The 230,686-nt window shown below is 56.1% G+C and carries 198 protein-coding genes and 4 tRNA genes (2 of these 202 only partly in view); 78 read left to right on the top strand and 124 right to left on the bottom strand.

From position 1 onward, the window contains the following. The 4 genes from QPL94_RS10030 to QPL94_RS10015 all read left to right on the top strand — a co-directional run. A protein-coding gene (locus QPL94_RS10030; protein WP_285357119.1) for an acyl-CoA dehydrogenase family protein crosses the window boundary here: on the top strand, positions 1-975 show its 3' portion. It extends 330 nt beyond the left edge of the window; only the last 975 of its 1,305 coding nucleotides appear in the window; its start codon lies beyond the left edge, outside the window; it ends in the stop codon at positions 973-975. Between the two features lie 62 nt (positions 976-1,037). After that, positions 1,038-2,246, top strand: coding sequence for an acyl-CoA dehydrogenase family protein (locus tag QPL94_RS10025; protein WP_285357117.1), 1,209 nt, complete (start codon positions 1,038-1,040; stop codon positions 2,244-2,246). 247 nt (positions 2,247-2,493) lie between these two features. Beyond that, entirely contained in the window at positions 2,494-3,501 is a 1,008-nt protein-coding gene (locus QPL94_RS10020; protein ID WP_285357116.1) for a hypothetical protein, read from the top strand. 30 nt (positions 3,502-3,531) lie between these two features. Further along, complete coding sequence (locus tag QPL94_RS10015) at positions 3,532-5,013, top strand: amidase (RefSeq protein WP_285357115.1); 1,482 nt, start codon at positions 3,532-3,534, stop codon at positions 5,011-5,013. Here the strand turns inward: QPL94_RS10015 and nhaD are convergent. From nhaD to QPL94_RS10000, 3 genes are all read right to left on the bottom strand, one after another. Then, positions 5,003-6,418: a sodium:proton antiporter NhaD gene (gene nhaD / locus QPL94_RS10010; RefSeq protein ID WP_285357114.1), complete on the bottom strand. Its 1,416-nt coding sequence runs from the start codon at positions 6,416-6,418 to the stop codon at positions 5,003-5,005. The two genes, QPL94_RS10015 and nhaD, sit on opposite strands and share 11 nt — an antisense overlap. 161 nt (positions 6,419-6,579) lie before the next feature. Next, positions 6,580-6,656 (bottom strand) — tRNA-Met (locus tag QPL94_RS10005). 69 nt (positions 6,657-6,725) lie between these two features. Further along, a complete protein-coding gene (locus tag QPL94_RS10000; protein WP_285357113.1) occupies positions 6,726-8,063 on the bottom strand; it encodes an acetyl-CoA C-acetyltransferase in 1,338 nt (445 codons plus the stop codon). A 166-nt stretch (positions 8,064-8,229) separates the two neighbouring features. Here QPL94_RS10000 and QPL94_RS09995 point away from each other — a divergent pair, with 166 nt between their 5' ends. Beyond that, positions 8,230-9,636 (top strand): 3-oxoacyl-ACP reductase, encoded by a 1,407-nt coding sequence (locus QPL94_RS09995; RefSeq protein ID WP_285357112.1) that lies wholly within the window; start codon positions 8,230-8,232, stop codon positions 9,634-9,636. A gap of 151 nt (positions 9,637-9,787) precedes the next feature. Here the strand turns inward: QPL94_RS09995 and QPL94_RS09990 are convergent. The 6 genes from QPL94_RS09990 to QPL94_RS09965 all read right to left on the bottom strand — a co-directional run bounded on the left by QPL94_RS09990 (position 9,788) and on the right by QPL94_RS09965 (position 12,464). After that, positions 9,788-9,863 (bottom strand) — tRNA-Val (locus tag QPL94_RS09990). 11 nt (positions 9,864-9,874) lie between these two features. Next, positions 9,875-9,951, bottom strand: a tRNA-Asp gene (locus QPL94_RS09985). 69 nt (positions 9,952-10,020) lie between these two features. Further along, a tRNA-Val gene (locus tag QPL94_RS09980) sits at positions 10,021-10,096 on the bottom strand. 79 nt (positions 10,097-10,175) lie between these two features. Further along, the gene (locus tag QPL94_RS09975; protein WP_285357110.1) at positions 10,176-10,418 is read right to left on the bottom strand and encodes a hypothetical protein; all 243 of its coding nucleotides are present in this window, start codon (positions 10,416-10,418) and stop codon (positions 10,176-10,178) included. Between the two features lie 87 nt (positions 10,419-10,505). Next, positions 10,506-11,384, bottom strand: coding sequence for a DUF2846 domain-containing protein (locus tag QPL94_RS09970; RefSeq protein WP_285357109.1), 879 nt, complete (start codon positions 11,382-11,384; stop codon positions 10,506-10,508). A gap of 117 nt (positions 11,385-11,501) precedes the next feature. Beyond that, positions 11,502-12,464, bottom strand: coding sequence for a hypothetical protein (locus tag QPL94_RS09965; protein ID WP_285357107.1), 963 nt, complete (start codon positions 12,462-12,464; stop codon positions 11,502-11,504). Between the two features lie 181 nt (positions 12,465-12,645). Between QPL94_RS09965 and purE the strand changes: the two genes are divergently transcribed. The 6 genes from purE to QPL94_RS09935 all read left to right on the top strand — a co-directional run bounded on the left by purE (position 12,646) and on the right by QPL94_RS09935 (position 20,016). Continuing rightward, the gene (gene purE / locus QPL94_RS09960; protein ID WP_285357106.1) at positions 12,646-13,137 is read left to right on the top strand and encodes a 5-(carboxyamino)imidazole ribonucleotide mutase; all 492 of its coding nucleotides are present in this window, start codon (positions 12,646-12,648) and stop codon (positions 13,135-13,137) included. Positions 13,138-13,312: 175 nt separating this feature from the next. After that, positions 13,313-14,431: a 5-(carboxyamino)imidazole ribonucleotide synthase gene (locus tag QPL94_RS09955; protein ID WP_285357105.1), complete on the top strand. Its 1,119-nt coding sequence runs from the start codon at positions 13,313-13,315 to the stop codon at positions 14,429-14,431. Between the two features lie 71 nt (positions 14,432-14,502). After that, positions 14,503-15,081, top strand: a complete 579-nt coding sequence (gene sodB / locus QPL94_RS09950) for a superoxide dismutase [Fe] (protein WP_137435011.1) — start codon at positions 14,503-14,505, stop codon at positions 15,079-15,081. 272 nt (positions 15,082-15,353) lie between these two features. Then, the gene (locus QPL94_RS09945; RefSeq protein WP_285357104.1) at positions 15,354-17,420 is read left to right on the top strand and encodes a putative bifunctional diguanylate cyclase/phosphodiesterase; all 2,067 of its coding nucleotides are present in this window, start codon (positions 15,354-15,356) and stop codon (positions 17,418-17,420) included. Positions 17,421-17,464: 44 nt separating this feature from the next. Further along, entirely contained in the window at positions 17,465-18,052 is a 588-nt protein-coding gene (locus QPL94_RS09940) for a LemA family protein (RefSeq protein WP_285357102.1), read from the top strand. An 11-nt stretch (positions 18,053-18,063) separates the two neighbouring features. Continuing rightward, entirely contained in the window at positions 18,064-20,016 is a 1,953-nt protein-coding gene (locus QPL94_RS09935; RefSeq protein WP_285357101.1) for a M48 family metallopeptidase, read from the top strand. 51 nt (positions 20,017-20,067) lie between these two features. On the opposite strand, the gene gspD is transcribed toward QPL94_RS09935, so the two are convergent. The 6 genes from gspD to QPL94_RS09905 form a co-directional block, all read right to left on the bottom strand. After that, positions 20,068-22,017: a type II secretion system secretin GspD gene (gspD, locus tag QPL94_RS09930; RefSeq protein ID WP_285357100.1), complete on the bottom strand. Its 1,950-nt coding sequence runs from the start codon at positions 22,015-22,017 to the stop codon at positions 20,068-20,070. Positions 22,018-22,047: 30 nt separating this feature from the next. Next, the gene (locus QPL94_RS09925; protein WP_285357894.1) at positions 22,048-22,860 is read right to left on the bottom strand and encodes a type II secretion system protein N; all 813 of its coding nucleotides are present in this window, start codon (positions 22,858-22,860) and stop codon (positions 22,048-22,050) included. A gap of 41 nt (positions 22,861-22,901) precedes the next feature. Beyond that, on the bottom strand, positions 22,902-23,696 hold the full coding sequence (locus QPL94_RS09920) for a type II secretion system protein N (RefSeq protein ID WP_285357099.1): 795 nt from the start codon (positions 23,694-23,696) through the stop codon (positions 22,902-22,904). Positions 23,697-23,864: 168 nt separating this feature from the next. Further along, positions 23,865-25,517 carry a chaperonin GroEL gene (gene groL, locus QPL94_RS09915; protein ID WP_285357098.1) on the bottom strand — a complete coding sequence of 551 codons (1,653 nt, stop codon included), beginning with the start codon at positions 25,515-25,517 and terminating at the stop codon, positions 23,865-23,867. Positions 25,518-25,582: 65 nt separating this feature from the next. Further along, on the bottom strand, positions 25,583-25,870 hold the full coding sequence (gene groES, locus QPL94_RS09910) for a co-chaperone GroES (RefSeq protein ID WP_007155569.1): 288 nt from the start codon (positions 25,868-25,870) through the stop codon (positions 25,583-25,585). 161 nt (positions 25,871-26,031) lie between these two features. Next, a complete protein-coding gene (locus QPL94_RS09905) occupies positions 26,032-26,592 on the bottom strand; it encodes an FxsA family protein (RefSeq protein WP_285357097.1) in 561 nt (186 codons plus the stop codon). 96 nt (positions 26,593-26,688) lie between these two features. On the opposite strand from QPL94_RS09905, the gene QPL94_RS09900 reads away from it, so the two are divergent. Both QPL94_RS09900 and QPL94_RS09895 read left to right on the top strand, forming a co-directional pair. Next, positions 26,689-27,450 (top strand): SDR family oxidoreductase, encoded by a 762-nt coding sequence (locus tag QPL94_RS09900; protein WP_285357096.1) that lies wholly within the window; start codon positions 26,689-26,691, stop codon positions 27,448-27,450. Between the two features lie 244 nt (positions 27,451-27,694). Further along, positions 27,695-28,216 carry an REP-associated tyrosine transposase gene (locus QPL94_RS09895; RefSeq protein WP_285357095.1) on the top strand — a complete coding sequence of 174 codons (522 nt, stop codon included), beginning with the start codon at positions 27,695-27,697 and terminating at the stop codon, positions 28,214-28,216. A gap of 117 nt (positions 28,217-28,333) precedes the next feature. On the opposite strand, the gene QPL94_RS09890 is transcribed toward QPL94_RS09895, so the two are convergent. The 3 genes from QPL94_RS09890 to QPL94_RS09880 form a co-directional block, all read right to left on the bottom strand. After that, the gene (locus tag QPL94_RS09890) at positions 28,334-28,645 is read right to left on the bottom strand and encodes an MGMT family protein (protein WP_285357094.1); all 312 of its coding nucleotides are present in this window, start codon (positions 28,643-28,645) and stop codon (positions 28,334-28,336) included. 291 nt (positions 28,646-28,936) lie between these two features. Beyond that, positions 28,937-30,313 (bottom strand): AmpG family muropeptide MFS transporter, encoded by a 1,377-nt coding sequence (locus QPL94_RS09885; protein ID WP_502881542.1) that lies wholly within the window; start codon positions 30,311-30,313, stop codon positions 28,937-28,939. A 39-nt stretch (positions 30,314-30,352) separates the two neighbouring features. Beyond that, positions 30,353-30,835 carry a YajQ family cyclic di-GMP-binding protein gene (locus QPL94_RS09880; RefSeq protein WP_285357093.1) on the bottom strand — a complete coding sequence of 161 codons (483 nt, stop codon included), beginning with the start codon at positions 30,833-30,835 and terminating at the stop codon, positions 30,353-30,355. A 157-nt stretch (positions 30,836-30,992) separates the two neighbouring features. Here QPL94_RS09880 and QPL94_RS09875 point away from each other — a divergent pair, with 157 nt between their 5' ends. Both QPL94_RS09875 and QPL94_RS09870 read left to right on the top strand, forming a co-directional pair. Next, the gene (locus QPL94_RS09875) at positions 30,993-31,964 is read left to right on the top strand and encodes a response regulator (protein WP_285357092.1); all 972 of its coding nucleotides are present in this window, start codon (positions 30,993-30,995) and stop codon (positions 31,962-31,964) included. A gap of 392 nt (positions 31,965-32,356) precedes the next feature. Next, entirely contained in the window at positions 32,357-33,379 is a 1,023-nt protein-coding gene (locus tag QPL94_RS09870) for an AraC family transcriptional regulator (protein WP_285357091.1), read from the top strand. A 223-nt stretch (positions 33,380-33,602) separates the two neighbouring features. On the opposite strand, the gene QPL94_RS09865 is transcribed toward QPL94_RS09870, so the two are convergent. The 6 genes from QPL94_RS09865 to QPL94_RS09840 form a co-directional block, all read right to left on the bottom strand. Further along, positions 33,603-34,814: an argininosuccinate synthase gene (locus QPL94_RS09865; protein WP_285357090.1), complete on the bottom strand. Its 1,212-nt coding sequence runs from the start codon at positions 34,812-34,814 to the stop codon at positions 33,603-33,605. Positions 34,815-34,889: 75 nt separating this feature from the next. Next, entirely contained in the window at positions 34,890-35,036 is a 147-nt protein-coding gene (locus tag QPL94_RS09860) for a hypothetical protein (RefSeq protein ID WP_285357089.1), read from the bottom strand. Between the two features lie 133 nt (positions 35,037-35,169). Further along, complete coding sequence (gene fliS, locus QPL94_RS09855) at positions 35,170-35,571, bottom strand: flagellar export chaperone FliS (protein ID WP_285357088.1); 402 nt, start codon at positions 35,569-35,571, stop codon at positions 35,170-35,172. 36 nt (positions 35,572-35,607) lie between these two features. Then, positions 35,608-37,599 carry a flagellar filament capping protein FliD gene (gene fliD, locus QPL94_RS09850; protein WP_285357087.1) on the bottom strand — a complete coding sequence of 664 codons (1,992 nt, stop codon included), beginning with the start codon at positions 37,597-37,599 and terminating at the stop codon, positions 35,608-35,610. 212 nt (positions 37,600-37,811) lie between these two features. Continuing rightward, entirely contained in the window at positions 37,812-38,264 is a 453-nt protein-coding gene (locus QPL94_RS09845; protein ID WP_285357086.1) for a flagellar protein FlaG, read from the bottom strand. A gap of 84 nt (positions 38,265-38,348) precedes the next feature. Continuing rightward, on the bottom strand, positions 38,349-39,836 hold the full coding sequence (locus QPL94_RS09840) for a flagellin (RefSeq protein ID WP_285357085.1): 1,488 nt from the start codon (positions 39,834-39,836) through the stop codon (positions 38,349-38,351). 385 nt (positions 39,837-40,221) lie between these two features. On the opposite strand from QPL94_RS09840, the gene QPL94_RS09835 reads away from it, so the two are divergent. Both QPL94_RS09835 and QPL94_RS09830 read left to right on the top strand, forming a co-directional pair. Then, positions 40,222-41,745: a flagellin gene (locus tag QPL94_RS09835; protein WP_285357084.1), complete on the top strand. Its 1,524-nt coding sequence runs from the start codon at positions 40,222-40,224 to the stop codon at positions 41,743-41,745. A 464-nt stretch (positions 41,746-42,209) separates the two neighbouring features. Then, positions 42,210-44,207, top strand: coding sequence for a tetratricopeptide repeat protein (locus QPL94_RS09830; protein ID WP_285357083.1), 1,998 nt, complete (start codon positions 42,210-42,212; stop codon positions 44,205-44,207). A 113-nt stretch (positions 44,208-44,320) separates the two neighbouring features. Here the strand turns inward: QPL94_RS09830 and sbcB are convergent, their stop codons facing one another. After that, positions 44,321-45,766 (bottom strand): exodeoxyribonuclease I, encoded by a 1,446-nt coding sequence (gene sbcB, locus QPL94_RS09825; RefSeq protein WP_285357082.1) that lies wholly within the window; start codon positions 45,764-45,766, stop codon positions 44,321-44,323. A gap of 186 nt (positions 45,767-45,952) precedes the next feature. Beyond that, positions 45,953-46,819, bottom strand: a complete 867-nt coding sequence (locus tag QPL94_RS09820) for a hypothetical protein (RefSeq protein WP_285357081.1) — start codon at positions 46,817-46,819, stop codon at positions 45,953-45,955. A 200-nt stretch (positions 46,820-47,019) separates the two neighbouring features. Between QPL94_RS09820 and QPL94_RS09815 the strand changes: the two genes are divergently transcribed. Further along, positions 47,020-48,045 (top strand): response regulator, encoded by a 1,026-nt coding sequence (locus QPL94_RS09815; RefSeq protein ID WP_285357080.1) that lies wholly within the window; start codon positions 47,020-47,022, stop codon positions 48,043-48,045. 2 nt (positions 48,046-48,047) lie between these two features. Further along, positions 48,048-49,013: a sensor domain-containing diguanylate cyclase gene (locus QPL94_RS09810; RefSeq protein WP_285357079.1), complete on the top strand. Its 966-nt coding sequence runs from the start codon at positions 48,048-48,050 to the stop codon at positions 49,011-49,013. Positions 49,014-49,134: 121 nt separating this feature from the next. Here the strand turns inward: QPL94_RS09810 and QPL94_RS09805 are convergent, their stop codons facing one another. The 36 genes from QPL94_RS09805 to QPL94_RS09630 form a co-directional block, all read right to left on the bottom strand. Continuing rightward, positions 49,135-49,503 carry a histone-like nucleoid-structuring protein, MvaT/MvaU family gene (locus QPL94_RS09805; protein ID WP_285357078.1) on the bottom strand — a complete coding sequence of 123 codons (369 nt, stop codon included), beginning with the start codon at positions 49,501-49,503 and terminating at the stop codon, positions 49,135-49,137. A gap of 158 nt (positions 49,504-49,661) precedes the next feature. After that, on the bottom strand, positions 49,662-50,924 hold the full coding sequence (gene tviB, locus QPL94_RS09800; RefSeq protein WP_285357077.1) for a Vi polysaccharide biosynthesis UDP-N-acetylglucosamine C-6 dehydrogenase TviB: 1,263 nt from the start codon (positions 50,922-50,924) through the stop codon (positions 49,662-49,664). Between the two features lie 34 nt (positions 50,925-50,958). Further along, on the bottom strand, positions 50,959-52,437 hold the full coding sequence (locus tag QPL94_RS09795; RefSeq protein WP_285357076.1) for an MBL fold metallo-hydrolase: 1,479 nt from the start codon (positions 52,435-52,437) through the stop codon (positions 50,959-50,961). A 333-nt stretch (positions 52,438-52,770) separates the two neighbouring features. After that, positions 52,771-54,540 carry an SLC13 family permease gene (locus QPL94_RS09790; RefSeq protein ID WP_285357075.1) on the bottom strand — a complete coding sequence of 590 codons (1,770 nt, stop codon included), beginning with the start codon at positions 54,538-54,540 and terminating at the stop codon, positions 52,771-52,773. Positions 54,541-54,546: 6 nt separating this feature from the next. Beyond that, positions 54,547-55,167 (bottom strand): adenylyl-sulfate kinase, encoded by a 621-nt coding sequence (cysC, locus tag QPL94_RS09785; RefSeq protein WP_285357074.1) that lies wholly within the window; start codon positions 55,165-55,167, stop codon positions 54,547-54,549. A gap of 35 nt (positions 55,168-55,202) precedes the next feature. Continuing rightward, positions 55,203-56,996 (bottom strand): polysaccharide biosynthesis protein, encoded by a 1,794-nt coding sequence (locus QPL94_RS09780; RefSeq protein ID WP_285357073.1) that lies wholly within the window; start codon positions 56,994-56,996, stop codon positions 55,203-55,205. 517 nt (positions 56,997-57,513) lie between these two features. Next, positions 57,514-58,071 (bottom strand): sugar transferase, encoded by a 558-nt coding sequence (locus QPL94_RS09775; RefSeq protein ID WP_285357072.1) that lies wholly within the window; start codon positions 58,069-58,071, stop codon positions 57,514-57,516. Then, on the bottom strand, positions 58,068-59,015 hold the full coding sequence (locus tag QPL94_RS09770; protein ID WP_285357069.1) for a UDP-glucose 4-epimerase family protein: 948 nt from the start codon (positions 59,013-59,015) through the stop codon (positions 58,068-58,070). The genes QPL94_RS09775 and QPL94_RS09770 overlap by 4 nt, the downstream gene beginning before the upstream one ends. Next, positions 59,012-60,256, bottom strand: a complete 1,245-nt coding sequence (locus QPL94_RS09765; RefSeq protein WP_285357068.1) for a glycosyltransferase family 4 protein — start codon at positions 60,254-60,256, stop codon at positions 59,012-59,014. Before QPL94_RS09765 ends, QPL94_RS09770 begins: the two co-directional genes overlap by 4 nt. Next, on the bottom strand, positions 60,253-61,902 hold the full coding sequence (locus QPL94_RS09760; RefSeq protein ID WP_285357066.1) for a heparinase II/III family protein: 1,650 nt from the start codon (positions 61,900-61,902) through the stop codon (positions 60,253-60,255). The genes QPL94_RS09765 and QPL94_RS09760 overlap by 4 nt, the downstream gene beginning before the upstream one ends. Beyond that, positions 61,899-63,032, bottom strand: coding sequence for a non-hydrolyzing UDP-N-acetylglucosamine 2-epimerase (gene wecB / locus QPL94_RS09755; RefSeq protein WP_285357064.1), 1,134 nt, complete (start codon positions 63,030-63,032; stop codon positions 61,899-61,901). The genes QPL94_RS09760 and wecB (QPL94_RS09755) overlap by 4 nt, the downstream gene beginning before the upstream one ends. Beyond that, positions 63,029-64,231: a UDP-N-acetyl-D-mannosamine dehydrogenase gene (wecC, locus tag QPL94_RS09750; RefSeq protein WP_285357063.1), complete on the bottom strand. Its 1,203-nt coding sequence runs from the start codon at positions 64,229-64,231 to the stop codon at positions 63,029-63,031. The genes wecB (QPL94_RS09755) and wecC overlap by 4 nt, the downstream gene beginning before the upstream one ends. A gap of 17 nt (positions 64,232-64,248) precedes the next feature. Next, positions 64,249-66,384: a bi-domain-containing oxidoreductase gene (locus QPL94_RS09745; protein ID WP_285357062.1), complete on the bottom strand. Its 2,136-nt coding sequence runs from the start codon at positions 66,382-66,384 to the stop codon at positions 64,249-64,251. A 399-nt stretch (positions 66,385-66,783) separates the two neighbouring features. Continuing rightward, positions 66,784-67,842 carry a glycosyltransferase family protein gene (locus QPL94_RS09740; RefSeq protein WP_285357061.1) on the bottom strand — a complete coding sequence of 353 codons (1,059 nt, stop codon included), beginning with the start codon at positions 67,840-67,842 and terminating at the stop codon, positions 66,784-66,786. A gap of 49 nt (positions 67,843-67,891) precedes the next feature. Then, the gene (gene wecB, locus QPL94_RS09735) at positions 67,892-68,971 is read right to left on the bottom strand and encodes a non-hydrolyzing UDP-N-acetylglucosamine 2-epimerase (protein ID WP_285357059.1); all 1,080 of its coding nucleotides are present in this window, start codon (positions 68,969-68,971) and stop codon (positions 67,892-67,894) included. Between the two features lie 116 nt (positions 68,972-69,087). Next, on the bottom strand, positions 69,088-70,329 hold the full coding sequence (locus tag QPL94_RS09730) for a hypothetical protein (protein ID WP_285357058.1): 1,242 nt from the start codon (positions 70,327-70,329) through the stop codon (positions 69,088-69,090). Positions 70,330-70,626: 297 nt separating this feature from the next. Continuing rightward, on the bottom strand, positions 70,627-71,487 hold the full coding sequence (locus QPL94_RS09725; RefSeq protein ID WP_285357057.1) for a dTDP-4-dehydrorhamnose reductase family protein: 861 nt from the start codon (positions 71,485-71,487) through the stop codon (positions 70,627-70,629). 62 nt (positions 71,488-71,549) lie between these two features. Beyond that, positions 71,550-72,965 carry a lipopolysaccharide biosynthesis protein gene (locus QPL94_RS09720; RefSeq protein WP_285357055.1) on the bottom strand — a complete coding sequence of 472 codons (1,416 nt, stop codon included), beginning with the start codon at positions 72,963-72,965 and terminating at the stop codon, positions 71,550-71,552. 32 nt (positions 72,966-72,997) lie between these two features. After that, positions 72,998-73,942, bottom strand: a complete 945-nt coding sequence (locus QPL94_RS09715; protein ID WP_285357054.1) for a glycosyltransferase — start codon at positions 73,940-73,942, stop codon at positions 72,998-73,000. 18 nt (positions 73,943-73,960) lie between these two features. Then, complete coding sequence (gene wecB / locus QPL94_RS09710) at positions 73,961-75,088, bottom strand: non-hydrolyzing UDP-N-acetylglucosamine 2-epimerase (protein ID WP_285357053.1); 1,128 nt, start codon at positions 75,086-75,088, stop codon at positions 73,961-73,963. Next, complete coding sequence (locus tag QPL94_RS09705) at positions 75,081-76,091, bottom strand: polysaccharide biosynthesis protein (protein ID WP_285357051.1); 1,011 nt, start codon at positions 76,089-76,091, stop codon at positions 75,081-75,083. Before QPL94_RS09705 ends, wecB (QPL94_RS09710) begins: the two co-directional genes overlap by 8 nt. Positions 76,092-76,181: 90 nt before the next feature. Further along, complete coding sequence (locus QPL94_RS09700; protein ID WP_285357050.1) at positions 76,182-77,264, bottom strand: IS630 family transposase; 1,083 nt, start codon at positions 77,262-77,264, stop codon at positions 76,182-76,184. A 135-nt stretch (positions 77,265-77,399) separates the two neighbouring features. Beyond that, complete coding sequence (locus QPL94_RS09695) at positions 77,400-78,587, bottom strand: glycosyltransferase (RefSeq protein ID WP_285357048.1); 1,188 nt, start codon at positions 78,585-78,587, stop codon at positions 77,400-77,402. Positions 78,588-78,600: 13 nt separating this feature from the next. Then, entirely contained in the window at positions 78,601-79,677 is a 1,077-nt protein-coding gene (locus QPL94_RS09690; RefSeq protein WP_285357047.1) for a DegT/DnrJ/EryC1/StrS family aminotransferase, read from the bottom strand. A gap of 50 nt (positions 79,678-79,727) precedes the next feature. Further along, positions 79,728-80,303, bottom strand: coding sequence for an acyltransferase (locus QPL94_RS09685; RefSeq protein WP_285357046.1), 576 nt, complete (start codon positions 80,301-80,303; stop codon positions 79,728-79,730). A 32-nt stretch (positions 80,304-80,335) separates the two neighbouring features. Further along, on the bottom strand, positions 80,336-81,286 hold the full coding sequence (locus QPL94_RS09680; RefSeq protein ID WP_285357045.1) for a Gfo/Idh/MocA family protein: 951 nt from the start codon (positions 81,284-81,286) through the stop codon (positions 80,336-80,338). A gap of 18 nt (positions 81,287-81,304) precedes the next feature. Then, positions 81,305-82,249 carry a Wzz/FepE/Etk N-terminal domain-containing protein gene (locus QPL94_RS09675; RefSeq protein ID WP_285357043.1) on the bottom strand — a complete coding sequence of 315 codons (945 nt, stop codon included), beginning with the start codon at positions 82,247-82,249 and terminating at the stop codon, positions 81,305-81,307. Then, a complete protein-coding gene (locus tag QPL94_RS09670) occupies positions 82,246-84,825 on the bottom strand; it encodes an SLBB domain-containing protein (protein WP_285357041.1) in 2,580 nt (859 codons plus the stop codon). Before QPL94_RS09670 ends, QPL94_RS09675 begins: the two co-directional genes overlap by 4 nt. A 16-nt stretch (positions 84,826-84,841) precedes the next feature. Then, the gene (locus QPL94_RS09665) at positions 84,842-86,335 is read right to left on the bottom strand and encodes a capsule assembly Wzi family protein (protein WP_285357039.1); all 1,494 of its coding nucleotides are present in this window, start codon (positions 86,333-86,335) and stop codon (positions 84,842-84,844) included. 293 nt (positions 86,336-86,628) lie between these two features. Then, on the bottom strand, positions 86,629-87,387 hold the full coding sequence (locus tag QPL94_RS09660) for a Wzz/FepE/Etk N-terminal domain-containing protein (protein WP_285357038.1): 759 nt from the start codon (positions 87,385-87,387) through the stop codon (positions 86,629-86,631). Between the two features lie 125 nt (positions 87,388-87,512). After that, on the bottom strand, positions 87,513-88,004 hold the full coding sequence (gene rfaH / locus QPL94_RS09655) for a transcription/translation regulatory transformer protein RfaH (protein WP_285357037.1): 492 nt from the start codon (positions 88,002-88,004) through the stop codon (positions 87,513-87,515). A gap of 79 nt (positions 88,005-88,083) precedes the next feature. After that, complete coding sequence (locus QPL94_RS09650; protein WP_285357036.1) at positions 88,084-90,090, bottom strand: acyltransferase family protein; 2,007 nt, start codon at positions 90,088-90,090, stop codon at positions 88,084-88,086. A gap of 500 nt (positions 90,091-90,590) precedes the next feature. Next, a complete protein-coding gene (locus QPL94_RS09645) occupies positions 90,591-91,598 on the bottom strand; it encodes a hypothetical protein (RefSeq protein WP_285357035.1) in 1,008 nt (335 codons plus the stop codon). Further along, on the bottom strand, positions 91,591-95,376 hold the full coding sequence (locus QPL94_RS09640) for a hypothetical protein (RefSeq protein ID WP_285357034.1): 3,786 nt from the start codon (positions 95,374-95,376) through the stop codon (positions 91,591-91,593). Before QPL94_RS09640 ends, QPL94_RS09645 begins: the two co-directional genes overlap by 8 nt. Positions 95,377-95,404: 28 nt before the next feature. After that, on the bottom strand, positions 95,405-95,947 hold the full coding sequence (locus QPL94_RS09635; RefSeq protein ID WP_285357033.1) for a DUF4123 domain-containing protein: 543 nt from the start codon (positions 95,945-95,947) through the stop codon (positions 95,405-95,407). An 11-nt stretch (positions 95,948-95,958) separates the two neighbouring features. Then, the gene (locus QPL94_RS09630) at positions 95,959-98,085 is read right to left on the bottom strand and encodes a type VI secretion system Vgr family protein (protein ID WP_285357032.1); all 2,127 of its coding nucleotides are present in this window, start codon (positions 98,083-98,085) and stop codon (positions 95,959-95,961) included. Between the two features lie 211 nt (positions 98,086-98,296). Between QPL94_RS09630 and QPL94_RS09625 the strand changes: the two genes are divergently transcribed. After that, positions 98,297-98,944 (top strand): REP-associated tyrosine transposase, encoded by a 648-nt coding sequence (locus QPL94_RS09625; protein ID WP_285357031.1) that lies wholly within the window; start codon positions 98,297-98,299, stop codon positions 98,942-98,944. A gap of 51 nt (positions 98,945-98,995) precedes the next feature. Here QPL94_RS09625 and cysQ read toward each other — a convergent pair whose 3' ends face one another. From cysQ to QPL94_RS21390, 3 genes are all read right to left on the bottom strand, one after another. Beyond that, the gene (gene cysQ, locus QPL94_RS09620; RefSeq protein ID WP_285357030.1) at positions 98,996-99,760 is read right to left on the bottom strand and encodes a 3'(2'),5'-bisphosphate nucleotidase CysQ; all 765 of its coding nucleotides are present in this window, start codon (positions 99,758-99,760) and stop codon (positions 98,996-98,998) included. A gap of 155 nt (positions 99,761-99,915) precedes the next feature. Next, a complete protein-coding gene (locus QPL94_RS09615; protein ID WP_285357029.1) occupies positions 99,916-100,221 on the bottom strand; it encodes a BrnA antitoxin family protein in 306 nt (101 codons plus the stop codon). Then, positions 100,205-100,474: a BrnT family toxin gene (locus QPL94_RS21390; RefSeq protein WP_350310614.1), complete on the bottom strand. Its 270-nt coding sequence runs from the start codon at positions 100,472-100,474 to the stop codon at positions 100,205-100,207. Before QPL94_RS21390 ends, QPL94_RS09615 begins: the two co-directional genes overlap by 17 nt. A 240-nt stretch (positions 100,475-100,714) precedes the next feature. Here QPL94_RS21390 and QPL94_RS09610 point away from each other — a divergent pair, with 240 nt between their 5' ends. After that, positions 100,715-102,076, top strand: coding sequence for an MBL fold metallo-hydrolase (locus QPL94_RS09610; protein WP_285357028.1), 1,362 nt, complete (start codon positions 100,715-100,717; stop codon positions 102,074-102,076). Between the two features lie 131 nt (positions 102,077-102,207). Beyond that, complete coding sequence (locus tag QPL94_RS09605) at positions 102,208-103,311, top strand: glycosyltransferase family protein (RefSeq protein WP_285357027.1); 1,104 nt, start codon at positions 102,208-102,210, stop codon at positions 103,309-103,311. Positions 103,312-103,355: 44 nt separating this feature from the next. Here QPL94_RS09605 and QPL94_RS09600 read toward each other — a convergent pair whose 3' ends face one another. The 6 genes from QPL94_RS09600 to QPL94_RS09575 are packed head-to-tail and all read right to left on the bottom strand — an operon-like array spanning position 103,356 to position 109,292. Then, the gene (locus QPL94_RS09600) at positions 103,356-104,417 is read right to left on the bottom strand and encodes a glycosyltransferase (protein WP_285357026.1); all 1,062 of its coding nucleotides are present in this window, start codon (positions 104,415-104,417) and stop codon (positions 103,356-103,358) included. A 4-nt stretch (positions 104,418-104,421) separates the two neighbouring features. Continuing rightward, a complete protein-coding gene (locus QPL94_RS09595) occupies positions 104,422-105,462 on the bottom strand; it encodes a hypothetical protein (protein WP_285357025.1) in 1,041 nt (346 codons plus the stop codon). Between the two features lie 35 nt (positions 105,463-105,497). Continuing rightward, entirely contained in the window at positions 105,498-106,352 is an 855-nt protein-coding gene (locus QPL94_RS09590) for a glycosyltransferase family 2 protein (RefSeq protein WP_285357024.1), read from the bottom strand. Positions 106,353-106,383: 31 nt separating this feature from the next. Further along, positions 106,384-107,097, bottom strand: a complete 714-nt coding sequence (locus QPL94_RS09585; protein WP_285357023.1) for a hypothetical protein — start codon at positions 107,095-107,097, stop codon at positions 106,384-106,386. Next, positions 107,094-108,845: a hypothetical protein gene (locus QPL94_RS09580; protein WP_285357022.1), complete on the bottom strand. Its 1,752-nt coding sequence runs from the start codon at positions 108,843-108,845 to the stop codon at positions 107,094-107,096. The genes QPL94_RS09585 and QPL94_RS09580 overlap by 4 nt, the downstream gene beginning before the upstream one ends. A gap of 6 nt (positions 108,846-108,851) precedes the next feature. After that, positions 108,852-109,292 carry a pilin gene (locus QPL94_RS09575; RefSeq protein ID WP_285357021.1) on the bottom strand — a complete coding sequence of 147 codons (441 nt, stop codon included), beginning with the start codon at positions 109,290-109,292 and terminating at the stop codon, positions 108,852-108,854. A gap of 307 nt (positions 109,293-109,599) precedes the next feature. On the opposite strand from QPL94_RS09575, the gene pilB reads away from it, so the two are divergent. The 12 genes from pilB (at position 109,600) to yihG (ending at position 123,601) form a co-directional block, all read left to right on the top strand. Next, on the top strand, positions 109,600-111,315 hold the full coding sequence (gene pilB, locus QPL94_RS09570; RefSeq protein ID WP_285357020.1) for a type IV-A pilus assembly ATPase PilB: 1,716 nt from the start codon (positions 109,600-109,602) through the stop codon (positions 111,313-111,315). Between the two features lie 2 nt (positions 111,316-111,317). Further along, entirely contained in the window at positions 111,318-112,535 is a 1,218-nt protein-coding gene (locus QPL94_RS09565; RefSeq protein WP_285357019.1) for a type II secretion system F family protein, read from the top strand. 158 nt (positions 112,536-112,693) lie between these two features. Further along, the gene (locus QPL94_RS09560; protein WP_285357018.1) at positions 112,694-113,569 is read left to right on the top strand and encodes a prepilin peptidase; all 876 of its coding nucleotides are present in this window, start codon (positions 112,694-112,696) and stop codon (positions 113,567-113,569) included. After that, complete coding sequence (gene coaE / locus QPL94_RS09555; protein ID WP_285357016.1) at positions 113,569-114,171, top strand: dephospho-CoA kinase; 603 nt, start codon at positions 113,569-113,571, stop codon at positions 114,169-114,171. Before QPL94_RS09560 ends, coaE begins: the two co-directional genes overlap by 1 nt. Positions 114,172-114,286: 115 nt before the next feature. Then, positions 114,287-115,255 carry a hypothetical protein gene (locus QPL94_RS09550; RefSeq protein ID WP_285357014.1) on the top strand — a complete coding sequence of 323 codons (969 nt, stop codon included), beginning with the start codon at positions 114,287-114,289 and terminating at the stop codon, positions 115,253-115,255. A 2-nt stretch (positions 115,256-115,257) separates the two neighbouring features. Continuing rightward, positions 115,258-116,004, top strand: coding sequence for a tRNA (N6-threonylcarbamoyladenosine(37)-N6)-methyltransferase TrmO (gene tsaA, locus QPL94_RS09545; protein ID WP_285357013.1), 747 nt, complete (start codon positions 115,258-115,260; stop codon positions 116,002-116,004). Between the two features lie 41 nt (positions 116,005-116,045). Then, positions 116,046-118,397 carry a hybrid sensor histidine kinase/response regulator gene (locus tag QPL94_RS09540; protein WP_285357012.1) on the top strand — a complete coding sequence of 784 codons (2,352 nt, stop codon included), beginning with the start codon at positions 116,046-116,048 and terminating at the stop codon, positions 118,395-118,397. A gap of 49 nt (positions 118,398-118,446) precedes the next feature. Beyond that, positions 118,447-118,635 (top strand): DNA gyrase inhibitor YacG, encoded by a 189-nt coding sequence (gene yacG / locus QPL94_RS09535; RefSeq protein WP_285357010.1) that lies wholly within the window; start codon positions 118,447-118,449, stop codon positions 118,633-118,635. A gap of 117 nt (positions 118,636-118,752) precedes the next feature. After that, positions 118,753-119,307 (top strand): YfaZ family outer membrane protein, encoded by a 555-nt coding sequence (locus QPL94_RS09530; RefSeq protein ID WP_137435091.1) that lies wholly within the window; start codon positions 118,753-118,755, stop codon positions 119,305-119,307. 189 nt (positions 119,308-119,496) lie between these two features. Then, positions 119,497-121,653, top strand: a complete 2,157-nt coding sequence (locus QPL94_RS09525) for a hypothetical protein (protein ID WP_285357009.1) — start codon at positions 119,497-119,499, stop codon at positions 121,651-121,653. Between the two features lie 78 nt (positions 121,654-121,731). Further along, a complete protein-coding gene (locus tag QPL94_RS09520; protein ID WP_285357008.1) occupies positions 121,732-122,655 on the top strand; it encodes a glucosaminidase domain-containing protein in 924 nt (307 codons plus the stop codon). 49 nt (positions 122,656-122,704) lie between these two features. Further along, entirely contained in the window at positions 122,705-123,601 is an 897-nt protein-coding gene (yihG, locus tag QPL94_RS09515; protein ID WP_285357007.1) for a 1-acylglycerol-3-phosphate O-acyltransferase, YihG family, read from the top strand. A gap of 3 nt (positions 123,602-123,604) precedes the next feature. Here the strand turns inward: yihG and QPL94_RS09510 are convergent, their stop codons facing one another. From QPL94_RS09510 to zapE, 5 genes are all read right to left on the bottom strand, one after another. Beyond that, the gene (locus tag QPL94_RS09510) at positions 123,605-126,331 is read right to left on the bottom strand and encodes a LuxR C-terminal-related transcriptional regulator (protein ID WP_285357006.1); all 2,727 of its coding nucleotides are present in this window, start codon (positions 126,329-126,331) and stop codon (positions 123,605-123,607) included. A 238-nt stretch (positions 126,332-126,569) separates the two neighbouring features. After that, positions 126,570-127,931, bottom strand: a complete 1,362-nt coding sequence (locus QPL94_RS09505; RefSeq protein ID WP_285357005.1) for a DUF1329 domain-containing protein — start codon at positions 127,929-127,931, stop codon at positions 126,570-126,572. A 33-nt stretch (positions 127,932-127,964) separates the two neighbouring features. Then, positions 127,965-129,866 carry a DUF1302 domain-containing protein gene (locus tag QPL94_RS09500; protein ID WP_285357004.1) on the bottom strand — a complete coding sequence of 634 codons (1,902 nt, stop codon included), beginning with the start codon at positions 129,864-129,866 and terminating at the stop codon, positions 127,965-127,967. 371 nt (positions 129,867-130,237) lie between these two features. Next, the gene (locus QPL94_RS09495; protein WP_285357003.1) at positions 130,238-131,422 is read right to left on the bottom strand and encodes a thiolase family protein; all 1,185 of its coding nucleotides are present in this window, start codon (positions 131,420-131,422) and stop codon (positions 130,238-130,240) included. 144 nt (positions 131,423-131,566) lie between these two features. Further along, positions 131,567-132,664, bottom strand: a complete 1,098-nt coding sequence (zapE, locus tag QPL94_RS09490; RefSeq protein WP_285357889.1) for a cell division protein ZapE — start codon at positions 132,662-132,664, stop codon at positions 131,567-131,569. Positions 132,665-132,917: 253 nt separating this feature from the next. Between zapE and QPL94_RS09485 the strand changes: the two genes are divergently transcribed. Then, positions 132,918-133,355 carry a Z-ring associated ZapG family protein gene (locus tag QPL94_RS09485; protein ID WP_285357002.1) on the top strand — a complete coding sequence of 146 codons (438 nt, stop codon included), beginning with the start codon at positions 132,918-132,920 and terminating at the stop codon, positions 133,353-133,355. A 13-nt stretch (positions 133,356-133,368) separates the two neighbouring features. Here QPL94_RS09485 and QPL94_RS09480 read toward each other — a convergent pair whose 3' ends face one another. The 11 genes from QPL94_RS09480 to QPL94_RS09430 all read right to left on the bottom strand — a co-directional run bounded on the left by QPL94_RS09480 (position 133,369) and on the right by QPL94_RS09430 (position 142,361). Beyond that, positions 133,369-134,112 carry a Nif3-like dinuclear metal center hexameric protein gene (locus tag QPL94_RS09480; protein ID WP_285357001.1) on the bottom strand — a complete coding sequence of 248 codons (744 nt, stop codon included), beginning with the start codon at positions 134,110-134,112 and terminating at the stop codon, positions 133,369-133,371. 36 nt (positions 134,113-134,148) lie between these two features. After that, the gene (gene hisC, locus QPL94_RS09475; protein ID WP_285356999.1) at positions 134,149-135,204 is read right to left on the bottom strand and encodes a histidinol-phosphate transaminase; all 1,056 of its coding nucleotides are present in this window, start codon (positions 135,202-135,204) and stop codon (positions 134,149-134,151) included. A 290-nt stretch (positions 135,205-135,494) separates the two neighbouring features. Further along, on the bottom strand, positions 135,495-136,799 hold the full coding sequence (hisD, locus tag QPL94_RS09470) for a histidinol dehydrogenase (protein ID WP_285356998.1): 1,305 nt from the start codon (positions 136,797-136,799) through the stop codon (positions 135,495-135,497). A gap of 192 nt (positions 136,800-136,991) precedes the next feature. Continuing rightward, positions 136,992-137,642, bottom strand: a complete 651-nt coding sequence (gene hisG, locus QPL94_RS09465) for an ATP phosphoribosyltransferase (protein WP_285356997.1) — start codon at positions 137,640-137,642, stop codon at positions 136,992-136,994. 22 nt (positions 137,643-137,664) lie between these two features. After that, positions 137,665-138,927, bottom strand: coding sequence for a UDP-N-acetylglucosamine 1-carboxyvinyltransferase (gene murA / locus QPL94_RS09460; RefSeq protein WP_285356996.1), 1,263 nt, complete (start codon positions 138,925-138,927; stop codon positions 137,665-137,667). A gap of 27 nt (positions 138,928-138,954) precedes the next feature. After that, the gene (locus tag QPL94_RS09455) at positions 138,955-139,197 is read right to left on the bottom strand and encodes a BolA family protein (protein ID WP_285356995.1); all 243 of its coding nucleotides are present in this window, start codon (positions 139,195-139,197) and stop codon (positions 138,955-138,957) included. Positions 139,198-139,257: 60 nt separating this feature from the next. Then, the gene (locus QPL94_RS09450) at positions 139,258-139,599 is read right to left on the bottom strand and encodes an STAS domain-containing protein (protein ID WP_285356994.1); all 342 of its coding nucleotides are present in this window, start codon (positions 139,597-139,599) and stop codon (positions 139,258-139,260) included. Continuing rightward, positions 139,596-140,249 (bottom strand): MlaC/ttg2D family ABC transporter substrate-binding protein, encoded by a 654-nt coding sequence (locus QPL94_RS09445; RefSeq protein WP_285356993.1) that lies wholly within the window; start codon positions 140,247-140,249, stop codon positions 139,596-139,598. The genes QPL94_RS09450 and QPL94_RS09445 overlap by 4 nt, the downstream gene beginning before the upstream one ends. Before the next feature lie 26 nt (positions 140,250-140,275). Then, positions 140,276-140,731, bottom strand: coding sequence for an outer membrane lipid asymmetry maintenance protein MlaD (mlaD, locus tag QPL94_RS09440; protein ID WP_285356992.1), 456 nt, complete (start codon positions 140,729-140,731; stop codon positions 140,276-140,278). Positions 140,732-140,769: 38 nt separating this feature from the next. After that, entirely contained in the window at positions 140,770-141,549 is a 780-nt protein-coding gene (gene mlaE / locus QPL94_RS09435) for a lipid asymmetry maintenance ABC transporter permease subunit MlaE (protein WP_285356990.1), read from the bottom strand. Continuing rightward, positions 141,549-142,361 carry an ABC transporter ATP-binding protein gene (locus tag QPL94_RS09430; RefSeq protein ID WP_285356989.1) on the bottom strand — a complete coding sequence of 271 codons (813 nt, stop codon included), beginning with the start codon at positions 142,359-142,361 and terminating at the stop codon, positions 141,549-141,551. The genes mlaE and QPL94_RS09430 overlap by 1 nt, the downstream gene beginning before the upstream one ends. A 235-nt stretch (positions 142,362-142,596) precedes the next feature. On the opposite strand from QPL94_RS09430, the gene QPL94_RS09425 reads away from it, so the two are divergent. The 12 genes from QPL94_RS09425 (at position 142,597) to yjgA (ending at position 151,889) form a co-directional block, all read left to right on the top strand. Next, the gene (locus tag QPL94_RS09425; protein ID WP_137435111.1) at positions 142,597-143,577 is read left to right on the top strand and encodes a KpsF/GutQ family sugar-phosphate isomerase; all 981 of its coding nucleotides are present in this window, start codon (positions 142,597-142,599) and stop codon (positions 143,575-143,577) included. Next, positions 143,577-144,158 (top strand): KdsC family phosphatase, encoded by a 582-nt coding sequence (locus tag QPL94_RS09420; RefSeq protein WP_502881518.1) that lies wholly within the window; start codon positions 143,577-143,579, stop codon positions 144,156-144,158. The genes QPL94_RS09425 and QPL94_RS09420 overlap by 1 nt, the downstream gene beginning before the upstream one ends. Next, the gene (gene lptC, locus QPL94_RS09415; RefSeq protein WP_285356988.1) at positions 144,158-144,748 is read left to right on the top strand and encodes an LPS export ABC transporter periplasmic protein LptC; all 591 of its coding nucleotides are present in this window, start codon (positions 144,158-144,160) and stop codon (positions 144,746-144,748) included. The genes QPL94_RS09420 and lptC overlap by 1 nt, the downstream gene beginning before the upstream one ends. Continuing rightward, a complete protein-coding gene (gene lptA, locus QPL94_RS09410) occupies positions 144,732-145,343 on the top strand; it encodes a lipopolysaccharide transport periplasmic protein LptA (RefSeq protein WP_502881517.1) in 612 nt (203 codons plus the stop codon). The genes lptC and lptA overlap by 17 nt, the downstream gene beginning before the upstream one ends. Beyond that, positions 145,321-146,046 (top strand): LPS export ABC transporter ATP-binding protein, encoded by a 726-nt coding sequence (lptB, locus tag QPL94_RS09405; protein ID WP_137435114.1) that lies wholly within the window; start codon positions 145,321-145,323, stop codon positions 146,044-146,046. The genes lptA and lptB overlap by 23 nt, the downstream gene beginning before the upstream one ends. Before the next feature lie 119 nt (positions 146,047-146,165). Next, positions 146,166-147,695: an RNA polymerase factor sigma-54 gene (locus QPL94_RS09400; RefSeq protein WP_285356987.1), complete on the top strand. Its 1,530-nt coding sequence runs from the start codon at positions 146,166-146,168 to the stop codon at positions 147,693-147,695. 28 nt (positions 147,696-147,723) lie between these two features. Further along, entirely contained in the window at positions 147,724-148,032 is a 309-nt protein-coding gene (gene hpf, locus QPL94_RS09395) for a ribosome hibernation promoting factor (RefSeq protein ID WP_137435116.1), read from the top strand. A gap of 96 nt (positions 148,033-148,128) precedes the next feature. Further along, positions 148,129-148,599 (top strand): PTS IIA-like nitrogen regulatory protein PtsN, encoded by a 471-nt coding sequence (ptsN, locus tag QPL94_RS09390; protein WP_285356986.1) that lies wholly within the window; start codon positions 148,129-148,131, stop codon positions 148,597-148,599. A 28-nt stretch (positions 148,600-148,627) separates the two neighbouring features. Beyond that, entirely contained in the window at positions 148,628-149,509 is an 882-nt protein-coding gene (gene rapZ, locus QPL94_RS09385; RefSeq protein WP_285356985.1) for an RNase adapter RapZ, read from the top strand. A 7-nt stretch (positions 149,510-149,516) separates the two neighbouring features. Continuing rightward, positions 149,517-149,786, top strand: coding sequence for an HPr family phosphocarrier protein (locus QPL94_RS09380; protein WP_285356984.1), 270 nt, complete (start codon positions 149,517-149,519; stop codon positions 149,784-149,786). A gap of 106 nt (positions 149,787-149,892) precedes the next feature. After that, complete coding sequence (gene mgtE / locus QPL94_RS09375) at positions 149,893-151,254, top strand: magnesium transporter (protein ID WP_137435120.1); 1,362 nt, start codon at positions 149,893-149,895, stop codon at positions 151,252-151,254. A gap of 104 nt (positions 151,255-151,358) precedes the next feature. Continuing rightward, positions 151,359-151,889 carry a ribosome biogenesis factor YjgA gene (yjgA, locus tag QPL94_RS09370; RefSeq protein ID WP_137435121.1) on the top strand — a complete coding sequence of 177 codons (531 nt, stop codon included), beginning with the start codon at positions 151,359-151,361 and terminating at the stop codon, positions 151,887-151,889. A gap of 12 nt (positions 151,890-151,901) precedes the next feature. Here yjgA and QPL94_RS09365 read toward each other — a convergent pair whose 3' ends face one another. From QPL94_RS09365 to QPL94_RS09335, 7 genes are all read right to left on the bottom strand, one after another. Then, positions 151,902-152,762 (bottom strand): carbon-nitrogen hydrolase family protein, encoded by an 861-nt coding sequence (locus tag QPL94_RS09365; RefSeq protein WP_285356983.1) that lies wholly within the window; start codon positions 152,760-152,762, stop codon positions 151,902-151,904. A 23-nt stretch (positions 152,763-152,785) separates the two neighbouring features. Beyond that, positions 152,786-156,526: a YhdP family phospholipid transporter gene (locus tag QPL94_RS09360; protein WP_285356981.1), complete on the bottom strand. Its 3,741-nt coding sequence runs from the start codon at positions 156,524-156,526 to the stop codon at positions 152,786-152,788. 43 nt (positions 156,527-156,569) lie between these two features. Continuing rightward, entirely contained in the window at positions 156,570-158,051 is a 1,482-nt protein-coding gene (rng, locus tag QPL94_RS09355) for a ribonuclease G (RefSeq protein ID WP_137435124.1), read from the bottom strand. After that, positions 158,044-158,649: a Maf family protein gene (locus tag QPL94_RS09350; protein ID WP_285356979.1), complete on the bottom strand. Its 606-nt coding sequence runs from the start codon at positions 158,647-158,649 to the stop codon at positions 158,044-158,046. The genes rng and QPL94_RS09350 overlap by 8 nt, the downstream gene beginning before the upstream one ends. 12 nt (positions 158,650-158,661) lie before the next feature. Beyond that, on the bottom strand, positions 158,662-159,138 hold the full coding sequence (gene mreD / locus QPL94_RS09345) for a rod shape-determining protein MreD (protein ID WP_137435126.1): 477 nt from the start codon (positions 159,136-159,138) through the stop codon (positions 158,662-158,664). Next, entirely contained in the window at positions 159,138-160,052 is a 915-nt protein-coding gene (gene mreC, locus QPL94_RS09340) for a rod shape-determining protein MreC (RefSeq protein WP_502881541.1), read from the bottom strand. The genes mreD and mreC overlap by 1 nt, the downstream gene beginning before the upstream one ends. Before the next feature lie 93 nt (positions 160,053-160,145). Then, positions 160,146-161,186: a rod shape-determining protein gene (locus tag QPL94_RS09335; protein WP_150991542.1), complete on the bottom strand. Its 1,041-nt coding sequence runs from the start codon at positions 161,184-161,186 to the stop codon at positions 160,146-160,148. Positions 161,187-161,563: 377 nt separating this feature from the next. Here QPL94_RS09335 and gatC point away from each other — a divergent pair, with 377 nt between their 5' ends. Genes gatC through gatB form a run of 3 tightly spaced genes read left to right on the top strand, consistent with a single transcriptional unit; the run spans position 161,564 to position 164,840 of the window. Next, positions 161,564-161,851, top strand: a complete 288-nt coding sequence (gene gatC / locus QPL94_RS09330; RefSeq protein ID WP_285356977.1) for an Asp-tRNA(Asn)/Glu-tRNA(Gln) amidotransferase subunit GatC — start codon at positions 161,564-161,566, stop codon at positions 161,849-161,851. Positions 161,852-161,898: 47 nt separating this feature from the next. After that, positions 161,899-163,356: an Asp-tRNA(Asn)/Glu-tRNA(Gln) amidotransferase subunit GatA gene (gene gatA, locus QPL94_RS09325; protein ID WP_285356976.1), complete on the top strand. Its 1,458-nt coding sequence runs from the start codon at positions 161,899-161,901 to the stop codon at positions 163,354-163,356. 32 nt (positions 163,357-163,388) lie between these two features. After that, complete coding sequence (gene gatB / locus QPL94_RS09320; RefSeq protein WP_285356975.1) at positions 163,389-164,840, top strand: Asp-tRNA(Asn)/Glu-tRNA(Gln) amidotransferase subunit GatB; 1,452 nt, start codon at positions 163,389-163,391, stop codon at positions 164,838-164,840. Positions 164,841-165,413: 573 nt separating this feature from the next. On the opposite strand, the gene rimO is transcribed toward gatB, so the two are convergent. Then, positions 165,414-166,754, bottom strand: coding sequence for a 30S ribosomal protein S12 methylthiotransferase RimO (gene rimO, locus QPL94_RS09315; protein ID WP_285356974.1), 1,341 nt, complete (start codon positions 166,752-166,754; stop codon positions 165,414-165,416). A 401-nt stretch (positions 166,755-167,155) separates the two neighbouring features. Between rimO and QPL94_RS09310 the strand changes: the two genes are divergently transcribed. The 4 genes from QPL94_RS09310 to QPL94_RS09295 all read left to right on the top strand — a co-directional run bounded on the left by QPL94_RS09310 (position 167,156) and on the right by QPL94_RS09295 (position 171,658). After that, complete coding sequence (locus tag QPL94_RS09310; RefSeq protein WP_285356973.1) at positions 167,156-167,560, top strand: PilZ domain-containing protein; 405 nt, start codon at positions 167,156-167,158, stop codon at positions 167,558-167,560. A 173-nt stretch (positions 167,561-167,733) separates the two neighbouring features. Next, a complete protein-coding gene (gene cysD / locus QPL94_RS09305; protein ID WP_285356972.1) occupies positions 167,734-168,642 on the top strand; it encodes a sulfate adenylyltransferase subunit CysD in 909 nt (302 codons plus the stop codon). 1 nt (position 168,643) lies between these two features. After that, positions 168,644-170,302, top strand: coding sequence for a sulfate adenylyltransferase subunit CysN (gene cysN, locus QPL94_RS09300; RefSeq protein ID WP_285356971.1), 1,659 nt, complete (start codon positions 168,644-168,646; stop codon positions 170,300-170,302). 339 nt (positions 170,303-170,641) lie between these two features. After that, positions 170,642-171,658, top strand: coding sequence for a nucleoid-associated protein (locus QPL94_RS09295; protein WP_285356969.1), 1,017 nt, complete (start codon positions 170,642-170,644; stop codon positions 171,656-171,658). Positions 171,659-171,815: 157 nt separating this feature from the next. Here the strand turns inward: QPL94_RS09295 and trmH are convergent, their stop codons facing one another. Continuing rightward, positions 171,816-172,553: a tRNA (guanosine(18)-2'-O)-methyltransferase TrmH gene (trmH, locus tag QPL94_RS09290; RefSeq protein WP_285356968.1), complete on the bottom strand. Its 738-nt coding sequence runs from the start codon at positions 172,551-172,553 to the stop codon at positions 171,816-171,818. 379 nt (positions 172,554-172,932) lie between these two features. On the opposite strand from trmH, the gene miaB reads away from it, so the two are divergent. The 5 genes from miaB to lnt all read left to right on the top strand — a co-directional run bounded on the left by miaB (position 172,933) and on the right by lnt (position 178,615). After that, positions 172,933-174,279, top strand: a complete 1,347-nt coding sequence (gene miaB, locus QPL94_RS09285; protein WP_285356967.1) for a tRNA (N6-isopentenyl adenosine(37)-C2)-methylthiotransferase MiaB — start codon at positions 172,933-172,935, stop codon at positions 174,277-174,279. Between the two features lie 494 nt (positions 174,280-174,773). Continuing rightward, positions 174,774-175,757, top strand: a complete 984-nt coding sequence (locus tag QPL94_RS09280; protein WP_285356966.1) for a PhoH family protein — start codon at positions 174,774-174,776, stop codon at positions 175,755-175,757. Continuing rightward, entirely contained in the window at positions 175,754-176,227 is a 474-nt protein-coding gene (gene ybeY, locus QPL94_RS09275) for an rRNA maturation RNase YbeY (protein ID WP_285356965.1), read from the top strand. Before QPL94_RS09280 ends, ybeY begins: the two co-directional genes overlap by 4 nt. After that, positions 176,224-177,075 carry a CorC family transporter gene (locus QPL94_RS09270; RefSeq protein WP_285356964.1) on the top strand — a complete coding sequence of 284 codons (852 nt, stop codon included), beginning with the start codon at positions 176,224-176,226 and terminating at the stop codon, positions 177,073-177,075. The genes ybeY and QPL94_RS09270 overlap by 4 nt, the downstream gene beginning before the upstream one ends. Continuing rightward, on the top strand, positions 177,065-178,615 hold the full coding sequence (gene lnt, locus QPL94_RS09265) for an apolipoprotein N-acyltransferase (protein ID WP_285356963.1): 1,551 nt from the start codon (positions 177,065-177,067) through the stop codon (positions 178,613-178,615). The genes QPL94_RS09270 and lnt overlap by 11 nt, the downstream gene beginning before the upstream one ends. Before the next feature lie 274 nt (positions 178,616-178,889). On the opposite strand, the gene QPL94_RS09260 is transcribed toward lnt, so the two are convergent. After that, on the bottom strand, positions 178,890-179,438 hold the full coding sequence (locus QPL94_RS09260) for a zinc ribbon-containing protein (RefSeq protein ID WP_285356962.1): 549 nt from the start codon (positions 179,436-179,438) through the stop codon (positions 178,890-178,892). A gap of 423 nt (positions 179,439-179,861) precedes the next feature. Between QPL94_RS09260 and leuS the strand changes: the two genes are divergently transcribed. From leuS to QPL94_RS09235, 5 genes are all read left to right on the top strand, one after another. Further along, the gene (gene leuS, locus QPL94_RS09255; protein ID WP_285357880.1) at positions 179,862-182,447 is read left to right on the top strand and encodes a leucine--tRNA ligase; all 2,586 of its coding nucleotides are present in this window, start codon (positions 179,862-179,864) and stop codon (positions 182,445-182,447) included. Position 182,448: 1 nt separating this feature from the next. Further along, positions 182,449-183,024: an LPS-assembly lipoprotein LptE gene (locus tag QPL94_RS09250; RefSeq protein WP_285356961.1), complete on the top strand. Its 576-nt coding sequence runs from the start codon at positions 182,449-182,451 to the stop codon at positions 183,022-183,024. Further along, the gene (holA, locus tag QPL94_RS09245; protein WP_285356959.1) at positions 183,021-184,028 is read left to right on the top strand and encodes a DNA polymerase III subunit delta; all 1,008 of its coding nucleotides are present in this window, start codon (positions 183,021-183,023) and stop codon (positions 184,026-184,028) included. Before QPL94_RS09250 ends, holA begins: the two co-directional genes overlap by 4 nt. 99 nt (positions 184,029-184,127) lie before the next feature. Then, complete coding sequence (locus tag QPL94_RS09240; RefSeq protein ID WP_137435144.1) at positions 184,128-184,391, top strand: hypothetical protein; 264 nt, start codon at positions 184,128-184,130, stop codon at positions 184,389-184,391. A gap of 187 nt (positions 184,392-184,578) precedes the next feature. Further along, positions 184,579-185,214 (top strand): endonuclease, encoded by a 636-nt coding sequence (locus QPL94_RS09235; RefSeq protein WP_285356957.1) that lies wholly within the window; start codon positions 184,579-184,581, stop codon positions 185,212-185,214. Positions 185,215-185,298: 84 nt separating this feature from the next. Here the strand turns inward: QPL94_RS09235 and QPL94_RS09230 are convergent, their stop codons facing one another. From QPL94_RS09230 to bioB, 8 genes are all read right to left on the bottom strand, one after another. Further along, complete coding sequence (locus tag QPL94_RS09230) at positions 185,299-187,089, bottom strand: acyl-CoA dehydrogenase C-terminal domain-containing protein (RefSeq protein ID WP_285356956.1); 1,791 nt, start codon at positions 187,087-187,089, stop codon at positions 185,299-185,301. A 220-nt stretch (positions 187,090-187,309) separates the two neighbouring features. Continuing rightward, entirely contained in the window at positions 187,310-189,109 is a 1,800-nt protein-coding gene (locus tag QPL94_RS09225) for an acyl-CoA dehydrogenase C-terminal domain-containing protein (RefSeq protein ID WP_285356955.1), read from the bottom strand. A gap of 391 nt (positions 189,110-189,500) precedes the next feature. Next, positions 189,501-189,746, bottom strand: coding sequence for a flagellar biosynthesis protein FlgE (locus QPL94_RS09220; RefSeq protein ID WP_137435149.1), 246 nt, complete (start codon positions 189,744-189,746; stop codon positions 189,501-189,503). Between the two features lie 51 nt (positions 189,747-189,797). After that, positions 189,798-190,490 (bottom strand): dethiobiotin synthase, encoded by a 693-nt coding sequence (bioD, locus tag QPL94_RS09215; RefSeq protein ID WP_285356954.1) that lies wholly within the window; start codon positions 190,488-190,490, stop codon positions 189,798-189,800. Positions 190,491-190,509: 19 nt separating this feature from the next. Continuing rightward, complete coding sequence (locus tag QPL94_RS09210; RefSeq protein WP_285356952.1) at positions 190,510-191,340, bottom strand: methyltransferase domain-containing protein; 831 nt, start codon at positions 191,338-191,340, stop codon at positions 190,510-190,512. Then, on the bottom strand, positions 191,328-192,080 hold the full coding sequence (locus QPL94_RS09205; RefSeq protein WP_285356951.1) for an alpha/beta fold hydrolase: 753 nt from the start codon (positions 192,078-192,080) through the stop codon (positions 191,328-191,330). Before QPL94_RS09205 ends, QPL94_RS09210 begins: the two co-directional genes overlap by 13 nt. Further along, complete coding sequence (bioF, locus tag QPL94_RS09200; RefSeq protein WP_285356949.1) at positions 192,077-193,255, bottom strand: 8-amino-7-oxononanoate synthase; 1,179 nt, start codon at positions 193,253-193,255, stop codon at positions 192,077-192,079. The genes QPL94_RS09205 and bioF overlap by 4 nt, the downstream gene beginning before the upstream one ends. Before the next feature lie 27 nt (positions 193,256-193,282). After that, the gene (gene bioB / locus QPL94_RS09195; RefSeq protein ID WP_285356948.1) at positions 193,283-194,353 is read right to left on the bottom strand and encodes a biotin synthase BioB; all 1,071 of its coding nucleotides are present in this window, start codon (positions 194,351-194,353) and stop codon (positions 193,283-193,285) included. A 40-nt stretch (positions 194,354-194,393) separates the two neighbouring features. Here bioB and QPL94_RS09190 point away from each other — a divergent pair, with 40 nt between their 5' ends. Then, positions 194,394-195,182 (top strand): ComFC family protein, encoded by a 789-nt coding sequence (locus tag QPL94_RS09190; RefSeq protein ID WP_285356947.1) that lies wholly within the window; start codon positions 194,394-194,396, stop codon positions 195,180-195,182. Positions 195,183-195,191: 9 nt separating this feature from the next. Here the strand turns inward: QPL94_RS09190 and QPL94_RS09185 are convergent, their stop codons facing one another. Next, entirely contained in the window at positions 195,192-196,307 is a 1,116-nt protein-coding gene (locus QPL94_RS09185; protein WP_285356946.1) for an NAD(P)/FAD-dependent oxidoreductase, read from the bottom strand. 112 nt (positions 196,308-196,419) lie between these two features. On the opposite strand from QPL94_RS09185, the gene QPL94_RS09180 reads away from it, so the two are divergent. From QPL94_RS09180 to cmoB, 5 genes are read left to right on the top strand one after another with little or no spacing between them, the layout of a single operon-like run. Further along, the gene (locus QPL94_RS09180; RefSeq protein ID WP_137435156.1) at positions 196,420-196,842 is read left to right on the top strand and encodes a hypothetical protein; all 423 of its coding nucleotides are present in this window, start codon (positions 196,420-196,422) and stop codon (positions 196,840-196,842) included. A 9-nt stretch (positions 196,843-196,851) separates the two neighbouring features. Next, entirely contained in the window at positions 196,852-197,853 is a 1,002-nt protein-coding gene (locus QPL94_RS09175; RefSeq protein ID WP_285356945.1) for a serine/threonine protein kinase, read from the top strand. Positions 197,854-197,886: 33 nt separating this feature from the next. Beyond that, positions 197,887-198,258: a PA3694 family proteiin gene (locus QPL94_RS09170; RefSeq protein WP_285356944.1), complete on the top strand. Its 372-nt coding sequence runs from the start codon at positions 197,887-197,889 to the stop codon at positions 198,256-198,258. Further along, complete coding sequence (cmoA, locus tag QPL94_RS09165) at positions 198,251-199,006, top strand: carboxy-S-adenosyl-L-methionine synthase CmoA (RefSeq protein WP_285356943.1); 756 nt, start codon at positions 198,251-198,253, stop codon at positions 199,004-199,006. The genes QPL94_RS09170 and cmoA overlap by 8 nt, the downstream gene beginning before the upstream one ends. An 11-nt stretch (positions 199,007-199,017) precedes the next feature. Then, on the top strand, positions 199,018-200,013 hold the full coding sequence (gene cmoB / locus QPL94_RS09160; RefSeq protein WP_285356942.1) for a tRNA 5-methoxyuridine(34)/uridine 5-oxyacetic acid(34) synthase CmoB: 996 nt from the start codon (positions 199,018-199,020) through the stop codon (positions 200,011-200,013). A 25-nt stretch (positions 200,014-200,038) separates the two neighbouring features. On the opposite strand, the gene QPL94_RS09155 is transcribed toward cmoB, so the two are convergent. The 11 genes from QPL94_RS09155 to QPL94_RS09105 form a co-directional block, all read right to left on the bottom strand. Beyond that, positions 200,039-201,334, bottom strand: a complete 1,296-nt coding sequence (locus tag QPL94_RS09155) for an adenylosuccinate synthase (protein WP_285356940.1) — start codon at positions 201,332-201,334, stop codon at positions 200,039-200,041. Positions 201,335-201,446: 112 nt separating this feature from the next. Further along, entirely contained in the window at positions 201,447-202,628 is a 1,182-nt protein-coding gene (locus tag QPL94_RS09150) for an ATP phosphoribosyltransferase regulatory subunit (protein ID WP_285356937.1), read from the bottom strand. Between the two features lie 183 nt (positions 202,629-202,811). Next, entirely contained in the window at positions 202,812-203,687 is an 876-nt protein-coding gene (gene hflC, locus QPL94_RS09145; protein ID WP_285357878.1) for a protease modulator HflC, read from the bottom strand. Positions 203,688-203,689: 2 nt separating this feature from the next. Then, a complete protein-coding gene (gene hflK / locus QPL94_RS09140; protein ID WP_285356935.1) occupies positions 203,690-204,889 on the bottom strand; it encodes an FtsH protease activity modulator HflK in 1,200 nt (399 codons plus the stop codon). A 78-nt stretch (positions 204,890-204,967) separates the two neighbouring features. Continuing rightward, positions 204,968-206,266 carry a ribosome rescue GTPase HflX gene (hflX, locus tag QPL94_RS09135; protein ID WP_285356934.1) on the bottom strand — a complete coding sequence of 433 codons (1,299 nt, stop codon included), beginning with the start codon at positions 206,264-206,266 and terminating at the stop codon, positions 204,968-204,970. Between the two features lie 143 nt (positions 206,267-206,409). Then, complete coding sequence (gene hfq / locus QPL94_RS09130; RefSeq protein WP_007154829.1) at positions 206,410-206,658, bottom strand: RNA chaperone Hfq; 249 nt, start codon at positions 206,656-206,658, stop codon at positions 206,410-206,412. Positions 206,659-206,698: 40 nt separating this feature from the next. Then, a complete protein-coding gene (gene miaA / locus QPL94_RS09125; protein ID WP_285356927.1) occupies positions 206,699-207,742 on the bottom strand; it encodes a tRNA (adenosine(37)-N6)-dimethylallyltransferase MiaA in 1,044 nt (347 codons plus the stop codon). Between the two features lie 7 nt (positions 207,743-207,749). Beyond that, positions 207,750-209,657, bottom strand: a complete 1,908-nt coding sequence (gene mutL / locus QPL94_RS09120) for a DNA mismatch repair endonuclease MutL (RefSeq protein WP_285356924.1) — start codon at positions 209,655-209,657, stop codon at positions 207,750-207,752. Between the two features lie 19 nt (positions 209,658-209,676). Beyond that, a complete protein-coding gene (locus QPL94_RS09115; RefSeq protein ID WP_285357876.1) occupies positions 209,677-210,993 on the bottom strand; it encodes an N-acetylmuramoyl-L-alanine amidase in 1,317 nt (438 codons plus the stop codon). A gap of 73 nt (positions 210,994-211,066) precedes the next feature. Next, positions 211,067-211,573 carry a tRNA (adenosine(37)-N6)-threonylcarbamoyltransferase complex ATPase subunit type 1 TsaE gene (tsaE, locus tag QPL94_RS09110; protein WP_285356922.1) on the bottom strand — a complete coding sequence of 169 codons (507 nt, stop codon included), beginning with the start codon at positions 211,571-211,573 and terminating at the stop codon, positions 211,067-211,069. Next, complete coding sequence (locus QPL94_RS09105; protein ID WP_285356921.1) at positions 211,573-213,159, bottom strand: NAD(P)H-hydrate dehydratase; 1,587 nt, start codon at positions 213,157-213,159, stop codon at positions 211,573-211,575. The genes tsaE and QPL94_RS09105 overlap by 1 nt, the downstream gene beginning before the upstream one ends. A 119-nt stretch (positions 213,160-213,278) precedes the next feature. Between QPL94_RS09105 and queG the strand changes: the two genes are divergently transcribed. Then, positions 213,279-214,343, top strand: a complete 1,065-nt coding sequence (gene queG, locus QPL94_RS09100; protein WP_285356918.1) for a tRNA epoxyqueuosine(34) reductase QueG — start codon at positions 213,279-213,281, stop codon at positions 214,341-214,343. Here queG and orn read toward each other — a convergent pair. Continuing rightward, on the bottom strand, positions 214,338-214,880 hold the full coding sequence (gene orn / locus QPL94_RS09095) for an oligoribonuclease (protein ID WP_285356916.1): 543 nt from the start codon (positions 214,878-214,880) through the stop codon (positions 214,338-214,340). The genes queG and orn overlap by 6 nt on opposite strands. 137 nt (positions 214,881-215,017) lie before the next feature. Here orn and rsgA point away from each other — a divergent pair, with 137 nt between their 5' ends. Next, positions 215,018-216,073, top strand: a complete 1,056-nt coding sequence (rsgA, locus tag QPL94_RS09090) for a small ribosomal subunit biogenesis GTPase RsgA (RefSeq protein WP_285356915.1) — start codon at positions 215,018-215,020, stop codon at positions 216,071-216,073. Between the two features lie 6 nt (positions 216,074-216,079). Here the strand turns inward: rsgA and motB are convergent, their stop codons facing one another. Beyond that, positions 216,080-217,039, bottom strand: a complete 960-nt coding sequence (motB, locus tag QPL94_RS09085) for a flagellar motor protein MotB (protein WP_285356914.1) — start codon at positions 217,037-217,039, stop codon at positions 216,080-216,082. Positions 217,040-217,068: 29 nt separating this feature from the next. Next, the gene (gene motA, locus QPL94_RS09080; RefSeq protein ID WP_285356913.1) at positions 217,069-217,920 is read right to left on the bottom strand and encodes a flagellar motor stator protein MotA; all 852 of its coding nucleotides are present in this window, start codon (positions 217,918-217,920) and stop codon (positions 217,069-217,071) included. Positions 217,921-218,100: 180 nt separating this feature from the next. Between motA and asd the strand changes: the two genes are divergently transcribed. Continuing rightward, entirely contained in the window at positions 218,101-218,979 is an 879-nt protein-coding gene (gene asd, locus QPL94_RS09075; RefSeq protein WP_285356912.1) for an archaetidylserine decarboxylase, read from the top strand. Here the strand turns inward: asd and epmA are convergent. After that, the gene (epmA, locus tag QPL94_RS09070; protein ID WP_285356911.1) at positions 218,951-219,925 is read right to left on the bottom strand and encodes an EF-P lysine aminoacylase EpmA; all 975 of its coding nucleotides are present in this window, start codon (positions 219,923-219,925) and stop codon (positions 218,951-218,953) included. The genes asd and epmA overlap by 29 nt on opposite strands. Positions 219,926-219,937: 12 nt before the next feature. Next, positions 219,938-220,513: an elongation factor P gene (gene efp / locus QPL94_RS09065; protein WP_137435176.1), complete on the bottom strand. Its 576-nt coding sequence runs from the start codon at positions 220,511-220,513 to the stop codon at positions 219,938-219,940. A gap of 45 nt (positions 220,514-220,558) precedes the next feature. Here efp and epmB point away from each other — a divergent pair, with 45 nt between their 5' ends. The 3 genes from epmB (at position 220,559) to QPL94_RS09050 (ending at position 225,899) form a co-directional block, all read left to right on the top strand. Next, positions 220,559-221,599 carry an EF-P beta-lysylation protein EpmB gene (gene epmB, locus QPL94_RS09060; RefSeq protein WP_285356909.1) on the top strand — a complete coding sequence of 347 codons (1,041 nt, stop codon included), beginning with the start codon at positions 220,559-220,561 and terminating at the stop codon, positions 221,597-221,599. Positions 221,600-221,825: 226 nt separating this feature from the next. Then, complete coding sequence (locus tag QPL94_RS09055) at positions 221,826-223,646, top strand: cyclic-di-GMP receptor FimW-related protein (protein WP_285356908.1); 1,821 nt, start codon at positions 221,826-221,828, stop codon at positions 223,644-223,646. Between the two features lie 165 nt (positions 223,647-223,811). Next, entirely contained in the window at positions 223,812-225,899 is a 2,088-nt protein-coding gene (locus QPL94_RS09050; protein WP_285356907.1) for an EAL domain-containing response regulator, read from the top strand. 48 nt (positions 225,900-225,947) lie between these two features. On the opposite strand, the gene serB is transcribed toward QPL94_RS09050, so the two are convergent. Both serB and parC read right to left on the bottom strand, forming a co-directional pair. Continuing rightward, positions 225,948-227,168, bottom strand: coding sequence for a phosphoserine phosphatase SerB (serB, locus tag QPL94_RS09045; RefSeq protein ID WP_285356906.1), 1,221 nt, complete (start codon positions 227,166-227,168; stop codon positions 225,948-225,950). Next, positions 227,161-229,476 (bottom strand): DNA topoisomerase IV subunit A, encoded by a 2,316-nt coding sequence (parC, locus tag QPL94_RS09040; RefSeq protein WP_285356905.1) that lies wholly within the window; start codon positions 229,474-229,476, stop codon positions 227,161-227,163. The genes serB and parC overlap by 8 nt, the downstream gene beginning before the upstream one ends. Before the next feature lie 225 nt (positions 229,477-229,701). On the opposite strand from parC, the gene QPL94_RS09035 reads away from it, so the two are divergent. After that, entirely contained in the window at positions 229,702-229,941 is a 240-nt protein-coding gene (locus tag QPL94_RS09035) for a hypothetical protein (RefSeq protein WP_285356904.1), read from the top strand. Positions 229,942-230,054: 113 nt separating this feature from the next. Further along, positions 230,055-230,686: the 5' end (the start) of a methyl-accepting chemotaxis protein gene (locus QPL94_RS09030; RefSeq protein ID WP_285356903.1), read on the top strand. The gene runs 1,006 nt beyond the window's last position; the window shows 632 of its 1,638 coding nt (coding positions 1-632); the start codon lies at positions 230,055-230,057; its stop codon lies beyond the right edge, outside the window.

Raw genomic sequence — 230,686 nt, 5'->3', positions numbered from 1 at the left:
CCAGATAACACCATCAGCGCTGCTGCCGAACTGGGTTTGCCCTTGTATGCAATACCGGAAGAATTCGGCGGAGTTGCAGAGCATCAGTCCCCGGTAACCAGCGTATTGATCGCCGAGCAACTCGCCTGGGGAGACATGGGGCTGGCCACAGCACTGTTGGCACCTTTCAGTGTCGCCCAGGCCATCACCCGCTGGGGCACCGGCGAACAGCAAAGCCGCTACCTGCCGGCGTTCTGTGGCGAAAAGCCTCCGGTAGCCACCATTGCCGTCGACGAACCGACGCCGTTGTTTGATCCACTCGTTCTGCAAACCTCTGCCCGAAGAACCGATACCGGCTATGCCCTCACCGGCCTGAAGAATGCGGTTGTGCAGGGGGAAAGCGCTGAACTGTTGCTGACTGCGGCACAGCTGGATGGGCAACCAAGACTGTTTATCGTGGAGGCGGGAACTCCGGGCATCCGTGTTAAAGCCGACCCTGCGATGGGCCTCAGGGCTTCGGGGGCCTGTCAACTGCTGCTGGAGAACGCCGAGTTACCATCGGATGCGCTGTTGGGGGACGACGATTTCGACTACCAGAACTTCCTCGATCGCGGGGCCCTGCTTCGATGCGGTCTTGCCATTGGTACCGCTCAGGCGGTTCAGGATTACGTCATCCCCTACTGCAATGATCGCAAAGCTTTCGGCGAACCCGTCAGCCACCGCCAGTCCGTTGCCTTCATGATCAGCAATCTGGCCATCGAAACCGACAGCATGCGCATGCTCACCTGGCGTGCTGCCAGTCGTCTGGAACAGGGCCTGCCGGCCCACCGGGAGACCACTCTGGCACGATTGCTATGTAACGAAAAAGCCATGGAAGCCGGCACCAATGGGGTTCAACTGCTGGGTGGCCATGGCTTCGTCAAGGAACACCCCGTTGAGCGCTGGTACCGGGATCTGCGATCCGTTGCCACCCTGGTCGGCGGCCTGCTCGCCTGATTGCTTTTCATCAGTCCAGTCATCAGCCCAGTCATCACCCCAGTCACAGTGAGCAGAACGACATGAACCTTGAGATACCGAGAAAATTTGCCCCTCTCATCAACCAGGCCCAGCAAGTCGCCCGTGAAGTATTCCGGCCCATCTCCCGCAAATACGACCTTGCGGAGCACGAATACCCAAGTGAACTGGACATGTTCGCATCCATCATGGACGGTATGAACGACGGCGCGGCGGATGGTGGCACTGGCGCCGGAAAGCTCGCCCGCTCCGACAACAACGGCGGAACCGGCAACCGTAACGGCACCAACATGAAAACCGTCCTCGGCCTGACCGAACTTTGCTGGGGCGATGTTGGCCTGGCCCTGTCCATCCCCCGCCAGGGCCTGGGCAACTCCGCCATCGCCGCCGTGGCCAACGACGAGCAACTCGCCCGCCTGGGCAACACCTGGGCGGCCATGGCCATCACCGAACCCGGCGCTGGCTCCGACACCGCCGCCATCCGCACCACCGCCACCGAAGACGGCGACGAATACGTCATCAATGGCGAGAAAATCTATGTCACCGCCGGCGAGCGCGCCGACGCCGTGGTGGTCTGGGCAACACTGGATCGCAACAAAGGCCGCGCCGCCATCAAATCCTTCGTGGTAGAAAAAGGCACCCCGGGAATGACCGTCGAACGCCTGGAGAAAAAGCTCGGCATCCGCGCCTCCGACACTGCCGCCATCCGCTTCGACAACTGCCGCGTGCCCCGGGAAAACCTCCTGGGCGACACGGACATCAGCGTCGAAAAAGGCTTTGCCGGCGCCATGCAAACCTTCGACAACACCCGCCCTGTCGTCGCCGGCATGGCCATCGGTGTTGCCAGCGCGGCCCTGCAGAAAACCCGCGAACTCATCGCCCTCACCGGCACCGACCTGGAATACCGCCACCAGACCTGGACCCAACCCGCCGTTACCCGCGAACTCCAGCTCATGGAAGCCGAACTCGAAGCCGCTCGCCTGCTCACCCTCCGCGCCGCCTGGATGGCCGACAACGGCCTGCCCAACTCCAAAGAAGCCTCCATCGCCAAAGCCAAAGCCGGCCGTGTCGGCAACACCATCACCCTGCGCTGCGTCGAACTCTGCGGTAGCCTCGGCTACGGTGAAACGGAACTGCTGGAAAAATGGGCCAGGGACTCCAAAATTCTCGACATCTTCGAAGGCACCCAGCAGATCCAGCTGTTGATCATCGCGAGAAGATTACTGGGCAAGTCGTCGGCGGAGCTGAAATAAGCTAACCTGTGTGAAAGCGTCGAAAAATCAGGCAGGTGCAACACGTATTCGCAAAACCAATGGCGAATAGCACTAAGCCTGACGCAAGGCCCGGGCGAGGCCTTCACAGACCGTGCATTGCCAGGGATGGCAATGCCGAGCCCCCATGGATGGGTTAACGGCGTGTCTGTGAAGGCCTTGCCCGGGACTTGCCTGCACCCAAGCGCGCAGACTCCCAACATACAGTCTTAAAGGCACACATAGCTGAATGCTGAAGATAAACAGAGCAAACCTGAAAACCAGCCACCAACTCATCTGGTTCGTCATAGACTTCCTGATGCTCGGCCTGCTCATCATCAACCTGGCCTTCATCATTTTCGACTCCATCTACAACTTCGTCGCCATCCAGAACCTGCTGGCTGAAAACGCACCCGCGATCAAAGACCTCTACCACCCCATCCACGAAAACTTCATCTTCTACGACCTCATCTTCGTCAGCATCTTCCTGACCGAATTCGTCGTGCGTTGGGGCTATTCCATTAAGGCAAAGGTCTACGACCGCTGGTACTTCTACCCGTTCATCCACTGGTACGACATTGTCGGCTGTATCCCTGTTGGCAGCTTCCGCTTCCTGCGGATATTGCGGGTTATCTCTATCGTCTACAGACTGCACCAGTACAAGGTCATCGACGTCACCCAGACCCGAGTTTTCCAGTTCTTCAACTTCTACTACGAAGCCTTTCTGGAAGAACTCTCCGACCGTATCGTCGTAAAGGTCCTCTCCGGCGCCCAAGAGGAAATCCGCCGTGGTTCGCCTCTCTTTGAACGCATCCAGAACGACATCCTCTACCCCAGGCGGGAAATGCTCTCGGACTGGATTTCAAAGCGTGTGGCAGAGGCGGCGCAGGAAGGCTACGTACCCAACCGCGGTGCCTTGCGCAGTTACCTGGAAGCCCGCGTGGATAATGCCCTCAAGCAGAATCTGGAACTGTCGCGGCTGAAATACCTGCCGGTGGTCGGACCCACCATTCAGGAAACCCTGGAAGACGCCGTGGGGGACATCGTTGCGGACGTGATTCATCAGATTCTTGAGGACCTGGCGTCCGCTTCCAACCATGCCTTTATCGAAGACATCGTGAACGTTTTCCTGCCCTCCCCGGATGACAACGGCCAGGAAGAGGCTCCCAACGAAGCCCTGATCAACCTGATTATTGAAATACTGGACGCCGTCAAAGCGCAGGTGAAGGTCAAGCACTGGCGCTCCGAATTGCCCTGATTCGCGCCACAAAACAATAACGAGGACACCATGAATCCACTGCATTACCGCTCTGCCACCGAACTGGTTAGCGACCTTAAAGAAGGCAAGCTAACCAGCACGGAAGTGACCCGGGCTTTCCTGGACAGAATCCGCCAGTACAATGGCACCATTAACGCTGTTGTGACCCTGGACGAAGAGAAATCTCTGGAAGCGGCCCGCAGCGCGGATGAAGCCCTGGCGCGGGGCGAATCCCCCGGCCCGCTCCACGGCCTGCCCCTGACCCTGAAGGATACCTGGGAAGTCGCGGGTATGAGGTGCACAGCCGGTGCACCCGCATTGCAAAACTATATCCCGAAAAGCCACGCGGATGTGGTGAAGCGCCTGGAAAACGCCGGCGCCATCATACTCGGAAAAACCAACGTTCCGATCTACGCCACCGACCTTCAGAGTTACAACAAGCTCTTCGGCATCACCAACAACCCCCACAACCTGGCGCATACGCCCGGAGGCTCCTCGGGCGGCGCTGCAGCAGCCCTGGCTGCAGGCATGACACCCCTGGAAGTGGGCAGCGACCTGGCTGGCTCTATCCGCACGCCAGCTCACTTCTGCGGTATTTTCGGCCACAAGCCGTCACGGGCACTGGTCCCGTTCCGTGGCCATATTCCCGGGCCACCAGGCACCCAGTCCCGGCCAGACCTCGCGGAGGGCGGCCCACTGGCGCGTTCGGCGAAAGACCTGGAGCTGCTACTGAACGTGATCGCCGGCCCGACCGAGCGGGAAGGCAATAGCTGGCAACTGGCAATGGCGCCGGCGTCCATCCACTCACTGGAACAGGCCCGTGTCGGGCTCTGGCTGAAAGACCCCCTGTGCCCGGTCGATGACGAACTGGTGACCGGGTACGAACAGCTGGGCCGCGACCTGGAAAACCGGGGCGCATTAGTGGCCGAAGCGCAGCACAACCTCTTGAACCTGGAACACATTCTGCCAGCCTATTTCAACCTGCTGGGCAGCCTGCTGAGCACCTCCCTGAAACCGGCCCAACGCCGGCAGATGAAGTGGATCGCCCGGCTGGAAAAATGGCTGCACCTGTTCGGACCGGTCACGGCCCATATTGGCGAATATGGCCGCGGCGTGAATCAACCGGTGTACCAGTGGATGGCATGGAGTGAAATGCGGGAGAAGATGCGGGCGGAGATAACCTCCCTGTTTGATGAGTTCGATGTCCTGCTGACACCGGTTACGCCCACGACGGCAATCCGCCACGATCACAGCCACCCGGTCTTCAAGCGACAAATCACCGTTGCCGGCCAGCCCAGGGCCTATATGGACCAGTTCTGCTGGATTGCCCTGGCCACACTACTTGGCCTGCCCGCAACCTCGGTACCAATTGGCAGGACAAAGGAAGGCTTACCATTCAACATACAGGTGATTGGAGCGCCGGGAATGGATCTGACCACGCTCCGGTTTGCGGAGTTGCTGGAAGCAGAGGGACTTGCCGGCTTCCAGTGTCCGCCAGAGCTCAGCCATTGACCAGGAAGTGCACCCAGATACTGGCTGCATAACCCAGGGCAATCGCTGGCGTCCATTTCAGGTGGCTGAGAAACGTATACTGCCCTCTCGCCTGCCCCATTAATGCAACACCTGCAGCGGAGCCGATTGAGAGAAGGCTTCCGCCAACCCCTGCCGTCAGGGTGACCAGCAACCACTGGTAGTCAGGCATGGCCGGGTTCATGGTCAGTACCGCAAACATCACCGGAATATTGTCCACCAGCGCCGAAATCAATCCGATCATGATATTGGCAAAGGTAGGGCCCAGATCGCCGTACAGGGTGGCTGACATCATTCCCAAATAACCAATGAACCCCAGGCCACCGACCGCCATAATGACCCCATAGAAGAAAAACAGGGTATCCCATTCCGAGCGGGCAATATGGGAGAACACGTCAAAAGCACGCCGTCCCTGCGTGCGATCCCCCGAACTGTCTCCGGGTGGGGTTTCGAAGCTCTCGTTCCAGTGGTACTCCTCGTGACGTTTGAGATAGAAACCGAAAATCTTCAGGTAACCAAGTCCCGTCATCATGCCGAACACCGGCGGGATATGCAGGAACTGGTGAAAACTGATAGCGGTGGCAATCGTCAGCAGGAACAGAACGCAGATCACCAGTCCGCCCGGAAGAATGACGTTTGCGTGCGACTCGGGCGGTGCCGGCTGGCCTTTGGGCAAGGCGAAATGCATCAGCGCCGCCGGCACCAGGAAATTCACCATGGAAGGCAGCAGCAACTGGAAAAAGTCCTGAAACGGCAGAATGCCCTTCTGCCAGACCATCAAGGTGGTGATATCGCCAAACGGACTGAACGCGCCACCCGCATTGGCCCCCACTACTATGTTAATGCAGGACATGGACACAAAGGCAGCGCTGTCACGGCCCACGGCCATCACCACCGCGCACATGATCAGTGCCGTGGTCAGGTTATCGGCCACCGGCGAGATACAGAAGGCAAGGATACCGGTAATCCAGAACAGACGCCGGTAACCATAACCCTTGCCCAGCAGCCAGATCCGTAACTGGTCAAAAACGCCCCGCTCCAGCATGGCGTTTATATAGGTCATGGCCACCAGCAGGAAGAAGAACAGTTCTGCGTATTCCAGGAAATTGTGCCGAATAGCCTCCTCGACTTCGCCATTGGCGCCCGCCGCCCGATACGTAATGGCGACCAGCACCCAGATAAGCCCTGCGGCGATCAACATGGGCTTGGATTTGCGCAGGTGGATCCGCTCCTCCAGCATCACCAGCACGTACGCCAGTACAAAGATCGCCAGCGCGAGATAGCCCACCGGGTGTGCAGCAAGATTCAGGGCTTGCTCCGGGTTTGCCCATACCTGCCCGGGGGCCAGCGACAACGCGGCCAATAACGTTAGCAAGATCGCCTTCATTCGAGAGGGTACTCCAAGCTGTGCTCAGGGTGGTGAGGTTGGCATTGAGAATCGGATGTATGCTGTGGCTCCGGGGATGCAACCACAGTTTGGAGCCGGACCGTTAGCCCGTCAACGAAAAAAGGCAGACCAGTAAAAACTGATCTGCCCTTCTTTTAATATGGTAGCGGGGGCAGGATTCGAACCTACGACCTCCGGGTTATGAGCCCGACGAGCTACCAGACTGCTCTACCCCGCATCAACGAGGGGCGCATGGTACGGGTAGAAACCCTGTCTGTCAAAGGGATAAACGACATTTTCCGTTGACTTACCGCTCCAGTATCGCGGTCACGCCCTGACCACCGGCGGCACAGATGGAGATCAGGCCACGGCCGCTGCCCTTCTCTTCCAGCAGCTTTGCCAGGGTGGCAACAATCCGGCCACCAGTGGCGGCGAAAGGGTGGCCGGTAGCGAGACTGCTGCCCTTGATGTTCAGCTTGCTGCGGTCAATGCTGCCCAGCGGTTTATCCAGCCCCAGGCGGTCCTTACAGAAGTCAGGATCTTCCCACGCCTTGAGAGTGGAAAGCACCTGGGCCGCGAAGGCTTCGTGGATTTCGTAGAAGTCGAAGTCCTGCAGGGTCAGCCCGGCTTTCTCCAGCATACGCGGTACGGCGTAGGCCGGCGCCATCAGCAGACCTTCTTTCTTGTCGACAAAGTCTACGGCGGCCACTTCGGAGAAGGTCAGGTAAGCCTTGATCTCCATGTTATTGGCTTTCGCCCACTCTTCGCTGGCCAGCAGTACACATGACGCACCATCGGTCAGCGCAGTGCTGTTGGCGGCAGTCATGGTGCCGTTCTCCCGATCAAATACGGGCTTCAGGGTGGCCAGCTTTTCCAGGGTGGTATCCGGGCGCAGGATGTTATCTTTCTCCAGGCCGGCCAGCGGGGTCATCAGGTCCCTGAAAAAGCCCTGTTCGTAGGCAGCCGCCAGTTTCTGATGGCTCTCATAGGCCAGCTTGTCCTGTTCGTCACGGGGAATGGCCCATTCATGGGCCGTAATCTGGCAATGACCACCCATGGACAGGCCGGTTCTGGGCTCACCGTTCTGAGGGATCTCCGGTTTCAGGTGCCCCGGACGGAAGCGGCTGAGAATCTTCAGGCGCTCGCCCGTGGTCCTGGCCCGGTTCAGATCCAGCAGGATTTCCCGCAGTCCCTCACCGACACCAATGGGCGCATCGGACGTGGTGTCCGTGCCGCCGGCGATACCACACTCAATCTGTCCCAGGGCAATCTTGTTGGCGACCAATATGGCCGCTTCCAGGCCGGTACCACAGGCCTGCTGAATGTCGTAAGCGGGTGTTTCCGGTGCCAGGCCGCTGCTGAGGGCAGACTCCCGGGTGAGGTTAAAATCTTTGGAATGCTTGATGACTGCACCGGCCACAACTTCCCCCATACGTTGGCCCTGCAGGCCAAAGCGGTCAACCAGCCCCCGCAGCGCAGCGGTTAACAACTCCTGGTTGCTTACCTTGCTATAGGCCGTATTGGAGCGGGCAAAGGGTACCCGGTTACCGCCGAGAACCGCGACCCGGCGAACGCCACTCCTGGCCGCCGCCGTCTTTTTTGGTGCCGTTGTTTTCTTTTGGGTGCTTTTCGGTGCCTGTGCCATGATGATGTCCTGTTTGAACGAGTGTATTCATTGCGTTGCAGTTTAGCGCCGAGGGGGCCTGGCTCATTGGCATCCCTGACAACAGTGCAGGAGCATTGAGTCAATCCAAAAACGGCCCATTTCTTTAATCTGTACGCTGATATTCGTTTCGCAAAAGGAAAATGCCATGTCTGACCGTTATCTCAAATTCGTCAACACCCCGGTAGGCAGAACCGCTGCCCAGTCCCTCGGACTGCCCTCACCTGTAAACCTGAAACGCTGGAAGCGCGCAGACCAGCCGTTTATCGAAGGCGATGTGCTTATCGGCGCGGCCAACGGCAGCAAAGCTGTTACCGCAATTGGCAGCCTGCTGAGCGCCAGCCCTGCGAAACTCTTCCATGCCAGTGCTGTAGATACTCTGAACGATTCTTCCAAAAGCGGCAACAAGGCCGAGGCGCTGCCGCTCAATACCGACATTGACCGCAAATTCTCAGCCCTGGTGTTTGATGCCACAGGTATGAAAGACACCACCGACCTGCGGGCCGCTTACGACTTCTTCCACCCTACCATCCGAAAGCTGGCAGGCAATGGCCGTGTGCTGGTGATCGGCCAGGACCCTGCTACCTGTCGCCAGCCGGCCAAAGCAGCCGCTCATCAGGCACTGGAAGGCTTTGTGCGCAGCGTTGGCAAGGAAGTGGGCAAGAAAGGTTCCACCGCCAATCTGCTGTGGATGGCACCCGGAGCAGAAAAACAGCTGGAGTCCAGTGTGCGCTTTTTCCTCTCGCCCCGGTCGGCCTATGTGTCCGGGCAGGTGACTCGTATCGGCAAGAGCACAGATGCGCCCGCCACCAACCCCGTCGCTCCGCTGACCGGGAAAGTGGCACTGGTGACCGGCGCGTCGCGGGGCATAGGCGCCTCCATTGCCCAAACCCTGACCCGTGACGGCGCAACCGTGATCGGCCTGGACATTCCGCCGGCGATGGAAGAGCTGCAGAAAGTCATGAATGCCCTCAAAGGCAAGGCTCTGGCCTGTGACATCACCGATGATAACGCGCCGAAGCAGATCGCGGATTTTGTGAAAGAGCACTTCGGCGGCATTGACCTGGTCATCCACAACGCTGGCATCACCCGGGACAAGACCCTGGGCAATATGCCGGAGCACTTCTGGGACATGACCATCGCGGTGAACCTGACGGCGGAGGAACTGATTGATGAAGAACTGAGGCACCAGGAACTGCTGCGGGAAAACGGCCGCATCGTGTGCATATCCTCCATCAGCGGCATCGCCGGCAATTTTGGCCAGACCAACTACTCCACCGCCAAGTCTGGCGTGATCGGCTATGTGGAAGCCCTGGCGAAACAGGTGAAGAACGGCGTGACCATCAACGCCATAGCCCCGGGTTTCATTGAAACCCAGATGACCGCCGCCATGCCCATAACTATCCGCGAAGCCGGCCGGCGCATGAACAGCCTGTCCCAGGGTGGTTTGCCGGTCGATGTGGCGGAGGCCATCGCGTGGTATTGCAACCCGGCGTCCAACGGCGTGAACGGGAACGTTGTTCGGGTTTGTGGGCAGTCGTTGATTGGTAAATAGGGAGGATGCCGGAAGCATGGTGTCGGATTACGCCTGCGGCTAATCCGACCTACGGGTGCCAGGCCGATAATACGTGTAGGTCGGATTAGCCGCAGGCGTAATCCGACAACCCAAAGCATCGGGCTTGAACCAGAACATCGAGGGGAAAAAATGGTGGGTGGTACTGGGATCGAACCAGTGACCCTCGCCTTGTAAGGGCGATGCTCTCCCAGCTGAGCTAACCACCCGGGAATAAAAATGGCGGAGCGGACGGGACTCGAACCCGCGACCCCCGGCGTGACAGGCCGGTATTCTAACCAGCTGAACTACCGCTCCGCATCAATCCCTGCCTGGACGGCTTTCGGGACCTGAAACCGGACGGGGCAGTCCGGTGATGCTGAAAAGTGGTGGGCGGTACTGGGATCGAACCAGTGACCCTCGCCTTGTAAGGGCGATGCTCTCCCAGCTGAGCTAACCGCCCACTTTCACAGCACACTGGTGAGTCAGCGTTGCTGTCTCGACCAAGTGAGACGCGCATTTTAAGCATTTGTCTGACGGTGTCAAATTTTTTCTCGGAGTTTTACGACTTTCTGTCCTGCCCGTTCAGCTTTGCGACTCAGCGAAAGCTCCCGGACCCGTGGTTTGCGGTCTTCGGGCAATGCACGTTCCGCCAGCGAACAGTTCAGATGGTCCAGCCGCTTCCTGAAATGCTCAATTTTTTCGCCAACATCGCCAAGAGCTCCCGGAAGAGCCTCTTCAGAAAACCGGCGGAATCTTTCCTGCAACGAATCTTTCAGCGACATGTTTCAGCGACCTTGTTTTGCCTGACTGCTAACAGTCTAGTAACCGGGTACAGAAACAACAATTCACTGCCGGCCTAAATTTCATTGTCAGAATATCCACCAGCCATCACCGGCTTCCGCCTCTTCCCTGCGCTCGCGCTCCTGCTCGAGTGCCGCGTAATCCTGTTCCAGCTCACGCAACTTGCGATCACTTTCCAACGGCACAGTAGGTCCGCCGCCGAACGGCCAGTACCAGGGTGATTCTTCATATTTACCTTCGGCTTTCAGGCGTTCTATCTCCGCTTCACGCTCCTCTTCCAACACCACCAGGTTACGTTCGTAGTCGCCGTCCTCATTCACTTCAACGATCGAAACCGCTGCATGGTTTGGCGCCAGCAGATCACTGTTCAGAAAACGGGTGGAAACAATTTCGTCCGCCTGCATGGCGTAGTCCCGCGTGACCAGTTGCAAGTCACCAGCGGTCAGAGGGTGGTCTTCAGCCAGCTCCGGGTGAGTGCTTTCCGGGCCCTCCAGCTCGTTATAGCGCAGGTAGTAGATGTTTCCCGGCTCTACCTTCAGGGTGGCGTCCGCAATCAGGCTGAGACTGAAGGAGTTCAAGCCTTCCAATCCCAACAGCGGCCGGCGGATGGCAATGTGGCGCTCCCCTGGGGCAACTTCGAGCCAGGTAAAGCTGTCGTTGCGTATATTGAAGTAGTGGTTGTCGTCGATGTAGACGCTCGGGGCTTCTATTTCGTCGGCAGCCCACTGGGAATCGGTGCGATAGAAGTAAAGAACCGCATTACTGCGATCCCACTGATCATTGGCGATATGGACAAAATCATGCCCGGATACCGGGTGCAGAAACGAGCCCACGCTCTTGCCAATGGACTGATACACCGTGCAACCGGAGCCAACAACCAGCAGCGACGCCGCTATTACTGCGGCCAGGAAACGGGAAAGACCGGGGAAAAGAAATCGGGTTTTCATTGTTGTTCACTCTTCATCCTTTCGCGAGTTGACCCGATCATAACAACTGCGCTCTTGCGGAACTGAGAGCTACCGCAAGGGATGAATACAAACCGTTACAAAGCACAATCAGGGGTATTACCGCCCCGAGATCTGCGAACGCAGGTCATTTACCTCGTCGGACAACCGCACCAGCCTGGACGTTAACTGGGACCGAGAAGAGTCAATAGAGGCCACAGTACGCTTCAGCTCTGCCAGCTCGTTGCGGACCGCATTCAACTGGCCACTGCTGGACAGGTTGTCCGTTGCTCTCTCCAGTGCGGCAATCCGGCTTTCCAGGCCATCAATGGTGAGTTTCTGCTCCCGCTCAAACCTTACCAACTGGCGTTCAACCAGTTTGTCCACACCTGCAAGGGATTCGTCCAGCTCAGTCAGCCTGGAGGCGTTCTCCTGACCGGTTTCGCGCACGGCAATGATCTGTTTTTCAAGATCAGACTCGACCTCGTCCAATCGGGACACAAGACTGGTTTCCAGCTCTTCAACAGATGCAGCCAGTGTGTCGCGGGCGCTCTTGCCATCGTTGACCTCAGCTCGAAGCGACTCAAGCTGCGACTCATGATCATCCAGTCGTTTCCGGTTGCGGTCATTGGCCACACCCCAGAGCTTGCGGATTTCGCTGTCGGCGGTATCCAGGCGCTCTCCCTGAGTGTCGAGCCGATCTTCAATGGACTGACCTTTTTCCTGCAGGTTTTCACCGGTTTCAGACAGGTCGCCTTCAAACCGCGCCAGTGCCAGTTTGCTTTGACGCGCCCAGTAGTCGGCCTCTTCAAGCTGGCCTTCCAGCATCTGGATTCGCTGTTCCTGTTGATACCATCCGGCACCGGCAGCACCGGCCACAATCAGCAGGCCAATGGCCAGCATCATACCCCGGCCCGAGCCACCGCCGCCGGAGGTCTTGCCGGGCCTGCCCGCCGGCTTTTGGGTACCACCGCCTCCGGCAGCGTCTCGTCTGGGCGCTTCAGGCGCTTTCTCCCTGGCTACCTTTTTGGTATCTGGGTTGCCACTACGTACTTCATCATCATCCGGACGGATCGGTTCCATAACAGCTCCAGGATATGGACGGTAAGGGTAACAAGGCATGATAATACCCGTACCTTGCAACGACGCAAAATGAGAGCCCCGAACGGCGCCCTTTTAAGAAGGTGCAAAACATCATCCGTTTGCATGGTCACAGGGCCTTACATACAATGGCCGGCTTTCTAACACATCAGGACTGTTGCATATGCAGCCGCTTGTAGGACTCATCATGGGCTCGAAGTCAGACTGGCCCACCATGGAACATGCCGCCGGGATGCTGGACAAACTGGGCGTACCTTACGAGACAAAGGTTGTCTCTGCCCACCGTACACCGGACCTGCTGTTTGATTACGCCAAATCCGCTTCCGACCGCGGCCTGAAGGTCATCATCGCCGGCGCCGGCGGTGCGGCCCATCTTCCGGGCATGGTTGCTTCTCAGACGTCACTACCGGTCCTCGGTGTTCCAGTTCAGTCCAAGGCGCTCAACGGTCTTGATTCCTTGCTGTCTATTGTACAGATGCCCGGCGGCATTGCGGTTGGCACGCTAGCGATCGGCAAAGCCGGTGCTACCAATGCTGGCCTGCTGGCTGCGCAGATTATCGGTACTTTCAGGGACGATGTCCGCAAGGCGGTCGATGAATTCAGAGCGACCCAGACACAAACAATCCTGGACAACCCTGATCCCAGCGATCAGTGAATACAACTCCATAGTCGGCTGAGCGGGTCGGGGCAGGCTTTCCAAAACTGTGCGGAGCCATGGATGGCGGAGCTCAAGCGCCACAGGGATGTGCTTGAGCGTGTTTTGGAAAGCCTGCCCCGACCCGTTCACAACACCGAACTTTTCAGATGCCTAAAATGGCGGGAGATTACGAATGAGAATTGGTGTTCTAGGGGCTGGACAGCTTGGGCGTATGTTGGCGCTGGCTGGTTACCCGCTGGCCAAGACGTTTGTTTTCTACGATATGTCGGGTAGCCCCAGTGCCGGGCTGGGCGAGGTAATTATCGACCGGGACGGCCAATACCTGGACGATTTCATCTCCCGGGTAGACCGGGTTACCTACGAATTTGAACACCTTCCCGTAGATGTGGCAGAGCAGATTGCCAAACAGAAACCGGTTCACCCATGCCCCCGGGCTCTGAAGGTTTGTCAAAACCGGGAAGCAGAAAAGACGCTGTTCGGCGAGCTCGGCATCCCGACACCGCAATGGAAAATTGCTGACAGCGCAGAGTCTCTGCAGGCTGCCGCTGAAGAACTGGGCTGCCCGGTTGTCGCAAAATCCAACACCGAGGGTTATGACGGCAAGGGACAGGCGGTTCTCCGGTCACCGGAAGAAGCCGCCGCCGCATGGAAGTCCATTGGCCACCCGCGTCTGATCGTTGAAAAGTTCGTCGACTTCCGTCGCGAGGTTTCCATCATCGCAGTGCGCGCTGAAGACGGCGAACTGGCTTTTTACCCCATGGCAGAAAACGCCCACCACGAAGGTATCCTGCGCTACTCTATCGCGCCGGCGCCGAAGCTGGAGAAGCACGTTCAGGAAGACGCCGAGCGCTATATCAAGGCATTGCTGAACGAACTGAACTATGTGGGCGTGCTGACCCTGGAGCTGTTCGAGACGGCCGATGGACTGGTGGCCAATGAAATGGCGCCACGGGTCCATAACTCCGGCCACTGGTCCATTGAAGGCGCTATGACCAGCCAGTTCGAGAATCACATCCGCGCCGTCAGCGGTCACCCGCTGGGCAGCACCGCCCCGCGCGGTGTCAGTTGCATGATCAATATCATTGCAGAGCACGGCGATATTGAACGAATCCTGGAACTGCCTTACGCTCATGTACACCTCTATAATAAAGGCGAGCGCCCGGGGCGGAAACTTGGACACGTGACCGTTCTGGCGGACAGCTACGAAGAATTGGTATGGCGGGTAAAAAATTGCGCGCAGTTTTTACCCGGATGTCCTGAGTTCAACAGCACGCTCACGGCAAGGGGTTGATATAACTCAAAGCGCCCCTATATTTACAGTCTACATGCACATAAACCGAGAGAATCAGGGAGAACGACCTCATGGCATTTGAACTTCCCGCACTGCCTTATGAAAAGAACGCACTGGAACCGCACATCTCTCAGGAGACCCTTGAGTACCATTACGGTAAGCACCACAATACCTACGTTACCAAGCTCAACGGCCTGATCGAAGGTACAGACAACGCCAACAAATCGCTCGAAGACATTATCAAGAGCGCCAGTGGCCCGCTGTTCAACAACGCAGCACAGGTCTGGAACCACACCTTCTACTGGCACTGCCTGAGCCCGAACGGCGGTGGTGAGCCTACCGGCGCAGCCAAAGACGCTATCGAGAAAGCCTTTGGCTCCTTCGATGACTTCAAGAAAGAGTTCAACGACAAGGCCGCCAACAACTTCGGTTCAGGCTGGACCTGGCTGGTCAAGAAAGCAGACGGCAGCGTCGCCATTGTGAACACCAGCAATGCCGAAACGCCGCTGACCACTGCAGACAAGCCGGTACTGACGGTTGACGTCTGGGAACACGCGTATTACATCGATTATCGTAATTCGCGCCCGAACTATCTGGAAGCGTTCTGGAAGCTTGTTAACTGGGATTTTGTCAACAAGAACCTGGCGTAATAACGCTTCAGATCCTCTACAGAGAACCCTGTAGATAACAGAAGCCTGTAGAAGAAATGCCCGCAAGCTTGCGGGCATTTTTGTATCTGAACGGAAACCGGCATTACAAAATGATACAGCTGATCCCTGAAATATCTGGAAAAATTGCCGATACTGAGGGCAGTAAATTAAAAACGTTTCATATTTGAACAAAACAATAAACCGGGAGCCCTCTCGCCTACCGGAAGACGGTGTCGGGTCTCAATCTGTTGCAACGAATCATACAGGCGTCCATGCAAAATTCCTTTGAGGTAGAACATCGCCTGGGGTACCGGGTACTGCGATGGGTACTGGCTGTTGCGCTGATAAGCGGGATTGTTGTCAGCACTATCCAGGTTATTCTGGATGCAAGGCGTGTCTCTGCCTCACTTGATGCACAGGCACAGCAGACCATCGCATTGGTCAGGGACGCCTCAACCCAGGCCGTTTTCAGTATCGATGCCGACCTGGCGCAACAGGTGGTCGATGGCCTGTTTGCCCAGGAATCCATTCATCTGGCACGTATTACCCATCCGGACGGCGAGGCTCTCGGTCGTCGTGACCGTCCGCTTCAGGAAAGCCCCTTTCGCCCAATAACCGACCCGATTTTTGCTGCAGAGCGAACCTATCGCCAGGAGCTTTCCCGCAGCGGTAACTCCGGAAACAGCAATGTCTATGGCTACCTCGAACTTCACTATGACACCGGGCCGGCTGCGGGCACCTGGCTTGAGCGGGCCTCGGTAACTTTCGGCTCCGGTATCGCTATTGCCGTTATTCTGGGAATGGTGCTGTTCGTGGTCTTCCATTTGCTGCTGACACGCCCACTGTTACGCATTGTCCAGTCCGTCAAGCAGGTGGATCCGGACCACCCGGACGACAACCTCATCCACCTTCCCCAGGGCCACCAGAACGACGAACTCGGGCTCTGGGTGAATGCCACCAACAACTTGCTGGTAGCCATTGGTGATAGCCAGACCCGCCACCGGGAAGCCGAGGACCGTGTTAACCGGCTCGCCAGATATGACCAGCTCACCGGCCTGCCAAGCCGGGACACATTTATGGAGCTTCTACAGACGGATATCGAAGAGGCTCAGGAAGACAGGTCCGTCCTTTCCCTGATCTGCTGTGGCATCGACGATTTCAAGTCCATCAATGAACAATGCGGCTTTCGTACCGGTGACCTGATCCTTCAGGCCGTCGCAGATCGCCTCACCCATATACTGGGAGGCAACCGGTTCACCATCGCCCGGCTGGGCAGCGACCAGTTTGTTATTGTGGAGAAAGGCCTGCGTGACGGGTTCCAGGCGGCAAACACCGCAGACCGGATACTGGCGGCTCTGAGCAGCCCGATGGTTTTCGACGACCAGACCGTCACCATGACGGCAACTTTAGGCATTGCCCTCTTCCCGGGCGACGCTGAAAAGGGCGACAGACTGCTGCAAAGCGCCGAACAGACCATGGCACTGGCGAAGGAAAGCGGACACAACTACTTCCAGTTCTACGTTGCCAGCGTTGACCGGGAGATTCGTGAGCGGAAGCAACTTGAGAAAGACCTCTCCGTCGCCCTGGCCAATCATCAGTTCCATCTCGTCTACCAGCCACAGATCAACCTGGAAACCCACCGCATTATCGGCGCTGAAGCACTGATCCGCTGGGAGCACCCGGAAAAAGGCCTCGTGCCACCAGACCACTTTATTCCCGTTGCCGAAATGAACGGCAGCATTGTCGAAATCGGCCAATGGGTGCTTGACCAGGCCTGCTGGCAGGCAGCCCGCTGGGCCAGCGATGGCATGCCCCTGAGGATTGCCGTCAACCTCTCGGCGGTACAGCTCCGCCAGGACTCCATTGTGGACGACATACTGGACACCCTGAAGCGGCACAATATTCCCGCCGGCCGGTTGGAGCTGGAAGTAACCGAAACCAGCTTCATGACCAACCTGGAAGAGGCAGTGGAGAAACTCAAGCGCCTGCACCTTGCCGGCATCAGCATTGCCGTGGACGATTTCGGAACCGGCTACTCGTCACTGACCTATCTCAAGCGCATGCCGGTCCAGCACCTGAAGATCGACAAACAGTTCATCCGCGACCTGCTGGTGAACGAAGAAGACACCCGAATTGCCAATACCATCATCGACCTTGGCAAGAGCCTCAACCTCACCGTTGTGGCAGAAGGCGTCGAAACGGCGGAACAGGAATACTATCTCGCCCAGAGAGGCTGCCAGCTGGCGCAGGGGTATTTCTTCAGTAAACCACTCAAGCCCCACGATTTTGAGAGGTTTGTCGCCAGCTTTCACCGTAAAATCGTGGAGAATAATGCCTGAGCACTGAACACCCAACCTGATCCCCAAGCACGGAAGGAGTTGCCATGGGAACCACGCTGATCGGCCTGATCGTTATTACCGTTGTCGTTGTCTTTATCGTCTTTATCTACAACCGTCTGGTTTCCCTGCGCAACCAGGTCAAAAACGGGTTTGCCCAGATTGATGTCCAGCTACAGCGCCGTCATGACCTGATTCCCAATCTGGTGGAATCCGCCAAGGCCTACCTCTCCCACGAGCGCAACACCCTCACTGAGGTGATGGACGCCCGCAACAATGCTGTCAGCGCCCAGAAAGACGCTGCCGGTGACCCCGCGGATGGTGGCAAGATCCAGCGCCTCGGCAGTGCCGAGAACATGCTGTCCAAGGCCCTTGCCAATTTTTACGCAGTGGCGGAAAACTACCCGGAACTGAAAGCCAACGAAACCATCCAGCAACTGATGGAAGAGCTCTCCAGTACCGAAAACCGGGTTTCATTCGCACGCCAGGCTTACAACGATGGCGTGATGGGCTACAACATCTTCCGCGAGCAGTTCCCCAACAACATCGTGGCCGGATTCCTCGGCTTCAAGCCGTCGTCCCAGCTGGAACTGGAATCCCCTGAAGCCCGCCAGGCACCGAAAGTCGCCTTCTGAGGCTGGCTGCCATGGCACATCAGGGGTTTTTCCAGCGCCAGGCCAACGCCCGCCGGAATACAGGTGTACTCGTTATCCTGTTTCTGGCGGCAGTGGTCATTATCACGCTCAGTGTTTGCCTTGTGGGCTATATGGTTACCCGCAGCGAGACCACAGGGCTTGCGTTTGCTGACTGGCTGCTCAGCCGTCACGGTCTGTTAACGGCGCTTGCGGTGGTCGTGCTTATCGGGATTGGCTCACTGATCCGCTGGGCCGACCTGGCCAGCGGCGGTGAACGGGTGGCCAAGATGGTTGGCGCCAGGGCCATCGACCCGGACACCAGGGATTCAGACGAGCGCAAATTGCGCAATATCGTTGAAGAGATGGCCATCGCCAGCGGCGTGAGTGTTCCGGAACTCTATGTGATGGACCAGGAAACCGGCATTAACGCGTTTGTGGCAGGTTACACGCCCGGTGAAGCCGTTATGGTGGTGACTCATGGTGCCCTGACCCAACTAAGCCGTGACGAGCTCCAGGGCGTGGTTGGCCACGAGTTCAGCCATGTTCTGAATGGCGATATGCGGCTGAATGTTCGTCTTATCGCCCTGCTCGCCGGCATACTGATGGTCGGGCAGATTGGAAGCTTCCTGCTGCGCGTCTCTTTCTACGGCTCTCACCGGTCAGCCCGAACATCCAGCAACAGCCGGGGCACAGCAGTCTTCGGGCTTGTGGGGCTGGCACTGGTGGTGATCGGCTATATCGGCGTGTTTTTCGGCCGGCTGATACAGTCCGCGGTGTCGCGGCAGCGGGAAATGCTGGCAGACGCCTCCTCCGTGCAGTTTACCCGCAACCCCGAAGGCATTGGCGGTGCCCTGTTCAAGATCGGCCTCAAGGGTGGATACCTTGATACCACCAGCCACGCCAGTGACATGAACCATATGTGTTTTGGCGAGAGCACCCGGATGAAATTTACCGCCCTGCTGGCGTCGCATCCTCCGGTGCAGGAACGCATCGAAGCCATCCAGCCCGGCCTGTTTGCACGGCTTCGCAGCCGCCTGCGAGACACTGAGCCGGGGGAGAGATTGCGATCAGCAGGTTCAGCCTCTTCGAGCGCTCCCCTTCCGGAGGCTGCAGCCGGATTTGGCACTGGCAACACGTCACCGCTGAACACCCGGCCGCCGCGAAACATTTCGGACAATGTGGGTACGGTTAATCAGCGCAGTGAAGACTACGCAGTAACGCTTCTGAACAGCCTGCCTTCCACCTTCCGAAACCTGCTTTACACTCGCGCTGGTGCTATCCAGTTGTGCTACGCACTACTGATATACCAGCTACCCCCAAAGACAAGGGATCAGCAGCTGGCGTTGATTGAAGCCGATTCGATCTTCGCCCCCAACCTGGCGTTACTGGACAAACTGTTACCCGCCCTGGAATCGTTGGGTAAGGGGGTGCGATTCCCCGCTCTGGAACTGGCCATGCCGGCCCTGCGCAAACTGGACCCGGACGAGCGTGCCCTGCTGATGGCCGGCACCGAAAAACTGATCAGGGCGGACAACCGTCTGAGCCTCTTCGAGCTGGCCATGCACACCTTTCTTCGCCGCCACCTGGCTGACGATTCCGCACGGGTGGTACCGGTGCGTTACCGCAGCTACCGACCAGTGACGGCTCAGCTACAGGTGGTGTTCAGCCTGATGGCACGAGCCGGCGCGGAGGATGGCCGTAACAGACAATCTCTTTTTGAAGAGGCTATGGCTGGCTTCATATCGAATGGGGAGAAATCGGAGCTGCTTGCGGAGGTGTCGGTAACCCGTTTACGGCAGGCACTGATGACACTCAATAGTCTGTCTCCCCTGCTCAAACCCGGCATTATTGACGCCTGTGGCCATTGCATAATGGCAGATGGAGAGATCAGCACCAGCGAGTATGAGCTGATCCGCCTGGTAGCAGACCAACTCGACTGCCCGCTGCCGCCGCTCAGAGGCTAGACCAGGCTCCGTTCAGGACCTGGCCGGCTCAAGCGCACAGCAGGGAGACGCTCAGTCATTGCTCGGGTTGAACAGCGAATCTTTCGTAGGCGGGCTCTCAGGATCCGGAAGCCCCAGCTTGCGGCGCACCCCGAGATTGATCTCCCAAAGACTCTGGAACTTCTCATCCGTGGCAGCGATCGACTCGGCCTTGCCCAGCATGATGGTGGGCCGCAGGAACACCAGCAGGTTACGCTTCACCCGGCGCTCAGATTCCGACGAGAACAGGCGGCCAAGCACGGGAATATCTCCCAGCAGGGGTACCTTGCTTTTGTTGATCTGAAGGTCGTCCGTTGTCAGGCCGCCAAGAACAATGGTTTCCCCATCATCCGCCAGAACAGTGGTCTTGATTTCACGCTTGTTGGTAATGATGTCCGAGGCGGACTCAATACTGTCCGCGATATTTTCAGTGCTCTGCTCTACCACCAGGCGCACCAGCCCGTCGGCACTGATGGTTGGCGTCACTTTGAGGGTCAGGCCAATATCCCGGCGTTCGATGGTGGTGAATGGATTGGTGGTACCGTCACCGGTTACCGTGGATTGCCCGGTCCGGAAAGGCACGTTCTGGCCAACGATTATTTCAGATTCCTGGTTATCCAGCGTTATGATGCTGGGTGTGGACAAAAGGTTCGCCGCAGCCGAAGTGGAGAGCGCCTGCAGCAGGACACCCCAGGAAATGCCGTCTTCATTACGCTGACCCGCACCAACAGTAATACCGCCCACGGCGGGCGTCAGAAACGACTCAGACAGAATTGCGCCCAGTACGTCGCCCAGACTGCGGCCAACGTTATCAAAATTGCTACCCGCCACGGGTGTGGAACCGCCGGACTCATCGCCAACGGCAAATTGAACGCCCAGGTCCTGCCCCAGCGAATCGCTGATCTCAACAATGGCAGCCTCTATCATTACCTGGGCACGGCGCACGTCCAGCGCCTGCACAATCTGCTCGGCCTCCTGCATCATGGACGGCTCACCACGCACTACCAGCGCGTTCAGACCTTCATCGGCGAAGACGGCGAAACCGGAGGTACGGGTGCTGCCGGAGGCTCCACCCGCCGCGCCGCCGGAGCCTGAAGATTCCTTGGCCAACTCACCCATCACGCCCTTCAGAATTTCCGTCAGGTTTTCCGCATCGGCATGGCTCAGACGAATGACCTTGGTGGTGCCGCCAGTGGCAGAAGGCTGGTCAAGCTTGGTGATCAGCCCACGCATTTTGTCACGGAAGGTTTCATCGCCGCGGAGAATCAACCGGTTACTGCGCTCGTCCGCTGTCACACTGTATTTGCGGGCGGCGTTTTCTCCGCCTCCCCGCCCAAGCTCATCCGGCGCCAGTTCCTGTAATAGCTCAACCATATCGCCAACCCAGGCTTCCTCAAGCTGGATTACTTCCACTTCGTACTTGGAGGGGCTGTCCAGCTCCCTGACAATCTGTTCAATACGGCGGATATTCGACGAATGATCGCTGACAATCAGGGCATTCGCTGCGGCTACGCCTGCCAGATGGCCGTATTTCGCCACCAGCGGCCGCAGGATGGGCACCAGTTCCAGGGCATTGGCGTTATCAATCTGGATGACCCGGGTAATCAGTTGTTCCGAGGGTATCTCCGTGAACCGGCCCAGCGATTCGGCGGACTGCTTGGCATCCACCTGCTGGACCACCTTGATCACTTCCTCACCGGGGATGGCGGTAAAACCATGCACCTGCAGCACTGCGAGGAAGAGATCGTAAATCTCATCCTTGTTCATGGGGGCACTGGACAGCACGGTGACTTTGCCCTTTACGCGCGGATCCACCACGAAGCTGTAACCGGTAATGTCAGCCACCTGAGTTACAAAAGCACGGATGTCGGCATCTTTGAGGTTCAGCCGCCAGGTTTCATCCTGGCCGTAAGCAACAGACATCAGCGGCAGCAACAGGGCCACAACGAAAGCCCGGAATAGATTGGATCTGTGGTTCAGCATCTGGCGTTCTTGTCCTATTGTTAAATCCGTTCAGCGCCACTGTTCAGGTATGGCATAGCTTACGGTCAGAATGGATCCGTCCCGTTCGATTTCGATTTCCAGTTGCGGTTCAGACCGCCAATTTTCCAGTAGCGCCATGTCCTGCTCAAGATCACCCAGGCGCTGGCCATTGACGGCAGTAATCACGTCACCGGCCCTGAGGCTGACGGCATTGAGCATGGCATTGGAGCCATCGTATACGTAACCGGAGCTGCCGTCATTGCCCGCCAGGCTCAGGCCATAGGGCGCAAGGGCGGCAACACCCTGGGAATCGAGCTGCTCCCTGGCATCACTGAGGAACTGTTCCGGGGAAGAAGCTAACGGTTCTTCCTCCACATCCTCAACCAGGCCTGCTGGCACTTCATCATCAAAGGTCAGGCTTTCATACTGGCCATTCCGACGAATCAGAACGCGGCCAGGTTCCACCTCCGAAAGCTCTGCGTTGCCGGGCAAGACATCACCCACGCGATAATGCTCTGTTACGCCATTGCTTCCCGCCACTATAGCACCGGAGTCTTCCGGGCGCTCTGCTACCAGTACACCCTCAAGCCTGAGGTTAAGCCGAGTCTCCGGTGCCGAGCGGCGAACCACTTCAGCTACCCGGGCCCGCTCCGCAGGTCTGCCGAACAACTGGTGGGCAGCCAGGGGTTGCAATCGCCTTGTTGCAGCAGCGATGCCGGAGGCACCTGCAGCGGACGACGCCACCGTAACCGGGCGCTCGTCCCAGGCGATCAGCCATGTAGTCTGTGCCAACACCAAGGCAAGATAAACCACCAAACCAACCAGTAACAGATTGGCCAGCATACGCGGAATTCGCTGGCCGCCAAACGCAGACGCTACTGCTATCACAGGGCGCCTCCGGGAATCAGTGGTTGCCTTACCCGAAACACCACGTCGTCGGGGCTGGCGGAGTCCGGCCATGGTTGACCGGCCAGATCCACCATGCGCTTGTATACCCTTAAATCCATCATGCCATTCCAGCGTATTTCGGCATCCGCCGCGGGGCCGTCACCGCCCTGCTGCGCCACCACCAGCGCAACGCCGTCAGCGGTACTGTCCAGGGTCGCCCGCATGGGCGGAAAATCCGCCTGCCCAACGCTGTTCCCCATGGGCCAGGTCACCTTACCACCTGCCCAGCGGCCGAGCCCGTCAGCACCGGTGATACGGCCGTCCTGCCAGGACAGCACAAGCTGGTCAATGGTGACGTCCCCCTCGATCACCGCGCCGCCACTGCGACGGATCATATCCTCAAATTCGGCGACTGCCAGCCGGCCCCTTGCATCGAGAGTACCGGCCCCTTGCCAGCCAAGACTGACACGACCATCAACCGAGGATTGTGAAGTCACCAGCGAAAAACCCACCGGTAATGACAATCCTGATAGAGATGGCATGCCAAGCTGCCACTCCAGCCGGACAGGATAGCCGGCCACCACGGCACCAGCGGCACCAGACCAGGCCTTACCGGATACCTGCCTGACCTGAACTTCCGGCGGAAGTTGAATGTGAGCCGACGCCTGGTGCCATAACCAGCCGGCAGGAACAAGAACCACCAACGCAACCAGATAAATCAGCACACCGGCAAGGGTCAACAGGAAGACTTTGCCGGGTCTGAAAAAGGCTTTTGCGGGGGTTTCGCTCATACAGTGTCACAAAGATAAATGGCCGGTTGCCGAGTCTAACAAAGCCCTTTCGCAAGTTCATGACAAAAAAACAAAAAACCCCGCGTCAGTGTGAACCGACGCGGGGTTTTTTATGGCTTTATGGGGCCATTCCTCAAAAAATGAGAAACAGTCCGGGTCAGGCCGGCATTACATCATGCCGCCCATGCCTCCCATTCCGCCCATACCACCCATGTCCGGCATACCGCCGCCGGCGCCTTCTTCTTCTGGCTCATCCGCAATCATCGCCTCGGTGGTGATGATCAGGGAAGCAACGGAAGCAGCGGCCTGCAGTGCGGAGCGGGTGACTTTGGCCGGGTCAAGGATACCCATTTCCAGCATGTCACCGAACTCTTCGGTAGAGGCGTTGTAACCGTAAGCGCCCTCGCCTTCCAGAATCTTGTTCACCACGACGGAGGCTTCGCCACCGGCGTTGGTTACGATCTGGCGCAGCGGAGCTTCCATGGCACGGCGCAGGATGTTCACACCAGCCTTCTGCTCTTCGTTGATCGCGTCTACCTTGTCCAGGGCCGCAATGGCGCGGATCAGGGTCACACCGCCGCCCGGTACAACACCCTCTTCAACCGCGGCGCGGGTGGAGTGCAGGGCGTCTTCAACGCGGGCTTTCTTCTCTTTCATTTCCACTTCGGAACCGGCGCCAACCTTGATGACGGCGACACCGCCAGCGAGCTTGGCCACACGCTCCTGGAGCTTTTCCTTGTCGTAATCGGAAGAGCTGTCTTCGATCTGCTTGCGAATCTGCTCAACACGGGCTTCGATATCACCCTGGGCACCGGCACCATCGATGATGGTGGTGTTTTCCTTGGTGATGTTGATGCGCTTGGCTGTACCCAGATCGTCCAGAGTGGTGTTCTCCAGAGTCAGGCCAACCTCTTCGGAAATCACAGTACCACCGCTCAGGATGGCGATGTCCTGCAGCATTTCCTTGCGACGGTCACCGAAGCCAGGTGCCTTGACGGCAGCCACTTTCACGATACCGCGCATGTTGTTCACAACCAGAGTCGCCAGGGCTTCGCCTTCGATGTCTTCAGCGATGATCATCAGCGGCTTGCCAGCCTTGGCTACGGATTCCAGCACCGGCAGCAATTCGCGGATGTTGGAGATCTTCTTGTCGACCAGCAGGATGTACGGATCATCCAGCTCGGTGGACATGTTTTCCTGGTTGTTGATGAAGTACGGAGACAGGAAGCCACGGTCGAACTGCATGCCTTCAACGACGTCCAGCTCGTCTTCCAGGCCACGGCCTTCTTCAACAGTGATGACGCCTTCTTTACCGACTTTCTCCATCGCGTCTGCGATCAGCTTGCCGATAGTCTCATCGCCGTTGGCGGAAATGGTGCCAACCTGCGCGATGTTGCGGTTGTCGTCACAGGGCTTGGACAGGTCACGGATGGCCTGTACAGCGGCGATGGTCGCCTTGTCGATGCCCCGCTTGAGGTCCATCGGGTTCATGCCGGCTGTGACAGCCTTGATGCCTTCGCGAACAATCGCCTGAGCCAGAACGGTCGCTGTGGTGGTGCCGTCACCTGCGGTGTCGTTGGTCTGGGAAGCAACTTCCTTGACCATCTGGGCACCCATGTTTTCGAACTTGTCTTTCAGTTCGATTTCCTTGGCGACGGATACGCCGTCCTTGGTGACGGTCGGTGCGCCGAAGGACTTGTCCAGAACCACGTTGCGGCCCTTCGGGCCCAGGGTTACTTTTACTGCGTCTGCCAGAACGTTAACGCCCTGAACCATACGTTTACGGGCGTTGTCACCGAATCTAACGTCTTTTGCTGCCATGTCTTCTATTCCTGTTCGTTAAACCCAATTTGTTCGTTCAATCGGATTGCTGCGTAACCGAGTGCTTACTCGAGAACGCCGAAAATGTCGTTTTCGCTCATGATGAGCAGGTCTTCGCCGTCAACCTTCACGGTATTACCGGCATACTGACCAAAGACTACGGTGTCACCAACCTTGACCGCCAGTGCACGGGTTTCGCCATTGTCGAGAATACGGCCGTTGCCTACGGCGATAACTTCACCCTGGGACGGCTTCTCTTTGGCATTACCCGGCAGCACGATGCCACCAGCTGTTTTCTCTTCTTCTTCCTTACGGCGCACGACAACACGATCGTGTAGCGGACGTATTTTCATTGCTCGATATCTCCAATGTCAGGTTAGGTTTGGCAATGATGGTTGCGTTAAAAGCCGGGGCTTTTAACCAACTGTTTTACAGCGGTTATTGGCCCGCAGCGAACTTGTGAGACCTATGTGGGGGTGGCGCATTCGTTTTCAATACTTGGCGCAAAAAATTTTCACTTTTTTTCCGGCGAATCGTCATCGTTGCGGTCCAGGCGCTGATGGTCATGCTCTGTTTCGTCCCGATACTCCCCCTCTATGATGTCACCGTTCCGGTCGAAGGGGCTCTGACGGCCAAACGGCCTCTCACGACCACCAAAAGGCCCTTGGCCCCCGAACGGTCCGCGCTGGCCGGCGGTAAAGGTGAAACTGCTGCCCTGGCCGGCCACCACCATGCGCTTGAGTGCCTGGGCGGCTAGCCAGTGGCGGGAGCCCGGAATCAGGCAAAGGAAGCCAATGGTGTCGGTTACAAAGCCGGGAGTCAGCAGCAAGGCGCCACCCACCGCCAGAATCAGTCCTTCAGCGACCTCCCTCGCTGGCAATTCGCCGCTATTGAGTCGCTGGTTGGCTTTCAGCAACGTTGCGAGCCCCTGCTGCCGCAACAACGCGGCACCAATAACGGCCGTCAGCAATACCAGGCCTACGGTATTCAGGGCGCCGATGAGGGTTCCCACCTTGATCAGAATCGTCATTTCCACAATGGGCATGACGATGAATAAAAACAGAAAAACGCCCAAAAGAGCCTCCCGGGGTGCGCTGTGTCTGATTGCGGCGGCAGTAACCAGCTCTGGTATACTCGCCTCGCTTGTTTATTCATTACCTTAGGGCAAAACATGAAACTTCAAGATTCCGTGATTGCAATTACCGGTGGCGGCCAGGGCCTCGGCCGTGCGATGGCTGAATACCTGGCCGACAAAGGCGCCCGCCTGGCGCTGATCGACCTGATGCCGGAAAAGCTGGAAGAAGCTGCGGCTGCATGCGACAAAGCCGGTGGCGACGTCAGAACCTACGTCTGTAACGTGGCGAAGGAAGAGGACGTAGAAAGGACTTTTGAAACCATCGTGAGGGATTTCGGCCAACTGAACGGGCTGATCAACAACGCGGGCATCCTGCGTGACGGGTTGATGGTCAAGGGCAAGGACGGCGAGGTAGAGAAGCGCATGGAGCTGTCCCAGTGGCAGGCGGTGATTGATGTGAACCTGACGGGCGTTTTCCTGTGCGGCCGCGAGGCATCCACGCAGATGATCAAGAACGGTGACCAGGGCGTGATCATCAACATCGCTTCTATTTCTCGCGCCGGCAACATGGGCCAGAGCAACTATTCCGCCGCCAAGGCCGGTGTTTCAGCCCTGGTTCCGGTCTGGGCCAAGGAACTCGCCCGCAACGGCATCCGCTGCATGGGCATCGCACCGGGCTTTATCGAAACCGAGATGACCGCCTCCATGAAGCCGGAAGCCCTGGAGAAAATGACCGCCGGCATTCCCCTGAAGCGCATGGGCAAGCCAGAGGAAATTGCCTCCGCTGCTGCGTTTATCTTCGAGAATGATTACATGTCCGGGCGGATGATCGAAGTCGACGGGGCGCTTAGGCTCTAACTTCTGACCTGTACTGGCCTTCCTTGCCTGCGGGTTTGGGGGCTGGACAGGGGGTGGAGGTATTTTTTCTGCCGGAAAAAGAACTCGCTGCGCTCAGACACCTTTTTCCGGCAGAAAAAATACCTCCACCCCCTGCCCGACTGCACTCCGTGATTAACGTAGGTCGGATTAGCAAAGCGTAATCCGACAAATGCCAAACACAACTGCCAAAACCCAAAAACACCACCAAACCATACAAGGACGTATGATGAACTACCGCCGCAACCGCCTCCCTGGCGGCACCTACTTTTTCACCGTCGTAACCGCCAACCGCACCCCACTCTTCAACAACCCCGCCGCCGTCCAACGCCTGCGAACTACCCTCCGCAACGTCATCAACCGCCGCCCCTTCACCATCGACGCGATGGTTGTCCTCCCCGACCACATCCACTGCCTCTGGACGTTACCAGCCGATGACACCAACTACTCCACCCGGTGGCGCCTGGTTAAAGGCGGATTCACCAAGAGTTTCCAGCAGCACTCAACGGGCAAACCCGGCAAGCCCAAATCACTCTGGCAAAAGCGCTACTGGGAACACACCATCAGGGACGAAAACGACTTCAACCGGCATGTTGATTATATCCACTACAACCCTGTCAAACACGGCTATGTGGCACGCGCGATTGATTGGCCGTACTCGAGTTTTCACCGGTTTGTCAGGGAGGGGGTTTTGCCGGTGGATTGGGGAATTAATGAAGCAGAGCTTGAGGGGGTTGGGAGCGAGTAAGCCTGTGAGTTGTCGGATTACGCTTCGCTAATCCGACCTACCGCAATGGGTCTACGTAGGTCGGATTAGGCCCTCCGGGCCGTAATCCGACACAAGCCCAAAAATCACCCCCAAAACCTACGGCCGCCACCCAAACTCCCGCATCGACACCCTGCCATCAACCACCATAACCCCCTCCTCCCGCAAACTCTGAGCCTGAATTTCAAACGCCTCACTGCCGATGGGAAATGCGATCTGCCCATTGCTTCGGATCACCCGATACCAGGGAATAGAGTGCCCCTCAGGAAGTTTGCCCAGAGCCTTGCCTATGTATCGAGCCTGGCGCCCGAGGCCAGCCATGTCAGCGATCTGGCCGTAGCTGGCGACCTTGCCGGCGGGGATGGCGGCGACGACTTGCCAGATTTTTTGGTCTTTGGTGGGTTCGGTCATAGTGTTTTGGAGTTTGGCTTAGGTTTGGGTTGTCGGATTACGCCTTCGGCTAATCCGACCTACGCGGGATCCATCCGCCTGGGAAATCGTAGGTCGGATTAGCGAAGCGTAATCCGACAATTGCCGACATTACCCGCAAAGCCGGAATCGGCCTGGCGGCGGGGGTACCTTTTCTGCCAGAAAAAGATGTCTGAGCAAAGCGAGTTCTTTTTCCAAAGAAAAGGTACCCCCGCCGCCTGGCCAGCCACCAGACCCATCAGGCTATCAGGTGTCGGATTACGGCCTGAAGGCCTAATCCGACCTACGGGGTTCGTCTTCGACTTCTTCGTTGCGGGGTGCGAGGGCATCCAGGCGTTCGCCTTTGCGGATCATAAACCAGGCTAACAGTATAGCGGGTATGCCCATCAGCCCCGCCACCAGGAAGAACTCCCCGTATCCGAAGCCGGCCACCACCATGCCCGAGAAACCACCAATAAATTTACCCGGCAACGTCATCAACGAACTGAACAGCGCGTACTGGGTTGCGGTGAAGGCCGCGCTGGTCATGCTGGAGAGCCAGGCGATGAGTGCCACGTTGGCGATACCGCCACTGAGGTTGTCGGCGCTGACCACCAGCGCCAGTGTGGCGATATTCGGGGGGTATTGCGCCAGAACCACAAACAACAGGTTGGTGGCCGCCGTCATGATAGCCCCGGTGAGCAGTATCTTGCGCACGCCATAGCGCACTACCAGCACACCACCTACCAGAGAGCCGGCGATGGTCATAAAGAAACCGAAGATCTTGGTCACATCCGCCACCTGGGTTTTGGAGAAGCCCATAAAGTCCAGGTAGAAGGGGTTGGCCATCACGCCCATGGCGATGTCCGATATGCGGTACACCGCCACCATCACCAGAATCAGGATCGCCAGTTCCTTGTAACGGCGGAAGAAATCCAGGAACGGCCCGGCCACCGCAGCATAGAACCAGCCGATAAACCGCGCCAGACGAGGGTTCAGGTGGGTGCGTTTGCTGGCTTCGTGTTCGATCTTGTCGGCGATGTCCTGGGCGGCGGCGAAGTGATTGACTGCGGGCTCCCGCACGATGAGTACAGTCGCCGTACCCACGCCGACCAGCAGCGCCATCACCTCGTAGGACACCTGCCAGGACCAGAATTCCGCCAGGTACAGGGCCCCGGCCCCGGCTACCAGCAGCGCCAGTCGGTAACCGAAGATATAGGTAGCCGCCAACGCCGCCTGCAGCCGCTCTTCGGCAATCTCGATGCGGTAGGCATCAATAGCCACATCCTGGGTGGCAGAGGAGAAAGCCACCAGCAGGCCACAGAACGCCATCATTTCCGGCGCGACGGTGGCGTCAACGTGCGCCATCAGGTAAAGACCGGTAGCAATGCCTGCCTGCGCCAGCAATATCCAGCTACGGCGCTTGCCCAGCAGTTTGTCGAGGATGGGCAGCTTCACCCGATCCACCACCGGAGCCCAGAACACCTTGATCGAGTAGGTAATGCCCAGCCAACTGAAGAACCCGATGGTAGCGGTTTCCACTCCAACATCCGCCAGCCGTGCATTCAGCGTCGAGAATACCAGCAGGAATGGCAGGCCCGCGGAAAAGCCCAGAAACAGGAGCGCGATGACCTGCCAGCGGGTATAGGTGTAAACGGATTCCCTGAGCAGTGCCAGGTTGCTGCCGGATAAGATGGTTCAGCCCCCGAATCAGTCGCGGAAATTGTTGAATTGCAACGGCACGTCCAGCTCGGCTTCTTTCAGCAGGGCAATCGCCGTTTGCAGGTCGTCACGCTTCTTGCCTTTGACCCGCACCTTGTCGCCCTCGATGCTGGCCTGGACCTTCAGTTTGCCGTCCTTGATCATCTTGACGATCTTCTTGGCCATGTCGGTCTCGATGCCCTGCTTCAGTAATAGATGCTGTTTGACGAGCTTGCCGGACTTGCTCTCGCCATCTTCCGCCAGCGCCCGGGCATCGATGTTGCGTTTGGCAAAGGCCATTCGCAGCATGTCCATCAGCTGTTCCAGCTGGAATTCCTGCTCGGCACTGATGGTAATGCCCTTGTCGTCCAGCTGGATGTCCGCTTCCACGTTCTTGAAGTCCCAGCGATTGCCCAGCTCGCGTTTGGCCTGGTCCACGGCGTTGGTGACTTCGTGCATGTCGATTTCAGAAACTATGTCAAAAGAAGGCATGGTGGGTTCTCACTTTTTACAATTATCCGCGTCAGGGCACGCACAAAACGCTATACTGGAGCCCTTCTGGTTGCACTCTGGTTTTATAAGGTGCCAAAGCATACCAAGACCGGGGCGGCACCGCATCTGACAATGGACTGGTGAGTAGTAGATAACAATGCCAAATCTTGACCTTCCCATTCTCGTGGTAGACGACGCAAAATTCAGCAGCATGGTGGTAGGCCGCACCCTCCGCAATGCAGGATACCGCGACGTGCGAATCGCTAACAATGCACCCGCCGCGCTCGAGTTTATCGACCAGCGCCCGGTGAGCGTGCTGATTGCTGACTGGCTGATGCCGGAGATGGACGGGCTGGAGCTCACCGACCAGGTACGCCAGCAGGACGAGCAGAACAACCACTATACCTATGTAATCCTGCTCACCGCCCGCGAGAGTGTGGAAGCCCTGTCTGAAGCCTTCGACCGCGGCGTTGATGATTTCATCTACAAGTCGGACATGACCAAACAGCTGATCCCCCGGATCTTCGCTGCCGACCGCATGGCAGACCGCCAGAATACGCTCCTGAAAGCCAATTCCCTGCTGATCGAGAACAACCGGGAGCTGGAGAACAGCAGCATCATTGATCTGGAAACCGGCCTGTGCAACAACCGCTACTCCCGCGACAAGCTTGGCAAGTGTCTGCGCCAGGCTGAATCCCGCGGCGGGGCCTCAGCCTACGTGCTTTGTGGCATCCGTAACTGGCAGGAGCTCAAGCGCAAGCATGCGCCTTCAGTGATGAGCGAACTGGCCGTGGGCATCGCCCGCCGCCTCAGCCACTTGATCCGCCCCATGGACTCCCTTTGCCGTGCTGGCGACAACCAGTACGCCATCATTGCCCACTTTCCCAACAGTGACCATTGCTCCACAACGGCGTTTCGCCGGGTGTTTGATGGGATTAACCACAAGGCCCTGAAGACCACCGCAGGTTATATATCCGTTGAAGCCGGCATGGTGCTTTGCCGGGCGGATGCCCAGAATGGTACGCCATCCGTGCAGGAGATGGAGCGGGCGGCGGTTCAGGGGTTGGTGGATGCGTATGAGACGCGACGGTTTACGGAGACCAGGCCGGAGATTGGGGAGAAGGTTTAACTTGGATTGTCGGATTACGCTTCGCTAATCCGACCTACATCCCCTGTCTGACCTCGGCACCCGTAGGTCGGATTAGGCGAAGCCGTAATCCGACAAAACACCCCACCAGCTCCCCCATTCCGCCTACACACTCCGTAACACCAAGACACACATCACAAACAGACTTCCCCACCCGAAAGCCCTATTCTGAAATTGTGGATTCAAGCAGTATCCCCCATGGCGGAGGAGCCGAGTTGTACCTCCGCCGCTAAATGGGAGAGTCCACAGAATTAACGAATTTTTCAGGCACTTTCGTTCTTTCCTTGTTTTTAAGCCAGCTTTCTAGCTGGCTTTTTTCGTTTCAAACTCCGGTATACTTCTGCCAACAATAACCCCAAGAAGTTGCCGTAACCATGAAAACCCTCGGAACCGCCTCCGTTGCCGCCCTTAGACAGTACGTACGCGCCGCCGATGCCCGTGGCATTGATACCGTTTTGCTATTCCAAAAAGCCGGGCTTGATTCGTCGATTCTCAAAACCGACGACGGGCGTTTAAACGGGGAGCAATTCCAGGCGTTCATCCGACTTTTGGTAGAGGAAACCAACAACTCCATTCTCGGTCTGGAAACCGGGGACTATGTGCAGCCGGGGTCCTACAGCGTTCTGGGATATATCACCATGAGCTGTGCAACCCTTGGCGAAGCCGTAACGAGAATTGCGCCCTTTGAAAAACTGGTGGGTGACATGGGCACGACACATCTCACCGCCAGCGACAACCACATCAAACTGATCTGGGCCTGCAACTACACCGACCCGATCGTCCGGCCCCACATGGTGGACAACGTTTTTGCCTCCTGGATCAACTACGCCCGCTGGCTGGCCGACAACACCACCGCCTCCCCGGTGGAAGTGCTCCTGGAACACCCCTCTCCCGGCCCCGAACTGGAAAGCGCCTACACCGAACGCTGGGGCTGCCCGGTCCGATTCCGCGCCGGTGAAGATGCGATCGTTTTGCACAAGGACTTGCTGAACACCCCCTTACGCCAGCCCGACCCGCTCCTCCGAAAGACACTGGAAGCCCACGCCCTGAGCCAACTCGCCACCCTGGACACCGACACCGCCCTCACCCACCGGGTAAAACACAGCATCCGCAAACAACTCATGCATGGCATCACCCGGCAGGACATGGTTGCCGACCACCTGGGCATGACCAGCAGAACACTACAGCGCAAACTCAGCCAGGAAGGGGTTTCCTATCAGCAGTTACTGGACGAGGTCAGGCAGGCCATGGCGGAAGACTTCCTGGCCAATAGCGATCTGGGAATACCGGAGATAGCGTTGAGGTTGGGTTACAGCGAAACCACATCGTTCCACAGGAAGTTCAAAGCAGAAACGGGAAAGACCCCGGGTGAGTTCCGCCAGTTAAAAGCGGTATAAACCAAGGCCAGAACGATCAAGGCCAATGCCGGCTTTCAAGAACGTGAAGGAATTCGGGGCAGGCAATACCAAGCTCTGGAAAGCCAGGCAGGGACCGCTTTTCAGGACTGTCGTTGGCCAAGGATGGCCAACGTCAAGCGCACATGGATGTGCTCGTAGCGTGTCCTGAAAAGCGGTCCCTGCCTGGCGACTACTCCAAGCCCATCAGGCCCGGATCCAGACTTTAAAGCTTGCGCCCCTTACCAGCAGCAATACGCAGGCGCAAGGCATTCAGCTTGATAAAGCCCTCAGCATCCTTCTGGTCATACGCCCCCTGATCTTCCTCAAAGGTCGCAATCTTCTCATCAAACAGCGAATCGTCAGACTTCCGCCCGACCACATCCACATTGCCCTTATAAAGCTTCAACCGCACCGTGCCATTCACATAGGTCTGGGTCTGATCGATCAGCGCCTGCAGCGCCTCACGCTCCGGCGACCACCAGTAACCGTTGTAGATCACCTCCGCATAGCGCGGCATGATGCTGTCCTTCAAGTGCGCCACTTCCCGGTCCAGAGTAATGGACTCAATGGCACGATGGGCACGCAGCATAACGGTACCGCCCGGGGTCTCGTAGCAGCCGCGGGACTTCATGCCCACATAGCGGTTCTCAACAATATCCAGGCGACCAATACCATTGTCACCGGCCAGCTTGTTCAGGGTCTCCAGCACGACATGGGGCTTCATCTCCTGGCCATCAATGGCCACGATATCGCCCTTTTCATAGGTCACTTCAACGTAAGTCGGCGTGTCCGGCGCAGCTTCCGGAGACACACTCCAGCGCCACATATCTTCCTCGGCTTCCGCCCAGGGGTCTTCCAGATTCATGCCTTCGTAGGAAATGTGCAGCAGGTTGGCATCCATGGAGTACGGGCTCTTGCCCTTCTTCTTCTCCACCGGAATGTTGCGCTCGTCGCAGTAGGCCAGCAGCTTCTCGCGGGAGTTCAGGTCCCACTCACGCCAGGGCGCAATCACCTTCACTCCCGGCTTCAGCGCGTAAGCACCCAGCTCAAATCGAACCTGATCATTGCCCTTGCCAGTCGCGCCATGAGAAATCGCATCCGCGCCGGTTTCATTGGCAATCTCAATCAGACGACGGGAGATCAGCGGGCGGGCAATTGAAGTACCGAGCAGGTACTCCCCTTCATAGATGGTATTGGCGCGGAACATCGGGAACACGTAATCGCGCACGAACTCCTCGCGCAGGTCCTCGATGTAGATTTCCTTGACGCCCAGCGCCTTGGCCTTTGTGCGCGCCGGCTCCACTTCCTCACCCTGGCCGATGTCGGCGGTAAAGGTCACCACCTCACACTCATAGGTATCCTGCAACCAGCGAACGATTACCGAGGTATCCAGGCCACCGGAATAGGCCAGCACCACCTTTTTAATATCAGACATGCCCTTGCTCCAGACTGAACAGAATGGATGTATCGAAAATAAGCCGCATATTGTACGGGACCGCGGGGGGAATGGCTATTGGGCGGAAAGGAGGGTGTCGTGTTTGTAGGCGCTGGCCGCGTTGCTATAGAAAATACGGTGAAGCTCGCCGTCAGCTTCCATCTCATCAATGGCTGCACTGAACTTGCGGGCGACCTCTGGCCGGCTTGAGGCCCGGGACATGTAAAGCGCGCCCTTCTGGCCAGAATCGCCGAAATCCGCCCCAGTGAAATTAACTCCACTGCCTGGCTGATGGCGCTCACCGGCACCTTCACAACGTCTGTATCAAAACCGGAAACCGGCTGACCAACTGCAATCACACCGCCTGCTGTTGCAGCGAAGTCGCCTCTTCGCGGATACCGTCCCAGCCGTCTTTGATAGACCGCAACAGGTCAGCCACTTCGTCAAGCTTGGCGACGTCGTTCTTGGCGTTGGCCTCAAACAGGGTGCGCTCCATGTAGTCGTAGAGTGACTCCAGGCGAACGGCCAGGTCACCGCCTTTTTCGAAATCCAGGAAGCCCCGCAGGCCGCCGATGATCTCGATGGCCTTGGAAATCAGCTTGCCCTTGCCTTCGAAATCCTTCGCCTGCACACGGGCCTTGGCCATGTTGATGCGCTCCAGGGCGCCGTTGTACAGAAGATGGATCAGCTTGTGTGGGTCCGCATCAGTGATGCTGGTCTGGGTGTTGACCCGTTGGTATGCCTGCAAACCGTTCATAGGTAACCTCTTTATTCGCTTTTCAAGCAATAATCATCAATTATTATTGCGATTGTTCTGTGGCGCCAATGCAGCAAGCTGCTGGGTGACGTAGTCCCGGGTACTATTGAGCTGGGAAATCAGGGCATCTGCAGCGCTGAACTGACTCACCAGGCGCTCCCGGTAGGCTGCGACCCGCTCTTCCAGCCTGGTGCGGCTTTCCTGAATCTGATCCAGTTCCCGGTTAAGACTGTCGGTACGGGATTCGAAGGCGCCACCAGCACCTACCATGCTGGTGACCAGGTCCACGGTGCGCTCTCCAACCCCTTCAATGAAGTTGATGGAACCACGATCACCAGTCTGGTCACCCAGAATCCGGACCTGCAGACCGGATGCCCCACCGTTATCACTGGACAAAAACAGGACTTGGCCATCGCCCTCTGCTGTCCTGCCATCGATAGTGCCGGCCACATCCAGTCCATCGGTACTGGCATTGGTGTCCAGCCCGAAAGTAGCCGCATTTTCCGCAGAAGACAGCGAAACACTGGACTCACTGCCATAGCTGGAAGAGGTGAAGCTCAGGTTGCCTGCGCCGTCCACCCCGGCCTGCACCGAAACACCGGCCGCGTTCAGTGCATTATTGGAATCCAGCTGGGCCTGAATCTCGTCCAGCATGCTTTGCTGATCGGCATAGGTACCCTGCGTCAACGCCAGATTCACAGTAATATCGCCGTTTACAGTCAGGGCCAGCTCATCATTGGTGTCGGTAATGTCAAAACTGTTACCCAACGCAGTGCCGCCCACAAGCTGGCCACGGGTAGCCGCCTGAGTCACGTTGATGTCGTATTTTCCCGGTTCCGTGTCAAGGCCACTGCGCACAAACTCAACCTGGCCGTCAGAGGCTCTGCCTTGCTCGGCGAACAGCGCCGTAACATCGTCCGGATTGGCCTTGAGCTGCTCTTCAAACTTGTCCCGGTCAAACTCGAGCCCGCCAGTTTCCCAGTCAGTGGTAATACCCACATCCGCCAGGCTACGTATACTGGCATTCTCCATACCCGGCACGACACGGGTAAGAATGCTCCGCAGCTGGTTCTGAATGTTGCGAACGGTGGAATCACCGGTCAGCAAGCTGCCAGTGCCCGACTCTGCGTTGAAGCCCGCAAGGCTGTCGATGGTGGACTGCAAAGCATTGAACTTGTCGACAAAGCCCTGAACCCGATCCGCCACCGCGCCCAGATCCTGCTCCACCTTGACAGTCGACGTGCCGAGGGCCGTGGCATCAAAGGTGAGGCCATCGATCACATTTTCGAAGGTGTTGGAGGAGCGAGTGACTTCAACGCCGTTGACCTTCATCACCGCATCGTTGGCAGCAATGGTTTCCTGCAGGCCCGCGCCCGGGTCCATAGTGTCGTTGAAGGCGAAGCGGGAAAGTCCCTCGTTATCGGTATTGGTGCCACCGCTATCACCACTGACAGAAATACTGACAGAGTTGGCGGTGCCGGTCTCGTCAGCAGAAAGCACCAGCTGGTAACCGTTGCCGGTATCAATCACACCGGCGGAAACCCCGGCATCGGATTCATTGATGGCATTCGCCAGCCCCTGCAACGAATCATTGCTGCTATCAATAGTAACGTTGGTGATCTTGTCGCCCACAGAAAGCTTCAGGGTTCCCTGGCCAACGCTGGTCGAGTCCCGGTCTGCAAATACCGCCTGGGAGGCCAGAGCCTGCGCAGATGCCAGACTGGTCACCTCAACGCTGTAGGTGCCCCGACTGGCCTTGGTGCTGTCCACTGACACCCCGATATCGCTATTGGAGGAGGACGCAGAAAAGGCCTTCAGGTTATCCGGTGAGCTGAGTTGGCGCATGGGCAGGCGCAGCTCGGTTACAGCACTGCGGAGCTTGCCATAGGCAGACAAAAGCGCCTCATTCTGCTGAGTCTGCCGGGTCAGACGGGTGTCAGTGGGTTTGCGTTCAGCAGCAACCAACTGATCCACCAGGTCCGAGTTAAGAACCCCTGAGCCAATACCTAACGATGAGATGCTTGCCATAACCATGCCTCCTCAAGGGGGCGAAATTCGATACTGTTCAGTTTATCGGCAAAAGGCGGCAAAACTTTGCCCATTACTTCCGCTTTTTTGTAACACCACGTAACCAGCACTCCTGCCGCCCATCTCCCCAAAACGCAGAACACCGCCGGCCCCTCTCGGGTGCGGCGGTGCTGAAAGTCCGTCATTTACATCAGGGGAAAAGCGGCAAGCCTCTACACCTTGATGTTAAACAACGTCAGCGGTTCATCCTGCTGCAAGTTTTCTGCCAACCTCAATGCAACTTCATCCGGAATCTGCCGAATAACTTCCTGGGTAGACTGGTCAACTACTTTCACAACCGTCTGCCCCAGTTCGTTATCCACCTCAAACTGCAAATCCCGCTGGACGGTCTGAACAAAATCGTTCAGTTGCGACACCGCGTCATCCAGTTGCTCCCGCCGGGCTTCGTTGCGCGTCTCGAGCCGCTCGGCTTTCGAAGGCTGCTCAGCCTGATTGGGGGCCTGACTGGGAGACTGCACACGGTCCGAACGGCCAGCCGATGAAGGTGCTACCTGGGCTGAGGCACTCCTGCCTTCGGCCTGAGATGACGACATTGCCCTTACCGGAGCCTGTTCACTGGAACGAACCAGCTTCAAATCCGGGCTGTTCAGGTTAACGTCATTCATAGCTTTACCTCGCTATCCTCAAACGGCGTTAAACCGGGGCTTCTCTTTATCAGAAAAGCCCCGGCTTGTGCCGCTATGCCCCGATTACTGCAGGAGGGACAGAACCTGCTGAGGCCGCGCGTTGGCCTGTGCCAGTACCGAGATACCGGCCTGCTGCAGTACCTGGGACTTGGACAGCTTCGCTGTTTCTGCTGCGAAGTCGGCGTCCAGGATACGGCTGTTGGCGGCACTCAGGTTTTCTGAAGTTGTTGCAAGGTTTGCAATAGTGGATTCAAATCGATTCTGGATCGCACCAAGATCACCACGCAACCCATTGACAGAGGTCAGCGCCGAGTCAATACGCTTGATCGCGTCATTGGCCCCCGAGACATCGCTAACATCAACATTGCTGAGAGTAGACGTATCCTTTGAAATCACATAACCAGCCGATGAGAAGCCCAGAGCTGCCCCATCTCCAGTAATTTCAATCGCTTCAGAAGCGCTCAACGTAACCGTGCCAACATTGGTATTAGCGCCAGACGCTACTGCGCCAGCCGTAGCTCCCAACACAGAATCGTTTGTGCCAACAGTAAGCCCACCTGCAACCGCAACGGGCGTGGTTCCAGCACCTTCAGTAAGCTCCTGATTCACTGTGACGTCACGCCCATCGACAGATGTAAGGGTCAGAGCTCCTCCGTCCAACGAAGCAGTCACGCCGGTCTTGCTTGATGCATCATTGATGGCATTCTTCACCTGCTCAGCAGAAATGCCCGCGGTTAGATCGGTGGTGGAGAATATCGTTTCACCGTTGATATCCAAAGCGTAAGAGTCGGCGTCATCACCAACAACAGCTGCGATGTCGTACGTCGCCGTATTCTCTGCCTCAGCAGTCAACCCCGAAATCCCTGCGCTCTTTATCGCTTCAGCTTTAGCATAGGCACTGCTCACAGACTGGCCAGCCTCGGTACCCGCAACAGAGCCGCCAATGTTGTAAGTTTCGCCTGAGCCAACTTGAATCGTGCCCGTTCCGGTCAAGGCAGTGCCAAAGGTGCCCCTGCCACTAGTTTCCTCTGCAATCTGGCCGATCTGGTTTGCCCGAGCGCCTTGGCTGAGGTTTACAGAGATTGTCTCGCCAGCATTAGCTCCAACCTGAAAATCTGCTACGCCAAAGTTGCCATCCAGAACTTTTAACCCGTTAAAAGACGTCTGAGAGGCAATGCGGTCGATTTCTTCAACTCGTTGACTTACCTCTTGGTTCAGCGCTGCTCGATCCGAGGCACTATTGGTAGCGTTTGCGGACTGAACAGCCAGCTCGCGGATGCGCTGCAGGTTGTTGGTGATTTCGTCCAGCGCCCCCTCTGCAGTTTGCGCAAGAGAAATGCCATCATTGGCATTACGCTGCGCCACATTTAGGCCTGAAATCTGGGACTGAAAACGAGTAGAGATCGCGAGACCAGCGGCATCGTCTTTGGCTGAGTTAATACGCAGACCAGATGAGAGACGCTCGAGTGCCTGATCATTCATTTTTTGCGAATCGCTCAACTGATTCTGAGCAGACAGTGAAGCCACGTTAGTGTTGATACCGAGAGCCATATTGCTTCTCCTTCGACATGTTGTCGTTATTTCATGGAAAAGGTGTGGCGCCCGTTTTTTTGGTTTAGGAGCGCCTCCCTGTTGCAATGCTTAACGGCGCCCCTTTCGCATCCTTTAGAGAAATGTGTCTGGAATTTGTAAGGGAATGTAAAAGCGGCAACTCACTTCCGATTTCCACTGCCAGAAAACGGCCACCCTAAGGCACCTCCTATCCCGATGACTTATTTATTTTCTTTAGAAACAGATCGTTAGTTAATAATCGATAAAACTGGCACGTACTTCGCTTCGCCCTCTGCAAAACGGCAATTAAACGAACTTCGGCCGGCAAGGCGTCCATATTGATCGGGCACCGGGTTACCGGCATCTCTGAGCAGGGAGAAAAGAAATGCCCCAGGTCATTAACACCAATATTGCGTCGCTGAACGCGCAAAGAAATCTGAACACCTCACAGGGCCAGGCCAACCAGGCTCTCGAAAGACTCTCCTCCGGTCTGAGGATCAACTCTGCAAAAGACGATGCAGCAGGCCTGGCCATATCTACCAGATTTGAGGCACAGATCAGCGGCCTGAATATGGCACAGCGAAATGCCAACGATGGTATCTCGCTGGCTCAGACCGCCGAAGGTGCACTGGCTGAAGTGACCAATAACCTGCAGCGCATCCGCGAGCTGGCGGTGCAATCAGCCAACGCCACCAACAGCACATCGGACCGCCAGGCGCTGAATCAGGAAGTGCAACAGCGGATCGAAGAAATAAACCGCATTGCCAGCCAGACAAGCTTTAATGGACTGAAAGTTCTGGATGGCACTTTTGGTGAGCAAACCTTCCAGGTAGGCGCCAATGCCGGTGAGACCATCGGCATAAGCGGGCTGGATTCCAGGGGTTCACAGATTGGCTCTGTGATCGAGAACACAGCCGGCCTTTCGGACATTACTGCCGGGTACGAAGCTGTCGAAACCAGCTCGACCAACCTCCAGGCTACGTTGACTTTTCCGATTACAACGTCTGGCGGGAACGACACCGTCACGGTCAATGGCACGACGCTGACCCTTGCCGACAGCACCTATAACACACCTGAGGACCTGGCGGCCGCCATCCAGGGTGAAATTGATACAGCCGTTGCCGGAGGCGACACGGCACTGACTGGAATTTCGGTAAGCGCTAATAGTGGCGGGGAATTGGTCTTTTCCAACACCAGGAGCGAAGCATTCGATGCGGTATTCGCTGTTGTGGATGACGATGATGCTGCCAGCTATACCGAGACGGTCAATGTTGCCATAGCGGACACTCCGATATCTCTGGAAGAGTATTTTGAATCCGGGGAAACTGCCACATTTGATGTGGACATCAACGGTCTGGCATTTTCAATCGTTGATGCGACATCCTTGAACGACATCGTGTCTCAAGTGAACGCCAGAACGGTAGATACGGGTGTACGTGCCAACCTCAATTCCGAAAATGACGAGATAATCTTCTCGTCTCAGTTTGGCGAAGCCTTTGAAGTATCACTGACCAGCTCTGACCTGCTGGCGGATGATGGCGTCACACCACGAATTGACGAAACATACACTGCCACCATTGCTGACAACACCGTAGCCGTCAACGACCTGGCAATTGATACCCGGGATGGAGCGGAGCAGGCCTTGGTAGCAGTCGACTACGCCTTCGACAAGATCAACGGCTTCCGTGCCGAGCTCGGCGCCGTGCAGAACCGCTTCGAGTCCACCATCGCCAACCTGGCAACCACCTCGGAAAACTTGTCGGCCTCCAACAGCCGAATCCGAGATGCAGACTTTGCGGCGGAGAGTGCAGAGCTGGCGCGTACCCAGGTGTTGCAGCAGGCTGGCCTCTCGGTATTGGCCCAGGCCAATGCGAGGCCGCAGCAGGTGTTGCAGTTGTTGCAGGGCTAAGTATCGGTCTGAAGTAAACGAACGAAACAGCCGGGCTTTGAGTCCGGCTGTTTCGTTTTGGAGTTTTCTTTTGGTTTGTTTTGTCGGATTACGCTTCGCTAATCCGACCTACAACTCCCTGGCACGATGGTTCCCAGGTAGGTCGGATTAGTAAAGCGTAATCCGACAAATGCCGACGTTACCACCAAAGCCTGAATCGGCCCGGGGGCGGGGATTCCTTTTCTGCCAGAAAAAGGTGTCTGAGCGCAGCGAGTTCTTTTTCCAAAGAAAAGGGATCCCCGGCGCCGGGCCAGCCACCGTAGTTATCAGGCCTGGGTTGTCGGATTACGCTTCGCTAATCCGACCTACGGGTTGCCTCAAACTGGCATGGGTTTCGCAACCTTTCCTTCAAAGCACTGCAAAACGTCAAAAAACTGCAGACCATTGCCGCTCGGTTGCCGCGGCGGGGTTTTACGAGGTGTCCCATGCAAGCACAGCACAATATCCACGCCACAGATGCACAAAAGGCTCATATCTCGCGGCTCCTGCTGCAGGCTAACCTCGCCTATGGGGAGTCCAACAGCCCGGTATCGCTGGTTCAGCGCGTCAAGGCACGGCATGAATGCCGGGGCTATCTGGGAGAGATCCTGGCGCAGGAACCGGGCAATACCGCAGCGCTGGGCTTGCTTGGGCGCGTGGAGCTGGATGAGGGCCACCTCGAGAAAGCGCATACCCTGTTCACAGACAGCCTGAGCCAGGATCCGTCGCAACCGCAGCAGTTTACCAATCTGGGGTACTGGGCCATCCGTTCCGAACGCCCCGCCCTGGCGGAGCAGTATTTCATCCAGGGCCTGGAGATGGACCGGCAATCCGCCGCCGCTTTCTGCGGGGTTGCCCATGCCAAGCGCTTGCAGGGCCAGTTTGATGTGGCCTACCTGCATTACCGAAAACTGCTGGAAATGGGCCTGGAATGGCCGTCCATCTATAGCGGCATGCTCACCTGCGCCGAACAGCTGGACGTGCAGAAAGCGGACTCAAAGCTGGCTCGGGATGCCATTCTCCTGCTGCGCCACACCGGCCTGCCCCACCAGGAAATCGGTCGTTTCGTGGGCGCCATCATCCGCCAACAATATGACCTGGAAAATCCGAACGCCCAGGTCGCCCTGGACGCCGCCAGCGAAGACGAACTGCTGATCCTGGCCCTGGAAAAAACCCTGATGCCGGATCCCGCCGTGGAAGAACTGGTCACCCTGCTTCGCCGCGCTATCATTGCCGAAGTCGCTCAAACCGTTGAATTGCGGGACGAACTCCAGCCACTGGCACTCGCCCTGGCCCTGTATGCAGACCGCACCGGCTACGCCCTGACCGCAGAAGACGACGAGGAGCGCCTGGTTTCGGCCATTAATGAGAGCATCTGTGCGCAACTGGCCATGGGCGAGGAACAGGACGGCATGATTGGCTCGCTGATCATCAGCGCCATGTACGGCGCCATGTTCCACCAGAAGTTCGCGGTTCAGCTTGGCCGCTGGAACCTGGTGGATTGGCCCGTCGCCCTGCAGCCAGTAATGGCCGCAAGCTACTACAACCGCGCCTCGGAAGAAGCCATCAAACAGAATTTTGATGAAAAAGCCGAAGAACTGTGCCTGGAGAAAACCGATGTACCCCAGGCCTGGCCCAGTTGGTCAAAGCTCGCATACCGTACCGAATCCAGCCTGAAAACCATGATGGCTTCGGAACTGGGCATGAACACCGACCAGCTGCCAGACACCCTGCGCATCATGGTCTGCGGTGCCCAGTCCGGCCAGCGCGCCATGGAGCTGGCCCACTACCTGAAAGACGTGGAAGTCATCGCTGTGGACGAGTCCCTGGCCAATATCGCCAAGGCTACGAGGCTGGCCGGGGAAATGGGCATCGACAACATCGTCTTCTGGCCCTGGTCCATCGCCCAGCGATTCGTGGCCGATGACCACAAAGTACACTGGATCGAAATTGGCCGCCTGCCCTCGGCAAAAATGACCGACGTATCCCTGGCCGCCCTGGTCAGCTCCGCCACCGGCAACGGTGCCGTGGTGCACATGCACACCGCCGTTGATGAACAGACCGACGGCGACAAACAGATCCGTCACCTGGTTGCCCAGCACAACCTGAAACCCACCCGCACGGCCCTGCGCCAGCTCCGCAAAATGGTGCTCACCAACCGTCAGGACCCGATGTGGCAGTCGCTGGTATCTGAAACCGACTTCTACGGCCTGGGCGGCTGCCGGGACCGCTGGTTCTGCGAGCAGGACACCGGGCAGTTAAAGGAACTGATGGCCCTGGTGAGCAATGAGGTGGAGTGGAAGCTGGTCAAGGCGCGGGACACCGACGGCCACAGCCTGGCCACAAAGCCCGTACAGCAGCAGATTCAGGCAGAGGCACTGGGGAGCGAGGTGCAGAGTTTAATGGGGCAAGGGTTGAGCGTTTATTTTCAGCGGCGGCGGTGATTGTCGTTCAGGATGGTTTGTCGGATTACGCTTCGCTAATCCGACCTACCGCCATGGATCATGTAGGTCGGATTAGGCCCAACGGGCCGTAATCCGACAACCACACTTCCACGCTAAACGTACGGAATCAAAGACTCCCCATACAACTGCAACTCCTCCAGAACATGCCGCTTTTCCGGTGTAAGCTCGGGGTCCGCAGCCAGGGTCTGCAGAATTCTGAAAAACTCCTCCAAAGACCGCCAGCCCTTCTTGGGCTGCATTAACCTTTGCTGTCGAAATTCCTCCCACTTCTCCTGCTCTTCCGAAATCAGAGTATCGGGATAATTCCTCGCCCGGTACCGAAACAGCATCTCCTCCAGACGACCATCCTCAAACCGCACTTCCTGTTCCCCCAGCGTTTCCACCGGTTGCTGCAGCAGCCAGTTGAGCTTCTCCCGGTCAGTCTTGCTGATAAAGCCACCCGCGTAGAGTTGTTCATCCGGGTCGGTCAGGTCGCCTTCATGGGGCTGGTCGAAGGCCTGGGCAATCCGGCCAGGCAGGTCCGGAGCCTTGCGGAGGATGGCCAGGTGTTCCCTCAGTTTACCGCCATCCAGTTCCAGCTCTGCCAGCCGTTCTTCAGAGAGCGACTTAAGCATGGTCGCCGGGGCCAGCACCGGGCATTTGTTCAGTTGCACGCCTTTGAGGGGAAATCGGCGGTTGCCCTCCCCCAGATCTGCCTGGGAAGTGAATACCCGCTCACGAATCTGTTCAGGGGTGGCGTTGATCAGTTCGCTGGGGTCTTCCCGCAGGTCATAGACAATCACCAGGTTCTTGTTGGTGGGGTGGTCAGCCACCGGCGCCACCATGGCGCAACAACCCCGGGTAGCCGGGTACTTGGCGGAGATGTGGAATACCGGTTTCATGCTGGCGGTATCCAGCATGACGCGGGCGGAGTGTTTGTCTTTGTTCTGCAGCACAAAATCGAACAGCTTGGGCTGCTTTTCCTTGATCAGCTTTGCCACGGCAATGGTAGCTTCCACATCCGACATGGCATCGTGGGCCGCTTCGTGGGCGATGCCGTTGGCGGCGGTGAGCTCTTCCAGCTTGAAACTGGGGCTGCCGTCTTCCTTCTTCGGCCAGTTGATGCCTTCCGGCCGCAGGGCGTAGGTCAGCCGCACCATGTCGATGATGTCCCAGCGGGAGTTGCCGTTCTGCCATTCCCTTGCATAGGGATCGCGCAGGTTGCGGTATAGCGTGTGACGGGTCACTTCGTCATCGAAACGCAGGCTGTTGTAGCCCACGGCACAGGTGCCCGGCTGGCTGAAAGCCTCGTTGATCTGGGCGATGAACTCCGCCTCGGGGAAGCCGCTCCCCAGAGCCGCTTGTGGTGTGATGCCGGTAATCAGGCAGGCCTCCGGCGCGGGCACATAGTCGTCCGCCGGGGCACAGTAGATAATCAGCGGGTCTTCAATGATGTTCAGGTCAGCATCCGTGCGCACACCGGCAAACTGGGAGGGGCGATCGTGTACGGGGTCGACACCGAAGGTTTCGTAATCGTGCCAGTAGAAAGAGCGGATCACCGAAAGGACTCCTGCATTACGTTGATGGGTCGGGTGCAGGGTAGTGTAATGGAAATTAGAGGAAAAATCGGTCTGGGTGTCGGATTACGCTTTGCTAATCCGACCTACCGCCATGGGTCATTTAGCTAACGTAGGTCGGATTAGGCCCGTAGGGCCGTAATCCGACAAATGCTAACCCAACAACCATCAAAACATCCCAGTCCCCCGATCCACATAATGCGTCCGCTCCCGCTGCACCCCATTCTGCAACGTCTGCATATCCAGCGTCATACTGGTCGGCAAATTGAGGAATACCCCTTCCGGCCCCTGAATCATGTTGGTGCCGTCCAGGTCCTGCCAATCCACCGACTCACTCTGGAATGCCAGGAACAGGTCTTTGGTGAAGCCAACAGTGCCATCGCCATTATCCACGCCAACATCCATGGAAAGCAGGTTGGTCAGCGGCACGCACTCGCTGCAAGTTCCATCTTCCCCCGCCAGGCCTATCTGGGTAGCACGGTGGTTGGTGGCTACGCCTGCGCTGTCAAACAGGGTGGCATCTACCGGGTTGCCCTCGGCATCATTGATCTTCAGGCCCAGGTTGCCACTGAAACTGGCGATTTCACCCGAAAGCGTGCCCCGCGCCTGGTTCAGGCCAAAGCGAAAACCGGAAAGCTTGCCGTCCCGTTCAGCCAGTTCCAGGTAGGGCTCGATGCCCTCAAACGGAACCACCTCGTTCACATTGTAGGTGTTGCCATCCAGCTGAACGCGGTCTTCGTCGCCCTCGCGCACGTAGTGGCCAAGGGCGAAATTCTTGATATCAAGGTCGGCGCCAGAGTCGTCCCCGCCCATGATCACACGGTCGGCATTCAGCCGCTTCTCGGAATCAATCCCCAGTGTTACGCGGGTAAACTGGTGGTTGGCTCCAACCACATTGTCTACCGACATCATTGCCTGCCCTTGCACCTGGCTCATTTCCTTGTCGGAAATAGGCTCCAGTTCTGCCAGGGCAACAGGCGAAATACCCAGGCAGATGGTGAGAGGGACAGCATACCAATAAGCATCCTGTCTCATAGTGTCGTGTCTCTGATTTGTTAGTAGGCCTTGCCATCCGACGCCCGGCCTTGCGGCCCGCAGTTATTATTTTTGTTACTGCATGTTACCGCAGAGACACTATATCCCAGGCGCCAGGGCCAATAGAGTGAGTTAGTTCACAGGGCATAGAATTCAGGGTTGCCACTGCTATACTGACGAAAATAATAAACGGAGCATTCATGACCACCCGCGTTCTTATCTGCGACGACTCCTCGCTCGCTCGCAAACAAATGGCCCGCGCCCTGCCCGCCAACTGGAACGCCGACGTCACCTTCGCCATCGATGGCCGCGACGCTCTGGAAAAGCTCCGGGCAGGCGCCGGTGAGCTGATGTTCCTGGATCTCAACATGCCGGAAATGGACGGCTACCAGGTGCTGGAAACAATCCGGAAAGAAGATCTGCCGGTTCTGACGATTGTGGTCTCCGGCGACATCCAGCCCGAGGCACGGGAACGGGTACGCAAACTGGGCGCCATCGACTTCATCAAGAAGCCCACAGACACCGACCTGGTGATAAAGCTGCTGCAGGACTACGGCTTTCTTCGGCCGGAGGATCTCGCACCTGTCACCGAACCAACCGACGAGCAGAAAGCTGAACCCGCGGCGGATGAAGCCACCATCAGCCTGAACGATTACCTGCAGGAAATCTCTAACGTCGCCATGGGTCGCTCATCGGATCTGCTGGCACGGCTGTTACGGGTTTTCGTCAAACAGCCGATTCCCCGGGTGGAAATGATCGCTCGCTCAGAACTAAGCATGGCCATCTCAGCCGCCGAGGAGGACAGCTGTTATTCCGCCGTCTGCCAGGGCTTCACCGGGGCGGGAATCGCCGGCGAGGCCTTGCTGCTGTTCTCTGATGCCAGCTTCAACGACAGGGCCGAACTGCTCCACTACGAAGAAATGGACCCCGAAACCATCCAGGTAGAGGTGCTGATGGACATGTCCAGCATACTGTTCGGTGCTTTCCTGAAAGGCATCGGCGACCAACTGGACCTGAAACTCGGCCTGGGCCACCCCACGGTACTGGGCCAGCACCGGCAGATCGGAGACCTGCTGGAGCATCACAGCACGCGACAGGAAAAACTGCTGTGCATTGAAATCAGCTACGAGCTGGAAGACAGGGACATCAGTTGCGACATGCTGGTACTGCTTACCGAAGACTCAGTACCCTTCCTTGAACAACGGCTGCAGTACCTGGCGGACTAATCATGGCAATGAAAGAGATAGAGGCAAGCACCTTTCACTGGCTGGTCGACATGCTGGAATCAGTGGAAGTGGGCCTGGTAGTGCTGGACCTGGACTTCCGCGTGCAGGCCTGGAACGGCTTCATGGAACACCACAGTGGCATCACCGCCAGCAGGATCCGTGAGCAGGTATTGTTTGACGTGTTTCCCGACATCCCCAAAGCCTGGCTGACCCGCAAGGTAGACTCTGTAGTCATGCTCAACACCCGGGCGTTCACATCCTGGGAACAGCGCCCCTACCTGTTCCGTTTTCGCAACACGCGCCCGATCACCGGCACCGAAGATTTCATGTTCCAGAACCTGACCATCAGCCCCCTCTCCGCACCCGACGGAAAAGTGGATAAGATCTGCCTGATGGTTTACGACGTCACCGACATTGCCACCAGCAAGCGGGCCCTGGAAAAAGCCAACGAACAGCTGGCCAAACTGAGCATGACCGACCGCCTCACCGGCCTGCTCAACCGCGGCACCTGGGAAAACTTGATAGATGCCGAGTTCGAACGGTATCGCCGCTACGGCCACCCCACCTGCCTGGTGATGTTCGACATTGACCACTTCAAACCGGTCAACGACACCTACGGCCACCTGGCCGGCGACGAAGTCATCAAATACACCGCCAAAGTCATGAAAGACAGCCTCCGCCAGTCCGACAGTCCAGGCCGTTACGGCGGTGAGGAATTCGGCATCATCCTCCCGGAAACCGACGCCGAAGGCGCCCGCATCATCTGCGAACGCATCCGCGAAACCATCCAGAACAGCACCGTACAAACCACCGTCGCGCCCATCCAGTACACCGTCAGCATCGGCATCGCCCCGTTGACCGACGGGCCGGAGAATCATATGCAGTGGTTACAGCAGGCGGATGAGGCGTTGTATGCGGCGAAGGAAGGGGGAAGGAACCGGGTGGTGGTATTTGGGGGTGGCGGATAATATTCGTATTTTACCGAAATTGATTGTCGGATTACGCACCGCATGGCGGCGCTAATCCGACCTACGCAGGTCGGGTTAGGCGAAGCCGTAACCCGACACCGCGGCTGCAACTAAAACCCAATCAATCCTGCTGCCAACCCTGCACAGTCTCCTTCCCGTGCTTCTTCCGCCACTCATTCAAAACCTTGTGATTACCACCACGGGTCTGAACCACTTCACCGGTATGCGGGTTCTTATAGGTCTTCATCGGCCGCTTGGCACGGCTACCATTACCGGAATCAGCCTTGGCACCAGCAATAGAAGGATCAATAGCCCCCAGAATCTGAAGAACGTCTTTCGGCGACTTGTCATACTTCTTCATTAACTCGCGAACCTTGTTTTCAAATTCAAGTTCGCCTTTCAGCGCCTGGTCCTGCTCCAGCTTCGCCAGTTCTTCAGAGAGCTTTTCCATAAGCTGCTTTTTCTGGTAGTAATCGTTAATCTTTGCCATGGATATAAACCCTTATTAATGTCACTACAATTGAAATGACCGAAAAGTCAAAACTGATCATAATCGATAAGTTTAAATATGGCAAAATATTACTTCAGAAAACAGTCACCCATAAAAAAACCAGCCCGAAGGCTGGCTTAATTTAAATAACCAAAAGACTACAACCGCAAATCGGCCTCACCCAATGGGAACACACCTTTGAGATCAAATAATACACCATTGTCTTTCAGGTATTCCCGCAATTCTCCGGAAGAACGTTCCGCATATTCCCGGTGTGGCACCGCCAGCAATACCGCATCGTAGTATGCTTTCTCCGGATTCTGGTGTAATGAAATACCATACTCATGCTCGGCTTCTTCATTGTTTGCCCAGCAATCCGTTACATCCACTTTACAACCAAATTCAGACAGCTCTTTAACCACATCAATAACGCGGGTATTACGCAAATCGGGACAATTTTCTTTAAAGGTAAAGCCCATGATCAACACGCGGGCACGGGCAATGGTATGTCCTGCCTTGATCATAGCCTTCACCAGCTCAGACGCGGCATAAGGGCCCATATTGTCATTGACCCGGCGGCCCGCCAGGATAATGTCCGGGTGATAGCCAACCGCCTGGGCCTTGTGGGTCAGGTAGTAAGGGTCCACGCCAATACAATGTCCGCCAACCAGGCCCGGCTTGAAGGGCAAAAAGTTCCACTTGGTCGCAGCCGCAGCAATCACTTCATGGGTATCGATTTTAAGCTTCGAGAAAATCATCGATAACTCATTCATCAACGCAATATTCAAATCGCGCTGGGTATTCTCAATCACCTTCGCCGCTTCAGCCACTTTGATGGAACTGGCTTTGTGGGTACCGGCGGTAATAATGTCGGCATAAAGCTCGTCCACTTCCGTAGCGATTTCCGGAGTCGAGCCAGAGGTTACCTTTTTAATCGTGGTTACACGGTGCTCTTTATCACCGGGATTAATCCGCTCCGGGCTGTAACCTGCATGGAAGTCCTGATTGAAAACCAGGCCCGACACCTTCTCAAGAATAGGCACACAAACCTCTTCTGTGGCGCCCGGATAAACCGTGGACTCATAAATAACAATATCACCACGCTTGAGCACTTTCCCCACACTCTCACTGGCTTTAACCAGTGGTGTTAAATCCGGGGTTTTGAATGCGTCAATCGGCGTGGGAACCGTCACAATATAAATCTGGCAATCGCGAATACCTTCCAGGGAATCGGAAAACGACAGCCCCTTTGAAGCGGCCAACTCTTCCCGGGAAACTTCACGAGTGAAATCCACACCGTCTTTTAATTCCGCGATGCGCTTTGCATTGATATCAAAGCCGACAATGTCGCGCTTTTCCCCGAACGCTGCTGCCAAAGGCAGGCCGACATATCCAAGGCCGACTACGGCGATTTTTTTCATAATCCCAATAATCCTTTATTAACTGATAACTGGTTCAGGCCAAACCGGGGATCATTATCCCCTTTAGCCCGACGGAATGAAATTGACTTTTCAGGGATTCTTTGGCGCCCGCATCCCCGTGCACAATGCGGATTTCCGAGGGTGGCCGCTCGATACCGCTCACGAACCGTACCAAATCCGATTGCCCTGCATGGGCCGAGTAACCACCCACCTGATGTATCTGGGCGCGGATATCGAAACGCTCGCCTTCCAGCTCAACCCAGCCACCGCGTGGCCCATAAGTGAGAATATCCCGACCCGGGGTGCCTTTGGCCTGGTAGCCCACAAACAAAACGTCATTGCGTTTATCTGCCAGCATGGCTTTCAGGTAGTTCACCACCCGACCACCCGCACACATGCCGGAGCCGGCCAATACCACGCAGGGGCGGTGTGATTTGACCAGGTACTCGACGGCGTTGAGGTGGTCGTCGTGGCTGTTGATGACCGTGAGCTGGTCAAAGGACAACGGATGCCGGCCCTGGTTGACCAGTTCGGTGGCTTCGGCATCCCAGAAAGGTTTGAGGTCACGGTAGATTCGGGTGAAGGTGGCGGCCAGGGGTGAGTCGACGACGATTTCAAGGTTATTCCAGGTAAGCCGGGATGTCGGATTACGGCTACGCCTAATCCGACCTACGTAGGTCGGATTAGCGCCGCCCTGCGGCGCGTAATCCGACACCGCGGAACCCCCAAACTCATGAATCAAACTCTCAATCTCGTAAAGCAACTCCTGCGTCCGCCCAATACTGAACGCCGGCACCAACACCGTCCCACCATCCTCCAGCGCGTGCTCCAACACCGCCTTCAGCCGGTACCGCCTGCTCTCCCGGCTCTCATGGTCCTTGTCACCGTAGGTGCTCTCAATCACCACCCGGTCCGCCCGTTCCGGCGGTTGGGGCTCCGGCAACAACGGCGCATGGGGCGCGCCAAGGTCGCCACTGAACACAATCCGCTCAAATTCGCCGTCACTCTCCGCTTCACATTCCACATACGCCGAACCCAGAATGTGCCCGGCCCTCTGCAACCGAATCGAAAGCGATTCATCGTCGCCATCACCGTCCCCACCAAAGACAGAATGCCACTGCCCATAAGGCACCGGCACAAGCCGGGACCGAATCAGCCCCAGCACCCGTTCTATCAGTTCCCTGTCTCGAGTAAAGCCAATCTTCAAGGCATCCTCAAGAATCTCCGGCAGCATGATGGCCGAAGGCTCCGAACAGATAATCGGCCCTTCAAACCCGGCCGCAAGAAGATAGGGAATACGACCGACATGGTCGATGTGTACATGGGTGACCACCAGCGCGCGGATGTGGCTGATGGGGAACTCAATGGAAAGATCCGAGGCAGTGGCGCCATTGCCCTCTTCCTCGCCCTGGAACAGGCCGCAATCAATCAGAATTCCGGAGTTGCCAACAACCAGTTCATGGCAGGAACCGGTTACGCCTGTCACCGCTCCGTGGTGTTTTATGTCGATCATCAAAACCTTCCTTGTTATTTAAAGACTGTTCTCCCGATTTTTGTCGGATTACGCGCCGCGTTGCGACGCTAATCCGACCTACAACTCCCCAAGGCGAACCATTCCCCCGTAGGTCGGATTAGCCAAAGGCGTAATCCGACAAATACAAAAGCCACCCAAAAAGCCGAAATCGGCCCGGGGGTAGGGCTACCTTTTCTGCCAGAAAAAGGTGTCTGAGCGAAGCGAGTTCTTTTTCCAAAGAAAAGGTACCCCTGCCGCCGGGCCAGGCACCATACCTATCAGGCTACCGGGTGTCGGATTACGCCTTCGGCTAATCCGACCTACGTTCTACGGTCAGAATGTCCATACGAAGGGGATCAGGCCTATGGCGGTTGTGCCTACCAGCAGGCTGAGCGGGAAACCCAGGCGCACGTAATCCATGAACTGGTAGCGGCCGGGGCCGTATACCATCAGGTTGGTCTGGTAGCCCAACGGGGTGATGAACGACGCCGAGGCCGCGAACATCACCGCTACCGCAAAGGGCAGCACATTGACCCCCAATTGCTCAGACACCGCCAGTGCAATCGGAAACATTAACACAGCCGCCGCATTGTTAGTGATGACTTCGGTAAAGGCCGCCGTAAGAATGTAAACCAGAGCCAAGGCCAGCCAGGGTGTCAGGGGGCCGAATAGCCCCAGCAGGCTGGTTGCCACCCACTCTGCCCCGCCGGTGACCGTCATGGCGTTGCCCAGGGCGAAAGAGGCAGCAATCACCACCAGCACCGGTAGATCCACACTGCGGCGCGCACGGCTTGCAGTGATGCAACCGGTCAAAATCATGGCACCCGCAGCCAGGAATGCAGCCTCAATAATCTGCAGCAGACCAGTGGCACTCACCAGTACCATCAACAACAGGATACCCAATGCCCGGGGCGCCCTGTGAAAATCCGGCGGCGTGGAATCGTTCAGTCCACTGACCAGCAGAAAGTCCCGGCGGAATCGGTATTGCTCCACGAACTCGTGGCTGGCCTCCAGCAGCAGGGTGTCCCCCATCTTGAAGGTAATATCCCCCAGCTTACCCGGCACGCGGTTGCCCTCGCGGGAAACCGAAAGAATCGCTGCATTGAAACGGGTACGGAAACGGCTTTCCCGCACCGTCTTACCCAGTGCCGGGAATTCTTGGCCCAGTACTACCTCCACCAGGCAGCGCTGATGGTTGGCAAGGTCCAGCTTCTCAATACTGGTCTGGGCAGGTTTCAGGCCCTGAATCCGGCGCAGCTCACTGGCACACTCCGGCGCCCCCACAAAATACAGCTTGTCGCCCGCCTGCAGCATCCGGTCCGGCTCTACCGCGGTAATCAACCGGCCGCCGCGGTCGATTTCCGTCAGGTAGCCGTAATTCAGTGCCCGCAAACCGGCCTGGGCCACGGTTTTACCCGTCAGAGGGCCGGCGGCTTCCACTTCCACCTCCACCCCGTATTGCCGAACCTGCTCCAGCTCCTCCTTCATACCACCACGGTCCGGCAGTACCCGGGAGGCCACCAACACTAAATAACACCCTCCCACCAGCAACAGCGGCACACCCACCCAGGCCAGCTCGAACAGCCCCAGGTTAATCCCCAGCCGCGCCTGCAGCATGCCATCCACCACCAGGTTGGTACTGGTGCCAATCAGCGTACAGGTGCCGCCCAGAATGGCGGCGTAACTCAGGGGTAACAGAAGGCGGGAGGAAGGAATGCCCAGGCGCTGGGCCCAGTCCTGAATGGCGGGGATAAACATGGCCACAACGGCCGTGTTATTCATAAAGCTGCTGAGAATACCGGTGGGCACCAGCATCCGCAGTTGTGCGCCATTCTCGGTTTTCGGGTGGCCCAGCAGCAAACGGGCAATCCACTGTACAGCCCCGGTTTCTTTCAGGCCGGCAGCCACCACGTAAAGCGTTGCAATGGTAATCACACCCGGGTTGCCGAACCCCGCCAATGCTTCAACCGGCCCCAGAATGCCGGTTATCAGCAGGAATGTCAGGGCCGCCATCAACACCAGATCGGCCGACACCCGGGTAATCACCAGCGCTGAAAGAACCGTAAACAGGGTTAGCAGGGTAACGATGGCTTCCCATGCCATGGTTACTTACACTCCGGCAGCGTGAGGCGGGGTAAAGATCAGTTGTCGCTCAAGCAGGTAGGCAATCAAACGGTTGACACACTCGTCAACAGACATCTGAGAGGTATCCAGGCGGACTTCCGGCCGCTCCGGCGCCTCATAGGGCGAATCAACACCGGTAAAGTGCTTGATCTTGCCGGCCCTGGCCTTCTCATAAAGCCCCTTCGGGTCCCGCTCTTCACAGGTCTCAAGCGGCGTGTCCATGAACACCTCAATATACTCCCCCGCCGGGAACAGATTGCGCACCAGGCGCCGATCGCTGGTGAAGGGGGAAATAAACGCGCTGAGCACAATCACGCCGGAATCGGTAAACAGCTTGCTCACCTCCCCAATACGGCGAATATTCTCAACCCGGTCCTCATCGGAAAACCCAAGATCCTTGTTCAGGCCATGGCGAACGTTGTCGCCGTCCAACAGAAAGGTATGGTATCCACGCTCAAACAAGGCCACATCCAGGGCATTGGCGATGGTGGACTTGCCAGAACCGCTAAGGCCGGTAAACCACAACAGGCAGGGGCTCTGGTTCTTGATGGAGGCCCGGTCCGCCCGGGTGACTTTCTGGTGATGCCAGACAACATTTTCAGTCATTACTCAGCAACCTTGCTCTTGAAACGTTGTTTTCCCTACACCGACAACCGGTGCACTTTGTCATCCTGGCGATCTGTCGCCACTACATCGGAATGCCCATTGCACCAAACCAGATCTTCCAGATCGCCATTGGGCGCGTAGCCCGTCTTGGCGTCTTTAAGAACCTCGATAATCGCCGCGCAATCGAAGGATTGGCTGGCGCGCTGTAGCTGGCTGAGCAACTCCTCAATACGCTCCCAGGGCAGAGACACCTCCCGCGCCATCATAATGCGGGGGTGCGAAGTACCCTGTGGGTCGTCACCAATCAGCAGCTCTTCGTACAGCTTCTCCCCCGGGCGCAGGCCCGTGAAGACCACTTCGATATCACCGGCGGGATCGTCCTCGGTTTTCTCTTCCAGCCCCATCAGATGAATCATCTTCCGGGCCAAGTCGGCAATCTTTACCGGCTCTCCCATATCCAGCACAAACACCTCACCACCCACGCCAATACTGCCCGCCTGCAGCACCAGTTGGCTGGCTTCGGGAATGGTCATGAAGTAACGGATAATATCAGGGTGGGTAACAGTAACCGGGCCGCCATCGCGAATCTGGTCCCGGAACAGGGGCACTACCGAGCCGGAAGAACCCAGCACGTTACCAAAGCGCACCATGGAAAAAATGGTCTTCTGCTGCCGCTGCGCCAACGCCTGCAGAACCAGTTCCGCCAATCGCTTGCTGGCCCCCATCACGTTGGTGGGGCGAACGGCCTTGTCCGTTGAAATCAGCACAAAACGCTCGACACCGGCAGCAATGGCTGCCTCTGCCGTGTGCCATGTGCCAAACACGTTATTCTGCACACCCTCAATCACATTGTGCTCCACCAACGGAACATGCTTGTAAGCAGCAGCGTGGTAAACCGTCTCAACACCAAAAGCCCGCATAGCGGTCTCGCAACGGCGACGATGGTTCACATTGCCAAGCAGAGGATGCAGCGCTACTTCGAGCCCTTCAATCTGGTTAATGGAGTTCAGCTCCCGCTCAATGGCGTACAGGGAAAACTCGGACTGCTCAAACAGCACCAGCGTACGTGGGCGATGGCGAATGATCTGGCGACACAATTCAGAGCCAATCGAACCGCCGGCGCCGGTCACCATCACGGACTTCTGGTAGAGACTCCTGGCAACAACCGCAGAATCCGGCCGAACCGGGTCCCGCCCCAGCAGGTCTTCAATTTCAAGATCCCGGATGTCGTTAATCCGTGCCTGGCCGGCTACCAGCTCCGACATGGAGGGGACGGTCTGAACCGGAATCGACAGAGGCTCGAGTTGTTTCAGCAGCTTCTTGCGATCAACTTGCGAATGTTCATCCAGCGCCAGCAATATTCGCTGCGCACGGTACTTCGGTAGGTGCTTGGCAATGTGGTTGATGCTGACTACCGGCAGGCCATTAATCATGGATTTGTGGTTGCCCCGGTCAAACGTCACAAAAACCACCGGCCGGTACTCTGTGCCCTGCTCCAGGGCCGAGGCCAGTTGCATGCCGGTTTCACCAGCGCCCACAATGGCCACGGCCTCCTTTGCACGCTGTTTGGGGTGGTTAACTATCATCCGCACACCCAGACGGGTACCGCTCACGAACAGGAAGGCCAAGGCACCATAAATGATGGGCACGGAACGCGGCACAAACACCTGAAGCAGATAACCCAGTACAATCAGTGTTGTGGCAGACGCCACAACACCATAGATAATCGTCAGAAAAGCCTTGTCTCCAAGATAGCGAATCACCGCCCGATACAGTCCAAGGCGGATAAATAGCCCAATCGTAAACACGACTGTTATCGCTGCAACCATCACCTGATCCCGAGTAGGCAGCCACAGATGTTGTTCCAATCGCAAAGCAAAGGCTGCCCAGATAGCAAAGAACAGGACAAATGCATCTGAAAGTACAGAGACGACCCGCTTCTGAAACCTGGGAAGGTTTAGAAAGGCCTTAATAACGAAGTTACTGCCCGATTGTTTATTTCGTTTATCTTTGCTCACATGACTACTCCGCTCACACAATCACTCCCTAACCTCGCCGAGTATAGAACCGACCTACCAAGCATATGGAATTAAACATTTGAAACCCATCAGCCATTTCCAAATAAATCACGTGTATACTTTGTCCTCAACATCTGCCAGATTTTCACTGCGGCGATTAGCAACAATGACGTCAGCTTCACGCTTGAACTGATTCAGGTCATCAATCACGCGGGACTGGTAAAATTCCTCATCCAGCTCCGGATTCAGACGATATGGACTAAAACGGACATAACCGACCAATTTTTTAATATTTTCGTCCGTGTAAGTCCATATCGTCCGTAGCTATTTAATCTTTACCAGGCACCCTGTCCCCAGCCCCTTTACCAGCAACCGTCATAAAAATGTATCTAAAGTAAGCGCCCGCTGTCAGGTTCTTCAACATCTTCTGGTCCGCCTCTGCCAACAACACGGGCGTAGACATATCAATATTATTCACCTGCGCCAACCCAGTAATGCCAGGCCGAGCCGCCAATACACCCCGTTGTTCACGCTCGGCAATCAACTCTTCCTGGTTAAACAAGCATGGCCGTGGCCCCACCAGGCTCATTTCGCCTTTCAGCACATTCCACAATTGGGGCAGCTCATCCAGCTTAGTGCGTCGAAGGAAGTGCCCGAAAGGTGTAATCGCACTGGCACTGGCCAGGTGGCTGGCTACAGAGGCGGTATCTGTTTTCATGGTACGAAACTTCACCAGGGTGAATGGCTTTTTATTGCGCCCTACCCGCTCCTGACGAAATACAGGGGAGCCGGTGTCAAAAAAACCAATCACCGAGAGAATTAACAACACCGGAAAACCGAACAACAACCCGAACAGGGAAAAGAAAAAATCAAAAAAACGAATCAAAGCGTATTCTCCGAATCAAAACAGCGGCGAAGCCCTTCCTCAACGGAAATCGGTGGCTCCCACCCCAATAAATTACGTGCCTTGGAAATATCAACCTGCAATGAGCCCAACACACGCTGAGCAACGCCTTTTTTGCCCAACAGTGCCGCCCCGAACATCAACATGCCCGCAGGCACGGGAATTAAACGGGCAGGCTTACCCATGGCTTTACCTATACCCCGCAACAACTGCGTGGTTGAGAGGTCTTGACCGTCGCCAGCCAGGAATATCTGGTTAGCGGCGGCCGGGTGGTCAATACAACTGACAATCAAATCAACGAGATTGTCCAGCGCCACTAGAGAGCGCTTGTTATGAATAGCGCCTAAAGGCAACAGCAATCCTTTCTCCACCAGCTTGATCATTCTGGCGAAGTTGCCTTTTACACCCGGCCCATACACTAACGGAGGGCGAATAATTACCACTTCCATGCCGGTGTCACGGGCGATGTCCCACAAACCCTGCTCGGCTTCCATTTTGGAAAAACCATAGGCGTCTTCCGGCGCGGGTTTATCGCCAGGGGTGAAAGGACTGTTTAACGGAGTGTCTTCGCCATTAACCTTAATAGAGCTAATGAAAACAAACCGACGAACGCCAGCTGCAACTGCCTGGCGAGCGAGGTTCAAGGTGCCGTCAACATTTACCTTACGGTATTCAGCCACCGGCTCGGACACTTCATCTTTCATGATATGGACGCGGGCAGCCGCCTGTACAACAACGTCCTGCCCGTTGAGCGCCGTCGCCCAATCAGTACCGGCATGTAAACCATCAATCAAGACATCACGACTATTTTTTAATGACTCTTTTCGCCTAACGGCCCTGGTCAATACGAAGCGGGAGTCGCGATCCAGACACTCCGAAAGGGGCTCGCCAAGAAAACCACTTGCCCCAGTCAGTAAAATGTTCACAGGTGACCCTCCACACTCATAGTAGACTGCTCCTTGCTATCTCCACTCACGAGTGCAACTAGGTCCCTTGCCATCTCATCCATAATGGCCTTACGTGCAAACTGAGCCACAAATTCATTCCTTGGCTCATCCGCAATGTGAAGGTTCTCAAACGCTTCAATGGCTCCAGCCACATCACAAGGCGTGAAAACCGCCGCATTATCAAGATTCTCATTCACAAACTCGGCAGCATAACCAGCCACGCCAGCCCAAATTGGTTTGCCCAGTGCGCCATACTCAAACAGTTTTGAGGGAAGCACCTTACGGAATGCGTCGTAGTCGTTAAGGTGCAAGAAAAGCACGTCAGCCTGTTGGTATATTTGAATCAATTCTGCGCGTGCAACAGGGGGCTCGATTACAACATTGGTACAATCTGCCTGGGAGATAGCGTCTTCCAGCTGCCGTAAACGCCCGCCGCCACCGATCAACCGAAACTTGGCACGGCCTTCCAGATTTTTGGCCAATTCGGGAACAATATTATGAAGCCCCTGCCCCTCACCCATATTGCCGGCATACACAACTTCAACCGGTTTTGTTCGAAACGCTTTTCCACCTGAAGAACGATGTTTATCAACGCAGACTTCCGGCGCAACACGCAAGAACTCATCATCGATGCCGTTAGTAAAAACCACCTTTGAAACTTCCGGGTAGCGGGACTCAAAATATGGCAAAAAACCTGCTGAGACGACATTCAGCCGATCCGCTTTCGACACCGCCCATCGCTCCATCGCACTGAATACAGGCCTCATCAGCCAGCTCAGTTTCCGGGGCAAAACGTCTTTAATTGTATCGACAAAAATATCCCGAATATCAAGATAAAGTGGAGCGCCCTGTTTTCGTGCGACAGATGCACCCAATACTGCTGTCATCAAACGGGAAGAACTGGCAAACACCACATCGTAGTTTCGCCCTTTAACAAAGGCCTTCACTTGTTTGGCATAGGTCAGAAAAGCGCGGGATTGATCCAGCATCCCACTTTGATGGGCAGGCAGCCGCACTCGTTTTACCGTTAATTCTGGGCTAAATTCCTCTTCCGGAGCCTCCGCACCGAAGCCCGAGTAGCGGTTCGGCAACGTGGTGACCACATGAATTTCACTGCCCTCGGGAAGTGCCTCCAACAAAGAGTCGACAAGCGCCGTATTGCGGAAAGAGCCTGCAGACAAATCCGGTTTGAAATAAAAGCTGAGCAATAAAACCGTCAATTAGTACTCCAACAAACCCGTGTGGTGACTTTTCGCCCAGTAAACGCGATCACTAACTTCAGGTTTTTCTTAGACACGCCAAATCCCGGATGCCAAACTCCGCTTTCAAGACGACCAACTCCCCCGACAACCTCAAAAACGACTACCTGCCCTTCCGGCAACACTACTCTGAACTGGGATTCAGCAGTTGCTTCAACCACTATGTCCGGATGAAAATGCCAATGCGCTACCGCTTCCTCAAAGTCACCAAGCAATTCATCAGTCACGTCCAGACTTTCTGCCCGGCCACGCCAGATGCGCTGATGAATCACCTTACCGGGCAACCGCTTATACCCATCATGGCTCCCCGAGAGCTCAACCTCGCCCGACGGGTGGCCGAGCAACACCTCAAGTGGTTTAGCTCGCCTCGCTACCCGAAACCCGGCCCAGACCTCCGAAGAGTTTTGACCATCCACCTCAACAGTGTTGTGGGCTGCCGTCGATCGTTGCCGATGCCTCTCCGCGCCTTCTCCATACTGGGAGATACCGGAATTAACCAACACGCGCTGGCCAAATAAACTCAGCTCACAACTCAAAGTATCTGCATGCGCATGGCCCGGCTGATAATCCGGGCCCACCGGCGCCACATCAACTAGCAAACGGTGGCCTTCGGGCCAGTCCACGATGCCATAGCCACTGGGTTGTAAAAGCGTCCCTCGAACCACCGGAGGCTTATCGTCCTTAGATGCAATCAAGCCCAATGATGTCCCATTGTGTTCAAGGTCTTCAACGGCGGGTGCAATACCGAACGTAGCATCGTTAAAAAACGAGATTTTACCATCCGGGTGAGACATGGCCTTTAGCCACCTCAAGCCTTTCTCAAAACGCTCCCGCCAATTACCAAGCCTCTGCTTTAACTCATGCAACCCACTCGCCTTACCAAGAGCTACTAGGTCTGCCAAATCCCAAAGTAAAATTCCCTGGTACATGGGCGATCTTTCGTAATGAGCGCCGTCAGCCAAAAACTGCTCCGGAATTTCCTTGTCCAGTAGTTTTATCCCTCTGTGAAGCCAGCGGTCACCCTGCTTTCCACCCAGATAACAACCCACAAATACGAGGGCTTTGGCATTAGCGAACAAATGGTTCCCTAGAATGTGAAACTCCAGCCGCTGTTCCAGCACATCAGCCTGCTGTGCCAATGAGTTTAACCACTCTGCACTTACTTGACCCGATGCCAAGCGGCTGAAAAACTTCACCCAGTTTACAATGCGAAGAGAAAGGCAATATGGCTCCCAGCCGTTTCCGTGCGGCGGAGGGTTACCTGCAATCCAGGAATTCACTAACGAGCCACATAGCTCTTCTCTCTGTTCCGCACCCGTTACGTTCAAATCATCCTGGTAATGGAGATTATATAGCCAGAGCTTAGGGAATTCCGGATTGTTCCAGTTTCCGTCAAAACGGCTCGTTTTCCCGAGAAAGGAAAACGTTTCCCCATCCTGAGTGGAGGGTTCTAAAAAACCTTCACCCGGCCAGGAGCTCAACTCACCCCGGAGCACAGGGACAGGCAGTTCTTTTAACCGGGGCTTACGAACCCGGTAGTAAACCTGATAAGCAAGTTGCCGCGCCTTGAGGTAGCGTACCGTATGGAAAAGCAAACGCCACTTCATTGCTGCTTCAAAAACTCAACAATACGACTACAGGCCTTACCATCCCCATAAGGATTGTGGGCTCGAGACATCCGTTCATACACTGCTTCATCATCCAGCAACTCCTGGACAGAATCCCGAATCATACTGCTTTCTGTACCCACCAAACGCACCGTACCGGCATCGACCGCTTCCGGGCGCTCGGTGGTGTCACGCATTACCAGTACAGGCTTGCCCAGCCCAGGCGCTTCTTCCTGAACACCACCGCTGTCTGTCAGCACCAGATAAGCGTTTTGCATTAGATAAACAAAGGGCTCGTAGGCCAAAGGCTCAATTAGGTGAACATTGCTCAACCCATCCAGCAGCCGCTTAACAGGCCCTTGAACATTGGGGTTCAGGTGAACCGGGTACACAAAGTGAACATCCGGATTGGATTCGGCCAACGCTCTCAACGCCTGACAGATACTTTCAAAACCGTCGCCGAAATTTTCTCGACGGTGGCCGGTGATCAGTACGTAACGTTGATCGACCAGATCAAACTCAAGTCCGGCCGCACTCAAAGCACTGTGGATGTTTTGCTGAAGCGCGGGAGTTTCGTTCACTTTTCGCACCACCCATTGCAACGCATCAATTACCGTATTGCCCGTAATCAATACATCATCTATTGCTGTGCCTTCAGCAAGCAAAGCGGTTTGATTACGTTCGGTTGGCGCAAAATGCCAACGAGCCAACCGGCCCGTTAACTGGCGGTTTGCCTCTTCCGGCCAAGGGGAACATAAATCCCCGGTGCGCAGTCCAGCTTCCACATGGCCCACAGGAATCTGCTGGTAAAAAGCCGCGAGCGTCGCCGCAAAGGTAGTCGCTGTATCACCATGAACCAGAACCAAATCTGGCTGGAAATCCGTGAGCACGTCTCTCAGCCCAAGCAGGACTTTGCTAGTTACATCATAAAGATCTTGGCCAGGGCGCATTACGTCCAGATCGTAGTCGGGCTCCAAGGCAAACAAATCAAGGACTTGGTCCAGCATTTCCCGGTGTTGCGCTGTAACCGCCAACCTGGAATCAAAAAATGAGTCCGTCTGCAGCGCCTTTACTAATGGCGCCATTTTTATGGCTTCAGGGCGAGTACCAAAAACGACTAAAACCTTCATGCTTGAGTTACCCCGCAGAAATCCAATACCTGGCCAGCAACTTCAAGTTTCTCGAATTCACGATGCGCCACCAGATAAACCACAATATCGGCTTCACCGACGGCATCTTTCCAAGGCGTCAAAGTAATACTCGCATGTTCTTTAAGATTGGGCTCAACCGCCAACGGCTGGATACCGGAGGATATCAACTGCTGGAACACCCACAGCGCCGGAGATTCGCGAAGGTCATCAATGTTTGGTTTGAACGCCAACCCCATGCAGGCGACTACCGGCTCTCGGCCATACTGTTCACGAAAACCCGACACCAGCGACTTAATCTTTTCAACCACCCACTCAGTCTTACGAGTGTTCACTTCCCGCCCGGAGCGGATCAGGCGAGCATCATCGCCGCCCTCATGAACGATAAACCACGGGTCTACCGCTATGCAGTGACCACCAACACCTGTGCCGGGCTGTAATATATTTACCCTCGGATGGCGGTTTGCCAGACGAATCAGCTCCCACACATCAATGCCAAATTTATCACTCAGCAGCGACAGCTCGTTAGCAAAAGCAATATTCACATCACGGAAGCTATTTTCTGTCAGTTTTGCCATCTCCGCGGTACGGGCATCGGTTACTAGAACCTCACCGGTTACGAAGGTGCGATAGAACGCTGCAACATTTTCACTGGCCTCCGGCGTAATCCCTCCGACGATACGGTCGTTTTCAACTAACTCTCGCATAATATGGCCTGGTAAAACCCGCTCAGGGCAATGCGCTATATAAATGGCACTGGTATCCACGCCATCCTCACGCAATGTTTCAGCAACTTTTTCCGTAGTACCCACCGGGGATGTAGATTCGAGAATCACCAGATCCCCAGTCTTGACTACTGGTGCAATCGCGCGAGTTGCATTCAACACATAGTCAATGTTGGGCACAAAGCCGTCATGGAACGGAGTGGGCACAGCGAGTATAAAAATATCAGCCGGTTCGGGCTGCAAAGATGCACTCAAATGTCCAGAATGGACTGCCGAATGAACAAACAAATCGAGATCAGGCTCGATAATGTGGATATCGCCCTGATTTATGGTGTCCACAACCTCTGCCGATATATCTACACCCTGGACGTAGTAACCACGGTTAGCAAGCAGCGCAGCAGACGGCAGACCGATATAGCCAAGGCCGACAATACAAATTTTCAAGTCAGATAGCATACAAAATCCTGAACCTGTTACTGAGAACGTAAAATCTCGGCAGCGTCAATCGAGACACGAGCGACCTCAAATACTTCCTCCGGACTAATCGGGCAAGGCAGGCCTTTCTTAATACTTTCCAGAAAAGCAGCGGCGCAGGCTTTTTGCCCCTTGTCTTGCTGCCAGAGGTTCATTTTTTTGAATCCCGGCCAGCCAAACCCTTTTAACTTTCGGAAATTGTCCAGCTGCAGGACACGCCCTGCCGCGAAGACTTCAACGCGTTCCTTGGGAAAACTGGACGCCCCATTAGCTAAGTAATGAATGGTCCCGAATGATCCATCAGCAAAACCTAGAATAATAGCGGCCTTATCTTCCGTCACCCTAAGGTGTGGCGCATCACCCATGCGACGGGCTTGCACTGAAATGATTTCACTACCAGCCAGGTAACGCATAAGGTCGATAAAGTGGCAACCCTCACCGATGATACGACCCCCACCAACTGTATTACTCTGGGTCCAGTGTTCGGCGGGAATAGCGCCCGCGTTCATTGTCATGATGAAGGACTTGGGTTCGCTGACGACCATCAGCAGCTCTTTCATTCTTTTGATTTGGGGAGAGAATCTGCGGTTAAAGCCAACCATCAACTGCGGACCTGCTCCTTGGGCGTGTGCAGCTTGAAAAGCCACCTCCACTTCCTCTAGCTCCTCCAGGTCAATGGCCAGAGGTTTTTCTACAAACACATGCTTTCCGGCTCTGAGTGCCTGGCAGACGAAACGAGCATGGGTATTATGCTGCGTCGCAATCACTACGGTATTGACCGCCGGATTGGCCATCAGCCCATCAGTATCTGTCGATGCATGGGCAAATCCTGCCTTTTCGCCATGAACTACCCCGTTGATACCGCCAGAAGTACTGATGGTATGCAATTGGGCGCCCGCTTCCTTGAAGGCAGGTATCAGTACACGAGCGGCGTAGTTACCCGCCCCCACCACGCCAAGAACTGGCTGTGAGGAATTAAACTGCACCTCCGCCAACGGGACCGTTGCTTTATGCCGGCCCTGCGTATCGCCCGGATATTGCAGTAAAATGCCGAGAGCCGACGAGTCTTCCGTAAGTACTTTATAGGCGGACTGAGCGTCTTCAAAATCGAAACGGTGCGAGATTAACGGCTCAACATTGATAGCGCCACTGGCCATCATATCCAGAACTGCCTCAAAATTACGCTGCTCAGTCCAGCGGACAAAAGGCAAAGGATAGTCCAGGCCTTCTTCTTCATAGGCCGGATCGTAACGACCTGGGCCATAAGAACAGGACACCTGGAAACTCAACTCCTTCTCATAAAAATCCGCGCGATTAAATTCCAGGCCTGCCACTCCAACCAACACGATACGCCCGCGCTTGCGACTCATACGGGCAGCTTGGGTGATTGGGTCATTGGACTTGGTGGAGGCGGTAATGATCACCGCGTCAACGCCGTGGCCGCGGCTGAACGCCGTGCCCGCTGCGACCGGGTCTTCTCCTTTGCCAGGGTTACAGACTTCGGCACCAAAGCTCTTGGCCAGCTCAAGTTTTCGATTATCAAAATCGACAGCCAGAACACGGCACCCCTGGGCACGGAGCAACTGAACCGTGAGCAAACCAATCAAACCTACTCCTGTTACCACAACACACTCACCCAGTGTGGGTTGCACCAGACGAATACCTTGTAACCCTATGCTGGCGACCACGGTAAAAGCAGCAGCTTCATCAGAAACTGAATCAGGGACCTTGGCGCAGAGATTTTTCGGAACACGCACAACATCAGCGTGGGGACCGTTGGATACCACCCTGACGCCGGGCTGGAAATGATCGACGTTCTTCCCAACTGCTTCGACCACACCAACATTGCAGTAACCCAGTGGCAACGGCTGACCAAGCTTCGAGCGCACTGCATCCATCGTCGTAAAAAATCCATCGGTTTGGACTTTTTCCAGCACCATTTTGACTTTGTCGGGTTGTTGACGCGCTTTTTCTAGATAAGAGGCCTTGCCGAAATCAACCAGCATGCGCTCAGTGCCTGACGAAATAAGACTGCAACAAGTATTGATTAACAAGTGCCCGGAGGAAATTCCGGGACTGGGGGCATCAACCACCGCAGTCCCACCTTTAGCTAAATCTTGTAAAACCTGCTTCATGAAAACTTCCTAGTCTGAAAGCTGCTGATACCAAATTTCGAAATACAACAGCGCAAAAATGGCATAAAAGTAATCCGCATAGCTGGAGCGAACATCGCCGATGGGTTGTTGTAATTTCTGGCGATCGGATATGTTCCGTCTGGCGAAGTATCCTCGATTGAGTAATAATATAGAATTCGGTCAAGAGGATTGTACTTTGATCCGTGGTACCAATTAGCTTTACGGGGCGCTGAGGATGACCCTATTATCGCTGGTTTTGGAAATCTATTCCGAGTCTACTTAAAACACTACTACCATAAGAATAGCATTTTCCCTCAAATGAGCTCGCGAATATATTTATAACTAAAGCCTCCCCAAAAGCTTAAAGACAAATTAAAAAAACGGACCAAGGTATTCCAGTCAATTAGTTAAAATGCTCTCTATTTCACGAAATCTTTGAATAGACGTATTCGCTGAAACAATTTCTTCGATTGATCCCTGCATTTTAAAAAAATCATTTCGACATTCATCAAGTGCTTTAACAAAATCATCCACGTACTCAGTCTTGAAAATAACATCCGAATCTATGAAGTTTGGCATTCCTGATACAATCAGGGGCATTCCTTTTGATAAAAGCTGAAACGTCTTGTTTGAAGCAGAAACGGCCTCAACTCCCTTTCGGCCTTTCCTGTAAGGTATTATTGAAGAAAAATACTTATCGAAATTTATTTCGTCGAGACTAGCAGACGGCAATAAGAAAATATTGTCATTACTATCGACAAGAGCATTAACTTCGTTAGCTATATTAACATCTACTGGTCCTACAAGGTGGAACTCAACGTTAGGCCTCTTTAGCGCTATAATTTGAATCAAATCAAAATCTACTCTATCATTTATATGCGCCCAAAGAACGACAGCATCTCGACAGGTTTCACGTGGCTCTTCATATTCTTTCGTCGTCCATGGAAGGAACAGACGAGGTTTACACCATCTTTCCACTTGCTCACATAATGGAGTAGAAACACACAAAACTTCATCACTAATACTGCATGTTTTTCGCAAAGCTGACTCAGCGTAACGCCCTCCAAAAAAACGAGCTTGTGCGACAAAATCATCATTTATTATTGTTATTATCTTGTTGTTCGGGAAAATGCTTCTTAAAAAGTAGTAATCATAATTAAAATTAACTATTATATCTGAATCCGAGCAATTATCTAAAGATGCTTTAATCGACTTCCTTTCAACTATTTCGTTAAAAAAAGAAAGAGCGCCAGACACACGCAACTGATGGTGAATTAATGAAGCCGTCCTCACAATTGAAATATTATGCTCCGCGCCGACCAGACTTTCAGAAACACAATAGCTCGGCTTTTGGTAAAAAATCACCTCATGACCATTTTCCTTTAGCATCTTTGCAAACTGATGCCTGATTCTAGGCGGCTCTTCCCAGTCACTTTTAGTGAAAATTCTAAATCTCACACTCGGCTCCCGCAAAAACTAGAAACTATAATAAATTAAAAAACCTGTGTTATCCCTCAAGAAAGTGAGCCTTCTTTAACAACTCAACAATCCTGTAAGACGCTTTGCCACCACCATAAAGCTCACTTAGATCCTTGACCTGTCGGCCACGGTTCTTGGTGCACTCTTGAATAATTCTATGAGCTACTGCTCCCACCAAAACATTTGCAGCGATCTCGACTAACTCCACCCACTCTGTCTGATCACGCATAGTAACGCAGGCCTTACCGAAAAAATAAGCTTCTTTCTGCACACCCCCACTGTCTGTGAGCACCAACTGACAGTGTTCAAGCAGCCAGACCATCTCAAAGTAGCCGACAGGTTCAATAATATGGACGTTCAGTGCCTGACCTTGCTCTGCGACAAGCTTGCGGGTACGAGGGTGCAGGGGCAAGACAACGGGAACCTGATTCTGATGTATCTGATTGAGCGCCCGCACAATATTAGCCAACCGCTCGGGGTTGTCTGTATTTTCAGCGCGGTGCAAGGTGGCCAGGACAAAGGCTTCCGGCAGCTCGCCTTCTGCCGGAGCAACCGCTTTTTCAGCAAACAGCAGGGCAGCATCCTGCATAACGTCGCCAACTTGCATAACCTTCACCGGCTTACTGGAAAACCCTTCATTTTCCAGGTTACGAACCGCAGTGCTTGTTGGGCAGAACAGCAGATCGCTGATCTGATCAGTTAAGATGCGGTTAATCTCCTCTGGCATCCGCATGTTGAAACTGCGTAGCCCAGCTTCCACATGGGCAACAGGAATATGCAGCTTCGTGGCAGCCAGTGCACCGGCCAAGGTAGAGTTGGTGTCTCCGTAGACCATAACGCGATCTGGCTTATGCTTAAGCAATGCCTTCTCGATTTCGGTCAGCATGCGCCCCGTCATCTCGCCATGACCGCCGCCATGGATATCCAGCTGAAGATCAGGCCTCGGTATGCCCAACTGGTTGAAGAATATATCCGACATGTTGGAATCAAAATGCTGACCGGTATGCAATATAATCTCTTCAATGCCGCCGGCTTGTTGAATAGCTCGGGAGACCACACTGGCTTTGATAAATTGTGGGCGGGCGCCGATGATGGTTAGGATTTTCATAGAGTCGCTTTTTGGAAAGATTGAGTTATGGCTTAATTGTGAACAGGCGCATAGGCCTTGAGGTCAAGCTCGTACTTGTCTCGGGAAGATAGCGCAAGCAGAAAATCGGACCACATTTAGAGCTTTTCTCTTTTCCTCCACTGATAATTTTGAGCTACTGTGTAGTTACCACGATATAACCCAAAAGATGAACTTTTAACAAACAAAAGACTTTCAAAAACCATAGAAAATAACAAAATCTGCCACGGAGTAAACAAGAATGGCCGCTGCAGGAAAGAAACAAAAAACACGGCCAAGCAAACAAGACCGATTTTCCAATCCCTTAAAATCAAACAAAAATATAGAGAAAAAACTAAAAACAGCCCTACAAAACCATACTCTATCAAAAAAAGCTTATAGCTTTGACCTAAAAATATAGTCGGATTTTCTAGATGGAAATTTGTTCCCATCCCCAGCAGTGCATCCAGAGATATAATGTAATCCGAGAAAAAAACATCGAGAACAGGCGGGCTTCTAGATTCTAAGCCAAAAACAAAAAGGCCAGCTATTCGATCAATTACAATAATTCTAAAGGCGTCATTATCCCAAAAAAATATCACTGAACCCAAGACCGCTAAAACAAGAAGGAGCACACCCTTAGCCATCTTTAACGGCGAACCAAGCCTTAACAGGAAAAACCCAAATGCACTTATAATAAAAAAAGCAAGTGAGAATGTTAAAATACCGCCAAGGAGTAAAACTAAATTTCTGACATCTCTGAAATTAAAATTATTGCCCACAAGCATAAAAGCAACTAATGTCCCCAAAGTACCAGGCTCGTCAAAAATTGAGTACAATCTATTCCCTGCCAAACCGGCCGGCTCAATGTATAAAAAGAAATTTTTTATTCCTAAATCAGGTATGTCGCCCTTCCCATCAGGATAAGACAAAGGCGAATGGGGCAACGAAAAAAAATATTCATTTGTCACCCTCGCCACAATCGACAAAAAAACTATCAATGTTAGCAGTGTTGTCAACTTATCCAGGGCCTTTAATTTCTCTCCTTTATTCAAAGCAAAAACTAAGACAAAAACTGCTATACTAATAAAAGAACTAGTGCGAAAGGTTTGGAGAGAAGCATAAACACAAAAGAATAACAACAAAATAATTGTGAGGGATGAAATAGCTAAGAAATTGCAGTTAACCGATATCGAAGATAATCTTGATGCGCAGAGGAAAAATAGCACTCCAATCAAAATAACAGAGAAAATATAACTATTCGGCCATAAAAACCACGGATGGTTTTGGCTTAGGATTATTAAAACTAGAATCCACTCAATTACAAAAGACTTTTTTGTTTTGGTTGCATCGATAGTCATTTCTAAAATCCGAAAAAATTGAAGGGGAGTTCAAAGATGCCCAAAACATAACGAGTTATAAAACACCTAAAAATTAATAACAACACCAGAAATACTTAGTACACTAGGTTAAAACTCTAAGCGAAGACCTGCACCAAACAATCAGATTTTTATTATGCCAAGCAGCCTTACGCACGGTAGAAATCAAGCCCTAACAGTTCAGCGGCATTATTATCATGACCAAGCGAATAAGCGAGGTTACTACAGTTTTTCTTCGGTTATCAGCGTCGCCTACTTCTACCACTTAATTTATTGAAACTACGACCGGAATCTCCACATTCTCTCAACCAGTTGACCCCAATCTGGTGCTTTATAACCGGTGGCCTTACGAAACTTATCGCTCGCAAGTGATCGATCAACCACCACATTGCTGTCTTCAATTATTTTAATATCTTTTTTATATTGTCTCGCAACTATATTCAGTAAATCAAACTTCGATATCGGATCTGCAGAAACATGATAAAGACCATTCAAATCGTTTCGTGGTAACACATATTCTTTTATTATCCGGGCTAGTTCATTTGTAGGAACGCCCGAGAAAATTGCCTTTGAATACCCGTATACAAGACCCTCTTGGGCTAAGAACCATTCGAGAAGAGCGTACTGCGACTGTAGTTCGTGTCCAATAATCGAGGTACGTAGAGTGATAGTATTTTTTCGATCTGTCACTTCGCCTATATGCTTTGACTTACCATACAGATCCTCAGCATCTGAGGGGTCATTCTCGGTATAATGCCCTTTTTTTCCTGAGAAAACACAGTCTGTACTGATATGTATCAATCTGCACTGACTCAGCTCACACAAATCTGCCATGCGATGTGGCAGTAATGAATTGGTCGGTAGCGCAACCAACGGATTATTTGCATCTGAAACCTGTTTTATCAGGCCAATACAGTTAACCACAGCATCCGGCTTTACCTTCCTGAAAATAAACGCGAGATGATCAGAATCCAGTACATTTATTCCCGTTACTATCTTTGGGGTGCTTTTTTCCGGCAATAAGGAAAGCTTACTGGAGTCCCTTGCAGATCCCCAAACATCGAAGCGACTGTCATCAGATAATACCTTTAAGACAGCACTTCCAAGCATCCCGGTAGCACCGAGTACAAGAATCCGCATAGCTAGACACCTTTTATACCAACGTGAAGATCTATTTTTATGTTCAAGAACTAAAGCCTTAGCTAAGCCTTAGTATTCCGGTTGAGGATCTGGCCATAAAGATTCCTGAGTTCACTCATAAATACCATTACACTCAAAATACCTATTAGAGACCAAGCTACCCAGACTGAGGGTCCTATCTCATGGCCCAGAATTACCGTAAGGATCGATCCACTGACGACCAATACAAGGCAGAGATACATCTTCACTCTCGGAAAACCTCTCCAGATAAACGCTGATGCCTCTGTGTTGAGGACAAACAGCAAGAAGAAGGACAGAGTATTTGCAATTATTGCTCCCGAGGCACCGAGTTGGGGAATTAACACCCAGCAAAGTAGAAGGTTCACCAGAAGCGCTATCACCGAGGTGCCCAGGGATAACGAACTCTTTCTCTGCAATCCGATACCAACGCTCGTTACTATCGAAAGGGTGTATAAAAGCGGTTGAACCATTGCACACACGATCAGGTATTTTACCTGTAGATAATCTTCAGGAAGGAGGTAATCCACAAGCCAAGAAAGTGAACCACATATTGCGGCAAATATACATACAGCCGCAAGGACGGTCTGGGCTACAGAGTTTACACGATTCATGTCAACGTTGTTGGAGTGCCATTTGAAAACCAACGGAGCCCAGATGATAGAAAAGATAGACTGAACCAACACCGCTGCGGCAGAAAACCGCAAAGTTACAGAATAAACTGCCAATTCAGGGAATGTTGATAAGGTTCTAAGTGAAAATATCGTAACAGCACTAATCGCCTGAAACGCTAACCCGGCCACCACCAGCGGTAGGCCATAGCGGAACAGCTTCCGCATGAGGTCACTGTCAAGTGAGGCTTTGAAGCTGTCTTTCAGCTCCTTCCGTGTATTCCAGCCAAAAATAACCAGAACTACAGCCATCGACGCCACGAAGGCATAAAACAGATGGACCAGTGATTTTTCAAAGGGCAAAGCAATATAAACCAAGATGATCGCGAGCAGGACAAACTTGGGTATTACCTGACTCATGGAAAATGCCAGGCCTCTCTCCTGCATTCTCAGAATCAATGATAAAAACCGTGAAAAATAGTTGAGAATAACGGCGCAAACTGTCAAAAAGATCAGCACGCGGCTCTCAATACCAAACAGAAACTCGGAAATGAGCTTTCCGTAAAATATTACCCCAGCTGAAAGTATGATCAATAAGCAGAGGCCGGGAAGAACGCTATTCTTGAAAAGGCGGGGCTTATCAGATTCCGAGTGATACTCGCGCGTATAAGCCTGATCAAGGCCAAAGACTGAGACAACCAGTGCCAATGACAGCACCGTTTGGAACACACCAAATCTCCCGACATCCTCAGGAGAGAAGGCCCAGGTGATCAGAGGCGTCGTCGCAAGGCCCAGAACAGCAACACCAATGGGCCCAATCGCAAATCCGACAATATTTTTAATATTCAAAAGAGGTGATCACCTGCATCCCAAAAAACACTTCAAACTAGCCGTTTAAGCGCTCGATAGACAGAAACCGCTATGCCGTAGGAGTATCCCGAAACAAGGAAAGCTACGATCCGGGGGGTCTCCTGAAGCTTAAGCCTGGCAGAAGCGACAAAGGACCTCTCAGCGCACTTGGCCGCTAGATTGAAATAGCACTTTCTGGCTAATTCCTTGCCGATCTCGGCGAAAGAGAGGCACTCTGACTTCCCGGTGAAGGCCATCACCTCTTCAGGGTCTATTTCATCAATCCATTGCTTTCTTAAACGGATATTTTCTGACACTCGCCATGGGACCCGCGTACCCAACTGTTCAGCATGCACCCGCCCGGTTACCAGATTTTCCGGCACATGAATGAATGTATACTCCTGGCCGAGGCGGAACCACATATCGTAGTCCTGTGTTGCTTTCAATTCTGGGTTAAAATGTCCACAAACCCGAAAAGCCTCTCGCGGTATCAACATGGTACAACCATGGACATCACTATTTACCAGCAAACGGCCCCTGAACCCCACCGGGTTACTACTCTCCAGCTTTACCCTTCTAGTTACCCTCGTATCTACGTTAAAGAGACTGTAATCACTGAAAACAACATGCTTTGAAGGCTCATCGAGTGCTTGCAAGGCCTCCACCTGCTTAAGAACCTTGTCGGATGAGTACAAATCATCGTGGCTAAGCCAGGAAAGGTAATCACCACTCATTTTCTCAATTGCCATATTGAGCGCTGTAGAAACGCCACCATTTTCCTTGCGGTAATAACAAATGGAATCGCCATAGCTCATAGCAATAGATTCAGTCTTACCTTCATCATTGGAGCCGTCGTTTATAACCAGAATTTCCAGGTTATCGTAGGTTTGACCCAACGCAGACTCGATGGCCTCAGCAAGAAAATTGGATCCATTATACACAGGTATGACAATTGATACTTTTGGATTAAATTTCATAAATAACGCTTATTTGAATCAAGACTTACGCCACACAGTGCGGTTGATATAGTCCGTATAGCTCAGGACCACTCGTACAACCTGCTTGGAAACAGGCCCACCTTCGTAATCCCCCACCAAGGAAAACACTCTTTTTTCTGCATCATGTTGGCTGGTAACTACTTTCACGGCATCAAGAATTGAGTCCTTACTCAAACCACTCATGATCAAAGTTCCTACGTCCATGCCCTCCGGCCGCTCATGGGTGTTGCGTATCGTTATAGCCGGAAGGTTCAGCAAAGAGGCCTCTTCAGTGATGGTGCCACTGTCCGACAAAACACAAAACGCCTCCATCTGTAACCTCAGATAATCCAGAAAACCGAAGGGTTTAACGAATCTGAGCAGGGGGTGCGACAGGTCAATTCCAAGGGCCTCCAAACGTTGCCTGGTCCTTGGATGGGTAGAGACTATCACAGGTAAGTTGTACTCGTCCGCCAGCGCCTTCAGTGAGTCAACCAGTTCCTTTAAACTATCGGGGCAGTCTACGTTCTCTTCGCGATGAGCGCTCGCGATGAAAAATTTTCCGGCTTCAAGTCCACTTCGGTCTAAAACATCCGATTGCTGAATTTTGGGCATGTAATAGTTCAGGACTTCATGCATGTGAGAGCCGGTTTTCAGGATTGTTTCCGGCCGAATGCCCTCGGCAATCAAATAACGACGCGCGTGCTCAGTTAAAACCATATTGATGTCACTCAAATGGTCCAACACTTTACGATTAAGTTCTTCAGGCACCCTCTCATCAAAACACCGGTTTCCAGCCTCCATGTGAAAGACTGGGATTTTCCTCCGTTTCGCCGAGATCACCGCCATACAGGAATTGGTGTCACCATAAAGCAACAACGCATCCGGCTTTTCAACGGCAAAAACTTCGTCAGCCCTGGCAATCACTTCTGCAATGGTTTTGGCGGCAGTACTTCCGGCGGCACCCAGAAAATAATCAGGCTTGCGAATTTCAAGATCATCAAAAAAAACCTGATTCAGCTCAAAGTCATAATTTTGCCCGGAATGCACCAGGATATGGTTGACCTGTTTATCCAACTCGGCAATCACGCGGCTCATTTTTATCAGTTCAGGGCGGGTGCCTACGAGCGTCATGACCTTAAGCATTGAGCTGCTCCTTCACGTACTCCAGCTCACTAACCAGACTCTTTACTTCCGGAACGGTTAAACGAGTCGTATTATGAGAGGTATAGTCATCCGACTGGGAAATTTTTTCTTCACCTTCCACAAAAAATTTCCGGTAATTCAGATCACGGTTATCGGCCTGTATGCGGTAGTAACGGCCCATATCCTCTGACTTCGCCATTTCCTCCCTGGAAATGAGTGACTCATAGAGTTTCTCACCATGCCGGGTGCCAATTATTCTAATTGTATTGTCAGCCCCAAATAACTCTTTCAGTGCCTGCGCAAGATCCTGCACAGTTGACGCAGGCGCTTTTTGCACAAAAATGTCCCCTTGTGTCGCATTTTCAAAAGCATGCAGAACCAGATCAAGAGAATCCTCAAGCGACATCAGAAATCTGGTCATTTCAGGATCTGTTACGGTTAATGCTTCTTTGTTTTTAATTTGCTTCAGAAACAAAGGAATCACCGACCCTCGGGAAGCCATAACGTTTCCGTATCTGGTGGCACACAAAACCGGGCCGCCCTCGGGGACAAGACGTGACTTTGCCACCATCAGCTTTTCGGCCATGGCTTTCGAGATGCCCATGGCATTAATCGGATACACCGCCTTATCAGTACTAAGGACAACAACCCGCTTTACATTGCTTTCAATGGCCGCATTGAGGACATTTTCAGTGCCAAGAACGTTAGTCCTCACCGCTTCCATTGGGTGAAACTCGCAGGAAGGAACCTGCTTGAGTGCAGCTGCATGGAAAACGTAATCAACGCCTACCATGGCCTGCTTTATGCTGTCATGAGACCTCACATCACCAATATAAAACTTGACCTTGTCGTTCGACAGCGCAAGACGCATATCCTCTTGCTTTTTTTCATCCCGACTGAAAATTCGAATTTCACGAATATTTGTATCTAAAAATCGCTTAAGAACTGTTTTACCGAACGAGCCCGTGCCACCGGTAATCATTAGAACTTTATCTTCAAACATTATATATCCCAAAATTTAATACGTATCGGCGATAATTTAAAACGAAAACGAAAAACGAGGCCCCCCTAGTGTTCCGTCCGGGTAATCCATTTATTTATTATCAATAATGCTCAGTTTTGCTCGCGCCACTGAAGTCATAATCGATTCTGCACTTTTGTGCCACCGGAACGGCTTGGCCAGTTTCTCGTTATGGGTCTTTATATACCGGCGAATCGCCGTCTTGAGTTCGCCCACACTGGTAAAGATTCCACGGTACAAAGCGCGGCGTTCCAGCTGACCAAACCATCCCTCCACGGCGTTCAGCCAAGAGGCGCTGGTTGGTGTGAAGTGAAGCTTGAACCGAGGGTGTTTCTCCAGCCAGGCTTTCACCTCTGGTGTTTTGTGAGTCGAGCTGTTGTCCAGAATCAGATGAAGGTCCTGCTCTTTCGGTGTTTCTCGATCAATTTGCCGCAGAAAGTCGAGAAATTCTTTGGCGCGGTGGCGTTGTGTGATGCGCCCAATCACCTCGCCGTTCAGGATATTCAGAGCCGCGTATAAGCTGGTCGTGCCGTGCCTCTTGTAATCATGAGTGCGGCGCTCGATCTGGCCGGGTTTCAATTGCAGCTTTGGTTGAGTTCGATCCAGAGCCTGGATCTGCGTTTTCTCATCAACAGACAGTACCAGAGCGTTATCCGGCGGATTCAGGTACAGGCCAACGACATCGAAAACCTTTTCAGCAAAGTCCGGATCATTGCTTATTTTGAAGGTTTTCAGCCGGTGCGGTTTCAGGTCAGCGGCTTTCCAGATCTGGTGCACTTGCCAGCGACTGACGCCGGCATATTCGGCCATCAGCCGCACACTCCAGTGGGTTGATTCCTTGGGCAGCTTTTTTACCGTGTCATCGAGAATTGATTTGACCTTCTTCTGTTCCAGCTTTCTGGGCTGCCCAGGTCTTGGAGCATCCTGAAGGCCGCTCAGGCCCTGTTCGATATAACGATTACGCCACTTGAATACCGTGGCCGTACTGGTTTCCAGTCGCTCAGCAGCGTCTTTGGGTGATTCACCGGCATCCAGGGCCAAAACGATTCGTGCTCGCTGAACGAGATTCTGGCTGAGCGTGCTTGTTCGCAACCAGCCTTCCAGCTCCAGTTGATCGTTTACCGTAAGATTAAAGGGTGCTGGTTTCCGGGCCAAAACAGAGTCTCCAAACTCGTGAATAACAGCTCGAATTATAGCACATTTACGCTTAGGAATTACCCGGACGGAACACTAGCTCAGATTTCTAATGAACAGCAGTCAAGTCGTCTGAATTCTTTGCGGTAAAAGCGCTCATGCACAATCCAGTTCGTTTTTATTTGCGTTTATTACTCGCGTGTACTCTTCAGTAAGCATGCCAGCTATGGCAGAGCCAGAAAAACGATCATGAGCCCGTTTTGCGATTGAGCAAGAGTCGAATGACTCGATATTTTCCAACAACTTCTGCATCGCAGCAGCAAGTGCTTTAGGGTTTCTTGTGGGCACAAGCAAGCCATCACCCTTCTCAACAATACATTCCGGCCCGCCACACCGTGTTGCAATAACTGGTAAGCCTGTCATCAATGCTTCCGCGGCCACCACACCAAAAGTTTCGTAATGACTGGCAACTACCATTACATCGGCTTTCCCCAGTAATTCCGGTACCTTTTCAGGAGCAACCATTCCTAAAAAATGCACTTTGTCGGAAAGCCCCAACTCACTGGCTTTCTTTTCCAATACCTTCTTTATCGGCCCATCACCTGCAAGCCACAACTCTGTAGTAGGATTATCCGAGGCGATACTGTGAAATGCCTCGATTAACTCTAACTGCCCTTTATTCTCTGTCATTAACGCAAGGTTCAGAAATATAAACGAACCATGCCTTCTCTTGAGGCCCTTTGAAGCATTGAAGCGATCTGCAACTACATTGGGTATCCAATGCCACTGATCTTTACTAGATACAAACTGTTTGCCGAGAATCTCTCCAAGTGATGGACTTACTGAGATACACGAGCATGCTCCGGCAATTCCCTTCCCTACCAGTCTCAACTGCCAGTCGGCATAAAGATTTCTTGCGAAGCCGCTGCTATGTTCTGTCAATACCATGGGGATACCATATTTTCTAGCTAGATCCGCCGCCGCCGATCCCCCAAATATTGTGCAGTGGGCATGCAGGATGTCCGGCTTTCCGTAATGCTCAATATAATTTTTCAGCAAAACATTGGCCGCACGCTTAAAAAGCCAATAATTACCATAAGGCACACGAGGTAAGGCTGCGAGTACATCTTCCCGGTAGGTTGGTATACCCATATCCATTTCACAAAAAGGTATTGATCGCCTTCCAGACTTTTGAGTCAGCGTTCGCAATGAACGCAGCATTGGTGCAATCACACCTACTTTGTGGCCATGATTAAGTAGTGCCAATGCCTGATCCCGAAAGAAAACTCCTTTGACGTCTCCCGCATGACCTGGATACCAGGAAGGCAGTAAGAGAATATGCATTTGTGTTTAACACTCAACCAAAAGCTTGAACGACATGTAAAAGGTCACTACCAGACAGGTAAGGATGCATGGGCAACGACATTACAACCTGTGCGGCTTGATCCCCGGCAGGAAGATAAACAACACCATCCTCAACAGCAGGCTGCTTGTTCAGGGGAATCGGATAATGAACTGCCGTTGGAACTCCCGCCTCTTTCAGTTTTTCCTGCACTTGTCCACGATTTTGCACCCGGATGGTGTACTGCGCCCAGGCGGAAATATTGTGGGTTTCTACATGGGGGGTGGTGTCGATGCCAGCTTCGTTCAGCAGCCGGGTGTAGTTTTCTGCCACCTTGTTACGTAATTCAATTTCCTCATCAAGTAGCTCCAGCTTGGGCAGCATGATAGCGGCCTGCAGGCTATCCAGGCGACTGTTTACGCCCACACGGACATGGTGGTAGCGCCTGTCTTGGCCGTGGCGGGCGATTTGGCGGAGGATGGTCGCCAAATCATCGTCGTTGGTGAAGATGGCACCGCCATCACCATAACAACCCAGGGGTTTACTGGGGAAAAAACTGGTGCAGCCAATCGTGGTGAGATTGCAGGATTTCCCGCCTTTATAGCTGGCGCCAAAACTTTGGGCGCCGTCTTCAATTACCGGAATATCGTGTTTTTCAGCAATAGTATTGATGGTATCAAAGTCTGCGCATTGGCCATAAAGTGAAACTGGAATAATGGCTTTGGTGCGCGGATTGATCGCGGCTTCAAGCAGTTCCGGGTCCAGGTTGTAGGTTCTCGGGTCTATGTCCACGTAAACGGGTTTTGCGCCCAGCACCGCAGGAGTTTCGGCAGTGGCGATATAGCTGAAACCCGGTACGATCACTTCATCGCCGGGACCCACGCCAACTGCCATCTGAGCGATTTGCAGGGCGTCTGTGCCATTGCCTACGGTTATGCAGTGTTTGGCGCCGCAGTAGACTGCGAGTCTTTCTTCCAATTCCGCCACTTCTGGCCCGAGGATGTATTTGCCGTGGGCCAGGACTTTCTGGATGTTGGCGTCTATCTTGTCTTTAATTCTGGTTTGCTGAGCTGCCAAGTCTACAAACTGCATACGTAATCAACCTTTAGAAGTAGCAATTGAGTTAACCGAAGCAATCAGGATCAGGCTTTAGAAAGTTGGCCATTGCTAAGCAGATATTTGGTGCCGGTATGAGTGCAAACTGCTTCCCCGTCACCTGCAACAGGCATGTCCAACTGCTCGCCAAATTCACTCATCCAGCCAACCTGCCGGGCGGGTACGCCCACCATCAAGGCGTACGCTGGTACGTCTTTATTTACGACGGCACCGGCACCTACAAAGGCAAACTCGCCGATAGTCACACCACAAACTAAGGTGCAGTTGGCACCGAGCGTGGCACCACGCTTCACCAATGTATCCCGGTATTCATCCTTTCGCTCAATCAGTGAGCGGGGGTTGTATACGTTGGTAAAGACCATGCTGGGGCCGCAGAAAACGCCTTCTTCCAGATGAACATTGTCGTACACAGAGACGTTGTTCTGGATTTTGCAGTTGTCGCCAATCGTAACCTTATTGCCAACGAATACGCCCTGGCCCATGGATACGTTTTTCCCAATTTGGGCGCCGCCGCATACGTGGACGAAGTGCCAGACTCGGGAGCCTTCACCGATTTGGGCGCCTTCGTCTACTATGGCGCTGGGGTGGATTTTTACAGGCATGGGTGCTCCTTTTGGGAGAGGCGTGTTGATTGTTAGTTGGTTTTTAGGAAGGGGTGGTAGTTGCCTTTCAGGCCGATTGGGTCGGCGTTGCGGATGTTGGCAACGGTTTCGATGGCTACTCGGTTGTCTTCAAGGCCGTAACCGCGGCCTGCCAGAATTTCTTCGTAGCTGCGGGTGTGGAGATCTGCAAAGCCACCGGAGAATTCCAGTTCTTCTCCATCGACTGTGATAGAGCGGTAGGTTCTTTGGCCCAGAGATTTTGCACTCTCTGGGACAAACTTGTAGTCCACCGACAGGAACCACCGAACACGGGCTTTTTCGTACTCCAGGTAGCCTGCCGCCATGGTGTCGCTGCTGTGGTGAACCACGTTTTCCTGAAGCTCCCCGAAAATAAAGTGCAGCATGTCGTAGAAGTGCACGCCGATGTTGGTGGCGATTCCACCGGATTTCTTCTCATCACCCTTCCAGGATTGCATGTACCAGTGGCCGCGAGAGGTGATGTATGTCAGGTCGACTTCATGCTTGGTCGATTTCTGTTCGCGCTGGACTTTTTCACGGAGTTCGATGATCGACGGGTGAACACGTAGCTGAAGGATAGTGTTGACCTTCTGTCCGGCGTCTTTTTCGATCTCTTGGAGGCCGTCAATATTCCACGGGTTCAACACCAGGGGCTTCTCGCAGATAGCATCGGCACCTGAACGAAGCGCAAAACGCATATGGCTATCGTGCAGGTAGTTTGGGGAGCATATTGAAATAAAGTCCACAGCCTGCCCACCGTTCGCACGGTGGAGCTTGTCGATGTGGCGGTCAAAGCGCTCAAATTCTGTAAAGAAATCCGCATCCGGAAAAAAGCTGTCAATGATGCCAACTGAATCGTTTTTATCCAGTGCGGCGACCAACTCATTGTCGGTGTCTTTGATAGCTTTCATGTGGCGGGGAGCGATGTAGCCAGCTGCGCCGATCAGAGCAAACTTCTTAGGCATTGTTGATCCTTTTCACTGTTAAGCAGTTTTTTCGATAAATGATCTGATAAAAACTATGGATACGGCGAGCATGCCGCCCAGCATTGTAGCAATGATGGCGATCAGGGCCCGATTGGGTTCACTTTTTTCCTGGGGAACCACAGCCGGGTCTACGGTTTTGAAGACGTACTCTCGCTGTGCGTTAGCCAGCATTACCGTTCGTGTTTCGCTTTCTATCAGTTGATAGAACACTTGCTGCATACCAGCGATGTTGGTTTCGTTGAGCTTAGTCTCCAGGTAGCTGATGCTGCCTTCCGCTTCTTCAATATCCTGGGCTCGCATGTGTTCGTTGATGTCTTTCACCAACCATTCGGTCCATTGTTTTGCAGCGACGGGAGAGAGGCTTTTTATGCTGACGGTAACCATGCCGTTGTCTTGATTTTCACGAACGCTTAGGTGGCTTTGCTTAAACTTCTTTATGAGATCCCAGTTTGTTGGCTGCAAGCTCTCACCGTCTTCATTGGTGCCCCACTCACCCGTTGCGGGGCTGTAGATCTCTCGGTCATACACCCACTCACTCTGCCTGGTATTCCACGCTTTCGTTGCCATGAGTGGAGCTTCGAGCTCATGGCGATGTATGAAATCTGTCAGAAACACCCTTGATTGAAGCACTTCTTTGGCGATTGAGGTTTTGCTGGAGCTGTCGCTTCCGATATTGACTCCAGCCAGGCTGGCCAGGCTGCCGAGCTGCCCACCCAAGCGGCCACCGCTATCTCCATCCGCCGGTGCGAGAAGAGCATTAGCCTGGTAGATATCCGGTTTGTAGAGGGCATAGGCAACACCACCGGCGGCAAAGAGGATGGTGACCAGGATGATTATCCATTTACCGGCCCACAGAGTGGCAAAGAGTTCCCGAAGATCAATCTCATCATCCGGGTAATGCCCAGTCTCATACGGTTCCGGCAAACGTTCGTATCGGGTCATTGCAAGTTCCCCACTGCCGCTGCACCCAGCGCCATCTGATACACAATCTGGCTTACGTTACTCCAGAGTTCCAGCTGGTTTAGCCTGTCCACGTCAATGGGCACGATAACCGTATCACCCGGCGCCAGTTGCTGGCTGCGGCCGCCGAACCAGCGGCTTTTCTCTGGCAGCATCACGGAGCCATCCGCTTTCACCACATAGACCCTGTCTTCATCCGCCTGGCGGGTGGGGCCGCCGCTTCGTTCCAGATAGTCGTCCACCGTCAACCCTTCGGTATGAAGGTGGCTGGTGGGAAACTGGACTTCGCCAAATACGCTGACAGACTGCGGGATGGTTGGCACGGTCAGCCGATCACCGTCCTGCAGGCGAATAGCCTGGTAGGCGTCGTCACTCACCACGTCTGCCAGGTTGATCACCATACGGCCGACCGGGCGTGCGCTCTGTACATCTTCCAGCAGATCCCGCACTTGCTCGGTTCGTTGCGCCGCCTGGCCGCCGATGTCATCGCCTTCCAGCTGAACGCCCAGCAGGTCGCCCTGCAGTCGTTCTTCGGCTTCCCTCAGGCGCAGGGCTTCCCGTTGGCGGAGTTTCTCACGGGTGAATACGGCGCCCCGGGGAAAAGCGTTGTCAGTCAGGCCGCCGGCGCGTTGGATGACGTCGCGGAGGGTTTCGCCATTTCGAACGGTGTACTCGCCAGGGTAGCGGACCTCTCCGGCCAGTTCGATGGTTTTCGCCTGGGCGAATTCCGGTATGGATTTGATCAGCAGGCGGTCGCGGCTTTGGAGGGCGATTACGGCTTGCCCTTTCATAACGGCTTGAAGATCCAGATTCTTTATGTAGGTTTCGCCGGTGCCATCGCTATCAACACCGAAACGGGCCAGTTCGGCGGTGTGGAGTGAGGCTGAGTCTATCAGGCCACCGGCGACGTAGATGGCGTCTGCCACCTGCCTTGAGGCCGGTAGTGGGTACTCACCGGGGTAACGCACCGGGCCGGTTACCTGAATGGTTTGCTGGGGGGCCCCTGGTTTGGCCTGAGCTTTCAGCCTTTGCAGTACCGGTGCGAACAGGGCTTCGCGGCTGAAGCGGCTGTAATCGGTCTCTTCGGCGCCCTCGTCCTCTTCTGCGTCCATAGTGCGAGGGGCATCCTGGCGCTTGCTGTCGTTCAGGTCGCTGTTTTTGGCGCTAACCTTGCCTTCGTCTGCAAAGATCAGGAACTGGTCTTTCTCCTGCAGGCGAATGTCGTTCTCGCCACCCGGGTTGTTCAGGGCTTTCCGCAGGCGAAGGTTGATGACGGATACGGTGTCGGTATCCGGATCGGTTCGCACGATGGCGGCGTAGCGTTTGTCCGCTTCCTGCAGCAGGTCGTTATCCAGGGAGCGAATAACAGAGCTCACTCGCATGCCCGGCACCCAGGCGTAGCGGCCCGGGCGGGTAGCCGCACCTTTCACTTCCACATACTGGCCGGTGATGTCAGAGATGGAGGCGACTTCTATGTGGTCCCCCGGCCTGACCTTCGCTTGCCTGCCTTTGCGGGTAGTGAGGTTGGCTTCGGCAATGATGCGCAGGAAGTCGTCGTTATTGCGTTCGATGCGCACCAGTTGTGGATAGGCCTGTGGCGTCAGGCCGCCGGCCAGGTTCACCAGTTCCTGCAGGTTGGTGGTGTTTTTCAGTTCGTAGAGTGCGGGGCGGTAGACTTCGCCGTCTATTCCTACGCGGTCACCGACTGGCGGGATGAAGATAACGTCGCCGGGTTGCAGGCGGTTGTCACCGGAGGTGTCGCCTGCCAGCAGCAGGTCATACAGGTCCAGTTCTCCGATCAGCTTGCCGTCCCGCTTGTGCTGGATCTTACGCAGGGAGCCGGTACGTTCGATGCCGCCGGATACGTAGAGCGCATTGGTAATGGTAGAGAGCGAGCTGACCGTGTAGGAACCGGCGTTTCTTGCCTCCCCCAGCACAAACACCCGCATACTGCGCAATTCGCCCAGGCTGACACTGGCTTGCACGCCTATGTACTGTTCAGAGACCCGCTTTTTGATTTGCTGACTGGCCTGGTCGAAGCTTAGGCCGGCAATGGTTTGCGGACCGGACTGGGGAAAGCTGATGGTGCCGTCTCGGGATATCGGCAGTTCCAGTTGCTGGTTTTCCTTGCCCCAGAGTTGTACTCGTAGAACGTCACCGGGGCCCAGGGTGTAGTCGTTGGGGATGGGTATTTCGGTGACCGGCGCAAAGGTTGTAGGGCTACCGGCAAACAGGTCGTATCCGAAGGGTTTCAGGCCGCCGTTTTTTCGGTCCTGCTCTTCGTTGTCTTCTCGCTCTTCCCGGGCGTGCTCCTGTTCTTTATCAGAGATGGCATTAACGGGTTCAACCACGTTTACGTTCTGCGGGCGTTGGTTTTGCTGGCCAGTTGAGCCGGCGATGGCATCCAGGTCCACCCCATACTGATTGGTCAAGGCTTCTTGCTGGGCTCGGGGCATGCTTTTGAACTGTTCAATCTGGGACTGGCTTATGGATTGCGCAGCAGGGGTTACTGGCAATACCAGGGCCAACACCGTCAGAAGTCGTTTGGTCAGGGTCACTGGGTTAAATCCGGTTTTAGAAACGATAACGCCAGGCAGCGCCGAGAGACCACTGGTCTTTCTCGCCGCCCAGGAATTCTATCTTTCTGTCGGTAGCCTGGGCCGTGAGGTCCAGCCAGCCGCTAAGAAACTGTGTGCCATAACCCACGGATAGCAGCGCTGCGTTCTGGGCTCCTTCCGGTACGTTGTAGAAAATATCGCGGTCTGTGATGACAGTGCGATTACCGCCGTCTTTATTGAGATCCAGGTAACCCAGGGAAGCAGACAGGTTTCGGCCATCCGGGAAGAAGTTGAACACACCCAGAGTCACGGTTTCCGCGTCGCCATCAAAGGTGGATGCCATGTTGCGGCCCTTGTAACGGTAACCACTGCGATAACGGGAGTGATCATAGGTGATATTGGGCATGGCGTTGCCGAGGAAGTCATCGGCCAGTGTATTGCTGTATTCGACGAACCACTGCTGGTCGCTGCTCAGTAACTGGGTGGTCCAATCAGTACCCAGAAGCCAGGATTTGCGGGCCGGGAAGGCGCCGGCTTCGTCTTCACCCATCATCTGTGCGTACACGCCCATGGCCTGGTCGCCGATGCCGAAGCCGTAGCGGGCATCGATACTGGCCAGCTGGTTGCCGGGGTCGTTTTCTTCCAGTTGGCCGTTGTCCCGCCCGATGAAGGCGTTCCAGAATGTGGAGGCGCCTTCCGGACGGCCCTCGCCGCCGAGCATGATGGCCCGGGAGAAGCCGATGTCCAGGCCTTCAACAGGCCTTACCGTCAGGCGCATGCCGATCATTTTCGCCTCTGGCACGGCGCGCTCGTCTTCCAGTTGGCCGGCAAATACGGTGAACTGCCAGGGGCCGATCCACTGCAGCCAGTCCGATTCCGGTGCACTGGCATCTTTGCGGTTCAACCAGACAGCTGGCATAGGGCGGGCATTATTGGACAGGATCAAACTGCTTTGCCAGCCCGGGCCCCACCAGCGGTTGATGGCGCCTGCGCCGAATACCCAGTTGCCAGCGGTGGCGGCCAGGTAGGAGCCGTCCAAGCGCAGCGATTCGTCGTCTTCCGGGTTGGCAGCGAAGGCCGGTTTCAGGCCGAAGGCCCAGGATTCCCCCTGCCATTGCACGTTAAGGTTCGTTTCACCGTTTTCACGGGGGCCCGCCTGGAAACCTCTTACAAAGGCCGGTTCGCTGGTGGCACCCAATTCGTATTCCGCTCGCCAGCCCTGTGCCCCCTGCTCGTCCATCTCGAACTTCAGGTAAGCCAGCGGGCCGCCAATGGCCGGTGCGTCGCTTCCGGTTCCACGAGCCAGGCCGTTGTGGACGGTGCCCATCATCACCGGCCAGGTAGACATGGTGCGGCTCAGGTGGCCCCTGTCTGCCAGCTTCTGCAGGGCAAAGCGGGCACGGTTGTCACCGGGTTCCAGCCAGGGGGCGGCGGTGGCTATTGAAGAATGCGCGGAGGTGATCAGGCACGCTACCGCCCCACCGACCAGGGTCCAGTGCTTTGAGGTCATACAACTTTACTGTTTACTGCGTGGACAGGGAATGATGAATAAAAGGAGGGAACAACTTAATCCCAACGGTATCCCTGTCGGTTAATGGAGCGTCTGGTTCCAGAGGCCGAAGATTCTACGGGATCCAATATGACGCGCAAGTCGCAAAACTACAGACCTGTGTGTTTGAGCCAGGTATCGTGTTAAGTCTTGTCAAAGCATGGTAACTGCACCGATATTGGGTGAGTTTTGGGCGGTTTTTTTGTCGGATTACGCTTTGCTAATCCGACCTACAGGTTAACCGATCCCGTGGGTCACAGTTCGGCCGCTTTTTCCCGCACCAAACCAATAAACTCGGCAAAAAACGCAAGGAAGACACCGCCCATCAACCCGAGCATGGCGGCCAGCACCACGATCAGGCTTTTGGCCGGGCCGGTGTTTTCGCCGTTACTCCTGCTGACAACCAACGCTTCTGCTGGCGCCAGTGATTCCAGATCTGTTTCCAGAGACAGTTGTTTTTCTACTGCTGAGGCGAGGGCATCGCCTGTCTCCTGTCCGCCTTCGAGCATCTCGATAGTGGTATCCAGGGATTCTATCTGTCTCTCCAGGCTCTTACGTAGTCTTGTCAGCGCCTGCTCCTGGTCAGTAATTAACCGTTCGATCAGTTGGCGATGAGTTCTATCGATAAGCTCTTCACCGGCGGGGGTTGCCTCTGACACGATTCGAACCAGGCCCGTATTTTCAGGGTTGCTTGCCGTTATCCTGAAAGGCAGGTTGCGGTCGTGTTCTGCGCGGTATGTGGCTTGCAAGTCTGGTACCCAGAGGCTGTCCAGCTCGGCGATGACGGTGGCTGGCTCTTCGATGTATTTGCCACCCGACTTTTCAGCCAGTTTCACGAGGGTAACGTATTCGTATTTTGCTGGCGTTAAAAGTGCATAGGCCACACCGGCAAGGGTGACAAGCAGAAAAACGGCGTAGAACACGCGCCGGCGCTTGAGGAATGTGGTGGCCAAGTCTACCAGGCTGATTTCGTCGTCGTATTGGGATCGCGATCCTTGTGAGCTTTCTACCATTCTGAATCTGCCGTCTTGTTAAAGGAAATGCATATTATGACGGGTTAGGACACGAAAAGAAGGGATGGAGGGTTCCTTTTTTGGATTGGGTGTATTTGAGGAGCTGGGTGTCGGATTACGCTTTGCTAATCCGACCTACGAGGGTGGATGGTTGAGAGGGGGACTTTCAGGGTTTGTTGTTTTTGCATGAAGCTGATGAGGACGATGGCACGCTCTTCGCCGTCGTAGGCCTGGAAGATGGCGCTGAGGCCTTTGAAGGGGCCGTCGTCCAGCTCAACTGTCTGGCCGGGCTTGATACCGCCCTGCTCCGCGACGGTGTGCAGGCTGTCTTTGATGTGCCGGATAACGTCGTCTGAGATGGCTGCTGGCTTATTGGCGAAGCTCACTACCCGTATCACACCCCGGGTGGACCGAAGTTTGGACCACATGGGGTCGGTTTGTTCCAGGTTGACGAAGAGGTAGCCGGGGAACAGCGGTTCGAGCTTTTTGGTGCGTTTGCCGGCCTTGATTTTTTCTACCGTAATTTTGGGGTAGAAGCAGGCGATGTCCTGATTTTGCAGATGCGCCAGGGCACGGTCGCCCTGGGCGGGTTTGTGTTGGAGGGCGTACCAGGTCATGGGTGCCTCTTGGTTAAAATGTTTCTGGCGGTGCTGGCGCCCACGTACGTTTCCATGGCGAAACCCTGGACTATCCAAGTTACTCGTTCAGTCTTCCCTCTAAGGCCTTTTCAATTTCCGACTGCATAGCCTCTATCAGATATAGTGATCCAAACTTAGATAGATGGGCCGTGTCTGAATAAATCAGCCGCTTCTGGTCGTCCGTGTTCCGGCATTTATTATTGCTGCAGAGGTAGTCAAATGGATCCACGAAAACATAAGCACCCGTTGATTCGGCGGCTTCCTTTAGCGCGTTATTTATTCTCGGCCGGTGGTCCGGTAGTGTATTGAAAAGATACGACTCGCGATCAAAATCATTGAACACGAGGGGCATCGGTCGCGTAAAGATGTCATAAAGGTTTACGCCTGCTCCGGGAACCTCACCAATTACAACTAATGGGGAATCACCGATCAATTCTTTCAGCTCCAGTATCCCTTTAATTATGCTACTAATACCAATCTTCGATTCTCCTTTATTGATTAGACCGGCTACACTCATTTGAAACCTCCATGAGTGGGAAACCACAACCAGGGGGGGCGTCGACGCTTTGTTTATGTAGCCAAGAGCTTCCTCTAAGCGATCAGTACATATCTTATTCCAGTCGTTCCCTTCAGTTATTCGGGTAAAGCCTGGCAAATGAAAGCACGAACTACCAGATGCCATATACAGGCCGAGGCCTTTTCCTTTTGAAAAAACAGTACTAATTCCCTCGGCATAGTGGCGCCCGTGGCTATCTCCCATCAAAACAATGTCAGGATCTGTAGACGCACCAACTGGACCATAGTAAGGATAGCCGGCGCCTCCATAGTATGCTTTGTGAAAACTGCCTGCATCGCTTACTTCAGCGAGGTTAACGATCGGCTCCTCGGCCCTCCAGGTCCAGCCCTCTGCGGAGTAGGAATGAACTCCCGATGCAAAGAGTGCGAGAAACGCCATCAACGCAGTGGTACGCCATGCGGGCTTAAACCTGAAATATTTCGGCTGGCGAAACCGCTGTTCCACGAAACGATACAACACATAAGCAAGAATGAACGTTAACAGACTTGCGGCTATCTGATCCGCAATATCAAGCTCTCCTCCAAGGTAATACCAAAACACGATGATCGGCCAGTGAACCAAATAAAGAGAATAGCTAATTAAACCAACGCCGACCGCTACCGGGTTCGAAATCAGAACTCTAGAATAAGAGTCCGCCCCGGCGTAAATGACAAGCGCTGTTCCTATGCAGGGGACCAGCGCGAACCAGTAAGGAAATAACATCCCTTCATCAAATTTAAATACCGCGTATGCGATAAGGCCCAAGCCCGTCCATGTGAGCAGATCATTTAACAACCTCCAGGGCATCCGTTTATCAATAAGCCAAACTATTGAAGCACCTATTGAAAATTCAAAAATTCTAAACGGTAGCAGGAAAAACAGGGTGCTTTTCCCATCAACTACCAGATCGGCTAGCACTTTAAAGTGGTTCGATAGAAAATCACTTTGGCCGTCTGCAAGTATAAAGTTCAGAGCTAGGCTAGCCAGCGACCCAATAAAAAGGAGAGGCAAGACAAGAGTTCGCAATCTTAGTTTATATAGGACTAATAGTGTTGCAGGCCAAAGCAGGTAAAACTGCTCTTCTATGCTTAAACTCCAAGTGTGCAAAAAAGGCTTTAACTTGGCGGAAGTGTCAAAATAATCGGCCTCCAACCAGAAAAAGAAATTGGATACGCTAGCTAGCGAAGCTACGAGTGCGCCTCCAATCCTTTGAAAATGAGTCGGGGAAAACACCAGCATCGAGAATAGAAAGGTTGCGAGTGCCATGGCCAAAAAAGCCGGAGCAAGTCTCTTTATTCTCCTCCTATAAAACTGTGCCAGGTTGACACTTCTAGTCTGTTCTAGTTCGCTTTTGAGAATACCAGTTATCAGGAAGCCGCTGATGACGAAGAACACGTCAACACCAACGTAGCCTCCCGAAAATGCTGACACATTCAGATGGAACAGAATTACCGACAGCACAGCAATCGCTCTCAACCCATCGACATGCGGAAGGTATTTTTTTGTCACCCTAAAGATCCTGCTAGTTTCTCAAGTGTGCCGGTATGTTGTTGGACGGCATCTTACTTTATTGGCAGATAGGAGGATAGACACGACAAGTAACGCACGAGAATTTTCTGGAACCGAGCCACAGTTAAGAATGTAATAGCCCACCGGGGTCTGTTTTTTCCAGGTTGACGAAGAGGGAGCTGCGGAAGAGCGGTTCTAGCTTTTTGGTGCGCTCTCCAGGGGCGGAATCGCGAGAAACAAACTCGTAGAATGCAGATAGCTATTTGCGAGACTTATCAATATCGCGAATCATACCCAGCTTGGCCGAGGAACCGTCAACAGCCTCGAAGAGTTTACGGAGTTCCAGGGGGCTTCTCATAGCCGGTGTTTTTTGCGTAGACGACATAATGATGGGGCATAGCTTTATGTCTGGGGTTCGCTTGATTCCTAACTCTCGATTACCAATGCCCGAAGCATTGCAACAATGGATTTGGGCTTCTAGCCCGTTACTGCAGTTACCTCTACCCAAAACCTTTCAAGCAGTTCTTGTGCATTTCGTCGGTTTTTTGTTTGTACGTGGCCTCATCCATATCTCGCCAGTACCGGGGATTACGACACGCACGCTTATCGCGCTCGGCGGTCACCGGGTCCTTGCTCCGGTGGGGCTCGAACAACGGGATGTCCGGTAGTGGAGCTGAGCTGTCCATGTACTGCAGCCAGAAGTTCCACAGTGCCTTGTGATCTTCATCATTGGCGGAGGCGGCCTGGAAGGCTGTCAGGGTCAGGGCTTCTTCCCGGAACCGATGGACCATGGCCCCGTAATACAGCGGCAGGCCCTGGTGGGTTGGGCCGCTGTGGATGTAGCCATCAAATTCTGAGAAAGGAGATTGCCAGGCTATCTGGCCGGCATCCCGTTTTTTCTTGGGATTACGGAAGACCGTGACCAGCCCAGTGCGGCGGTTGAATTCCCACAGGGGGCCTCTGGGATCCTTGTAGATCCAGCCGGGGAAGAGGCGTTCGATGAGGCTGATGGCGCCCCAAACTAGAGCGCAGCCGCCCCCCCCATATGCGATCATGGGCAAAAATCCCTCTACGAAAAGTTGTCTCTTTTCTATATCGCTATCGTCCACAAATAATGCAACACTCAAAAAGGCTAGAAGAATCCCTCCCCCCCCTAGAATCAAAGTAAACTTCGCAAAGACCTTCAGCAACAACCACCGCCACGAGGAACTTGGCAGCGTGGCCCAGCGAATGCTTTCCTGATTGATCCAGGCAATTGGTACCTTCCTTTTCTCCTTTCCATACCCCTGCTCGACGTACCAGTTGGTATCCTCGTCCTGCCCAGGAGGCCAGGTTTCAAGGAAGTCGCCCGGGACCAAGTCTCGAATGTAATCCTTGGGCAGCTTCTGCCCCGCTGCCCACTGGAGCCGAAAGCTTAGGGAACGGGTATCCAGCTGCCCTCGACGGCGTGGCTTTTCGTCTCGCCCGGACTGCCAGGCGGTGGGGCTGTAATAGGCACTCTCAGCCATCGGAGGCTTCCTCCACGATGTTCAGGTAACGGTAGGCCTGGGCATTCAGGGCTATCCGGTTGGTGGTCAGGTTAGCCCAGAAGGGGGCATCTTCCCGGGTAAAGTCCGGGGCATCATGGCCGCCATGTTTGCTCTCCTGGTACACCAGCGGATCATTGATTGGCGGCGCCGGGAACACATATTCCCGGTCTGTACCCAGGTTGGCGACGACCCGGGCCCGTACCTTCCACTCGTGATACACCAACCCCTCCGGCTGGGGCGTGTGCAGCCAGTACTCCACCCCGTCCGACAAGGCCCTGCGATAGAGCCACCAATGGCCGGTGGGAGATTCCTGCAGTTCGCTACTGACCACCGTGGAGCCCCCCGACGGAGGGTTGGGCCGGCGTTTTTCCTTCAGGCGACGAATGTAGACCTTGAGTGCGGCATCCCCCAGTACACTCATCAGGTTGCTTTTGACCACCACGCGGAAATTAGCCTTTCTCAGTTCATCATGCAATGCATCTACCTCCCGGCGGGAAGGCTGTGGCTCCTGATCATCAATGAGGGCTTCGGCTAGCCGATACACCTCTAGAGTATCTACTTGGTACAGCGATTCCTCAATCCGGACACCAGCCAGGATATTAGCGAGCCGGTAGAAGGCCTCCCGCTCCGGCACCGGCTTGGGGGCTTTCGCTTCGCCCCACAAGTGCTCATACGAGGAGTTGCGGTAGTCCCCAAACGGCCCGTTCTTGACCCACTCCTCCAGTTCGTCGTCCTCCAGCAGATTGGCAGCTATCGACCCGCCCACAATCAGCGTCAGGCCGATCCCTAGTACGATCCAACCCGCCGGGGTACTCAGCCCCAATACTGCTCCGGTACTGGAAGCCGCCGCGGTCCCTGAGCTCATCAGGGACAGGCTGGCCCAGCCTGTCATTAGGGCGCCAACGCTAGAGCCCCCCATGGCCACTGCGGAGGCAATTTGTCCCGTTTGCATGTAGTGAACGGAATCCGCCACTCGGATACCGGCGTCCAGCAAGGCCAGTATAGATACCGACACCATTCGCATGGTTACCGCTCTAGGCAATTGGCTCCCAAACGCCTCTGAGATTCGGCCAGCAGCCACGGCCCTCTCAACGTCAACTACAACCCGGTTCATTTGGCGGGCAATAGCTGTGCTGTTCATCAGCTTTTTGGACAGTTGGTCTGCGACGGCCAAAGAAGCCATTGACAAATCTAGCGCTGCAGACACGAGACTTGCCCCTGTCCGCAAACCACCTCTTGTTCGCATTGTTTCAGAAAATCGTGACAACGCGCTGTTTATATTCCAAAGCTCAAACCCCAGTACCACATACGGCAACCCAAGCCGGTCCAGAGTCTTGCCCAGGCTACGCTGCCGGCTGACCTGTTTCCGCACCTCGCGGTAGTTTTTCACCAGTTCGGAGCTGGTGGGCGCCATAAAGGCGTAGAAACGGCCGGAATCTTCGATATCCGCCCCGCCGGGTACCCGGTTCGAGTTGGTGCTGCCAATGATACGACCCTCGCTGTCCTGGATTTCCCCCAGGAACCGGCCGCTGTGGTTATTGCTGTTAAAGTAGTCGCGTTCCGCTTCGGTCAGGCCGTTGCGCAGCCCGATGTCCGGGTCTTCAACGCCCAGCAGGACCATATTCAGCCCCTGCGACCCTTGGGGCAGGAGGTGAAGTTCGCCAAGCAAGGTGGGATTCATGGCTTTGAGGGCGCGGACCATGGGGCCGTGGATGTCCAGGTCGATGCGCATCATCTCACCATGGATGCGCTGTTGGGCCTTGTTGAACTGATCCAACAACTGGCCACTGATTCCATCGAGCGACTTGATGGCCCCCCTCAGATGGCCAACAGAGTCAAAGGCTCCTTGTTCGGTCAAGGCCACCATCGAGGCGATCTCCAGGGTCTGTAGATCTTCCTGTTTCGGCAGCTCACCATCCTTATCCAGTTGGGCAAAGGCCGCAGGGCGGAACCGGCCATCACCGGGGTTGGTTTCCGGCTCAGGTGGTTCGTAGGGTTGGTCCAGCGGCACAACGCCCTGTTTCGGATAAAGCATGTCGTGCAATGGGTGGCCCGAGCCCTCCCAGCCGATATCCAGTACGAGCTGGGAGCCCTCCCGGGCCGGGCTGGTGTCCGGGTCAGTCAGGTGGCCGCTGCAACGGGTGTCGCAATCCGGATTGCTGCTGGCCAGCCAGGGTTTGTCGGCGGCTTCGGCATCGTGCTGCAGGGCGTTAAACAACTGCTCCGTCAGCACGAAGCCGCTCAGGTAATCACCTCCCTCCAGGGAAAACAGGTCGGCCATTCGTGCCTGGTTGTGGGTGTCCTGCATCAGGGCCAGCAGCCGACACTGGGCGGCCTTGATGGTGTTGATGCCATGGCCGCGGTAGCCCCGGTGCAGGGCCCGTTCGAGCTTGCCGGTCAGGGACAGGTCGAGGTGTTCGGCATGCTTGTTCAGGGGATTGGGCTGCCCGCCCAGGGTCTCCGGCAATACCGTTTGTTCAACGAGCTCGGCGCTTCGATAGTTGGGCTGGCGACTGGCCCACTCTCGGATATTCTTCTGGTACAGCATTCCGGCATTGGTGCGGGCCATGGCCTTGCGGATTTCATACAGTTCATCGTAAACGACGACTCCCAATCCCCCCCTGGTGCGGCAGCCATCAAAGATATCGCCAGATCCGCCAATGCTCTCCCACGCGGTGCTGCTGCTATCCTCTGCAGATCCGGCTTCCCCCGTCTCTCCAACCAGGTCCTGCAACACCGTGTTCCGTATTGCCGCCGTGGGGCCGAGATCTGCATTCCGGTACTGACTTTCGCGCCATGCGTTTTCGGCATCTTCACCGCCCGCGAAGAAGCTTTTCTGTTCCTCGACAGCCAGGTTATAGCAATCCAACCCATACCCACCGCCAAGATCCGTGAGAAAGTCGAAAGTACACGGCAACTGTTCTTCCAGCAGGGGTTGTCGGCCACGCTGAGGGGCCACTTCATCCAGGGAAACCAGTTCTGCGAACCGTGGGTGCCAACGGGCATCCGGCCGCTGCACAATCCTCTGAGTGCGTTCGTTAAAGGCCGATCTATCATTTTCCAGGAAGTCTACGCGGGCAGCAGACCATTGGACCTCGGACCAGGATACTCTGACATCACTTGCATAGGTGGCGCTTGTCCTATAGTCGTTAACCGGAACCCAGATCTCTTCCAGGGGCATCGACGTGGGTGGACGCATGTTCGAAGTCAAACGTTGCTGCCCTGCTTCCCTGTAATTGCTCAACGGAACGTCCCGGAAAAGGAGGCAGCCTGCATCGTCTTGGGATATATGTATCTCGCGCCAAAGGCGGTTATCCCGGAACAGGTAAAGATAACCCGATCTTGCCGAAACAACCTGTTGTGCTGGCACTCTCACTATTGGCTCCTCCCGCTCTACTAAAGTGAGCGGCACCAATGGTGCAAGAATCAGTTTCTGACGAATCAACTGGCGTGAAGTTACCTCGGGGAGACTGTATAGGGGTATCTGTAAAGGGTCACCCTCATGGGCCGCAATCTCCAGCGCCACATCGGCTTGCGGACTATTTTCCCAGGGCCAGACACGCAGTATGCTGGAGTCCAGAGCTTCGTTACTACGCAGGTCATCAATAGCGGTGTAGGGAGCTGACTCTTCGTGATGCAATATGCGGAGTTCCTGACCCTCAGGATGATCCTTTCCCAGTACTTCGACAATGAGTGTGTCACCCTCACAGGCGGGACCGCTGTTTCTTGAAGTTCGAGTTGATTCTGTTTCAGACATCCTTGTCATCCCTTAGGTAAAAACTTGCCTAAACACTTCCGAGACCCAGGTTATGGAGTTGCTCTGGCTCTAACATGGGGACTTCTGTCATGGTTACCGGTTCCGGATTTAGACTTGTCAGCCATTCACCGTTTTCCGGACTGCCGTGTAGATAAACCACACAGTTTACTATGCCTTGCTGACCAATATCGCGGGGCTTAAGGCTATGCCAGATCAATGGATCGTAGAACCGCAACAGACCTTTTCTTGTTCCGCCCAGCGCCACCGTAAGACGCTCTCTCGCCCAGCGCAGCACTGCCTCAAGTCTTTCATCAGACTCAATCATCAAACCACTTAGTTCACCCGTTTTTCCAATTCCATCGAGAGCCCACCGGTGTAAGTCACTATCCCGGGCTGTCTGGATGACTAGCGGACTCTCATCTTCATAGGGAGCCCACTGCGTTTCGCGGAATAACGGCTGCCATACGGGCGCATCACATTGCTCGTAAAGCGATTGCAGCAACGATTTACTTCCCGCACTTTCCAATATCAGGTAAAGGATGTCGTCGCCCTGCTTGGATCGTCGTGCCATAGCGTCTTCCTTCATGCCGTCCGGGCTTTTCCACAGGGACAATCACTCAATGGACAAGAGCCATCAGCTTGTTCCTGACATTCCTCAACCACCGCTGCGCGGTTCATTCGCGCCTGTTTCAATCGATGGACTACCACAGGTTTTGGTTCGGCATTTGCACGCTGATCAACATCTGCAATCTCCACCGGCGCCACTGCTCCGCCATTCTTCTCCACTAAACCAGGCATCTCCGGCACCTGAACCTTCTGTCCACTCCCCTTGCCTGGCGAACCACCCGCATTAAGCTTGATGGCGGCGCCACCCATAGCTACGCCACTGGGATCAATCTTCACAAAGCTGCCACCAGCCTTGAGGGTGATTTCCGCACCCGCTTCGATAACCGCTTTCTGACCGGCCTTGATGTGCAGTTCGGTGCCGGAGTCGCTGAGCCAGGCGGTGCCGGCTTTCAGGTGCAGGGTGCCGGTGACGTTGAAGCTGTGGTCCTTGCCGATTTGTTCTCGTTTATCGCCATCCACGGTGGCGTGGTCATTGCCCTTGATGTGGGCCTTGCGGTGGTTGTCCACGGTGAGGTGGCTGTCGTTCCTGATGACTTCGGTGCGGTTATTTTCCGTCAGCAGGTCCAGGTCTTTCTGGGCGTGGAGGTAGATCTGCTCTTTGTCGGCTTCGTCTTCAAATCTCAGTTCGTTACTGCCCTCGCCCTTGTGGGTCTGGGTTTTCAGTGTGGTGCGTGTCTTATGCTCCGGCAGCGCGTACGGCGGCGTGTTGGTGGCGTGATAGGTTCTACCGGTAATAATGGGCTGGTCCGGGTCGCCATCGAGGAAGGAGACGATGACTTCGTTGCCGATTCTCGGGAGTGCCATGAAGCCGTACTGGCCGCCAGCCCAGCCCTGGCTGACTCGTAGCCAGGCGCTGCTGTGTTCGTCGTTCTTGGAGTAGCGGTCCCACGGAAACCTTACTTTTACCCTGCCGTGTTCGTCGCAGTGGATCTCTTCGCCTTCCGGGCCGGTGACGATGGCCATCTGGGGGCCGTCCATCAAGGGTCGGTGTTCTACTTGTGGGCGCCAGGTGCGGTCTGCGGGAATGGCATTGAACGCATTGTGGTAGGTGGTGGCACCCCCCGTGCTGTCTTCTTCCAGGGCCTGGGGCTGCACGCCGGTGTGGGTGATGCTGGTGAACAGCCATTCCCGGTTCAGGGCCGGATTGTCGTGTTCGGTGAGTGCCACTTTGGCGCCCACGGTGAAGTCGGGGCGGTCGCTCTGGCCGTTGGCGGTTGTGGCGTCGTTTCTCAAAGCGTCCAGGCGGCGTTCGGTGAAGGGCTGGCCGCTGGCGTCCTGTTTGAAGCGGCCGGGGTAGTCGTAATGCTGGTAGTCTTCGCGCTGAGCGTCCAGCTTGTCGGCCTGCTGTTCGTGCATCAGGGCGTAGGCGGGGTTCCGAAAAGTGTAGTCTTTCATGGCCACGGAGGCGGCGCGGACCCGTTCCCGGTAGCTGAACTGGAAGACAGCGCTCTGGCGGCTGCTGCCGCCGGCCTTGCCGTTGTATTCGGCGGGCTCCAGTTTAGGAGCGTCGCCGTGGTGGTCAGCGATGATCAGGCCCGGTTGCTCCTCGCCATTCACATCACCGTGGTTGTAACGGTAGTACCAGCCTTCTTCGGCCGACAGTCGTTCAATAAAGTCCAGATCGCTTTCCCGGTGCTGGACGCAGTATTCCCGCTCTTCGGGGGTGCGTTTCAGGTCAAATACGGTGTCGATGATGCCCCGCTCTTCCAGCAGGGTGCGCACGATGGCGTCGGTGCTCTGGGTCTGGAAAATGCGGCTGTTGTGCATCAGGCCCAGGCGCCACAGCGGGGGCTGGACGATGACTTCGTAGCGGGTGCGGCGATGGCCAGAGTCGCCCCGGGCGAATTCGTTGACCACGCCGTGGAAGCGCCGCAAGGGGATGCCGTCCTGCCACACCACCAGCTCCACGGGTTGTTCCAGCACTTCCTCAGCGGCAATAGTCGGCGAGGTACTGGCCAGTTCCAGCTTGCAGTGGCACAGCTTGGAAAGGGTTTCGGTCAGTTCAAAGCGGACGACCGCGAACAGGTCTTTGGGGAGTTGGCCAAGGGTGGCCGTGAACTGCAGTCCGGTTGCCTGGGGCATGTCTTCGATCCCTGAAGATTAAGAGTTTTTCAGCTCTTCCTGAGCACGCCAGATTATAACGATCACGCCGAAGAATGTAACCCCATTCCATGGGGTCAGACCCCAATGCATTTTAAAGTGTGAAATGTATCGGGGTCTGACCCCAACTTGAAATTGGTCGCGGAGTGCGGCAGATTGTTGCGCTTTCGAATCAGTTCACAAGGAATGTGACATGGCCCGCCGACCAAGGATTTGCCCGGCCGGGATGCCCCAGCATGTGATTCAGAGGGGGAATAACCGGCAGGTTTGTTTTCAGGATTTTTCAGATAGAGCCGCCTTCATCGCTTTTCTCTCCCGCTACCGGCGAGAGTATGAGGTGGACATTCATGCCTGGGTTTTGATGAGTAATCACACCCATCTGCTGGTGACACCGCAAACGGATCAAGCACTGTCCGGATTCATGAAAGCCCTAGGCCAGCATTATGCGCAGTACTTCAATTACAAATACGAGCGCTCCGGCACGCTCTGGGAGGGGCGGTTCAAGTCCTGTCTGGTGGATACCGAGAGCTATTTTCTACAGTGCCAGCGGTATATTGAGTTAAACCCGGTGAAAGCAGGAATGGTGCACTATGCCGGGGACTATCAGTGGTCGAGCTACCGGTGCCATGGGTACGGACTAAAAGCAAAGTGGCACACGCCCCACAGTTGCTACCTGGCGTACCAGCCTGCCCCGGATAAGCGCTTTGAGAGCTACCGCTCCTTTGTGGCCAGCCCCGCCCCGGATGGCATGGATGATTTGATCCAATACGCCGCAATCGCCGGGAAACCGCTTGGAACAGAGGCGTTTCAGGAGCAAATGCACGCCCGATTTGGGGTCTGACCCCGGGACATTTGATGAAGGGAAATGTCTGGGGGTCTGACCCCATGGTTCTCAATACCAGTCGCCGGCGGCCACGAAGAACGGGTTCAGCACATTCTCCTTTCCGTACTTCAGTGGCTCTCTGTCCAGTGTCTCTACTTTGCCACCAGCAGCCGACAACACTGCGTGAGCTGCCCCGGTATCCCACTCGCAGGTGGGCCCCAGACGAGGATAGATATCCGCATGGCCTTCGGCGATTTTGCAAAATTTGAGGGAACTACCCGCCTGCACTAGTTCGTGAGAGCCGAGCTTGTCGATAAAGGCTCTGGTTTCTTCATTGAGGTGATTCTTGCTGGCTACAACGCGCTTGGTCTCACCTGGTGTCGCCACACTGATGCGATGCACCCGCCCGGTGCGGTCCCGCTTGTAAGCGCCCTCGCCTTTCAGGCCCCAGTAGGCTTCCTTGAGCGCCGGAGCCGTCACCACGCCCAGAATAGGCTCTCCGTTTTCAATCAGAGCTATGTTAACGGTGAACTCGCCGGTGCGTTGGGTGAAATCCTTTGTGCCGTCGATAGGATCAATCAACCAGAACCGGTGCCACTGTTTACGCTCGCTCCAGGGGATCTCTGCACCTTCTTCTGACAGCACAGGGATATCATGGCTGAGATTGCGCAAGCCCGCCACAATCACCCGATGGCTGGCAACGTCTGCTGCAGTAATGGGCGACTCGTCAGCTTTATAGTCCACTTTGAAGTCCGTCATGTAGATGCTGAGGACTTTTTCGCTGGCGGCGTCGGCGATTTTGAGGACATCCGGGAGGATGGAGCTGTAATGCATGAGGGCTGGCTTCCTGCGTCAGATCAATAACTTTTGCGCTATTATGGGCGATAGTGACGCAACATATCAAAACTATTGCAAGATATCGGGGATCAGACCCCAGTGCATTCAGTCCATTGAAATGTCTTGGGGTCTGACCCCAATTTTCCCGGCAACTAACCCAACCTCTCAACTTCCGACTGAGTGTGAGTTTTAAGGTACTCCTGCAACGCCTTATCCATACGGGTTTGCCATCCGCTGCCAGTAGCCCTGAACTGTTCAACGACTTCCGGGGAAAGCCGGATGGTTATCCGCTCCTTAGTGACCTCCGCTTTTGGTCGCCCCAATGGGCGGAGCTGTTGAAACTCCCCGTCTGTAAGCTCTCTAGTATCTGGGTCCCCCGCAATACCTTTATTAATATCGGACTCTTCCTGATCCGACGGCAACTCAAACACCCGCCCTGATTTAGATTTTGTCCGCATATAGCCTCACCTCTCGTCTGTTGGCCTTTCGGAAACTGATTATACGCCGGGCATCACCCCTTTCAGTGTAAACAACGCAATAAACACGACTACCAATAGGCCCATACCCGATCATCCTGCGTTCGCCGTAGTCATTGCGAGCATCCTCGGTAGCCCATACAAAATCCCACTCAAGCAATGCAGCACGTTCCAGTGAAACACCGTGCTTCATCGTATTGAGCGCATCCTTCCCTGGATCAAATTCAACTTTCATGTCATTTATTGTACATACAGAAACGAAAACAACAAACACCCGCATGCACAGATGTTGCTACAACTCACAAGCCACAGGATTATGGGTCACGGCTGTGTGCCCGGGGTCAGACCCCCGAACATTTTGCATGCTGAAATGCCTTGGGGTCTGACCCCAAGCTTCCTGCGTCAGATCAATAAATTTTGCGCTAATATGGGCGATAGTGGCATAACACATCAAAACTATTGCAAGGATGACTTCATGAAGCTGCAATTTCTTGGCGCCGCGGGCACAGTAACCGGTTCACGCTATCTGTTGTCGGATGACAAACACCGACTGCTGGTGGACTGTGGCATGTACCAGGGCGTGAAGAACCTGCGCAAACGCAACTGGGCACGGTTTCCCGTGGAGCCTTCGTCTATCAATGCGGTGGTTCTGACCCACGCGCATATCGACCATACCGGCTACCTGCCCGCGCTGGTGAAAAACGGCTTCAATGGCAAGATTTACTGCACCAAAGCTACCCATGAGCTGTGCAAGGTTTTGCTGCCCGATGCCGGCTACCTGCAGGAAGAAGATGCCAAATACGCCTTCCGCAAAGGGTTCTCCAAGCACGACAAGCCGGAACCACTATTCACCGTCAAGGACGCCCACGAAGCCCTGAAGCACTTCGAATCCCTGCATTTCCATGAGCGATTCGAACCCGTTAAAGGGATGGAGGTGTCCTTCACTCCGGCCGGGCATATTCTGGGGTCGTCCTGTGTGCACGTCCACCACCGGGAAAGCGACCGCACGGTAGTGTTCAGTGGCGATGTGGGCCGACAGGACGATGTGATCATGCGCGCGCCGGAGCCCATCACCAAGGCGGATGTGCTGGTGTGTGAATCCACCTATGGGGACCGGTTGCACGCACAAAGCGACCCGGAATCGGAACTGGCTGACATTATTACCAAAACCGCCGGGCGTGGGGGCATTGTACTTGTGCCCTCCTTCGCCGTAGGCCGGGCGCAGATGTTGTTGTACCTGATCCACAAGATTATGGGCGAAGGCCGCATACCGAAAATGCCGGTGTACCTGAACAGCCCCATGGCGATAAAGGCCACAGAAATCTTCTCCCGCCATCACAAGGAGCATAAACTCAGTGCTGGCCAGTGCGAAATGATCGACCAGCACACCGAGTTTGTCCGCACCGTGGATGAGTCCATCGAACTCAACAGCGTGCGTTACCCCTGCATTATCATCTCCGCCAGTGGCATGGCCAGCGGTGGCCGTGTGTTGCACCATTTGAAGACACTTCTACCTAATCCGCGCAACAGTATTGTGTTTGCCGGGTTCCAGGCACCGGGTACTCGAGGGGATGCGCTGGTGAATGGGGCTGAGTCGGTGAAGATTCATGGAGAGTACTGGCCGGTTAAGGCTGAGGTGCATAACCTCGATTCGCTGTCGGCTCATGGGGATTATGAGGAGATTCTGCAGTGGCTTGAGGCTGGGACACTGAAGCCAGAGAAGGTTTATATTACTCATGGTGAGATTGTGGCTAGTGATGTTATGCGGAAGCGGATTCGGGATAAGTTTGGATGGGATGTTGAGGTGGCGGAGTTGTTTGATGAGGTACCTGTATAACAATGATTTTCTAACATAACCTTGGCAGGCTTCCCACCAATTAGTTGAAGGGTTGAAGAATAACTAAGTCGCATGCCAAAACTACTCGTAGATGCGAATTTAACACTTAAAAACTGAACCACAAATACTTCATGGCAAAAATATTACATTTCGGTGCAATTAGATCTATAAATCCAGGCGTAAAAAAACAGCTTGACTACGAGTCATTATCTGCAACTAAAGTCAACGCAAGTCATACCATAGTCTATTTTTCTCATAGCGAGCCAGATCGCGAATATATGAAAAAACCGGCTATGCCTTCATTCTGGCTGAAATTATTAATATTTAAAAAGTTAAAAAACTATATTCATTTGCGAATTAGCGCTTACTCTTGGTTATTAAAAAATCAAGAAAGGTTTGATATAATTTTAATACGCTATCCGCTTGGTGACTTTATTTTTCCGATTTTCTCTTTTTATATTAAACCCTTCTACACTATTCATCACACCAAAGAAATCGAAGAAATAAAAAGCAACCCCTCAACCGTTTCCAAGCTTCAACTTTTAATTGAAAAAATTCAGTTCAAATTACTACAGAAAAAAATACTGGGATTCGTTGGCGTAACCAATGAGATAGCAGAATATCAGCTCGACCGAGCAAAGTTTCCCAAGAATATTATGCTCTATCCAAATGGCATTCTAACAAGCCATGTCGAAATCAGGGACTATAGAGATGACAAGATAAAGCTTTGCTGTATTTGCAATAAAGATGTGCCATGGCATGGGCTTCATAAAATCTACAACGAGATCGAAGAATCTGGGCGACAGGATTTCGAAATCTATTTCGTCGGAAATTTATCACCAGCTTCTGAAAACCTAGAAACCGACAATCGTGTCCATTTCACGGGGCATCTCAATCAAGATAAGCTTGAGGACCTACTTTCAAAAATCGATTTATGTGTCGGACCGTTCGGACTGGACGCGAAAGGTCTAAATGAAGCGTGCCCGTTAAAAACCCGGGAAAGCTTCCAACAGGGAATACCAGTAATGGCCGATTACAGAGACCCTTGCTTTAACTCCAGCTTTCCCTACTTCCTGAAGTCCAAGTTCGACATCGATGCTGCCATAGCTTTCGCAATCCAAAATAGAAAAGTAGGAAAGAAATCAATAGCAGAATCGTCTCAACAATATATTTCTAAGGAAGTACTGTACAAAAACTTGCTCGAGTCTCTGGATAATAGCGAAAAGCGAGTATAGTTTCTTCAAGGGCGTAGCTAAAACACGGTAATTTTCCCTAATCATTAAATAATCGCTTTTTCCCAGACCACTTTTTGGTTTTCTATTGACCATTTTCTACAATGGGAAATACCAAATTCCAGAATAGAGTCAGAGGCTCGATGATAAACATTTTCGTTTAACAAAAGCCTTAGAGACGGCTCGACGAACGAATCAGTGTTTCCGGATGCGGCCCCTATAATACCGCTAGACTCTTGAGAAAGATTCGTGATCTCTCCGACCAAAGAGGCAACAACCGGAACGCCCAATTTTGACGCTTCAATCAAAACCGAGGGTAAACCCTCACTCTTGGATGGGATAATCAAAAGCCTCGAGGCCCCTATGTAATTAAGGGGTTCGGAAACCTGGCCAAGCACGTCAACACAGGCCTGCAACCCTCTGCATTTGATGTGCTTAACAATTTCATCCATGAGATATCCTTCGCCTATCATGCAAAACCGTGCCGTCGGAATTACATCATGAACTCGCGAAAAAATCGATATCGCTGCGAGAGGGTCCTTAACATCAACGAGGTTTCCGGCGAACAGCAAATCCCACTTCTTGTCTGGAAGATCTACTCTATGCATCGGGCCTTGCTTGCAGACCACTTGCAGAACGAAAACTCGACAGATTCGCCCGCACACCTCCTTCACTAGCTGCCTTGAGTAATCACCCATGACAAAAACCGTGTCAGACCTACGAATAGAATACCTGATAATGGGCGCAAAAACGCTGTGCCTGGAGTGGATGAGGAGATCACTCCCTATTAGCCAGAGTGCACTTTTCGCCCCCAGTAACGCGGCAACCAAAACCGCCACAGACCCATGCATTTGCGCTTGGATTCCGACGAACAGCTCAACACGATGACGATAGCCATAGAACAAAACCAAAAAAAAACGCCACATCTCAAATAAAATACGGGAACGAGCAATCCATACCGGCGGATTGACGTTAACTATTTTCCCGCCTTTCAAGGGGTGTTTGCGAACAAGAATTATTCGATCCACCAGACAACTTGACATGAGACCAGCGAGCTTCCCGCTCAGCTTGGCGTCCGACAACCCGCAAGTTACTAAAACCGCTTTCACGCCATCACCCCTGCAACAGTTTTAATACGGCCTGGCCAAACACTTCACGGGTATCATCGAATGAATTCCGAACCCGTCTTACCTGCTGAGAAAATGAAGCGTACCGTTGTTCGTAATTATCAAGAAACGAAGCCAAATAACTGAGCGAGGAGGTGTCGTCCGGGGGGAAACTGATTATCAAACCCTGTTTTTCAAGGTAGTTGATTACCGACAGGTTATCAAAATCCGAAATGCGCAGCGTTGGAACACTGAGAAGGCTCGCCTCGATTGCCATAGTCTGACTGTCTCCCACATAAAAACATGCGCCTGCGAGAAACTCGTGAATCTCCGATACATCGGCATTTCGAACCATTGACGAGAATCGGGGTGGCAACCTGGATTCGGAGCTGATGTATACACTGATATTTCGCTCCTCAAGCTCGTCAACCAGTTTATCCAAAAACTCTAAACTGATTCCACTGCGTCCTACATCATGGTGTGATTTTAAAGCAGATATACGAACTAGAGCATATCTACTCTCTGAATTATTATGCGGCGCTTCAGACTTTGCTCTGTCATTAGTTAAATACGCTGATTCATGGAGTCCGTTATAGTAGATTGATTTCTTATAGAACTTTATGTTTCTCGTAAATTTTGGAAATAACAGCAAATCGGCAAAGGGATAACTGGTCTTTGCAATCAACGGAACAACATCTTCGTCATCATCGTTAAAGCTGATACTTTTCTTATTTAAAATCTTCGCCGCAATATTCCCGCAACCATATTTCGTTAGCCATAAATCAATTCCGTATTTCTTGGTATAGTAAACGCATCGAAAAATATTAACAGTCAGCTCAACCGCGTTCCCGAATAACCCCGACGAAGCCTTCGATACCACGACACCCTCTAATCCAAGGGAACTGGCAAGTGATAGAGTTACGTCTTTGTCCCGGAAGAACCATTTGAACTGAACACTTTGGTCGACCTCTTGAATCCATGACTTTACCGATAACATAAGCCATAACTGGGCAGGATGAGCTGGAAAAAGCGCGACGACTTTAGACATGATCATTCAACATAACAAAAAAAGTCAGATAGTTGCTACCTATCATCTTTGTACATCAACGAAGTTAGCTGTTCGGAAACCAGACCAATAAGGAAAATCTGGGCAGAAGCGACAAAAAGTGTAGCCGACATGTTCGTGAAAGACCCAACAGCCAAATAGGTATAAATGTAGCGCATCAAGCCCAATCCAAACACTGCAACCGCCATAGGAACGAATATCTTTAAGGGCGAATACAGAGTTCCAATTTTAAAAATTATTAAAAGAAAGCGAATCCCGTCTCGAAATGGCTTTATATGACTTTGACCGACTCGCTGTGAGGCATCAATAGGAACATATCCAACGGTGTAACCCGCGCGGAAAAAAGCCATTGTCGACGTCGTGGGGTATGAAAAGCCATTGGGTAGCAAGTTCAAAAACTGTAAAAACATATCTTTGCGAACAGCTCTGAAACCAGAGGTCAAATCCTCAACTTTTTGACCCGTCATATAGCTTGATAATCTATTGTAAAATCGGTTGGCCATACTCCGTCCCACGCTGGCCTGTGATCCGGTCTGTCTGGCACCAACCACCAGGTCAAAGCCGCTTTCCACCTTATCAATCAACCGCGAAATATCATCTGGCGAATGCTGACCATCTCCGTCCATAAAGAGAATAATATCGCCTGAGGCGGCCCTTGCCCCAGTCTTTATGGCAGCCCCATTGCCTTTAGAATAAGGATGAATAATTTCGGTAACTGAGGCCTCTGAACATACGCGACTTGTCTCATCAGTTGAACCGTCATTCACAACAATAATTTCAATGTCGTAATGCAATTGCCTAATTTTTGGCAACAATACCTTCAGGGATTCGACTTCGTTTTTTGCGGGTATAACTATCGTAACGTTTTCCATACCTTAACCAATGCCCTAGATTCTGGTTTTATTACCATGGGTCCTGAAAAATAACTCTGCGTATGGTCTCGTGTTCGCTATCAAACACAGCGATAGCAAATTCATCCGTGTCATAAACCAAAGGAACAGCTATCGAGCCGCAGTTCCTGTCAAAGTTAACCCCAAAATCCTTGACGTCAATCTCAGAATTGCACATTCGATGATAAAAGCGTTCACGTTGGTGCTTGAACCTTTCATAGTGGGCAGGCCGATACTCAATATCAACACCGCCACTCATAACTTCGAAAATTAAACTCAGGTCATCCTTAGGCAATTCCCTCGCAGCGATTAACGGTGGAGCCTCAGAGCTGATCATCAATTTCATTATTTCCGGAGGAATCCTCCCCATCTCAGTCTGATGGGCTTGCACAACAACAAGCCTATCGACAGAAAACGCCACTAAAACCGGTCGCTGGGTGTAGGCCAAATGAAGCCCAACACCCAATACAACAAGCTTAAGGATGTAGAGCACACTGAGATCGTTAACATACTTATCGCGTTGAGGTTTATAAATTAAAACATTGATTACCGGACCTAATAAAAAAATAAGGCTTAAAAAAGCCGCAAGCTTTAGGTTAACCTCGTAAAGATTTGAATAAAAATCAGGATACCATCGTTTAATAAGTACAATAATTGCCACTGAAAATACAGCAGTATCGAGTAAACTTAGCCCAAAGACCGAGCGTCTATTCAGGCCTGGATTCATTTTCGATACCGTTGGTAGCGTTCCTGTACATTGCGAGCGTGTTTACCAGAAAACCCGGGATTGTCGCGGCAAGCATCAAAAATCTCATTCATCTTCCTATTTGATATTTCACAGTCTCCGGCCTCCAGGCAGCTTAGAACTCCGTGTAAATAGTTATAGGTGTTATTGGAGAACGGAGCGATTCGAAGCCGGCGGAGTAATGAACGATACGATTCCTCGCTCATTTGGTGGCCCTCTAGTCCCTCTAACATGAGCAACCCGAACAAACCATCGACGTAACTTGCCCTCAGTTCCGCGCTTTTCTCAAAATATTTGACTGCGCTCTGGATTGCTTCAGTTTTCTGAGCCGAGCCGTCAAGAGCATTAGCATAGATTGCATACTGCTTGCCCAAACCATAGTTGGCTCTTGGCGACAGTGGGTGATTAGACACCTCAGTTATCACGTGAACCACAGGCTCTCCCCACACTGCAGCTCTTGTCAGAGTTGTTAGCCCAAAGAAAATAATCAGACTACCAGCGAGAAGGACCCGTAGTGACGAAAATTTGTCTGAACCAATCACCAGGTAATAAGCAATAGCAAACAGGACTGAAAAAATCGCCAGGTAGTTTCGATGCTCATGCACCAGTTCAAGGGAGAAAATCGTAGATTCCATCGAATGGGCCGCTAAAAAAAATAGCACTCCGAATGCAATCACCGGATATTTTCTGATACCGGAAAATGCCGCGACGACTGCAACGAAGACAAATAGGACCGCTACGACCGTGGTCCAGGGGGATAAGAGTGATGTTGACAGGGCAAAATCATCATGGAATAGACCCAGGCTACTGTTTATAGGCAAGAAGACCTGCCCCAAATAGAAAGCTATCACACGAGACTGAGTCAATAACCGCTCTCCGAGAGAGAAATCCCGGTTTGCATAGCCGTTCAGGATCCAGTCAGGAAAGAAAAAAACAAGATAAAGCGAGAGGAGGACACCGGGTAGGACGAACAATACGCCGTATGAAAGCACTATGACCCGGCTTGTTTTGCCCTCTGCAGGGTTTTGGAATTTCAGAAAAACGAGCTCTATGAGAAACAGATAGATTGGGAACAACAAGGCGTTTTCCTTGCTGTACATGGCCAAAGGCCAAAATACCAGGAACGAGAGGGCGTACAAGCCTGCCCGGGCTCCCCACCCTGCCCGAGATACATGCCGTGCCTTAACGTAGGCGAACATACCAAGCAGGCAAAAGAGCGCGCTCAGGGAAGCCATACGCTGAACAGGATACAAAACGGTACTCAGATTTAGTGGGTGCAACAGCCAGAGCAACATCACCAGGAAAGCAAACAGATGCCTACGTTGCACGGGCATCTTGGGAAGGTGTTCGCTGAGCGCGAGAGCCAAAGCGTAAATAACCCAACCGCAGAACACATGAATAGTCAGGTTGACAAGCTTAAAATAGAAAGGGTCCAGTCCGAAAAAGACATGATTAAGCGCAAAACTCAACACTGATATGGGACGACCCAGGGGCCCGGCGGTACCAGAAAGCGCAGCATTCCAAAGCCCTTCGAATGCCAGTGAATCAAGCTGTAACGCCTGATTCCTCAGAATATTCCACTCATCATCGAAGTAGAAGCCGCCGGAAAACCCAAGCGCATAGACCGCGACTGTCAGCAGGGAGGCGATCAGAACCTGAAAGTAAGCGTTGTTTAATATCCACATAGTAAAAAAGCGCCCGGAGGCGCTTTCTCTTAGCTGCTCAGCCACTGTCGATTAACGACAGTTAGACGGCAGGTATTTGGCATCGATTGTGCCAGCGGTACACGCCCAAGTTACGTTAGTAGACGTGCCTGTGCCGGTCAGCAGGAAGTTTTCACCTGCAAGAGTATCACCGCCAACAGCTTCGATATCCATCGTAATCACGCCGACCGTGTCACTTGTTTTAGTATAGGTCATGTCTTGAACAACATCGGTAGAATATGCGCCAGGAAGGTCTAGTCCGGCCGCAGCTTGGTCTGCAGGCATAGAACCCTGCGAAATGTAATATTCTGAAACCGCAGTTTTTGCCTGGGACGCCACAGACATTGCCTCAGTCAGTTTGGCACGGATTGTGTAATCCTGATAAGCCGGGATAGCAACCGCCGCCAGAATACCAATGATCGCGACTACGATCATCAGTTCGATCAGCGTAAAACCCTGTTGAACTTTTTTCATAATTTATCTCCGAGATTTCGTCAGTCACACTCCAAAGGGAGCAGCCTGCAAGATCACAAGCACAGCGCGTGCCAAATGAAATTTATTTTAATTTATTCTATATTATCAACACCCTGTTTTTTTTATGCCGCCATTGCCTACGCTATCAATCGAGCCTCGAAGTGCCTGTTCTCGTCAATCACTGACGCTTTTGGTCACCTCTGCGATCACAAACGCTTACTTTCCAAACCCACCCCATCCATCTAAACTCTGAGTAATTCACACCTGACAAAATTTCAGCAACTTAGGCGGCATTCTTAAATCCTTTATGGCTACTAACAATTCCAACGTTACGCTGACAGGGCTTGCCCGGCGCTTTGTCGAGGATGGGCTACTGGACGAGGCAACAGCTAAAGAAGCCTTTATCCAAGCCTCCCAGAACAAAATCCCATTAATTACCTACTTGGTGCAAAACGAGCTCGCAAATAGCAGTGGGCTAGCCTTCTCAGCTGCGATGGAGTTCGGGGTGTCAGTGTTGGATCTCAGCTCTTTTCTACCGGAAATGATGCCGGAGAAGGTGGTTGACGAGAAACTGGTCCGCAAGCACAACGCTCTGCCTCTCTATAAGAGAGGTAATCGTTTGTTTATTGCGGTTTCGGACCCGACCAATATTCAGGCACTGGATGAGATCAAGTTCAATACTGGCCTGAGCACCGATGCCATCCTGGTAGACGATGCAAAACTCCGGGCAGCCATTGATAAATACCTTGAGTCCCAGGACAGTTCGATGGGCGACCTCGATGATGCTGATCTCGAGGGCGTGGAGACAGAAGGCGGTGAGCAGGAAGACGATGCAGTAGTAGCAGCTACGGACGTGGACGATGCGCCGATAGTTAAGTACGTCAACAAAATGTTGCTTGACGCGATTCGTGGCGGTGCCTCGGATGTTCACTTTGAACCCTATGAAAAGACCTACCGGGTACGCTACCGGACGGACGGTATCCTCAAGGAAATGTCACGCCCCTCCATCAAACTGGCCCCAAAGATCTCGGCTCGTATAAAGATTATGGCGCAACTGGACATTTCGGAGCGCCGGGTACCCCAGGACGGCCGGATCAAGATGAAACTTTCCAAAACCAAGGCGATCGATTTCCGGGTGAACACCCTGCCCACGCTCTGGGGTGAGAAGATCGTTCTGCGGATTCTGGATCCGAGTCAGGCGAAACTGGGCATCGATGTCCTGGGTTACGAGGAAGAGCAGAAGAAACTGTACATGGACGCCCTGGAGCAACCACAGGGGATGATACTGGTTACCGGCCCTACGGGTTCTGGTAAGACCGTTTCTCTCTATACTGGCCTGAATATCCTGAATACGCCGGAAAGGAATATTTCCACTGCGGAAGATCCAGCCGAAATCAACTTTGAGGGCGTCAACCAGGTCAACGTAAATAATAGAGTCGGCCTGGGTTTTGCGGAAGCGTTGCGCGCCTTCCTGCGCCAGGACCCGGACATCATCATGGTGGGCGAGATTCGGGACCTGGAAACAGCCAACATTGCCATCAAAGCTGCACAAACCGGCCACCTGGTGCTTTCGACCCTGCACACCAACAGTGCTGCGGAAACCCTGACCCGCATGATGAATATGGGGGTACCGGCGTTCAACATCGCCACGTCTGTGAGCCTGATCATTGCCCAGCGTCTGGGCCGGCGACTGTGCAATGCCTGTAAACAGGCGGCAGATATCCCCAAGGACGTGCTTTTGGCCGAAGGGTTCACACAGGAACAAATTGATACAGGGTTCACGTTGTACCGCCCCAAGGGCTGTGATAAATGCAATGGAGGATATAAAGGCCGCGTCGGGATTTACGAAGTGGTCAAGATTACCGATGAGCTGGCAAGCATGATTATGGAAGAGGCCAGCTCCATTAAAATTGCAAAGCAGGCACAGGCCGAAGGCTTCCCGAATCTTCGCCAGTCAGCCCTCAAGAAAGTGATGGAGGGTGTGACCAGCCTTGAGGAAGCCAACCGCGTGACGAAGGATTAAGCATGGCAGAAAAAGCAGAGAAACTTCAGGCGTTCGTCTGGGAAGGTAAAGACCGTAAAGGTAATAAGTCCAAGGGTGAGGTATCCGGTACCAACCTTGCCTTGGTAAAGGCCCAGTTGCGCAAGCAAGGCATTATGCCAGACAAGGTGAAGAAAAAGCCCAAGCCGTTATTCGGCGGTAGTAAAAAAATCACGCCATTTGATATTGCCATGTTTACACGGCAGATGGCGACAATGATGAAAGCCGGTGTGCCCCTGGTTCAGAGTTTCGATATCGTGACTGACGGTCTAGAAAACCAGGGATTAAAGGAACTGATTGCAGCGGTCCGCAATGATGTGGCATCAGGCACAAGCTTTGCCAATGCCTTGCGCCGCCATCCCAAGCATTTTGACGACCTCTACTGCAACCTGGTGGATTCCGGTGAAAAGGCCGGTGCCCTGGAGCAGATGCTCGACCGAATTGCGATGTATCTTGAGAAGACCGAAATCCTAAAGAAAAAGGTCAAGAAGGCCATGACCTACCCGATTGCGGTTATTGTGGTCGCAATCATCGTGACCGCCATCCTACTTGTAAAAGTGGTGCCGCAGTTCGAGAGCCTCTTCCAGGGCTTTGGTGCAGATCTTCCGGTGTTTACCCAGTTTATTATTGAGATATCAGAATGGATGCAGAAATGGTGGTTTATAGTGCTCCTCGGGATAGCGGGCTTTATATTTGCATTCAAAGAGAGCGTGCGAAGGTCACAGAAATTTTCCGATTTAGTTGACAAATACCTACTGAAACTCCCTGTTGTCGGCGAAATCCTGGATAAATCTGCTGTTGCAAAGTTTGGCCGGGTTCTTTCAACCACCTTCGCTTCAGGTGTTCCTCTGGTGGATGCCCTCGACTCAGTTGCCGGCGCTACCGGTAATGCCATTTATCGCGATGCCGTGATGAAAATCAAGGATGACGTTTCCAGCGGTACCCAGCTTCAGGCCTCCATGAAAACCACCGGTGTGTTTCCGGTTATGGCGGTTCAACTGACATCTATCGGTGAGGAGTCCGGTAACCTGGACGAGATGCTGGAGAAGGTTGCTGACCACTATGAGGGGGTTGTTGACGACATGGTTGATAACCTGACTGCGCTGATGGAACCGATGATTATGGTGGTTCTTGGTGTTTTGGTGGGTGGCCTTATTATTGGTATGTATCTGCCGATCTTCCAGATGGGTCAGGTGGTTTGATTTGTTTGGTTGTTTTGTCAAACAACAGTTTGTCGGATTACGGCCCGCTGGGCCTAATTCGACCTACGGTGCAATAGTATCCCTTCAGCGTCGGTTGGATTAAGCGAAGCTGGAATCCAACAATAAGCACTCGTAAATTTCCCCAATCCGGACCAGCAATGCCAAACCTAGATCCCATCCTCGACACCCCCTGGCTCCTCTACACCACAGTTACCTTCTTCTCCCTCTGCATCGGCAGCTTCCTGAACGTGGTCATCCTGCGCCTGCCAAAAATGATGCAGCAGGACTGGCGCTGCCAGTGCGAGGAGTTTCTGGAGCTTCCTGAAGGGCAGAGAAAGGAGGAAGAGCCGATCACGCTTTCGAAGCCCGCCTCCACCTGCCCGTCCTGTGGCCACAAAATTCGTGCCTGGGAAAACATTCCGGTGATCAGCTACCTGGTGCTGGGCGGCAAGTGTGCTTCCTGTAAAACCGGTATTTCGCCGCGCTATCCAATTATCGAAGCGGTGACGGCGCTGTTTTCGGTGGTGACGGTTTTTGTCATGGGGCCGACTGAGGCGGCGTTGTGGGCGTTGTTGCTGGTGTGGGCGCTGATTGCGTTGACGGTGATTGATTTTGATACCCAGCTGTTGCCGGATAGCATAACCTTGCCGCTGATGTGGCTTGGGTTGGTGCTGAATTACTTTGGTGTGCTGACCGATATCGATAGTGCTTTTTGGGGTGCCATAGCGGGTTATCTGTCGCTCTGGTCGGTGTACTGGGCGTTCAAGCTAGTGACTGGCAAAGAAGGTATGGGGCATGGTGATTTCAAGTTGCTGGCGGCGCTGGGCGCCTGGCTCGGATGGCAGTTGTTGCCGGCGGTGATTTTGTTGTCGTCTGTTGTTGGTGCGGTTGTGGGAATCAGTTTGATGGTGTTCCGCCAGCACGGGCGTGAGGTGCCGATTCCGTTCGGGCCATATCTGGCGGCGGCGGGGTTGCTTTGCCTTTGGTTCGGGGCGGAGATTTTGGCGGCCTGGTATGGGTATTTGGGGGTTTAATGGCGGTTGTGGGGCTCACAGGCGGAATCGGCTCCGGCAAATCGACGGTTGCGCGCATGTTTGGCGCGCTGGGCGTACACTGGGTGGACGCCGACGATGTTGCCCGTGAGGTGGTGGATCCCGGTACGCCAGCTCTGAAGCAGATTGCGGAGCATTTCGGGCACGACATCCTGCTGCCGGACGGCGGGCTGGATCGGGCGGCTTTGCGGCAGGTTGTGTTTGATGCGCCGGAGGAGCGGGCCTGGCTGGAGGGGTTATTGCACCCGGTGATTCGCGAGGAACTGGTTCGGCAGCTACATCCCTCGGACTACGCCCTGCCCTATGTGTTGCTGGTATCGCCGTTGTTACTGGAAACGGACCAGCACCAGCTGGTCGATAAGGTAGTTGTGGTGGATGTGCCGGTGGATATTCAGATTGAAAGAACGATAGCCAGGGACGACAATGCCAGGGATCAGGTTCAGCGAATTATTGATGCACAGATTCCACGCGAGCAGCGGCTGCATAAGGCTGATGAGGTGGTGGACAATAACCGGCCCGTTTCTGAGGTTGAGCACCGCGTTGACGAGTTACACAACCAGTTTATGGTGGCCTTTGGTCGCTAGCGTTCGTTCTTTCCGTACCTTTTCCCGAGTTTGTGCTGCCCTGCTTGCAGCGGTTCCCGGTATCTCAACGGCACAGGATCGACTGTTTACCGTTCCTGACCCTGCAGTGCAGAATGTGCTGGCCCCTGAAAATCTGCCTCCGTCGTTTTTTACCTTTTCCCCGGACGAATACTGGGCCGAGCCCAGGGACTCCTATTGGCTGCGATTCAGTAACTGGGTTCTGACCCAGGAGCGCGGCCACAGTGATCGCGTTCAGTCTCTGGGGGAATGGGCAGACCGTACCCTTTCCGGCAGCAATCAGTCGTTGCCGGATAATGAGAGCTATCTGCGGGTGGGATTTGCCACTGAATCAGAATATGGCGACCCGGCCCAGTTTGATCCGGAGGCGCGGTTCCGGCTGGATATTCCGACCACTGAGGAAAAGCTGCGGCTGGTCATCGAGAGTGAGAGCGATGAGCTGATCCCTCTCTCGGAGCGGCGGCGAAGCCGGCAGCTGACAGCGGATGAGCGCAGTGAAACCGAGGCTACCGGTGCGTTTCGTTATCTGACCAGTGTCGGGGATGCAATCAATCTGAGTAACGATGTGGGTATTCGGTTGCGGCTGCCACCGGATGCGTTCTGGCGGGCGAAAGCCGAGAAGAGTTGGCAGCCGGGCGAGGACTGGAAGCTGGCGGTAGAGCAGCGGGTGTATTATTTCCACCAGGACGGTTGGGGCACGCGATCGTGGTTCGGTGCGGGTCGTGATCTGGGCCATGGCTGGAATACGCTGGTGGCTTCCGAGGTTGAGTGGGTTCACGATGAGCGTAAATTCGAGCTTTCCCAGACGGCGAATTTTTATAAGCGGCTGAATAACCGGTCTACTCTGAATCCGCGTGTGGGGATTCTGGGTGAGAGTAAGCCGGGATGGCGGACGACGTCGGTGTTTACGGATGTGACCTACCGGTATCGGTTGCACAGTGACTGGTTGTTTGGGGAGATTATTCCGGCGCTGGAGTTTCCCCGGGATGAGAGTTTCAAGGATCGGGCTTCGTTGATTTTGCGGATCGAGTTGTATTTTTCTGGCAGTATTGAGAGGCCCTATTAGTAATGAGCCGCCATCCTTCCCGTCCGGCTGTTGAGGCTTTAACACTTACTCCCATTGCCCTTACCCGCTCGTGTTTCCGTGACAAATTCGGGGTGCCCCGCCAGCCGGGATTAACCCGGTTCGCCCATGCCGACCTGGTGATTCAACCGCCGTTTGACCGGGAGGATGCGTTTCGGGGGTTGGAGACGGCGAGTCATCTGTGGCTGACGTTTCAGTTTCATGAAGCGGTTCGGGCAGAGTGGCGGCCGGTGGTTCGGCCTCCGCGGTTGGGCGGTAATAAAAAGATCGGGGTGTTTGCCAGTCGGTCGCCGTTTCGGCCCAACAGTCTGGGGCTGTCGGTGGTTCGGAATGAGGGGCTGGGCAGGGATGATGACGGGCGGTTGGTGTTGCGGATCAGTGACCATGATCTGATTGACGGTACGCCGATTCTGGATATCAAACCGTACCTGCCGTTTTCAGATTCGGTGCCGGAGGCGTCACTTGGGTGGGCGGATTCAGCGCCGACGGAGCGGTTGCCGGTGGTGTTTCTCGAGGATGCGGAGGAGCAGCTTGCGGGGTTGCCGGCGACGCAGTATCCGGATCTGCGGGGGCTGATTGAGGATGTGGTGAGTTATGACCCGCGGCCGTCGTTTCGTCGGGGGCGGGATGAGGAGCGAATTTACGGGGCGCATTTGTACGATCTGAATGTACGTTTCCGCTTTGTCCATGCCGATTCACAGGAACGTGTCGAAGTGCTGACTGTCTGTTAAACTGCAGATCGGTTGTTTTTTCGACACAGGGAACGCGTGCCTTGCCTCCGATCCGGTTATTCAGACGAATAGGTGTACGGCCACTGGCTGCCAGGCTGCTGGTTTATGTTCTGTTGTTCAGCCTTATTCTATCGCTGGCGGCAACGGGCGTGCAGATGATTGGCGAGCTGGAGCGCCGTACGGAGGATCTGCGCAATACTCAGGTGCGCGCGGCCGAGCTGGTGTCCGGCGCCATGAGCAATAATCTGTGGTTGCTGAACTACAGCGAGGTGGCCAACAGCCTGGACGATATGCGTGCCATTCCGGCTATCCAGCACGCCCGTGTCGTCACCGTCAGTGGCGAGGAGTTCAGCACCGGTACCTATCCCGATGGCCGGGTGATCAGCCAGTCCTTCCCTCTGGTTTTTAACCGCGCGTCTTTCAACAACCCCGAAGCCGTGGGCACATTGACGGTAACCTCGTCGGTGGAGACGGTCCATAACGAGCTGATGGACCGGGCTCTGCTGACGCTGTTGTTCCAGTCTATGATCGTGATGCTGGGAACTCTGGGGTTGCTGATTATTGTGCGGCTTACCCTGTCACGGCACCTGGAAACCATTGCCGATTATGCCTCCCGGCTGAATCTGGATGCGCTGATTGAACCGCTGCAGCTTCGCCGCAAGCCACCCAGGCGCGGGGATGAGCTCAGCGAACTGGAACAGGCCCTCAACACCATGCGCCTGCAGTTGCTGGAAGATACCCGGTCACTGCGCCAGACGTCGATTCAGTCCCAGGATGAGCGGGATGAAGCGGTGCGGGCCAACCACGCCAAGAACCAGTTCCTCGCCAATGTCAGCCATGAACTGCGGATTCCGCTGCAGTCGGTCCTGGGCTACGCCAACCTGCTGTCAGACACGCCCCTGGACCAGGAACAGCGGGAGTATGTTCACACCCTGCTGAACGCCTCCGAGAGCCTGTCGTCCATTATCAATGACCTGCTGGACATCTCCAGCATGGAAGCCGGCAAACTGGTGCTGGAGGACATTCCCTTTGACCTGCGGGATACCCTGAATGATCTGGTACATATGCTGGGCGCCCGCGCCCGTGAAAAAGGGCTGGCGCTGGAACTGCGCATTGACGAGAACCTGCCCTGGGCGCTGAGGGGCGATCCGGTGCGGTTGCGGCAGATTCTGCTGAACCTGACGTCCAACGCCATCAAGTTCACTGACTCCGGCCATGTGCTGATCAGCATTGAAGTGCTGGGCCGTCGGGATGACAACGTGCGGCTGCGCATAGCAGTGGAAGATACCGGGGTAGGCATCAATCCGGAGGACATTCCCCTGGTGTACGAGCCTTATGTTCAGCTGGGCCAGCGGTTCCAGCGCCAGCTTCCCGGGGCTGGCCTGGGGCTGACCATCTGCCGCCAGCTGGTTCACCTGATGAGTGGCTCCCTGGACCTGGAGAGTAAACCCGGGGATGGCTCCACGTTCTGGATGGAGCTGACATTGCCGGTAGCAGCAGAAAGCGCCTCTCGCAGCCGGCCGGATACCAGCATGATCCGCGGCAAGCGCATTCTGGTGGTGGACTCCTATGAACTGTCCCGCAAGATTACCCTGGAGATGCTGTCGCGGCACGAGCTGGATATCGAAGCGGTGAAGTCCGCCGGCGAGGCACTGACCTCACTGCGACTGGCCTCCGACAACCACGAACCCTTTGATGCCATTGCACTGGATGGGTTTGTGCCGGACATGGACAGCGACCTGCTGTGCCGCCAGATACGCAGCAACCCAGAGTGGAGCCATACCCGGCTACTGATTCTGTCGTCCAACCCCCAACGGGGCGACGCGGAACATTTCCGCCAGGCCGGAGCCGATGCATTTCTGAGCAAGTCTCTGCGCGAGTCGTGCCTGACGCCGATTCTCCATCAGTTGTTTGCTGACGCTGCGAAGGACGAGCGCCGGTTCCTGACCCGTTTTTCCCTGCAGGCTGTCAGTGACAACACCCGCCGCCAGGAGCTGCCCTGTGGCCGCATGAAGGTACTGCTGGTGGAGGACAACCCGGTCAACCGAACCCTCACACGCCGGCTGCTGGAAAAGCTCGGCTGTGATGTGATGACGGCCAATGATGGCGAGGCGGCGTCCAGCCTGTGGCAGTGGCACCCCTTTGATCTGATTTTTATGGACTGCATCATGCCCAAGGTGGATGGCTTCGAAGCCACACGGCGCCTGCGCCGATGGGAGAAAGACCATAACCGCACCCCGGTGCCGGTGGTGGCTTTGACAGCCAGTGCCATGGAGAAGGACGAGGAGCGCTGCCGCGAGGCCGGCATGGATTCCTTTGTTGCCAAGCCTGTCAATATTGAAATGCTACGGGCGGTTCTGGAACAATACTGCAAGGCGTCCGCGTCCACCTGATTGCTCTTAATGCCCTCAATACCCTCAATACCGTGAATACAAGGTCACCATGAACGTAGAATGCCCCACCTGTAAGAAATCCGTGGAATGGAATGAGAATAATCCTTTTCGCCCTTTCTGCTCAGAACGCTGTAAGCTGATTGATCTCGGCGCCTGGGCCAACGAAGAATACCGCGTGCCAGCCGAAAACGTCTCACCGGACGACCTCGACCAGGGTGACGATGCATCCAGTCACTGACAGCACGTATTAATTGCCCCTTAACCCGTTTTAAGTTGAGGCCCCCGTGCCAGCCCGTTACCATTCGGCCAAATGAAACCCGATCCGGTTACATTCAATCAATGAGAAGGTAGAAGAATGAAAGCGTCCCGTATTCCTTTTATCGTTCTGTCCCTTGCGGCAGCCCCTGTCTTCGCTGCCGACGCGGATCTGAGCCTGACCAACGACTCCGTGAAGGGCCAGGTCAACTTTTTCGACACCAATTCTGACATTCAGGTCGGTACCGGCTACACCTATCACGAAGGCAGCCGCCATATTGGCAACGTGGACTTCCACGCCCAGGGCCGTACGGCGCTTGGCAACCTGCCTACCACCGCCGGCATTGGTGTGCGCGCCATCGGCTGGGAAGATGATCCTGCGGACGGCGGTGCGGTTGCCCTCGGCGGGTTTGCCACTGTGAATATTCCCGACGTGCCGGGGCTGTCGTTTACCGGCGGGCTTCATTACGCGCCGAGTATTCTGTCGTTCGGTGATTCCGACGACCTGACCAGCCTGGAGCTGCGGGCCAGCTACCGCGTTATTCGTAACGCCGAGCTCTTTGCCGGCTACCGCTATCTCAATACCAACTTTGAGGGCCGTGGCGACCTCAACCTGGACGAAGGTGTTCTGGCTGGCATGAAGATCTTCTTCTGATTCGCCCCTGACCACCCGACAGCTCACCCCGCCGGTTACCCGACCGGCGGGGTTAACACCCCCGAAATCGTGCCCTGCCTCACTCTTTGCCCTTTGCCAACTTGGTAAACTTCCCGCTCACGCTTCGGGAATGGTTTATCTGGTATGGACAACCTCTTTTTACAGACAACCGGGCGGGCCCTTTTGGCCTTGTCAGCAGCTTCCGTACTGGTACTCAGCACCGGTTGCGGCGGCGGTGATGATGCCATCGATGATGCAAGAGACAGGGAAAACAGCTTCCCTCCGGCCAAGAATGCCAACGACGATTTCACCTCCGGCACCACGGGCGATTCCAGCAACACCTCTGGCCTGGAACGCAATGAGGTCAGGGTAACCATGGAGGTGCCGGAATCCGTGGCACCGGATGGAGAGCCCACCCGTCGTAACCTCAGGATCGTCGAGCCGGACACCGTCAACGTTTACCGGACTGACCAGTCGCTCCGCAACCTCGCTTCTGTCGACACCCGCTCCCGCACGGAAGACACCGGGCGCACTGTGATTGCCTTTGAAGATGGCCTGCCCCTGGGCCCCGACGTGATCATCGAGGCCACCTACGGCAACACCCGCTTGCGGGCCCTGGCTGCCGATGCGGACCGGGATGTCAAGGTCAATCCGTTCTCGGAATACCTGGTGGCCAATGCGCTGGGCGCGTATACCCCGGGTGAATTTTCCCGAATAATGGACTGTGTGAATGACACCAACAGCACCCTGTGTCTGAACAAGTATGTGTGGTCCACCCTCGCCGATCAGGTACACGATTTCGAGATTGATATTCCCGGCAACCTGGGAGCTCAGGGAGCATTAACGTTACTGGAAGAACGGGGAGACTTTGCCGGCTATGTGTCTTCCATGGCGGACCTGGCGCTGCTGGGGGAGGATTCGTCGGGCAAGATCGAAGCCAGCTCCGCGGATTACCACTCGGTGTTCTGGGGCGTGGAACTGGGCCAGACCTTCCGGGAATCAACCCTTTCCGGCTCCGGCCAATGGGGCGTGCGTCTCGCGCGTGAGGAGACGGTCACGGACCAGAATGGCACCGGCTATGTCTATCCCGGCGTGACCCTGACATCCTTCGATGCCTTCAATATCAAGGTTACCTCCCTGGCCAGCGATATCCCTTATGACCGAAAAACACTGGTCCACCGGAACGACAATGCATTTTTCGACCGCACCGACTGGGAACTGAATACCCACTCCTCGTCCCCCGGCGCTGCAACCCTCAAGGATGATATTCGCCTGCTGGCCGGCCGCGCCCTGTTCCAGAGCATCACCGGCCGCGGCAGCTCGGAAATCATCGGCTGGACCCGCAACCCCTATCATCTGGACGCCTATGCAGGCGGCGGCACTGACCAGCCTGACCGGGTGCTCAGCGGTTATTTCACAGCGGGGAAGGCCATTGAATTGCGCTCCGAAGGCGGTGAGCTGAAACGGGAACGCACCCTGGAGGACCACTACCTGTCGGTGTTTGAACTGAATCTGCTGCGGGCAGAAGGGTTTGACCGGCAGGCGGTTCTGGACGGCAAGAATTATAACGTGGTTTATCTGACCACCCGCATGGGCGACGAGAACCAGCCCATGGTAGTGGAGAGCGGAGTCGGAAACTGGCAAATCAATGGCCAGAACGTTACCCAGACCGCAACCACCACCACGCTTAATCGGGACAATACCGGAACCGTCACCGTAGTCCCCGGAACCCGCGATGCCAGCTGGGTGATCAGTGAGCGCCCGTCACGGGTTTACGACCCCAACGAAGGCAACGTGATCGTCAGCAATGGTCGGCTGAATCTGGACAGGAACACCGCCTCGGGTCTGGATGAAGTGCCCGACATCGCCATCGGTGCTTCCACGCCGGATGGCACACTCCTGGGCTTCAACCTGGACACCAATGCCATCGGCGATGGCCTCCTGGTGGCTGCCGAGCAGGCTAACGTTTCGCCACCCACAAGCGGTAGCTACCGGGTGCAAGGTGCAAGCCTGGGCATGTCCCAGTCCAGCAACCGGCTGGCCCATTTCGATAACGCCTTGCTGGTCATCGAATCTGCAGGCATCGCCCGCCTTGAGGGCCGGAGACTGGATGTTACCCACGAAGTAGATGCGGAAACCGTATCCGTTCCACAGGCCCGGGTACCGGAAGACATATCTCTCACCTGGAGTGCGAACAATGATGGGACAGCAACCTTCACCGGTGGCACCCTGACAATGGGCGGGTTCTTTACCGGCGACCGGGATCAGTTCTTCCTGCAACTGAGCGACACGGACGGGGATGAGGAAGTCGTAGGCCTGGTGATGGCGACACGCCTGCCGGACTGACCGACACCAAACCACACGGGCGACGTGGCCGTATAACCTGTTATAATTGCTGCCATATCGACTGTAACGTGAGGTTTTATGTCTTCTGGTATCCGGGCGTTGTTGCTGGTTTTTCCGATGGTGATTTTTGGCTTGTGGGGAGCGTTGCACACACCAGACCCCGATCTTGACCGGGACAGGGATGAAACCGATGACGTTGCGCTGGCCCAGCTGCCATCCCTGCCCCGCTGGTCCAGGGCTGACCTGCCGGACTTTTCCAGCTATAGCGATACCACTGAAAAGAAAGCGGCATTCTTCTCGTTTCTCTACCCACGTATCGTGCTGGCAAACTCCCGCATTCTGATCGAACGGGGCTATTTGCAGAGTCTTTCCGGCAAGGACGAGCTCTGCAAGTCCGAGCTCACCTGGCTGAAAAACCAGGCCGAGCGTTTGAGGGTGGACGAAGAACCCGGCAGTGCGGACATGTTCCGGCGCCTGGAGAACCGCCTGGATGTGATTCCACCTTCACTGATCATGGCTCAGGCCGCGAATGAATCCGCCTGGGGCACTTCCCGCTTTGCCCGCCGGGGTAATAACCTGTTCGGCCAGTGGTGCTTCTCGAAAGGCTGCGGCATCGTGCCTCAAAGCCGGGTTGAGGGTGCCAGCCACGAGGTGGCCGATTTCGAATCGCCGTATCTCTCGGTGCGCTCCTACATCCAGAACCTGAATCGTCACCCCGCCTACCAGATGCTTCGGGACGTTCGCCTCAAGGCTCGCAGCTCCGGGGATGACGCCAGCGGCTCAAGCCTTGCCGCCGGCCTGCTGGACTATTCCGAGCGCGGCGAGGAATACGTGAAAGAAATCAGAAGCATGATCCGCTACAACAACCTGACCTACTACGACGAAAAGTTTCGCAGCGTCCGGGACAGTAGCCAGCAACAGTTGCTGAAGCTTGCTTCAGCCAGCAAGGAAGAAGCCCTGCTGACTGACAGTCAGGATGATGCAACCGGCGGCGAAGGATAAAACTGCCGCCCGATAATGGCCCATACCTGTATTCCGGAGACGTCTGACAATGCTCAGTTTTTTGCCTGCACCGGTCAAAGGTGTGCTTGCAATTGTGCTTGTGCTGCTGAACACCCTGTGGCTTTTTCCGATCCTGATGATCTTTGCGATTATCAAACTGGTGATTCCGGCTCCCCCCATCCGCAAGGGGTGCACCATCGTTCTCAATCGCATTGCCTGGCTATGGATCGGCTTCAACAACGTGCTGGCCGATGTGCTTCATGATATCGAATGGGACGTGCGCGGGGTCGGGGACCTGAGCCGGGAGCACTGGTATTTTGTGACCTGTAACCACCAGAGCTGGGCCGACATTCCGGCTATCCAGCATGTGCTGAACAACCGCATTCCGCTGCTCAAGTTTTTCCTGAAACAGCAGCTGATCTGGGTGCCGTTTCTGGGTATCGCCTGGTGGGCGCTGGACTTCCCGTTCATGCAGCGGCACACCAAGGAACAGATCGCCCGCCGCCCGGAACTGAAAGGCAGGGATGTGGAAACCACTCGGGCAGCCTGTGAAAAATTCCGTTATACCCCGGTAACCATCTTCAATTTCATGGAAGGAACCCGGCTGACACCCGCGAAACACAAGAGCCAGAACTCACCCTACAGAAACCTGCTCAAACCCCGAGCTGGTGGCACCGCTTTTGTGCTGGAGGCGATGGGTGAGTCCCTGCATACCATGCTGGACGTAACCATCGTCTACCCGGAGGGCAAATGCGGTATCTGGGACTACCTGTGTGGGCGAGTGCGGAAGATTGTCATTGATGTACGAACCAGGGAAATTCCACAGCGGTTCCTGGGCATGGATTACCAGAATGATCGCGAAATCCGCGTTGATTTCCAGCGCTGGGTTGGTGACCTGTGGGCCGAGAAGGACGCGCGGATCGACGAACTGAAACAACCCGCCTGACCGTTACAGCAGCCCAAGCTCCCGGGCGCGGACGATCGCCTGGGTACGCGACTTCACTTCAAGCTTGGCATTGATACGGCGGGCATGGGTTTTGACCGTATGCAGCGAGATGTGCAGGCAGTCGGCAATATCCTGGTTCGACAAACCCTGGGCGATGAGCTCCAGCACGCCCTGCTCCCGGTCGCTGATGGGCTCAGCCAGGGGCACCTGCTCTTTCATATCCGATAACCCGTAAAGCCTTCCCACCGACTCGGTGAAGGGGGTGTCCGGCAACTGCTGCCAGGTTTTTTCCAACAACTCCTGGAGCTCGCCCCTGAGCTCGGCAAACGGGCTGATGTAGTGCTCATCCCCGGCCATACTGATCGCAGTGGCGAGAATCTTCTGCGCCGCTGCAGGGCCTTTCTGGCGCCAGCTGACAACACTCTCGAGCAATCGCGAATGGATATCCAGCCCGAACGGCAGTGTTTCGCCACTGTTGTTGCGGATGCCCTTGACCGTTTCTGCAGCCTTTACGTCGTCGCCCCTTGCCAGTTCAATCCTGGCCTGCAGGCAGTTCAGCATACCCGGCATCATCGGGAACATTTCCGGCACACAGTTCACTTCCCGCCAGGGGGTCAGCCGTTCCATCGCCTGGGCTGCCGTGTCCGCCTGCCCCAGTGACAGCCAGCCACTAATTTTCAGGGCTTCCAGCACCGGAACATACACCGACTGGTCAACCTGCCAGGATTGCATGATGCGCTCTGCACGACCGATCCAGGAAAACGCATCATCCAGCCGGTTCTGTGTGCGACAGATAAGCACTCGCAGCGCCATGGCCAGCAACAGGCCCAGGTCACGGGTCTGTTCCGCATGGCGTATGCAGGTCACCAGCAGGCGATCCGCCTCGGCTTCCCTGCCCTGGTGCCACAATACCATCACCAGATTAAGCTGGAGCCGGGTTTCACCAACCCGCGCCGGGCGGGAGGATTCGTTCATGGCGGTATCCAGGCCGGTTCTCAGCAATTGCTCGGCGTGTTTCAGCGAGCCCTTACCCAGTTCAATCCGCGCGTGGGCATACACCGCCAGGATTTCCGAACCGCCATCGCCAGCCTCCCTGGCCAGCCTCGCTGCAATACGATTGGCTTCCCGGGCCTCGCCGAAGTTACCGGCCGCGCACAGGGCGCTGGAGCGAACCAGTTGGGTGACCAACTGGCCCTGGGTGGACAGTTCTTCTGCCTGCAGCGCACGGTCCGCCACTGCCAGAGCTTCATCAACGCTACCCTCGCCACGGAGGATAAACGCCCTCAGGGCGTCGATACGCCCCACCAGTTCGGGATGATTCCCGTCATCCAGATCTCTGATCAACAGCCGCGCCTGGCCGAACTGCCCACCGATGGCATGAACCCAACCGTATACGATCTTTAGCCGCGCACTTTTTTCCAGCAAACCCGGTGGCAAGGACCGGCGCAGCCGCAGCAGCGATGCGGTATCCTGACCGATCAGCAGCGCCTCTGAACCTTCCGAGGCAATGCGGACGGACTCGTCCATATCCCCGCTTAACAGTGCATATCGCAATGCCTCCGGGAACTGATTCCGCTCACTGAACCAGCGACTGGCTCTGAGTGCCCGTTCCCGGGAACCGTCCAGCGCAGGCGTCTGCAGCCAGTCATGCAGCAATGGGTTGAGGCGGAACCAGCGCCCCCTGCCGGGAAGCGGACGGAGCGGGATACCGGTTTCCGCAGCCGCCGAAGGCCGAAACGCATGATCACAACCGGCGTCTGCCAGGGCCAGGAAGAGCTCATCCGAGACAATTTCCATTTCAGCCATAATCCGCAGGGAACGCTGCTGCCCCGGCGTAAGATGAACCAGCACCGCATCCCTGAGAAAACGTTCAACGCTGAAGGTTTCCTGGATCGGTAGCCGGGCCTCGGAAGAGGACTCCAGCTCTCTCTGATAGAGTCCCAGCGGCGTAAGCCAACCTTCAGTCAGTGAATACAGGTGCTCGACGGCAATGGTAGTAAGCTGATTACGGCTTACGGCAGTCTGAAAGAACTCGAAGGTTTCGGAACGGGTCAGCTCCAGAGATTCTGTGCCGATCCGGTTGAAACGGCCTTCAAGCTCATAGGTATGGGTTTCAAACGGCAGCGGCTTTCTCGACACCAGTACCAGTGCCAGACCGTCGGGTGTGTTGGCGGCAAGTTGTTGCAACAGGGCAATGGCCGCGGGATTGGCGACAGTTCCGATATTGTCGATCACCAGCACACTGCCGGCTTCCGGGTCGTTGCCTTCTCGATTATTGCTTTCTGGCGTATTCCAGTGAGGGTGAGACAACAACATCGCCAGAGCATCGCTGTAGCTGGCGGCTTTTTGCTGACCGGACGGTCGCGGCGTAACGCGAGGGGGTGTCAAGGCGATATCAAGCAGTGCCATCAGCCGGCCGGGGTCGTTTTCCTGGCCCGTCAACCCCAGCCATCTCAGGGTTTCCGGGTTGCGACCGGTTTCACGGAAGGCCGCGCTCAGGGCATGGGATTTGCCAAAACCTGACGGTGCCTCAACAAACAGAACCCGCCCTGGTCTGATAGCCGACGTGAGTTTATCCGTAAGTGCCGCTCTTTTCAGATAGTTAGGCACGGGTTCTGGCATCCGCACCCGCTGACGCAGTAAATCCCTTATCAACTCGCCACGATGAGCCCCGCCCACTGCCGACTGGAACTCATCGTTGGCCGCACAGCCATCATCAAATGGTTTCACTCTCTGCCCCGTTGAAGATCCGGAATCCGCAGGCCCTGCGGCCCATCGTCCGGCAAATGTGATCTCTGCCTTGTCGTTATTACGGCGACCTGCATCGGGTACGCCTTTAGTATTAGTACGGAGAGGTTAAACCAAATCAGGGGTGGGCTGCAAAAGTTTGAAGGGGCAGAACAAAAACGGCGGGCCCATGGGCCCGCCGTTTTTATGGCCCGGGATTCACTCCCGGGCAGATAAGGACTTATCGGGTGCCCGCACGACGCAGGGCAGCAGGTGTGTAATCACGTGACCGACGCTCGACGCCAAACTCATACGGATTGGTTTCCTCGTTGGTCAGACCAAGCACCAGGTAACGGCCGGAAAGCAAGTCATACAGCGTTTCGATGGCGTACCAGGGGACAACCTGATCGTAGAACTGCATGCTGTGCGCTTCTGCAACACGCCAGAGCTCACCACGACCGTCATAGTGGTCAATCACTGTCGCCTGCCAGGAATCCTCATCGATGTAGAAGTCCCGTTGTGCGTAGATGTGGCGCTCGCCATCTTTCAGGGTAGCGCGTACATGCCATACACGGTGCAACTCGTAACGGGTCAGATCCTGGTTGATGTGGCCGGCCTTGATGATCTCATCGTAGGTCAGGTCACGATCCACCAGCTTGTAGGAATTGTACGGAATGTACATTTCCTTTTTGCCGATCAACTCCCAGTTGTAACGGTCAGGTGCGCCGTTGAACATGTCGAAGTTGTCGGAGGTACGCATACCATCCGCAGCGGTACCCGGACCATCATAGGCTACCTGAGGCGCACGGCGAACACGGCGTTGACCGGCGTTATAGACCCACGCGCGACGCGGCTCTTCAACCTGGTCAATGGTCTCGTGGACCAGCAGAACGTTACCGGCCAGACGCGCCGGCGCAGTGATCGCCTGCTTGAAATAGAACAGAACGTTAGGATCCTGCCCTGGCTCGTAATCTTCCAGGTAGGTCTTCCAGGTCAGTTCGTCCTGGAATTTTACAACACTGAAGGCACCATCTTCTGTGGGCGTAACCTGCCCGACATTACGCTGAACGGAACCACCCCGATAGCGGGTGATGTGGTTCCAGATGGCTTCAAGGCCGTTCTGGGGAATCGGGAATGGCGTTGCCGTCTGGTAATTACCCAGGCCGTTACCGTCCTTGATCAGCTCAACCGTGGTTGCGTTCTCGACGGTCTCTTCCATCACGTGATCCGGATAGGCAGCCGTACGGTGCGTAGGATACACCGGCATTTTGTAATCGTCGTAGCGTTCAATCATGGCAACCTGACCCGGAGACAGATTGTCCGCATACTGATCAACGTTGCTTTGATCGATGGTGAACAGCGGCTTCTCGTCCGGGAACGGATTCACGTAGATGCCATCATCGTTGTAGCCCGCCGGTGATGTAGTCAGGCCACCATCCCACGCCGGGATTTCATCGCCATTGCCAGCTTTCTCTGCGCCCATCGGCGTCAGAGAGTCACCCAGCTTGGCCGCTTCCTCTGCGGAAACTGCGCCGAAGGCATTGCCCGCAAACAGGGACGCGGACAGTATGCCAGTGGCCAGTAGCTTCTTGTTCAGTTTCATTTATATTACCTCGTTAAACGAATTCAGGCCGATTCAGAATGAGTAGGACACGCTCGCACTCACAAAATCACGGTCGGTTAACTCGTTATACGGTTTGCCACCGAAAAAGTTTGTATAACCGATATTGCCGGTTATGCGGTTCTGGTACTCAGCCTCCAGTGAGAGACCAATGGCCTTGTTACCCTCATTGAAGTTACCACCCGGCTGCGGTGCGTAACCCTGGACGTCATGGCTCCAGGCCAGCTGCGGTGACAGGTTGATACCGGAAAACGCGTTCAGATAGCTCCATACCAAGCGGGTACGGTAGCCCCAGGAGAAGGACGTGGTAAAGCCTTCGTTGTTGCAGTAGTTGGTGTTGATGTTTGCACCAGCCGCACAGAAATCTCCTGTGAAGTTCGCACCATCGAGCGGGAGCTCACCAATACCGAAGGTGCCAGAACGGCCATAACGGGCTTCGTCAGTGTCTGGCAAATCATGCACATAAGTGGCACCAAATTCCGTAATCAGGGACATGCGGCTTGCGCCCATGACCTGGTCGAAGAACTTGATCAGCGTGAACTGGGCCTGGGATACATTGAACCGATCATAGCCATCAGTGGGCTTGCCGGCCAGGTTAGCGCCAGGGTTTTCTTCACGACGTTGCGCTTCCAGCTTGCTCAGTATCTGGCCGTCCGGGCCGCGCTGCTGCAGGCCACCGAAAATCAGCTCAAACGCATTCCACTGCAGTGGTACGTTATCCCGGAAGCTGTATTCAGCACCCAGAGACCAGCCGCCCGGGGTGGTAGTGTTGATACTGATGCCGTAAAGGTTGATGTTCTCCGGGTACTCAATGAAATAACTGGGGAACTGGGAGAACGGCTCATTCGGATCGTTCTGCTGACTGCCACTGGGTGAAGACGGATTGTTCACCAGACCACTGACATAAGGCAGGCGGCTGTTGTACTTGATGTAGTAGAAACCGAGTTCTGAATCATTCAGCGCAGGCACATACCAGCGCACAGCCACACCGAACTGGTCCTTGGAATCGGCTTCCTTGTCGGCCAGGCGTGGTGCTACAAAACCCTGTGCCAGTGCCTGTGAATCCGGCAGCGTGCCGGCCAGCAGTACCGGGCCACAGCCATCTGCCGCGAAGTCGTTGGTGGAGAAGAAAGTGCCACAGTCGTCTGGACGCACTGGCTCCCAGTCTGCCTGTACAAAGGTTTCCACAGTGACGTTTTCAGTGATACCGGCGGACATGTAGAACATTTCAACGGGCAGGAGCGCGTCTTTCAACTCTGAGCCCGGCGCACGGAAAGCCTGCACGTCTACCGGGTTGATGACGTTGATACCACCCTGAATAAAGGTGCTCTCACCCCAGCTCAGCACCTGCTTGCCGTAACGCAGGCTGACGGGCGTGTTGCCGAAATACCAGTCCGAGAATACGTAGGCATCAAGTAACTCGCCGCCGGAGGCATTGTCTTTTGCCTGCTCGTTCAGTTCGCGGCGCTGGCCAACGGGATCTACGGCCCTGTTCTCGTCTTTCAATTCGAAGTCGTACCAATAGCGGCCACGAATAAAGCCGCCGACACGGGTCAGCACATCGCTGTCTACGTTGTAGTTAAGGAATAGCTCAGTGTTACCCTTTACGATCTTGGAAACCGTATCCCCTTTCTCGAAATTGAGGTTACCGTCGTCGTAGTTGTTGGTGGACGCACCGATATTTGCCAGCGGCTGACCGGGCGCGTACTCCGGGCCGAGGTTACCCTGGGCAATCAATCTTCTGTCGCTATCCTGGGTACGCCAGGTTGCACCGGCTGACAGCGTGGTGTTCAAAGAGGCTTCCACATCCCCCACATAAAACGAATAGGCAGCCGCCTGACCGGACATTCCGGCGGCAACTGCTACGGCCAGCGGCAATTTGGTCCACTGCTGCCATTGCTGTGTTTTTCTTGTCATTGGAAGGCTACTCCATTGTTGTTCTGAGTCGCTGCTCTGATTATTGGTGTTCACGATGTTAGGAGGCTTCATGCACAGTGCTCGTGATGTTGGCACTATAGCTAACGCCATCGGACGCTTTGATCAGTCAAAAGTATGATTTTACGATTACACCCCTCTCCACGGCAGGCTTCCCTCGCACAGAATCACTATAGTCAACATTTCTGGATGCAACCAGTTGGGTGAGTACAGGATTTTGACGCTGTGTAGGTAGGTCGGATAAGAACGTAGGTCGGATTAGCGAAGCGTAATCCGACAATGGGAGCATTACGCCACCTGTTCTGTCGGATTACGCTTCGCTAATCCGACCTACGATTACAGCAGGGCGGGGATCAAAGCATTTCGATGGCCATCGCCGTAGCCTCACCACCACCAATACAAAGCGCTGCCACACCCTTCTTCTTGCCGTAGTGCTTCAGAGAATGCATCAGCGTTACCAGCAGGCGGGAGCCGGTGGAGCCCACAGGGTGACCCTGGGCACAGGCGCCGCCGTGGATGTTGACCTTTTCCGGGTCCAGGCCGAGCTCGCGGATCGGCATCATGGCGACCATGGCGAAGGCTTCGTTGATCTCGAACAGGTCCACATCGTCTTTCGTCCAGCCGGTTTTACCGAACAGGGTCTCGATGGCACCCACCGGTGCGCAGGTGAACTCGGACGGATGCTGGGACTGGGTGCTGTGGGCAACGATACGCGCCAGCGGCTTGAGACCGCGCTTTTCAGCTTCGGATTCACGCATCAGCACCAGGGCTGAAGCGCCGTCGGAGATGGAAGAGGCGTTGGCGGCCGTCACTGTACCGTCTTTGCTGAAGGCCGGGCGCAACGTCGGGATTTTGTCGATGTTGGCATTGAACGGCTGTTCGTCGTCTTCCACAACCGTCTCACCCTTGCGGGTCTTTACAGTCACGGGAATGATTTCCTCTTTCAGCAAACCTTCCGTGATGGCTTTCTGGGCTCGCTTGAGGGAATTGATGGCATAGGTGTCCATCTCCTCGCGGGTGTAGCCTTTTTTGTCCGCCATGTCCTGGGCGAAGGCACCCATGAGGCGTCCGGTTTCCGCGTCTTCCAGGCCGTCCAGGAACATGTGGTCCTGGGCCGCGTCGCCGGGGCCCATGCGATAACCCTTGCGAGCGTTCAACAACAGGTAAGGTGCGTTGGACATGCTCTCCATTCCACCGGCAACCATAATGTCGTTGCTGCCGGCCTTGATCACATCGTGGGCAAACATCGCGGCTTTCATACCGGAGCCACAAAGCTTGTTGATGGTGGTAGCGCCAGTGCTGTCAGGCAGGCCCGCCTGACGCATTGCCTGCCGCGCCGGGCCCTGCTTGAGGCCTGCTGGCAGTACGTTGCCCATGATGACTTCCTGCACGTCAGCGGGCTGCAGCCCTGCACGGCGAATGGCTTCAGCAATGCTGATGGCGCCCAGCTCTGGCGCGGAAACCGCGGCCAGGCTGCCCTGGAAGCCGCCCATGGGGGTGCGTACACCGCTTACGATTACGACGTTGTCTGTGGTCATTTTGAGTCTCTCGTATATATGTTGCTTGGGTGTCGGATTACGCTTCGCTCATTGTGCCCTTCACGGGTAAATCCGACCTACGGGTTCGGCGCTCGTTTCGATTTTGCGTAGTTCGGATCAGGCGAAGCCGTAATCCGACATCCATCAGGCTTTATGAGGCGCCTCAAGGTATTCCCTCGACTGCATCTCCAATAACCGCGATTCGGTACGCTCAAACTCGAATTCGAGCCGCCCGCCGGCGTACAGGTCGGTGATGGCGACTTGGGCGGAAATGATGACCTTTACGTTGCGGTCGTAAAACTCATCGATCATGTTGATAAACCGCCGGGCCTGGTCTTCCTTGTCCTTTCCCAGAACCGGCACGTTGCTGATGATCACGGCATGGAATTCCCGGGCCAGTTCGATGTAATCGTTCTGGCTTCTGGGGCCATCACACAGGGTTCTGAAGTCAAACCAGACCACGTCGTCTGCGTGGTTAATCGCCTTGAGCTTGCGGCCATTGATATCAAGTTCCAGGCTGTGGCTGCCGGCTTCCACTGCAAGGCTGTCGTAGCTTTTCTGCAGGCTCTTGTCGGCATCGTCGTCCAGGGGATAATGGTAAAGTTCTGCCTGTTCGAGACTTCTCAGGCGATAGTCCACGCCACCATCCACGTTCACCACATCGGTGTGTTTCTTGACCAGTTCAATGGCTGGCAGGAACCGGGCGCGCTGCAGGCCGTCCTTATAGAGACCGTCCGGCACAATATTGGAGGTGCAGACCAGGGTGACACCACGGCTGAACAGGCCATCCATCAGGGTGGCCAGTATCATGGCATCGCCGATATCCGAGACAAAAAACTCATCAAAGCAGATAACCCGGGCTTCGTCGGCAAACTGTTTTGCCACAAGCTCAAGCGGATTCTTCTTGCCCTTCAGGCTTCTAAGTTCCTTGTGCACGCGCTGCATGAAGCGGTGAAAGTGCACCCGCATCTTGCGGTCAAACGGTAGCGACTCGTAGAAAGTATCCATGAGGTAGGTCTTGCCGCGACCCACACCGCCCCAGAAGTAGAGCCCCTTAACCGGGTCTTCCTTGCCCTTTTTCAGTTTCAGGCGGAGTTTGACCATGGGTTTTTCCCGCTCCCTTTCCGCCGTCACCAGTTTGTCGTACAGTGACTGCAAACGGCGCACTGCGTCTTCCTGGGCCGGGTCTTTATGGAATTCCGGCCGCTCGAGGTCCTGCTGGTATCGTTCCCATGGGGTCATATGGATGCACTTTTGGGGTGTCATTAAGGCGTTTCCCGAAGTATGGTCATTCATAACGGCGGCGTATTGTGGCCGATTTTGGCTTTTTTCGCCATGTTCCGGAACTGTCCGGAGCCCCTGAACCTGAGCTGCAGGCGAGAGATACGATGCAATACGACGATTGGCGCACGCGTCATTCGTGTGCGCGGAGGCGTTCGGGCGTTATACTCTTTATCAACGGCATGGCCGATTCATCAAAAGGACGACACAGCTTATGACAAACCTGATTCTGGCAGCTATCGCCGCATTGATTGTTGGCATTGTCATCGGGGTACTGGTTGGCCGCTCCGGTCAGGGCTCCACCTTGCGTCAGCGCCGGGCTGAGCAGCAGATTGAAGAATTGAGAAATGAGTACACCCGCTACCAGGCGCAGGTCAATGAGCACTTCATGGAGTCTGCTCACCTGCTGCGCCGCTTCAACGACACCTACCGCGACGTGAACCAGCATATGGCCCGCGGCGCCAACCGGCTGTGCAACGATGAAGACTGGCTGCTTGAACTGGAAAAAGAAAACGCCCGGGCGCGACTTGAAGGCTCCGGTGAGAATGAGGGCACAGAGCCACCCCGGGACTATGCGCCCAAAAGCGACCCGAAGGAGAAAGGCACGCTGGCCGAAGATTTCGGGCTCACTGAAAAAGAGCAGAAAGCCTGAGGATCGCAGGACATTAAACGGGGTTGTCGCAGTCAATAAACCTGTGGCTGACCCCGAACGTTGTCTCCAGCGCCCGCCCCAGGGCCTGGACACCATAACGCTCAGTGGCGTGATGCCCGGCAGCGTAATAGTGAATGCCGCATTCCCGGGCCGTATGGGTGGTGGGCTCTGAAATCTCACCGCTGATATAAGCGTCCAGCCGCGCGTCCAGCGCCTTGCCGATAAATCCTTGGGCCGCGCCAGTGCACCAGCCAACCCGTGAAACCTCCGCAGGCCCGTCCCCCACCCAGAGGGGAATACGGCCCAGCTGCTCGCCAATCAGGTCCGCAAACGCCCCAGGCGACATTGGACTGCCCAGCTCGCCCTGCCATACCAGGCCACCCAGCGGGCGGGGATTACGAATACCCAGCACATCCGCCAGCTGGCGATTATTGCCATAGTCCGGATGGTCATCCAGCGGCAGGTGGTAAGCCACCAGGTTGATGTCGTTGTCCAGCAGGCGCCTGATCCGCTCGCGCTTCATGCCACGAATGGCCTGATCTTCGCCCTTCCAGAAGTAACCGTGGTGCACCAGGATCATGTCGGCACCGGCGTCCACAGCAGCATCAATCAATGCCTGTGAGGCGGTTACGCCACTGACAATGGTATTCACCGCTTCCCTGCCCTCAACCTGCAGACCGTTGGGGCAGTAGTCCTGAAAGTTCTCAGGGGTGAGCCATTCGTTCAGAGTGCGGAGGATCTCGTTGCGTGATGCCATAGCCTTCTCCGTATTCAATACCTGAAAGTTGTCGTGTCAGACCAGCGCTTCGAGGCATTCGATCAACCGTTTGTTCTGGTCCGCCGTGCCGGTGGTGATACGCAGAAACTCGGAGATTCGGGGTTTGTTGAAGTGGCGCACAATCACGCCCTGCTCCCGCAACCCTTTTGCCAGCGCTTCCCCGGCGTGATCAGGGTGGCGGGCAAAGATGAAATTGGCCTTCGAGGGTAAAACGTCGAATCCCAGCGCTTCCAGCTTGGACGTCACCCATTCCCGCTCGCCGATAACGCCCTCACAGGTGGCCCGGAACCAGTCTTCGTCTTCAAAGGCGGCAATGGCACCCACCTGGGCAAGACGGTCCAGCGGGTAGGAGTTGAAGCTGTTCTTGACCCGATTCAGGGCTTCGATAAGTTCGGCGCTACCCACCGCAAAGCCGACCCGCAATCCGGCCAGGGAACGGGCCTTGGAAAGCGTCTGGCTGACCAGGAGGTTGGGGTATTTTTCCACCAGCTTGATGGCGCTTTCGCCGCCGAAATCCACATAAGCCTCATCCACAACCACAACGCGATCCGGGTTGGCGGCAACAATGGCTTCAACCTTGTCCAGCGCCAGGTACCGACCGGTGGGGGCATTGGGGTTGGGGAAGATGATGCCACCGTTAGGCTGTTTGTAATCTTCGGGGTTGATTTCGAAGCTGTCAGTCAGCGGTATGGTTTTGCCTTCAATGTTATAGAGGCCGCAGTACACCGGGTAGAAGCTGTAGGTGATGTCCGGGTAGAGAACGGGCTCGCCGTGCTGGAACAGGCCGTAAAAAATATGCGCCAGCACCTCGTCAGAGCCGTTGCCGAGGAACACCTGATCGCTCTGGACACCATAGTATTTGGCGATAGTGCCTTTCAGCGCCTCCCCTTCCGGGTCCGGATAAAGCCGCAGGTTATCGTTAAGCTCAACGGTGATGGCCTCCACCACTCTCGGCGACGGCCCGAACGGATTCTCATTGGTATTCAGCTTCACCAGATTGGCCATCTTCGGCTGCTCCCCAGGTACATAGGGGGTCAGACCTTTTACCAACGGGCTCCAGTATTTGCTCATCTTGATGTCTACTCCGTGGAAACGGGCGGCGGGGCTACCCTCCCGGGAAACGCTACGAGCACATCCATGTGCGCTTGAAATTGGCCATCCATGGCCAATTACATTCCCGGGAGGGTAGCCCCGCCGCCCTGACAAACTTGCGTGCTGACTCTCCTAAAACCGTAGGTCGGATTAGGCCCAGCGGGCCGTAATCCGACAACCAACAGTCAACGGGTAAGTCGTATTAAGCGCAGCGTAATCCGATAGAACCTGCTTGTCGGATTACGGCCCGGAGGGCCTAATCCGACCTACTACTTAATCCTATACTCCGCCGACCGGGCATGCGCCGTAAGCCCCTCGCCCCGGGCAAGAACCGATGCAACTCGCCCCATCCGGTCCGCACCCGCTGCAGAAAACCCGATAATGGAAGACCGCTTCTGGAAGTCATAAACCCCCAACGGCGACGAAAACCGCGCAGTACCGGACGTCGGCAACACGTGGTTCGGCCCGGCACAATAGTCACCCAGCGCCTCAGCCGTAAACCGACCCATAAAGATCGCACCGGCATGGCGAATGTCTTCCACCAGGCCTTCCGCATCTTCCACCGAGAGCTCCAGGTGCTCCGGCGCAATACGGTTGGAAACCCTGGCAGCCTCAGACAGATCCGCCACGTGAATCAGCGCAGCCCTGTCAGTCATGGAAGTGGCGATAATCTCAGCGCGCTCCATAGTGGGCAGCAGTTTGTTGATACTGGCTTCCACCGCATCCAGGAAAGCCGCATCCGGGCTGATCAAAATAGACTGAGCCTGCTCGTCGTGCTCAGCCTGGGAGAACAGATCCATCGCGATCCAGTCCGGATCGGTCTTGCCGTCACAGATCACCAGGATCTCCGACGGTCCGGCTATCATGTCGATGCCGACGGTACCGAACACCTCGCGCTTGGCAGTGGCGACAAAAATATTGCCGGGTCCGACGATTTTATCAACGGCAGGAATGGTCTCTGTGCCGTAAGCCAGCGCACCAACCGCCTGGGCACCACCCACGCAAAACACCCGATCCACGCCCGCAATTGCAGCAGAGGCCAGAACCATGTCGTTCACCACGCCATCCGGTGTAGGAACCACCATGATAACCTCACCCACGCCAGCAACTTTCGCCGGAATAGCGTTCATCAAAACCGACGACGGATACGCGGCCTTGCCACCAGGCACATACAGCCCCGCTCGATCCAACGGCGTCACCTTCTGGCCCAACACCGTGCCGTCTTCATCCTCGTATTGCCAGGACTTCTGATTCTGGCGTTCGTGATAATCCCTCACCCGCTCAGCAGCTTTTTCCAAAGCAACACGCTGATCCTGGGGAATCGTCTCCAGAGCCTTTTGCAGTCGCTCCTGCCCAATCTCCAGTTCGGCCACAGAGCCAACCTTGAGGCGATCAAACTTCTCGGTAAATTCCAGAACCGCTGCATCACCACGGGTTTTCACCTCATGCAGAATATGACGAACCGACTCATTCACCTGATGATCAACACTGTCATCCCAGGCCAGCAGCTTGGCCAGCGCACTGTCGAAGTCACTTTGGGAGGCGTTCAATCGTCTGATGCTGATATCAGTCATTTCATCGTTCCTGCAGTGCGGAGAAGTTACTCCGCGGTTTGAAAAGTCTTGCTGGCCTGAAAATACGGAAAAGGCCCGGGGACGGGTCAGGAAGGGCTTTCCAAAACTGTACGGAGCCATGGATGGCGGAGTCCAAGCGTCACATGGATGTGCCGAAGGAGCGTGTTTTGGAAAGCCCTTCCTGAGCCGTTCTTACTCCGAAACCTGCCGGCGTTTCTCCACAGCAGCAGACATCTTCTCAATTATGGGGTTAATACCCGCGTGTTTCATCTTCATCGAGGCACGGTTGACCACAAGGCGCGAGCTAATGTTCTCAATCAGCTCGCGAGCTTCAAGACCATTCGCTTTCAGGGTATTGCCGGTATCCACGATATCGACAATCTCATCGGCAAGGCCGAGGATTGGCGCAAGCTCCATAGCGCCATAGAGCTTGATGATATCGGCCTGCCGCCCCTGGGCGGAGTAATAACGACGCGCCAGGTTCACGAACTTGGTCGCTACACGCAGGCGGCCTTCCGGGGCCTTGGTGTCTTTCTTCCCCGCTGTCATCAACCGACACCGGGAGATATTCAGATCCAGCGGCTCATAAAGCCCCTCGCCACCATGCTCCATCAGCACATCCTTGCCCGTAACACCCAGATCCGCGCCGCCATACTGCACATAGGTAGGCACATCCGTTGCGCGGAGAATCAGTACGCGCACGTCGGGATCCGTGGTGGGAAACACCAGTTTCCGGGATTTTTTGACGTCGTCGACCAGTTCAATACCCGCCTCTTTCAATAGCGGCAGGGTCTCGTCGAGGATGCGTCCCTTCGACAGTGCGATGGTGATGGAGTCGGTCATGCGCCCTTCCGATTCAATGGGTTCAGGCTGGCAGGCGGCGGATACTCGCGCCCAGCAGCTGCAGTTTCTCTTCGATGCACTCGTAACCACGGTCGATATGGTAAATCCGGTCAACGATGGTATCGCCGTCTGCCACCAGCCCGGCGATAACCAGACTTGCCGAGGCCCGCAGATCCGTCGCCATTACCGGGGCGCCGGTCAGGTGATCCACACCCTTGATGATGGCAGCATTGCCTTCAAGGGTAATATCCGCGCCCATGCGGATCAGCTCCTGCAGGTGCATGAACCGGTTTTCGAACACTGTTTCAACAATAGTACCGGTGCCTTCAGCCACTGCATTCATGGCCGCGAACTGGGCCTGCATGTCAGTGGGGAACGCCGGATAAGGCGCGGTGCGCAGATTGACTGCCCTGGGCTGATTCCCTTTCATATCCAGGGAGATCCAGTCCTTGCCCGTGTCGATATGGGCGCCGGCTTCTTCCAGCTTCAGCAGCACGGCTTCCAGCAGATCCTCGCGGGTATCTTTCAGCTTTACCCGGCCACGGCTTGCCGCAGCGGCTACCAGATAGGTGCCGGTTTCGACACGGTCCGGCAGCACGTCGTAATGGCAGCCATGCAGCCGCTCAACACCGTTGATTTCAATGGTCGCAGAGCCGTGGCCCTTGATGTCAGCGCCCATGGCGATCAGGCATTCAGCGAGATCCACCACTTCCGGTTCCCGCGCCGCGTTTTCGAGGATGGTTTTCCCATCCGCCAGCGCTGCCGCCATCATCAGGTTCTCGGTACCGGTCACTGTGACGGTATCGAGGAAAATGTGCGCGCCTTTCAGGCGACCGTTGGTTTTCGCCTTGATATAGCCGTTCTCAACCTTGATATCGGCACCCATCATCTCCAGGCCATGGATGTGCAGGTTAACGGGACGGCTGCCGATGGCACAGCCACCGGGCAATGACACTTCCGCCTCGCCGAAGTGCGCTACCAGCGGCCCAAGCACCAGAATTGAGGCGCGCATGGTTTTTACCAGCTCGTACGGCGCGTGAAACTGCTTGATGGTGTTGGCGTGGACTTCGACGCTCATTTTCTCGTCGATCATTAGCTCCACACCCATGCGACCAAGCAGCTCAATCATGGTGGTCACGTCGTTCAGATGCGGCAGGTTGCCTACGGTAACCGGCTCATCTGCCAGCAGGGTGGCCGCAAGAATCGGGAGCGCGGCGTTTTTGGCGCCGGAAATCCGTATTTCGCCATCGAGAGGCTTACGGCCCCTGATCAGAAGTTTATCCACAATGAGTTCCTGTTGTTTGCGGGCGTATCAGCCCTGACGCGCGGCCCACTCAGCCGGGGTAAAGGCTTTCGGGTGCAGGGCGTGAATGGTGCCATCGAGAATGTGCTGGAACAGCGCCTTGTTGATCAGTTGTTGCCGTTTGATGGTCGGCAAGCCTTCAAAAACGTCACCCACCACAACGACGAGGTAATGATTTCCGTCAACCTGAACCTGAACGTCGCAATCAGGCAGTGCCTCTTTGACCAGTTCAGTAACTTCGGTGGCTTCCATAAAAAATCCTCGGGCGTTTTTGAATCAGGGGCGAGATTGTAACCAATTATCGTGTCCGGGTCAGCTCTGGTGCTGGTTTTCAGGGGATGGTCGGGATGGAAAGCCCGGCAACTGGTCATCAAGGCCGCTCAGGGCTGCCAGTGAAGCCAGCCGTTCGCTGACACCGGTGAAATGAAGGGTCTGGCTGCGGCCGCGTGCCAGACGCTGCCAGCAAAGCAGAAGGGAAAGTACCACACTGTGTGCGGTGCTCATTGCAGCAAGATCCACAACCAGATCCGCTTTGCTGCCCAGAATCAGCTCGTCGCCCTCTTTTCGGAGGGCAACCACGGTCAGCGGGTCGATGTGGCCGCTGACCGTGAGTCTGTTATCGTCCAGGGCGACGGTTGCCTGAGCCGGTGTCATGATTTGTCGATTTCACCTTCCAGGTTCAGGGAGTCAACGGCATCTCCCCAACCGTCGATCACGGCCTGGACTTCGCCACCATTTTTTTCCATCTCCTGGCTGAAGCGATCACGGAACGCCAGGCCGATATTTACACCCTCAACGATGACGTTTTCCATCATCCAGCGCCCTTCCTTGTTCTGGTACATGGAATAAGCCACTGGATACCGGTTGCCGGAGGCGCTGATCACTTCCATACGCACAGACGCCCGTTTGTCATCGTTTGGATTGATAACGGCGTCCTTTACCTCAATGGTGAAATCCTCGGTGCTGACCAGCGCCTGGGCATAGCTGTCAAACAGGCTTCGCTTGAACTTTTCCACAAACTCGTCGCGCTGCTCCGGCGAAGTCTGGCGCGCGTAACGGCCCATCACCCGGGCTGCAATCCGGCGGAAATCCACGAAGTTTTTCAGTTCTTCGTCCATGCTCTGGTAAAAAGCCTGCGGGTCTTCCTGGTACAGGCCCTTTTCATTGTGAAGTTTGTCGACGAGCTGCTGGGTATTTTCATCCACATACTCCCGCAGATCGTCCTCCGGGCCGGCATGGGCCGGAAGCGCCAGAAGGGTCATCAGTAATGCAACGAGCAGCAGGCTATGCCTGATCAGAACCATGGTTGTCTCCTGTAAACCACTTGCTTTCACTTTGACTGCCCGGAGGCAAAATTAGTTATCAGTCGCTCAAGATTCATGGCGGACTGTGTGGAGTAAAAGGTGTCCCCGTCGCCCAGGGACTCCATGTCGCCGCCCACCGAAATATCAATGTACTGCTCGCCAAGCAGGCCGGATGTACGTATTACTGCGGAGCTGTCGGCAGGAATGTTGTCCACGCTTTCATTCACGTCAATCACCACCCGAGCCTGGAAGGTTTCCCGAGTCAGTGTGATCTCCCGGATTTTGCCCACGGTTACGCCCGCCATGGACACCTTGGCCCGCGGCGCCAGGTTACCGGCATCGTTGAAGTTGGCGTAAAGCGTGTAAGAACGCTCCGGCGCTTTTGGCGTCAACCCGCTGACCTGCAGTGCCAGAAACATCAAAGCCGCGATACCTGCAATCATGAACAGCCCTACGATGACTTCTGTTGTTCTCTGTGCCATGACGGCCCCCTGTGTCCTGTTGTTTCAGTATACCGCGATCAGAAGTCGCCAAACATGACGGCGGTGAGCACAAAATCCAGCCCCAGCACCGCCAGCGACGAATACACCACCGTTTTGGTGGTGGCAGAACTGATGCCGGCGGATGTGGGCACGCAGTCATAGCCCTGGTAGACCGCAATCCAGGTGCAGACGAAGCCGAATACCACGCTTTTGATCACACCGTTGAGAACATCATTGGTGAAACTCACTGAGGACTGCATGTTGCCCCAGAAAGAACCCTCGAAAACACCGAGCCATTCAACACCCACCAGCATGCCACCCCAGATACCGACTACCGAGAACACGGCAGCCAGAATGGGTACGGCAATAAAACCGGCCCAGAGCCGAGGGGCAATCACCCGGCGAAGCGGGTCCACCCCCATCATTTCCATGCTGGAGAGCTGCTCGGTGGTTTTCATCAGCCCGATTTCAGCCGTTAATGCCGAGCCTGCGCGGCCAGCGAACAGCAGGGCCGTCACCACCGGCCCCAGCTCCCGCACCAGCGTCAGTGCAATCATCTGGCCAATGGCCGCTTCCGAGCCGTAGTCGCTGAGAATGGTGTAGCCCTGCAGCCCCAGTACCATGCCGATGAACAGGCCGGAAACCACGATGATCGCCAGAGACAGCACACCAATTGAATACAGCTGTTTGAGCAACAGCGGGAATGCCACCGACGGCTTTGAAACGCCGCCCAGGACGCCTGCCAGGAAACGGCCGGAACGCCCCAGCGAAGCGATGATATCCAGCCCCAGCCGGCCAAACGCTGCCAACTTTTCCATTAGCGGCTCCTCCCGGTAATGCCCCAATCCTGCTCCGCATCCGCGGCCGGGTAATGGAACGGCACCGGACCATCCGGATGGCCGTGCAAAAACTGCTGGACCTGCTCAGACGGGTGCGCCGTGATTTCCTCGGGAGTGCCATCACCGATAATCTGCCCATCCGCCACGATGCAGGCGTAGTGGCAGATGCTCAGGGATTCTTTGACATCGTGGGAGACCATGACACTGGTCAGACCCATGGAACTGTTCAGATCCCGGATCAGTTTGATCAGTACCCCCATGGCAATCGGGTCCTGCCCGGCAAAGGGCTCGTCGTACATGATCAGTTCCGGGTCCAGCGCGATGCTGCGGGCCAGGGCCACCCGCCGGGTCATTCCGCCCGACAGCTCCGCCGGCATCAGCTCGCGGGCCCCTCGCAGGCCTACAGCTTCCAGCTTCATCAGCACAATGTCACGGATCATGTCTTCCGGCAGGGAGGTATGAACCCGAAGCGGAAAGGCCACGTTCTCGAACACGCTGAGGTCGGTAAACAGGGCACCACTCTGGAACAGCATGCCCATCTTCTCCCGCAGGCGGTAAAGAGCCTTGCGCTTGAGCCGCGGCACGTTTTCGCCTGCCACCGTGATGGTACCGGAATCCGGCCGTAACTGCCCGCCGATCAGCCTGAGCAGGGTGGTCTTGCCGGTGCCGCTGGGGCCCATGATGGCCGTAATCTTCCCGCGGGGAATGTCCAGGCTGACACCATCGAAGATACGACGATCACCGCGGGTGAAAACCACGTCTCTGAGCTCGATGTAGGGTGAAGTGTCCATACCTGTTCCAAGTAACCGCCGGGTGTCTCGGGGCCAGCCTTGCGGATCGGTTGCAGCCCTCAATGTGTGCGTACATTATGCGAACCTGCTGACAACCTCAATCCATCCTTAACAAAATGAATGGATCTCAATGATCAGTTTTGCTGACCGTCTTGTCATGAAGGCAGCCAAAGCCCTTGAAGTGATATACTCTCGCCACGATGAAAAGCATTAACATTCCGGACCCGGGTGCCAGATGAACACCGAGATCAGTCATACCTTCAGAGAATCCGCCCTGAGAGCCATCGAGATCGAGCGCGAAGCCATTGACGCCCTGACCGACAGGATCGATGATCACTTCGTCCGCGCCTGTGAAGTTATCATGGCCTGTAAGGGCCGCGTTGTGGTGACCGGCATGGGCAAATCCGGCCACATCGGCAACAAGATTGCCGCCACCCTGGCCAGCACAGGTACTCCTTCTTTCTTTGTGCACCCGGGCGAAGCCAGCCATGGCGACCTGGGCATGATCACCAGCCAGGACGTGGTACTGGGCATTTCCAACAGCGGCAACACCAGTGAAGTACTCACCATATTGCCACTGATCAAGCGCATGGGTGCGCCGCTGATCAGCATGACCGGCAACGCAAACTCTACCCTGGCGCGGGAAGCGGTCGCCAATCTGGATGTCAGTGTTGCCCTGGAAGCCTGCCCTCTCGGCCTGGCCCCTACCTCCAGCACTACCGCCACCCTGGTGATGGGCGATGCCCTGGCGGTCGCCTTGCTGGAAGCGCGGGGCTTCAGCACTGAAGACTTCGCGCTGTCACACCCCGGTGGCAGCCTGGGCCGCAAGTTACTGTTGCGTGTCTCCGAAATCATGCACACGGGTGACCGCATTCCCCGGGTACAGGAAGACATCACCCTTGGCGGAGCACTGCTGGAAATTTCCCGCAAGGGGCTGGGCATGACCACGGTTATCAATGCCGCTGGAGACCTGGTGGGCGTATTCACCGACGGTGACCTGCGTCGCACCCTGGACCGCTCCGTGGATATCCACAACACCCCGATTGCAGAAGTGATGACCCGCAACGGCCGGGTTATCCACGACGACCAGCTGGCAGCCGAAGCCCTGAACATGATGGAGGAGCTGAAAATCAATGCCCTGCCGGTTATCGACCGCAACGGCAAGCTCACCGGTGCCATCAATATGCACGACCTGCTGCGGGCCGGTGTTATCTGATGAGTACTCTGATCAGTGACCTGATGACAGACCAGCAGCGCCCGCAGTGGCCGGCGGACGTAATGGAAAAAGCAGCCGCCATCCGCCTGCTGGCTCTGGACGTCGACGGCATCATGACCGACGGCAAGCTGTTTTTCAGCGCCTCCGGAGACGAACTGAAAGGCTTTAATATTCTCGACGGACTGGGTATCAAGCAGGTGATGGCAGCAGGTATTGACGTTGCAGTCATTACCGGGCGCCGCTCACCACTGACCGAAAGGCGCATGAACGACCTGGGCATCCCTCACCTGATGCAAGGCCGGGAGGACAAAAAGGTCGCCCTGGTGGAGCTGGCAGGACAGCTCGGCCTCTCCCCACAGCAGATCGCCTATATGGGGGATGACCTGCCGGACCTGCCGGCCATCCGCTATGCCGGGCTCGGCATTACCGTACCCAATGGTTACTGGTTTGTGCGCCAGCATGCGGATGTCTGCACGGTTGCCGCTGGTGGCAGCGGTGCGGTCAGGGAAGCCTGTGAATTGCTGCTGAGCGCCTGCGGGCAGCTCGAGGCGAGCCTGCAACCCTACCTGGAGCAGAATTGATGTCCGCCCAGCCTCTGTTTAACCGCCCCTGGGTAAGAACCCTGGGCCTGGCAAGCACGATAGTGGCACTGTTTTTCCTGCTCTGGCAAAGTGACGAACCAACGGTGCCGACAGACGCTGCCTCACTGCGGGGCGAATCCGAGCCCGACGGCTTTGTGGTCAACGGTCTTTACCTGTCGTACGACGAAACGGGCCGGCTGACAACACGGTTCCGGAGCCCGAGGATCGAGCAGTTCGAGTCCCGCAGCGAGACTGTCATGAAATCGCCCCGGGCGACACTGTTCGGCGAGGGTGGCAATCCACCCTGGCAGGTCCAGGCAACCGAAGGACGTTTTCTCGAAGCTGAAGACCTGGTTCACCTGACCGGGGATGTAAAAGTCATCCGGGAAGCCGAAGGCGGGCGCCCGCTGACCCTGACAACAACGGCACTGACAATGAATAACCGTGATCGCACCGTTTACACGGACGAGCCGGTAGCACTGACCGATGCGGTCAGCCTGACCACGGCTACTGGAATGAAGGCCTGGATTGATGACCGCATTCTTGAACTCGACTCGCAGGTGGAAGGACGCTATGAGCCTGGCAAGTAAATCTGATCTCCGCGGCAGGCCCCGCTGGCCCGCACCGAAATCGTTGGTACTGGCTGCTGCTTGCCTGGCACTGGTAGCGCCCACAGCCCTTGCGTTCGACATGGAGTCTGACCAGCCCATCAGGGTCAATGCTGACAGCGCACGACTGGATGACGGCCAGGGTATCGCAACCTATACCGGTGACGTGGAAATGACACAGGGCCAGACCAACCTGACCGCCGACAAGGTTGTACTTTACCGGGACGAGAACGGTGTCAGCCGCATTGAAGCAACCGGACAGCCAGCTCATTACCGGCAGCCGGCAACGGAAGGACAGGGAGAAACAGATGCCCGCGCCCTGACGATCATCTGGTCAGCCGCCGAAAACCGGGTAACCTTCGAACGTGAGGCGGTTATTGAGCAGGACGGTAACCTGTTCCGTGGGGATGTTATCCACTACGACAGTGCCGAACGTGTTGTTACCGCCGAAGGCGCTGCTGACGCGGGCGAAGGCAGTGGCCGTGTGGAGATGGTCATACAACCCCGCAACAGAACCAGCAACTCTCCCAGCAACCCCGACAGACAGGATACCGATGGCAGTTCTCAGAGCCAGTAACCTGGCAAAAAGCTACAAGCAGAAGAAAGTTGTCATCGACGTTTCCCTGCAGATCCGCAGCGGTGAAATTGTCGGCCTCCTGGGCCCCAACGGCGCCGGCAAGACCACCTGCTTTTACATGATTGTAGGGCTGGTTCCCGCCGACAATGGCCGGATCACCATCGACAACCAGGACATCACGCCACTACCAATGCACGGCAGGGCCCGCAAGGGTATCGGCTATCTGCCCCAGGAAGCGTCGGTGTTCCGCAAACTGACCGTACGTGACAACATCATGGCCATTCTGGAGACCCGCCGCGAACTTAACCGCAGCCAACGGGATGCCAAGCTGGAAGAGCTGCTGGAAGAGTTTCATATCACCCATATCCGCGACAGCCCCGGTATGGCGCTGTCGGGTGGCGAGCGCCGGAGAGTCGAAATCGCCCGGGCCCTGGCGATGGAGCCGGCATTTATTCTTCTGGATGAACCCTTTGCGGGGGTGGACCCGATCTCGGTGAGCGACATCAAGCACATTATCCGCCACCTGCGGGACAAGGGCATTGGAGTGCTGATCACCGACCACAATGTGAGGGAAACACTCGACATCTGTGAGAACGCCTATATAGTCAGCGGAGGCCATATCATCGCATCCGGCAACTCGGAAGCTATTCTTGCCAACCAGCAGGTCAAGGAAGTGTATCTAGGCAATGAATTTCGCCTGTAGTACACTCGGCAAAGAACTTGCTTGGCACGGCAAGTTGCCAGCATACAAAGAGTTTTTATGCAACCTCAACTCCCCGGAAAGGCCGAGAGCGACCGAGTGACGGATCCTGAACTATGGTTATGAAAGCCTCATTACAGTTAAAGCTGGGTCAAAGCCTGACCATGACGCCCCAGCTGCAACAGGCTATCAGGCTACTGCAGCTCTCCACCCTCGACCTCCAGCAGGAAATCCAGCAGGCGCTGGAATCCAACCCCATGCTGGAAACCTCGGAAGACGACGATAACCAGAATCCGGAATCCACGGAAAACGAGAACGACACCGCTGCCGAAGCCTCATCGACAGAAGAGTCAAACACCGCCTCCGAATCGTCTTCAGACTGGGATGAATCCGAAAACGGGCCTGACTGGTCGTCAGAGACCGACAGCCCCGACACCATTCCCGATGACCTTCCGGTCGACACCGCCTGGGACGACATCTACCAGTCGGCACCCGCGTCATCGGCCCGTAACGACGATGAAAACGACAACGATTTTGAAACTCGCAACTCGCCTACGGAAACCCTGCACGATCACCTGGAGTGGCAACTGAACCTGACGCCCCTGAGCGAACGGGACCAGGCCATCGCCCACGCGCTGATGGATGCGGTTGATAATCACGGGTACCTCACCTCTCCCCTGGAAGAGATCCATTCCGGGATGATGGAAGAGTCTGATGAAGACCCGCTTGAAATGGACGAGGTGGAAGCCGTACTTCACCGGTTGCAGCATTTTGATCCGCCTGGTGTCTTCGCCCGGAATCTTCAGGAATGTCTGCTGATCCAGCTGAACCAGCTGCCACCGGATACCCCGTGGCTCGCCCAGGCACGGCTGGTGATCACCCACTACATTAATCTTCTGGGCAATCGTGATTACGCACAACTGCTGCGCCGCAGCCGCCTGAAGGAAGATCAGTTGCGGGACGTTCTGGCCCTCATTACCGGGCTGAATCCGCGCCCGGGCGATACCCTCGACCAGGCCGAACCGGACTACGTCATCCCGGACGTGATCGTGCGCAAGCACAACGAACGCTGGCGGGTAGAGCTGAATCCGGAAATTGCACCGCGCATTCGTGTCAATGCCAGCTATGCTTCACTTATAAAGCGTGCGGACAGCAGTGCCGACAACACTTACCTGCGAGACCAACTGCAGGAAGCGAAATGGTTTATCAAGAGCCTGCAAAGCCGTAACGAGACTCTGCTCAAGGTAGCCACGCGAATTGTCGAGCACCAGCAGGGATTCCTGGACCATGGCGAGGAATACATGAAGCCACTGATCCTGTCGGACATTGCCCAGGCGGTGGAAATGCATGAGTCGACCATTTCCAGGGTGACCACCCAGAAATACATGCACACGCCGCGTGGCATATTTGAACTCAAGTATTTTTTCTCCAGCCATGTCAGCACTGACGAGGGCGGAGAATGTTCCTCTACGGCAATCCGGGCCATGATCAAGAAGCTGATTGCAACGGAAACCCCGAAAAAGCCATTGAGCGACAGTAAAATTGCAGCCATGCTAGGAGAACAGGGTATCAAGGTAGCGAGACGAACCGTGGCCAAGTACCGTGAGGCAATGCACATTCCTCCGTCCAACGAAAGAAAGCGACTGGTGTAGTAGTAAAATCCGATAACAGGAGAAGCCTATGCAACTCAATATTTCAGGCCATCACGTAGAATTGACTCCCGCACTGAAAGATTACGTAACAGGCAAGTTTGACAAGCTTGAGCGTCACTTTGACCACATCAGCAATTGCCAGGTCACCCTTGAGGTGGAAAAAGTGCGCCAGATGGCGGAAGCTACGCTACACGTGATAGGTGGTGAGATTCACGCAAAGGCCGAAAACAGCGATATGTATGCCGCCATTGATGCGCTGGTGGACAAGCTGGACAGGCAGATCCTGAAGCACAAGGAAAAGAACGTTGACCGGATGCACGGAAACGGAGCCCGCTAGGGCGTCCTGTTTGGTGCATAACAGTTAATCGAGCTGCGGCGCCGGCTTCGTTACAAAAGCTGCCGCAGCCTTTTTTTACGGAACTGCAGTCGATTCATGACCGACACATCCCTGACTATCGAGAACATTCTCGCGCCGGAGCTGGCCCTTTGCAGGATGCCCGCCTCCAGCAAGAAGCGGGTTATGGAAACCATTGCGGAGCAGATCCAGCAACACGATCCGTCGCTCAGTGATACCGCGATATTCAACAACCTCGTTGCCCGGGAGCGACTGGGGAGCACGGGTATTGGCCAGGGTATCGCCATTCCCCACTGTCGCCTGGAAGGGCTCGATCACGTTGTGGGGGTATTGCTGACCCTGGAAGAAGGTGTGGCCTTCGATGCCATCGACAACCAGCCGGTAGACCTGGTGTTTGCCCTGATTGTTCCCAAGGAAGCGACCAGTGAACACCTTGAACTGCTGAGCCAGCTGGCCGAAAAGTTCAATGTACGGGCATTCTGCGATCAACTCCGCCAGTGTACCGATGCGGACTCTCTCTATCGCCGGATGACGGCCGAAGGAAGCTGAGCCGCTCTGGATTCGAGGTGAATGGGCTATGAAACTGATCATCGTCAGCGGCCGGTCAGGCTCCGGTAAAAGTACCGCCCTGCACGTGCTGGAGGACCTGGGTTTCTATTGCATTGACAACCTGCCCATCGGGTTGCTCTTCCCCCTGACGCGGGAAGCCACCACCCAGAGCTCACCGGGCCGGCTGGGCAAGATGGCGGTGAGCATCGACGCACGCAATCTGTCCGGCGAGCTCAGTAACTTTGAAGACATCTACCGCAGCCTGCAGGATACCGGCGTGACCATCGAGGTCATTTACCTGGACGCCGATGAACAGTCCCTGCTCCAGCGATTTCACGCCACACGGCGCAAGCACCCCCTGAGCGACGACAGGACCTCACTGCGCGAAGCCATCGGCAACGAGAAAAAACTGCTGGAACCCCTGTCGAAACTGGCCGACCTTTATATCGATACCACCGGGCTGTCCATGTACGAACTGAGGGACATGGTCAAGCAGCGGGTGGCCGGGCGACGTGAGCAGGAACTGGCGCTATTGTTCCAGTCTTTTGGCTTCAAGCACGGGGTGCCGCTGGACTCGGATTATGTGTTCGATGTCCGCTGTTTGCCCAATCCCTACTGGGACACCAGCCTGCGAAAATTCGTAGGTACCGACCAGCCTGTTATCGACTTCCTGGAAAAGGAACCCCTGAGCCGGAAAATGGTGGACCATCTGACCAGCTTCCTGGAAACCTGGTTGCCTTCCTTTGCCGACAGCAATCGCAGCTATATGACAATTTCCATCGGTTGTACCGGTGGCCAGCATCGCTCGGTTTACGTCTGCGAACAGCTGGGCCGTCATTTCTCGGGAAAGTACAGCAACGTCCAGGTCCGGCACACTGAACTTCCGCACTTGCAGAGCCGGGAAAGCTGAACCGTCTATGATTCGCCGCCCCATCACCATCGTCAACAAACTTGGCCTCCATGCCCGCGCTGCCGCCAAGCTGGTTGCAACCGCGTCGGATTTCGAGAGCAGTGTTCAGATCAGCCGGAACGACCGAAAAGTGGACGCCAAGAGCATCATGCCGGTGATGATGCTGGCTGCCAGCCAGGGCACGGAAGTAGAACTGATTGCAGACGGGCCGGACGAGTCCGAGGCCATCGAGGCGCTGTCAGCACTTATTGATGATTATTTCGGCGAGGGCGAATAGCCGCCAGCCCGTGGGTGGCCCGACCACGGCATTCACCTACAACTCTTTCTCACCTGTGTACCCTAACTTCGCTATAATACGGGGGTTTTCTGACTGTGGGTGATCCATGACCGATATTCTGGAGAAAAGCCAGGCTCGCCAACGCCTTCGCTCCCTGAGCGAAGCGCTGGACAGTGGCGCCCTGAAACAGGTTGCCCGCATCCTCAATGGCGGCCTGAGCCCCAGTGATATTGCCCACCTGCTGGAATCCTCGCCACCCCGTCAGCGGGCGTTGCTGTGGAACCTGGTGGACAAACAACTGGAGGGCGAAGTTCTCCAGTATCTCAATGATGATATCCGCGGCTACTTCCTGAGTCAGCTGAACGCTCAGGAACTCGCAGACATCATTGAAGATTTCGAGTCGGATGACCTTGCCGACTTGCTGCAACAGCTGCCCGATACGGTGATTCAGGAAGTCCTGGACACCATGGACGAACAGGACCGCCAGCGCGTTGAGGAAGTGCTCTCCTACCCGGAAGACACCGCTGGCGGCCTGATGAATACGGACACCATCACGGTGCGCCCGGATATCAGCATCGACGTGGTTCTGCGTTACCTGCGCCGTCACCGTAATCTGCCACCGATGACGGACAGCCTGATCGTGGTAAGCCGGCGGGACGAATTCATCGGCATGCTGCCGATCACCAAAATGCTGGTTTCCAACCCTGCTGCGACGGTGCGGGAAGTGATGGACACCGACATTGAGCCGATACCGGTCACCCTGTCCGACACCAAGGTAGCCACCCTGTTCGAGCGATACGACCTGATCTCGGCACCGGTGGTCAGCGAGGAAGGCAAGCTGTTGGGCCGGATCACCATCGATGACGTGGTTGACGTCATCCGCGAGGATGCCGATCACTCCCTGATGAGCATGGCAGGCCTGGACGAGGATGAAGACACCTTTGCGCCGATTTTCAAGACCACCCGGCGCAGGGCTGTCTGGCTGGGCATCAACCTGCTTACGGCGTTTACTGCCTCCGCTGTCATCGGCCTGTTTGAAGCCACCATCGAGAAAGTCGTGGCGCTGGCTGTGCTGATGCCTATCGTGGCCTCCATGGGCGGTATCGCCGGCAGCCAGACCCTGACCCTGGTCATCCGCGGCATGGCCGTGGGGCAGATCAGTGGCGCCAACGTGGGCTGGCTGCTGAACCGCGAATTTGTCGCCGGCGCCCTGAACGGGTTGCTCTGGGCTGTTGTGGTAGCCACCGCCGCCACCCTCTGGTTCAAGGACATGATGATTGGCGCCATCATTGCTGCTGCGCTGATCATAAACCTGATTGCAGCAGCCCTCGTGGGCACCGTATTGCCCCTGTTCCTCAAATCCCGCAACATTGATCCGGCGCTGGCGGGAAGCGTTATACTGACGACGGTGACAGATGTGATCGGGTTTATGGCGTTTCTTGGCCTGGCTACGATATTTTATGGATGACAGGTTTGTCGGATTACGCTTCGCTAATCCGACCTACGGGTCGGACGCTTAATTTAATGTAGGTCGGATTAGGCGAAGCCGTAATCCGACAAAACGGACGCTTCATGAACGATACTCAAAACGACCACCCCGAATACTCCGGCCCCAGCAAATCCCAGCTCAAGCGGGACATGCACCAGCTGCAGGGCCTGGGCAAGCGCATGCTCGACCTGAGCAACGACCAGCTCGACACCCTGCCCATCAGCGGAACACTGAGGGCGGCCATTGAGGAGTCCCGCCGCATTCGCCAGAATGAGGCCCGGCGGCGCCACCTGCAGTACATCGGCAAGATCATTCGCCAGGAAGACGATCCCGAAGGTCTGACCCGTGCCATTGATGCCTTCGATGCTGGCAGCGAGGAGCACACCCGTCGCCATCACCTGGCGGAGCGCTGGCGCGACCGGATGATCGAAGAGGGTGACTCTGCCGTGGGGGAATTCCTGAATTACTGCTCAACGGCCGATATCCAGCACCTGCGCAACCTGGCCCGAAACGCCCGCCGGGACATGCAGAACGAAAAAAATACCGGCCAGCCCAGAAAACTGTTCCGCTACCTGAGGGAATGCATTGACGACGTTGAGGCGGCCGGTCACTAGCGGACCGCCTGGTCAGAGCTTCCGGTGCTCCCAGACCGGCATCCGGGTACGTATCTCGCGGAGCATCTCCGGGTCCAGGTCGGCAGTGACTACCCCGGGCCCCTCGCCGATCTCGGACAAGACTCGCCCCCAGGGGTCAACAATCATGCTGTGGCCATAGGTATGCCGCCGCTCGCTGTTCTGGCCACCCTGCCCCGCTGCCACCATCCAGAACTGGTTCTCGATGGCCCTGGCCCGCAGCAGCGCGTGCCAGTGGGCATCGCCGGTGTTCCAGGTAAACGCGCTGGGCAGTGACACCCATTCGGCGCCCTGTTCCCGCAACTTGCGGAACAGTTCCGGGAAACGAAGATCGTAGCAAATGGCCAGTCCCAGCCGACCGGCGGGGGTGTCGATCAAAACCACGTCTTCGCCGGGCTCGAAGGTATCGGACTCCCGATACTGACCCTGGGCATCCTCCACCATGGCATCAAACAGGTGGATCTTGTCATAGCGGGCGACTTCCTCGCCCTGATCGTTGTAGACCAGGCAACAGGCCCTGACCCGATCCCTCACTGTGGAACCATCCGGGCGTGAAGCTATGGGCAGTGAGCCACCGACAATCCAGATGCCAAGCTCGGCGGATTGCTCGGCCAGAAAATGCCGTATCAGGTTATCCGGATCTGCCTCGCGACGGCCGCAACCAATCATCTGCCGGGTTGCCAGCACGGCGAAGTTTTCCGGCAGTACCGCCACGCTGGCCCCGGAAGCTGCAGCCTCCGCCAGCAAGCGCCCCGCTTCCCTGAGGTTAGAGGCAATATCGTGGGTGCTCACCATCTGGAGCGCCGCTACCCTGTTTTGCTGTCTGTTCACTGCCTGCTGTGCCTGTACTGACATTGATTATCCTCCGGATGAAATCATTACTGGCCGGTATCAAATACCCGCCTGAGGCGAACTTCCGGCTCGTCCCAACTTCCGCTGACACTATAAGTTGCACTGGTCAGTTTACTCAATGGATCACCCAATACTTTGTCCAGTACAAACAGGGCGCCTCCAATGGGCGCGCCCGCCCCCATCAGCAGTGCTGCCAGCGGCAGGTTCTGGGTCAACGGCAGAACCACCACCATGCTCATATCGAGGGTTTCTTCTATCATGTTGCTGGTGCCGGTCAGCTTGAAAGCACCGGAGGGACCAACCACCTGCAACTCCGGATCCAGCGTCAGCAGGCCGTTAATCATGGTTGCCTTGCCAGAGATGGCATCAAATGCCACACCGGCTTCGTACAGATCGGAGAAATCCAGCTGCAACCGCCGCCACAAGGTGTCGGAGTTCAGCAGATTGAATACCCGGAACAACTGGGCGGTGTTGTTGCCTTCCAGAATGACGCCGTCATCAAAGCGCACACTCACTGACCCGCTGAGCCCTGATACATCAAATTCATTGGGCCGGCCCGGCCAGTCAATATCCATATTCACCACGGTGCTCTCGCTGCGAAACGGTATCTCGGTGCCAAACAGGTTGCCAAGATCCGCAAGGGACTCACCGGTAATGTCACCGACGAACCGGGTGGTCTCCCGGTCTCCGGCAATACTCCAGGTCAACTGTCCGCCCAGGGTCAACGAGTTCAGCCTGCCGGCGATGTCCTGCACCTGTAGCCGCGTGGCTTCCGGACGAAGCCCCAGAGACCAGGTGCCGGCATCGTCATCGTCGAGCTGAAGGCTGGCGATACGTAGGTCGATATCCGGCCAGTTCTCCATGGCCAGCTCGCGGAAGGCACGAACCTGTTCATCCGGCTCCGGCAGCAGGGGCACCTCCTCTTCCGCTTCGCCGTCGCCCCGGGCCAGCTTCAGCCGTTCCAGATCCACGACGACCGGGCTGTCATCCTCAGGCCAGTATACACCCCCGGAAAGCCACTCTGATTCCGCCTCAACAGTCCACTGCTCATTGACCTGGCGCGCTGAAACGTCGACACCGGTCAGTTGCTGGTCACCCAGATAAAGGGTGTGGAAAGTCAGGTCCAGGTTATCCGTCTGCCACAGCAGTTCCAGGTTCAGGCGATCGGGCCAGTCAACATAGACGTTTATCCCGGCATCACCCCTGGGCTCTATGCTTGCACTCAGGGGCGCTTCCTCGTCAGCCTTCTTTGCCAATGGTTCCGGCCAGCTGACCGCGAGCCCCGTCAGGTCCGAATACAGCCTCACGGCGGTCGCATTACCCGGCGAGACGTCCAGGGTTGCCAGGTAGCCGAGGTCTCCACTCAGCCCAAGACTGGTTCCCTCCGGCAGCGCGGTCTGCGCCAGCACATTGCTGATATCAAGACGGCCGTACTGGCGGATATTGAGTGCCTCCCCAGCCTCATCACGGCGCAACCGCACGGTAACCGGAGCTCCCATGAAATCAGCCTGAAGAGGCGTGTCAGAAAATCCGTCCTCGGTGCTGAAACTCAGTTCGCCATTGATCTGTGTCCATTCAAGATCCGCCGGGGTATACGTCAGCGTGCCGGCATCGGCGCGAACGGTGGCATTTATGTCGGGCGGCGAGTCCGAACCCAGAATCAGAGCAAGCTGCAGGCCCAGGTGATAACTGCCATCCAGCTGGATGCTCCTGCCAGCTTCTCCGGCCATTTCGCCCAGCGGGCTGTTCGTCATCCAGTGGGCCACGGCTTCACCTGCTACCGGTGCCGAAGCATCCACAGAGAGCCGAACATGACTATCCTCGGGTTCGACTCTCACCTGCCCCGGCTCAAGGTCGAGCCCGCCGGTGCGGCCGGACTCCACCTCCACCCGCGTGCGTCCATTCTGAACGTAAACCGTGCCTGAGGCATCAGTGACCTCCGGCCAGCGTTCATCATAACGGACGGTGGCATCCTGAAAGTGGTAGACCATGGAGGACACAAACGAGCCCGGTGGGGCATCGCGATTGATCAGCCCGTGGCCGAAATATTCTCCGCTGGTGACATCAACGTCTTCAATGGCGGTTGTCAGCCACTGATACAAGCCCGGGGCCACGGCCCTGGCCGGCACAAAATCCGCAAGCATCTCGGCGGTTCCGTTGCGAACGCCGACCTTGACCCCGAGACTGTCCTCACCGTGACGATCCATCCGCAAATCGAATGCGCCGGTCAGCTCGGTGCCATCGCCATAAACCATCCCGATTTCGTCGGAATAGACCCGGATAATGTCTCCCTCGAAGCGCCAGGCCACGCCAGCCCGCAAGCCCCGCAGACTCCAGGAATTGCGAAACAGATCCGGAAAGCCCAGTGTCAGCTCGTCGCTCCGGGCCTGCGCATAGCCGCCTTCATTCGTCATTACGAGATTGCCGTTAAGGCCCGATATTTCCGGCGCACCACCGTGGGCCCGCACCTGAACGTCGTTCATTAACGCCGTCAGCTCAAACTGCCGGTTCTTCTCGGATGGCAGTTTGAGCAACAACTGGTTCAGTTTGCCGGCCGGCCGGTAGTTTTCGAGGGCCCTGGCAGCCGTGTCCGGTAGCAGGCCGAGACTGGTTACCAGCCGCCGAAGAGGTTGTAACGATAGCTCGTCGGCAATGATGCGGGGCCCGGCTTCTTCATCATCGAATTGAAAACGGACGTCGAAAGGAGGAACCGCATCACCATTCCACTGCCACTCCAGCCCCTTCAGGTGGAACTCGCCGGTGGTGAACCAGGACTGGTTTTCCGGTGGGCCATTTGATGCATGCTGCCTGCGCCAGCCAAACCTTACGCTGATATCCTCAAGCGGCGCCAGGGATTCCTTGCCAGCCCCGATCTGGAGGTAAGGCGTCGCCACGTTGCCACTGACCTGCTCCATCAAACCGTCACGAAAGGTCATCCAGACCTGGCCACCCAGATCGAACCCTTCCACCCGGACATCGCGCCAGGCATATTCTTCAACCAACCCGTCGAACAACCGCCCGGAGTTGATATCGGCGTATATCTGGCCAGTAAAGTCGCCCCTGAAAAAGTGCCGGCCAACCAGCCCGAAACTGGCCAGTTGCTCGGTAGTGCCGGGGCTCATGGCCCGGCCTGAGGCATGAAAAAGACCACGCTGGTAGACCAGGTCCAACTGGGGAATCTCCACATGCCGCAACTGGTCATTGTTGTCCCGGACACCGAGATCAAAGCGGGTAATTTTTACCGAGGGGTCAGAAAGCCAGGTTCCGGCAATGTCCAGCCAGAGCTCAATGTCGTTGGCCACCGGCCCGGGGATATCCACCCCTTCAACGATGACTTCACCGCGCCGGGTCTGGTTAACCGTCAACTCCAGCCCGTCCGCTTCAAAGTTGGCAAACACAATGCGAAAGCGTCTCAGCGATGCCAGAAAGTCCAGGCCGATGCGAACGCTCTGCAGTGAGCCGGCCACATCATTGCGATCGCCATCAGACAGCACCAGGATTTCGCGGGCAATAATGGTCGGATTGAGCCAGTTCCAGCTCGACGACAGGGAACCGATACGAATTTCCTGGCCAAGCTTCGACGACAGTACCTGCTCGATATTGGCGCGGTAATCGTCGATATTCTGGGTGAGCTGCCGGCCAAGCCCGGCGTAGAGTGCCAGCAGGATGATGACCGCCAGCAGCAACCACCAGATCAGACTGGCAAGGCGCGACAGTAATCGAACAACGATAGGTCTGTTTTTTTGATCAGCGACACTGGATGCCATCAGGGGTAACCGCCACGCCTAGTGAATGCCTGCCGTTCCGGCGTTACAGCAGCACCACATCATACTGCTCCTGACTGTAGAATGGCTCAACCTGAAAGCGAATGGTTTTACTGATGAAGGTCTCCAGGTCCGCAACGTTGTCGGATTCCTCGTCCAGCAACCGATCCACCACGCTCTGGGAGGCCATGACAAGATAACTTTCTGCGTCATAGGCACGGTTTACCCGCAGGATTTCCCGGAACACCTCGTAACAGACCGTCTCACTGGTCTTCAGGAAACCACGGCCATCGCAGATGGGGCAGGGTTCACAAAGTATCTGGCCAAGGCTCTCGGTGGTGCGCTTGCGGGTCATTTCCACCAGCCCCAACTCCGAAACCCCGGTTATCTTGGTTTTGGCATGGTCCCGCTCCAGCATCTTTTCCAGCATGCGATGCACCTGGCGCTGGTGCTCGGCATCATCCATGTCAATGAAGTCGATAATGATGATGCCGCCAAGATTACGCAGCCGCAGCTGACGGCTGATGGCGCGGGCCGCTTCCAGATTGGTCTTGAAGATGGTTTCCTCAAGGTTGCGGTGGCCCACAAACGCGCCGGTGTTGATGTCGATGGTGGTCATTGCTTCGGTCTGATCAATGATCACGTACCCACCCGACTTCAGCTGGACCTTGCGGCTGAGGGCTTTCTGGATTTCATCTTCAACGGAATAGAGGTCGAAGATGGGCCGTTCGCCCGGATAGTACTCGACCTTGTCGGAAAACTCGGTCACGAACTCATTCACAAATTCCATGACCCGCTGGTGACTCTCACGACTGTCGATACGGACTTTTTCGGTCTGGGGGCGAATCAGGTCACGGATGGTACGGATAAACAGCGGCAAATCCTGATAGACCGCAGTCGGCGCCTCACTGCGGGTTATGCGCTCTTCGATCGCCTGATTCAGGCGATGCAGGTAGGTCATGTCGCCAAGCAGATCTTCCGCTGAAGCGGCCTCAGCGGCCGTGCGAATTATGTAGCCCCCGCTGGCGTCAGAGTCTGCGGCTGCCCCCTCTTCTACCAGGGTTTTCAGCCGGGCACGCTCATTCTCATCTTCGATTCGCTGGGAAATGCCCACATGACTGACACCGGGCATAAACACCAGGTAACGGGACGGTATAGACAGCTGGGTTGTCAGCCGCGCGCCCTTGGTGCCGATGGGGTCCTTGGTGACCTGCACCACCAGTGATTGCCCTTCCCGTAGCAGGGTACGGATATCCGGGACGGTTTTCGGGGTATCGGCGGGTTCATTGGGCGGTTGCTGAACGGGCACCACATCGGACGCGTGAATAAAAGCGGCACGCTCAAGACCAATATCCACAAAAGCCGCCTCCATGCCGGGCAGCACGCGAACCACCTTGCCCTTGTAGATATTGCCGACAATGCCCTTCCGGCTGGTACGCTCAATGTAGGCTTCCTGGAGCATGCCGTTCTCCACGAGAGCCACCCGGGTTTCCACCGGGGTAACATTGATCAGTATTTCTTCACTCATTGCGGCTCTCCTGCCTGCTGTTCCAGGTTTCCCAGACCGGGCTTCCGGCGCCGGCAAGTAATTCTGCGGTTTCCTGCAGGGGCAGACCAACCACGGCGCTGTAGCTACCCCGAAGTTCTTCTACAAAAATACCACCCCGCCCCTGAATACCATAGCCACCGGCCTTGTCCATGGGCTCCCCGGTCGCCACATAGGCTTCTATCTCCTCGCCCGATAGTGGACGAAAGCGGACATCCGTAACAGAAACCCGGGACTCGCAGGCGTTGGCGCTGGCAACAGCCACCGCCGTCATTACCTGATGGGTCGTGCCTGACAGTTGCTTCAGCATGCCCATCGCATGGTGACTGTCCTGGGGCTTACCAAGGATCTGGCCCCCAAGAACGACCGATGTGTCCGAGCCGATCACAGTGGCACCTGGCTCTGTTGCCTGAACAGCCAGTGCCTTACCCCGAGCCAGCCGCTCCACATAATCCACTGCGGACTCATCTGTGCCCGGAGTTTCATCAATATCCGCCGGGCGAACATGAAACGACAATCCGATCTGCTTCAGCAGTTCGGCTCGGCGCGGTGAGGCTGAGGCCAGAATAATCGATGCCATACGAGCCCCCCTCTATCCGAGTTTGCGGTTGAGATTGTCCAGCAGAACACAAACAAAAGGCCAGGCTATGGCACTCGTCAGTGCCGGCCAGAGATAACTGAAGCCCGAATCATCCGCGCCCAGAGTCTGCTTGATAAAATGCACCAGCATCTGGTTGATACCCAGTAGCAGAAAGACCATCAGGCACTGCTGGGGCATTGGATACATGCGCAGCCGCTGGTGAATAGTCAGCACCAGGAACGCAATGACCCCCATGGCCAAGGCGTTGACGCCCAGCGGCGTGGCCTCCAGGACATCCAGCAACAGCCCCAGACACCAGGCCAGCAGAATGCCAAACTGGGCGGGCGCCCGGAAAGTCCAGTAGAACACCATCAATCCCAGCCATTCCGGCCGGAACTCGAACCAACCCACCGGGAACAGGGAACTGCTGAGCACCAGGGCCAGAACAATGCTGAAGGCGAAAACGGGATAACTGATTACTGACAGCATCAGCGCACCTCTCCCTGTTCTGCCGTGTCCACGCCAGTGCCAGCGGCTGTGTCCCCGGCTTCGTCAGTGGCCTCCTGTTCAGGAGAGAACACAACCAGTAGTAACCGGCTCTTGTTCAGCTCTGCCAGCGGCGTTGCCTCTATTTTCACAAAAGGTTCGCCCGGCTCTTTAACGATCCTGTCCACTTCCGCAACCGGATATCCTTTGGGAAAACGCCCACCCAGGCCAGAACTGACCAGCAGGTCCCCCTCCCGGATATCCGCGGTATCCGGTACATGCACTAATTCCAGGGTGTTGGTGTCGCCATTGCCCAGAAGAATCGCCCGCAGGCCATTGCGAACCACTTCCACCGGCACGGCATGGCTGCTATCCGAAACCAGCAATACCCTTGAGGTAAAACTGCTGGTTTGCTGAACCTGCCCCATCAGGCCATTGGCATCCAGGATCGCCTGGCCTACTTCAACGCCGTCACGGCGACCCTTGTTGATAACAATTTCATGGGAGAAAGGGTCGGGAGAAACGGCTACCACTTCGCCGACAATAACCCGGTCGTCCAGCACCTCCGACGAATTCATCAACTGACGCAGTTCGTTGTTCTCGGAAGCCAGCGCCGCGTATTTAAGAGCCCGACGCTCCAGAATCAGAAGGCGTGCCCGAAGCTCCTCATTTTCGGCCTGCAGGTCTTCCTTGGAGGTAAACAGGCTGGCGACCCAGCCGCTCAGCTCAGAGGGCGCATTGCCCAGCCAGTGAATCGGCGCCATGCCTGTGCCAATGGCGCTGCGAACAGGGGTAAGCTGATCGAAACGGGCATCAGCCACAATCAATACCGCCGACAGCACAATGACCAGCAACAGTCTGAAGCCGGGAACAGGACCCTGTACAAAGATGGTTTTAATGGCGAACCCTCCCGCAATCCCTGCAGGTGTCCATACGACAACCGCCGCCGTGAATTTTCACGAGCGGCGGCCGGGTTGTGGCAATGTCGGGGCGTAAAGCCGGGGTCAAGGTCAGCCCTCCTGGGAGAACATTCCGATTCCACCACGGTCAATCACTTCCAGCGCCTTGCCACCACCACGGGCGACACAGGTGAGCGGATCTTCAGCAATGATTACCGGCAGGCCGGTTTCCTCGCTGATCAGTTTGTCCAGTCCACGCAGCAGCGCTCCGCCACCGGTCAGTACAATGCCACGCTCGGCTATGTCGGAAGCCAGTTCCGGTGGCGACTGTTCCAGGGCGCTTTTCACCGTCTGGACGATTTGTGCCAGGGACTCCTGAAGGGCGTCGAGGATTTCTTCGCTGTTCAGGGTAAAGGCACGGGGCACGCCCTCGGCCAGGTTACGACCGCGAACATCGATTTCGCGGATGTCCAGGCCTTCATAGGCACAGCCGATTTCGTGCTTGATGCGCTCGGCGGTGGAATCACCGATGAGGCTGCCGTAGTTGCGGCGCACATAGGTGACGATGGCTTCGTCGAACTTGTCACCGCCAGTGCGGACGGACTCGGCGTAGACGATGCCGTTCAGGGAGATAATGGCGATCTCGGTGGTGCCACCACCGATGTCCACGATCATCGAGCCGCTGGCTTCCTCTACCGGCAAGCCGGCGCCGATGGCAGCAGCCATGGGTTCCTCAATCAGGAAAACTTCCCGTGCGCCGGCACCAAGGGCAGACTCGCGGATAGCCTTGCGTTCCACCTGGGTGGATTTGCTGGGCACGCAGACCAGTACCCGGGGGCTGGGTGTAATAAAGCTGTTCTCGTGCACTTTATGGATAAAGTGCTGGAGCATTTTCTCGGTAACGACAAAATCTGCGATGACGCCGTCTTTCATCGGACGGATGGCGGTGATGTTGCCCGGCGTGCGGCCCAGCATACGTTTGGCCTCGGCGCCAACGGCTGCAACCATTTTCTGGGACCCATGGGTGCGGATGGCCACAACGGAGGGCTCGTTAAGTACGATGCCGCGTTCGCGCACGTAAATAAGGGTGTTGGCGGTGCCCAGGTCGATGGACAGGTCGCTGGAAAATAAACCTCGGAGTCTTTTGATCAACATTCGTGTAGTTTCAACCTGAGAGTTGCAGTCGCAAAAAATGATGCGGCAACTTTAGCAGTGAGCACCCCTGCAGGCAAGGCACCATCGGGGCTCCCGCGGGGTCTTTCACGCTTTCGCCCTTTGTTTTGGCCCCTCCCGCGATTGTTCGAATCTGTTACCATAGCGCTTTTATTTGTCAGGCTCTGGTGGAGGGCCGTTCGGGGGGAGCTTTCCAAAACACGCTCGAGCACGTCCGTGTGGCGCTTGAGCTACGCCATCCCTGGCTCCGCACAGTTTTGGAAAGCTCCCCCCGAACGCCCCGGAAACCCGGGTGGCCTTCATTGAATAAACCGTATTATTAAAGACATTTCACATAGTTAAACCTGGGAGGCAATGTGACCATTTCCCGTAAAGACATTGAAAAAGTCGCTGTGCTCGCACGCATTCGGGTGGATGACGAGCAGGTTTCAGCGCTGGAGAAGGATCTGGGCAATATCCTGGAGCTGGTGGATCAGTTAAGCGCCGCCGATACCGATTCGGTGGAGCCCATGGCTCATCCGTTGAATGCGGTTCAGCGCCTGCGCCCGGATGAGATAACGGAAACCAATCAGCGGGAAGCTTTCCAGGCTATTGCACCGGCTACCGAGAATGGCCTTTATCTCGTGCCGCGTGTCATCGAGTAAATAAAAGGTATTGAGTGATCTGACGACCAGCGATTTCAGGATTCATCATGCATAACAAATCCGTAGCAGAACTTTCCCGTGAACTGGAAAGCGGCAAGATTTCCAGTGTGGAGCTGACCCGGGAATACCTGGGGCGCCTCAAGAAAGAAGACGAACAGCTCAACAGCTTTATCTCCATCACCGAAGACCAGGCTCTGGCGGATGCCCATGCTGCGGACGAGCAGCGGGCGGCCGGCAAAGCCACGCCGTGGACCGGGGTGCCGTTTGCCCACAAGGATATCTTCTGCACCAACGGGGTAGCCACCACCTGTGGATCAAAGATGCTCGCGAACTTTGTGCCACCCTACGATGCCACGGTCACGGAGAACTTCCGCAAGGCGGGAGCTGTATGCCTGGGCAAAACCAATATGGACGAGTTCGCCATGGGCTCATCTACCGAGTCCAGTCATTTTGGTGCGACAACGAACCCCTGGGGCCTGAGCAAGGGCGAGAAGCGTGTTCCAGGCGGTTCTTCCGGTGGTTCTGCGGCGGCGGTTGCCGCGCGGCTGGTGCCGGCGGCGACGGCGACGGATACCGGTGGCTCAATTCGCCAGCCGGCAGCCCTGTGTGGCGTGACCGGTCTGAAGCCAACCTATGGCCGGGTATCCCGGTACGGGATGATTGCGTTTGCTTCCAGCCTTGACCAGGGCGGCGCCATGGCACGCTCTGCTGAAGATGCGGCCCTGATGCTGAATGTCATGGCCGGGTTCGATCCAAAAGATTCCACCTCCATCGACCGGGAGGTACCTGACTATACGGCAACGCTGGATGAGCCCCTGAAAGGGCTGCGCATCGGCCTGCCGAAGGAATATTTTGCCGATAACCTCAGCGCAGCAATGGAAGAGCAGGTTCGTGGCGCTATCCGCGACTATGAAAAGCTGGGCGCCACGGTGAAGGACGTGTCCCTGCCCCACGCCAACCTTGCGATTGCTGCCTACTACGTCATTGCCCCGGCAGAGGCTTCTGCCAATCTGTCACGCTTTGACGGCGCCCGTTATGGCTACCGCTGCGAAGACCCGAAAGACCTGATGGACATGTACACTCGCACCCGGGCCGAAGGTTTCGGTGCCGAGGTGAAGCGCCGGATTCTGGTGGGCACCTATGCGCTGTCTGCCGGTTATTTCGACGCCTATTACCTGAAAGCCCAGAAAGTACGCAGGCTGATCCAGCAGGATTTCATTGACGCCTTCCGGGAAGTGGATGTGCTGATGAGCCCGACTACGCCCTCCCCGGCCTTCATCCAGGGCGAGAAGTCCAACGACCCGGTCACCATGTACCTGGAGGACGTGTTTACCGTGGCAATTAACCTGGCGGGAATTCCAGCCATGTCGGTGCCAGCGGGATTCGTGGACGGCTTACCGGTTGGCCTGCAGATTATCGGAGACTACTTCTCCGAGGCGCGTCTGCTGAACGCTGCCCATCAATTCCAGCAGGTGACCGACTGGCACCAGCGTGAACCGCAATAAGCCCGGAACAGGCCAGAAACAGGAGAGCGACTATGCAATGGGACATTGTGATCGGGCTGGAAATTCACGTTCAGCTTGCCACCCGAACCAAGATTTTTTCCGGCTCCAGCACCGCCTATGGCGCCGAGCCCAACACCCAGGCCAACGCCGTTGACCTGGCGATGCCGGGCACCCTGCCGGTTCCGAATGAGCAGGCGTTCCGCTACGCGGTGATGTTCGGCCTGGCGGTCAATGCAGAGATCGAACGCCGTTCAGTGTTCGAACGCAAGAACTACTTCTATCCGGACCTGCCCAAGGGCTACCAGACCACCCAACTGGAGCGGCCCATCGTGGGCCCCGGCTATGTGGATCTCGACCTGGCCAACGGTGAGACCAAGCGTGTGCGCATTCACCACGCCCACCTGGAAGAAGACGCCGGCAAGTCTCTGCATGAAGACTTTCACGGCATGACCGGCATCGACCTGAACCGGGCGGGTACCCCGCTGATCGAAGTGGTCACTGAACCGGACATGACCAATGCCGAGGAAGCGGTGGCCTTTGCCAGGAAGCTACACGGTATTGTAACGTCACTGGGCATCTGTGATGGCGACATGTCCCAGGGCTCCATGCGGTTTGACGTGAACATCTCGCTCAAACCGAAAGGCTCTGACACTCTGGGCACCCGCACCGAAACCAAGAACCTGAACTCCTTCCGTTTCATGGAACAGGCCATCGCCCACGAGGTGGAGCGGCAGATGGATATCCTCGAAGACGGTGGCACCATCGTGCAGGAAACCCGCCTGTACAACGGCGACAGGGACGAATCCCGCTCCATGCGCACCAAGGAGGAAGCCAACGACTACCGTTACTTCCCCTGCCCGGACCTGCTGCCGGTGGAAATCGACGATGCCTTTATCGACGAAGCCCGCAACAGCCTCCCGGAACTGCCGGACGCCCGCAAGGCACGCTTCATGGAGCAGTACGGCCTGAACGACTACGACGCAGGCCTGCTGGCCAGTGATTCAAAACTCGCGGCGTTCTTCGAAGCCGCCGCGGATCGAGGGAAAGATGCCAAACTGGCTTCCAACTGGGTCCAGGGCGAATTCTCCGCACGACTGAACGCAGAAGAAAAATCTGTTGCCGACTCGCCGATCTCCGGTGCCCAGTTGGGTGACCTGGTGGTGCGCATTGCCGATAACACGATTTCCTCGGCCGGTGCCAAGAAGGTATTCGAAGCCCTGTGGTCTGGCGAGAACGACAATGTGGACGCGATTATCGACGCCAAAGGCCTGAAGCAGGTGTCTGACACCGGCGAACTGGAGAAAATGGTGGACGAGGTACTCGCCTCCATGCCGGATCAGGTGGCCCAGTATCAGCAGGAGTCCGATCCCAAGAAGCAGAAGAAGATGCTCGGCGGATTTATGGGGCCGCTGATGAAGGCCTCCAAGGGTCAGGGCAATCCGAAGCTGTTTAACGAGATTCTGGTTAAGAAGCTTGGGGGATAACCCTCGGGCTTTGGGTCGGGGATTCTTGCTGCGGCCCTAGCCTGCTTGATGTGGGGGGAGGCCTCGGTGGGAGGCTTCTCCCAAAAAACGCTACAAGCACCCCTGCGGGGTCCGGCCAGCAATCACAGATTGCTGTCGTTCGGCTGTCGCATGAAGCTTCGCTTCATAAGCGCTCGGCCGAACCCATGTGCGCTTGGGCTCCGCCATCCATGGCTCCGCACATTTTTGGGAGAAGCCTCCCACCAAGGCCTATCAACTCCGTGATAACGCCGGACAAACACCTCATCGTAGGTCGGATTAGCGAAGCGTAATCCGACAAATGGGATCGACCGTTAACACGGTGTCGGATTACGCTTCGCCTTTTATGCCCTTCACGGGTAAATCCGACCTACGTTTGGCGCTAACTGCGTGTTCGGCCAGCGCGGGTGGGGACGGCTTTCCAAAACTGTGCGGAGCCATGGATGGCGGAGCTCAAGCGTCACATGGATGTGCCGAAGGAGCGTGTTTTGGAAAGCCGTCCCCACCCGTGCGTCAGCTCCAAGCCCAGAAGGTTAGAGCCCAACTCAAAGGCTACTAAACAAGCCGACCCCAAAGATCATGCTCATCCGCATGCTCAACCACGGCCTGAACAATCTGCCCGGGCACCAGGTCAGTCTCTTCATTGAGATAAACCATCCCGTCAATCTCAGGCGCATCTGCCTTGGAACGACCAATGGCACCTTCCTCGTCCACTTCGTCAATCAGTACGTCTATAGTCTGGCCGATTTTGGCCTGCAGGCGGGCAGCTGAGATCTCGGCCTGTTTTTCCATGAAGCGGGCCAGGCGCTCTTCCTTTACTTCCTCAGGCACGGCACCTTCCAGCTCGTTGGCCCTGGCGCCTTCCACCGGGCTGTATTTGAACGCGCCTACCCGATCCAGCTGCGCTTCATCCAGCCAGTCCAGCAGATACTGGAAATCTTCTTCGGTTTCGCCGGGGAAGCCCACGATGAAGGTGGAGCGAATGGTCAGTTCCGGGCAGATCTCCCGCCACTTGCGAATGCGCTCCAGGGTCTTGCTGTCGTGGGCCGGGCGTTTCATGGCCTTGAGGACTTTCGGGCTGGCGTGCTGGAACGGGATGTCCAGGTACGGCAGGATCTTGCCTTCGGCCATCAGCGGAATAATGTCGTCTACATGGGGATAGGGATATACGTAGTGCAGGCGCACCCAGACACCCATTTCGCCCAATGCTTCACACAGTGACTGCATTTTCGTTTTTAGCGGACGACCCTGCCAGAAGCCCGTGCGGTATTTGATATCCACGCCATAGGCGGAGGTGTCCTGGGAAATCACCAGCAGCTCTTTGACTCCGGCATCTACCAGTCGCTGCGCTTCGTCCATCACATCGCCGATGGGGCGGCTGACCAGGTCACCGCGCATGGAGGGAATGATGCAGAATGTGCAGCGGTGGTTACAGCCTTCGGAGATCTTCAGGTAGGCGTAATGCCTCGGCGTCAGCTTGATGCCCTGGGGTGGAACCAGGTCCGTGAAAGGATCGTGTTGCTTGTTCGGCGGCACGAACTGGTGCACGGCACCGACCACTTCCTCATAGGCGTGGGGGCCGGAGACCGCCAGAACACCGGGATGGGTGTCGCGGATCTTGTCGGCCTCCACACCCATACAGCCAGTGACGATCACCTTGCCGTTTTCACTGATTGCCTCTCCAATGGCATCCAGGGATTCCTGCTTGGCGGCATCGATAAAGCCGCAGGTGTTGACCACAACAATGTCGGCGTCATTATAGGTGGGCACAACGTCGTAGCCATCCAGCCGCAGTTGGGTAAGGATGCGCTCTGAGTCAACAAGAGCCTTGGGGCAGCCGAGGCTGATGAAGCCAACTTTGCCGCTTTGGGAAACGGAAGGATTTTTGTCTGTCATAACCTGCACGGAATCATAGCGCCTGAATCAGCGCCAGGTGAATGGTGGTGCGTAGTTTACCTCAGCCGGGCTGCTGCCGTCAGTGAACTCGAACAGGGAATTCAGCCCATCCGGATTTAACAGGCGTCACTATCAGTGACGCCATGTTCATATTCAGTTCACAAATCTGACAGGTTTAGCGACAGGCAACTTGCCGATCACGAAACAAACAACTAGACTTTCAGGGAGTTAAGACCGAAATAATAAGCGCTTGCCGTTATCCCGTGCACGTCATGTTAGGAAATCATGACAATCTGCGGGACTTTCTTGTGTATAAAACAAGGCGCAACAGCAAGTATAAAAAGGACTGAACGATGGGTAAGGCAGCCTCCTTTGAAACCAGAGATGCCAGAAGAGTCACTATGAAACCAGTTGCCGCCAAGCCAAACCTTCGCAACCAGCAACGTGTTGATGTTGCCACTGAAGCCAGAATTGAAAAACCCGATGGCAGCTGCCTGACCTGTATGGTGTCCAATATTTCGCGAACAGGGATCATGATCCTGTGTGACCGGGAAGCCGTCAAGAAACTGGTCCCTGGCCAGAAAACGCCCGCGCCCGGCCACTGGATATCCGTCACGGCAACGTTTTCAGTACCTGTGGTTGCCCAGCAGCCCGTTTCGGTTGTCACTACCGGCAATATCGTCCACATGCGCCGCATTGCCCGCGACCAGTTCCAGCTTGGCGTCCAGTTCACCGAGTTTGAAGGCAACGGGTTCGAGTACGTCAATAATTACGTCAGCAAACTGCTTGCCGCTTCGGTGCCCTGAGCAAACAAGCACCCTTCCCATGGATTGCCCCGCCACAATGCCGCTATATTGTTATAGCAGCAAACTCTAGTTACCCGTCTTCTTATGCCATGGCCAGATCTGGTATCATTGCCGCATTCACACGCCCAGCCTCTGTCTAATCCGGAGGCACGCAAACGCGGTAACAGGATACGATGACCACTTACAACCTGACGCATCTCAAACAGCTGGAAGCTGAAAGCATCCATATCATCCGGGAAGTCGCAGCCGAATTCGACAACCCGGTCATGCTCTATTCCATCGGAAAGGACTCCGCAGTGATGCTGCACCTGGCCCGCAAGGCCTTCTACCCGGGCAAGCTACCCTTCCCGCTGATGCATATAGACACCACCTGGAAATTCCAGGAAATGATCAAATTCCGGGATCGCAAGGCAAAGGAGTACGGCCTGGACCTGATCGTTCACAAGAACGAAGACGGAATCAGGCAGGGTATCGGCCCCTTTACCCATGGCAGCGCCAAGCACACTGACGTGATGAAAACCCAGGCCCTGAAGCAGGCGCTGGACAAGTACAAGTTTGACGCGGCCTTTGGTGGTGCACGCCGGGACGAGGAAAAATCCCGTGCCAAAGAGCGCGTGTATTCCTTCCGTGACGAATACCACCGCTGGGACCCGAAAAACCAACGCCCCGAGCTGTGGAACATCTACAACGGCAAGATCAACAAGGGCGAGAGCATCCGGGTATTCCCGCTGTCCAACTGGACCGAGCTGGACATCTGGCAATACATCTACCTGGAAAACATCGAGATCGTTCCCCTGTACTACTCGGCCAAGCGCCCGGTGGTAGAACGCGACGGCACGCTGATCATGGTGGACGACGACCGCATGCCCCTGAAAGAAGGCGAGAAGCCGATGATGAAATCCATCCGTTTCCGCACCCTGGGCTGCTACCCGCTGACCGGCGCCATTGAATCCGAGGCAGACACCCTGCCGGAGATCATTCAGGAAATGCTGCTGGCCACCAGCTCCGAACGTCAGGGCCGCGTTATTGACCACGATTCGGCCGGCTCCATGGAACAGAAAAAGCGGGAAGGGTACTTCTAAGATGTCACACCAGTCTGATCTGATTGCCGAAGATATTCAGGCCTACCTGAAGCAACACGAGAACAAGGAACTGCTGCGCCTGCTGACCTGCGGCAGTGTCGACGACGGCAAGAGCACCCTGATTGGCCGCCTTCTCCACGACACCAAGATGATCTACGAAGATCATATGGCCAGCCTGAAAACCGACAGCGCCAAGATGGGCACCACCGGCGAAAAGCTGGACCTGGCCCTTCTGGTGGACGGACTGCAGGCAGAGCGGGAACAGGGCATTACCATCGATGTGGCCTACCGGTATTTTTCCACCGACAAGCGCAAGTTCATCATTGCCGATACCCCTGGCCACGAACAGTACACCCGTAACATGGCCACCGGCGCGTCTACCGCCCAGGTGGCAATCCTGATGATTGACGCCCGCCACGGTGTACTGACCCAGACCCGTCGGCATTCCTACATCGCGTCCTTGCTGGGTATTCGTCACATCGTGGTGGCCATCAACAAGATGGATCTGGTGGATTACAGCGAAGAGCGCTTCAACGAAATCAAGGATGACTATCTGGCCTTTGCCAACAAGCTGGGCCTGAAGGATATCCGCTTCGTACCGATTTCAGCGCTGGAAGGCGACAATGTTGTCAACAAGAGCGAGCACACGCCCTGGTTCACCGGCCAGCCGTTGATGGACATTCTGGAAACCGTCCAGGTTTCCCACGACAAGAACCTGGAGCATTTCCGCTTCCCGGTACAGTACGTTACTCGTCCCCACCTGAATTTCCGCGGCTTCTGCGGCACCATCGCCTCCGGGGTGATTCGCCCGGGAGAGAAGGTGATGGCCCTGCCTTCCAGGCGCACCAGTACTGTCAAGGAAGTGGTGACATTTGATGGCAACCTGGACGAGGCCTACATCGATCAGGCGGTAACGCTGACACTTGCTGATGAGATTGATGTCAGCCGCGGCGACATGCTGGTGAAGGCCGAGGATGAGCCGGAAGTGGGCAACCGGTTCACTGCCAATATCGTGTGGATGACCGATGGCCCGCTGGAAACCGGTCGCCTGTACGACATCAAGCTCGGCCCCACGTTCACCTCCGGCACGGTGAAGAAGATTCATCACCAGACTGATGTGAACACTCTGGAGAGGAACGATAATCCCTCTGCCCTGCAGCTGAACGAGATTGGCCTGTGTGAGCTGACGCTTAGCCAGCCCATTGCGTTTGACGCCTACCCGCGCAACCACGCCACTGGCAGCTTCATTGTGATTGACCGGCTGACCAACGTAACCATTGGCGCAGGCATGATTGCCGGCACCGCGGGGACGGTTGAGTCGCTGGATCCGGTGACCAGCGAGGAGCGTGAGCGTCGCCTGGCCCAGAAGCCAGCGATCATTGCCTGTAACGGCAAGCAGGCCACAGCGCTGGCACTGGCAGTGGAGCGTGCCCTGTTCGATCAGGGCAAGACATCCGTCGTTCTGACCGAAGACAACGCCGGCAATGCCGACGATCGGCGCCGCGCCGCCCAGGTGATCAGTGCCCACGGCCTGGTTGCGATTGTGGTAAACCTCGGTACCGATGTGGCGTCGGCGTCTGTTTCTGCAGACGATGATCAGGAAATTACCGACGCGGTCAATTCTCTGATTCAGGATCTGGTGCGGCACAAGCGGGTTTAGTCTGGCTTTTTTGGACCTTCGCCCCCTGGTCTGAAACCTTGGGGGCTGGTCCCGCGGCGGGGTTACCTTTTCTGCCGGAAAAAGAACTCGCTGCGCTCAGACACCTTTTTCCGGCAGAAAAGGTAACCCCACCCCGTGACCGATCAAACAAATTTAAAATATTCCCGCAAATGTAGGTCGGATTAGGCCTGAAAGGCCGTAATCCGACAAACCAGTTCCGCCCCCCCTCCCCCAAGACCAACTTCCCCCAAAACCCCACAAAATCCATTACAATCCCACCCCCTGAAGGTTTATCCTCAGAACCTCTCATGTATTACCAAGCAAGGATCCAACAACTCCATGGCCATCAAGCACCTCCGCACACTCTTCGCCAGCCAACTTCAACCCGGCCAGCCGGCCCGGGTGCGTCCCGGCGAGGCCCTGTCCGAGCCCGGCGGCGACTATGAGGGCCTACACAAACAGATGAAGCGCCTGTTCAACAGTAAGCCCGGCAAGAAGTACGGTCGCTTTTCCGAGGATATTGGTGAGTCGCCTTTTAGCGCCTGGTTGAAGGATTATCTGGAGGACAAGCAGAGCTTTACTTCCCTGACCGACCGTATCTTCGACCAGTGGCAGGAGTTGCTGAATGGCAGTCAGGAAGAACACCAGGGGCATCTGATGTTGGTGCACGAGGCCCTGGCGGATGGGGAGGTGATGTATCTGTTGGTGCTGGAAACTGACAGTGCCTTGCGGTTCGATGGGCAGCAGTCGCTGGACACCACGGACGTGCTCAGTCTTTCCCGGCTGAACCTGGCTGTTCGTATCGAGCTGGAGGACTGGCAAAGCGACAACGCCGGAGAGAATTACCTGACTCTGGTCCATGCCCGTGGTAGCGGTGAGCCGGGCGAGCTGTTTATCCGGCTGTGTGGTTTTACCAACCAGGTGGATGTGGAGAAGGAAACCCTGACGTTCATGGATGCTGTTGAGGCGTTTGCGAAGTCTTCCGAGCCGGAGGAAGCGGGCAAGATTCGCGCTAGGGCCTATGAGTTTTCCAAGGAGCAGCATGCGCTGGGGGAGCCGGTGGCTATTGAGGCACTGTCAGGGTACCTGGATGAGGATCAGCCGCAGCGTTTCAAGGAGTTTGCCAGCGAGACTGCCGAGCTTCCGGAGAGCGGCGTGCTGCACCCGGATCATCGCAAGGTGAAGAAGCTGGTGCGGATTGCGGGTTCTGGGGGTGGTATGAGTGTTTCGTTTTCTTCGGATCTGGTTAATCAGGCGGTTTACTATGATCGTGACAATGATGCGTTGACCATCACTCGGTTGCCTAAGGCTTTGCGGGAGCAGTTACAGCGGTATCTGGAAAGTCGCGACGATTGAGGTTGCTGATCCGCTAGACTGGTAGCTTAGGGGCTGGTCCCGCGGCGGGGGTACCTTTTCTTCTGGAAAAAGAACTCGCTGCGCTCGGACACCTTTTTCCGGCAGAAAAGGTACCCCCACCCCGTGACCGATCAAGTCACGAGTTAGCGCTAAGGTTTTACGACTCATCAGCTGTTTCTGCTGCGGTGTCCGTCCATCTTGGGCGGTTTGCGCGTAGTTTTCGGACTTCCTGCATCCAGCCTACTCCATCGACCAGTTCGCCGGTTTCCGGATCTATGGGTGGATACGGCAGGTGGCGGTCGTCGCAGTAGCGTTTTACGACGGGCTGGCACCAGCGGAACAGCAGGCGGTTGTATTCGTCGTCCGGCAATCGCCGATGATCAAACAACCCCGCCAGCTTGCGCTGCCGTTGGGCTTCGGAAAGGATAATTGCGCAGGCTGACGATACGTTCAGGGACTCAACCATGCCCATCATCGGTATCACAATGTGCTCGTCTGCTTGCTCGGCGGCTTTGTCACTGACGCCGTCCACTTCGTTACCCAGGATCACCGTGCAGGGTACGGTGAAATCTACTTCCCGGTAATCAATTGCTCGATTTGAAAGCTGTGCGGCGTAAAGTTTGTGTCCCTGGTCTTTCAGTGTGCTAACCGCCTCATCCATGGTGGGATGGGTATGGGTGGTGACCCAGTTGTAGCTGCCGCCGGCGGTTTTGCGGAACGCCCGGAAGCCTTCCCGCGGCCAGACCACGTGCATGCTGGCCAGACCAAAGGCGTCGCAGGAGCGAATGATGGCCGAGAGGTTGCGGGGTTTGTGGACCTGGTCGGTGAGGACGCTGAGGTCTGGTTGGCGGGTGTTGAGGGTTTGTTTGATTCGGGCTAGGCGTTCGGGGGTCATTGGAGTTTTGGTTAATGATCAGTGGTGTTTCAGGCTTCGGTTGTCGGATTACGGCTTTGCCTAATCCGACCTACGTGGATGAGGTTTTGCACGTCAGCCGGAGAAGTGGTTGGGGCGAGGCTTTCCAAAAACGTGGAGCGCGAGGGATGGCGCGACCGAGCCCTACAGGGACGTATTCACGGGCGTTTTTTGGAAAGCCTCGCCCCAACCGCTTCAACTCCCGAGCCCAGGAAAATGAATAATACCACAAGCGATTTAGAGGATTGCCGAGACAGAGGTGGTTGCGGATTGATCAGCCCGTTATAATGGCCAGCTAACTTTTTTAAGCGCCAATCCTGACCTCCCGGCGCAAGCCACACACCAAAATATGTTGAGACACATGGCCAAGAAGCTGTACATCAAGACCCATGGCTGCCAGATGAACGAGTACGACTCATCCAGAATGGCGGACCTGTTGAAGAGCGGCGAAAGCGTTGAAATGACGGATTCGCCGGACGACGCTGACATCCTGTTGCTGAACACCTGTTCCATCCGGGAAAAAGCCCAGGACAAGGTATTCCACCAGCTGGGTCGCTGGAAAAAACTGAAAAACAGCAAGCCGGACCTGATCATCGGCGTGGGTGGCTGCGTGGCCAGCCAGGAAGGCCAGGCCATCATTGACCGCGCGCCTTACGTCGATATGGTCTTCGGCCCGCAAACCCTGCACCGCCTGCCAGACATGATTACCGAGGTTCGTGCCAAAGGTAACGGCGTGGGCGTGGTGGATGTGAGCTTCCCGGAAATCGAAAAGTTCGACAACCTGCCCGACCCAGGCGCCGACGGCCCCTCCGCGTTTGTGTCCATCATGGAAGGCTGCAGCAAGTACTGTACCTTCTGTGTGGTCCCCTACACCCGCGGTGAGGAAGTCAGCCGCCCGGTGGACGACGTGATTGCCGAAGTCGCTCACCTGGCCGGCCAGGGCGTACGCGAGGTTAACCTGTTGGGCCAGAACGTGAACGCCTACCGTGGCGAGACCCACGACGGCGACGTGATGGACATGGCCGAACTGGTCACCCTGATTGCCACCATCGACGGGATCGATCGCATCCGTTACACCACTTCGCACCCGGTGGAGTTCTCGGATTCGCTGATCGAAGCCTATGAACAGGTACCGGAACTGGTCAGCCACCTGCACTTACCGGTCCAGAGCGGTTCCGACCGCATCCTGGCAGCCATGAAGCGCGGCCACACGGCACTGGAGTACAAATCCAAACTCCGCCGCCTGCGCAAGATCCGCCCGGACATCAGCTTCTCGTCGGACTTTATCATTGGTTTCCCGGGGGAAACCGAGAAGGACTTTGAGGACACCATGAAGCTGATCAACGATATCGGCTTCGATATGTCCTTCAGCTTTGTCTTCAGCGCCCGGCCCGGCACTCCGGCGGCAGACCTGCCGGATGATACGCCGCTGGAAGTGAAGAAGCAGCGCCTGAGCATTCTCCAGGACCGGCTGAACCAGAACGTGATGGATATCAGCCGCAAGATGGTAGGCACGACCCAGCGCATCCTGGTGACAGGGCTTTCCAAGAAGGACCCCGGCGAATACGCGGGCCGTACCGAGAACAACCGTATTGTGAATTTCCGGCATGAAAATCCGGAGGTGGTTGGGCACTTTATTGATGTGGAGATTCGGGAGGCTCTGCCTAACTCTCTGCGGGGTGTGCCTGTGGGTTCAGAGATGTATTAAACCTGGGTTCCCATGCGTCTCGGGATTGGTGAATGGCGAGTGGTGTGTACCTCCTCCCAAAAAACGCTACAAGCACTTCCCTGTGCGCTTGGGCTCCGCCATCCATGGCTCCGCACATTTTTGGGAGGAGGTACCCACCACTCTCCGCGAACCCGTGTCGTGTCTGCGCATAAACGTAGGTTGGATTAAGCAAAGCGCAATCCAACAATGGCGGAGGGCATGCAATTGGCTCAATATCTGTCGGATTACGACTTCGTCTAATCCGACCTACTTGTATTTACGCAAGCGGGCCTGCAAATAGTTAAATGAGGACGCTGGGCGGGACGGCTGCCCAAAAACGTGGAGCGCCAGGGATGGCGCGATCGAGCCCTACATGGACGTATTCACGGGCGTTTTTTGGACAGCCGTCCCGCCCAGCGTCCATCGCACAATGCAAGAAAAGCAATCTCCCCAAGGCACCATCAAGGGGGAGTCAAAACACAACCGGAGACTGTTTGAAAACCAACGACTCAAGACAATTCGACCTGCACCCGGTAGACCAGCACCGGCTGACCACGCTCTGCGGCCAGTTTGATGAGCACCTGAAGCACATCGAGCGGCGTATGGACGTGAAGGTGGGCCGTCGTGGCCATCATTTCCGGGTGGAAGGTGAAACCGAGCATGTGGCCGCGGCTACAGAGGTTATCCGGCATCTGTACCGGGAAACCGAGGCCAGTGACGACATCTCGCCGGACATGGTTCACCTGTTTATCCGCGAGACCGGCTTTGAGCGGCTGGCGGATGATGTGCCCTACAACGGCGCCGTCACGGTCATCAAAACCCCGAAACTGCAGGCCAAGCCCCGGGGCGAGAACCAGCAGAAGTACGTGCATAACATCCGCACCCACGATGTAAACTTTGGCATTGGCCCGGCCGGTACCGGCAAGACCTGGCTCGCGGTGGCCTGTGCGGTTGAGGCGCTGAAAGACGAACAGGTCAAGCGTATCCTGCTGGTACGTCCCGCGGTGGAAGCGGGCGAGAAGCTCGGCTTCCTGCCGGGTGACCTGGCGCAAAAAGTGGACCCTTATCTTCGTCCGCTTTATGACGCGCTCTACGAAATGCTGGGCTTCGACCATGTCACCCGGCTGATCGAGAAGAGCGTGATCGAGATCGCGCCGCTGGCATTCATGCGGGGCCGTACGCTCAACAATTCGTTTATCATCCTGGATGAAAGCCAGAACACCACCCGCGAGCAGATGAAAATGTTCCTGACGCGGATCGGCTTTGGCTCAACCGCAGTCATTACCGGCGATACCACCCAGGTAGACCTGCCACGCGGCCAGAACTCCGGCCTGATCCATGCGGCCGGGGTGTTGAGCAAGGTCTCCGGTATCGGTTTCACACGTTTCGAATCCCGGGATGTGGTCCGTCATCCGCTGGTTCAGCGGATTGTCGAGGCCTATGATTCCCTGGATGACGGGAGTGCCACAGTCCAGTGAGTGAACTGACAGTGGATTTGCAACGCGCTGCTGCTGAGCCAGGCGCCCCGGACAATGCCGACCTGGAGCGCTGGGCGCAGGCAGCGTGGCTTGGCGAGGAGCCTTCAGAGGTAACGATACGTATCGTTGCCAGCGATGAGAGCGCCGGGCTGAACAGTCAGTATCGTGGGAAATCGGGGCCAACCAATGTACTGTCCTTCCCATTTGAAGCGCCAGCCGGTATAACAGTTCCGTTGGCCGGTGATCTGATCATCTGCGCCCCGGTGGTTGAAAAAGAAGCGGCCGAACAGCGCAAAACACTGGCAGAACACTGGGCCCATATGGTGGTGCACGGCATGTTGCACCTCCAGGGCTACGATCATATTGACGATAGCGATGCCGGGGTCATGGAAGCCCTCGAGATCCGGTTGCTCGGGCAACTCGGATTCAGCAATCCTTACGAGACAGAGGAAACGGAAAAAGACTCATGAACGACGATCAGTCGAGTCGCAGTCAGGGCAGCAACAAGTCCTGGCTGGAGCGTATATCACAGGCCTTCTCCAGCGGGCCTGAGTCCGTCGAGGACGTGCTGGAAATCCTGCGGGACGCCGAGTCCCAGAACATCATCGATACCGATGCCATGAGCATCATCGAAGGTGCCATGCAGGTGATCGACATGCGGGTGGATGAAATCATGATTCCCCGTTCCCAGATGGTCACCGTCAAGGCATCCCAGGATCCGAAAGAATTCCTGGGTGAAATCATTTCTTCTGCCCACAGTCGTTTCCCCGTCATCGGCGACAGCCAGGACGACGTGATTGGCGTGCTGCTTGCCAAGGATCTGCTTCCCCTGGCCCTGAACAACGACCTCAACTGGAATCGCATTCGCGAAATCCTGCGCCCACCTACCTTCGTGCCGGAAAGCAAGCGCCTGAACCAGTTGCTGAAGGAATTCAAGGAAACCCGCAACCACATGGCCATCGTGGTGGATGAGTACGGCGGTACCGCCGGCCTGATCACCATCGAGGACGTGCTGGAGCAGATTGTGGGTGAGATCGAGGACGAACACGATTTTGACGAAGAAACCCACATCAAGGCCCGTGGTGACGGAACCTATGCGGTCAAAGCCGTTACGCCGGTGGATGACTTCAACGAATTCTTTGAAACCGAGCTGGACGAGGAAGAGTTCGACACCATCGGTGGTGTTGTGCTCAAGGAGTTCGGCCACCTGCCCAGACGGGGCGAGTCAGTGGAGTTTGGCGGGTTGCAGTTCACCATTGCCAATGCCGATAACCGAGTCATCCGTCTGCTGCAGGTAACGCGTGGTGATGACCAGTAACACAACACCCGCAACCACCGTGCTGACATCGCCCCTTTCTGAACAACCCTGGCTGCGTGCCGTGGCCCTTCTGGTCGCCGGCGCCCTGCAGACCCTGACCTTTTCGCCGTTCAACTGGTGGTGGCTGGGGCCGGTTTCCGTGACCCTGATTCTCCTCTGTTGCTTACCACTGGCTCCACAGAAGCTGTTCAGGGCCGGCTGGCTGGTGGGGCTGGGTTTGTTCGGCACCGGCGCGAGCTGGGTCTATATCAGTATCAGCGAGCACGGCAATACGTCGGTGCCATTGGCCATTATCCTCACAGCTATTTTCGTGGCGGGGCTCGCCCTGTTCCACGGCCTGGCATTCTGGGCCTGGGGCAAACTGTCCAAAGACAGTACGGTAAGACGGCTGCTCCTGTTTCCGGCCGTGTGGATACTGGCTGACTGGATCCGGGGCTGGCTGCTGACGGGGTTCCCCTGGCTGTATCTGGGTACCGCACAAGTGGATGGCCCCCTGGGCGGATTTGCGCCACTGGTCGGCGTGCATGGTGTTACCTTCTGGGTGACGGTTACCGGCGGCGCGGTCATCGCCTGCTGGTGGCTGGCCAGGAGTACACGCTATGCCGGTGCCGCCATTGTGGCCATTGTCGCGCTGTTGCCCTGGGTCACCGGCCCGGCGGCATCAAGCGTGGCGTGGACAACGCTCGACGAAAAGCCAACCACATTCGCGTCGATGCAGGGCAACATCCCCCAGCAGATCAAGTGGGACCCGGATTTCCTCCGGGACCAGATCGTTGCCTACCTTGAGCTGACGGAAGATCACTGGGACACCGACCTGATCCTGTGGCCCGAGACCGCCATCCCCATTCCCCAGGACCAGGCCGGTAAAGTCATTGATCACATCGGTGAGGAACTGGGGGAAAACAGTACCCTGATTACCGGCATCCCCTGGTATGGCTTCAGTGACCGTATTGAAGACTTCACCTTCCACAACAGCATCATGGCCATCGGTAATGGCGGCGGTATCTACCACAAACAGAAACTGGTGCCCTTCGGCGAATACGTGCCTCTGCAGCAGTGGCTCCGCGGCCTGATCGGTTTCTTTGATCTGCCTATGTCCAGCTTCAGCCAGGGGCCGTCCAACCAGTCTCCGTTGGATGCCAACGGCATCAGCATCATGCCGTTTATCTGCTACGAAGTGGCCTACCCGGACTTCGTCGCCAGCAACGCCCGCAATACCGACCTGTTACTGACCATCAGCAACGACGGCTGGTTCGGTGACTCCATCGGCCCGCTGCAGCACCTGCAGATTGCCCGCATGCGGGCCCTGGAAACCGGGCGTTATATGCTGAGGGGCACCAACAATGGCGTCACGGCGATCATTGACCACAAGGGCCAGATTGCGGAAACCATTCCGCAATTTGAACGTGCGGTGCTTACTGGTGAAGTTTACTCCGCGAAAGGGAGCACACCCTACATGCAGTCCGGCTCCTGGCCGGTGCTGACACTGGCGGCGATTCTTATTGTGTTTGTGAGGGTGCGGGTGATTCCCAAGAATTGATCTCGGTTCTCGTCCGGGTAGCCTGCCAGATTGGTGCCTGGCCATGGGGTGGGGGTGCCTTTTCTTTGGAAAAAGAACTCGCTGCGCTCAGACACCTTTTTCTGGCAGAAAATGCACCCCCACCCCATGGCCTTTCTAACTCTGGCGCTAGCTGCCGTAGGTCGGATTTACCCGTGAAGGGCACAATGAGCGAAGCGTAATCCGACACCCCACTAGATACTCACACCATTTGTCGGATTACGACTTCGTCTAATCCGACCTACGCTTACTACACCTACTCCGATTTCCGGGGCCAGCGGCTGGTGACGCGTTCGTAGTAGTGGGAGCCGCAGGCCTCGCAGGGTTCCAGGTGGCTGGTGGCGGTCAGGCAGCGCATATGGCCGCAGTTGAGGCATTTGAACATGCCGGCTGTTGCCACTTCGCCGCTGATGTACTGGCTGGGCGCGTGTTTCTCGAGTTTCTGGGACAGTTCAAGGGTGTCGAGTTTGGTCTTGTCCGCCACCGAGAACAGCATGTCCGCCAGCTGGTGTTCCAGCAGCGAGATATCCAGTTGCAACCATTCCTTCAGGCCTTCGCCGGTTTCCTCCACGAAATGCAGCAGGTGTTCCAGATCCCGTTGCAGGTAGGCGCCCAGCAGGTCTGCTTCCTCCCGGGTCATGTCTTCCAGTTCGTATTCGAATTCCACTGCCCGCTCGATCTCCTCTTGCAGGGTATCGCGGGTGGTTTCCTGCATTTCACTGAGCCGGGACTGGACCCGTTCCAGCATGCGGTCATAGGCCGCAAGGGCCTTGCCTGAGAGGTGATTGCGTTCTGGTTCGGTCATGACAGCTCCTTTTACCGGGTTACAGGTGCAGCGCCGGGCTGTGGGTGGCCTTTGCGGGACACGCTGTAAATACGTCCATGTAAGCTTGACTGCAGCATCCCTGCTGCAGACAGTCCCGCAAAGGCCACCCACACCCCGGCACCAAACATTGGCAATAGCCTTGCTGATCTGACTGCCAAGGTCCGGGGCAGAGCGGGTATGGCTGTCCAGGGATGTCAAAAACATGGATGTTTTTGTCAAGCGTACAGGGACGTATTCACAGCGTGCCCTGGACAGCCATACCCGCTCTGCCCTTCACCATAACTCCAAGCATGGCACAGTATCAGCAAATTGGCAGACTACCTGTTAAGCCTTGTGTGCGTTAGAATGTCCGGCCGCTTCGCACATCTTTTTTGATACAGGGTAACTTTGGTAATGGCAGGAATGGACCAGCAATACAATCCCCGCGATGTTGAACAGCAAGCCCGCACCTACTGGGAAGAAAATAACACATTCACGGTGAAGGAAGAGCCGGGCAAGCCCAAATACTATTGCCTGTCCATGTTCCCCTACCCCAGCGGCAAACTGCACATGGGGCACGTTCGCAACTACACCATTGGCGACGTGATCTCCCGGTACCAACGCATGCAGGGCAAGAATGTCATGCAGCCCATGGGCTGGGACGCCTTCGGCCTGCCCGCTGAAAACGCCGCCATTGCCAACAAGACGGCGCCGGCGAAGTGGACCCACGCCAATATTGCCTACATGAAGAACCAGCTCAAGCAGCTGGGCTTCGGTTACGACTGGAACCGCGAGCTGGCCACCTGCAAGCCGGACTACTACCGTTGGGAACAGTGGTTCTTTGCCCGCCTGTACGAAAAAGGCCTGGTGTACAAAAAGATGTCGACCGTTAACTGGGACCCTGTGGACCAGACCGTGCTGGCCAACGAGCAGGTGGTGGACGGCAAGGGCTGGCGGTCCGGCGCCCCGGTTGAGCAGAAGAAGATCCCCCAGTGGTTTATCCGCATTACCGACTACGCCGAGGAACTGCTGAACGACCTGGATCAGCTGGAAGACTGGCCCGAGCAGGTCAAGACCATGCAGCGCAACTGGATCGGCAAATCCACCGGTACCGAGCTGACGTTCCCCCTCAAGAACCGCGATGACGCGCTGGATGTCTACACCACCCGCCCGGACACCCTGATGGGGGTTACCTACATGGCGGTAGCGGCAGAGCACCCGATTGCCAAAGCCTCCTCCGAGCGGTATCCGGAAGTGGCAGAATTTGTCGAGCAGTGCCGCAACAGCAAGGTTGCCGAAGCCGACATGGCAACCATGGAAAAGAAAGGCATCGATACCGGCTACAAGGCCATTCACCCGCTGACCCAGGAAGAAATTCCGGTTTACGTCGCCAATTTCGTGTTGATGGAATACGGTACCGGCGCGCTGATGGCGGTGCCCGCTCACGATGACCGGGATCACGAATTCGCGATCAAATACCGGTTGCCGATCAAACAGGTGATCGCTCCCTCTGATAATCGCGAAATCGACACACAGGAAGAGGCTTTCACCGAGAAAGGCATCCTGGTGTCGTCCGGTAAATACAACGGCCTGACCAGCGAAGAAGCGTTCGAGGCCATCGCCGACTACCTGGAAAAAAACAGCATCGGCAGGCGCACGGTCAACTACCGCTTGCGGGATTGGGGTGTATCGCGCCAGCGCTACTGGGGCGCGCCGATTCCGATGATGACCCTGGAAGACGGTACCGAACGCCCGGTCCCCGACGACCAGTTGCCTGTGGTCCTGCCGGAAGACGTGACCATGGACGGGGTGCAATCGCCCATCAAGGCCGACCCGGAGTGGGCAAAAACCAGTTTTGAAGGCCAGCCTGCCACGCTGGAAACCGATACCTTCGACACCTTCATGGAGTCGTCCTGGTATTACGCCCGTTTCTGCAGCCCGAATTACGACAAGGGCATGCTGGACCCGGCTGCTGCCAACTACTGGCTGCCGGTAGACCAGTACATCGGCGGCATCGAGCACGCCATTCTGCACCTGCTTTATGCCCGTTTCTTCCATAAACTGCTGCGGGACGTAGGGCTGGTGAACAGTTCCGAACCGTTCAACCGCCTTCTGTGTCAGGGCATGGTGCTGGCAGAAACCTTTTACCGGGAAGACGACAACGGTGGCAAGGTATGGATCTCCCCGGCGGACGTGATCACCGAAAAAGACGAGAAAGGCCAGGTTGTCCGCGCCGTTCACAAGGACGACGGCCAGCCGGTAGTATCCGGTGGTGTGACCAAGATGTCCAAATCCAAGAACAACGGCATCGACCCACAGGCCATCATTGACGAGCATGGCGCGGATACCGTGCGTCTGTTCATGATGTTCGCCGCCCCTCCGGAGCAGTCCCTGGAGTGGTCCGATAGCGGCGTTGAGGGTGCCCACCGCTTCCTCAAGCGCCTGTGGCGTATGGTCAGCGAACATACGGCGAACGCACCGGTTCCGGCCCTGGATAGCGCCAGCCTTGATGAAGGTCAGCGCAACCTTCGCCGCAAGACCCATGAAACCATTGCCAAGGTCAGTGACGACATCAGCCGCCGGCTGACGTTCAACACTTCGATCGCTGCGGTCATGGAGCTTCTGAACGAAGTTGGCAAACTGGGCGACGACGAGCCCCAAAGCCAGGCTGTACGCCAGGAAGCGCTGGATACTGCCGTGCTGATGCTCTCCCCCATCGCCCCCCATATCTGCCACCAGCTGTGGCACGCATTAGGGCATGAAGAACCGGTGGTGGACGCCTCCTGGCCCACCGCCAACAAGGCGGCCATGGTTCGCAGCGAGATCCAGATTGTGCTTCAGGTAAATGGCAAGGTGCGCGCCAAGGCAGACGTCCCGGCCAATATTGAAAAAGACGCCCTGGAAGCGCTCGCTCTGGATAATGAGAATGTCATCCGCTTTACCGAAGGCAAGACCGTTCGCAAGGTGATCGTTGTGCCGGGCAAGCTTGTCAACGTGGTGGCCAACTGATATGAAACCGGCGGCCGGCTCCCTGATTCGTCCCATGGTGGTAGCAACCCTGTCCCTGCTGGTTGCAGGGTGTGGTTTTCAGTTGCGGGGCGCGCCACCGGTATCCTCAGCATTGCAGCCACTGGCGGTGGACTGCGCCGATAACGTACCGGGGCAACTGTGCGACGCTGTCCGGGAACAGCTGGAGCTGGGCCGGATTGAACTGAAGCCCGCCGAAGAAGCGGATTTTGTCCTCAGGATCGGCAAGTTCCGCCAGGAACGGCGCGCCAGTGCCATTACCCTGCGCGCTGCCGCCGCCGAGTACACGTTGCGGCATACGGTCAACATCGAGGTGCTCACCGCAGACAACATTCCCCTTATTGAGCCCGCCGATCTCAATACCAGTGAAACCTATCGCTACGACGAATCGAACGTGCTTGCCAAACAGCGGGAAGAAGAGGCGTTGAGGGAGCAGCTCCATGATCGCCTGGCACAACAGATCATCTTCCGGCTGGCGCCCATTGATGAAGATCGCATTGAACGATTGCGGAAGGAAGCGGAGCAGGCCCGCAACGAAGAGACTGATCCGTCATCATGAAGACACAGGCACACCAGTTACCCCAGCTACTGCAGAAAGGCCTGTCGCCGGTCTATCTGATATCCGGGGACGAGCCATTGCTGGTTCAGGAATGTTGCGATCAGGTCCGCAAGGCCGCTCGCGAAGCGGGCTTTGAAGACCGGATTACCTTTCACGCGGACCAACAGCTGGACTGGAACCGGGTCGGTGAGGAACTCGGTGCGCTGTCGTTGTTTGCCGAAAAGCGCCGTATTGAAATCCACCTCCCCACGGGCAAACTTGGCGATGGCCGGGCGGTGATGGAAAGCGTGCTGCAGAATCCGCCTGAGGACATCATCCTGTTATTGATCAGCGCTCGCCTGGATGCGGCTGAAACCCGCCGCAAATGGTACAAGGAACTCCAGAACAGAGGCGTTCACGTACCGGTCTGGCCAATTGATGCAGACAGGTTCCCGGGATGGCTTCAGCAACGGGCCCGCAACCACGGCCTGAGCCTGACCCGTGGTGCCCTGGACATCCTGGCTGAGCGTCTGGAAGGCAACTTGCTGGCAGCAAGCCAGGAACTGGACCGCCTGGCGTTGCTGGGATCCGGAGCCACCATTGATGAAGAAACCATTGAACAGGCTGTTCAGGACAGTTCGCGCTTCAACGGCTTCGAGCTGGTCACGGAACTTCTTGCTGGCAGGGCAGCCCATGCCAGGAAAATCATCGGCGTACTCCAGCAGGAGGGTGAAAACCCACTGGGCCTCCTGACGGTGCTCTCCCGGGATCTCAACCTGACCATGGAACTGAATATCGCCGCCGCCAAACGCGAGAACACGGCCGGCTTCCTTAAGAAACGGGGCGTGTTCCAGCCCCAGAGAGCAAAGGCTGTCGAGCAGGCAGCAAGGCGCCTGAACCGCCGCCAACTCATGGCAGCACTGGAGCTGTGCAGCGCCACCGACCGCGCTGCCAAGGGCTTTGACAGCCTCTCCCCCTGGCATCACCTCCAGGACATGATTACCCTTTTGGCCAGGCCCGCCTGACCCACATCAAGTCGCTTGCAATCCCCTGCTTTCCCTCTTGACAGATTTTGACATTCGGTAGCATGGTATATCCGTCAATCATCAAAGGAGGTGTGTGATATGAGTATCCAGGACGATCTGAAACAGTTGTCAGAAAAAATAAAACAGTACCGTGACGAAGCCCGCGTTCAGATGCATCTGGCCAGGGAAGATGTCAAAGACGAATGGGACGATCTGGAAAAGGACTGGGATCGTTTTCGCGGCAAGCTCGACGGAATCCTCCACGATGCAGACGATGCGTCAAAGGAAGCACGCCAGACCGCCCACAAGCTTGGTGAAGACCTGAAATCTGGCTACCAGAACATCCGTAACCGACTGAAGTAAAGTGTTAACCGGTTAACAGAATGCTACAAATACCCACCACGAGGCTCTTTTCATAAAGGGCCTCTGTGCCATACTTCTCATTATAAGTGAATGAAGCGTCATTTTTTTGTCTGATTCGGCCAGCCAGCATCCCTACATGGCCCGATCAGCCAAGGCACTTCTGAACGCCGAGAGGTATAAATGGCCTATGAAAACTCTGACTGTCTTCCTGCTGACATTGTCCGTATTACTGGTATCTTCGTTGGTCAATAGCCAGAACACGCGCTTCAGTGACCCCGCTACCGTTATCCAGAACGAATTCTGGGGCAAGCTCTATGCCCAGGGAGGAGTGTCCTTCTTCTGCGAGACCCCCTTCACCAACAAGGGCTTTCTGCTGACGGACGGCTACATCTACCCGCTGGCCAAGGTTCGTAGTGCCCTTGAGTGCGGCACGTCGAGCCAGTGTGCCGATAATGACCGTTACCGGCAAATTGCCTCCGACCTTCATAACATCGTACCGGTTCGCAGCCGCACCGAGATGAGGCGGCGCAACGCATTGTATGAAGAACTCGGTTCCGTTATCGAACCCAATGAGTGCGGCATTCGCGAGAGCACCCAGTTCTTTGAGCCCCCTGAAAAGGTAAAAGGCGATGTCGCCCGCACGGTTGCCTATATGGTTGACACCTATGACCTACCCTGGGCAGGGGCGACCACGGTTTTCAAGAACTGGAACCGGGTTGATCCACCGGATGACTGGGAACTGACCCGGCATCGCCAGATTGCCGAGATCCAGGGCAACGAAAACCCCTTCGTGCTGGACCCGGGCAGGCTGGAAAACCTTTAACGACACATTGGTCGTTAACTCGTGCATTAAAAAAGGCAGGCCCCGGGTTACCAGGGGCCTGCCTTTTCATAGTACGCCGAAAGATCAGAATTCTTCGGCGGTCAGCGCCATCATTGAGCCGCTGCCACTGCGGATGCCTTCGGCCAGCGCGACCGTCTTCGGCAACAGGCGATCGAAGTAGAAACGCGCACTCTTCACCTTGCCACTGTAGAAGCCGGAAGTATCACCTTCCGCTTTTGGCGCCGCCGCTTTCACCATTTTCGCCCACATATACCCCAGGGCAGTCAGGCCGAACAGATCCAGGTAATCAACCGAAGCCGCCCCAACCGCGTCGGGATTATCGCCCGCCTGGTTGATCACATGCTCGGTCACATCTGACAGGCGCTCGAAGGCCGCTGCCAGTGGCTCCAGATAGGGACGCAGATATTCGTCGCTGCTGTTGTCCTCGATGAATGCGGCTACATCCTCGGCAAACAGCTCATACAGCTTACCCTGGCTACCGACGACCTTACGGCCCATCAGGTCCAGTGCCTGGATACCGTTGGTGCCCTCGTAAATCTGGGTAATACGGCAGTCACGAACCAGCTGCTCCTGGCCCCACTCGCGGATAAAGCCATGACCACCGAAAACCTGCTGGCCCATGATGCAGGCGTCGAGACCACGGTCGGTCAGGAAGGCTTTTGCCACCGGTGTCAGCAGGGCCACCATACCTTCGGCATGCTTGCGGCGCTCGTCGTCATCGGAGTACTTGGAAATATCCAGCCACTGGGCCACGTAGGTGGAGAAGGCACGGCCACCTTCCACATAGCCTTTCATGGTCAGCAGCATACGACGCACATCAGGATGAACCAGGATCGGGTCAGCGGCCTTTTCAGGCTGCTGGGCACCGGTAGGCGCACGGCTCTGGATACGCTCCAGGGCGTATTCACGGGCACTCTGCAAGGAAGCCTCCGCGGCGCCAATACCCTGAATGCCGACCCCCAGGCGTTCGTAGTTCATCATGGTGAACATGGCCGCCAGGCCCTTGTTCTCTTCGCCCACCAGCCAGCCTTTGGCGCCGTCGAAGTTCATTACACAGGTGGCGGAGCCCTTGATGCCCATCTTCTTCTCGAGGGAGCCACAGCTCAGGCTGTTGCGTTCACCCAGAGAGCCGTCCTCGTTGACTGCAAACTTGGGCACCAGGAACAGGGAGATACCCTTGGGGCCCTTGGGAGCGTCCGGCAGCTTGGCCAGCACCAGGTGGATGATGTTCTCCGCCATGTCGTGCTCGCCCCAGGTGATAAAAATCTTGGTGCCAGTAACACTGAAAGAGCCGTCTCCGTTGGGCTCGGCCTTGGTACGGATGATGCCGAGATCGGTGCCGGCATGGGGCTCGGTAAGGTCCATGGCGCCGGACCAGACACCCGCGTACATGTTGGGCAGGTACTTTTCCTTGAGCTCCTGGCTACCATGGGCGTCCAGGGCCAGGCAGGCACCTGCTGTCAGCATCGGGGCAAGACCGAAAGCCATATTGGCAGCCTGCATCATTTCCTCGAACTGGGCGACCAGGGTTTTGGGCATGCCCATGCCACCAAATTCGGGGTTGCCGCCCAGGCCATTCCAGCCACCCTCAACGATGGTCTGGTAGGCCTCACGGAAGCCTTCCGGTGTAGACACTTCACCATCATTCCACTTACAACCCTGCTCGTCACCCTCGCGGTTCAGCGGAGCCAGCACACCACTGGTAATCTTGCCCGCCTCTTCGAGAATGGCGTCGGCGGTGTCCGGGTCAACGTTCTCTGCCACTTTCGGCAGTGACGCCCACAGCGCCGGCGCGTCAAAAACTTCGTTCAGGACAAAGCGCATGTCACGTAAAGGTGCCTGATAGTCAGCCATCTAATCTCTCCAAAATTCCACAATTCAGTCAGTCTGCGAAGTGAACAACCCTGAGCCTGTGGCCCTGCTCACTTCCTCGGCTATGTGTCCGCTCAGGTTGTTTTAATGGTGGTTTATTCTACCCTAATGGCGCCCCCAACTCATGAGGTCCCGGCGGCCATTTCATGAAAAAAGCCCGCCTCCTGGGAGAGCGGGCTTTTTTGGTCCCTTGAAGCCCGCCTTAAAGGGCGAAGGCTTCTTCCGGCATGTCCATCAGGCTGTCGGCGCCGGCCAGCATGCTCTCTGCATGTCCCCTGGTGCGCGGCAGCATACGCTTGAAGTAGAAGCGCGCTGTCTGGACTTTGGCGTTATAGAACATTTCTTCGGTGGTACCTTCCACCATCTTGTCCAACGCAACCTTGGCCATACGAGCCCACAGATAGGCGAACACGGCATAGCCGGAGTACATCAGGTAGTCCACGGACGCGGCACCCACTTCCTCGCGATTCTTCATGGCAGTCATGCCGATCTTCATGGTCAGGTCGCCCCACTCCTTGTTCAGGGCGGCCAGCGGCTCGATGAATTCCTTGAGCTGCTCGTTGTCGGCGTTTTCCTTGCAGAACACGTGAACCTGCTTGGTAAAGCCCTTCAGGGACTCACCCTGGGTCATCAGAACCTTGCGGCCCAACAAGTCCAGCGCCTGGATACCTGTCGTACCCTCGTAGATCATACCGATACGGGCGTCACGAACGTTCTGCTCCATGCCCCACTCGGAGATGAAACCGTGACCACCGTATACCTGCATGCCCAGGTTGGCCGCTTCGTAGCCAATCTCGGTCAGGAACGCCTTGGCGATCGGGGTCAGGAAGCCCAGGGCCTCGTCGGCCGCCTTGCGATCTTCCTCGGTCTTGCCGCTGTGAACAATGTCAGCCTGCTGCGCAGTCAGGTAGATCAGTGCGCGGGCGCCTTCGGCGACCGCTTTCTGGGTCAGCAGCATGCGACGCACATCCGGGTGGACGATGATCGGGTCGGCAATACCTTCAGGGTTCTTGGCACCGCTGAGGGAACGCATGGCCAGGCGGTCCTTGGCATAGGTCACAGAGCCCTGAAGGCCCAGCTCTGCCGCGCCCAGGCCCTGGATGGCGGTGCCGATACGGGCGGTGTTCATGAAGGTGAACATGCAGTTCAGGCCCTTGTTCTCCGGACCAATCAACCAACCCTTGGCGCCGTCGAAGTTCATGACGCAGGTGGCGTTACCGTGGATACCCATCTTGTGCTCAATGGAACCACAGGAAACGGCATTGCACTCACCGGAAGAACCGTCTTCGTTAGGCAGTTGCTTGGGCACGATAAACAGGGAAATACCTTTGGTACCTTCCGGCGCGCCTGGCAGGCGGGCCAGAACGATATGGACGATGTTCTCGGCCATGTCGTGCTCACCCGCTGAAATAAAGATCTTGGTGCCGGTGATGGCGTAGGTGCCGTCAGCATTTGGCTCGGCCTTGGTACGCAGGGTGCCCAGGTCTGAGCCACAGTGGGGCTCGGTCAGACACATGGTGCCGGTCCACTCGCCGCTGATCAGCTTGGTAAGGTAAGTCTGCTTCTGTTCTTCGGTGCCATGGGCCTCAATGGTGTTGGTGGCGCCGTGGCTCAGGCCAGGATACATGCCCCAGGACCAGTTCGCCGTACCGACCATTTCGCTCATCACCAGACCGAGAGAGTGAGGCAGGCCCTGGCCACCATAGTTGGGATCGGCCGTCATGGACGGCCAGCCGCCTTCCACATACTGCTGGTAGGCTTCTTTGAACCCGGTTGGTGTTTTCACACCGCCTTCGCTCCAGGTACAACCTTCGGTGTCACCCACCTGGTTCAATGGAGACAGTACCTGCTCACAGAATTTGGCACCTTCCCCGATAATGGCGTCGACCATATCCGGAGTCGCATCTTCGGCACCTTCCAGATTGGCGTAGTGCTGCTCGCTGTCCAGCAGCTCGGTCATCACGAATTTAATGTCACGCAGGGGCGCTTTGTATTCAGGCATGGAATCCACCTCAGATTTTCGGTCACAGCTGCGAAAACGTCACAGCACTTTGCCTCGGGGTTTGCTCATACGGCATGGCATCAGTCGCCACACCGCAAATTAAACACTTGTTTGAAACATACGTTTAGAGGCACAGAATTGTCAATAGCCATGCTCGAAATTTGTGTTGCATTTTGTGGTGAGGTTTTTCGGAAACCGTGGGAGAAAAACTGAAAGGACGAGACTAAAACGCAGGTTATCAGGCGGTTGCCAGCCGGAGTGGGCCTGCAATATCCGCTGCGACTCCTGAAGGGGGATACATTGGAGAGACGGAGGGAAGTGAACCGGAAATCATCATGTCAGTGATTCAGGTGGCTTTAATTACGACCGGGCGGTCGCAACCTACACAGGTTCAGGCTGTGATATCCAGAAGCGTACCGAGAGTTTCATCGGCCGTCTTGACCACCTGGGCCGAGGCTTCAACACTGCGCTCATAGAGTTTGAGATCAACGATGGGCTCCAACAGGCCACCGGCACCGTCGGCACTACCCTGAGGACCGTCAGCGCCACCACGGGCAATCCGGCGGGCGGCATTTTCCATGCCCTGCATGCCGTCCTGAATGCCCTGAATACCGATTCCCAATGTGTTATTGATCATAACTGCGGTGTCCAATGACCATTAATTGACTTAAGTAAGCCACATTCCTGGTCAATTTTCAAACAAACAGTTCACATTCAGGCTGGTCGCCAGTGTTTTCGGGTCTGCCCTCTCCTTCCATGGCAAGACGCCCAGGCAGGGAGCTGCCAGGTGGTTCACCAGGTATTCCAGGGTTTCGTGCTCACAGGTCATAATCTCCGGAACCGGTCGGTTGGCAACCCAGCCGGCAACAGTCAGTCCGTCGCGGCGGACGGCTTCGGCGGTCAATAGTGCATGGTTGATACAGCCCAGCTTCAGCGGCACCACAATAATGACAGGCATTTGCAGTACCCCCGGTACAGCGGCATAGGTTTCCCGGTCATTGAGCGGTACCCGCCAGCCACCAGCACCCTCTATCAGCAGCAGTTCCGCCGGTCGCATCTGCAAACCGCGACAGAATCCCACCAGGCGTTCAGCCGTGACGGTGCGGCCAGCCTGAGCTGCGGCAACATGGGGGGCAATAGCAGGCTTCAGGGCTACCGGATTAACCTGATCATAACCCAGTGGCTCCGACATGGCCTCCATCAGTATCAGCGCATCTTCATTGCGCAGACCCTCCGGCGTTTCGTCACAGCCGGAGGCAATAGGCTTCATGGCCAATGTGCGCCTTCCGAGGGAGGCTGCAGCTTCAAGGATGGCAGCCGAAACCATGGTCTTGCCTACACCGGTATCGGTACCTGTCACAAAATAGCTTTTTCTGGCCATGGCCCTGAGAACTCCCGTATCAATAAGGCAGGCGGCAAGTCAGCCATGCTGCCTGGTAAGTGGCGTAAACCTGGCCATCACTCCCTTTCGGGTAATGGTGGCACATGGCCCGTAAACGGCCTGGCGCTGTGGCATGACGGCGACGGGACGAGCCTTTGAAACCGGCCCCGATCGCTTTCAGCTCCGCCAGCAGGGCCAGCGGCGAAGGATAGTCCAGAGCGATGGATTCGGTGGAGATCCGGGGCTCTGGCAACACCTCAAGGGCCTGACTGCGAAACGCGGCTTCGCCCTCGAAGCGGTTCACGTGTTCGTGTTCGGGATCAGCCCGGTACCAGGCGCTTCTTAACTCATCCAGAGTGCCGTCCAGCAAGGTCGAGATGAACAATCGCCCTCCCGGTCGCAGAATCCGGCGGCATTCAGCCAGGACACCGGTGAAATCACTGCACCATTGGATCATCAGGTTGCTGAACACAACGTCCAGGCTATTGTCTTCCAGTGGCAGGGACTCGGCATCTGCAACCAGCCAGTGAGTTCCCGGAGCCCCGGCGGCCCGCGCATAGTCCAGCATGCCCGGCGACAGATCGGCGCCGGTTACCGAGCTTTCAGGCCCGCCGAACATCTCCGCCAGCTGCCCGGTAAACCAGCCGGTGCCACACCCCAGGTCCAGTACCTGGCAACCGGCGCCGGCTTCCGGCAGGCGACCCTGCCCCAGGAGCTGATCAACCATGACCTGGCCCATGTAGCGCTGTAGCCGGGCAGCCGGGTTGTAGGTTTTCGATGCGGCGCCGAAATCCCGGGCAATCGCTGTTTTCGCAGGTGCCCGCGAGGAGGTTGCTGTCAGGCCTGCCATGAATCCCCCTTACCGAACACGAACCGCCGGATCTCTTCCCGGCACAACGTAAGCGCTTGCCCCCGGGGCCAGTGACTCATTCCCGGTACGGTTACCACCTCGGAGCGTTCAGCCGGCGCAAGGCGACCTGCCCACGAGCGGACGACAGCATCACGCCCTGCCTGGAGGTGGAGCGCCGGCACCCTGATTTGCCGCCACAGGGCGACCTGATCTTCCGTTTCCAGCCACTCCAGGCCGCGAACCAGTTTATCCGGGCTCACCGGAGTTCCATGCTTCAGCCACGGCAGAAGGTCCTTGCGAGCCTGCCGGTAATCATCACAACCATGTATCAACAGCTGCTGGAAACGCTGCCACGCCTGACCGGACTCGTCCGCAACGGCTGCCCTGAACGTTTCAAAAGTGTCAGCTGCCATGCCAACCGGCCAATCCGGGGCAGCGACGAACCGGGGGAAACCCGCAAGGGTAATCACCCTGGACACCTGCAAATCACCTTGCGACGCTGCCGCCATGGCCACCTGCGCACCCTGGGACCAGCCTGCCCACACCGAGGGGCACGGATAACGATCCAGCAGGTACGTAGCGACATCAGCGACCGTCTCACATCGGTCCATTATGGTATCGGTAAGCGACACCAGGTGGATTTCACCCGGCCAATTGTCGAACAGGGGCAGGAGCATGGCCGCATCGACGCCCCATCCGCCGACAACCACCAGTGGGATTTGGTGAGCGACCTGATTCATACGGCCTCGGCAGGCGGCCGTTTTAACAGTGGGCGACACTCCGCCAGTGCGGTCAGCAGCTTTTCCAGATCTGCTGTCGAATGGGCCGCACTGAACGTCACCCGCAAACGGGCCTCACCCTCCGGAACCGTAGGCGGCCTGATGGCTGTCACCATCAGGCCTTTCTGTTCCAGAGCCTGGCTCAGGGCAAGCGCGGACCAGTTGTCGCCAACCATGATCGGCTGTATCGGAGTGCGGGACGGCATCAGTTCATAGCCCAGCGCAGAGGCGCCCAGGCGGAAGGCACGGATCAGCGCCCGCAGATGACTGCGGCGGCTATCCTCCTTCTCGATCAGATCAAGGCTGGCGCAGGTCGCCAGAGCAATGGCCGGGGGCATGGCAGTGGTGTAGATATAGGTGCGGGCCTTCTGCACCAGATAATCCATCAGCAGTTTCGGGCCCGCCACGAAGGCTCCGCTGGTGCCGACTGCCTTGCCGAGGGTCCCGATCAGTACCGGTACATCCTCTTCCGATAACCCCAGCTCGGCAATACTGCCCCGTCCCTGGGGGCCAAGCACACCCACGCCATGGGCATCATCCACCACCAGTAGTGCATCGTGCGCTCTGCACAAAGCCGCAAGCTCCTTCAGGGGCGCAATGTCTCCGTCCATGCTGAACACGCCGTCTGTCACCACCAGCTTGTGACCACGGGTGGTGGCCAGCATATCCGCCAGTGCTCCCATATCTGCGTGAGGATAACGTCGAACCCTTGCACGGCTGAGGATACAGCCATCAATGATCGAGGCATGGTTAAGGCGATCTGAAAAGATGGTGTCGCCACGGCTGGCCAATGCGGATATCACACCCATATTGGCCATGTAGCCGGTGGAGAAGAACAACGCCGAGCTGCGACCGGTAAACGCCGCCAGACGGATTTCCAACTGGTGGTGGCCGTCGTGATGACCACAGATCAGGTGGGACGCCGCCCCCCCCAGACCGGTGTGAGGCATGGCATCGGTAGCGGCGCGAATAATGTCAGGGTGGCTGGCAAGCCCCAGATAGTCGTTACTGCAGAAAGACAACAGCGGTACACCGTCAGAAACCAGTTCGGGTTGCTGGGGCCCACTGATCAGCCGGCGGGTACGGTAAAGCCCCGCCTGTTTCCGGCTCTCAAGCTCGGCCGCAAAATCACGCATGATCTGCTCTCCCCGACGGTTACCTGTTTACGCGGATTCGCGGGTGGCGTCGTAGAACATGTGGCGGGTCTGCTCGTATTCCACGGCCTCGGTGATGGCTTCTTCCGCTTCCTGTTCCGAGCAGGCCTGCTCCCGCTCTTCAGGACGAATGCCCAGACGGTTAAACAGCTCACGGTCCGCATCGGCCTCGGGATTGGAAGTAGTCAGCAGCTTCTCGCCATAGAAAATCGAATTGGCGCCCGCCAGAAAACACAGGGACTGCATCTGCTCGTTCATGTTCTCCCGGCCCGCAGACAGGCGCACGTGGGAGGCCGGCATCATGATGCGGGCAACCGCAATGGTGCGAACAAAGTCGAACGGGTCCAGGTCTTCCACATCTTCCATGGGTGTCCCGGCCACTTTCACCAGCATGTTTACCGGCACACTCTCCGGATGATGTGGCAGATTCGCCAGTTGCACCAGCAGGCCGACACGGTCGTCCGGGTCTTCACCCATGCCGACTATGCCGCCGCAACAGACTTTCATACCGGCGTTGCGAACATTTTCCAGGGTATCCAGCCGATCCTGGTAAGTACGGGTGGTGATGATGTGGCTGTAGTACTTCTCGGATGTATCGAGGTTGTGGTTGTAGTAATCCAGCCCGGCATTCGCCAGCTCATCCGCCTGCGCCTGTTGCAGCATGCCCAGGGTCATACAGGTCTCAAGACCCAGGGATTTCACCTGGCGCACCATGTCCACCACGTAGCCCATATCCTTCTTCGAAGGACTGCGCCAGGCTGCACCCATACAGAAACGGGAGGCGCCTTTTGCCTTGGCTGCTTTGGCTTCGGCAACCACTTTTTCGATTTCCAGAAGCTTTTCCTTTTCCAGTCCGGTGTTGTAATGGCCGCTCTGGGGGCAGTACTTGCAGTCCTCCGGACAGGCACCGGTCTTGATCGACAGCAGCGTGCTGATCTGAACCTCGTTGGGGTCAAAATGCTTACGGTGGACGCTCTGGGCACGGAACACCAGGTCGTTGAACGGAAGCTCGAACAGTGCGCGGGCTTCCTGCATGGTCCAGTCGTGGCGGGGTGTGGCGGAGAGCGCGGTGGCAGTCATGATTCAGTCCTGTTAACTTTACCGGGAATCTGGTTTACGGATGAAACAGATGATAAAGGGACTGAGATCGCTGTCAACCTTGTTAACACTAAAGGTTAACAGCAAAGAATGGATTCACGGCTCTGTACGAGATCTACGGGGCCTTCTGCCTGCCGGCGGCGGACAGTGTGTCGCGTGCCTGGCGCCTGATGCCCACTTCGGGCTTTGCGCCCCCTGCCGCCAGGACTTGCCCGCCAATCGCTGGTATTGCCGCTGCTGCGCCCTGCCCCTGGCATTCGCCGGCGACCAGACACTCTGCGGCCAGTGCCTGCAGGATTTACCACCGTTCAGTCGTGTGATCGCACCCTGGCGGTACCGCTTCCCGGTCGACAGCATGATCCAGCGCTACAAATATAACGGCCAGCGTGTGTTTGCCCGGCCGCTGATCCATGACTTTGCTGACCATCTGCTGTCGATTCTGGATGCCAGTCCGGGGCAGAGGCCGGATTTGCTGGTAGCCAGCCCGATGCACCCGGCCCGTCGTCGCAAGCGGGGATTCAATCAGGCAGCGGATATTGCCGAGCAGATCAGCAAACGGTCCGGTATACCCTGGACCACCGATCTCGTCACCCGTAATCGTCGAACCCGACCCCAGCGGGACCTGAACCGGGAAGAACGGCTGGCCAACCTGCGGGGCATTTACCGGGTTGAGTCCACTCCGCCCTCAAGAATCGCCATTGTTGATGATGTAGTGACCACCGGCGCCACCGCACGGAGCTTGACTGAAGCCTTGCTTGCAGCTGGCGCGGCGGATGTTCAGGTGTGGGCACTGGCAAGGACCCCGGGGTAACCGGAAAAGTCACTCGCCCAATTTTTCGGCCACCTCTTCGGCAATTGCCAGGCATGCTGTCAAACCGGGGGACTCGATGCCAAACAGGTGCACCAGTCCGGGCACGCCATGGTCTGTCTCGCCATCGATACGAAAATCCGCAAACCCGCCATCCGGGCCGGTCAGTTTGGGGCGAATGCCGGCATAGGCAGGTTGCAGACGGCTTTCATCCAGGTCCGGCCACCATTGCTGAATACTGTCAGCAAACGCACGCACCCGGCCCGGATCTACCGAGAAATCCACCTGTTCTATCCACTCCACATCCGGCCCGAACCGAGCCTGGCCGGCCAGATCCAGAGTCAGGTGAACGCCCAGGCCGCCCGGCTCTGGCACCGGATAGATGAGGGACCTGAAGGGATGTCGACCGGAATAGCTGAAATAAACCCCGCGCGCCAGCCACTGTTGCGGCACCATTGCCTCAGGGACGCCTTCCCAGCGGGACGCCAGCGCAACCGCATCGAGGCCCGCGGAGTTCACCACACGCCGGGCAACCAGCTCGCACGGCGCCTGACCGCCTACCTGCAGGCAGTGTTGGCCGCCACTGATGACAGCACGCTCCACCGGTGCGTGACAGACAAGCTGACCGCCAAGGTCCTCAAGGTCTCCCAGCAACGCCAGCATCATTCCATGACTATCCACAATACCGGTCTCCGGAGAATACAGCGCCTCATCGGCAACGGCGCCTGGCAGCTCCGCCTGTAGCACGTCGCGGCCCACCCTTTGCAGTACAACACCGTTGCGCTCGGCCTGCCGGGCTATACTAACGAGCTTGTCCTGTTGCACCTGGCCCCGGGCGACAATCCACTTGCCGGTTTTACGGTGTCCGATGTGGCGCTGACGGCAGAAGTCATAGAGCAAGTGCCGGCCCCGAACGCACAATCTCGCCTTGACGGAGTCCTCGGGATAATAGATGCCGGCATGGATAACCTCACTGTTACGGGATGACAGTCCCTCACCGAAGTGCCCATTGGCTTCCAGCACCAGCACCTCGTTACCCTGCATCGCCAGTTGCCTGGCGACGGCAAGGCCGACAATGCCGGCGCCGATCACGACCGTATCTGCCTGGAGTGTTTCCCTGTCCGTCATCGGAATTCAACTTTCCTTTGCCTGTCTGTGGGAGTTTGCCCTATTCGCGTTACTGTAGCGGCCCTGAAACGTTATACTTGCCCCAGAAAAAAGCGCACGGAGCAGGTAAACGATGTCTGACAGGAAGCAGTTTATAATTGTTATGATGGTCGCGGCCATATTTGTCGGCTGGCTTGGCTGGCGTGGCTTTGAGGTTATCAGCCTCAACCAGGCCCTGAAGGCCGACAACATGGTGGCCAACTACCCCTACCAGCACCGGGTGTTGAGGGTGGAGGGAAGCACCGCCATCATGAGCTCCCTGCGTTCGCACGAGACATCGACCCACGAAGCCCTGAGCACTATTTTTCCCAGCATGCGCAATCTGGGCGACAACCACCGGGACTGGCAGCGGGCAGAACGTGAACTGGCCCAGGTTCAGGCCAGGGCCGGTGATATCGTTCTCAGCGCCAGCGGTGTAGACCGGGTTCGCTGGGAGCTGGACGAAAACTGGTATCACCTTGCCCAGATGCAGGCCCAACAAAGTTCGAGACGCTAACGCTTATTTATGACCGAGATCTCCAGCCATCCCTACGACAATCTCAAACCGGACAAGATCCTGGATGCCATGGAGGATGCCGGGCTCATCGTCAATGGCCGGCTGTTTGCCCTGAACAGCTATGAGAACCGCGTTTATCAGATCGGCATTGAAGACAAACCACCGGTGATTACCAAGTTCTACCGCCCGGGACGCTGGAGCGAAGCCCAGATCCGCGAAGAGCACGAGTTTACCGCGCAACTGCTGGCCGCCGACATTCCCGTGGTAGCGCCTATGGTGATGCCTTCCGGGGATACCCTTGGCCGCTGCGATGACTTCCTGTTTGCCGTTTTCCCCCAGCGAGGCGGACAGGCCCCGGACACCAGTGTCACCGATACTCTCTATCGCCTTGGCCAGTGGCTGGGCCAGCTGCACAATATCGGTGATACCGCCAGCTTCACCCACCGACCCGTTATGTCCGTACTCACCGGCATTGAGAAGAACAACCGGTTCCTGACGGACAACCGCTGGGTGCCCGATGACCTTCGCCCGGCCTGGGATTCGCTGATTCCCGACCTGGTGGACCATTGCGCCCGCCGCATCGACGACGCCGGTGAGGTTCATTCCCTGCGACTGCACGGCGACTGCCATGGCGGCAATATCCTTTGTCGTGAAGAGCAGATGCTGTTTGTGGATCTGGACGATTGCCGCACCGGACCCGCCATCCAGGATCTCTGGCTGTTGCTGAACGGGGACGATATCGAGCGCGGCCAGCAGTTTGGCGAACTGCTGGAAGGCTATGAGATGTTCCGGGATTTCAATCGCCGGGAGCGTCACCTGATCGAACCCCTGCGCTGTTACCGGCAGATATCCCACTGTACCTGGCTGGCCAAGCGCTGGGACGATCCCGCCTTCCCGCGCTTCTTCCCGTGGTTCGCCCAGCCCCGTTTCTGGTCCGACCAGATCCTGTCACTGCGGGAGCAACTCGCGGCACTGCAAGCCCCTTCCATTAATGTTCCCGGCCAGTACTGAGGCCGGAAAAACCGACAGACCGGAGACTTCCCGATGAGCCACAGTGAGGCCAGATTCACGGTACGCAGCCTGATTGCGACAGCCATTGGCACCATTATCGCGACCGTTATCGTGCTGGAGGCCAGCGGCAAGATTGATCACTCGGACAACAAGGATCACGTGCCGGTGGGCGAATTCGAGGCGATTCACATCAAGCCTGGTGAGCAATTCCGCATGTCGCCCAAGTCTTCCGAGCTTCACGCCGTCTGTGAACAGGGCTTTCTGGCCATCGCCGCTGATGTGGACCCCGATTTCCGCGGCATTCTCGTCGATTACAAGAACCGCGGAGTCCGCTGCAGCCGTGGTCCTGCTCCAGTGCAGGAGCAGCCCGAACAAGAAAGACAGGAGCCGGCGAACAATGAGTGACAGCAACAAAAAACCGGGGCAAGCACTGGACCGGCTGTTTGCCAGCGAGCGTGAAACCGAAGATTTCCGTTTCGATACGTCGGTAGCGCGGGTATTCCCGGACATGATCCGCCGCTCCGTGCCAGGCTATACCACCATAATTCCGATGATCGAAGTCATTACCGAGCAATACGCCCGCCCCGGCAGCCACTGTTATGACCTGGGCTGTTCCCTGGGCGCCTCCACCCTGGCGATGCGCCACGGTATTGGTGACCGGGATTGCACCCTGACGGGCGTGGACAACTCTGCCGCCATGATCGACCGCTGTGAGCACTACATTGCCCTGGATGACCATCCCTTGCCCGTGTCCCTGCGCTGCGAAGATATTCTGGACACTTTTATCGACAAGGCTTCGGTCACCACCCTGAATTTCACCCTGCAGTTCGTAGCGCCGGAAAGGCGCGGAGAACTGATGAAACGCATTGCCGATGCCACCCTGCCCGGAGGCGTGCTGATCCTCTCCGAGAAAATCCGCTTTGAATCCGAGGCGGAACAGGCGATACAGACGCAATTGCATCACGAGTTCAAGCGGGCCAACGGCTACTCCGATCTGGAGATCAGCCAGAAGCGGTCCGCCCTGGAGCAGGTGCTGATTCCCGAAACCCTGGCGGAGCACCGGCAACGGCTGACGGAAGCGGGCTTCGATCGGGTACTGGTGTGGTATCAGTGCTTCAATTTCGTGTCCATGCTCGCCATCAAATCGCCCTGAACGGAGCCTTCATGACGACTTTCGACTGGCAGGGGTGCTTTGCCTCACTGTTTGATGACCTCGACAGCCGCGGGTTCGCACACTGGCGAACCCTGCTACAGCAGCAACTTCACAAACGCTTTGATGAAAACCCTCACGGCGATATCGCACGCTGGATGCGGGCGCTGGATACATTGCCAGAGATCTCCGCGGTGCAGGCGGATCTCAACCGCTCAGCCATTACCCTGAGCACGGAGCAGCCGCTGCCCACAGATACCACCGCACAGCTCGAACAGGGACTGCGTGGGCTCATGCCGTGGCGCAAGGGCCCATTCGATGTCTTTGGCACCTATATCGATACCGAGTGGCGTTCCGACTGGAAATGGGACCGGGTATGGCCCTACCTGTCAGACCTGAGCGGACGCCAGATACTGGATGTGGGTTGTGGTTCCGGCTACCACTGCTGGCGAATGCTGGGAGAAGGTGCCGGGCGGGTCATCGGTATAGATCCCGGGCTCCTGTTCCTGTTCCAGTTTCTGGGCGTCAAACGGTACGTGGGCCTGGAGCAGCGCATCGACCTGCTGCCCATCCGCATGGAGGACCTGCCGGCAAAACTGGAGGCTTTCGATACCACCTTTTCGATGGGCGTGCTCTATCACCGACGCTCACCGCTGGACCACCTGCTGGAACTGAAAGACACCCTTCGCCCGGGCGGCGAACTGGTGCTGGAAACGCTGATTGCGGATGGACCGGAGGGCTATAGCCTGATGCCCGAGGACCGCTACGGCCGGATGCGGAATGTGTGGTTCCTGCCCAGCTGCGATACGCTGCTGCGATGGCTGGACCGGACCGGTTTTCGCAATGCCCGCGTGGTGGACGTGACCGAAACCACCACCGAAGAGCAGCGCAGCACGGACTGGATGCGCTTCCAGTCACTGCAGGACTTCCTGGACCCGGAGGACCCGACGAAAACTATTGAGGGCTATCCGGGACCGAAAAGGGCGACGGTTATCGCGGACAAGCCCTGAAGCCGCCCGCGACAACCCTCACCGCTTACTCGCCGAAGGGATGGCGGAGTATGATGGTTTCGACCCGGTCAGGGCCGGTGGAGATAATATCGATGGGCGCCTCGATCTGCTCTTCCAGGAACCGGATATAGGCCTTGGCGTTCTCCGGCAACTGGTCCAGGCCGGTCAGCCCTACCGTGCTCTCCTTCCAGCCTGGCAGCTCGGCAAATAACGGCTCGATATCTTTGTAGGTGTCACACCCGATGGGTGGACGAGTGATTTCACCCTTGGGTGTCTTGTAGCCGATACATACCTTCACGGTATCCATGCCATCCAGCACGTCCAGCTTGGTCAGGCAGATGCCCGATACGCTGTTGATCTGGATGGCATGGCGCAGCGCGACGGCGTCAAACCAGCCACAACGTCGTGAACGGCCAGTGGTGGTGCCGATTTCATTACCCTTTACAGCCAGATGCTGGCCCATGTCGTCAAACAGTTCGGTCGGGAACGGGCCGGATCCAACACGCGTGGTGTAGGCCTTGGTGATACCCAGCACATAATCCAGGAACAGCGGTCCGAAACCGGTTCCGGTCGCAGTGCCGCCGGCCGTGGTGTTGGAGGATGTGACATACGGATAGGTACCCAGGTCTATATCCAGCAGTGAGCCCTGGGCGCCCTCGAACAGGATGTGCTCACCGCGCTTGCGCAAATCATGGAGGATATCCGTCACATCGGCGGACATCGGCAGAATTTCCTCGCCCATTGACATCAGCTCGGCAAACGCCTGGTCAATGTCTTCCGGCTCTTCCCGGAAATACTCGGTCAGCACGAAATTGTGGTAGGACATGATTTCCTGCAGCTTCTCTTTGAAGCTTTGCGGATCGCACAGGTCGCCAACGCGAACCCCTCGACGGGAAACCTTGTCTTCATAGGCCGGACCAATGCCGCGGCCGGTAGTGCCGATCTTGTCGACACCTCGCGCACGCTCCCTGGCCTGATCAATTCGAACGTGGGTCTTGAGGATGATGGGGCAGGCAAGGCTGATCTTGAGCCGGTCACGCACAGCAACAGCGTTGCCCTCGAGTTCCCGGACTTCCTTCAGCAGCGCTTCCGGAGAGAGAACCACGCCGTTACCAATCAGGCACTGGACGTTCTTGCGCAGGATACCGGAAGGGATCAGGTGAAGGGCGGTTTTCTTGCCTTCAATAACCAGTGTGTGACCGGCATTGTGCCCGCCCTGAAAACGCACCACGGCAGCGACCTTATCGGTCAGCAGGTCAACAATCTTGCCTTTTCCTTCGTCACCCCATTGGGTGCCCAGTACTACAACGTTTTTACCCATGACTCTCTCTCAGTGCGGTTTCGCCGGTCGACGGGATATCCGCAGGTTTACCTGTAAATGAGTGGCTCGGTACCCTTTTGCATCAGCCCAATTGGCATCAGCCCAGTTGGTATCAGCCCAGCTGCTCCACGACCCACTGGCCGTCACGCTTTACCAGAACCCGGTCGCAATTGCGGGACCGCGGATCAACGCCTTCGTCCTCAGGCAAGGCCCTGACAACGGTTTCAGTCATCCGCAATCCGGAGATAACGCCGCCAAGGGCGGAATCCTGCTCTGCCGGGGCCCAGATTGCTTTGCCCGCTGGCCGGATACGCTGCCCCAGGGACACCAGGGCGCGGATGTCGAGGCTGAAGCCGGTGGCCGGGCGTGCGCGGCCAAAATCACTGCCGATGGAATCATACCGGCCACCTTTGGCGACCGCATCGCCGTGGCCCGGCACATAGGCCGCAAAGACCAGGCCCGTGTGGTAGTTGTAGCCACGAAGTTCACAGAAATCGAAACCGACGCTCACCTCCGGGTAGTTGTCGGCCAGCATCTCCGCCACCCGTTCCAATTGCTCGAGGGCCTGAACAAGCGGCTTCGGTGCACCCTCAAGAATGCGCCTGGCCTCGGCGAGCGCTTCCCGCCCGCCACTGACCCGTGCCAGCTCCCTGAGCATGCTGCCGGCGGAACCCGGCGCGCAATTGCCCAACAGTTCGTCCAGCTCAGGTACCGATTTCCGGGCCATGGCATCGAAGATGGCCGCCCCGGTATCACGATCAAATCCGGCTTCGCCGACCAGGGACTCGTAGATCGCTACATGGGCCAGATCCAGATGAATTCGCGGCAGGCCGGAGACCCGCAGGGTTTCCAGCATCAGGCTGATCACTTCCATGTCTGCCGATTCAGAAGCACTGCCAAACAATTCGCAGCCGGCCTGGATGGGCGTGCGGCCCGTCAACATATGACGCGGGCGGGTGTGCAGGACATGGCCGGCGTAACAGAGCCGGGTTATGCCCTCCTGGCCCAGGGTATGGGCATCAATACGCGCTGCCTGGGGCGTCATGTCTGCCCGCAGCCCCATCATCCGGCCGGTAAGCTGGTCGGTGAGCTTGAAGGTCTGGAGTTCCAGATCGTGTCCGGTACCGGTAAACAGCGATTCCAGGTATTCGATCAGGGGTGGGATAACCAGCTGGTAGCCCCAGTGCTGGCAGGTATCCATTACGTCCCGGCGCAGGGACTCAATCTGTCCAGCCAGTGGCGGAAGGATATCTTCCACGCCATCCGGCAGTAGCCAGCGATCAGATACTGTCATGAGATTCGGTTGTCCGTTCTGCCCCATAGCGAAAACTGCGGCCACGGGATTGCACAGGATTTAGGGCGATGTCCGGGGAATGATAAAAACCCGAACCAAAACCGGCAGAATTTTACACTGTTGGCAGGCACAAAAAAACCGGAATACCGAGGTATTCCGGTTTTGTCATCACCGCGAGGCTAATCAGCGGCTTCCCTGGGGGTCCTTCAGGAACCGGAGGAACTCACTGTCGGTGTCGATCACCATGATGTCGTCTTCGTTTGCAAAGGTGTTCTGATAGGCTTCAAGGCTGCGATAGAAGCTATAGAAATCGCTGTTCGAACCATAGGCATCGGCGTAGATCTGGGCTGCCTGGGCATCACCTTCACCACGCATTTCTTCTGCCTTGGCAAACGCTTCGGCCAGAACGACCGTGCGCTGACGGTCCGCATCCGCACGGATACCCTCGGCGAGCTCGCGACCGCGGGAGCGGAACTCCTGCGCCAGCTTCTCACGCTCGGTCGCCATACGACGATAAACGTTCTGACTCACCTGCCCCGGAAACTCGATGGCCTTGACGCGGATATCCACCACCCGAATACCGAATTCGTTCTGCGCCGTTTCGTTCACGCGCTCCGTCAAGTCGATCATCAGTTCGTCACGCTGACCGGAAACCACCTCAACCATGGTGCGCACACCGAACTCATCACGAAGGCCGTTGTCCACCCGGGACATCAGCAGTTCCGACGCCCGGTACTCGTCGCCACCGGTGGCCCGGTAGAACTGGTCCACATCGCGGATTTTCCAGGCGATGTAGGAATCCACATCCAGCGGCTTCTTCTCGATGGTCAGATACTGGCGCGAGGGCAAATCCGTTGTCAGTAGCCGGATATCGAATTCCCGTACCTGATCCACCACCGGCACTTTGAAGTGAAGGCCCGCCGGAATGTCGGTTTCGACCAACTCGCCAAATCGCAACAATACGCCCCGGTGAGTTTCCGGAATGATGTACACGCTGGAAAGCGCGACAAGCACGACGATCAGGGCGCCTGCTAGGCCCGCAATGCTTTTGGGTCCCATCATTATCTACTCCTCCGAACGCCAGTATCCTGCCTGCCACGCAGCTCCTGAATAACCTGGTCTGACAGGGTCTTTATGTCGACATCACTGCTGCCAGAGCTTCCGGAACTGTTTTGAGTTCCGCTGCTCGTGCCAGAACGATTCGTCAGCCTGTCCAGGGGCAGATACATCATGTTGTCACTGCTCTTGGTGTCGACGAGTACCTTGCTGGTTCTCGACAGAACACCTTCAAGGGCCTGGATGTACATGCGCTCACGGGTGACCTCCGGAGCTGTCTCGTAGACACCGAGTACCGCCAGGAAGCGTGAGGTTTCACCACGGGCGCGCTCGATCACCTCTTCCTTGTAGGCAGAGGCCTCTTCGGTCAGGCGCTGGGCCCGGCCACGGGCTTCAGGAACCACCTTGTTACGATAGGTTTCCGCTTCTTCTTTGAGCTGCTGCTCGTCTTCACGGGCACGCTGAACTTCACGGAACGCGTCCTGCACCGCATCGGGCGGCTGGGTGCTCTCGACGTTTACCCGGACGATTGACAACCCGGTACCATAATCTTCGAGGAAGGTCTGAAGACGCTGCTCGACACGAACGGCCAATTCGGCACGCCCCTCGGTCAACACATCGTCCAGAGTCGAGCTGCCAACTTCATGACGCAGTGCGCTGTCGGTCGCAAATGCCAGTGCCTGGTTGGAATCGCGGACATTGAGCACGTAGGCCTTGGCGTCCCCTACGCGATATTGAACCTGCAGATCCACCGACACGAGATTCTCATCCTGTGTCAACATTTGCCCGGTGGACTCCGCATTACGCACGTTGGTCACCCTCACCAGGTTGACGTTGTCGATCAACGGAACCTTGAAGCGCAGACCGGGGGGCTCGGTGCGGCTGAACTCACCAAAGCGCAGCACAACCGCGCGTTCCTGCTCATTCACTGTGTAGAAGGACTGAAAGATCACGTAGCCAACGAAAATGATGGCTGCGAGCGCGAGGATTGCACCGAAACCGCCGGCGCTGCCGCCTGACGACGAGCCGCTGCCATTGCCTCCGGATTTGTTGCCCTTGCCACCCAGCAGCTTATTGAGCTTGTCGAGGCCTTTTTTCAAAGCCTCGTCCAGGTCTGGTGGACCCTGATCATTGCCGCCACGACCGCCACCGGTTCCCCAGGGGTCATTGTCATTGCGGTTTCCACCCGGTTCATTCCAGGCCATAGTTTTCTCCGTTTCAAGCGTGTCGAATGGCTGCAAATACTAGGGATTTATAAGCGCCCCGGCAATAGCACAGCCTGTCTATGTACGTTGTTCGTCAAGCTTTACGTCTTTTTCCCGAACGTCAGCACGGCTCAGTAGCTGTAACCAGTCCCGGTACTGAAGGCGCACCTCGATGATCGAGTTGCCGTCATCCCGGTGATTCTCGCTGAGCACGGACCCAGCCTGGTGCAAAAGCGCCCGCAGCTTGCCATCAGCCGGGCCCAGCACCAGAAATTGGTGAATAACATCTTCAGCGAGCCGTTCCACAATGGTATCGAACAGTCCATCGAGGCCTGCCCCGGTAACCGCTGAAACCCAGACCCGCACCGGTATGCCATCTTCGTTACGTTCAATTCGCGGCTCGAAATTGTCCAGCAAATCAATCTTGTTGAATACCTGCAGTACAGGAATTTCGTCCGCCCCGATTTCCGTCAACACCTCTTCCACCTGCTCCATGTTCTCTTCGCGCCGACTGTCATGGCAGTCGATGATATGCAGAAGAATGGATGCTTCCGTGGTCTCTTCCAGAGTGGCGCGGAAGGCTTCAACCAGTTTGTGGGGCAAATGACGGATAAACCCCACGGTATCGGCCATTACGACCGGTCCGATATCCGGAAGTTCCAGCCGCCTGAGTGTCGGGTCAAGGGTAGCAAACAGCTGATCTGCCGCATATACGGTGGAGGTGGTGATGCGGTTGAACAGCGTAGACTTTCCGGCGTTGGTATAACCCACCAGCGATACCGTAGGGATATCTGCGCGCTTGCGGGCCCGGCGGCCCTGATTACGTTGCTTGCGAACCTTTTCCAGCCGGCGGTGGATGGACTTGATCCGCTCTCGCAGCAGTCGCCTGTCGGTTTCCAGCTGGGTTTCACCCGGGCCGCGCAGGCCGATACCGCCCTTTTGCCGCTCAAGGTGGGTCCAGCCCCGGATCAGCCGGGTGGACATATGCTCCAACTGGGCCAGCTCTACCTGTAGCTTGCCCTCATGGGTGCGGGCACGCTGGGCAAATATATCCAGAATCACACCGGTGCGGTCAAGTACCCGGCACTGCAGCTCCCGCTCAATATTGCGTTCCTGACTGGGGCTCAGGGCATGATTGAACAGAACCACGTCGGCTTCGTTCGCGGCCACCGCATCACGGATCTCTTCCAGTTTGCCCTTGCCTACAAACAGCCTCGGACTGGGTTGTTTCCGGGAGCCGGTAACAACACCAACGGGTTCAACCCCAGCGGACCAGACCAGTTCGCGAAATTCGCCCAGATCCTCGGACTCTTCATCGGAAGAAAATTCAATGTGAACGAGAATCGCCCGTTCACCAACCTCGGGACGCTCAAACAAGTAGCAAAAACTCCGGATCAGTCAGGTTATAACAGTCAACACACCCGGCAACAAAGCCGGGCACAAAACAAACACCCGCGGCCCTCCAGGCCAGTTCAGGCCCATAGGGAGCGCGGGTGGTAATACCGGCATTACCGGGTAAATCAGTCCTCAGATTCTTCCCCACCTGGCGCCTGTGGCGGGATGCGAACATTCCGTGCAGGGACCACTGTGGAAATGGCGTGCTTATAGACCATCTGGCTGACAGTGTTTTTCAGCAAAATCACGAACTGGTCGAAAGACTCAATCTGGCCCTGAAGCTTGATGCCATTGACCAGAAAGATGGAAACCGGAATGCGCTCCTTGCGTAATGCATTGAGGTAAGGGTCTTGTAGAGAGTGCCCTTTTGACATGTGTTTTCTCCTGTTTATAAGTAAAGGCAGATCGTCATTATCAAGGTTTAAATGTGGTGCGAAATTCAATAATTTTCAAGGCAGTGTCTGAGATAAGTTTGTCGCCACTGTCCAGCCAGTCCAAATCGGACCACTTTCGCAACCAGGTCAGCTGTCGCTTGGCGAGCTGCCGTGTAGCGGCAGAGCCTTTTTCCACCATGGTGCTGTAGTCGCTATCACCCGCCAGATGGGACCAGGCCTGTCGATAGCCGACACAACGCATGGAAGGCAGGCCGGGATGCAGATCGCCTCTGGCCATCAGCGCCCTGACCTCATCAAGAAAACCGGCTCTCAGCATTGCCTGAAAACGCAGGTTGATTCTTTCATGGAGTACCCGCCGGTCAGCAGGGGCCATCGCAAGCTGCACCACAGTATACGGAAGAGTCGGCGTTTCGTCTGCCTGCCATTGGGTAAAATAGGTGTAATCCTCAACACCGCCCCTGTTGTTATCGCCGCTGGCGAGTTGGCTGCCGGACTTCTTCTCCCATAGTGAGGAAATCGGGCGCCCGGTCAGACGAATCACTTCAAGGGCCCGGACCAGTCGTTGCCGGTTATTCTGGTGAATGAGTCTGGCTGCCACCGGGTCCTGCTCTTCCAGTTCGCGATGCAGGGCACCCCACCCTTTTTCCAGCGCCTCCTGTTCCAGGACCTGCCGAATGCCGGGATCTGCGGAGGGTAAATCGGACATGCCGTGGAGCAAGGCCTTGAAATACATCATGGTGCCGCCCACCAACAGCGGGATCCGGCCGGCTGACGTAATTTCGGCCATTTCACGCAGGGCGTCATGGCGGAAATCCGCAGCAGAATAGGTATCAGCAGGATCACAGATATCAATCAACCGGTGAGGGGCCCGGGCGAGCTCCTCTGCTGAAGGTTTGGCGGTACCGATATCCATGCCCCGGTATATCATCGCCGAATCAACACTGACGATATCGCAGGGCAGACGGCGGCAAAGTTCGATTGCCAGATCGGTCTTGCCGGAGGCTGTCGGCCCCATCAGGCATATGGCGGGGGGTCTGGCGCCATCAACAGTGATTGCCGTCATGGAAACGTTAACGCCCCCGCAGGAACAGTTTGTCCAGCTCGGACAGCGTGACCACCGTCCAGGTTGGCCGGCCATGGTTGCACTGGCCGCTTCGCTCCGTGGCCTCCATGTCTCGCAACAAGGTGTTCATTTCGGGGATGGTCAACTGCCGGTTGGCTCTTACCGAACCGTGACAGGCCATGGTACCGAGCAGTTCGTGGGTAACGGCTTCAACACGGTCGCTTTCGCCATTCTCAATCAGGTCGGACAGCACATCCCGCACCAGTTGCTCGGTGTCGGCGCCCCGTAACAGCGCCGGCACCTGGCGAACCGCCAGGGTTTCCGGACCAATCCGCTCAACTCTGAGACCCAGCTGCAAAAGCTCCTCTCCATGGGTTTCCGCCAGCGCTGCCTCCTTCTGGCTGACTGCCAGTGACACCGGCACCAGAAGCGGTTGACTCTTGAGGTCCTGGGCTTCCAGTGCCCGCTTCATGCGTTCGTAAGTGATGCGCTCGTGAGCCGCGTGCATATCAACCACAATCATGCCCTGGCGGCTCTGGGCAAGGATATAAATGCCATGCAATTGAGCAATGGCATAACCCAGCGGCGGTTCGTCACCACTATTCTGAGGTGGTGTTGGTGACGCGACCGCCAACTCGCCGGTATCAGCCATGGCAGGCCGGTGCTCGACACCACCACCCTGGTTCAGGGACTGGTAGAACGCCATCTGGTCGCGGGCCTGCCATTCATGCTGCGGTGGCCGCTGATTGCCCGAAAAAGCGGCGGGCTGCTGGCCCGCTGATCCAGCAAACGGATCGTGAGCCGGCTGAGGGTTCACGTCTGACATGGCAACCTGTGTGCCATAGCCACCTGAAACCCCGCCAGATTCGCGCCCATGGGACTGGGCCACGGCGCCCCTCAGGTGATCGTCCGGGCGCACATCCGCCAACGCTTTGTGAAGGGTGCGAAAGATGAAATCATGAACCAGACGCCCGTCGCGGAAACGCACCTCGTGCTTGGTGGGGTGAACATTCACATCCACATTGGCGGGGTCCACTTCCAGATACAGCACGAAGGCCGGGTGACGGTTGTTATAGAGCACATCCCGGTATGCCTGACGCACGGCATGGGCCACCAGCCTGTCGCGGATAACCCGCCCGTTAACGAAAAAGTACTGGAGATCGGCCTGGCTGCGGGAAAAGGTAGGCAGCGCTACCCAGCCCCAGAGTTTCAGCCCCGTGGCCTCGGCATCAATCACCACGGCATTGTCGATGAACTGCTGCCCACACAGGGAACCGATCCGACGCTCACGGTCCAGGGGATTTTCCGCTGGCCGCAGGCTCTGGACCACCCGCTGGTTATGGCGGAGCGTGAAACCGGTATCAAACCGGCTCAGAGCCTGACGCCGGACACACTCGTCCACATGATTGAATTCGGTTTTTTCGGTACGGAGAAACTTTCGGCGGGCCGGCGTATTAAAAAACAGATCCCGGACCTCCACCGTCGTTCCCACAGGATGGGCGGCCGGTGAGATGCTGGCATCCATGTCGCGACCTTCCACTTCCACCCTGGAGGCAGCTTCCTGGCGTTCGGTGCGCGAGGTTAACGCCAACCGGGAAACGGAACTGATGCTCGCCAGGGCCTCACCGCGGAAACCGAGGGACGCAACGGCTTCAAGATCATCCAGGTTCTCGATCTTGCTGGTTGCGTGCCGGCTGAGGGCCAGTGGAAGATCGACTTCGTCGATACCGCTGCCGTCGTCCCGAACCCGGATGAGTTTGACACCCCCCTGCTCGATCTCGATATCAACCCGGCGGGCGCCGGCGTCGAGCGCGTTTTCTACCAGTTCCTTGACGACCGAAGCCGGGCGCTCAACCACCTCGCCAGCAGCAATCTGGTTTGCCAGGCGCGGAGTCAGTAATCGAATGGAGGGCATGCTTCCGGGATACCTCGTTTCAGGATGCGGGAATACGAATGGTTTGCCCTACCATAACACGGTCATCATTGAGGTCGTTATACTGCATCAGTTCGCTGACGCTTGTCTGATTCTCCTTCGCGAGCCCCGAGAGTGTATCCCCCCTGCGGATGCGATACTGGCTGACACTGCCTGCGCCCTGACTGTTCTGTTTCTGCCACGCCAGCAAGGTACCCGGGGGCGGTGTTTTCTGGAAATAGTCATCGATACCTTCGAAAACCGCTCTGGAGAGCTTTTCGCGATACCAGGAACTGGACAGGTTCTGCTCTTCCTTGGGGTTCGATATGAACCCGGCCTCAACAAGGATCGACGGAATATCCGGCGACTTCAGCACGGCAAATGCAGCTTGCTCAACGCCTTTCTTGTGGAGCTTGGCCACACTGCCAAGCCTGCCAAGGATGGAGCTACCCACACCAAGACTGGAATTGATGCTGGCCGTCATGGAAAGATCCAGCAGAACACCCGCCAGCATCTCGTCACGACCATCCAGCGAAACGCCACCGGCCCCACCAATCAGGTCCGACCGGTTTTCGCTTTTCGCCAGCCAACGGGCGGTTTCACTGGTGGCGCCCCGTTGCGACAGCGCAAACACCGAGGCGCCCCTTGGCTGCGGCGTACGGAACGCATCTGCGTGAACGGAAACAAACAGATCCGCATTGTGCTTGCGGGCAAGCAACGTGCGACTGCGGAGGTCGATGTAGTAGTCGCCGTTACGAGTAAGCCTGGCAGTATATCCGGGCTTGGCCTCAATCAGGTCTGCCAGGGTTTTGGCCATTTTCAGCACCACGTCTTTCTCGCGCGTGCCGCGAGGGCCGATCGCGCCGGGATCTTCTCCACCATGGCCGGCGTCGACTACCACAATAATATCGCGCTTGCCGTTGCTGTTCTGGGAAATGGTCGGCTCCGCAGGCTTCCGGGCCTTCAGACCGCCCTCATCGATCAGATCCACCACCAGCCGGTGGCCATATTGCTGATTCGGCTCCAGCTCGAAACTCCGTGGCTTGATATCACTCTTGAGATCCAGGACTACCCGAAGGTCATTGCCGTTACGGGGAGCACTGCGAATCCGGCGAACCGGACTACCGGACAGATCAAGCTTGTCAAAATCGGCTTTGAGGCTGGCATTCTTGAGGTCAATGACCAGTCTCGACGGACCAGAGAGCGCAAATACCTTGTGATCAATCTTGCCGCCAACGTCCAGCACCAGTCGTGTATGGTCCGGCGCCGGCCAGATCCGGGCACTTTCCACACTGACGCCCGCCATCGCCGCCAACGGAACCATCAATGACCACGCCATGCCCGCAGCAAGAAACCACCTGGAAAACGTTCTTATATTCATCATCCTGCACACCTGCACTGATCACACACGATTAATGTCCCTGCCCCGGGGGCCACTGAGCACCAATCCGGGCCAGCAAAGTGCCGCCTCGGGTTGTTGGTGCTGAAACCTGGGCTCTGCGCCCATCACCGCTTTTACCCAAACGAACCAGCAGATCCGGTTCTGGGAGAATACCCTGGCCACGCCCGGGCCACTCGATAACGCACAGATTCTGGCCCTGGAAATAATCCCGGATGCCCATGTATTCAAGCTCTTCCGGATCACCAAGCCGATAAAGGTCAAAGTGATAGGCTGGCGGCGTCAAATGTTCATAGGGTTCAACGATGGTGTAGGTCGGGCTTTTGACGGCGCCTTCATGACCAAGGCCACGCATGATTCCCCGGCTCAGGGTCGTCTTTCCCATACCGAGATCCCCTTCCAGGAACACCACTAATCCCTGGCCGCTCTCGCTGACCAGCCCGGCCAGAATCCTGCCCAGCTGTTCTGTATCCAGCTCATTTTTCAGGTAAAGCCTGAGCTCGTCCACTGCAACGTTCATTACTCTTCAACCCTGCCGTCAGCCATTCCGCGTACACCCTGCCTGCCCGCTGATTTTCGCTCTGACTCCACCAGCACCTGCGGCAGAGCCTCAATGACATCCATGGGCAGCAACCCCATGTAGCCCCGGGTTTCCGTAGCCCGGTTTGCCGCCGCCAGATGAAGTGCTGCGGCTGCCGAAGCGGAAAGATGAGGATCTTCAAGCTGCGCATACAGGCTTCCCAATATTCCGGAAAGCACATCTCCCATACCACCGGTTGCCATCCCGGGGTTACTACCACTGACAACATCCGGCACCCCTGCCCCGGAAGCCACAACCGTACCTGCGCCCTTGAGCAGGACAACGCCGCCGAAAAGCTGATGAAGCTTCTCTGCAGCCCGTACCCGGTCGTTCTCGATGTCACCTACCCCGCATTCAAGCAGACGCGCCGCTTCTCCGGGATGCGGGGTAAGAATATGGTTGTCCGCCGGCTGTGCAACCCGTGACGCCATCAGGTTCAAGGCATCCGCATCCAGCACCCGGGGTTTGCCGCTGGCCACCACCTGCTGGAGCATCTGCTGCCCCCACGCACCCTGGCCAATACCGGGGCCGCAGACAATCACATCCGCAGCACTGATCAGCGGCGGCAATTCAGAACCGTGAATCAGCCCCTGAACCATGACTGACGGGCAACGAGCCAGAGCAGGCGCAACGTATTCCGGGCGGGTCGCCAGGGTAACCATGCCGGCGCCTGATCTGGATGCAGCCTCCGCTGCCATCAGGCCGGCACCACCAAAGCCACGGTCACCAGCAACAATCAACACATGCCCGAAACTCCCCTTGTGAGCAGCCCTCGGGCGCCGGGGTATCGCCTTACGAATACCGGCCCAGTCCACGCGACGGGCCAACGGGCGCTGTCCACTCTCGCTGGCCCAGTCATCCGTATCCAGAGATTCAAACGCAACATCCCCCGCGCACTCAGGGCCCTGGCCAGTAAACAGGCCGGCCTTGAGGCCAATAAACGTCACCGTTGCCGCCGCCCGGACCGCTTCCCCGGCCACAGTGCCGGTGGTGGCGTTCAGCCCGGAAGGCAAATCAATTGCCAGTACTGGTGCCCCAGCCTGGTTGCACTGGCCAATCATGGCGGCAAAGGGCTCCCGCGGGGCACCCGAAACGCCGGTGCCCAGCATGGCGTCAACAATCAGCCCGGCACTGACAAACTGTTCGCTGATTTCGCTGTCAGCAACGTCCGCCATTTCCCGCACAAGGACTCCGTCCTCGACGGCTTTCTTCCATGCCTTGCGGGCGTCGCCGGACAGTTTTTCAGTGGGCGCGACGGCAAGACAGTCTACATCCAGACCATGACGAACGGCATTTGCAGCAACCAGATAACCGTCGCCACCATTGTTGCCGGCACCACACAACACCAGAATCCGCCCCGGCTCCGGCCAGTAACGCACCAGCCGCCGGAACGCACTGGCTGCTGCCGCCTGCATCAGCTCAAATCCGTCAACCCCTTGCTGATCAATCACATAGCGATCGATCTCCCGCACGGCATCGGCGGAGTAGAGGTCTTCTGGTAAGCTGTGTCCACCAGACAGGGGCATGAAAGTCCGCTCCCGTTACAGAATTCGGATTAAGAAAAACGGCCAGATACCTGTAAAGAATAGCAAAACAGTGGAAAAGGTCATAACTTAATCAAATTAAACTTCGTTACTGGCATTCAATGACCGATTCAACCGACCGAAAACTGGACGATCTGCCCCGCCAGATCCGCGCCTGGGCCCATGAACTGGGCTTCAGCGATGCGGGTATCACCCTGCCGGATACCGGCATCCACGGGGAGCGGCTCAAGAACTGGCTGCGAGAAGGTTTTCACGGCGAAATGGCGTACATGGCGGACCATGGCGACAAACGCTACACCCCCACCTCCCTGGTGGAGGGAACCCGTCGGGTTATTTCCGTTCGGCTGGATTACCTCCCGGCGCCCGACAACCCCGTGCGGGTACTCACTAACCGGGAGAAAGCCTATATTACCCGTTATGCAGTCGGGCGTGACTACCACAAACTGATGCGGAAACGGCTGGCGACCCTGGCAAAGCAGATTGACGAAGCGGTGTCCGGTTACGACTACCGGGCCTTTGTGGACAGCGCCCCGGTCCTCGAACGCGCCCTTGCCCAGCGTGCCGGGCTTGGCTGGATCGGCAAGAACAACATGCTGATTCATCCGAAAGCCGGGTCGTTCTTCTTCCTCGGAGAGATCTTTACCAGCGCGCCGTTGCCGCTCGATGCGCCTTTCGAAAAAGAACACTGCGGCACCTGTGCCGCCTGTCTGGACATCTGCCCCACGGACGCCTTCGAAGGCCCTCACAAGCTGGATGCCCGCAAATGCATCAGCTATCTCACCATCGAGCAGAAAGGCAGTATTCCGGAACACCTGCGGTCGAAGATGGGCAACCGTGTCTTCGGTTGCGATGACTGCCAGCTGGTCTGCCCCTGGAACAAGTTCAGCAGGCCCACGGCCGAACCGGATTTTCAGCCCCGCCATGGCCTGGACAACAGCGAGCTTGCGACACTGTTCCTGTGGACCGAAGAAGAATTTCTCAAACGCACCGAAGGCTCCGCCATACGCCGCACCGGCTACGAAGGATGGCTGCGAAACCTGGCTGTGGGCCTGGGCAACGCCCCATCAACCATTCCGGTGATCGAGGCCCTGAAACAGAGAGCCAGTCACCCGTCGGACATGGTCCGGGAACACGTGCAATGGGCCCTGGGTCGACACGGTTTATAACTTGAAGAAGTGTTCCCGGTAATGGCGCAGTTCGTCGATAGAGTCACGAATATCATCCAGGGCCAGATGACTTCCCTTCTTTTTAACCCCCTCCAGCACATCCGGCCGCCAGCGCCGCGCCAGCTCCTTGATGGTGCTGACATCCAGATTACGGTAGTGGAAGAAAGCTTCAAGCTCCGGCATATACTTCACCAGAAAGCGCCGGTCCTGGCCAATGCTGTTCCCGCAAAGGGGTGATTGGCCCGGCTCAAGATAACGCTGGAGGAATTCCAGGGTTTTCTGTTCGGCATCAATCTCACTGAACTTGCTATCCTTTACCCTCTGGGTCAGCCCACTCTCGCCATGAGTGCGGGTGCACCACTCGTCCATCTCATTGAGCAGCTTGTCTGACTGGTGTACGGCAATAACCGGCCCCTCTTCAATCGTATTCAGATCCGAGTCGGTAACAATTGTCGCTATCTCGATGATCCTTTCTTTTTCCGGGTCCAGCCCGGTCATTTCCAGGTCAATCCAGACAAGATAGTTGGCTTCTGGCATTCAGCAGTCTCCAGCGGTTCACTCGTGAGTCGGGCAACGGCCCCGCCGTTGCTGCACATAGTCTGCCTATTGTGGATGAATCACGTATGATGTTACAGCAATCACCATTCTCCATCAGGATAAAACCGACCCACGATATGGCTAAACGTCGACTGAACAAGCAGCAGCAATGGCGCATCAAGAAAATCCAGCAGGAACGGGCGACAAGGGCGGCGAGGAAAGAAGAATCCATCGGTGAGAAACTGGATGCCGGTGACCTGGGTCCCGAGCAGCAGGGATTGGTCATTGCCCATTACGGCCAGCAACTGGACGTAGAGGCGTTGGAGGGCGAGGAAACGGGCAAGGTGCTTCGTTGCTTCGTGCGAGCCAACATCGACAGCCTGGTGACTGGAGACAAGGTGATCTGGCGGCCGGGCAGCGATGGCACTGGCGTAATTGTGGCCCGCTGCGACCGTAATACCCTGCTGCAACGACCGGACAACTTCGGTGCACTCAAACCGGTTGCGGCCAACATCGACTACATTATCCTGGTCATTGCCCCCGAGCCTGAGCCCCACGACAATCTGATTGACCGTTACCTGGTAGCTGCGGAAAGCACGGATATTCCGGTGATTATCCTGCTCAACAAGACCGATCTGATCACCGACCGGAACCGGGAGTCCATCGACAAGCTGCTGGCTCGCTATGAAAAGCTTGGCTACCGCACAGAACGCACATCGGCAAAGACCCTTGAAGGCGAGCAGGCGGTTCGTGTGGAAGATCTGGTGAAAGACCAGACCAGCGTATTCGTGGGCCAGTCAGGAGTTGGCAAGTCCTCGATCATCCAGACGCTGCTTCCCGACGAATCGATCCGGGTAGGCGCCATCTCGGAAAGCACCGGCAAGGGTATCCATACCACCACCACGGCGCGGCTTTTTCACCTCGATTGCGGCGGCGACCTGATCGACTCACCGGGTATCCGGGAATTCGGCCTGTGGCACATGACGCCCCAGGAAATCGAGTACGGCTTCCGGGAGATCCGAGACCTGATCGGTCACTGCAAGTTCCGCAATTGCAGCCATATGGGCGACCCCGGCTGCGCCATTGCCCAGGCGGCGGAAGACGGCCGGATAAGCGTAGAACGGATGAAAAGCTTCAATCGGATTCTGCAGGATATGGCGGAACAGCAATCCCGGGGGCTGAAAGCTGACTGAACCGGCTTACCAGTTCAGCTCCCCGGGCTCCGGCTCTTCCTTCTCTTCGTTCCAGCTGCCTCCCTCAAGTCGCTCCATGGCCTCCTGCTGCTCCTCTTCAGAGGGCGCAGTGAGGTCAATCAAAGGTTCGCTCGACCTGCCAGCATTGCTCTGGATACCTTCCGCCGTTTTCTTGTTCATCACGATGATGGAAATACGGCGGTTAACCGGGGCCTGAGGGTCGTCCTGATCAAATAATACCGAGTCGCTCAGCCCCACTACCCGGCCAATCTGTTGTTGCGGGACCCCACCCGCCACCAACGCCCTGCGGGCGGTATTGGCACGGTCCGCCGACAGTTCCCAGTTGGTGTAACCGGGGCGACCGCTGAACGGGGTGGAATCGGTATGGCCGGTAATGCTCAGCTTGTTGTTGACTGTACTCAGGGTTTTGGCCAGCTCGAACAGGATATCCTGTGAATAATACTTGAGCTCGGCGCGCCCGCTGTCGAACATCGGCCGCTGGGAACGGTCCACTATCTGGATCCGCAGACCTTCGCTGGTGATATCGATCAGCAGCTGGTCCTTGAACTCCTGCAGAGTTTCGTTCTGCTCAATCCGGTCTTTCAGGTCCTGAAACAGCTCTTCCATCTGTTGCTGCTCCAGGGTCTGGGCCAGTTCTTCAACCACCTGATCTTCAATCTGGATATCGCTGCGCTCGATATCCTCGCTGCTCTCGTTGATGACAGACGCACTGCCTTCGAGGTCTACAGGATTCGGGGACCCGCCCTCGGTAAACCCGACCGGGTCTTTGAAATAACCCTCGACCGCAAGTTTCTGTTCCGGGGAGGCTGTGGCGGTCAGCCAGAGCACGAGAAAGAAAGCCATCATGGCGGTGGCAAAATCGGCAAAGGCCACCTTCCAGGACCCCCCATGGTGCCCTGCGACGACTTTCTTTTTTCGTTTTATGATAATTGGCTGATCTTCCAAGAAACTGCTCCAGACGGCTCTTGTTCAGATTATTTTGAACGCACGTGATCGTTCAGTTCCTGGAATCCCGGCCGTTTGTCGGACGGCAACGCCTTGCGGCCAAACTCGATGGCCATTTGCGGTGCCTGGCCGGATACGGTCGCGACGATCGCGGATTTCACACACTCATATGCCTTGAGCTCATACCGGGCCGAGTGTTCCATGGCAATGGACGTGGGCCCGACGAAGCCATAGCCCATCCAGATGCCCAGAAACGTGCCCACCAGAGCAGCCGCCACGCTGAGACCGATTCTTTCGGGGCCCTCGCTCAGAAAATTCATGGTAATAACGATACCCAGTACCGCCGCGACAATACCCAGGCCTGGCAACGCATCCGCTATCTTGTTGACCGCATGGGCCGGCTCTTCCAGTTCATGCTGGCGGCTGTCAATCTCGTTCTCCATCATGCCTTCCAGCTCATGGGTGGCCATGTTCCCGGAACTGATGATCCGCAGGTAGTCAGTCATGAAGGCAAGCAGGTATTTGGATTTCATGATGGCCGGGTAGCGGGTAAAAATCTGGCTCTCCTGAGGATTGTCGATGTCCTCTTCGATGGCCATGACGCCCTGCTTCCGGGACTTGTCGAAAACCTCATACATCAGGCTCAACAGGTCCATGTAATAGGACTTGTTGTAGGGAGAGCCGGTTAACTGGATAAGCACACCCTTGCCCACTTCCTTGATGGTGTGCAACGGGTTTGCAATCACGAAAGACCCAACCGCTGCGCCGCCGATGATCAGGATTTCGGTGGGCTGCCATAACACCATGAGATTACCGCCATGGAGAACGTACCCCCCCAGGACGCTTGCAATTACAACAACTGCACCGATTATGAGTAGCATGGAAAGAGAACATACCTTCTGTGATTGTTATCGGGATACCGCGACTGAAGCCTGGCTGCCATTCCGCTTTGCACAGATAATAGCAAGCACCGGTCGGAACCGCGAAGCTGTGAAACAATTTCTATACACGCCGCGCGGTTTGGTAGACTTTGCCCCTTTGAGCGCCAAGGATAACCCCTGATGTACGACAAGCTATTTGTAACGGGCCAGTATGTAGCACCGCAGCTGACCATCTCCCGCCTGGCCGGCCGCCTCGCAGACAACGAAAGCGTTCCGGCGCTCAAGAACCGTGTCGTGAACTGGTTTATCGGCCGCTATGGCGTAGACATGAGCGAGGCCATTGAATCAGACCCTGCCGCCTACCCCAGCTTCAACGCCTTTTTCACTCGTGAGCTGAAACCGGGCCTACGGCCAGTGGACAGCGGTGACTCCGTCATGGTGAGTCCTGTGGACGGCACTATCAGTCAGTTGGGCCACATCAGCGGTGGCCGGGTCTTCCAGGCCAAGGGCCAGTCTTTCAGCCTCAATGAACTGCTCGGCGGCGACCAGGAGCGGGCAAACACCTTCACAGATGGCGAATTTGCCACCATCTACCTGGCCCCCAGGGACTATCACCGCATTCACATGCCGCTGGCCGGCACCCTGCGAGAGATGGTCTATATCCCCGGCAAGCTCTTTTCGGTAAACCCCACTACGGCGGAAAACGTGCCCAACCTGTTTGCACGGAACGAGCGGGTCGCCTGTATTTTTGACACGGCAGCTGGCCCGATGGCCTTCGTGCTGGTGGGTGCGATGATTGTCGGCAGTGTCGAAACCACCTGGGCCGGCATCGTGGCCCCGGGCAAACGTCAGGTGGACGTAACTCGCTACGACAGCCTCAAAACTCCGATACGGTTTGAAAAAGGCGAGGAAATGGGGCGATTCCGTCTGGGCTCGACCGTCGTTATGGTCATGCCCAAGGGTGCTGTCACCTGGAACAGTGATCAGGTAGCAGGCGGAAGGGTGCGCATGGGAGCAGCCTTTGGAGAAATCAGGCCCGGTCAGCAGGAAACCCGATAACCCCTGAGATATCATCCAACCCCAGCTTCAGCATCAGCAAGCGGTCAAGGCCCAGCGCCACCCCTGAACAGTCCGGAACGCCGGCGTTCAGAGCCGCCAGAAATGCCTGGTCAACGGGCATTTCCGGCTTGCCAGCCGAACGTCGCGCCTGGTTGTCCGCCGCAAACCGCTGCTGCTGCTCATCCCCGTCGGTAAGCTCCCAGTAACCGTTGCACAACTCTACCCCGCGCACATAGAGTTCGAAACGGTGCGCCTGGCGCAAACCGCCCTGCTCTGACACACGCGCCAACGCCGCCTGGGATTCCGGGTAGCCAGTGACAAACACCGGCCCGGTTTCAGCCAACGCCGGCTCAACCAGGCAACTCATCAGCAAATCCAGGCAATCGTCCCGGGTAAAGGCGCGTAACTGTGCCGGCTCCATCCACTTTTCGCAGCGGGCCGACAACTCACTGTCACTGGCCAGAAAGGGGTCAATGCCTGCAAAGCAAAGAAAAACCTCACGGTACCGCATCGTGTGTGGTGCTTCACAACCCAGCCAGCCGCACACCAGGTCGGACACTTCCGCCATCAGATCGGAATCCGTGAACCCGGGCCGGTACCATTCAAGCAGAGAAAATTCAGGGTTGTGCCGGCGCCCGGATTCGCCGTCCCGGAACACCCGCGCCACCTGATAGATGGGCCCGGAGCCGGAGGCCAGCAGGCGCTTCATGTGATATTCGGGGGAGGTCTGGAGCCAGGCTTTCGCAAAGCCCCCCGCTACAGGAGTGGGACTGGCGGGGATGCAGTCGATGTTGATGTCGGTAACACCGTATCGACCCAGCACGGGCGTCTCCACCTCCATCACGCCCCGTTGTGCAAAAAAGCCGCGCACCCAGGCCAGCTGGCGTGCACGGCTTTCAAGAGCAGCCAGAGACGCGGAAGGCTGCCAGGGAGGCGTTGCTTTCACTTCGGAAACCAATCAGCCGCCTTTCACACGGTTGACGTATTCGCCGGAGCGGGTGTCTACCTTGAGTACTTCACCGATGGTTATGAACAGCGGCACGTTCACGACGGCACCGGTAGAGAGGGTTGCCGGCTTGGTGCCACCCTGGGCGGTGTCGCCTTTCATGCCCGGGTCGGTATCCACCACTTCCAGTTCAACAAAATTCGGCGGCGTCACCGTCAGCGGTGCGCCGTTATACAGCGTGACGGTATAAACGTCCTGCTCTTTCAACCACTTGAGGGCATCACCAACAGCCTTGGCATCCGCCGGGTACTGCTCGAACGAGCCGTCTGTCTTCATGAAGTGCCAGAACTCACCGTCTGTGTACAGGTACTCCATTTCCAGATCGATGACGTCGGCGGCTTCCAGGCTTTCACCGGACTTGAAGGTGCGCTCCCACTGGCGATTGGTCATCAGGTTGCGCAGCTTGACACGGTTGAATGCCTGACCCTTGCCGGGTTTTACGAATTCGTTATCGAGAATGATACAGGGATCGCCGTCCAGCAAAACCTTAAGACCGCCGCGGAATTCGTTGGTAGAATATGAAGCCATGAAATTATCACCTGAAAAGATGCGTATAAAAATTCGAAGGTCGCTATGATACAGCGAACCGCCACCCGTATAGAAGCCCGCCCAGTCGATCGTGATACGCGCAGCTGGCAACAGCTACTGTCAGCGTCTGTCACCACGCCAGAGGACCTGCTCAGGCGACTCCGGCTTGACCCGGCCATCTGGCTGTCCGGTGCTACAGAAGGCCACCGCCTGTTTCCGCTGCGGGTACCGGAGCCCTATCTGCAACGCATCGTTCCGGGTGATCCGGCCGACCCGTTGTTACGGCAGGTTCTGCCGCTCTTCGCCGAAACCGTTGCGCAATCCGGATTTGTCCGTGATCCGCTACAGGAGAGCGAGTCGATGCAGGCGACCGGGCTGATCCGGAAATACCAGAGTCGCGCCCTGCTGATGGTTACCGGTCAATGTGCCATTAACTGTCGCTATTGCTTCCGCCGTCATTTCCCCTATGACGAACATCGGCTATCGCCGGAGGACCGGGTAGAAGCACTGACGACCCTGGCCAATGACAACCGCATCAATGAGGTAATATTCAGCGGGGGTGACCCGCTTGTCGCCAATGATCGGTTGCTGTCATCCTGGGCCGAATCCCTGGCGGACATTTCCCATATCCGCCGCCTCAGGATTCACACACGGCTGCCGGTTGTGATTCCTCAACGTGTTTGCGACTCGTTGCTGGCGTGGCTTTCCGCCAGCCGGCTGCAGATGGTAATGGTGATTCACGCCAATCATCCGGCGGAGCTGGATAATGACACCCGGCTCGCTCTGGGGCGGCTGAAGGCCGCCGGCGTCACCCTGCTGAATCAGAGCGTTGTCCTTAAAGGCGTTAACGATTCGGCAGTCGTATTGGCCGAACTGAGCGAGCGGTTGTTTGAATGTGGTGTGCTGCCCTATTACCTCCACGCTTTTGACCCGGTGGAAGGCGCCCATCATTTCAGCGTCAGTGACGATAAGGCGCGGGAGCTGGTCCGGCAACTGATCGCTACACTCCCCGGATTCCTGGTCCCAAAGCTTGTCAGGGAACTGCCTGACCGCCCCGGGAAGACCCCGCTTGACCTTTTTGCGTGACACATTTGGCAAAGTTGGCCCAAATTTACTTGTTAAACATTGTCAACTCGTGCTTTTCTCGCTTTTTGTTATGCGTTTGCTATTTTAGAGTGCAATGAGTGATAACAATAAAAAACTGTATTTTCGGCGTTTTCCCATTAATACCCGCAGGCGCCAGAAGTCATAGCCTGTGGCTCGTGGCGCAAACCGGAGTACCAACCGTGGTCCAGACAATTGGCGTGAACTCATGGAAGGCATGATCCTGAAACCCGATCTCCGTGTTCCTGAACAGAAAACGGCGAGTCTCTCTTTTTGCCAGACATCACCAAAGGCCTTCAGGGACTGGGTCAACCAGCTGCCCATGGCCAATATTGGGGAGGCTTCGCGGCAGCTCTACCACGCCATTATCGAGCTCAACCACCTGTTTATCGCGCCGCAGCAGCGCCTTCAACTACTGGAACTGATTCGCCCGAAAATACACTTTGTCTGCTCCGAACTGTCGAGGCACTATCTGGGCATGGCCATTGCGCTGCCTGAAAAGCAGCGCAAGATTGCCAATCTGTCCCAGGCACTCCAGCTTCACGCAGCCAGCGGCTACAAGCTCTGTGTCCTGGAGTTTCTGGATAATGGCGGGCTGGACAAGCACAGGAAAGCGGTGGCCACAGCGATTCACCGGGCCATTTCTGAGCTGGCAGCCACTATTGTGCGATCCCACCAACTGTATTGCCCCAGCCCGGCACAGAGCTGGCTGGAATGTCATCGCCTGTTCCGGTTTGCCCATCGCAACAAGCTCAACAGGCTGTCTGTCGACGATGAAACTCTGAGCCACCGTCGGACCAGCACGGTAGAGGACAGTTACAAGCGCATTCTGCTGCTTGGCTGCGCCCGGCCCAACCAGTTGCGGCAAGCGGAACTGGCGCAGGTCTACGACCTGTTCGAAAACTGGACTCATCTCGTTTCCTGTGGCCCAGAGACAGACAACGACAGCCTGTTTGTGGTGAATATGGAGCGGGACACTGCGCCCATATACCGCAGCCTGCTGGAGCAGAAGCCCGGAAACGACAGTTACAACTTCGATACCCGTGAACTGTCAGAACACATCATCGAGTCACTGCACTCCCGTCACCAGAAGAATGGCTACACTGCCAGCAATCTGGAGCTTCCATCCCGGGTCAGTGACACGCTGCTGACCCACCTCAGCCAGGCGCTGGGCATTCTCGCGAAGCGGAATTTCAACCGCATTTCCAGCCAGGGAACCCTGGAAATATGCGTGGGGCTGACAGCCACCCACTTTTACGTGGCGGGCGCCAAGACATTCAATGAGTTTGTCAGTGGCAATGACAGTGGCCACCATGAGCATGGCCATGATCAGGACAATCAGTTCATGAGATCATCACGTCGGCGGGAAGACGCCTGGGCCGGAGCCCATGATGCCGGCCCCAACGACGACCCGATCCAGTCAGCGGATACCCCCATCAACTTCCGCAACAGCATTGGCGCCACACCCGACAGCGAACATGACCGCAGGCGCCCACAGTCTCACCATGCCCTGCTGATCAACACCAGCCCCGGCGGCTACTGCGTCGGCTGGGAGACCAACGTGCCGGCGTCGCTGCAAGCCGGAGAAATACTCGGGGTTCGTGAACAGTCCAACCACCCCTGGAGTATTGCCGTGGTGCGCTGGATACGCCAGGTTCGCAACCAGGGCACCCAGGTGGGTATCGAACTGCTGGCTCCCAGTGCGGCGCCCTGCGGTGTACGTCTGATCCAGAAAGTGGGCAACAGCAGCGAATACCTTCGGGGCCTGCTCTTGCCAGAGATCAGCGTGGTTAACCAGGCGGCGACCCTGATCACACCACGGCTTCCGTTTCAGTCCGGGAGCCGGATATCGCTGCTCCACGATGGCCGCGAGGATCAGGGCACACTTTCCCGCAAGATCTCCGCAACCGGCAGCATCAGCCAGTTCGAGCTCAAGCTTCAGAATAGCGGAGCTGCAACCACGCACGCCATGCCGGCTGCGGCGGGTGCCAGCGAGGACGAATTTGATTCGCTGTGGCCGTCACTCTAGGTCTGCATTTCAGACAATCAGAGGCGCTACGGCTGGCGCCAAGGGTTGTTATTAAACGGTAACCCCTGCATCATTCAGCGTTAGTGAAAGACCGGCTCTGTACTAGCAACTCTGTACCTGAAATAGAGCCGGCACAGTTAACGCGTATCACGAGACATCTGACGAATGCAGAAAAAGAACGCAACCGTACACCTGCTGATCCTTGACCCCTCACAAAACGATGCCGAGACTCTTGTGAGCCTGCTCCGGAACTCCGGCAAGGCCACGCGGGCCCATCGCATCACCTCTGAGGAAGATCTGGAGGAAACCCTGAAAGCAGGCAACTGGGACCTGTTACTGGCGCGGGACGACGCGGACCAGGAATTCGGTCCTGACGGCGCCCTGGCCATGATTCGTCGCATGGACAAGGATATTCCGTCTGTACTGCTGACCAGTGAATTCAACCGTGAGCGCACGGTCGCCGTCATGAAAGCCGGTGCCCATGATGCCGTGCCCTTCGAGAACACCGATCAACTGGTGCTGGTGGTTAACCGCGAACTGAGTGCACTCGAGGACCGTCGTCGGCGCAGAACCCTGGAGTCACACCTGCGTGAAGCCGAGCAGCGTTGCCAGTTGTTGCTGGAAAGCTCCAAGGACGCCATTGCCTATATCAATGATGGCATGCACATCTATGCCAACCAGTCCTACATGGAGTTCCTTGGCTACGACGATATTGACGACCTGATCTGTATACCGGTGCTGGATACCCTGACCCCGGAAAGCCAGGAAAAATACAAGGAGTTCATGAAGTCCTTTGCCGAAAGTGGTGAAGACGGCATGACCATGAACTGCGTGGCCCGCCGTAGTGATGACCAGGAACTCAACGTCACCATGTCTGTGTCAGCGGCCACTTACGACGGTGAAATCTGTACCCAGATTGTGATCCAGCCCGAACACAGCGACGCTGAGCTGGAGGAGAAGATTCGCCAGATCAGCAGTCAGGATCTGCTGACCGGTCTGTTCAACAGGCAATACCTGATGGACGCGCTAGGCCAGGCCATCGCGAAAGCCGGCAAAGACAATCAGACGGGCGCCCTGGCCTACATCGCTCTTGATAATTTCATGAGCCTGAAGGGCCAGGTTGGCATTGCCGGCGCGGATCTCATGCTGGGAGATCTGGCCACCCTGCTCAAGGAACAGACGCCCGAGAACATGATTCTCGCCCGCCTCAGCGATGATGCTTTCTGCCTGCTTTGTCAGCCCTGCGAAGAAAAAACCCTGGCAGATCAGTGTGAAGCCCTCTGCAAGAAAGTAGAGGACCACCTGTTTGATATCAATGGCCGCACGGTACAGCTGACCCTGAGCATCGGTGTTGCCGCTATTACCGAGAATGCGCCCAAGGCCCCTGACCTGATGGGACGCGCTCATACCGCTTCCTCGGAGCTGAAGAAGAAAGAGGGCCACGAGCAGGGCAACGGTGTTCTGGTTTACAACCCTGCCGACTATGAATCGATGGATGAAAGCAACTCTGTCGATGCCATACAGAAAGCTCTGGACGACAACCGCTTCCGGCTTCTGTTCCAGCCCATCATCAACCTGAGAGGCGAAGGCGAAGAGCACTACGAAGCGTTTGTCAGAATGCTCAACAAGGACAATGAAGAGGTTTCGCCCTACGACTTCCTGCCGCCGGTCGGCCCCTCGGAAATGGCCATCAAGATAGACCGCTGGGTAATCCTGCAAACGATCAAACAGTTGTCCAGCCACCGCTCACGTGGCCATGACACGCGGCTGTTCCTGAACGTAACGGCAGAAACCCTGGAGGACAAAACGTTCACGCCATGGCTGAGCGTGGCATTGAAGGCAGCCCGCCTGCCCGGTGACTCACTGATTTTCCAGATTCGTGAAGGTGACGCCAACAACTTCATGAAACAGGCCAAGGAATTTGCCAAAGCTGTTCATGAGTTGCACGCCAAGGTCTCGATCTGTCAGTTCGGGTGCGCACTGAATCCCTTCAATACCCTGAAGCATATCGACGTGGATTACGTGAAGATTGACGGTTCGTTTACCGAAGAGCTTCAGAAGAAGGACGAAGCCAAGGAAGAGGTCAAGGAGATGGTCAAGAGCCTGCAAAGCGCCGGCAAACTGACCATCGTGCCCCTGGTGGAAAATGCCAGCGTTCTGGCAACCCTGTGGCAGGCCGGTGTGAACTATATCCAGGGCTACTACCTGCAGGCGCCGGTTCCGGAGATGAACTACGACTTCGGCGATCACTAGCCCTCAGCATCTGGACGGGCTGGCCCTTTGGCCAGCCCATCCCGATGATTACTTCCCTATCTGAAGGCTGTCGTTTTCCCTGAACCCGATCAGATAGAGAATGGCGTCCAGCCCCAGGGTCGAGATGGAGTGGCGGGCGGACTCCTTGACCAGTGGCTTTGCCCGAAACGCAACGCCCAGGCCAGCCTGGCTCAGCATGGGCAGGTCGTTGGCACCATCACCGACGGCGATCACCTGTTCCCGTGAGATATGCTCGCGTTCCGCAATTTCCAGAAGCAGTTCCGCTTTGCGCCTGCCATCAACAATCTGCCCGGCCACGCGGCCAGTGACCTTGCCATTCTCGATTTCCAGCTCATTGGCATAGACGTAATCAATGCCCAACTTCTGCTGCAGATGATGGGCAAAGTAGGTGAAGCCGCCGGACAGAATCGCCGTGCGATAACCCAGCGACTTCAGGCTCAGGATCAGATGCTCTGCGCCCTCGGTCAGACGCAGGCGCGCGGCAATCCCTTCCAGCACCGACTCGTCCAGACCCTTGAGCAGGGCCAGGCGTTCTGCAAAGCTCTGGCTGAAGTCCAGCTCCCCCTGCATGGCGCGCTCGGTAATCTCTGCCACCTGGGGGCCCACACCTGCTTCAAGCGCGAGCTCGTCGATCACCTCGGCATCGATCAGCGTGGAGTCCATATCGAACACCACCAGCCGCCGATTGCGGCGAAAAATGGAATCTTCCTGGAAGGCAATGTCCACGTTCATCTCACCGGCTATGTGCAGGAAATCAGAGCGCAGCTGTTCCAGATCAGAAGGCGTGCCCCTGACGGAGAACTCCACACAGGCAATGCGGTTGTCTGAGGGATTCAGTGACGGCCGCGCCGAGAGCCGGCTGATGTTGTCGATGTTCAGGCCATGACGGGCGGTAATGGCCGACACCCGCGCAATCTGCTCGGCCTTGATATCCCGCGACAGCAAGGTGACGATGTAACAGGCACGGTTGCGGCCCTCAGCCCATTGCTGATACTCATCGATAGTGATGGGCGCAAAGCGCACCTGCAGGTCCAGCGAATGCAACCGGAACAGCAGGTCACGGATCACCGGTGAGGACTTGGACTCGTCGGGGATCTCGATCAGGATCCCCCAGGTCAGGTGGTCGTGAATCACCGCCTGGCCAATGTCCAGAATCCGCACATGGTACTGGCCCATGATGCCGGTGATCTCGGACGTCAGGCCGGGCTTGTCGCGCCCCGACACATTAATCAGAACCAACTCACTCACGGTCAGGCTGCTCCTCTGCACTTGCTGCGTCAGCGGCCTCAGCAGCATTGCTGGCCGACTGGATGACATCAATGGCATCCACCCGCTGGAGTCCTCGGGGCAGCTTGTGGCCACGACGGCCGCGCTCACCCAGGTAATGCTCCAGATCGCTGAACTGCAGGCCCATCTTGCGCTTGCCGGCGCGAATTTCCAGTTGGTCATCTTCGGCAAACACCGCAACGGCCACCACATACTCTTCCCGGTTCTGCACCCGCGCCGAGGGAATGCTGATGATCTTGTTGCCCTTACCCTTCGACAACTCCGGCAACTCACTCAGAGGGAACACCAGCATCCGGCCCTCGTTGGAAATCGCGCCCAGGTACAGTGGTTTCTCAGAGTCCGGCACGGTCACCGGCGGCATGATTTCCGCCCCTTTCGGCACCGACACCACCGCTTTGCCGTTGCGGTTCTTGCTGATCATGTCATTCAGGGAGGTCACAAACCCGTAGCCGCCGTCTGTAACGAGCAACACCTTGCGGGCCGGATCGCCCATCAGCAGGCCGGAGAAAGTCGCGCCCGAAGGTGGGTTGATGCGACCACTCAGGGGCTCGCCCTGCCCCCTGGCAGACGGGAGCGAGTGGGCAACCAGGGAATAGGCGCGCCCGGTGGAATCCAGGAACACCGCCTGCTGGTTATTGCGCCCTTTCGCGGCCATGGCAAACTTGTCGCCGGCCTTGTAGCTGAGGCCCTCCGGCTCAATATCATGGCCCTTGGCCGCCCTGACCCAACCTTTCTCGGACAGCACAACCGTCACCGGATCATTGGATACCAGTTCGGTTTCGCTGAAGGCCCTTGCCTCGCTGCGTTCAACAATCGGCGAGCGGCGGTCGTCGCCATAGGTTTCCGCATCCGCCAGCAGCTCATCCTTGATCAGCTCCCGCAGGCGGTCCTCTGACCCCAGAATGGCCTGGAGCTCATCCCGCTCGGCGGCCAGCTCGTCCTGCTCACCACGGATTTTCATTTCCTCGAGCTTGGCCAGGTGGCGCAATTTAAGCTCGAGAATGGCTTCGGCCTGCTCTTCCGACAGCCCGAAGCGGGAGATCAGTTCAGCCTTGGGCTTATCTTCGTAACGGATAATCGCAATGACTTCATCGATATTCAGGTAGGCAACCAGCAGGCCTTCAAGGATATGCAGGCGTGCGAGCACCTTGTCGAGGCGATGCTGGAGGCGCCGGGTAACCGTGGTACGACGGAAGCTAAGCCATTCCGTCAGCATGACCCGCAGGCCCTTCACGGCCGGGCGGCCATCGTTGCCGATCACGTTGATGTTGACCCGGTAGGTTTTCTCCAGATCGGTGCTGGCAAACAGGTGGGCCATCAGCCCTTCCTGGTCCACCCGGTTGGAGCGGGGAACAATCACCAGGCGGGTCGGGTTTTCATGGTCCGATTCGTCCCGCAGGTCCGCCACCATAGGCAGCTTTTTGGTCTGCATCTGCTGGGCGATCTGTTCCAGTACCCGGTTACCCGAGACCTGGTGCGGCAGGTCCGTCACCACGATTTCGCCGCTTTCGTTGATCCAGCGGGCACGCATCCGCAGCGAACCCTTGCCGGTTTCATACATCTGCCGGATGTCCTTGCGGGGGGTGATGATCTCCGCATACGTCGGGAAATCCGGGCCCTTGACGTGCTCGCACAGGTCATCAGTGGTGGCATCCGGCTGGTCGAGCAGGCGCACACAGGCGGCCGTAATTTCCCGCACATTGTGGGGGGGTATATCCGTTGCCATACCCACCGCAATACCGGTGGTACCGTTCAGCAGAACGTGAGGCAATCGGGCGGGCAACACCGACGGTTCATCCATGGTGCCATCAAAGTTCGGCACCCAGTCCACCGTGCCCTGCCCCAGCTCACTGAGCAGGACATCGGCAAATTTGGCCAGACGGGATTCCGTGTAACGCATGGCGGCGAAGGATTTGGGGTCGTCAGGCGCCCCCCAGTTGCCCTGGCCGTCGACCAGCGGATAGCGGTATGAGAACGGCTGGGCCATCAGTACCATGGCCTCGTAACAGGCGCTGTCACCGTGAGGGTGAAACTTGCCCAGAACATCACCGACCGTGCGGGCGGACTTCTTGTACTTCGACGTGGACTTGAGACCGAGCTCGGACATGGCATAGATGATCCGGCGCTGAACCGGCTTCAGGCCGTCACCCACATTGGGTAAAGCCCTGTCGAGAATGACGTACATGGAGTAATCAAGGTAGGCCTTCTCGGTGTAGTCCCTCAATGAAACCCGCTCAAAGCCTTCATCCGTGGTCTGAAACTCTGGCATGGATGCCCCTTTGTTGCGTGACTTGCGTGAGTTGCGTGATATCAATTCCGCTGGTTACCCGGCCGGCAGCCGGAGGGCACATTATATGGAGGCGGGGGCGGATACACCAACACCCTGTCGGATTTCCAATAGCGGAATTCCCGCATGGAGACAGTTTAACGCTCACCGTATGCTCGCAATCAGTAAAACGATGACCCGTTTCACGACATCCGAGAGTGGAGAACTATGAGACCCAACCTGATAGCCTGCGGGCAGGCCATGATGACGGCCGTGGTCAACGCTGTTCTTGCTCTGGCCCTGATGCTGTTAGTGGAGTTCGCCATAAGCGGCACCTTCCAGCTGGCAGAACCTTATATCTGGGCGGGACTTCTGATCGGCCTGGTTATCTTTTTTGGCCAGTTCTGGCGCCAGCGTCACCTTTGCCGCAACGGGCAATCTGGCCATGGTTCCACTGACACCTATTAACGTGTCACTTACGAGTCACTATCAAGCGTTACACTTATCAACAAAGATAAGCTCCTTTCCAGTGCTATCCTGACTGACCGCGCTACGCTGCAACAAGAAGTCAGGATGGAAAGATGAATATAAGAAACTCCTTGGGCCTGAGAGCCAAAGTCGCCTTACCTTTTGCAATTTCCGCCATCGCCCTGATTGTGATAGGTCTTTTCAGCGTCCTGACGGCGCGGAATCTCGTCTCTGATACTGATACGCTTTCCGATCGCTACCTCCCCGCTGTAAGCGAAGCCCTCAACGGTGATCGCGACCTTTACCAGGCTCTGGTCGCGCAGATGTCCTTCATCAGCGCCACCGAGAATGACGAGCGCCCCAATCAGCACAAGGCGGATTTCGAAGAAAATGCCGGACAAGCACTGGACAGAATGAACGCGGCCGTCGAGCGCCTGAGCGGCACCGGTGTTTCCGAAATAACCAATGGCTTTCGCAATACCTACGACCGCTGGCTAAACTCAGCCCGCCAATCCATGGAGATGGCGCAGGCAGGCGACCCCGACGCGGGCAACCAATTGTTGACTGGCCAGAGCAATCAAGCCTTCAGCCAACTAAGGGAGTATTTTGACAGTGTCGGGATACATGCCGATGAGCAGGCACAGATCACCGCCCGCGAAGCATCGGACGAAGGGATGGCCAGTTCCGTCTTTATACTGGCTATAACGGCCGGCGCCCTCATCATTGGTATTCTTCTGTTCGTTAT

The sequence above is a fragment of the Marinobacter sp. SS13-12 genome (genome assembly GCF_030227115.1).
Classification (GTDB): domain Bacteria; phylum Pseudomonadota; class Gammaproteobacteria; order Pseudomonadales; family Oleiphilaceae; genus Marinobacter.
Note: the sequence above shows the minus strand (reverse complement) of the source record. Positions and strands in the feature narration are given on the sequence as shown.

Excerpts from the sequence above, each read along its gene's own strand:
- QPL94_RS10025 (WP_285357117.1), top strand. The coding sequence starts at position 1,038 with ATGAACCTTGAGATACCGAGAAAATTTGCCCCTCTCATCAACCAGGCC.
- QPL94_RS10020 (WP_285357116.1), top strand. The coding sequence starts at position 2,494 with ATGCTGAAGATAAACAGAGCAAACCTGAAAACCAGCCACCAACTCATC.
- QPL94_RS10015 (WP_285357115.1), top strand. The coding sequence starts at position 3,532 with ATGAATCCACTGCATTACCGCTCTGCCACCGAACTGGTTAGCGACCTT.
- nhaD (WP_285357114.1), bottom strand. The coding sequence starts at position 6,418 with ATGAAGGCGATCTTGCTAACGTTATTGGCCGCGTTGTCGCTGGCCCCC.
- QPL94_RS10000 (WP_285357113.1), bottom strand. The coding sequence starts at position 8,063 with ATGGCACAGGCACCGAAAAGCACCCAAAAGAAAACAACGGCACCAAAA.
- QPL94_RS09995 (WP_285357112.1), top strand. The coding sequence starts at position 8,230 with ATGTCTGACCGTTATCTCAAATTCGTCAACACCCCGGTAGGCAGAACC.
- QPL94_RS09975 (WP_285357110.1), bottom strand. The coding sequence starts at position 10,418 with ATGTCGCTGAAAGATTCGTTGCAGGAAAGATTCCGCCGGTTTTCTGAA.
- QPL94_RS09970 (WP_285357109.1), bottom strand. The coding sequence starts at position 11,384 with ATGAAAACCCGATTTCTTTTCCCCGGTCTTTCCCGTTTCCTGGCCGCA.
- QPL94_RS09965 (WP_285357107.1), bottom strand. The coding sequence starts at position 12,464 with ATGGAACCGATCCGTCCGGATGATGATGAAGTACGTAGTGGCAACCCA.
- purE (WP_285357106.1), top strand. The coding sequence starts at position 12,646 with ATGCAGCCGCTTGTAGGACTCATCATGGGCTCGAAGTCAGACTGGCCC.
- QPL94_RS09955 (WP_285357105.1), top strand. The coding sequence starts at position 13,313 with ATGAGAATTGGTGTTCTAGGGGCTGGACAGCTTGGGCGTATGTTGGCG.
- sodB (WP_137435011.1), top strand. The coding sequence starts at position 14,503 with ATGGCATTTGAACTTCCCGCACTGCCTTATGAAAAGAACGCACTGGAA.
- QPL94_RS09945 (WP_285357104.1), top strand. The coding sequence starts at position 15,354 with ATGCAAAATTCCTTTGAGGTAGAACATCGCCTGGGGTACCGGGTACTG.
- QPL94_RS09940 (WP_285357102.1), top strand. The coding sequence starts at position 17,465 with ATGGGAACCACGCTGATCGGCCTGATCGTTATTACCGTTGTCGTTGTC.
- QPL94_RS09935 (WP_285357101.1), top strand. The coding sequence starts at position 18,064 with ATGGCACATCAGGGGTTTTTCCAGCGCCAGGCCAACGCCCGCCGGAAT.
- gspD (WP_285357100.1), bottom strand. The coding sequence starts at position 22,017 with ATGCTGAACCACAGATCCAATCTATTCCGGGCTTTCGTTGTGGCCCTG.
- QPL94_RS09925 (WP_285357894.1), bottom strand. The coding sequence starts at position 22,860 with ATGCTGGCCAATCTGTTACTGGTTGGTTTGGTGGTTTATCTTGCCTTG.
- QPL94_RS09920 (WP_285357099.1), bottom strand. The coding sequence starts at position 23,696 with ATGAGCGAAACCCCCGCAAAAGCCTTTTTCAGACCCGGCAAAGTCTTC.
- groL (WP_285357098.1), bottom strand. The coding sequence starts at position 25,517 with ATGGCAGCAAAAGACGTTAGATTCGGTGACAACGCCCGTAAACGTATG.
- groES (WP_007155569.1), bottom strand. The coding sequence starts at position 25,870 with ATGAAAATACGTCCGCTACACGATCGTGTTGTCGTGCGCCGTAAGGAA.
- QPL94_RS09900 (WP_285357096.1), top strand. The coding sequence starts at position 26,689 with ATGAAACTTCAAGATTCCGTGATTGCAATTACCGGTGGCGGCCAGGGC.
- QPL94_RS09895 (WP_285357095.1), top strand. The coding sequence starts at position 27,695 with ATGATGAACTACCGCCGCAACCGCCTCCCTGGCGGCACCTACTTTTTC.
- QPL94_RS09890 (WP_285357094.1), bottom strand. The coding sequence starts at position 28,645 with ATGACCGAACCCACCAAAGACCAAAAAATCTGGCAAGTCGTCGCCGCC.
- QPL94_RS09880 (WP_285357093.1), bottom strand. The coding sequence starts at position 30,835 with ATGCCTTCTTTTGACATAGTTTCTGAAATCGACATGCACGAAGTCACC.
- QPL94_RS09875 (WP_285357092.1), top strand. The coding sequence starts at position 30,993 with ATGCCAAATCTTGACCTTCCCATTCTCGTGGTAGACGACGCAAAATTC.
- QPL94_RS09870 (WP_285357091.1), top strand. The coding sequence starts at position 32,357 with ATGAAAACCCTCGGAACCGCCTCCGTTGCCGCCCTTAGACAGTACGTA.
- QPL94_RS09865 (WP_285357090.1), bottom strand. The coding sequence starts at position 34,814 with ATGTCTGATATTAAAAAGGTGGTGCTGGCCTATTCCGGTGGCCTGGAT.
- QPL94_RS09860 (WP_285357089.1), bottom strand. The coding sequence starts at position 35,036 with ATGTCCCGGGCCTCAAGCCGGCCAGAGGTCGCCCGCAAGTTCAGTGCA.
- fliS (WP_285357088.1), bottom strand. The coding sequence starts at position 35,571 with ATGAACGGTTTGCAGGCATACCAACGGGTCAACACCCAGACCAGCATC.
- fliD (WP_285357087.1), bottom strand. The coding sequence starts at position 37,599 with ATGGCAAGCATCTCATCGTTAGGTATTGGCTCAGGGGTTCTTAACTCG.
- QPL94_RS09845 (WP_285357086.1), bottom strand. The coding sequence starts at position 38,264 with ATGAATGACGTTAACCTGAACAGCCCGGATTTGAAGCTGGTTCGTTCC.
- QPL94_RS09840 (WP_285357085.1), bottom strand. The coding sequence starts at position 39,836 with ATGGCTCTCGGTATCAACACTAACGTGGCTTCACTGTCTGCTCAGAAT.
- QPL94_RS09835 (WP_285357084.1), top strand. The coding sequence starts at position 40,222 with ATGCCCCAGGTCATTAACACCAATATTGCGTCGCTGAACGCGCAAAGA.
- QPL94_RS09830 (WP_285357083.1), top strand. The coding sequence starts at position 42,210 with ATGCAAGCACAGCACAATATCCACGCCACAGATGCACAAAAGGCTCAT.
- QPL94_RS09820 (WP_285357081.1), bottom strand. The coding sequence starts at position 46,819 with ATGAGACAGGATGCTTATTGGTATGCTGTCCCTCTCACCATCTGCCTG.
- QPL94_RS09815 (WP_285357080.1), top strand. The coding sequence starts at position 47,020 with ATGACCACCCGCGTTCTTATCTGCGACGACTCCTCGCTCGCTCGCAAA.
- QPL94_RS09810 (WP_285357079.1), top strand. The coding sequence starts at position 48,048 with ATGGCAATGAAAGAGATAGAGGCAAGCACCTTTCACTGGCTGGTCGAC.
- QPL94_RS09805 (WP_285357078.1), bottom strand. The coding sequence starts at position 49,503 with ATGGCAAAGATTAACGATTACTACCAGAAAAAGCAGCTTATGGAAAAG.
- tviB (WP_285357077.1), bottom strand. The coding sequence starts at position 50,924 with ATGAAAAAAATCGCCGTAGTCGGCCTTGGATATGTCGGCCTGCCTTTG.
- QPL94_RS09795 (WP_285357076.1), bottom strand. The coding sequence starts at position 52,437 with ATGATCGACATAAAACACCACGGAGCGGTGACAGGCGTAACCGGTTCC.
- QPL94_RS09790 (WP_285357075.1), bottom strand. The coding sequence starts at position 54,540 with ATGGCATGGGAAGCCATCGTTACCCTGCTAACCCTGTTTACGGTTCTT.
- cysC (WP_285357074.1), bottom strand. The coding sequence starts at position 55,167 with ATGACTGAAAATGTTGTCTGGCATCACCAGAAAGTCACCCGGGCGGAC.
- QPL94_RS09780 (WP_285357073.1), bottom strand. The coding sequence starts at position 56,996 with ATGGTTGCAGCGATAACAGTCGTGTTTACGATTGGGCTATTTATCCGC.
- QPL94_RS09760 (WP_285357066.1), bottom strand. The coding sequence starts at position 61,902 with ATGAAGTGGCGTTTGCTTTTCCATACGGTACGCTACCTCAAGGCGCGG.
- wecB (WP_285357064.1), bottom strand. The coding sequence starts at position 63,032 with ATGAAGGTTTTAGTCGTTTTTGGTACTCGCCCTGAAGCCATAAAAATG.
- wecC (WP_285357063.1), bottom strand. The coding sequence starts at position 64,231 with ATGCTATCTGACTTGAAAATTTGTATTGTCGGCCTTGGCTATATCGGT.
- QPL94_RS09745 (WP_285357062.1), bottom strand. The coding sequence starts at position 66,384 with ATGAAGCAGGTTTTACAAGATTTAGCTAAAGGTGGGACTGCGGTGGTT.
- wecB (WP_285357059.1), bottom strand. The coding sequence starts at position 68,971 with ATGAAAATCCTAACCATCATCGGCGCCCGCCCACAATTTATCAAAGCC.
- QPL94_RS09730 (WP_285357058.1), bottom strand. The coding sequence starts at position 70,329 with ATGACTATCGATGCAACCAAAACAAAAAAGTCTTTTGTAATTGAGTGG.
- QPL94_RS09725 (WP_285357057.1), bottom strand. The coding sequence starts at position 71,487 with ATGCGGATTCTTGTACTCGGTGCTACCGGGATGCTTGGAAGTGCTGTC.
- QPL94_RS09715 (WP_285357054.1), bottom strand. The coding sequence starts at position 73,942 with ATGAAATTTAATCCAAAAGTATCAATTGTCATACCTGTGTATAATGGA.
- wecB (WP_285357053.1), bottom strand. The coding sequence starts at position 75,088 with ATGCTTAAGGTCATGACGCTCGTAGGCACCCGCCCTGAACTGATAAAA.
- QPL94_RS09705 (WP_285357051.1), bottom strand. The coding sequence starts at position 76,091 with ATGTTTGAAGATAAAGTTCTAATGATTACCGGTGGCACGGGCTCGTTC.
- QPL94_RS09695 (WP_285357048.1), bottom strand. The coding sequence starts at position 78,587 with ATGCATATTCTCTTACTGCCTTCCTGGTATCCAGGTCATGCGGGAGAC.
- QPL94_RS09690 (WP_285357047.1), bottom strand. The coding sequence starts at position 79,677 with ATGCAGTTTGTAGACTTGGCAGCTCAGCAAACCAGAATTAAAGACAAG.
- QPL94_RS09685 (WP_285357046.1), bottom strand. The coding sequence starts at position 80,303 with ATGCCTGTAAAAATCCACCCCAGCGCCATAGTAGACGAAGGCGCCCAA.
- QPL94_RS09680 (WP_285357045.1), bottom strand. The coding sequence starts at position 81,286 with ATGCCTAAGAAGTTTGCTCTGATCGGCGCAGCTGGCTACATCGCTCCC.
- QPL94_RS09675 (WP_285357043.1), bottom strand. The coding sequence starts at position 82,249 with ATGACCCGATACGAACGTTTGCCGGAACCGTATGAGACTGGGCATTAC.
- QPL94_RS09665 (WP_285357039.1), bottom strand. The coding sequence starts at position 86,335 with ATGACCTCAAAGCACTGGACCCTGGTCGGTGGGGCGGTAGCGTGCCTG.
- QPL94_RS09660 (WP_285357038.1), bottom strand. The coding sequence starts at position 87,387 with ATGGTAGAAAGCTCACAAGGATCGCGATCCCAATACGACGACGAAATC.
- rfaH (WP_285357037.1), bottom strand. The coding sequence starts at position 88,004 with ATGACCTGGTACGCCCTCCAACACAAACCCGCCCAGGGCGACCGTGCC.
- QPL94_RS09645 (WP_285357035.1), bottom strand. The coding sequence starts at position 91,598 with ATGGCTGAGAGTGCCTATTACAGCCCCACCGCCTGGCAGTCCGGGCGA.
- QPL94_RS09640 (WP_285357034.1), bottom strand. The coding sequence starts at position 95,376 with ATGTCTGAAACAGAATCAACTCGAACTTCAAGAAACAGCGGTCCCGCC.
- QPL94_RS09635 (WP_285357033.1), bottom strand. The coding sequence starts at position 95,947 with ATGGCACGACGATCCAAGCAGGGCGACGACATCCTTTACCTGATATTG.
- QPL94_RS09630 (WP_285357032.1), bottom strand. The coding sequence starts at position 98,085 with ATGCCCCAGGCAACCGGACTGCAGTTCACGGCCACCCTTGGCCAACTC.
- QPL94_RS09625 (WP_285357031.1), top strand. The coding sequence starts at position 98,297 with ATGGCCCGCCGACCAAGGATTTGCCCGGCCGGGATGCCCCAGCATGTG.
- cysQ (WP_285357030.1), bottom strand. The coding sequence starts at position 99,760 with ATGCATTACAGCTCCATCCTCCCGGATGTCCTCAAAATCGCCGACGCC.
- QPL94_RS09615 (WP_285357029.1), bottom strand. The coding sequence starts at position 100,221 with ATGCGGACAAAATCTAAATCAGGGCGGGTGTTTGAGTTGCCGTCGGAT.
- QPL94_RS21390 (WP_350310614.1), bottom strand. The coding sequence starts at position 100,474 with ATGAAAGTTGAATTTGATCCAGGGAAGGATGCGCTCAATACGATGAAG.
- QPL94_RS09610 (WP_285357028.1), top strand. The coding sequence starts at position 100,715 with ATGAAGCTGCAATTTCTTGGCGCCGCGGGCACAGTAACCGGTTCACGC.
- QPL94_RS09605 (WP_285357027.1), top strand. The coding sequence starts at position 102,208 with ATGGCAAAAATATTACATTTCGGTGCAATTAGATCTATAAATCCAGGC.
- QPL94_RS09595 (WP_285357025.1), bottom strand. The coding sequence starts at position 105,462 with ATGTCTAAAGTCGTCGCGCTTTTTCCAGCTCATCCTGCCCAGTTATGG.
- QPL94_RS09590 (WP_285357024.1), bottom strand. The coding sequence starts at position 106,352 with ATGGAAAACGTTACGATAGTTATACCCGCAAAAAACGAAGTCGAATCC.
- QPL94_RS09585 (WP_285357023.1), bottom strand. The coding sequence starts at position 107,097 with ATGAATCCAGGCCTGAATAGACGCTCGGTCTTTGGGCTAAGTTTACTC.
- QPL94_RS09575 (WP_285357021.1), bottom strand. The coding sequence starts at position 109,292 with ATGAAAAAAGTTCAACAGGGTTTTACGCTGATCGAACTGATGATCGTA.
- pilB (WP_285357020.1), top strand. The coding sequence starts at position 109,600 with ATGGCTACTAACAATTCCAACGTTACGCTGACAGGGCTTGCCCGGCGC.
- QPL94_RS09565 (WP_285357019.1), top strand. The coding sequence starts at position 111,318 with ATGGCAGAAAAAGCAGAGAAACTTCAGGCGTTCGTCTGGGAAGGTAAA.
- QPL94_RS09560 (WP_285357018.1), top strand. The coding sequence starts at position 112,694 with ATGCCAAACCTAGATCCCATCCTCGACACCCCCTGGCTCCTCTACACC.
- coaE (WP_285357016.1), top strand. The coding sequence starts at position 113,569 with ATGGCGGTTGTGGGGCTCACAGGCGGAATCGGCTCCGGCAAATCGACG.
- tsaA (WP_285357013.1), top strand. The coding sequence starts at position 115,258 with ATGAGCCGCCATCCTTCCCGTCCGGCTGTTGAGGCTTTAACACTTACT.
- yacG (WP_285357010.1), top strand. The coding sequence starts at position 118,447 with ATGAACGTAGAATGCCCCACCTGTAAGAAATCCGTGGAATGGAATGAG.
- QPL94_RS09530 (WP_137435091.1), top strand. The coding sequence starts at position 118,753 with ATGAAAGCGTCCCGTATTCCTTTTATCGTTCTGTCCCTTGCGGCAGCC.
- QPL94_RS09520 (WP_285357008.1), top strand. The coding sequence starts at position 121,732 with ATGTCTTCTGGTATCCGGGCGTTGTTGCTGGTTTTTCCGATGGTGATT.
- yihG (WP_285357007.1), top strand. The coding sequence starts at position 122,705 with ATGCTCAGTTTTTTGCCTGCACCGGTCAAAGGTGTGCTTGCAATTGTG.
- QPL94_RS09505 (WP_285357005.1), bottom strand. The coding sequence starts at position 127,931 with ATGAAACTGAACAAGAAGCTACTGGCCACTGGCATACTGTCCGCGTCC.
- QPL94_RS09500 (WP_285357004.1), bottom strand. The coding sequence starts at position 129,866 with ATGACAAGAAAAACACAGCAATGGCAGCAGTGGACCAAATTGCCGCTG.
- QPL94_RS09495 (WP_285357003.1), bottom strand. The coding sequence starts at position 131,422 with ATGACCACAGACAACGTCGTAATCGTAAGCGGTGTACGCACCCCCATG.
- zapE (WP_285357889.1), bottom strand. The coding sequence starts at position 132,664 with ATGACCCCATGGGAACGATACCAGCAGGACCTCGAGCGGCCGGAATTC.
- QPL94_RS09485 (WP_285357002.1), top strand. The coding sequence starts at position 132,918 with ATGACAAACCTGATTCTGGCAGCTATCGCCGCATTGATTGTTGGCATT.
- QPL94_RS09480 (WP_285357001.1), bottom strand. The coding sequence starts at position 134,112 with ATGGCATCACGCAACGAGATCCTCCGCACTCTGAACGAATGGCTCACC.
- hisC (WP_285356999.1), bottom strand. The coding sequence starts at position 135,204 with ATGAGCAAATACTGGAGCCCGTTGGTAAAAGGTCTGACCCCCTATGTA.
- hisD (WP_285356998.1), bottom strand. The coding sequence starts at position 136,799 with ATGACTGATATCAGCATCAGACGATTGAACGCCTCCCAAAGTGACTTC.
- hisG (WP_285356997.1), bottom strand. The coding sequence starts at position 137,642 with ATGACCGACTCCATCACCATCGCACTGTCGAAGGGACGCATCCTCGAC.
- QPL94_RS09455 (WP_285356995.1), bottom strand. The coding sequence starts at position 139,197 with ATGGAAGCCACCGAAGTTACTGAACTGGTCAAAGAGGCACTGCCTGAT.
- QPL94_RS09450 (WP_285356994.1), bottom strand. The coding sequence starts at position 139,599 with ATGACACCGGCTCAGGCAACCGTCGCCCTGGACGATAACAGACTCACG.
- QPL94_RS09445 (WP_285356993.1), bottom strand. The coding sequence starts at position 140,249 with ATGGTTCTGATCAGGCATAGCCTGCTGCTCGTTGCATTACTGATGACC.
- mlaD (WP_285356992.1), bottom strand. The coding sequence starts at position 140,731 with ATGGCACAGAGAACAACAGAAGTCATCGTAGGGCTGTTCATGATTGCA.
- mlaE (WP_285356990.1), bottom strand. The coding sequence starts at position 141,549 with ATGGAAAAGTTGGCAGCGTTTGGCCGGCTGGGGCTGGATATCATCGCT.
- QPL94_RS09430 (WP_285356989.1), bottom strand. The coding sequence starts at position 142,361 with ATGGACACTTCACCCTACATCGAGCTCAGAGACGTGGTTTTCACCCGC.
- QPL94_RS09425 (WP_137435111.1), top strand. The coding sequence starts at position 142,597 with ATGAACACCGAGATCAGTCATACCTTCAGAGAATCCGCCCTGAGAGCC.
- QPL94_RS09420 (WP_502881518.1), top strand. The coding sequence starts at position 143,577 with ATGAGTACTCTGATCAGTGACCTGATGACAGACCAGCAGCGCCCGCAG.
- lptC (WP_285356988.1), top strand. The coding sequence starts at position 144,158 with ATGTCCGCCCAGCCTCTGTTTAACCGCCCCTGGGTAAGAACCCTGGGC.
- lptA (WP_502881517.1), top strand. The coding sequence starts at position 144,732 with ATGAGCCTGGCAAGTAAATCTGATCTCCGCGGCAGGCCCCGCTGGCCC.
- lptB (WP_137435114.1), top strand. The coding sequence starts at position 145,321 with ATGGCAGTTCTCAGAGCCAGTAACCTGGCAAAAAGCTACAAGCAGAAG.
- QPL94_RS09400 (WP_285356987.1), top strand. The coding sequence starts at position 146,166 with ATGAAAGCCTCATTACAGTTAAAGCTGGGTCAAAGCCTGACCATGACG.
- hpf (WP_137435116.1), top strand. The coding sequence starts at position 147,724 with ATGCAACTCAATATTTCAGGCCATCACGTAGAATTGACTCCCGCACTG.
- ptsN (WP_285356986.1), top strand. The coding sequence starts at position 148,129 with ATGACCGACACATCCCTGACTATCGAGAACATTCTCGCGCCGGAGCTG.
- rapZ (WP_285356985.1), top strand. The coding sequence starts at position 148,628 with ATGAAACTGATCATCGTCAGCGGCCGGTCAGGCTCCGGTAAAAGTACC.
- QPL94_RS09380 (WP_285356984.1), top strand. The coding sequence starts at position 149,517 with ATGATTCGCCGCCCCATCACCATCGTCAACAAACTTGGCCTCCATGCC.
- mgtE (WP_137435120.1), top strand. The coding sequence starts at position 149,893 with ATGACCGATATTCTGGAGAAAAGCCAGGCTCGCCAACGCCTTCGCTCC.
- yjgA (WP_137435121.1), top strand. The coding sequence starts at position 151,359 with ATGAACGATACTCAAAACGACCACCCCGAATACTCCGGCCCCAGCAAA.
- QPL94_RS09365 (WP_285356983.1), bottom strand. The coding sequence starts at position 152,762 with ATGTCAGTACAGGCACAGCAGGCAGTGAACAGACAGCAAAACAGGGTA.
- QPL94_RS09360 (WP_285356981.1), bottom strand. The coding sequence starts at position 156,526 with ATGGCATCCAGTGTCGCTGATCAAAAAAACAGACCTATCGTTGTTCGA.
- rng (WP_137435124.1), bottom strand. The coding sequence starts at position 158,051 with ATGAGTGAAGAAATACTGATCAATGTTACCCCGGTGGAAACCCGGGTG.
- QPL94_RS09350 (WP_285356979.1), bottom strand. The coding sequence starts at position 158,649 with ATGGCATCGATTATTCTGGCCTCAGCCTCACCGCGCCGAGCCGAACTG.
- mreD (WP_137435126.1), bottom strand. The coding sequence starts at position 159,138 with ATGCTGTCAGTAATCAGTTATCCCGTTTTCGCCTTCAGCATTGTTCTG.
- gatA (WP_285356976.1), top strand. The coding sequence starts at position 161,899 with ATGCATAACAAATCCGTAGCAGAACTTTCCCGTGAACTGGAAAGCGGC.
- gatB (WP_285356975.1), top strand. The coding sequence starts at position 163,389 with ATGCAATGGGACATTGTGATCGGGCTGGAAATTCACGTTCAGCTTGCC.
- rimO (WP_285356974.1), bottom strand. The coding sequence starts at position 166,754 with ATGACAGACAAAAATCCTTCCGTTTCCCAAAGCGGCAAAGTTGGCTTC.
- QPL94_RS09310 (WP_285356973.1), top strand. The coding sequence starts at position 167,156 with ATGAAACCAGTTGCCGCCAAGCCAAACCTTCGCAACCAGCAACGTGTT.
- cysD (WP_285356972.1), top strand. The coding sequence starts at position 167,734 with ATGACCACTTACAACCTGACGCATCTCAAACAGCTGGAAGCTGAAAGC.
- cysN (WP_285356971.1), top strand. The coding sequence starts at position 168,644 with ATGTCACACCAGTCTGATCTGATTGCCGAAGATATTCAGGCCTACCTG.
- QPL94_RS09295 (WP_285356969.1), top strand. The coding sequence starts at position 170,642 with ATGGCCATCAAGCACCTCCGCACACTCTTCGCCAGCCAACTTCAACCC.
- trmH (WP_285356968.1), bottom strand. The coding sequence starts at position 172,553 with ATGACCCCCGAACGCCTAGCCCGAATCAAACAAACCCTCAACACCCGC.
- miaB (WP_285356967.1), top strand. The coding sequence starts at position 172,933 with ATGGCCAAGAAGCTGTACATCAAGACCCATGGCTGCCAGATGAACGAG.
- QPL94_RS09270 (WP_285356964.1), top strand. The coding sequence starts at position 176,224 with ATGAACGACGATCAGTCGAGTCGCAGTCAGGGCAGCAACAAGTCCTGG.
- lnt (WP_285356963.1), top strand. The coding sequence starts at position 177,065 with ATGACCAGTAACACAACACCCGCAACCACCGTGCTGACATCGCCCCTT.
- QPL94_RS09260 (WP_285356962.1), bottom strand. The coding sequence starts at position 179,438 with ATGACCGAACCAGAACGCAATCACCTCTCAGGCAAGGCCCTTGCGGCC.
- leuS (WP_285357880.1), top strand. The coding sequence starts at position 179,862 with ATGGACCAGCAATACAATCCCCGCGATGTTGAACAGCAAGCCCGCACC.
- QPL94_RS09250 (WP_285356961.1), top strand. The coding sequence starts at position 182,449 with ATGAAACCGGCGGCCGGCTCCCTGATTCGTCCCATGGTGGTAGCAACC.
- holA (WP_285356959.1), top strand. The coding sequence starts at position 183,021 with ATGAAGACACAGGCACACCAGTTACCCCAGCTACTGCAGAAAGGCCTG.
- QPL94_RS09240 (WP_137435144.1), top strand. The coding sequence starts at position 184,128 with ATGAGTATCCAGGACGATCTGAAACAGTTGTCAGAAAAAATAAAACAG.
- QPL94_RS09235 (WP_285356957.1), top strand. The coding sequence starts at position 184,579 with ATGAAAACTCTGACTGTCTTCCTGCTGACATTGTCCGTATTACTGGTA.
- QPL94_RS09230 (WP_285356956.1), bottom strand. The coding sequence starts at position 187,089 with ATGGCTGACTATCAGGCACCTTTACGTGACATGCGCTTTGTCCTGAAC.
- QPL94_RS09225 (WP_285356955.1), bottom strand. The coding sequence starts at position 189,109 with ATGCCTGAATACAAAGCGCCCCTGCGTGACATTAAATTCGTGATGACC.
- QPL94_RS09220 (WP_137435149.1), bottom strand. The coding sequence starts at position 189,746 with ATGATCAATAACACATTGGGAATCGGTATTCAGGGCATTCAGGACGGC.
- bioD (WP_285356954.1), bottom strand. The coding sequence starts at position 190,490 with ATGGCCAGAAAAAGCTATTTTGTGACAGGTACCGATACCGGTGTAGGC.
- QPL94_RS09210 (WP_285356952.1), bottom strand. The coding sequence starts at position 191,340 with ATGGCAGGCCTGACAGCAACCTCCTCGCGGGCACCTGCGAAAACAGCG.
- QPL94_RS09205 (WP_285356951.1), bottom strand. The coding sequence starts at position 192,080 with ATGAATCAGGTCGCTCACCAAATCCCACTGGTGGTTGTCGGCGGATGG.
- bioF (WP_285356949.1), bottom strand. The coding sequence starts at position 193,255 with ATGCGTGATTTTGCGGCCGAGCTTGAGAGCCGGAAACAGGCGGGGCTT.
- bioB (WP_285356948.1), bottom strand. The coding sequence starts at position 194,353 with ATGACTGCCACCGCGCTCTCCGCCACACCCCGCCACGACTGGACCATG.
- QPL94_RS09190 (WP_285356947.1), top strand. The coding sequence starts at position 194,394 with ATGAAACAGATGATAAAGGGACTGAGATCGCTGTCAACCTTGTTAACA.
- QPL94_RS09185 (WP_285356946.1), bottom strand. The coding sequence starts at position 196,307 with ATGACGGACAGGGAAACACTCCAGGCAGATACGGTCGTGATCGGCGCC.
- QPL94_RS09180 (WP_137435156.1), top strand. The coding sequence starts at position 196,420 with ATGTCTGACAGGAAGCAGTTTATAATTGTTATGATGGTCGCGGCCATA.
- QPL94_RS09175 (WP_285356945.1), top strand. The coding sequence starts at position 196,852 with ATGACCGAGATCTCCAGCCATCCCTACGACAATCTCAAACCGGACAAG.
- QPL94_RS09170 (WP_285356944.1), top strand. The coding sequence starts at position 197,887 with ATGAGCCACAGTGAGGCCAGATTCACGGTACGCAGCCTGATTGCGACA.
- cmoA (WP_285356943.1), top strand. The coding sequence starts at position 198,251 with ATGAGTGACAGCAACAAAAAACCGGGGCAAGCACTGGACCGGCTGTTT.
- cmoB (WP_285356942.1), top strand. The coding sequence starts at position 199,018 with ATGACGACTTTCGACTGGCAGGGGTGCTTTGCCTCACTGTTTGATGAC.
- QPL94_RS09155 (WP_285356940.1), bottom strand. The coding sequence starts at position 201,334 with ATGGGTAAAAACGTTGTAGTACTGGGCACCCAATGGGGTGACGAAGGA.
- QPL94_RS09150 (WP_285356937.1), bottom strand. The coding sequence starts at position 202,628 with ATGACAGTATCTGATCGCTGGCTACTGCCGGATGGCGTGGAAGATATC.
- hflC (WP_285357878.1), bottom strand. The coding sequence starts at position 203,687 with ATGGGACCCAAAAGCATTGCGGGCCTAGCAGGCGCCCTGATCGTCGTG.
- hflK (WP_285356935.1), bottom strand. The coding sequence starts at position 204,889 with ATGGCCTGGAATGAACCGGGTGGAAACCGCAATGACAATGACCCCTGG.
- hfq (WP_007154829.1), bottom strand. The coding sequence starts at position 206,658 with ATGTCAAAAGGGCACTCTCTACAAGACCCTTACCTCAATGCATTACGC.
- miaA (WP_285356927.1), bottom strand. The coding sequence starts at position 207,742 with ATGACGGCAATCACTGTTGATGGCGCCAGACCCCCCGCCATATGCCTG.
- mutL (WP_285356924.1), bottom strand. The coding sequence starts at position 209,657 with ATGCCCTCCATTCGATTACTGACTCCGCGCCTGGCAAACCAGATTGCT.
- QPL94_RS09115 (WP_285357876.1), bottom strand. The coding sequence starts at position 210,993 with ATGGCGTGGTCATTGATGGTTCCGTTGGCGGCGATGGCGGGCGTCAGT.
- tsaE (WP_285356922.1), bottom strand. The coding sequence starts at position 211,573 with ATGAACGTTGCAGTGGACGAGCTCAGGCTTTACCTGAAAAATGAGCTG.
- QPL94_RS09105 (WP_285356921.1), bottom strand. The coding sequence starts at position 213,159 with ATGCCCCTGTCTGGTGGACACAGCTTACCAGAAGACCTCTACTCCGCC.
- queG (WP_285356918.1), top strand. The coding sequence starts at position 213,279 with ATGACCGATTCAACCGACCGAAAACTGGACGATCTGCCCCGCCAGATC.
- orn (WP_285356916.1), bottom strand. The coding sequence starts at position 214,880 with ATGCCAGAAGCCAACTATCTTGTCTGGATTGACCTGGAAATGACCGGG.
- rsgA (WP_285356915.1), top strand. The coding sequence starts at position 215,018 with ATGGCTAAACGTCGACTGAACAAGCAGCAGCAATGGCGCATCAAGAAA.
- motA (WP_285356913.1), bottom strand. The coding sequence starts at position 217,920 with ATGCTACTCATAATCGGTGCAGTTGTTGTAATTGCAAGCGTCCTGGGG.
- asd (WP_285356912.1), top strand. The coding sequence starts at position 218,101 with ATGTACGACAAGCTATTTGTAACGGGCCAGTATGTAGCACCGCAGCTG.
- efp (WP_137435176.1), bottom strand. The coding sequence starts at position 220,513 with ATGGCTTCATATTCTACCAACGAATTCCGCGGCGGTCTTAAGGTTTTG.
- epmB (WP_285356909.1), top strand. The coding sequence starts at position 220,559 with ATGATACAGCGAACCGCCACCCGTATAGAAGCCCGCCCAGTCGATCGT.
- QPL94_RS09055 (WP_285356908.1), top strand. The coding sequence starts at position 221,826 with ATGGAAGGCATGATCCTGAAACCCGATCTCCGTGTTCCTGAACAGAAA.
- QPL94_RS09050 (WP_285356907.1), top strand. The coding sequence starts at position 223,812 with ATGCAGAAAAAGAACGCAACCGTACACCTGCTGATCCTTGACCCCTCA.
- parC (WP_285356905.1), bottom strand. The coding sequence starts at position 229,476 with ATGCCAGAGTTTCAGACCACGGATGAAGGCTTTGAGCGGGTTTCATTG.
- QPL94_RS09035 (WP_285356904.1), top strand. The coding sequence starts at position 229,702 with ATGAGACCCAACCTGATAGCCTGCGGGCAGGCCATGATGACGGCCGTG.